A 226,063-nucleotide genomic window follows, 5' to 3' on the forward strand; every position below is an offset into this window, starting at 1 on the left:
GGGGCGTGCTGCTCGGCGGCGTGGGCGTGAGCACGGGCCGGGCGCTGATGGTCCGGGTGGGTCGAGCAGGCGGGACCGGAAGGCCGCCGCGCATCGCCGACGGCGGCGCCGGGCGCTGTTCGTCGCGGCGGGGTTCGTGCTGGCGGCGGGCGGGCTGAGCCTCGCCGAGCTGGGCATGGACGCACCGAAGTCGACGTCGAAGCCGGCGGAGGCCGAGGGCGAGCCGACGGAGGCGGGCGAGACGGTCCGCCCCGCGGGCGACAAGGCCGGGGTCGAGGGGGCGTCGAGGTCCCCTTCCCCGGAGGCGTCCGACTCGCCGTCGGCTTCCGAATCCCCGAAGGACGAGAAGTCGAAGCGCCCCGAGCCGACTCGGTCTTCTCCTGCGCCGGAGACCTCTTCGAGCCGCCCGACCTCGGCGCCCACGGCCGCTCCTCCGGCCCCGGCCCCGACCCGCACCGCGGACCCCGCAACCCCGGCGCCGACGCCGGAACCATCCCCGACGAGGACGTGCGACCGCTTCCTGTGGTGGTGCACGTAGTCGCCTGCGCGGTGGTGGTGGGTCGGGGCCGCGTCGGGGGGTGTCCGTCCTCGGAACGTCGCGATGGGGTGTCACGCCGACTGGCTGTTCGTTGACGCGACAACCGCTGCGGGCGGACACCCCCCGACACGTCCCCTTGCGTAGTCCGGCGGGCGCGGGCGCGTCCGCCCTAGCTGCGGGCAGCGCACCGCCCCCCCGCTGCGGGCTGCGCACCGCCCCCCGCTGCGGGCAGCGAACCGCCCCCCGCTGCGGGCATGCGTGCCGCTGGGGGCGGCACGGGTGGGCGCAGCGGCACCCCGCTACGCCGGGCTGCGCAACGCCCCGGCCCCAGCCCCGGTGCCCACGCCCCGCACCTCGCCACGCCGAGCAGGGTGATCCCCTGGCCTCAGCCCCGACCCCGCGCACCCCGCAACGTCCGGCACCACCCCGACCTCACCCCAGCATCCCCTTGAGCGCATCACGCAGCGCCACCCTCTCCCCCTCCGACAACCCGGCCAGCGGCTCCCGTGCGAACCGCAGTGACTCCCGCAGGCTCCGGGCCACAGCCCGCCCCTCACTCGTCGCCGCCGCCACCTTCACCCTCCGGTCCGCTGGATCCGGCTGCCGTTCCACCAGCCCCCGCGCCTCCAGCCGGTCCACGATCCCCGTGACGTTGGACGGCTCGCACTTCAACCGCTGGGCGAGCCTCCGCATGGGCAGCGGCTCCAGGCACAGCAGGCTCAGCAGCCGAGCCTGCGCCCCGGTCAGGGCATGCTCCGCCGCCGCCTCCTCGTAGTCCTCGTGGAACCGGGCCACGACCTCCCCGATGAGTTCGACGACCTCGAGGGTCAGTGCGTCGGGATGGGGGGAGTCCGGGGTCGGTGTGGTGGAAACCATGACTTCGAGGGTACCCGGTTATTTGACAACATGAAATTTTCAGGAGCATGGTTGTTTCAGTTACTGAAACATCCGCTCGAGTCAGTGAGGACAGGCGCATCATGACCGACACCCCCACCCTCCCCGCCGTCAGCCGCGAGTGGCACCTGGCGAGCCGTCCCGTCGGCTGGCCGAAGCCCGAGGACTTCGCCTTCGTCGAGGCGGAGGTTCCGCAGCCGGGCGAGGGACAGGTCCTCGTGCGGAACAAGTACCTCTCCGTGGACCCGTACATGCGTGGCCGCATGAGTGACGCGAAGTCCTACGTCGCCCCGTTCGAGCTGGGCAAGGTCATGCAGGGCGGTGCCGTCGGCGAGGTCGTGGCCTCCAACGTCGAGGGGCTGGCCGTCGGAGACCACGTACTGCACTTCCTCGGGTGGCGTGAGTACGCCGTCGTGGCCGCGAAGAACGCCGTCAAGGTGGACCCGGACGCCGCACCGCTGTCGACGTACCTCGGTGTGCTGGGCATGACCGGTCTCACCGCCTACGCGGGCCTGCTGCGCACCGCCTCCTTCAAGGAGGGCGACACCGTGTTCGTGTCCGGCGCCGCCGGTGCCGTGGGCGGCCAGGTCGGGCAGATCGCCAAGCTGAAGGGCGCCTCGCGGGTCATCGGGTCCGCCGGGTCCGACGAGAAGGTGAAGCTCCTCGTCGAGGAGTACGGCTTCGACGCCGCCTTCAACTACAAGAACGGGCCGGTCGGCGAGCAGCTGCGCGCCGCCGCCCCGGACGGGATCGACGTCTACTTCGACAACGTCGGCGGTGACCACCTGGAGGCGGCCATCGGCTCCCTCAACCAGGGCGGCCGGATCGCTGTCTGCGGCATGATCTCCGTCTACAACAACACCGAGCCCGCCCCGGGCCCGAGGAACCTCGCCCGGCTGATCGCGACCCGCGGCCGTATCGAGGGCTTCCTGGTCGGGGACCACTACGACCTGCAGCCGGAGTTCGTGCGCGAGGTCGCCCCCTGGGTCGCCTCCGGCGAGCTGAAGTACCGCGAGACCGTCGTCGAGGGCATCGAGAACAACCTCGAGGCGTTCATGGGCGTGCTGCGCGGTGACAACACCGGGAAGATGATCGTCAAGCTCTGACGCCTTCTGCTGGTTTTCGGTATGCGGTAAGTTTTTTCCGAATCCGCTCGGCCCGGGCGCGAGCCGCGGCGGACGACCGAAGGAACCAACCGCATGCCGATCCAGCAGTCCGACGTCCTGTACACCGCCGTCGCCACCGCCGAGAACGGGCGCGACGGGCGCGTGGCCACCGATGACGGCCGGCTCGACGTCGTCGTCAATCCGCCGCGGGCCATGGGAGGCAGCGGCGCCGGCACCAACCCCGAGCAGCTCTTCGCCGCCGGGTACAGCGCCTGCTTCCAGGGAGCCCTCGGCGTCGTCGCCAGGGAGACGGGCGCCGACCTCACCGGGTCGACCGTCACCGCCAGGGTCGGCCTCGGGAAGAACGGGGACGGGTTCGGGATCATCGTCGAGATCTCGGCCGACCTGCCCAAGGTGGAGCGGGGTGCCGCCCGGGCGCTCGTCGAGAAGGCGCACGAGGTGTGCCCGTACTCGAAGGCGACCCGCGGGAACATCACCGTGACGCTGGTCTGACCCAGTCGTTGGCTACGCGGAGGCCGCACCCTTGGACGTGGGGTGCGGCCTCCGCTCGTACCCGGGGTCAGGTGGCGAGCGCCGCCCGGTGGATCGCCTGCGCCAGGCGGTCGTTCTCGGGGGCGGCCCCGCCGGGGAAGGCGAACCGGCGGCGGGTGTAGCCGTAGGCCAGGCCGCTCCACGGGTCCGCGAAGGACTGCGAGCCGCTCGCCCCGCTGTGCCCGATCGTCCCGGCGCCGAGGAACGGGTGCCACGTGTCAGCCGTCGTCTGGAAGCCGAGGCCGAACGACTTGTGGGCCCGTGCCACCAGGTCGTGGCCGACCGAGTGGAACTGGCCGAACTCCGCCACCGTGTCCGGCTTCAGCAGCGCCGCCTGCTCGCCCAGCCCACTGATCGCCGCCGCGTACATCCCGGCCAGGCCCCGCGCGGACGCCACTCCGCCCACCGACGCCGGGCCCTTGGCGCGGACCAGCGGCATGTTGGGGAGGGAGGCCAGGTCGGTGGGTTCGCTCGCGTTGCGGTTGAAGGCGATCGAGGCGAGCGTGTGCGGGCCCGTGGGCGTGGCGTCGAGGAGGGCCTGCTGTTCCGGGGTCGGGATCATCGGCTGGGTGGTGCGGAAGCGCGGTTCCTGGGGCGCTGGCAGGCCGAGGTGGAAGTCCAGGCCGTACGGGGTCCGGACGCGCTCCTGGTAGATCTCCTGGAGCGTGCGGCCCGTGGCACGGCGTACGACCTCGCCGGCCAGGGCGCCGGCGACCAGCGCGTGATAGCCGAACGCCGTGCCGGGGCGCCAGAACGGCCGCTGGTCGGCGAGGCGTTCGGCGAGCTGGCGGTCGTCGGCCAGCTCCGCCGGGCTGAAGCCGGTGTCCGTGCCGACCACGCCCGCCCGGTGCGCGAGCAGATCGCGCAGGGTCAGCTCGCCCTTGCCCTCGGCCCCGAACTCCGGCCAGTAGTACGTCACTTTGCGGTCCAGTTCGAGCGTGCCGTCCTGGACGAGGAGAGCCACGACCAGGTAGGCGGCGCCCTTCGTGGAGGAGAACACGCCGTAGAGGGCGTCCGCCTCGGTCCCCGCCCACAGGTCCACGACCTTCCGGCCCCGCACGTAGGCGCACAGCTGGCCCTCGTAGTCGGGCCGTTCCCCGGCCACGAACGCGGCGAACTCCTCGCGCACCCCCTCGAAGCCGTCGGCTACGGTGCCGTGGATCTCTTGCGTCATCCGTTCTCCTCATCTGAACCGCTGTGTGCCACTGTGAACAATGCCCTCGCCACCTGCGGGAATTCCCCCTTCGGGTGGTCCCGGAAGAGGGGTTCGGTGCCGAACAGGACCGTCCGGCCGCCGCTGACCACCGAGGTCTTTCCCGCTGCCGCCGCGGGGCCGCCGGTGCCGTCCGGGAGCGGGCGCCAGTGTCCGGAGACGAGCGGGTTCCCGATCGCGTACGACTGCTCCTCGCGCACACCGGGTCCGAGGTCGGTGAACCACAGCGGGGCGTAGACGAAGGCGTGCGCGGGGGCGTCGTGCGTGAGGCGGCCCGAGTTCACCGTGCGTACGACGCCGTTGGCGTCTGGGTTGCCCTCGACCGGCTTGACGGCCAGCAGGTCCGCCGCCGCGTTCAGGGCCGCTCCCGTCGCGCCCCGGCCGACCAGGCCGTGACCGTCGAGGAAGGCGTCCAGGGCCGTGCGGGCGGGGGCGGCGAGGGAGTCGTGGTCCAGGCCGGCCGACACGAACAGCACGTCTGTGCCTGCCCAGTTGAAGCCCTTGTTCAGGACCTCCGTCGAGACCGGTGTGACGTCGAAGCCCATCTCCCGCAGGGCGAACAGCTCACCCGGGGTGACGGCGGCGGCGACGCGCAGGCGGTGCAGGGGCGTGTCGCCCTTGAGCCGCGTGGCCGTGAAGGAGACGTCGTGCGTACGGGCGGCGGTGAGCGCCGCGCGGCGTGCCGACGCCGGGACGATCGCGCTGCCGTCGGGTGCCTGCCGGACCGGAACCCCCTGCCGGAGGAGGGAGTTGAGGGCCGCGACCTCGCGCGGGTCGGTCAGGCGCAGGCGCAGGGTGCCGTGCGCGGGCACTTGGGCGACGGGTGCGGCCTCGGTGACCGGGCGCAGGGGCGCGCCCCGCAGGCTGCCCGAGGTCACCCGCTCGACCGTGGCGCCCCACAGCCGGCCCAGGCTCCAGCCGGAGATGTCGTACATCACCGACACCTTGTCGCTGATGTCCCGGCCGTCGGCCAGCAGGACGTTCGCCATGCCGCGCTTGGGCTGGTGCAGGTCGACGACGTACGAGCCCTCGGGGTGGGTCCGTCCGGCGAGGCGGAAGGGGCGGGTGGCTCGGGTGACGCGGACGTCGTTGGCGAGGAGGTGGTCGACGAGGCGGGCGGCGGCCGGGGCCGAGCGCCGGCTGCGGGAGCCGCCGGGCGGGATGACGTAGGCGCGCGGGAAGTCGGTCGTGTAGACGTCCTCCGGGCCGATGCCGGGGACGCCGGGGACCGTCCGCGGTGACACCGGCACCTGCGGGGCGCCGGCCGCGCCGCGGCGGAAGGTCTCGATCTGGTCGGCGACGAGGGTGGCGCGGTGCTCGCGGACGTGGTTCAGGGTCGCGCGGACGGCGGCGCCCGCCACGGCCGTGTTGACCGCCGAGCGGCGGCGCAGCTCCGGGACGGGGAGGGTGTCGTACTCCTCGTTGTTCACCGCCAGCGGGATCTCCACCGTGTGGGCGGCCACCGTGCCGTGGAAGGCCGCGTACTGCGGGGTGAAGATCGGCGGCCAGTCGTCCCAGCCCTCCTCCTGGTCGCGGAACGGGATCTGCGCCGGTTCCACGCCGTCCTTCGCGGGCGTGTAGCCGAGGGCGTTGACGGCGGACTCCATGCCGAGGGCGTTGGCGTAGGAGTTCTTCAGGAAGAGGTCGTACTCGTAGTTCTCGCCGTGCGGGGGAGTGGTGGGCTCGATGAGCGTGCCGTTGACGTAGCCGTGCAGGTCGAGCAGGACGGCCGGCTGCTTGTCGAGCTGGATCTGCCGCATCGCGCGGGTCTCGGGCTGGGAGGCCGTGACGAAGTCGCGGTTCAGGTCGAAGCCGTTCGCGTTGGCGCGGGTGCCGGCGATACGGCCGTCCGGGTTGGCCGTGACGTTGAAGTACAGGCGGCTGTGCGCCAGGAGGTCGCGGGTCTTCGCGTCCTTGGCCGTCGCGAGCCGCTCGATGACCTTCAGGGAGGCGTCCGTGCCCTCCCACTCGTTGCCGTGGATGTTGCTGTTGACGAAGACCGGGGCCTTGTACGTCCGCTTGATCTCGGGGGACTTCGCGGCGGACGCGGGCGCGTTCTCGATCAGTGCGCGCATCCGCTCCTGGGCGCGGGCCTGGCGGGTGGTCTCCGGGGCGGTGACGGTGACCAGGTAGAGACGGTGGCCGCCGGCCGAGCGGCCGGTCACCTCCACACTGACGCGGTCGCCGAGGCGCTGCAGGGCGTTCAGCTTCGGGGCGATCGCGTGGTACGGGGTGAGGCCCAGCTTCAGGGACTTGTCGCCGGGGTTGCGCGGGCCGGGGGAGAGGACCTGGCGGCGGGGGTAGCCGCGGGTGGCGGTCGTGGGGGAGGGGGAGGTCTCGGCGGTCAGGGCGCGCTCTGCCGCGCCGGCGGGTGTCCGGGCCGCGCGGTCGTCGACGGCCGGGGCCTCCCGGGTGACGGGCTTCGGGTCCGCGCCGGCGGTGTGGGGGGTGAGCAGGGGTAAGCCTGCCGTCGCGAGGCCGAGGGTGACGATCAGTACAGGTCTCGCAGGAACGGTTCTCGTGGTGCGCACGTGTACCTCCTCCGGGGCTTACTGAGATCGGTACGGCGAGGTGTACCGGTTCGACTCAACGGCAACAAGTGCGCGTCGGTGTCACCGGTGACCCGGATGGCCCCCGCGGGGTGCCTCCGGGCCTGCACCGATAGGGTTTTCCCATGCGCGATCTCGGGGTGGGCTTCCAGTACCTGCTGAAGGGCCAGCGGTGGGTGGCCCGGCACGGCAAGCAGTACGGCTTCGGGCTGGTCCCGGGCCTGATCACCCTCGTCCTGTACGCGGCGGCACTGGTCGCGCTGGCGACGTGGGGCCAGGACGCCGTCACCTGGGCGACGCCGTTCGCCGACGACTGGTCGAGCCCGTGGCTCGGCCTCTTCCGCGGTTTCCTGACCGTCGTGCTGTTCGCCCTCGCCCTGCTCCTCGCCGTCATCACCTTCACCGCGGTGACGCTGCTGATCGGGCAGCCCTTCTACGAGAACCTCTCCGAGAAGGTCGACCGCGACGTGTCCCCGGACGGCCACGCCCCCGAGTCGGGCCTGCCGCTCTGGCGCGAACTGTGGATCTCCGGCCGGGACAGCCTGCGGATCGTGGTGCGGGCCGCCCTGTGGGGCGTGCTGCTGTTCGCGTGCGGCTTCATCCCGGTCGTCGGCCAGACGGCCGTCCCGGTGCTCGGGTTCTTCGTCACCGGGTTCTTCCTGACCGAGGAGCTGACCGCCGTCGCCCTCCAGCGCCGGGGAGTCGACCTGCGCACCCGCCTGGGCCTGCTCCGCGCCCGCAAGACCCTGGTGTGGGGCTTCGGCACGCCGCTGGCCGTGGCCTTCCTGGTGCCGGTCGTCGCGGTGTTCCTGATGCCGGGCGCGGTCGCGGGCGCCACCCTCATGGCACGTGAACTGCTCGGCGAGGAGATCGACGAGGGCCGCGCGGGTGGCTCCGCCGTGGAGGGCGACGGGGGCGTCAGCTCTCTTCCGCAGCCGCCTTCAGGATCGCCCGCACCTGGGCGATGATGTCCAGCCGGTTCCGCACGAACTCCGGGTCGGTGACCTCGGTGGTGTTCCCGGTGCCGAACTGGAGCACGGGCGTGTGCACATGCCCGCCCGGCAGCCTTTCGTGCAGCCCGAGCCGGTCGCGCAGCAGCGTCGCCCGGTAGGCGATCTCGTTGGAGAGGTAGTCCCCGCCGCCGCCCTGGCGTGCGGTCGAGCCGGGGGTCGGCCCGTCGGGGCGTACGACGGGCTGGGTGCCGCCCGCCGGGATCTCGGTGACGCTCGTGTTGTCGTACACGGGGAACCGGCCGGTGTCCGCGGCGACGATCGCCCGGTACGGCAGCGTGGTCGTCGTCCACTGCGGCTGCGATGCCGGGTCGGTCACGGGGACGGTCTCGGTGCGGCCGATGTTGTCGTTGTCCCCGAAGCCGCCCCGCCAGGCCCCGTTGGTCCGCTCGATGTCGAACTTCCCGACCCGGCCCTGGCTCACGGTCGTGAACAGGTCGACCTTCGGCAGATACGGCCGCAGCGTGCGCTCCACGGTGCCGTCGGTGAAGTCCTGCCAGCGCACCGGGAACACGGCCGTCTCGATCCGGGCCGGACCGTCCGCCGTCTCGATCACCGTGCCGTCGAGGGCGAGCGCGGTGGCGCCGGACGGGTTGGAGATACGGATGTCCCGGTCCAGGGTGAACGGGTCGAAGCCGGTGAGCAGGATCCGCTTCAGGCCCTTGCCGTGGGGATAGCCGATGGCCGTCTGGCCGCGTGAGGTGCGCTCCAGTTCGCCGAGCAGCGCGGCCCGTTGTCCGTCCGTCAGCCCGAACTCCGGCTCCCAGGTACGCACTTCACGCGTCAGGCCGAGCCGGGCCCAGTACAGCGGCCGGTCGTCGTCCCGGCTGAGGTCCCCGACCGCCGGTCCACGTCCCTGCGCCCGGTCCACCGCACGCCGCCACAACCGCGCGCCCTCCCGCGCGACGGCCCGGCGGGCCTCCCCGTAGGAACGGGCCCCCTCCAGCTCCCTGGCCAGCCGCGGGGCCACGGTGTCGAACCCGGAGCGGCGCAGGATCTCCTGCGGGACCGCCTTGCCGAGCCGCTGCTCCTCGACGGTGGGAGCGGGGGCCGTCCCGGCGGCGCTCGCGGTCGTGGGGGTGGTGAGGCCGGTCAGCAGGGCGAGGCCGAGGACGCCGAGGCGAACGCGTATGGAGTTCAAGGAGGTTCAGGCCTTCCGTCACGGTGGGGGTGCTGCGGTGGCGTGGTGCCGGACGGCCGCAGTATCGCGTGACAGGAGTGATCTACGCCATGGGCAGGGCCTGGGCGCGAGGAGTGCCGTCCCGAATCCTTCGCACGCCGCCGAGGCAGGATGAGGAGGGACATCGACTTCAACCAGGAGGCCGGCGTGACGGATACAGCAGAGGTACGGCGTAAGGCTGCGGTCGAGGCCGCTCTCGGCAAGCTCGACCTGGACGCCAAGGCACGGCTGCTGGCCGGGCAGGACACATGGAGCCTGCCCGCGCTGCCACAGATCGGCCTGGCCTCGCTGGTCATGTCCGACGGCCCGATCGGCGTCCGAGGGGTGCAGTGGAGCGCCGACGACCCCTCCGTCGCGCTGCCCTCACCGACCGCCCTCGCCGCCACCTGGGACCCCGGACTCGCCCGCCGGGCAGGCGTGCTGCTGGCCCAGGAGGCCCGGCGCAAGGGCGTCCACGTCCTGCTCGCCCCCACGGTCAACCTGCACCGCTCCCCGCTCGGCGGCCGCCACTTCGAGGCCTACAGCGAGGACCCGTACCTCACGGGCCGGATCGGCACCGAGTACGTCCGGGGCGTCCAGTCCGGCGGCGTCGGCACCACCGTCAAGCACTTCGTCGCCAACGACGCCGAGACCGACCGCCTCACGGTGAACAACCTGGTGAGCGAACGCGCCCTGCGCGAGCTGTACCTGGCCCCCTTCGAGGCGATCGTCGAGAACGCCCACCCCTGGGGCATCATGACCGCCTACAACTCCGTCAATGGCCCGACCATGACCGAGCACCACCACCTCGTCAACGAGGTCCTGCGCGGCGAGTGGGGCTTCGACGGGATCAACGTCTCCGACTGGACCGCCGCCCGCTCCACCACCGGCGCCCTCGCCGGTGGCCTGGACATCGCGATGCCCGGCCCGCGGACCGTCTACGGCGAGGCCCTCGCGCAGGCCGTCCGGGACGGCGAGGCGGACGAGGCCCAGGTCGACGAGGCCGTCCGCCGCGTGCTGCGCCTCGCCGCCCGGGTCGGCATCCTGGACGGCGCCGAACCGGTCGTCACCGAACCGCCCGCGCCCGTCGACGGCGAGGCGCTCGCCCGCGAGATCGCCCGCCGCTCCTTCGTCCTCGTCCGCAACGAGTCGGGCGCGCTGCCGCTGAAGCCCGGCAGCGTCGCGCTGATCGGCGCCGCCGCCCGCGACGCCCGCGTCCTCGGCGGCGGCTCCGCCACGGTCTTCCCCGCCCGGACCGTCTCCCCGCTCGACGGCCTCACCGCCGCCCTCCCCGACGGCAGCCTCAGCTACGCCCTCGGCGCCGACCCGAACACCGAACTCCCCGTCGCCGACGCGGGCTTCGAGCTGCGCGCGGTCTGCCGCGACAGTGAAGGCACCGTCCTCGGCACCCGCTCGGCCCCCAGCGGCCACATCCAGTGGATGGGCGGCGACCTGCCCGACGGCGTCACCCACGACACCCTGCACAGCGTCGAACTGACCGGCACCCTCACCCCGCGTGAGACCGGCACGCACACCTTCGGCTTCAAGGGGCTCGGGCTCTTCAGGCTGACCGTCGCGGGCACCACGTACTTCGACGGCGTCCAGCGCCCCGCCGAGGACGGCGACCCCTTCGCCGCGTTCTTCGGTGCCCCGGTGCCCCACGCCCGCGTCGAACTCACCGCGGGCGAACCGGTCGAGGTCTCCCTCACCTACACCGTCCCGCCGCCCGACGGCCACCCCATGCGGGTCATCGGCTTCACCCTCGCCCACCAGGACCCGCAGCGCGACCCCGACGAGCTGATCGCCGAGGCCGCCGCTGCCGCCCGTGCCGCCGACACGGCCGTGGTCGTGGTCGCCACCACCGACCGCGTCGAGTCCGAGGGCTTCGACCGCAGGGACCTGCGCCTGCCCGGCCGCCAGGACGACCTGGTCCGCGCCGTCGCCGCCGCCAACCCCCGCACGGTCGTGGTGGTCAACTCCGGCTCCCCGGTGGAACTGCCGTGGCGCGACGACGTCGCCGCCGTGCTCCTGAGCTGGTTCCCCGGCCAGGAGGGCGGCGCGGCCCTCGCGGACGTGCTCACCGGCGACCGGGAGCCCGGCGGCCGCCTGCCCACCACCTGGGGCTCCCTGACCGACGCCCCGGTCACCCAGGTCGTCCCGGCGGACGGCGAACTCCCCTACGAGGAGGGCGTCTTCATCGGCTACCGCGCCTGGGAGCAGCAGGGCCGCACCCCGGCCTACCCCTTCGGCCACGGCCTCGGCTACACCGACTGGACCTACGAGTCGGTCGAGGTCGCCGGGAGCGCCGCAGGGGCCACCGCGAAGGTCCGTCTCCGCAACACCGGCGACCGCCCCGGCCGCGAGGTCGTCCAGCTCTACCTCGCCCCCAGCGAGCCCGACCCCACCCGCCCGGCGCGCTGGCTGGCCGGCTTCGCGAGCGTGGAGGCCGCACCCGGCGAGAGTGCCGAGGCGACCGTCGTACTGCCGCGCCGCGCCTTCGAGCGCTGGGACGAGGCGAACGCCTCGTGGTCGTTTGTGAAGGGTTCGTACGAGATCCAGGTGGCGCGCTCGATCACCGACCGCAGGATCACGGCGACGATTAACGTCTGACCGGGACGCGTTCCCCACTGAGCAGCCCCGGTCCGGGACCTGACCCCTGGACCGGGGCTCGTGGGTTCCCGGGGCCCGTGACTCAGCGGGTGCCGAACCCGTAGACCGTCTCCGAGCGGAACACCTCGCCAGGGCGCAGCACCGTGGTCGGGAAGTCCGGCCGGTTCGGGGAGTCGGGGAAGTGCTGGGTCTCCAGCGCGATGCCGTCGCCGGGCGCGAAGGGCTTGCCCAGGTGGTCGGCGGTGTAGAGCTGGAGTCCGGGCTCGGTCGTCGCCACCGTCAGCACCCGCCCGGACGCCGGGTCGTGCAGCTCGGCGACCTCCACCGGGACATCCGCCACGCCCTTGTCCAGCACGAAGTTGTGGTCGTAGCCGGAGCCGACCTTGCGGGCCTCGCGGAAGTCGAAGCGCGTGCCGGTCACGTCCTCCGGGCCGCCGGTCGGGATCAGGTCCGCGTCGACCGGCGTGTACCGGGAGGCGGCCAGCCGCAGTTCATGGCCGCCCGCGTCGCCGGAACCGCCCAGGTTGAAGTAGCTGTGGTTCGTCAGGTTCACCACGGTCGGCGCGTCCGTCACCGCCTCGTAGGCGATCCGCAGCGCGCCGCTCTCCTGGAGCGTGTACGTCGCCGAGACCTCCAGCCGACCCGGGAACCCCTCCTCGCCGTGCGGACTGACCCGGGTGAGCCGCACCCCGTGCTCGACCGAGGCCGCGTCCCACACCCGCTTGTCGAAGCCGTGCACCCCGCCGTGCAGCGAGTTCGGCGCGTTGTTCGGTTCCAGGGCGTACGTCAGACCGTCCAGCGGGAAACGGCCGCCGGCGATCCGGTTGGCGTACCGCCCGATCAAAGCCCCCAGGTAGGGCCCGGGGTGGGCGAGATAGCCCTCGAGATCCGGGAACCCCAGCACCACATCCCCGGCCCGGCCCGCCCGGTCCGGCACCTCGACGGACTGCACGATCCCGCCGTACGACAGCACCCGCACGCGTACGCCCGCTCGCTCCAGGGTCCAGCGGTGCACCGGCGTGCCGTCGGAAAGTGTGCCGAAGAGTTCGTTCATGTGCGGAACTCTAAGTCAGGGGGTCCTTCGCGGTGATGGTGCGGTAGGCGATCTCCGCCAACCGGGCCTGTCCGTTCACGCTGGGGTGGAAGTAGTCCCAGCGGCTCAACTGAGCCGTGCCGAAGCGGTAGTCGTACACCGCGCCCCCGTCGTACCGGCACCGCTTGTCCTTGGCGCAGACCTCCTTGAGGACCTTGTTGTAGTCCTCCACCCGCTTGTGCACCGTGTCCCGCCGCAGGGTCGCCGCCGAATCCAGGGCGTCCGCGTCGCCCAGCATCGACGGGCAGATGCCCAGCTGCCACACCTGCTTGCCCAACGGGCTGTCACGGCCCTGCGACCACAGCCGCTTCAGGTTCGGCACGCTCGCCACGAACACCTGTGCCTTGGGCAGGGCCTCGCGCAGGGTGCGCAGCGCGTCCTCGAAGTCGCCGCGGAAACCGGAGACCGGGGTCATCGACGCCGTAGAGGCCCGGCAGGCGTCGTTCGCCCCGGCCATCACCGTCACCAGCTGCGGTTTCCGCCGCACCGCCTGGGTCATCTGCCCGGGCAGATCGGCCATCCGGGCCCCGGTCACGGCGTAGTTCCAGCTCCGCCCGGCGGCCTCGGTCCGCCCCAGCAGCCGGACGGCCAGCGAGTCGACCTCGGGGCTGGCGCCGGTCGCCCAGGACGCCTCCGGACAGTCCTGCAGCACGTCACACGCGTCGAAACCACGGGTGATGGAGTCGCCGACGGCAGCGACAGAGCTGGGGCTGCGGTCCCACAGGGGTGTGGGCCTGGGCGACGGCTTCGCGCTGGCGGGCGGGGCGGGGGAATTACCCCCCACGGCGTCACACCCCGTGACACCCACGGCAGTCGCCACGGCCACGGCGACCACGATCCGTGAGCGGTGGCTTCGCTTCCGCATGCCTGTTCCATCCCCTCGCCGCGCCAAGCCTGTCTCCCCACCCATTAACAACGCACGAGGGTTCCCGACCGATCAGGTGCAACGGCTCACACCCGTACAAGCGTCCCCCTGGGTGAATGACGAGCGATTCCCGGCACCGGGACCGACCGTACGTCACACTCCTCGCCCCACCGCACGGTAGCCTCGCCATCAACGTGACCCTCCCGGTCACAGCCGTTCCGCCCGTTCAAAGATGGTCCGCTCTGCCCGGAGGTTCCGGTGACGACACGTGGAGTTCTGTACATGCACTCCGCGCCGCGCGCGCTGTGCCCGCACGTCGAGTGGGCCATCGCCGGGGTGCTCGGCACACGCGTCAGCCTGGACTGGATCCGCCAGCCGGCCGCACCGGGCACCTGGCGCTCGGAGTTCTCCTGGCAGGGGCAGCCCGGCACGGCGTCGAAACTGGCGTCGGCCCTGCGGGGCTGGCAGCTGCTGCGCTTCGAGGTGACGGCCGAGCCCTGCCCCACCGCCGAGGGCGAGCGCTACAGCTGCACCCCCGACCTGGGCATCTTCCACGCCGTCACCGGCATCCACGGCGACATCCTCATCCCCGAGGACCGCCTCAGAGCAGCCCTCCAGCGCGCGCAGCGCGGCGAGACCGACCTGGAAGCCGAACTCAACAAACTCCTCGGCAAGCCCTGGGACGACGAACTCGAGCCGTTCAGGTACGCCGGCGAGGGCGCCCCGGTCCGCTGGCTCCACCAGGTGGTGTGAGTAGTTAGGGGCGCGGGGAACTGCGCGAACAACCCCCACCGGCCGTCACTCGGCCCACGACAGGTCACAAAATGGCGATTGGCCCGAACCCCCTCAGGGAGTCCGGGCCAATCGCCGTAAAGACGATCAAACCGTCCGGAACGCCAGCACCACGTTGTGCCCACCAAACCCGAACGAGTCGTTCAACGCGGCGATCCGCCCATCGACCGGCAGCTTCCGAGCCTCACCACGAACGACATCGGCATTCGCCTCGGCCTCGGGGTCAAGGTTCTCCACATTGATCGTCGGCGGAGCCACCCGGTGGTACAGCGCGAGCACGGTCGCAACCGTCTCGACACCGCCCGCACCACCCAGCAGATGCCCGGTCATCGACTTCGTCGCGGACACCGCGAAGTGGTCGGCGTCGTCACCGAACACCTTCCGCAGCGCCTTCAACTCGGCGATGTCACCGGCCGGCGTCGACGTGGCGTGCGCGTTGACGTGCACGATCTCCGCCGGGTCCAGGTCGTTGCGCTCCAGCAGGTGCTGCAGGGCCTGCGAAATGCCCCGCCCCTCCGGCTCCGGCTGCACGATGTCGTGGCTGTCGGCCGAGATGCCCTGGCCGACCGCCTCGGCGTACACCCGCGCACCGCGCTTCGCGGCGTGCTCGGCGGACTCCAGGACGACGACACCGGCGCCCTCACCGAGGACGAAGCCGTCACGGGCCACGTCGTAGGGACGTGACGCGCCCTGCGGGTCGTCGTTGTTCTTGGACATCGCCATCATGTTGCCGAACGCGGCGATCGGCAGCGGGTGGATCGCCGCCTCCGTACCGCCCGCGACGACGACGTCGGCGCGGCCCGTGCGGATCATCTCGATGGCGTAGCCGATGGCCTCGGCGCCCGAGGCGCAGGCGGAGACCGGCGTGTGCACGCCCGCCCGGGCACCCACGGCCAACCCCACGTTGGCCGACGGGCTGTTGGGCATCAGCATGGGCACGGTGTGCGGGGAGACGCGGCGAACGCCCTTCTCCTTCAGCACGTCGTACTGGTCGAGCAGAGTCGTCACGCCGCCGATGCCCGAGGCGATGACCGCGCCGAGCCGGTCGGGTTCGACGTTCGGGTCCTCGTCGGCGCTCGCTTCGAAACCGGCGTCGGCCCAGGCCTCCTTGGCCGCGATCAGCGCGAACTGCGCCGAGCGGTCCAGACGGCGGGCCTGCGGCCGGGGGATGACCTCGGTCGGCTCCACGGCGACCGGGGCCGCGATACGGACCGCCTGCTCGGCGGCCCACTCCTGCTCCAGGGGCTTGACGCCGGAACGTCCGGCGATCAGGCCCTCCCAGGTAGAGGCTGCGTCGCCACCCAGCGGTGTGGTTGCGCCGATACCGGTGACGACCACGGTGCGATTGGTCGGGCTCACGGGAATTCTTTCTCCAACGGATACGAGGATTAAGCGGCGCCACCGCCGGGTGGCGGGGCAGTAGACCCAGGGCCGGGTCGGACGATCAGCCCTGGTGCTTGAGGATGTAGTCGGTCGCGTCGCCGACGGTCTTGAGGTTCTTGACGTCCTCGTCCGGGATCTTGACGTCGAAACGCTCTTCGGCGGCGACGACGACCTCGACCATGGACAGCGAGTCGACGTCCAGGTCGTCGGTGAAGGACTTGTCCAGCTGGACGTCCTCAACCGGGATGCCGGCGATCTCGTTCACGATCTCGGCGAGACCGGCGACGATCTCTTCCTGAGTGGCGGCCATGTTGGCGCTCCTTCGTAGATATCCAGAGGGTGTGGCAGGTGTTTCCTTCGTGCCGGACCGCATGATCCGGCACGGAGTGCCTAGGGGAGGGTAACGACAGTCGCGGCGTAGACGAGACCCGCCCCGAAGCCGATGACGAGCGCGGTGTCGCCGCTCTTCGCCTCGCCGGTCGCCAGGAGCCGCTCCATCGCGAGCGGGATCGAGGCGGCCGAGGTGTTGCCGGTGGTGCGTACGTCACGGGCGACCGTGACGGACTCCGGCAGCTTGAGTGTCTTCACCATCGAGTCGATGATCCGCTCGTTGGCCTGGTGCGGAATGAAGACGTCCAGGTCCTCCGCGGAGATGCCGGCGGCGTCCAGCGCCTCCTTGGCGACCTTCGCCATCTCGAACACGGCCCAGCGGAACACCGCCTGGCCCTCCTGCGTGATGGCGGGGAACTTGGCGACCTCGCCGGAACGGTAGTCCGTCCACGGCACGGTCTGCTTGATGGTCTCGGACTTGTCGCCCTCGGAGCCCCAGACCGTGGGGCCGATGGCGGGCTCCTGGGCCGGGCCCACGACGACCGCGCCGGCGCCGTCGCCGAACAGGAAGGCCGTCGCGCGGTCCTCCAGGTCGGTCAGGTCGCTCAGCCGCTCCACGCCGATCACCAGCACGTACTCGGCGGAGCCCTCGACGATCATGCCCTTGGCGAGCGTGAGGCCGTAGCCGAAGCCCGCGCAGCCGGCCGAGATGTCGAAGGCGGCGGCCTTGTTCGTGCCGAGCTTGTCGGCGATCTCGGTGGCGACGGCCGGGGTCTGCTTGAAGTGCGAGACGGTCGAGACGATCACGCCGCCGATCTGCTCGGCGGAGATCCCGGCGTCGGCGATCGCCTTGCCGGAGGCCTCGACCGACATGGCGGCGACGGTCTCCTCGTCGTTCGCCCAGTGCCGGGTCTCGATGCCGGAGCGCGAGCGGATCCACTCGTCGGACGAGTCGATCGTCTCGAGGATCACCTCGTTCGGCACGACCCGGGTCGGGCGGTACCCGCCGACGCCGAGGATGCGCGCGTACGGGGCGCCCTTGCTGGGCTTGATCTTCGCCATGCGGACGGCTCCTTGGGGGCGGCGGTCAGGCGTGCTCGGCGATGAGCTCGCGAGCCGCGTCGAGGTCGGCGGGGGACTTCAGGGCCAGCGTCTTCACACCGGGCAGAGCACGCTTGGCGAGACCGGTGAGGGTACCGCCCGGGCACACCTCGATCAGGGCCGTGACGCCGAGCTCCTTGAAGGTCTCCATGCACAGGTCCCAGCGGACCGGGTTGGCGACCTGACCGACCAGACGGTCCAGCACCTCGGTGCCGGCGGCGACGGACCGCCCGTCCTTGTTCGAGACGTAGGTGACCTCCGGGTCGCCGGGCGTCAGGGCCTCGGCGGCCTTCGCCAGCGTGTCGACCGCGGGGGCCATGTGGTGCGTGTGGAAGGCGCCGGCGACCTTCAGCGCGACGACCTTGCGCACGCCCTCGGGCTTGTCCGCCTCCAGCGCGGCGAGCTGCTCCTTCGTACCGGCCGCGACGATCTGGCCCGCGCCGTTGATGTTCGCCGGGGTCAGGCCCAGCTTCGCCAGGTGCGGAACCGTCACTTCCGGGTCACCGCCCAGCAGGGCCGCCATGCCGGTCTCCGTGACGGCGGCGGCCTCGGCCATGGCGAGCCCGCGGGTGCGGACGAGGCGGACGGCCTCCTCGTGCGGGAGCACACCGGCCAGCGAGGCGGCGGTGAACTCGCCGACGCTGTGCCCGGCGATGGCGCCGACCTTGCGCGGCAGCTCGGCCGGGTCGTCGAACAGCGTGTACGTGGACGCCAGTCCGGCCGCGACCAGCAGCGGCTGCGCCACCGCGGTGTCGCGGATCTCGTCCGCGTCTGCCTCGGTGCCGTAACGGATCAGGTCGAGGCCCGCGGCGTCGGACCATGCCTCGAGGGCACCGCGGACACCGGGGAAGTCGAGCCATGCGGACAGGAAGCCGGGCGTCTGGGCGCCCTGGCCGGGAGCGACGAGTACGAGCACTCTCACACTCTCTCTTGGGGACGGGCATGGCCGCCCGTGGGGACAGGGACGAAGAACACGAGGGGGTTTTGTCGGGCTCCGACAAAACCTTAGGGCTGGAGATCTCCATCGACCAGACGCCCCAGGATCAGAGCGATCCGCAGCGTGAAGGCAGAGCGTACATCGGAGGGTGACCAGCCGGTGACGTCAGTCACACGTCGAAGCCGGTAGCGGACGGTGTTGGGATGGACGAACAGCATGCGGGCCGCGCCCTCGAGACTGCTCGCCTGTTCGAGATAGACACTGAGGGTCTCCAGGAGCGCGGCCCCGGCCTCCTCCAGTGGTCTGTAGATCTCCTCCACCAGTTGCTCGCGGGCCGAGGGGTCGCCGGCGATCGCGCGCTCCGGGAGCAGGTCGTCCGCCAGGACCGGGCGCGGGGCGTCCTGCCAGGCGGAACCCGCCTTCAGTCCCGCCGCCGCGGCCTGCGCGGACCGGGTCGCGGCCAGCAGGTCCGGCACCACCGGGCCCGCCACGACCGGGCCGGCCGCGTAGGGGCCGATGAGTGACTTGGCGACGGCCAGCGGGTTGTCGCTGCCGCCCGCGATGACGACGAGGCGGTCCCCGAGCACACCGGTCAGCACCTGGAGCTTGGCGTGCCGGGCGGCGCGCCGGATGGCCTCGACGGTCAGTTCGGAGTCGCCGTCGGGAGCGGTGCCGAGTACCACGCACACGTGTTCGGGCGAGTTCCATCCGAGGGCGGCGGCGCGGGACACGGCGCCCTCGTCGGCCTCGCCGCTGAGTACGGCGTTCACGACCAGGGACTCAAGACGGGCGTCCCAGGCACCGCGTGCCTCGGCGGCCTGCGCGTACACCTGGGCGGTGGCGAAGGCGATCTCCCGGGCGTAGACGAGCAGCGCCTCGCGCAGCACGTTCTCGTCGCCGGGGGCCGCGACCTCGTCGATCGCGCTCTCCATGACCTCGATGGTGGTGCGCACCATCTCCACGGTCTGCCGCAGCGTGATCGCCCGGGTCAGCTCGCGCGGCGCGGTTCCGAACACGTCGGTGGAGATGGCCTGCGGGGCGTCCGGATGCCGGAACCACTCGGTGAAGGCGGCGATACCCGCCTGCGCGACCAGACCGATCCAGGAACGGTTCTCCGGTGGCATGGCCCGGTACCAGGGCAGCGTCTCGTCCATCCGCGCGATGGCCTGCGCGGCGAGCGATCCGGACGACTCCACCAGCCGCTTCAGCGTCGCGGCATGCGGGTGGGCGTCGTGTGCTGGGGCTGCGTTCTTGCTGGTTTCGGGTTCGGGCACGGGGACAAGACTGCCTTATCCGGACGGGAAGGTGCGTCGGCGGGTCTACGGTGGTCTCCGTGATGGACGTACGGCGCGCTCACGAGCGCTACCCCGGCGGGGAACCCGCCGCGGGGATCGAGACCTGGCACGCCTTCTCCTTCGGGCCCCACTACGACCCGGACAACCTCCGCTTCGGCGCGGTGATCGCCTGCAACGAGGAGCGGCTGGCCCCGGGGGCCGGCTTCGACGAGCATCCGCACAGCCACACCGAGATCGTGACCTGGGTCGTGGAGGGCGAGCTGACGCACCGGGACTCCACCGGGCACGAGTCGGTGGTGCGCCACGGGGACGTGCAGCGGCTCAGCTCGGCGGGTGGGGTACGTCACGTGGAGCGCAACGACGGCCCCGGCCCGCTGACCTTCGTGCAGATGTGGCTGGCCCCGCTCCGGCCCGGCGGCGACCCGTACTACGAGGTCGTCCGCGGCATCGCCGACTCGACGCCCTACGCCGTCCCGGAGGCGGGCGCGATGCTGCACGTGCGGCGCCTCGCGGCGGGGGAGCGGACGGCGGTGCCGGACGGGGCGCACGCGTACGTGCATGTCGTACGGGGTGACGTACGCCTCGACGGCGAGGAACTGGGCGTGGGCGACGCGGCCCGCGTCACGGACGCCAAGGGCCTGGAGGCCGAGGGCGTGACCGAGGCGGAGCTGCTGATCTGGGAGATGGCCTGACGGTCTAGAGCTCCGCGAGCACCGCGTCGGTGAACGCGGGCCACGCCTCGACCGCCCAGGGCCCGAACGCCCGGTCCGTCAGCGCGACGCACGCGGCACGCGCGTCGGGGTCGATCCACAGGAACGTACCGGACTGCCCGAAATGTCCGAACGTGCGCGGTGAGGACGAGGACCCCGTCCAGTGCGGCGACTTGGAGTCGCGGATCTCGAAGCCGAGCCCCCAGTCGTTGGGGTTCTGGTGGCCGTACCCCGGCAGGACGCCCTTGGTGCCCGGGTAGGTCACGGTCATCGCCTCGGCGACCGTACGGGGGTCCAGCAGCCGCGGCGCCTGCACCTCGGCCGCGAACCGCAGCAGGTCCTCGACCGTGGACACCCCGTCCTTGGCCGGGGAGCCCTCCAGGGCCGTCGAGGTCATTCCCAGCGGCTCCAGCACGGCCTGCCGCAGATACTCCCCGAACGGAATGTCGGTCGCCTTCGCGATGTGGTCGCCCAACTGCTCGAAACCGGCGTTCGAGTACAGCCGCCGTTCCCCGGGTGCCGCCATGACCTTGTGCTCGTCGAAGGCGAGGCCCGAGGTGTGCGCGAGCAGATGCCGCACGGTCGACCCGGCCGGACCGGCCGGCTCGTCGAGCTCGACCGCCCCCTCCTCGTACGCCACGAGCACCGCGTACGCCGCGAGCGGCTTGGTCACCGACGCGAGCGGGAACCGCCGCCCGGCCGGTCCATGGGTGCCGAGGACGGTGCCGTCCGCCCGGATGACACCCGCCGCAGCAGTGGGAACCGGCCAGTTCTCGATCAACGCGAGGCTCTTGAGCGACATGCGTTCGAGCCTATGCGCTCAGAGGGTGAGCTCCAGCAAGGGGTCGGGCTTGGGCCGGAAGCCCAGGGAGACGTAGAGCGGCTCGGCCTCCGGTGAGGCGGTGAGCTGGACGCGCCGGGCGCCGCGGGTGCGGAACCACTCCAGCAGGGTCTGCATGCACGCGCGTGCGTACCCGCGGCGCCGGGTGTCCGGGTCGGTGGCGACGCTGAAGACGAAGCCCACCTTGCCCTGCGGGTCGCCCGACGTCCCGATGCGGTAGTCGATCGTCCCGGCCACCAGCGACGCCAGCGCCCCGGGCCGCTCCGGGTGGTCCACGACGAACGCCACGAAGTCCGCCTCCGGCTCGCCCAGTTCGGCCTTCAGCGTGGGGAGGGACTCCCCGTGCCAGCGGGTGGACGGGTCGCTCGCGAACAGCGAGTCGATCATGATTTGGCGCAGCCGCAGGACTTCCTCGGCGTCCTCGGGCAGGGCACGGCGTACTGAACTCATGAGTCCGTACGCTAACCAGACGGATCAAGAAACGTCCTGCCGATTTCTTACCGTCCGCGCTTGCTTGGAGTGCGCTCCAAGGTTCTAGCGTGGGGGCCATGACGGTGATGGAAACCACGGGGACCAGGACCGACACCTGCGCCGGCCCTCCGCAGTACGACCGGCGCCCGGACGGCGAGGACAGGTACACGATCAGCGAGGTCGTCGCCTTCACCGGCCTGACCGCGCACACCCTGCGCTGGTACGAGCGCATCGGCCTGATGCCGCACATCGACCGGTCCCACACCGGTCAGCGCCGCTACACCAACCGCGACCTCGACTGGCTCGACCTCGTCGGCAAGCTCCGCCTGACGGGCATGCCGGTCGCCGACATGGTCAGGTACGCGGAACTGGTGCGCGAGGGCGACCACACCTACGGCGAGCGCTTCGACCTGCTCAAGACGACCCGCGAGGACGTCCTGGCCAGGATCGACGAACTCCGCGACACGCTCGCCGTGCTCGACCGGAAGATCAGTTTCTACGCGGACGCCGGGCGTGCCCCGGCGTCGGAGAGGTCCCGATGACGGACGGCAGGATCACGACGGCGAAGCTGGGCGACGACGGCCCCGAGGTGGGCGTCCAGGGCCTCGGCTGCATGGGCATGAACTTCGGCTACGGCCCCTCGGACGCGGACGCCTCCCGGGCGACCCTGGAACGGGCACTCGAACTCGGCGTCACCCTCTACGACACGGCCGACGCCTACGGGGCCGGCGAGAACGAGCGGTTCCTCTCGCCGTTCTTCAAGGCCCACCGCGACGAACTCGTCATCGCGACCAAGTTCGCCCTGTCGATCCCGCCGGACGACCCCACGCGCCGCGTCATCCGCAACGACCCGCCCTACATCCGCCAGGCCGTCGAGGCGAGCCTGAAGCGCCTGGACGTCGACGTCATCGACCTCTACTACATGCACCGGCGCGATGTGAACGTGCCGATCGAGGAGAGCGTCGGCACCATGGCCGAGCTGGTCCGCGAGGGCAAGGTCAAGCACCTCGGCCTGAGCGAGGTCACGGCCGGCGAACTCCGTGCCGCCCACGCCGTCCATCCCATCGCCGCCGTGCAGTCGGAGTGGTCGCTCTTCAGCCGTGACATCGAGACGAACGTCGTCCCGGCGGCGCGTGAGCTGGGTGTGACCCTCGTCGCGTACTCGCCTCTCGGCCGCGGCTTCCTCACAGGCTCCTTCGCCAGCGCCGAGGACCTGTCGTCCGGCGACTTCCGACGCCAGCAGCCTCGCTTCACGGGCGACAACGCCGCCGCCAACGGGGCCCTCCTGGAGCCCGTCCGTTCGATCGCCGAGGCCCACGGCGCGTCGGTCGGCCAGATCGCCCTGGCCTGGGCCCACCAGCAGGCGTCCCTCCACCGCCTGCCGGTCATCCCGATCCCGGGCACTCGCAAGCCGTCCAGGGTGGAGGAGAACACGACGGCGATCAGGATCGTCCTGACCGACGAGGAACTGGCCCTCCTGGACCCGATAGCGGCCAAGGTGGCAGGCAACCGCTACGCGGACATGGCCTTTACTTCCGCCGGACGGGAGTGAAGCGGACATAAGGGGCGCGGGGAACTGTGCGAACAACCACGCACAACCCGCGCCCGCCCACTCACCGAACCCGGCAGACGCTAGAGCTCCGACAACAATTCGGCCTTTTTGACCGAAAACTCCTTATCTGTCACCAGCCCGGCCTGATGCAGCTCCCCGAGATGCCGAATCCGCTCGGCGATGTCGGCAGGGTCCCGGCGCGGCCCGGCCGCAGAAACGGAAGACACCGCAGCCACTGGCTGAGACGTCCGCACCGCCGCCAACACCGCCGCAGCGAACGGCAGTGACTCATGCACCGGCCCGTACCCCAGACCGAACACCACCGCGGCCGGATCCTGGTCGGCCTGCGCGGCCGACCCGCCCGTGTCCCGGTGCAGCAGCCGCAGATGCCCTTCGAACACCTCGGGCGAGCGCCACTCGACCCCGTTCAGCTCCCCGACGGGGAAGTTCTGGTCCCCGGCCTTCCACTTCGCCGACGACGCCCCCGTCCAGAACCAACGGAAGTTGACGGTCCGCCCGTCGAACGAGGCCTTGCCGTCGTACGCCTTGAACGACAGCGGTCCCTTCGGCGGCTCCACCAGGAACCGCTCAGCGGGCCCGGACTCCGTCAGCAGCGCCCGCAGTTCGTCGGCGTAGTACTCCGCGAGCACCTCGCGGTCGGCGGGCATCACCAGGCGGTAGGGATCGCCGCTCTCCTTCAGCTGCCCGGCGGCCGCCTCCATCAGCGGGTCCGCACCGGGCCGCGGCTCGACGCGCAGCACGACCGTGCCGCGTTTCCCGCGGGTCAGCGTCACCCCGGCGATCGCGTCCAGGGGAACACGGCGTTCCCCGAGCGCCTGAAAGAGCTTCGGTGTTCGAATCCCCCGTTCGTAGCGGATGAGCACGGAGTCGGACTCGAACTCCCAGGCGGCATGAAATCCGGCCAGTACGTCACCCATGCGGCTCATCGTATGCGGCACACGCTCCTCCGTCCCCCTCCCGAGCAGACCGCAATTTCTTCGCCTCTACGCGCGTCAGGCCGCCGCCGTGCCGGACAAACCGGTCCGGCAGACGCCGTCTTCGTGCGCGCAGTGCACCGAGCGGTATGCGCCAACGCCGATCTCTGCGAAATTCATCAGACTTGCCGTGCCCGGCTCGAAGTAGCCGGCGTGACCCTTCGCACCCTGCGCCGACAGCACCCGCGCACCGAACCCGGAGGACACCGGGTCGGCCCCGTGGCCGAGCCCGCCGACCTCCAGGTACGGCACGTCCTGGATCCAGTCGTCGGCGTCCCGCATGGCCCACACCCTCGCGGTGGTGTGCAGTTGGGCGGCCTTCTCGACACGCATGCCGGGGCTGCCGGCCACCGCGATGTCGGACACCCGGGCCGGCAGCGAACGCGCCGCGACCCCGCACACCACGGAGCCGTAGCTGTGGCAGAACAGCGAGACCGGCTTGTCGCCGGGCAGCGCCCGCACCAGGGCGTTCAGTCGTACGGAACCCTCCGCGGCGCGCATCGCCGTGGCCGAGTCGATGCCGAGTCCGCTGGGGGCCGTGTAGTCGGCCCAGGCGATCACGGCCGTACGGGTCGAGGGGCTCGCCTTCCGCTCGGCCGCGTGCAGGGACTCGGCCATGCCGACGGGCGCCGAGTACTTGCGCTGGGTGCGCTGGAAGGTGAGCAGGTCGGTGTCCACGCCGGGCACGACGACCGAGACCCGGTCCGCCTGGCGCAGATCGCCGAAGACCTCCGCCGCCCGGCCCGAGCCCTCCGGGTCGAAGGCGAGGATGTGGCGGCCCGGTTCCATGAGGTCCTCGAAGCGGTGCATCCTGCGGCCGGCCTCTTGCTTCCCGACCGAGGTGAGGCGGCTGTCGTGCATGCGTTCCCGCTCGACCTTGCGTGCCTGGACGAGCGCGACGCGGTTGGCGCGATAGCGCAGCTCGACCGGGGCGCCGTTCATGTTGCCCACCGCGAGCGGATACTTGCGGACCAGGCTCGCGCGGTCCTGCGCGGTGAGGGAGGCGAAGAAGCGGGCCAGCTTCTTCGGCTGGGCCTCGGGGTCCGGCAGCCCGTGACCGCCGATCCGGCCGTGCTCCCAAGCGGAGAGCGAGGCCTGGAGCGGCGTGTCGCCCCGCTGGTTGCGCAGGGCCGTCCAGCCGGTGGTCGCCAGCATCACGAACACGACGGCCAGAGCGAGCAGCGCGCGCCAGACGTTCAATTGCGGGGAGGTGTCGAAGGAAGTCACTGAAAGGACACACTAGGAGAACGAGAGGGTCTCGCGTTAACCAAGTGACCGGGATCACGTTTCGGTGAAGGCTCTAAGGGGACTGTCCTGTACGCCAGTTCCCGGCCAGTGCCGGACCCACCTGATCCAGGTATGTCGTGGTGAGTTGGCGCATTCCCGCGAGGCTGAGTTCGTCCCCCGCGGACCACAGTCGCTCGGTGACGCGAATCACGCCGCCGAAGAGGGCCACGACGATCCTCGGCCGCGGATCCGCGTCCACGTCCAGCCCCTCGCGTTCGGCGATGATGCGCGCGAGTTGCTCCTCCAGCTCCGCCGACCGCCGCAGATGGGCGGCGAACAGCGCGGGCGTCGACTCGATCACCCGGTAGACGCGCAGATGGAGGTCGATCGGCACGATCTCCTCGACGGCCTCGCTGATCGTGTCCCAGCTCTCCAGCACGGCCCGGCGCAGCGCCTCCAGCGGGACCTCGTCCGGCGGGCGCACCTGGAGGGCCTGGACGACGAGACCCTCCGCGAGCCGCGGCACGAAGAACGCCGTCTCCTCCTTGCCGGCGAAGTAGCGGAAGAAGGTGCGCTGCGAGACGTCGACGGCGGCGGCGATGTCGTCGACGGTGGTCGCGTCGTACCCGCGCGTGGCGAACAGCTCCAGAGCGGCACGCAGCAGCGCGTCCCGGGTGCGCTGCTTCTTCCGTTCACGCAGGTTCAAGGCGTTCCGTTCCTCTCGTCTGAAGTGTTTTCCCTGTTCAGGCTATACGGGGATGTCATGTCAGTTACCGACTAGTGAATTGGTTTGTCAATTGTCAGTGGCTGTCATTAGCCTCGGCGCATGACTAGTCAGACCACCATCGACAAGACGGGGTCGGGGGGCAAGCCGCCGGCGGCGCCGTCGGACGCGACGCCGGGCAAGGGGCTGCGGGGACACCCCTGGCTCACCCTCATCACCGTCGCTGTGGGGGTCATGATGGTGGCCCTCGACGGCACCATCGTGGCCATAGCCAACCCGGCGATACAGAAGGACCTCGGCGCCACCTTCGCCGAGGTCCAGTGGATCACCAACGGATACTTCCTCGCCCTCGCGGTCTCCCTGATCACCGCGGGCAAGCTCGGCGACCGCTTCGGCCACCGGCAGACCTTCCTCATCGGCGTCGTCGGCTTCGCCGCCGCCTCGGGCGCCATCGGCCTGTCCGACAGCATCGCGTTCGTCGTCGTCTTCCGCGTCCTTCAGGGCCTGTTCGGCGCGCTGCTGATGCCGGCCGCGCTCGGCCTGCTGCGAGCCTCCTTCCCGGCCGAGAAGCTGAACATGGCGATCGGCATCTGGGGCATGGTCATCGGCGCGTCCACCGCGGGCGGCCCGATCCTCGGCGGTGTGCTCGTCGAGCACGTCAATTGGCAGTCGGTGTTCTTCATCAACGTGCCCGTCGGCATCCTCGCCGTCGTCCTCGGTGTGGTGATCCTGCTCGACCACCGCGCCGAGAACGCCCCGCGCTCCTTCGACATCCTGGGTATCGCCCTGCTGTCGACGGCCGTGTTCTGCCTGGTGTGGGCGCTCATCAAGGCCCCGCCGTCCGAGTGGGGCTGGGGCGACGTCAAGACGCTGTCGTTCCTCGGCGCCTCCGTGCTGTGCTTCGTGCTCTTCGCCTTCTGGGAGACGAAGGTGAAGGAGCCGCTGATCCCGCTCGCGCTGTTCCGTTCCGTGGCGCTGTCCGCGGGTGTCGTGCTGATGGTCCTGATGGCCATCGCCTTCATGGGCGGCCTGTTCTTCGTGACGTTCTACCTCCAGAACGTGCACGGCATGAGCCCGATCGACGCGGGTCTGCATCTGCTGCCGCTCACCGGCATGATGATCGTCGGCTCGCCGCTCGCCGGCGCGATGATCACCAAGTTCGGTCCCCGTGTCCCGCTCGCCGGCGGTATGGCGTTCACCGCGGTCGCCATGTACGGGATGTCGACCCTGGAGACGGACACCGGCAGCGGCATCATGTCGCTCTGGTTCGCCCTGCTGGGCTTCGGTCTCGCGCCGGTCATGGTCGGCGCCACGGAGGTCATCGTCGGCAACGCCCCGATGGAGCTCTCGGGCGTGGCGGGCGGTCTTCAGCAGGCCGCCATGCAGATCGGCGGCAGCCTCGGTACGGCCGTGCTGGGTGCGGTGATGGCCTCCAAGGTCAACAGCGACCTCCCGGACAACTGGACGAAGGCGGGGCTTCCGCCGCTGACGCCGGAGCAGGAGCACCAGGCGTCCGAGGCGGTCCAGGTCGGTGTCCCGCCGCTGGCGCCGGGCACGCCGGACGCGATCGCCGCGAAGATCACGGGTGTCGCGCACGACACGTTCATCTCCGGCATGAGCGCGGCGTCCCTCGTGGCCGCCGGGGTCGCCGTGGTCGCGGTGCTGGTGGCGTTCCTCACCAAGCGCGGTGAGAACGCGGAGGCCGGCGCGGGCGCGGCGCACATCTGACGGGCGTTCGCCTATCAGGGTGAACAGAACCGTCGAACTCTCCCCTTCGGCACCCGTCGCAGGTCACAGTGGGTCAAGTCCTCCGCAGGGCATGGGGACGGACGCTGCGGCGCGCTGCCGGAGGGGGGCGGCGCGCAGGCAGCGTGATTGAAAGCCGTACGGGGGGTACTCGCCAAGTCGTATCCGAACGAACCCCAACCAGCCGAGGATCAACGGGAGTTGATGATGGCGAGTTTCGGACACGGTACGCGCAGGCACCCCCGCTCACGTGGCCGGACGTGGTCACGGACCGGGCCGGACCGCGCGACGCTCGGAATCATCGGAGTCATCTGCGCGGTCGCCGGATTCTTTGTGCTGGGGATCGTCCTCGGCCCCGCGGCGATCGTCTGCGGCTGGCTCGCCATGGGCCGCACCTGGGCGGGTTCCCGCCCCGTCACGGCCGTTGTCGCCGTGATTCTGGGCGCCATCGACACGCTCCTGGCCATCATCTGGCTGTCAGGAGCGGTCACACCGGGCGTGGGCATGTTCTGACCCGGACGAAGTGAACAAGGGAAGGGCCCCTGGCGGTTCAGCCGGGGGCCCACCTTTGTCTTCCGCCCTAGTCCACCGGCGTCCCCTTGAGCGCCGCCAACTCCCCCCGCAGCGCCCGCACCTCCTCCGTCAGCTCCCGTATCGCCTCCGTCTGCCGGCGCTCCTCCACGTCGTCCTTCTCGAAGCGCGCTATGAACCACGCGGCGATGTTCGCCGTCACCACACCCAGCAGCGCGATCCCCGAGAGCATCAGCCCCACCGCCAGCATCCGCCCCATGCCCGTGGTCGGCGCGTGATCCCCGTACCCGACGGTCGTCATCGTCGTGAAGGACCACCACACCGCGTCACCCAGCGTCCTGATGTTCCCGTCCGGCGAGTCCCGCTCCACGGACAGCACCGCCAGCGACCCGAACATCAGCAACCCGACCACGGCCCCGCCGACATACGTCGTGAGCCGTATCTGCGAGGCCATCCGCGCCCGCTGCCCGACCAGCAGCAGCGTCGACACCAGCCGCAGCAGCCGCATCGGCTGGAGCACCGGCAGCAACACCGCTCCCAGGTCGAGCCAGTGCGTCCGTACGAACCTCAGCCGCTGCTCCGCGAGCGCCAGCCGGATCAGGTAGTCGAGCGCGAACGCCCCCCACACCACCCACTCCACCGCGGTGCACACCTCCACCACGTCCCGGCTCGCGTCCGGCCGGACGATCGGCACGGCATAGGCGACGGCGAAGGCCAGGGCCAGGCCGAAGAGGGGCCGCTGGGTGTGCTGTTCCCAACGGAGTTGGGCGGACTGCTGTTGCATGGCCGCATCGTAGGAAACGTGAAGGGGTGGTGCGCCCACGGTGTACCCGTGACGCGCACCACCCCTTGACAGGGTGCGACAGGTTTCCGGGTGCTACGCGTCGCCGCCCGCGGCCCCCGGGTCGGCCGCCGCCACGTCGAGCAGCTGATACCGGTCGATGGCCTGCTTGAGCACCGACCGGTCGACCTTGCCCGCGCGGGCCAGCTCGGTCAGCACCGCCACCACGATCGACTGCGCGTCGATGTGGAAGAACCGGCGGGCCGCGCCCCGCGTGTCGGCGAAGCCGAAGCCGTCCGCGCCGAGCGACTGGTACGTCTGCGGCACCCAGCGCGCGATCTGGTCCGGAACCGACCGCATCCAGTCGGACACGGCCACGACCGGTCCCTGCGCGTCGGCCAGCTTCCGGGTCACATACGGCACCCGCTGCTCCTCCTCGGGGTGCAGCAGGTTGTGCCGCTCGCAGTCCACGGCCTCGCGCCGCAGCTCGTTCCAGGAGGTCGCCGACCAGACGTCGGCCTTGACGTTCCACTCCCGCGCGAGGATCTGCTGCGCCTCGACCGCCCACGGCACCGCGACACCGGACGCCATGATCTGCGCCGGGATCGAGCCCTCCGTGCCCTCGCTGAAGCGGTGGACGCCCTTGAGGATGCCCTCGACGTCCACGTTCGCCGGCTCGGCCGGGTGCTGGATCGGCTCGTTGTAGACGGTCAGGTAGTAGAAGACGTCCTCGCCGTGCGGGTGCTCCTCGGAGCCGCCGTACATGCGGCGCAGGCCGTCCTGCACGATGTGGGCGATCTCGAAGCCGAACGCCGGGTCGTATGCCACACAGCCGGGGTTGGTGGAGGCCAGCAGCTGGGAGTGGCCGTCGGCGTGCTGGAGGCCCTCACCGGTCAGGGTCGTACGGCCCGCGGTCGCGCCCAGGACGAAACCGCGCGCCAGCTGGTCGGCCATCTGCCAGAACTGGTCGCCGGTGCGCTGGAAACCGAACATCGAGTAGAAGACGTAGACCGGGATGAGCGGCTCGCCGTGCGTGGCGTAGGCCGAGCCGGCCGCGATCAGCGAGGCCGTGCAGCCCGCCTCCGAGATGCCGTCGTGCAGCATCTGGCCGTTCGGCGACTCCTTGTAGGCGAGCAGCAGATCACGGTCGACCGACTCGTACTGCTGGCCGAGCGGGTTGTAGATCTTCGCACTCGGGAAGAACGAGTCCATGCCGAAGGTGCGGTACTCGTCCGGCGCGATCAGCACGAACCGCTTGCCGATCTCCTTGTCCCGCATGAGGTCCTTGAGGAGCCGGACAAAGGCCATCGTCGTCGCGATGGACTGCTGGCCCGAGCCCTTCTTCACGGTCGCGTACGTCTTGTCCTCGGGGAGAGGCAGCGGCTTGGATCGCACGACACGCGTCGGGACGTAACCGCCGAGTCCCTTGCGGCGGTCGTGCATGTACTGGATCTCCTCCGAGTCCCGGCCCGGGTGGTAGTACGGCGGGACGCCGGACTCCAGCTCCTTGTCCGGGATCGGCAGGTGGAGGCGGTCGCGGAAGCGCTTGAGGTCGTCGACCGTGAGCTTCTTCATCTGGTGCGTGGCGTTGCGGCCCTCGAAGTTCGGGCCCAGCGTCCAGCCCTTGATCGTCTTGGCGAGGATCACCGTCGGCTGGCCCTTGTGCTCGGCCGCCGCCTTGTACGCCGCGAAGATCTTCTTGTGGTCGTGACCGCCGCGCCCCAGGTGCAGGACCTGGTCGTCGGTCATGCCCTCGACCATCGCCCGCAGCCGGTGGTCGTCACCGAAGAAGTGGTCGCGGATGTACGCGCCGGTCTCCGTGGCGTACGTCTGGAACTGTCCGTCGGGCGTGGTGTTCATCCGGTTGACGAGCACGCCGTCGCGGTCCTGGGCGAGCAGCGGGTCCCAGCTGCGGTCCCAGACCAGCTTGATCACGTTCCAGCCGGCGCCGCGGAAGACCGACTCCAGCTCCTGGATGACCTTGCCGTTGCCGCGCACCGGGCCGTCGAGGCGCTGGAGGTTGCAGTTCACGACGAAGGTCAGGTTGTCCAGGCCCTCGCGGGCGGCGAGCGTGAGCTGGCCCAGCGACTCCGGCTCGTCCATCTCGCCGTCGCCGAGGAACGCCCACACCTGCGACTTGGTGGTGTCGGCGATCCCGCGCGCGTGCATGTAGCGGTTCATCCGCGCCTGGTAGATCGCGCCGATCGGGCCGAGGCCCATCGACACCGTCGGGAACTCCCAGAAGTCCGGCATCAGGCGCGGGTGCGGGTACGAGGACAGGCCGTAGGGCGCCTTGGACTTCTCCTGGCGGAAGCCGTCCAGGTGCTCCTCACTGAGCCGGTCCAGCATGAAGGCGCGGGCGTAGATGCCCGGCGAGGCGTGGCCCTGGAAGAAGACCTGGTCGCCGCCGTCGCCCTCGTCCTTGCCGCGGAAGAAGTGGTTGAAGCCGACGTCGTAGAGGGAGGCGGAGGACGCGAACGTGGCGATGTGGCCGCCGACGCCGATGCCGGGGCGCTGGGCCCTGGACACCATCACGGCCGCGTTCCAGCGGGTCGCGTTGAGGATCTTCCGCTCGATCTCCTCGTTGCCCGGGAAGAACGGCTCGCTCTTGGTCGGGATGGTGTTCACGTAGTCCGTGCTGCGCATCTCCGGCACGGCCACGCGCTTCTCGCGGGCCCGCTCGATCAGCCGCAGCATCAGATAGCGGGCGCGTTCCCGGCCGCGCTCGTCGACAGCGGCGTCGAGGGAGTCGAGCCACTCCTGCGTCTCTTCGGGGTCGAAGTCAGGAACCTGACTCGGAAGGCCGCCAATGATGATCGGGTTGCGATCGGATGCGGAAGCCACGCTGTTCCTTACCTGTCGGAGGGCCGTGCCGGGGCCGCTGCTTCGCTGGTGTCGCTGGGCGATGTCGCTGGGCTGCGCCGCCACCCATGGTCTACCTCGGGGCCGTAAACGTCATCTCTACCGAGCGGTAACCCGGGCGGGAACCCGGCTCCGCGTCGACTCTGTGACGTATGGGGCGAATACATTCGAGTCTCGTACCCACAGACGATTCCCAAACGCCCAAACAGGGCAGAAAGGTGTGGTGTGCATCACCTCGGACCATGATGGTGTGCCTGGAGTTGCGGTGACACGGCCAGGATCGTCACCGTTTCGGCGGTCTGAACGGCCGGGTACTTGCGCGATCCGTCCCGCCCGTGTGGACTACGGCCAATGCTTCGCGCACGCGCGTGGCTGAGACATTCCCAAAACATGATCAGGAGGCAACCCGTGAGCGCGACCGCGGACCACGCGGAGGAGCGGACGAACCCTGCCGCCAGGCTGGGGTTCCAGCCCGGGCAGGTGGTCCAGGAGATCGGCTTCGACGACGACGTGGACCAGGAACTCCGCGAGGCCATCGAAGGCATTGTGGAGAGCGACCTGGTGGACGAGGACTACGACGACGTGGCCGACGCCGTTGTGCTGTGGTTCCGTGACGACGACGGCGACCTGACGGACTCGCTGGTCGATGCCACCACGTACATCGAAGAGGGCGGCGCGATCCTGCTCCTCACGCCGAAGACCGGCCGTTCGGGCTATGTGGAGCCGAGCGACATCTCGGAGGCCGCCACTACGGCGGGTCTGACGGCGTCCAAGAGCGTCAGCGTCGGAAAGGACTGGAGCGGCAGCCGGCTGGCCACGCCGAAGGCCGCCAAGTCCAAGCGTTAGTCGTTCGGACGGGGCGGGTCGACGCTGTCGGCCCGCCCATCGGCCTGTCCCGGTGCCTGCGTAGGGTGGATCCACCCGAGAAGCCGCACGAAGGGACATCCACCACGATGGCGATCCAGGCCGGCGAGAAGGCACCCGACTTCGAGCTCAAGGACAACCACGGCGCGAGCGTGAAGCTGTCCGACTTCCGCGGCGAGAAGAACGTCGTGCTGCTCTTCTACCCCTTCGCCTTCACCGGCGTGTGCACCGGCGAGCTGTGCGAGCTGCGTGACAACCTGCCGCAGTTCTCCGACCGCGACACCCAGCTGCTCGCCGTCTCCAACGACTCCATCCACACCCTGCGGGTCTTCGCCGAGCAGGAGGGTCTTGAGTACCCGCTGCTGTCGGACTTCTGGCCGCACGGCAACGTCTCGCGGGCCTACGGCGTCTTCGACGAGGACAAGGGCTGCGCCGTACGCGGCACCTTCGTCATCGACAAGGAGGGCGTCGTGCGGTGGACCGTCGTCAACGGCCTGCCGGACGCGCGCGACCTGAACGACTACGTGAAGGCGCTCGACTCCCTGTGACGCCGGTCGGGCGTCATGTGCCCGACACCCGCTGAATTCCCTGCTTCAGGGCCTGGGTGGGGCGGGAACCCGTCACTAGGATCGACTCGTTGATCCGACATCCGAGCACAACGGGGCATCCCGCCCCAGAACACCAATGGAGGACTCGTGGGAGTCAGCCTCAGCAAGGGCGGCAACGTATCGCTTAGCAAGGAGGCGCCGGGCCTGACCGCGGTCATCATCGGTCTGGGGTGGGACATCCGCACCACGACCGGCACCGACTTCGACCTGGACGCCAGTGCGCTGCTGCTGAACAACTCCGGCAAGGTCGGCAACGACCAGCACTTCATCTTCTTCAACAACCTCAAGACCCCGGACGGCTCGGTCGAGCACACCGGCGACAACCTCACCGGTGAGGGCGAGGGCGACGACGAGCAGATCAAGGTCGACCTCGCCACCGTCCCGGCCGACGTCGAGAAGATCGTCTTCCCGGTCTCGATCTACGACGCCGAGACCCGCCAGCAGTCCTTCGGCCAGGTCCGCAACGCGTTCATCCGCGTCGTGAACCAGGCCGGCGGCACCGAGATCGCCCGGTACGACCTGAGCGAGGACGCCTCCACCGAGACCGCCATGGTCTTCGGTGAGCTCTACCGGCACGGCGCGGAGTGGAAGTTCCGCGCCATCGGCCAGGGCTACGCCTCGGGCCTGCGCGGCATCGCGCAGGACTTCGGCGTGAACGTCTGAGCCTCGACCGGCAGGCCCTGAGGGCCCAAGGTCACACCATCCGGCGCCGCACGGTTTACGTGCGGCGCCGGACGCGCAGGACCACCTGAGAAACATCACAGGGGAGGGAATCATGGGCGTCACGCTCGCCAAGGGAGGCAATGTCTCCCTGTCCAAAGCCGCACCGAACCTCACGCAGGTGATGATCGGGCTCGGCTGGGACGCGCGCTCCACCACGGGAGCCCCCTTCGACCTCGACGCCAGCGCCCTGGTGTGCAGCGGCGGGCGGGTGCTCGGGGACGAGTGGTTCGTGTTCTACAACCAGCTCAAGAGCCCGGACGGCTCGGTGGAGCACACCGGTGACAACCTCACCGGTGAGGGCGACGGCGACGACGAGTCGCTCCTGATCGACCTCTCCAAGGTGCCGCCGCAGTGCGACAAGATCGTGTTCCCCGTCTCCATCCACATGGCCGACGAGCGCGGCCAGACCTTCGGCCAGGTCAGCAACGCCTTCATCCGCGTCGTGAACCAGGCCGACGGCCAGGAACTCGCCCGCTACGACCTGAGCGAGGACGCCTCCACGGAGACCGCGATGATCTTCGGCGAGGTCTATCGCTACCAGGGCGAATGGAAGTTCAGAGCGGTCGGGCAGGGGTACGCGTCGGGGCTGCGGGGCATCGCGCTCGACTTCGGGGTCAGCGTTTCATAACGCGATATGAGCAAAATCCGGGGCCCGGTGGGGTATGGAAGGGGCCGGACTAGACTTCGGCTTCAAATGTTCGTAAAGCCGGGTACGGCGCGGGGGAGCCCCGTACACACACGATTGGGTAGCCAGTGGTTCTGAAAACCTTCGGGTGGTCGTTCGCGGTCACCGCGCTCGGCCTGGTCGCGGCGGTTCTCTACGGAGGGTGGACCGCGTTCGGCGTCGTAGCGATCCTGTCCGTCCTCGAGATCTCGCTGTCCTTCGACAACGCGGTGGTCAACGCCGGGATCCTGAAGAAGATGAATGCCTTCTGGCAGAAGATCTTCCTCACGATCGGCATCCTGATCGCCGTCTTCGGTATGCGGCTGGTCTTCCCCGTCGTGATCGTCGCGCTCAGCGCCCAGCTCGGACCGATCGAGGCCGTCGACCTCGCGCTCACCGACAAGGACCAGTACCAGCAGTACGTCACCGACGCCCACCCGTCGATCGCCGCCTTCGGCGGCATGTTCCTGCTGATGATCTTCCTGGACTTCATCTTCGAGGACCGGGACATCAAGTGGCTCGGCTGGCTGGAGCGCCCGCTGGCCAAGCTCGGCAAGGTCGACATGCTGTCGGTCTGCATCGCCCTGATCGTCCTGCTGATCTCCTCGATCACCTTCGGCGCCAACGCCCACCAGCACGGCGGCACCCACGCCGACAAGGCGGAGACCGTCCTGCTCTCCGGTGTCGCGGGTCTGATCACCTACATGATCGTCGGCGGCCTCTCCGGCTACTTCGAGGACAAGCTCGAAGAGGAGGAGGAGCGCGAGCACGAGGCCGAGGAGAAGGCCGCGCGCGAGGGCAAGCCCAAGTCGGCGGTCAAGCTGGCCGGCAAGGCCGCGTTCTTCATGTTCCTCTACCTCGAGGTCCTGGACGCCTCCTTCTCCTTCGACGGTGTGATCGGCGCCTTCGCCATCACCAACGACATCGTCCTGATGGCCCTCGGCCTCGGCATCGGCGCCATGTACGTCCGGTCGCTCACGGTCTACCTGGTCCGCGAGGGCACCCTCGACGACTACGTCTACCTGGAGCACGGCGCCCACTACGCCATCGGCGCCCTCGCCATGGTCCTCCTCGTCACCATCCAGTACGAGATCAACGAGTTCATCACCGGCTCCATCGGCGTCATCCTGATCGGCGCCTCCTTCTGGTCCTCCGTGCGCCGCAACCGCGCCATCGCGGCGGCCGAGGGAAAAGCCGGCTCGGACGAGAAGACTGAGGTCTCGTCCGGGGTGTGACACCCCTCGGGGTGAGGAACGCTCTGTGCGGGGCGGCTGCCGAGGCGAGTCCTCGGCGCCGCCCCGTCGGCCGTCAAGGCCGTGGGTCGCGCGATGACCTGCGGTCTTCAAGTGAACCTGGGGGGCGGAATGGGCCTGTTCGACGGACTCGGGCGCGGGCGCAACATGCAGTTCGACTCGGGCCACGCGGCCACCAACGCGATCGAGCTGACCAAGCGGAACGCGCAGATATCACTCACCAAGCAGGACGCGGCCAACGGCCATCTGCGCGTCAACCTGAGCTGGCGGATGCGCACGTCCGACATCGGCGGCCCGCAGCGCGAGAGCCTGCTGCGGCACCCCTTCCGGGCCCTCAAACCACCCGAGGTCGTCGGCCACAGCCAGAGCATGGTCAACGTCGACCTCGACCTGGGCTGCCTCTACGAGCTCCAGGACGGCACCAAGGGCGTCGTCCAGCCCCTCGGCGGCTACTTCGGCGACGTCAACGCCCCGCCGTACGTCAAGCTCAGCGGCGACGACCGGTTCGGCTCCGGGTCCGGCGAGACGATGTACATCAACCTCGACCACCGCGAGAACATCAAGCGGCTCCTGGTCTTCGTCTACATCTACGACCAGACACCCGCCTTCGACCGCACCCACGCCAGCGTCACCCTCTACCCGAGCAGCGGCCCGCGCATCGAGATCCACCTCGACGAACGCCAGCCGCAGGCGCGCTCCTGTGCCGTCGTCATGATCGAGAAGATCAAGAACGACGAGATCATCGTGCGCCGCGAGGCGAAGTTCGTCTACGGCTTCCAGGCCGAGCTGGACCGGTTGTACGGGTGGGGCCTGCAGTGGGGCCGGGGCTACAAGACGAAGGTCGAGCGCTGAGGGCCCTGGCGGGTGCGGGCGCGGGCCCGGTACTCGGCCCGGGCCCTCTTCAGCGTCCGATGAACTGCGGGCCCTGCGGAGGCAGGCGGAAGTCCGGGTCGGGGGCCGCCGTGACCGGCGGCGGGTAGCCGTAGCCGGTCTGCGCCCCCGTGACGCCCGCCGCGGCCGGTGCCTGGGGGTAGCCGTACGCGGGCTGGGTCGCGGGCTGCGGGTAGCCGTACGCCGGCTGGGTCGTCGCCGGCTGCTGAGGCGGATAGCCGTACGCGGGCTGCGCGGGGACGACGGTCGGCTGCTCCGGAGGCAGCGGCCGCGACACCTCGGGGGCGGGCTGCTGTGTGGTCGCCGCCGTGGTGGGCAGGCCCGTCGTCTCCTGGGCGGCCTCCGACTCGTCCACCGAGATGCCGTAGTCGGTCGCGAGCCCCTGCAGCCCGTTCGAATAGCCCTCGCCCAGGGCCCGGAACTTCCAGCCCTCGCCGCGCCGGTACAGCTCGCCGCAGATCAGGGCGGTCTCCTCGCCCGTCTCCGGCTTGACGTCGAAGTACGCCAGGGCTTCCGCCTCGGTGCCCGCCGCGTCGTACAGCAGGATGCGCAGCGCCTGTACGTGGTCGAACGGGACGCCGTCCGCCGATGCGACCAGCAGAATCCGGCTGACTCCCGACTCGACACCGGTGAGCTCTGTCTGGATCGTGTCGGTCAGGCCCTCGGCGACCCGCTTCTTGCCGAGCCGCCAGACCTTCCCCGAGGGGTGCCGGGGCTGGTTGTAGAAGACGAAGTCCTCGTCGGAGCGCACACGACCGTCGGGGCCGAGGAGCAGCGCGGAGGCATCGACGTCCGGAACCCCCTGTCCGGTTGTCCAGCGCAGCACGGCGCGCACCGTGGTGGCTTCCAGCGGGACGTTCGACCCCTTCAGCATCGCGTGCGTCATGCGGTCATCCTGCCTTCTCGGTCCTGCTCACGACAACGCGGGGGCCGGGCGCCACGAGCGGCGCCGACGGCCGACGCCGACTACCGTCGTCATGGCCGGGCCTGGCTGTGCTTGCCCGCGTTACCTGAAATTCATGCCTGACGGGAACCTCTGACATGGACTTCTACGTACTATTACCGGCCACCTTTCGACGATTCGCAGGCCGCACGACCACCACGGGGGAGTTCCATGCGTCATTTCGGGCACATCGCCCCTGAGACGCGCAAGCGTCTCTTCCACCGCGAGCCGTGCGTGTTCACGCCGGGCTCCCCGGCCCGGCTGCTCGCGGCGGCCCTGGGCGCCACGCTCTACAGTCCGGCCACCCGGCCGCGCCTCGCCGACGACGTCCTCAAGCAGGCCGGGCGCGGTGTCGTCTCGATGGTGATCTGCCTCGAGGACTCGATCGACGACGCGGACGTCGGCCCGGGCGAGGAGAACCTCGTCCGCCATTTCAAAGCCCTCGCCGACCTCCCGGACGCGGACCTGCCCCTGCTGTTCATCCGGGTCCGCGCCCCCGGGCAGATCCCCGACCTCGTGCGACGGCTCGGCACCTCCGCCCGGCTGCTGTCCGGATTCGTACTGCCGAAGTTCACCGAGGAGCGGGGCATCCCCTTCCTCGAGGCGCTGGCGACCGCCGAGGCCGAAAGCGGCCGTCGCCTTTTCGCCATGCCCGTGCTGGAGTCGCCGGAGCTGCTCTACCGCGAGTCCCGCGTGGAGACCCTGGAAGGCATCTCCCGGGCCGTCGACAAGTACCGCGACCGCGTGCTCGCCCTGCGCCTCGGCGTGACGGACTTCTGCTCCTCCTACGGGCTGCGCCGAGGCCCCGACATGACGGCGTACGACGTGCAGATCGTCGCCTCCGTGATCGCCGACGTGGTGAACATGCTGGGCCGCGCCGACGGCACCGGCTTCACCGTGACCGGGCCGGTGTGGGAGTACTTCCGGGTCCAGGAGCGCATGTTCAAGCCGCTGCTGCGGCAGAGCCCCTTCCTTGAGGTGCAGGCCGCGGAACTGCGCGAGAAGCTGATTGAGCACGCCATGGACGGCCTGCTGAGGGAGATCTCCCTGGACCAGGCCAACGGCCTGCTGGGCAAGACCTGCATCCACCCCTCCCACGTGCTTCCGGTGCACGCCCTGTCGGTCGTCAGCCACGAGGAGTTCTCGGACGCCCAGGACATCCTGCGCCCCGAGCGGGGCGGCGGCGGTGTGCTTCGATCGTCGTACACGAACAAGATGAACGAGGTGAAGCCGCATCGGGCCTGGGCCGAGCGGACCCTGCTGCGTGCCGAGGTTTTCGGCGTGGCGAACGAGGACATCGGCTTCGTGGAACTGCTGGCGGCGGGCCTGCCCGGCTGACGATGGAGAAGGCGGAGAAGGCAGTGAACGAGGGGGAGCACCAGGTGCGCGACGAGGCCGACGGTGTCTGGTCCGGCAGCTGGGTCGCGGAGCGGCTCGGCGTCGAGCTCGTCGGCGAGGACCGGCTGACCGACCTGCTGGGGCTGGCGCTGCGGCGCAACCCCAAGCGGGCCCATCTGCTGGTGTCGAACGTGCTGGGCAAGCATGTGCCGCAGTCGCCGTCCGTCGTCTACGGCCATGGCGTCGAGCTCGGCCGCCGGGTGCGGGAGCTGCTGGGCGAGGAGGAGGCGGCCCGGGCGGTCGTCCTCGGCTACGCGGAGACCGCGACCGGTCTCGGCCACTCCGTCGCCGACGGCCTGGGCTTCGCGCCCTACCTGCACTCCACGCGCCGCCCCGTCGCCGGTCTCGCGGCGGCCGGTGGCTTCGAGGAGGCCCACTCCCACGCGACCTCGCATCTGCTGCTGCCGGAGGATCCCGCGCTGCTGTCCGGGGACGGGCCGCTGGTCCTGGTCGACGACGAGTTCTCCACGGGGAACACGGTGCTGAACACTGTCCGTGATCTTCATGGGCGGTATCCGCGGCGGAGGTATGTCGTGGTGGCGCTGGTGGACATGCGGTCGGTCGCGGACGCGGGGCGCCTCGCGGATTTCGCGGGGGAGATCGGAGCGCGGGTCGATCTGGTGACGACTGCCAGGGGGACTGTGCGGCTGCCCGAGGGGGTGCTGGAGAAGGGGCAGGAACTGGTGGCGCGGTACGAGTCCGAGAGTGCGGCGCCGTCGGGGCTGGTCGCGCAGTTCCCCGCGCCCCTTGAGGGCGTTGCCGACACGCCCCTTTCAGGGGCGCGGGGAACTGCGCGAACAACCCCCACCGGCCCGCACCCGGACGACAACCGGATAGACCTGCACTGGCCCGCCGACCTGCCGGACGGCGCCCGGCACGGGTTCACCCCGGCCCATCGGGAACAGCTGGAGGCCGCCCTGCCCGGCATGGCGGCAAGGATCGCCGACGCCCTGCCCGCAGGCGCCCGCCGCGTCCACATCCTCGGCTTCGAAGAGCTGATGTACGCCCCCCTCAGGCTCGCCCACGCGCTGGAGCAGAGGGCGCCGGGCCTCGAGGTCCGTTACTCGACCACCACCCGCTCACCCGTCCTGGCCGTCGACGACCCCGGCTACGCGATACGCACCCGCCTCGCCTTCCCCGCCCACGACGACCCCGCGGACGGCCCGGGGGAGCGGTACGCCTACAACGTCGCCGGCGCCGGATTCGACGCCGTCGTCGCGGTGGTCGACTCGGCCGGGGACACCCCCGCGCTGCACGCGCCCGACGGTCTGCTGGCCCGGCTCGCCGCGCACACGCCGCGGGTCCTGCTCGCCGTCATACCGTCGTACGCCCCCGAAAGGCCCTCCATGCTGCCCGAGCCCCTGCGCGGCCCCGCCTTCTCCTCGTACGCGCCCGAGGAGGTCGGCTGGCTGCTCCAGGACCTCTCGGACGTGACGCTGGAGGCGCCGACCGAGGAGCGCGAGGAGGCCATCCAGAGCGGCGGCGCGCACTACGCGGAGTCGCTGCCCGTGGAGTACCAGCCGAGCGAGCGGTACCAGGAGCTGTTCCACGCCGCGCTGGCGGAGTCGGCGGCCCGTATCGCCCAGGCGGCCGGCGTGGTCACGGAGACGATCCTCGCCGAGCGCGGTCCGCGTCCCGTGCTGGTCTCCCTGGCCCGCGCGGGCACCCCCGTCGGCATCCTCATGCGCCGCTGGGCGCAGCACCGCCACGGCCTCGACCTGCCGCACTACGCCGTCTCGATCGTCCGCGGCCGGGGCATCGACGCCAACGCGCTGCGCTGGCTCGCCGCCCACCACGACCCGCGGGACGTCGTCTTCGTCGACGGCTGGACCGGCAAGGGCGCCATCACCCGCGAACTCGCCCAGGCCCTGGAGGAGTTCGAGAAGTCCGACGGCATCACCGGCTTCAGCCCCGAGATCGCGGTCCTGGCCGACCCGGGCTCCTGCGTACGGACCTACGGCACCCGCGAGGACTTCCTCATCCCCTCCGCCTGCCTCAACTCCACCGTGTCCGGCCTGATCTCGCGGACCGTGCTGCGCGCGGACCTGGTCGGTCCGCACGACTTCCACGGCGCGAAGTTCTACCGCGAACTCACCGGCACCGACGTCTCGGTGACCTTCCTGGACGCCGTCTCCGCCCGCTTCCCCGAGGTCGAGGACGCGGCCTGCGCCCAGGCCAAGGAACTGCTCGCCGCCGACCGTTCGCCAACCTGGGAGGGCTGGGCCGCCGTCGAGCGCGTCTGTGAGGAGTACGGCATCCACGACGTGAACCTCGTCAAGCCCGGCGTCGGCGAGACCACCCGGGTGCTGCTGCGCCGCGTGCCCTGGAAGATCCTGGCCCGTGCCGGAGCGGGCAGCGACCTCGACCATGTACGCCTGCTGGCCGAGCAACGCGGTGTGCCCGTCGAGGAGGTCGCCGAACTGCCCTACACCTGCGTCGGGTTGATCCACCCCAAGTACACCCGGGGCGCGACCGGCGCCGACGGCAAGGCGGTGTCGCTCTGATGCCCGTACTCGTCGCCAGCGACCTCGATCGCACCCTGATCTACTCCGCCGCAGCCCTGGCGCTGACCATGCCGGACGCCCGGGCGCCCCGGCTGCTCTGCGTCGAGGTGCACGAGAGCAAGCCGCTGTCGTACATGACGGAGACGGCGGCCCGGCTCCTCACCGACCTGGGCGACGCGGCCGTGTTCGTGCCGACGACGACCCGGACGCGCAAGCAGTACCAGCGCATCAACCTGCCGGGCCCCGAGCCCACGTACGCGATCTGCGCGAACGGCGGCCAGCTCCTGGTGGACGGCGTCTCCGACCCCGACTGGCACGCCCAGGTGACCGCACGGCTGGCCGACCAGTGCGCGCCCCTCGCCGAGGTGCAGGACCACCTGCTGAGGGCCGCCGACCCGGTCTGGGTGCGCAAGCACCGCGTCGCCGACGACCTGTTCGCCTATCTCGTCGTCGAGCGGGAACTGCTCGACGAGGAATGGGTGAAGGAACTCGCGGTGTGGGCCGAGAACCGCGGCTGGACCGTGTCCTTGCAGGGCCGCAAGATCTACGCGGTTCCCAAGCCGCTCACCAAGAGCGCGGCGATGCGCGAGGTCGCCCGCCGGACCGGCGCCGGCCTCACCCTCGCCGCCGGTGACTCCCTGCTCGACGCCGACCTGCTCCTCGCGGCCGACCAGGGCTGGCGCCCGGGGCACGGGGAACTGGCCGACACCGGCTTCACTGCACCCTCGGTCAGGGCGCTTCCCGAACGGGGCGTTCATGCCGGGGAGCGGATCCTGCGGGAGTTTCTGGGGGCAGTACGGGGCGCCTGAGGGTTCGGGTGGGGTGGTCGTCGTGCGGGTGCGGCGTCGTGGTGGCTTGTCGCGCAGTTCCCCGCGCCCCTTGGGGGCGGGTCTGCTTGGGGCGTCGTAGGAGCCGTACGCCGATGAACGCCGCCACCGCCACGGCCGCCACCGCGAGGACCACCTTCGAGTAGGTGGAGACGATGTCCGTGACCTGGTGCCAGTTCGCGCCGAGGAAGTAGCCCGCGAGCACGAACACCGTGTTCCAGATGGCGCTGCCCAGGGTGGTCAGGCCCAGGAACACGGGCAGCCGCATGCGCTCGACACCCGCCGGGACGGAGATCAGGCTGCGGAAGATCGGGATCATCCGCCCGAAGAACACGGCCTTGGTGCCGTGCTTCAGGAACCAGGCCTCCGTCTTCTCGATGTCGGAGACCTTCACCAGCGGCAGCTTGCCCGCGATCGCCACCGTCCGGTCACGGCCGAGCAGCGCGCCGACGCCGTACAGCGCGAGCGCGCCGATCACCGAGCCGGCCGTCGTCCACAGCAGGACGGCGAGCAGGCTCATCCGCCCGCTGCTCGCGGCGAACCCGGCGAGCGGCAGGATCACCTCGCTGGGCAGCGGCGGGAACAGGTTCTCCAGGGCGATGGCGAGACCGGCCCCCGGTGCGCCCAGCGCGTCCATGAGGTCGTTGACCCACTGCGGTCCGGCGTCCGCCGCGATGACTGTCATGCCGGCCACGCTAGAGAAACGAAGCTGAAGGGCTCCTGAGGAAAGCGGTCAGCCGCAGCAGCCGCCCCCGCAGCAACCGCCGCCGCCACCGCCCGCGCGGGGTGCCGGTGCCGGGGCGGAGGCCGAGCCGGCCACCGCGACCGTGGAGAGGAGCTTCACCGTGTCGTCATGGCCCGAGGGGCAGGCGGCGGGATCGGAGGACTCCGCCATGGGACGGCTCAGTTCGAAGGTGTCGCCGCAGGTCCGGCAGCGGTACTCGTAGCGAGGCATGGGGACAGATTAGTCCGCGGCGGCGGAAGTACCGCTCTTCAGGATTCCTTTCGACCATTTCTGGCGCACCGGTGTGGAGAAGCTGTAAAGGCCACTGGTAACTTTCGATCGTCGCGAGGAGCCGTGAGGCCGGGGGGAATGCGGGGCGCGCTGCGGTTGACCGCGGTGGCCATGCCCTTCCGCGCGAGCACCACAGTGAGCGGGGAGGGAGACGCAGCCGTGACCAAGGCTGGGTGGGAGCCGGAAGAGACCATGCAGTTGAAGGCTCCCGCTTCCCTGGATCCAGAACATCCGGAACATTCGGAACGTACGGAGCATCCGGAACGTACGGGCGAGGCCGGGAGGGGGACCGGCGGGCCGCGCCGCCGGCGCAGGGCCGCATCCCGGCGTACTCCCCTGTCCCGTCTCCGCGCCGCCGTGGGCCCCCTGTCGGCCCCGCTCGTCCGCCTCCGGCCCCGCTACCCGCACGCCGACCGCACCGGCTGGCGTCGCTGGGCGCCCTCCTGGCGGCAGTGGCTCGGTGCGGTGCTGACCGTCACCGGCCTGGCCGTCGGGTTCCTCGGTGCCGCCTACGCCGCCACCGACATCCCGGAGAACCTCAACTCGTACGCCACCCAGCAGGACAACGTCTACTACTGGTCCGACGGGACACCCATGGCACGCACCGGCTGGGTGCGGCGGCAGGCGATGCCGCTGAAGGACATACCCGAGGACGTCCGCGACGCGGTCCTCGCCGCGGAGAACGCGAGCTTCTACAGCGACCCCGGCATCTCCCTCAGCGGCCTCACCCGCGCCCTGTGGCGCACCGTCGGCCAGGGAGACACCCAGGGCGGCTCCACCATCACCCAGCAGTACGTCAAGAACGTCTACCTCAACCAGGACCGCTCGGTCAGCCGCAAGTTCACCGAGGCCATGCTCGCCCTCAAGCTCGACAACGGGATGAGCAAGGACGACATCCTCGAGGGCTACCTCAACACCAGCTGGTTCGGCCGGGGCACCTACGGCATGCAGCGCGCCTCCCAGGCCTACTACGGCAAGGACGTCGGTGAACTCGACGTCAGCGAGGCCGCCTTCCTCGCCTCCCTCCTCAAGGGCGCGGGACTCTACGACCCGGCGCTGAGCAAGGCCAACCACGCCCGGGCGGTGGAGCGCTGGTCATGGATCCTCGACCGCATGGTCGAGATCGGCACGCTGTCGGAGTCCGAGCGGGCCCGCTACAAGGAGTTCCCCGAGCCGCTGAAGCGGGCGCCCGGGTTCGACACCGGCAAGCAGAGCGACTACCTCGTGGAGCTGGCCGCCCAGTACGCGAAGAAGTCCGCGCGCCTCTCGGCCAAGGAGTTCGACCTCGGCGGCTACCAGATCTACACGACCTTCGACCGCAAGCAGGAGACCGCGCTCACCGGCGCCGTGAACAAAGCCCGCAAGCAGGCACGGAAGGACGACACGGCCAAGGCCAAGGCCCTGCACTTCGGCGCCTCCTCGGTGGCCACCGACGGGCGGATCCTCGCCGTCCACGGCGGCCCCGACCACCGTACGCAGGGCTACAACGAGTCGAACGCGACCACCGTGCCCGCCGGTTCGGCCTTCCTGCCGTTCGTCTACGCCGCCGCCCTGGAGAACGGAGTGCGCAAGACCCGCGACGGCGCGACGGCCGAGGTCACCCCGCAGACGCTGTACGACGGGGACGACGGCATCGCCGTCACGACACCCGAGGGCCCCTACTGGGACCGCGGCGGCAAGAAGGTCACCTCCCGCAACGACGGCGGAAAGTCCTACGGGCGGATCAGCCTGGGCCGGGCCCTCGCCCTGTCGGTGAACACGCCGTTCATGCAGCTCGGCATGGACACCGGCCTGGACGAGGTGCGGGAGACCGCCCAGCGGGCCGGCCTGCTCTCCTCCAGCTTCGGCCGGCAGGTGCCCGCGATGTCGCTGGGCAGCGCCACGCCCAGCGCGATCCGCATGGCGAGCGGCTACGCCACGTTCGCCGCCGCCGGCACGCATGTCGAGCCGTACTCGGTGGCCCGGATCACCCGCAACGGCTCCAAGGTCACACTGGCGAAGCCCGCCTCTCGCCGCGCGATGCGGGCGGGCGTGGCCGAGGCGGTCCAGTCCGCCCTCACGGACGCCTTCCGCACCGCCCACCCCGGGGCGGGCGCCACCGCCACGGTGGCCGGGAAGGCCGGCACCTCACAGGACGACACCGCGGCCTGGTACGTCGGCACGGCCAACTCCGTGTCGACGGCCGTCGTGGCCTACCGCATCGACCTCACCAAGAGCCTCGAACCACTGCCGCTGGACGGGATCGCGGGCTCCCCGGGTGACAGCGTTCCGTACCGCATCTGGTCCGGTGCCCGGGGCATCGGCTGACCCCCGGTGCCCGGCACCACCGCAACACCCCACCCCCCTCGCAGAATGAGCCGCGCATGAAGTCACCCTCCGGCCGCCGCCGCAGACCCCGCGCACCCCGCCGCGCCACACCCCCCGGGATACTGACCCTGGCGGCCCTTCTCGTCGTCGCGTCCCTCGTCGCGGGCTATCTGGCCCTGAACCGCTCGGACACCACCACCCCGACCGCCTCCTCGGGGCCCCGCAAGGGAGGCGTCACGAAGCCGGGCCAGGAACCCCGGTGGGACGGCAGGACGAAGGTCCTCGGGGACGGCTCCACCTCCTACACCGGCCCGCCGAAGGGGCAGTTGAAGCCGGTGCCGCTCAAACCCGGTGAGAAGCCGCCCCAGTTCGTGGTCTTCTCCTGGGACGGCGCGCTGCAGGGCGACGACGGGCTCTTCTCGCACTACCGGGAGCTGGCCGAGGAGTACGACGCCCACATGACCTTCTTCCTCACCGGCATCTACCTGGTGCCCAAGAGCAAGAAGAGCCTCTACTCCCCGCCCCAGCACGCGAAGGGCTCGGCGGCGATCAGCTTCGCCACCGACGAGCACATCCGCACCACGCTGGAGCAGCTCGGCAAGGCGTGGCAGGGCGGGAACGAGATCGGCACCCACTTCAACGGCCACTTCTGCGGCGAGAAGGGCGGCGGCGACTGGAGCGCCGCGGAGTGGAAGAGCGAGATCGACCAGTTCTACGGCTTCGTCGAGAAGTGGAAGACCAACACCGGCTTCCAGGACATGGACCCGCTGCCGTTCGACATCAGGAAGGAGGTCACCGGCGGCCGCGCCCCCTGCCTGGAGGGCCAGAAGAACCTGCTGACGGTCGCCAAGGACTACAAGTGGCGCTACGACGCCAGCTCCGCGGGCGACTTCCAGATATGGCCCCGCAAGAAGGACGGCATCTGGGACTTCCCGCTGCAGATGCTCCCGTACGAGGGCGGCAAGTACCAGGGCCTCTCGATGGACTTCAACTTCCTCTACAACCAGTCCGAGGGCCAGACCGAGGGCGACCCGGCGAAGTACCCCCAGTGGGAACAGGAGACCGTCGCCTCCTACATGTCCGGCTTCAACCGCGTGTACTACGGCAGTCGCGCCCCGCTGTTCATCGGCAACCACTTCGAGGACTGGAACGGCGGCATCTACATGCGGGCCGTCGACCAGGTCATCAAGGACGTGTGCACGAAGAAGGACGTCAAGTGCGTGTCCTTCAGGGAGCTGGCCGACTGGCTCGACGCGCAGAAGCCCGAGACGCTGCAGCGGCTGCGCGGCCTGGACCCGGCGCAGTCGCCCGACTGGTCGACCGTTGTGAAATAGCAAGAACAACCCTCTTCACAACAGCCACACACTCCATGCAAAGATCTCCTACCCCGGCAACCCTTGGCCGGGGCAAGAGGGGAAAACACACCAGTGAAATCACGGAAGCTGAACGGGACGCGACGCCGCGTCACGATACTCGGGGCGGCAGCGACCTCGGTCGTCGCCGGAGTCGCCCTGCTGCCCAACTGGAGCGCCGGCGCGGCGGTTCTCGACGACCCGACGGTGGACGCGCGGACCAAGGCCACCTTCCAGCGGCTGGCGGACGCGGTCTTCACCGACCGCACCAACGCCCTGGTGGACGGCGGAAAGTCCGGCCGGGACAAGCCGCTGACCGACGGCTTCTCCGGCGACGTCGCCCTGTCCTCCGGCACGGCCCGCACCGAGGACGCCGCACTGTCCGCACTGGGGCAGCGCAAGGAGCGGCTGGCGAAGGCCGGCGAGACGTACCGCGAGGCCAGCACCACCGTCACCCTGGACGCCACGCGCGTCACGGGCCGTACGGCCAAGGCGGAGGTCACGGAGACCACGACCCTGACCTACGACCGGGCCCGCGGCGACGCGCCGAAGACCACCGGCTTCCAGGCCCGGCACGAGCTGACCTTCAAGGCCGACCGGCAGGGCGACTGGCGGCTCACCGGCATCCGCGACACCGACGAGGGTCTCGCGGTGAACACGCTCTCCAAGCCGGCCCCCGTCAAGGCGACCGTCGCCGCCGACACCATGCCGAACGCCCCGCGCGCGGCGACCACCCGCAACCCGGCCGCGGCCCCGAAGACCGGCACGACGTACGACTACAAGGCCATGGCGGCCTACGCCGAGAAGCACTGGAACGTCTACAACAAGGACTACCCGGACTTCAGCGGCCGCGGCGCCGGCGGTGACTGCACCAACTTCGTCAGCCAGTCCCTGAAGGCGGGCGGCTGGAAGCACGCCCCCGGCTATGTGTACGACTACACCAAGTGGTTCGGCAACGCCGAGATCCAGTCGCACTCGTTCATCGGCGTCAACGAGTGGTCCTGGTTCGCCCAGAACTCCAGCCGGACCAAGCCGCTCGCCAACGTCTACCAGCTCGAGGTCGGTGACGTCCTCCAGATGGACTTCGACCGGGACGGGTCCAAGGACCACACGATGATCGTCACGTCCAAGAGCGGCGGCGTGCCCTACCTGACCTACCACTCCACCAACACCCTCCGCAGGTCGGTGGCGAGCCTCGTCGCGTCGGACCCGAACGCGTACTACTACGCCTACCGCACCTGAGACCGGGCGGGGGCCGGGCTCAGTGTCCGGCCCCTCGCTCCTCGCGGATCCCGTCCACCACACGGGCCACCGTCCGCCGGATCCCCTCCGTCTCCGTGAGGAAGTGCCAGTAGTCGGGGTGGCGGCCGTCGAGGGTGGCGACGGCACGGTCCAGGCGGGACACGGCGTCGTCCAGCGGGCGGGCGTGCTGCGGGTCGGGGGTGTTGCGGCCGGCCATGGCGAGGCGCTGGGCGTCGCGGATGGCGAAGCGGGTGCGCTCGATCTCCTGCTGGGGGTCCTTCTGCACCGCGTTCAGACGGTGCAGGCGGTCACCGGCGGCCGAGACGGCCTCGTCGGTGCTGTTCAGCAGGGCCCGTACCGTCGACAGCAGGGCCGTCGCGTCGGCCCAGCGCTGCTCGGCGCGGGCCGACCGGGCCTCGGCCAGCCTGCTCTCGGCCTGGCGGACGTGCGCGGCGGCGTCGTCGGGGACGCGCTGGAGGTCCTGCCAGCAGGCCGCGGTGAAGCGGCGGCGGAGTTCGCTCAGGATCGGGTCCACCTGCTCGGAGCGGGTGGTGAGGGCCTGGGCGCGGGTGCGCAGGGAGACGAGCCGGTGGTCGATCTCGGCGGCGCGGTCCGGCAGCCGCTCGGCCTCCACCCGGATCGCCTCGGCCTCGCGGGTGACCCGCTCGGCCCGCTCCAGGGTCTCCGGCACGCCGTGCCGGCCGGCGCCCTGGTTCAGCTTGGTCAGCTCCGGGGAGAGGACGGCGAGCCGGGCGGCGAGGTCGTCCGCCCTCAGGTTCGACGCCCGGACGGCGTCGAGGGCGTTGGAGGCGCCGAGCAGGGCCTGGCGGGCGCGCTCGACGGCGGGTGCCAGGCGGGCCAGCTGGGTCTCGGCCTTGCCGAGCAGCGGGCCGAGGCCGTCGGCGAACCGGTCCAGCTCCTGCCTGACCCGGTCCAGCTCCTCCTTGGCGGCGGTCAGCTCGGTGCGGGCGCGGGAGGCGGTCGAGGCCTCCAGGTCGTCGCGGTCGAGGTCGTGGGCGTCGACGGCGTTGATGTACCGGCGGCTGGCCTCGTCGATACGGCCGCCCAGGGCCTCGAAATCGGCGACGGCGCGCCGGGCGGCGGGGGAGTCGTCGACCGCGTTGATCGTCTCTATCGAGATACGCAGGTCCCGCTGGGCGGTGTCCAGCTCGTAGAAGGCGGCCGCCGCGGCGTCCTTCGCGGCCTGGGCCTCCGCCCGCTGGCTCTCGGCACGGCCGCCGAACCAGCGCCGGGTGCCGCCGCCCGCGAAGGTCGCGGGCAGCGCCAGCGCGGCGACCAGCGGCAGCGCCATCAGGGTGAGCGCGTCCCGCAGCGGACGCGCCGGCGTACGGGGGAGGGGACGGCGGGGGACGGTGTGGCGCGGGCTGTGCGCGCGCGGCACCGACGGCGAATCCGGCTGCCTTGGTGTCGCCGTCACATCCCTCTCCCGTGCTGTTGTCCACCCTGCCCGGTGTCATTCTCCCACCGGTTGAGGACGAACACACGGGCCGGTCAGTTCGCTGTCCGGACCGTCACACTGCCGTCGCCGGTCCGGGCGGACACCACATGAGCGCTGCTCTCGTCGCGGGGCACGGACACGTCCACGCCGCCGTCGCCGGTCTCGGTGGTCACGCGGTAGGTGGCCTCGGGCAGCGCGATGGTCACGGAACCGTCGCCGCCGCGGGCCTCCACACGGTCCGGTACGACGCCCAGTTCGAGGCGGGCCGAACCGTCGCCGGTGCGGGTGCGGATGTCACGGGAGGAGACCTGCGCGCGGATGGATCCGTCGCTGGTACGCAGGTCCAGGGGCCCGGTGGTGTCGGTGACGCGGACGGAGCCGTCGCCGGTACGAATGCTCAGGGGGTCCCGGAAGCCCCGGGCGCGCACGCTGCCGTCGTCGTCCTGGACCTTCACGGTGATGCCCCGGGGCACCTCGACGCGGTGCTTCGCCGCGCAGTCGGCCACGAAACCGGAGCACTTCAGCCGCAGCACCAGCCGGTCGTCCCGCATCGACCAGGTGACCTTGGGCTCCTTGCCGAGGACGACCGAGCCCTGGAACCACCGGGTGACCTCGATCTTGCCCGCCGGGTTCTCGCCGGCGGCGACGATCTCCAGGGCCGAGTCGTCGGAGTCGACGGTCAGCGTGCGCCCCTGGAGCCCGAAGGACCGCTGCTCGGGCTCGGTGTCGTCCCCGGCGGACGCCCCGCAGGCACTCAGCCCGCCGACGAGAACGGCCACGGCACCGGCGACGGCGATCGCGCGGACGGAAGCGGTGCGGGTGGTGCCGGCGGTGCGGATGGTGCGGGCCATGACGATCTCCCCCTGGGCGGACGACGGGCGCTCCCTGAGCGCTCTACGACCGTATGGATTCGGCGCCCGCCGGAGGATCCGGGCCACTCCCGGATCCGAAGGGGGGATAACCCCCGGCCCGCCCCACAGAAAGAAAATTGCCGGTCCGCGCCCCGGGCAATGTAGGCTGTCGACTCGTCCTGGGCACGTGACCCGGGAAGCCGGGTGCGTAGCTCAGGGGTAGAGCGCCTGCCTTACAAGCAGGATGTCGGCGGTTCGAAACCGTCCGCGCCCACAGGATCGGTTAGCAGGTCAGAGGCCCTCCAGGGATCACCCTGGAGGGCCTCCCCTGTGGTCGAAGTCCACAAAGGGCCCACATCCCCAAACGATCATGTTTCTTGATCGCCCATGGGGGGCGCCAGCCGATACTCAGCCTGGGTCGGTCGCTGCCGCCGTGGTGTGCAGCCGGGGCAGTCGCGCTGCTTCGTCGTCGCGGAAGGTCTCTTCGCGTACAGCGTGCGCCCGTTGGGCAGGCGGTACCGCATCCGCTGGTCGGAGGCCCCTGCCGTGATGATGCGGCGGACCGGAACGGCGCCCAGATGGTCGACGACAGCCTGCATGGCGTCCAGGGAGGCGCCACCGTCCTCCAGCGACACGAGCATCCGGACCACGACGGAGCGGCCGTGTCGCTCGATGATGCGGAGCAAGCGTTCCACGTGGCCGCGGTCGGCGATCACGATGTTGGCGGAGACCTTGATGCCGTGCGCGGTCGCCGTCTCGATCGTCGCGTCGAGGGCGGCCAGCTTGCGCTCGGCGAGCTTCGGTGAGGCGAGACGCGGAGCCTGCACGGCGGCGAGCTCGGCCGGGGTGGTGCCGAACACGGACAGGTTGATGCGGTCGAGGCCGGCTGCCGCGGCGGCGGGCAGGACCGCGGCGCCGTTCTCGCCGTTCGAGGTGAGCCCGACCGTGAGGCCGAGGCGCCGGGCGATGGTGATCAGGCCGGGCAGGTCGGGGTGCAGGGTGGGCTCACCGCCCGTGAAGTGCACCTCGTTCGTCGGCAGGCTGCCGCGCACCGCGGCGAGGGCCAGGGCGAAGTCGGCGTCGGCGGCGATCCGGGCGGGGAGGAAGTCGGGTCGTGCATGGTGCCCCCTCTGCGGGTGGGCGGGGCGCGGCGCCCCGGCCGGAGTAGCAGGCGCCGACCTACTCGAAACGCAGGTCGGCGATGGAGTCCAGGTCGATGCCATACAGCTCGTAGACCTTCGTGGTGTTGATCGATGTGAGCTGGTCGTGATCGATGCCCAGCGCGGTGGCGGCCGCCCAGACCTGTGCTTCGTCGTCGGCCTCGATCTCCAGGTACGGCGGGATGCGTGGCCACTCGTCGACCTCGAGGCGGACACCGTCGAGGGTGTACGAGGTGCGCCGGTTCTCCTGGTAGCTGCGTGGTGTCAGGCCGGTGAGCCGCAGCAGTGCGGCGGCTTCCTCGAAGCTGTCGACGGTCACCTCGGTCTCGTGGGTCCCGTCGACGGCATCCGTGGTGATCTGCTTCACGCACAGGGTGATGTCGGTCCCCGTGTCGCGTAGCCGCACCCATCGGCCGGGAACGGCCGGGACGGTGTCGTACACATACCGCCGCATGAGGCGAGCCCCCGTCGCGCAGGTGCCGCCGGCTTCCGTGATGAGCTGCGCGACCTTCGCGGGGTCGATGTCGAGGGCTTTTGCTTCGAACTCAATGCCTGCCATGGGTCTCCGATCGCTGGGCGCTGCTGGTGTTCAACGACCGTGCAGCGTAGGGGGCCGCTGCCTGACAACAGCCCTCTACGAGCCCGGGCTACATGCGCGTGCCGACCGCGATGGTGTCGTTGTCCGCGAGCCGCAGGACCGCCCGGAGGATGATCGGCAGGCAGCGTTCGTCGAGGTCTTGCACGGCGGCGATGGTGGTCATCCCGATGCCGACCATCGACAGGACCAGGCCGAGGAATGAGCGCTGCTGCTCGTCCAGGCCGAGGGTGTACAGGTACCCCAGGAGCCCATCGAAGTCAGCTCGCTGGCCGCGCCCGGTGCCGACAACCAGGGCGCGCTGTACGGCGGGGACCTCCAGCACGGTCCGCTCGTCGAGCAGTGCTTGGATGGCTGACCGGGCGGCGGATGACGTTGCGGTGCGCAGCAGCTGCTTGCCGAGCCGCTGGAACTCGTCGGCAGGGAAAGGCTCGAGAGCCTCTGCATCGGGCTCGGTGGTGGTCACGCCGAGACCTCCACCGCGCTGCGGCCAGCGAGTCGAGCCGCGGAGGCGAGGGCGCGCGCTACCCGGTACGCCTCGTACAGCCTGCTCTCCTCCTCGCAGGGCAGCCCGGCCCGCACCCCGGCTTCGTTCACGGCTCGGCACGTTTCGCACCCCACGCAGTGGTTCGCCAGGCGCACGAACGCCTGCTGCACGGGCGTCACTTCGATCCCGGCGCTGACGATCCCGTAGTGGTCGCACAGGGCGGCCAGGACGCGGGCGAGCCTCCGGGCGTACATGACGCTGCTCGCCAGCGGGGTGAATCCCAGCTCGGGGGCGCGGAGCTTGCCTCCCGCTTCCTCGGCGCAGGCCAGGGCGGCGGAGCGGGTGGGGCTGTTTCTCGACAGGAGGGCGGCCGCCTGCTCGACCTCCGGGGTGAGGAGGTTGATGTGACCGCGCATCGTGGCGGTGAGCGTGGCCAGCCCCTCCCCGGCCAGCGGAACGGCTTCCGGTGCATTGTCCCGGCCCAGCACGCGGTGCGCTGTTTCGCGCATCGTCGCGAGGTCAGGTGGGTCTTCGACAACGGTCGTTGGGGTTGTAGCGTTCACGGTGTCGACGCTCCTCGCAGCGTGGGCCACGCCCCGGGAGGCCTTCACCTCGCCGGGTTTTCGTAACCCCCGACGCTATGTAGGCCTGCCCCTCGACTGCCACGAAGTTGCACCGAATTACAGGGCAATTGCAGCATTCGAGTCCCGAGTAGCAGGCGCTCTTGACCGTGTGACGTGTGCATATGAAGGTGGTGTAAATCGCTGCAACCAGCTAGCGCGGGAGGCGAGCAGCCATGTCCATTCACTTCGTCGGAATCGACCCTGAGACGGACGAGGACGGATGCCCCACAGTCTGGGTAGACACGCAAGCGGGAGACCTGCTGATCCAGAGCTACCAGGCCGACGACGCGACCACCGCGACGTGCGACGAGCTATCCCCGGCCAGGGCGCCGATCCCGCCCGGCGAGACCGTCATCCGGATCCCGGCCCGCATGATCTCGATCATCAGGAAGGCGTGCGATGAGCTCGATCCCGGAGTTCGCTGAACTCCTCTCTGGCACCACCACGTCGGCTGTCCATCTGGAGATGCGCGACGCCTACTTCACCAACCCGCGCTTCGAGGCATGGGCGGACGGAGAGCGCGTCGACTGGGACGATCGGGCCTCCTGGTGGCGCCCGTTTCACCAGGACATCGCAGACGCCGTCGCCCGCGGTGTAACCGTGCGGCGGGCCCGGATCGTGTCCGAGCCGGTCACCGACTACATCGCCTGGGAGCACTACCAGACCCGCGCCAACGTCGAGGCGGGCGAGCAGGTGCGCTGGCTTCCCCGTCATCGGGCATGGGACTTGCTGCTGCCGGGCACCGATCTGTGGATCTTCGACGGGCTGCTCATGCGCGTGCACCACTTCGCCGGTGACGGCGAGTGGATCAACAAGGAACTCTGCGACGATCCCGCCGTGGTGGGCCAGCACACCGCAGCGTTCGAGCGCGTCTGGGATCGCGCCACCCCACACGACCAGTACGAGGTCAAGTAGCCCTTCATGTCCACGTTCCCCACGTCCAGAGTGCAGGAAGCGCGCGCAGCCCTCGCAGCCCGACTGCGGGAGCTGCGCTTGGACGCGGGCATCTCCGGCAAGGAACTCGCGCGCCTGTGCGACTGGTCCGTCGCCAAGTCGTCGAGGATCGAGAACGCGGTCACCGCACCGGCGGATGCCGACGTCCGGGCCTGGTGCACGGCGTGCGGCGCTGAGGCTCAAGCGGCTGACCTGATCGCGGCCAACCGGCAGGCCGATTCGATGTACCTGGAGTGGAAGCGACTCCAGCGCACCGGCATGAAGCAGCTGGCGGAGACCTCGGCCAAGCTGTACGAGCGGACCCGCCTCTTCCGCGTGTACGCCTCGCACGTCATGCCGGGCTACCTCCAGACCCCCGGGTACGCAACGGCCCTCATGCGCACGATCGCGGGCTTCCGCGGCACCCAGGACGACGTAGCTGACGCAGTAGAGGTGCGCATGCGCCGTGCCCGCGTCATCCACGAAGGCGACCACAGGTTCGCGACGCTCATCGAGGAGAACGTGCTCACCCATCGGGTCGGCGACCAGGACGTGATGGCCGGCCAGCTCGGCAACCTGCTCGCCGCGATGACGCTGCCGTCCATGTCGCTCGGCATCATTCCGGCCGCTGCCGAGCGGGAAGGGGTCGTGTGGCCGCTCGAACAGTTCACGGTGTTCGACGACTCCCGCATCCACGTGGAGCTGCTCGCTGCCAAGGTGACCGTCACCGCCCCCGGCGAACTGGACCTGTACCTGCGGGCTTTCGCGCGGATGAGGGAGCTGGCCGTGCACGGCGCCGAGGCCCGCTCGCTGATCCTCCGGGCGATCGAAGCCCTGCACTGAGCCCGGGCACGACGAAACGCCCCCTCCCGCCCCAAGGCGAGAAGGGAACGTGTTCAGGGGTGCTGGCGGCGGCTCGGATCCAGCCCAGCCGCGAGCGGGCCAGGCAACCCAGGATCAGGGCCCGAGCCCCGGTCGGTTCGTAGGTGTAGGAGGTCGATCCGCTCCCGCCGGGTGCGGGTATGTCACACCGGGGGCCTCTCCTGTCTCGGGGGTCATGGCGTTGCGGCCGAGGCCCGGCGGTGCTGAGTCAGCAGGACTCCTCGAACTTCACCGCGGTGAGCTTCACGGGCTGACCGTCGAGCTTCGCTCCCGCGGCCGGCTCCTGGCCGCACACCTGCCAGTTCGACTCCATCAGCACCATCCGGTCCTGCCCGGAGGCATCGTTGACGGTGATGCTCGTAGAGGTGTCGAGCGCCTCGCGGGCGGCCTTCACGGCTTTCCCCTTGAAGTCGGGCATCGTGCCGCCGGCAGCCTCTGGAGCGGCGCCCGCGTCCTTCGCCGGGCAGTCCTCTGCCAGCTTGACCGTCGCGAAGTCGACTTTCGTGTCCGTCGGGTGCTCGCCGGCCTTCGGGGTCTGGGAGCACACCTTCCAGTTCCGGTCGAAGGCCTGCATGCGTCCGCGGCCGAGGGCGTCGTGCGAGGTGAGGCTGTAGAACCCTGCGTCTTGGGCCTGGTCCTGAGCGGACTGGAGGCCCTTGCCGGTCATGTCGGGCAGCGAGGCGTTCTCGGCCTTCGCGGTGTCGTGGCTGGTGTCGTCCTTGCCGTTGCTGCCCTGGCTGGGCTTGGAGTTGGTGCCGCTGCCGGTGTCGGCGCCTTCGCAGGCCGTGAGCGTGAGCAGGGCCGCCGCGATGAGTGCCACTGCGGTGGTGCGCTTGGTCATGGTGTCCCCCGTCGAGTGCCCTACTGTCCTTGGGTAATCAGGTCGGTGATCTCCACCGATACCTTCGAGCCCGCTGAAGCGGTGCTGATCACAGTGGGTGTGAAATTCAGGCTCGTTCGGTCTGACAGCTCAGCCGTCTCGATGACCGGGCCGGACTCACCCCCGCGGATCTCGTACGTGATCTCGTACACGGCGTCCGGGGCGATGTCCTCGGTGAGGCCCAGGTAGGTCAGCCTCGGCTCGACCGTCATGTTGCAGCCCGCCGAACCGAAGCATTGCCGCTCTGTGGTGCGCAGCTTGATCGTGAAACTGTCGGCGTCAAGCTCGTCATACGTCGGCTCCGGATCCGGCTCCTCCGCGGCGGTGGTCAGGACGTCCTCGGCCGGGGTGCTCGACGCCGCGTTGGTGTCTGGCCTGCTGTCGTGGTCGCTGGACCGCACTACGACGATGCCGGTTGCGACGATTGCTGCGATGACGGCGGCGGCCGACCCGATGATGATCGCGTTCGTGCGGGACTTCGCGGGCTTGGGCGGCTCGGGTGGGAGAGGCGGCGGAAAGTCGGGTTGTGGCGGCGTGGGTGTGCTCATGGTCCCCCCAGGGTGTGTGGTGTGGTGCATGAGATGCGCTCAAGAGAGGTCTCGTGACCGATGTCGCCCACAGGTGCGCAGAGGCCTTCCGGGGGATTTCGGAAGGCCTCTCGTGTTGTGGGGTCAGTAGTTCGCGTTGGCGAGTAGTTCGCCGTCCTTGTCGTAGACGGTCACGAGGCCGTTCTCGGACTCGTAGCAGGACGTGAAGGCGGAGGCGATGAGTTTGCCCTCGCCCTGGTGGGGGCCCATGATGCCGCCGGTGTAGTCGGTGAAGATCTCTGCCGAGTCGAGGATGTCGTTGCGCTTGTCCGCGCCGGTCAACTTGGTGACGTGCTCGACCGCGGACTTCTCGGTGTCCGTGCCGTTCTTGGCGACGCAGCTCCGGAACTGCTCGGCCTGGGACTTCTCCTCGGCCGGCTCGGCGCGGCGCTTGCTGTCGGCGGCGACGGCCCTGTCCTTGTTCGAGCTGTCCTTGCTCTCACCGCTTCCGCCGCCCGTGGCGACGCCGACGATGACGAAGAGGGCGATGATGCCGGCGCATCCGAGGCCCGCGATCTTGCCGGCACTGCGCTTCTTCGGCTGCTGCGGCGCCGGGGCGCCATACCCCGGCTGCTGGGGCGGGTAGGGCTGGTTCGGCTGCTGCGGGTACTGCTGGCTCATGGTTTCCCCTCGGGGTCATTCGTGTCGTGCGGGTGCATGACCTGGGGAGGGGCGGCGCGGTTGTAGGCGGCTGAACGAGTTCGCCCGATCGGGGCACGAACGGTCGAACGCCTTCTCTACGATGGGCAGCGTGAACAGCCCCGTCCAGCGTGTCCCGCGAGCAGTCGTTCGGCGGTGGCGTGTGCTGTGTGTGCTGGGGCTGTTGGCGGGGTTGCTGGGGATGCACGGGCTGGCGCCCGGTGGGGGTGTCCCGCAGGGGACGCATACGCACTCTCCCCACAGTCACGCAGCACAGACGCACTCCACGGTCCTGCCGTACGGGCACTGCGGTGGCGGGGACGTTCAGCATGCCGACGCGAGCTGCGCCTCGGGTGCCCTGAGCGGTGGGCCGGTGTTGCCTCCGCTTGTTGCCGACCCGGTTCCCGGGGGCGTGGGGGAGGGCGTCGTACGGGTGTCGGTGGTCGCGGAGGCGGAGGGTGCTCGTGCCCCGCCTTCCCTCGCCGAGCTTCAGCTTCTGCGGATCTAGACACCGCGCACGCATCGCGCCGGGGCCGAGGCCCTTACCGGTGCGGTGCGTCGACGTGTCCGGAATCCCGTATCCCTTCTTGCAGAAGCAGGAGTTCACACATGAAGAGCAGCTGTACCCTCACGCGCCGGGCCGCCCTCCTGGTGGCGGCCGGTGCCGGCACGTTTCTCCTCGCCGCGTGCGGCGGCGACGGTAGCGGCGGCGACAGCGGCGGCGCTGCGCACAACGCCCAGGACGTCTCCTTCGCACAGGGCATGATCCCGCACCACCGGCAGGCGCTGGAGATGGCGCGGCTGGCCGACGGCCGGGCCGCCTCCGGTGCGGTCAAGGACCTGGCGGCGCGTGTCGAGAAGGCGCAGGACCCGGAGATCAGGACCATGACCGGCTGGCTGGAGCAGTGGGGTGAGGACGCCCCCGAGTCGGGGGACTCCATGGACCACTCCGCGGCGGGCCACTCCGGCATGCCCGGGATGATGGGCGGCGAGGACATGACGGAGCTGGAGAAGTCCGAGGGCAAGGCCTTCGACACGAAGTTCCTGGCCTTGATGGTCGAGCACCACGAGGGCGCCGTGAAGATGGCCGCCGTGGAGAAGAGCGAGGGCCGTTACGGTCCCGCCAAGGCCATGGCCGGCGACATCGTCACCGCGCAGAAGGCCGAGATCGGCGAGATGAACAAGCTCCTGGGCAAGAGCGGGAGCTGACCCCGCCCTGCTACGAGGCTCCGTCGGTCTCCTCCGGCGGAGCCTCGTGCGCGTGCTTCAGCTGGGAACGGGCCGTCACCCGCTCGGGGCCGGTGAGTTCGGACCAGTAGCGGTGGGTGCTGATGAACACCGCGAGTTCGTGCTCCCGCCGGCGGAGCTTCTCCACCTCGGCCTGTTCGTCGGCGCTCCAGCCGGGGGAGGCGGGGCGCTCGACCTTGCGCCAGCCGTTGTCGTCGCTGAAGCCGTCCACCGGCTCCACCGACCAGGGCAGCCGCTTCAGCAGGACCGACAGCTCGGACCGGACCTGATGGAGTTCCTCCTGACCGGCGAGGAGGTCACTCGGAAAGTCATAGGTCGTAGCCACGACCCAATGATACGCCTGTTCGAATTTGAGTGGCGAGTATCTTCCCGGGGGTCACGCGAACTGCGACGCCGGTGGTCAGCGGGGGCGGGATCCGCTGGCCAGCTCCATGTAGAACACGTACGCGATCAGCTGCTGCAGTGTGGCGAAGGTGCGGAGGAAGACTCCGGTGCCTATCTCGAGCGGCCGTACGCCGGGGTTCTGCAGCACCCGGTAGGCCCAGTTGGAGATGGATCCCCAGTTCTGCTGCAGGTTGACGTTCTCCTCGCCCATCTGGGCGCCGCCGCTGCGGTGGTCCCGGATGTTGGTCCTGATGGTGTCGAAGATGCGGCCGAAACGAGCGGCTTCGGAAGTGGCCTGAATGATCATGACGAGCGCATGACTCAGGACCGACCTGCCGTTCTGGGTCTGCAGGTGCGTACTGGCCCTGCCCAACTGCTGCAGGGCGTTGTCGAGGCGGGGGCCGTTGATCTGGAGGTTCCGGCGGCTGCCCTGGTCCCCGGCCCGGTCGGAGAAGTTGGTGTAACTGCCGTTCCACGGAAGCGCTGTGGAGTGGACGCCCAGGATCTGGTCGAACCTGGTGCGCCGGGCTTCGTTGAAGGCGTAGTGGCCGCCGCCCGCACCGGCCTGGTAGAAGCCGGCCAGGTACAGGTCGTTGGTCCAGAAGTACAGCGCGCCCACGTAGGTGCCGTATCGGTGCACGCTGACCTGGAAGAGCGCGTTGCCGTTGGTGGTGGTCTCGTCGAGGGTGTCGCGGAAGAAGTCGTGACCGGTGACGCGGTGCATCGCCGCGATCATGTTCCAGTACTCCTGGTGCGGGTCCTGGCCCCCGTTGAGCAGGTCGTCGATGACCCAGTCGTGCACCGTATGAGGCCGATCGGGATCGGCGGACGCCGTGGGCGACGCGAGTCCCACCAGGCCGACCGACAAGGCCAGCGCAACGAGGGCGCCGACGGCACGCCGGCCCGCCCGTCTGAGGATCTTGAGCTGGAACATGGAGTGGGGATTCCTTCGCGTTCTTCGGGTCCGTCGGTGAATACCGACGACCGAGGGCCGAGCCCCCTGGCGGGGGCGGGTCTCCTCGACGCTAGTCCTGGGCGCCCCGCCCCGGTTGACCCTCGGCGCCCAGGCCCTTTCCTCACAGCGCACAGCTGAGAAGCCGCCCCACCGGCGTGCACCGTCACACGCGGGTGTGTTCCCTCTCCAGCTCGCCCACCACCCGCCCCGTCACCGGAGCCGGAACGCCGTGCCGCTCGGCCGCGCGGAGCAACGCGCCGCCGATGGCGTCCAGTTCGAGGGGGCGGCCCGCCTCGGCGTCGCGTTGCATCGAGGACTTCGTCGACGGCGGGAAGGCGTCGTAGCGGGCGAGGGCCTGGGCCGGGTCGGCCGGGCCGCCGCACGCGCGGCTGATCGCGGCCGTCTCCTCCACCAGGGCCGTCAGTTCGTCACGGTGGCGGGTGCGGATCTCGCCGAGGGGGAGGGAGTAGTGCGTGGTGAGCAGGGCGAAGGGGGCTAGGAACGACATCTTCGCCCACAGGGTCGCCGCCTCGTCGTCCTGGACGCGGGTGGCCGGTCCGGCGGCGGTGAGGGCCTCGGCGAGGGCGTCGAGGCGGGCGCGGGGCACCGCCGTACCGGCGGTCAGGTCGACCTCCGCGAAGGGGCTGCCGTGTTCGATGACGCCCGGGGCGGTCCGGGTCGACTCGACGCGGATGACGGCCGGGGCTACGCGGTCGGCGCGGTAGCGGGCGCGCAGGGTCGCCGGGTGTTCGACGCCGTTCAGGAACGGTACGAGGAGGCCGTCGGCCAGAGCGGGTGCGGGGACCCGTGTCAGGGCGGCGTCGAGCGAGGTGTGCTTGACGGTCACCAGGCACACGTCGACCGGTTCGCGCAGCCGCGTGTCGGCCTCGACCGGGGCCGTGAAGTCGCCGAAGTGCGGGCTGCGGACCCGGATGCCGTCCGTGCGCAGGGCCCGGGCCGTCTCCTCGCCGGACAGGCAGATCACCCGGTGGCCGGAGCGGGAGAGCAGCGCGGCGAGCAGGCCGCCCACACCGCCGGGGCCCAGGACGGCCACGCTGAGTTCGTTCCCCATGTCGGGTTCCTCTCGTCGGTCGGCCCCACAGTGGTGGCCGCCTCGCGGAGATCATGGCAGCGGTCGCTGTCGTACGGGGGCCGAAGGGGTGAGACTGGGGGTATGTGCCGGAGTATCAAGACACTTCGTCCCCCCGCGATGGCCGAGGAGGCCACGGCGGACGACATTCGGGCTGCCGCGTTGCAGTACGTGCGGAAGGTTTCGGGATTCCGTGCCCCCGCCGCTCACAACCAGGAGGTGTTCGACCGCGCCGTGGAGGCCATCGCCCAGGCCACGGAGGAGTTGCTCGACGGACTGGAGATCCGGGGAGCCGCCCCTCGCCGCGCGAGCTGAGGCCCCCGCCCCCGCGGAGGTAGTTCCTACGACGCTTCCGACGGCCGCGGCGCCCTCTTCATGACATACGCCGCGCCCGCCCCGGCCCCGAACAACGCCCCCACCGACACCGCCGTCGCCAGCCAGCTCGCGCCCAGCCAGTGGGCGCCGAACCAGCCGAGGGCGACGCTGTACGCGGCCCAGGTCAGGCCGGCCAGGGCCGACCAGGGGAGGAAGTCGCGGGCGCGGCGGTGGGCGGCACCCGCGCCGAGGGAGACGACCGAGCGGCCGGCGGGAGCGAAGCGGGCGAGGACGACGAGCGCGCCGCCGCCCCGGGCCAGCGCCGTGCCGAGACGTTCCTGCGCGGCGGTCAGGCGCCGGGAGCGGGAGATCGCCCGGTCCAGACGGGCGCCGCCGCGCCAGGCGAGGCGGTAGGCGACCAGGTCACCCAGGACGGAGGCGGTGGCCGCGCAGAGGGTGAGTGCCAGGATGTCGGGCACATCGGTCGCCGTGCCCGCGGCCGCCGCCGTGGCCACCGTGATCACCAGGACGCCGCTGGGCAGCACCGGCAGAAACACGTCGAGCAGGATGGACAGCGCCACCACCGCGTAGATCCATGGGCTGCCGATCAGCGACCCCATCTGCTCCAGCACCGCGACTCCCCGTTGATCCCCCGTGGGCCAGACCGTGCCGCGATGGCGCGCGGGGAGCGGCAGGAGTGGCCATGACAGCCATACAGCGTACGCCTGGGGTGTGACGGGCCGTTCACGGGGTTCGCCCTCGGTCGTCACCCGGCTGCCATGTCCCGGAGGGCGCCGGGCGCGGGTGTCCCGTAGCAACAGAAGGGGCTGAATCAGACACAAGGCGAGGAACGGTACACACCATGCTGGCAGGGATATGCGCGAGCGCCGTCGTGACGGCTTTGTTCGCCGGTGGTCCGGGCGGTGCCGAGGCGGTCGAGGGCTACTCGGTGCGGGCGCAGGCCCGGTTCGACGCGCCCGGGGCGGCGGACCGGTCGGTGGCGCTGACGTACGACAGGAGTCTCGTTCCGGCGGGCTCGTGGATCGAGGTCCGTCAGCACACCGCGCCCGGCGGCCCGACGACCGTACGGCTGAAGGTGGCCGGCATGAAGCCGGGTCACGCCTACGGCGTCCATGTGCACCAGAAGCCCTGCGGCGCCGACCCGGAGGCCGCCGGCGGGCACTACCAGCACCGGCCGTCGAGCGAACCGCACCATGTCAGCCCGGACAACGAGGTCTGGCTGGACTTCACGGCCGACCGGCGCGGCGCGGGCGCGGCGAGTGCCCGGCACGACTGGGGCTTCCGGCCGGGCGAGGCGTCCTCGGTCGTGATCCACGACGTGCCGGGCGGCGCCGGGGCGCGGGCGGCCTGCTTCACGGTGCCGTTCGAGCCGGTGGGCAGGGACGAGTAGACGACACGCCGGGCAGCGGAACGGCGCCTCCCCGGGCAGGGAAGGCGCCGTTCTCCGTGGTGGTGTCCGGGCGGCTCAGGCGGCCACCGGCGTCTGCTCCGTGGAGCGCTGCCCCTGCGCGGAGGTGCGCCGCGCCAGCAGCCGGTCCACGCCGAACGCGCCGGAGCCCGTGAAGATCAGCAGGAACATGGCCCAGCAGTACATGGCCGCGCCCTCGCCGTTGTTCTCGATGGGCCACAGCCCCTCGGGCTGGTGGACCTTGAAGTACGCGTAGGCCATCGCGCCGGAGGATATGAAGGCCGCGATGCGGGTGCCCAGGCCGAGCAGCACCAGGATGCCGCCGACGAGTTCGATGACGGCCGCGTACCAGTTGGGCCAGGCGCCGGTCGCCGCGGTGCCGCCCTTGCCGTCCGCACCTCCGAGGACACCGAAGAGCGCGACGGCGCCGTGGCAGGCGAACAGCAGGCCTATGACGATCCGGAACAGTCCGAGAGCGTACGGCTGAGCGCCGTTGAGGCGTGCGGTCATGTGGGGGACTCCTTCGGGCGGCCGGCCAGGGGGAGGCCGGTCGGGGGACAGAACCGATGAGTAGCCCACGTTAGGTGTGCCTAATTGATGCTTGCAAGTTCAACATTTGGCCACTGGTTTACCTCCGTTTGGGTGTCGCTCTCGGTCGCAGTCGCACGTAGGGCGGCTCTGGCGACCGCGTCCGCGTCCGAAAGCGTGACCGAATCCACACCCGGGCGAGCCCCCGCGGCGGTCACCCAGTGCACACCCTCTGTAGGAACTCCGAACGCGAACCGCCTTGTGTGTGCGACACCTTGACGATCCATCAGGCGATAGGGGCGCGGTGTGACGTCCAGACCGCCTGTCTCGTAACCGTCGGCGGTGTGCGGGCGGCACTGCCCCGTCCGCAGCAGCCCGGCGAGAAGTCCGTCGGCCGTACTCCGCAAGTCGGCCTCCGGGAGGCGGGCCTCTATGAGGGTTGTCACACGGACGACCGAGCCCGGCACCTCGGGTGAGCGCGCCGCCCAGGCCCCGTCCTCCTCCGCCACCTCCAGACGCGGCCCGAGTACCTGCACCACACCCGCCTCCATCAAGGCCACGAGCTCCTCGATACGGCGCCGGGGCGGGCCGATGGACAGAAAGGCGTTGAGCGGGGTGTACCAGCGGTCCAGGTGGTCCCGCCGGGACGCGCCGGCGAGGCCCCCGTGGTCGACGATCAGCCGGAGTTCGTTGCGCAGGTCGCGCAGTACGTCCAGGGCCGCCTTCAGCGGGCCCCGGACATTGCCCAGAGCGGCCTGCGCGGCGTCCTCGCGCAGATAGGACAGCAACCAGTCGCGCCACTCGCCCAGGTGCGCGAAATCCCGTCCCGCGTGCGGGCGGGACACCCGCTCCCAGCTCCAGCGGTCGGCGCCGGGCACCCCGAACTCGTCCAGCACCACGGCCTCTCGGGAGTCCCCGTGCGGTACGGCCAGGAAGCGGTCGGTGAACTCCGAGCACTGACGCGCGGCGGCACCGGACCGCCGGAGCAGCGCGGCGTAGTAGACCGTCTCGACCTCCTTCGCCACCAACGGCCAGATCTCCGCGAGGAAGTCGGGCGCCTCCCCGGAGTCCGCGCGCTTGCGGAAGCCCGCGATCGTCTCCGGCGTGAGGACGAGCGGAACGTGCCGGCCGTACGGGCCCTTCGCGTTGTCGCCGCGCGCCTGGTACGGGATGCCGCGCCGCGAACCGGCGTACAGCCGCGGTTCCCGGCCGGAGGGGAGATACCGCAGCCCGCCTTGGGCGTCCCGGGCGAAACGGCCGCCGCGGCCGGTCGTCAACAGGGCCGTGTGGTCGAAGAAGTTGAGGCCGAGGCCGCGCAGCAGGACGGGCTCGCCCGCGGGGACGGCGGACAGGTCGACGTCGGCCGGGTTGGCGGGCGCTATGTGGCGCAGACCGTGCCGGGCGGCGTGGGCCGCGAGGCGCCGCCCGGCCGGGTCCGCGGCCGCCGGCAGGTGTCCCTGCGCCAGGACCACCGCGGACAGGCCGGTCAGGGTGCGGCCGTCGTCGAGGGCGAGGGCCTGCCGGCCGCCCGGGGTGTCGTCGAGCCGGACCGCGCGGGCCCGGTGCGTCTCGACGCGTACGTTCGCCGGCGCGTCCCGTACGGCCCTGGCGAACACCCACTCCAGATAGCGGCCGTAGTCGGCCCGGCTCGGGTACTCGTCCGGGTCCAGCGTGCCGCGCGCCCACTCGTACAGGCTGGGCCCCGGGCGGACCGGGCCCGAGCAGTCCACGCTGTCGTCGGTGAACAGGGTCACCTGGCAGGCCACGGTGTTCATCAGCAGCTCGGACGACTGGGCGGTGCGCCAGACGCGGCCGGGTCCCGGCGGGGCCGGGTCGATCACGTGGACCGTCAGCCGGGCACCGGCGGGGAGCAGTTCCGGGGCGGAGGCGCAGAGGCGTTCCAGGACGCTGGTCCCCCGTGGCCCGGCGCCGACCAGGGCGACGGAGACCGGTGGGGGTGTCTCGGCCGGTACGGGTTCCTCGGTCGACGCAGACAAGGGTGGTACTCCCGGGCGTGTGGGGCGCGTGTCGGCGGTCCGCCGGTCGGGAAGCGGACGGTCCGCCTCATCATGCCGTCGCCGGGAGCGGGAACCGATGTCCGTGGGGAAGGATTGACACTCGCTGTGGGATGCGTCACAAGCATCACGGGACACGCCGGGCGCAAAGGGGCGGAACGGGTGTGTTACGGGGCAAGTTCGGAGTCCTGGAGCGTCGTCAGACGTGGACCCGCCCCCTGCCGTGCCCTGGCCTGCTCCAGGCGCAGCCGGGCCGAACGGCCGCGCAGGGTCAGGGTCATGAGCTGGTTGCCGAACCAGGGGCCGCCCGTCTTGCGCCAGGTGACCGGCGGACGGGGGAGCCGGCCGTGCCGGGCCAGGCCGCGTCCGAGGGTGCGCGCCACCGCGGTCCAGCCGATGCGGAAGCCCATCCGGATCGACAGCGGAACGGAGTTGTGGACGGGGGAGCAGACGAGCTGCACCACCCGGGCGTCGGGCTGGGCGTCCGGCCACGAGGGCTCGGCGATGTAGGCGTGGTGCACGTCCCCGGACAGCACGCACACCGTCGCGGGCGCGTCCCGCCCCGAGCCGGCCTCGGCGATCAGCTCCGCCAGCCCGGCGAAGGACTCGGGGAACGCCGACCAGTGCTCCAGATCGGCGGCCCGCCGCACCTTCTCCCCGAACCGCGCCCAGCGCTCGCCCCGTTCACCCCGGCACAGCGCCGCGTTCCACCCCTCGGCGTCGTGCACCAGATGCGGCAGCAGCCAGGGCAGCGAGGTGCCGATGAGGAGGTGGTCGTAGGCCTCGGGGGTGTCCCGCACCTGCTCGCGCAGCCAGGCGTCCTCGCCCGGGTCGAGCATCGCGCGGCCGTCCTCGGCGAGGACGCGGGCCGCCCGGCTGTCCACCATCAGCAGGCGTACGCGCCCGAAGTCGCGCCGGTAGCTCCAGCGGGCCGTGGTCGCGTCCGCGTCGGCCCGGGCCGCGAAGGCGCGCAGCGCGTCGGTGCCGTCGGGGGCCTCGCGTACGGCCTCGTACACCGGGTCGGCCGCCAGTTCCTCCAGGGAGAGGTTGCCCAGGTGCTGGTGGACCCAGTACGACATCAGGCCGCTCAGCAGCCGCTCCTGCCACCAGTCGGTGGCCCGCATGTCGGCGAGCCAGGCGTCGGAGGTGTTCCAGTCATCGATGACGTCGTGATCGTCGAAGATCATGAAACTGGGCACGGTGGACAGCAGCCAGCGGATGCGCGGGTCGAGCCACGACTCGTAGTAGAGGTGCGTGTATTCCTCGTAGTCCGCGACGCCGTCGCCCGGCGGGTCGCTCAGGTCGCGGCGGGCCGCCAGCCAGCGCTGGGTGCCGTCGGAGGTCTCGTCGGCGTACACCTGGTCGCCGAGCAGCAGCAGGACGTCGGGCCGCTCACCCTCCGGGTCGGCCGCGAGGCGGGTGGCGAGCGCGTCCAGGGCGTCCGGGCCGACGGGGTCGTGGCCACCGGCCGGAGGGGAGGCCCAGCGGCAGGAGCCGAAGGCGACCCGGAGGCCGTCCTCCGGGCCCGGCGCGTGGATCGCCGAGGGCGGGAAGGGGGAGCCGGGCAGCGGCCACACGCGGGTGCCGTCGAGGAGGACCTCGTACGTCGTGGCCGTACCGGCGGTGAGACCGGTCACCGGGATCAGGGCGTAGTGGTGGCCCGCGATCTGGAAGGTGTGGGCCGAGCCCCCGGCGCCGTCGGCGCAGCGCACCTCGGCGGCGCACGGACGGCTCGTCTCGACCCATACGGTCGCGGACGAGCCGTCGGTGTACCTCAGCAGTGGTCCGAGGCGCAGTCCGGCCATGATGGTCCCCTCTCCGTCGCCCCGTACGGTACGGAACGACCGATGTCAGCGGGGAGATCCCGGCCGGAAATACCTGGGTGTCAGCAGCTGGCGAGATAGTTCGTCAGCGCGGACTTCTCGGCGGAGTCGACCGAGAGGCCGTAGTAGTACTTCACCTGGACCCAGGCGCGGACGTAGGTGCAGCGGTACGCCGTCCGGGAGGGCATCCAGGTGGCCGGGTCCTGGTCGCCCTTGGCCTGGTTGACGTTGTCGGTGACCGCGATGAGCTGCGGCCGGGTCAGGTCGTTGGCGAACGACTGGCGGCGGGACGTCGTCCAGGAGTCGGCGCCGGAGTCCCAGGCCTCGGCCAGCGGGATCAGGTGGTCGATGTCGACGTCGGAGGCGGCGGACCAGGTCGCGCCGTCGTAGACGGAGTACCAGCTGCCGCTGGTGGCGGCGCAGGAGGAGTTCTGCTGGACGTTGGTGCCGTCGCGCTTGAGGACGACCTCACGGGTGTTGCAGGCGCCGGACTGGGTGATCCAGTGCGGGAAGAGGTCGCGGTCGTAGCCGGTGCGGTCCTCGGTGGCCACGGTGAGCGAGGCGAGGTAGGTGCGGGCGGTGGCCGCGCTGACGGGTGTGGGGAGGGCGGCGGAGGCGGCCGGACCGTTGATCAGTCCGGCCGAGGCTATGAGGCCGGTGAGGCCCGCGAGTATGCTGAGCCGTCGACGCGCGTAGAACTTCGGCATACGAACTCCCTTGTGGGGTGGGGGTGTTGGGCAGCGAGCGGGAGAATGCTCGCCGCGCCGTGTTGCGGGGAGATGTGCGTGAGGTGAGAAGGTAGTGACGAGTCCATGACATGACAAGAGTTCGAGGCGGAACTGTCGGTTCGAGGACGTCGCGTACGATGGACGGCGCAGAAGGGGAGTAGCTCTTCGCCGGACCGTCGACATACTGCTCAGCTCGCCTGAGCCGGCGCCCGGAGGCGATCCCGTGGCTCTTCACGGACTCGCCAGCGAGACCTTCGGCAAGCAGTGCACGCCCGTGCCTTCCGGTACGGGCGCCGTGTGTGCTGCCGTGCCGAGGTGTGTCGCGTGAGGTGTCGCGTGAAAGTTCAGCACTCTCGGTGGGGCGGCCCCGACCGATTGAGGAACCCTTGATCAGCCTGACCGTGACGGCCGTCGTCTTCGGCGTCGTCTTTCTCGCCGAACTGCCGGACAAGACGGCCCTCGCCGGCCTCGTCCTCGGCACGCGCTACCGCGCCTCCTACGTCTTCGCCGGTGTCGCCGCCGCCTTCGCGCTGCATGTCGTGCTCGCCGTCGCGGCGGGCAGTGTGCTGACGCTGCTGCCGCAGCAGATCGTGCAGGCGCTGACCGGCGTGCTCTTCCTGGGCGGGGCCGCCGTGCTGCTGTTGAGGAAGGGCGAGGACGAGGAGGAGGTCCGCAAGCCGGAGAACCAGTCCTTCTGGAAGGTCTCGGGGGCCGGCTTCATGCTCATCCTGGTCGCCGAGTTCGGCGATCTCACCCAGATCATGACGGCGAACCTGGCCGCCCGCTACGACGACCCGCTCTCCGTCGGCCTGGGCGCGGTGCTCGCGCTGTGGGCGGTGGCCGGGATCGGCATCGTCGGCGGAAAGGCGCTGATGAAGAAGGTGCCGCTGCGGCTGATCACGCAGATCGCGGCGCTGGTGATGCTGGCGCTCGGGGTGTGGAGTCTGTGGGAGGCCGTGACCGGGTGAGTGCGGGCACCGGACCGCGCGAGCTGAACGGTGAGTGAACGTCCGCCGGGGCCTCTGGCGCGAAGGCCGCATTTTTTTGTACCGTGGGGGAACAAAGTGGCTCCCGCCCGTTTTCCCTGACCGGCGGGCGGGGCCGCCTTGTCCCTTCTCGGGGATGTGACGGTCGCGATCCGTCGTCCGCCCCGCTGCCGCGCTGGAACGCGCCCCGAGCCTTGGAGCAGCCGATGACGGCCACCGCCGTGCTCACCGCCCGCGCCCTCCTGCTGGACATGGACGGCACCCTCGTCAACTCCGATGCCGCGGTCGAACGCGTCTGGCGGCGCTGGGCCGAGCGGCACGGGCTCGACGGGGACGAGGTCATGAAGGTCGTCCACGGGCGGCAGGGCTACGCGTCGATGGCGCTGCTGCTGCCCGGCCGGCCGATGGAGCAGAACTACGCCGACAACGCCCGGATGCTCGCCGACGAGACGGCGGACACCGACGGCGTCGTCGCGATCCCCGGGGCGCCCGAGTTCCTCGCCTCGCTGCGCGGGCTGCCGCACGCGCTCGTGACCTCGGCCGATGTGCCGCTCTCGACGGCGCGGATGGCCGCGGCCGGGCTCGATCAGCCCGAGGTGCGGGTGACGGCGGAGTCCGTCGGGGCGAGCAAGCCCGACCCCGAGGGCTTCCTCAAGGGCGCCGCCGAACTGGGCGTGGCGCCCGCGGACTGTGTCGTGTTCGAGGACTCCGGAGCCGGGATCGCAGCGGGGCGCGCGGCCGGGATGACCGTGGTGGGGGTCGGACCCCGGGCCGCGGTCCATGAGCCGGACGTCGTCGTGGAGGACCTCACGCGAGTACGGGTGGAGGCGGTCGGGGACGGGACGATCCGTCTGCACGTCGGGTAAATGCGCCCGGACCCCACAGCACCGCGGCCGTAATTCGCTTGCCCTTGTCACGGGCCGACGCTGCACTGGGGCCGGACACCACGCGTCGTGGTGCCGGTAACCAGAGGAGGCGGCGGCAGCCATGGAGATCCGTCCCACGACCGACAAGGATCTCGACGTCTTCGTCGACACCCTCCATGCCGCCTTCGGGCTCTTCCCGGAAACCCCGGTCGAGGGCGGCGGGCTCTGGTGGTCGGCGCTCGAAATGGACCGCTGCCTGCTCGCCCTGACGGCGGACGGGCGACCCGTCGGCACCGCCGGCACGCACTCCTTCGAGCTCACCCTGCCCGGTGAGACGCTCGTCCCGGTCCCCGGGGTGACCGCCGTCGGCGTCCTGCCCTCGCACCGGCGCCAGGGCGTGCTCAGCGCGATGATGCGGCACCAGCTCACCGAGTCGCGGGCCGACGGGAACGTCCTCTCCGTGCTGCTGTGCTCCGAGGCCACGATCTACGGCAGGTTCGGCTACGGGCCGGCGACCCGCACGGCGCAGCTGACGGTGGAGCGCCACAAGGGCGCCCTCGCCGTCCCCCGGGCGCGCGGAACGGCCGACGCCACGGCGACCGGCTCGGTCGAGGTGCTGCGGCGTGCCGAGTGCGGCGAGATCCTGGAAGAGGTCTACGACCGGTACCGCCGCGCCCAGCCCGGCGCGCTGTCCCGCCCGCACCGCTGGTGGGCCCTGCGCGCGGGGCAGCCCCCGATCTCGCCGGCGCCGCGCTACGTCGCCGTGCACCGCGACAGCGACGGCGCCCCGGACGGCTACGCCTCCTACTCCCTCGAGTCCGGCACCCTGACGGTCGACGAGACCATCACCACCGACGACGCCGTCTTCACGGCCCTGGCCCGGTTCGTACTCGGCCACGACCTGGTCTCCAAGGTCGTGTTCAAGCACGTCCCGCCCGGGCACCCGCTGCGCTGGCAGCTCGCGGACTTCCGCGCCGGCGAGGTGGGCGGCGACATGGACTGGCTCTGGGTGCGGCTGCTGGACGTCCCCGGAGCGTTGACCGCGCGCGGCTGGTTCACGGACGGCGAACTCGTCCTCGACGTCGAGGATCCGTTCCTCGGCGAGCACGGCCGCTATCTGCTGACCGTCCGGGACGGCGAGGCCGACTGCGTCCCGACGGACCGGGAGCCCGACCTGTCCCTGGACGTGCGCGACCTGGGCTCGGTCTACCTCGGCGGCACCGCCCCGAGCACGCTCGTGCGTGCCGGACACATCCGGGCCCACCGCCCGGGCGCGGCCGCCCTCGCCGACGCCCTCTTCCGCGCCGAGCGCTCCCCACACTGCCTGCATTGGTTCTGACCGTCCGGTCGGTGGGTCAGCCGACGCGGGCGGCGATGGTGCGCGCGCACTCCAGGGACTCGGTGTGGGTCGTGTCCACCTCCAGGTCGTAGCTCAGGTCTACGGCTCCTGCGTTTCCGACTCCAGCTTCGTCCGGGTGTCCCGGTCGTAGACGCCGAGGTCGTCGGCCTGGATGCCGCGTGAGTACTGGTAGTTGCGGACCGCTTCCTGGAGCCGGTCGTCGAAGCTGCCGTCGGTGTCGTCGTCGTAGAGGAACAACTGGCGCAGGCGCGACTGGAGTTCCGTGACCTCCGGGCCGCGGTCGCCGAGGCGCAGGACGGCGGGGTTGCCGTTCTGACGGGAGCTGTCCGGCGGCTTCTTCGCGGAGCCGGACGCCGATGCCGATGTCTCGGGCGCCGAGGGGGAGGCCGTCTGCGACGGGCTGGGTGAGGCGCTCGTCTCGGACGGCGACGGGGAGGCCGACGGGCTGCTGGTGGGGGACGGGGCCGGTGGTGGTGCCGCGGGCGTCGACGGCGTGGCCGATGCGCTCTTCTCCGGCGACGAGGACGCCGCGCTGCTCGACGGGGCGTCCGGCACGCTCGCCCTGATGTCGTCCGGCAGCGCGGTGTTCCGGGACGGCCCCTCGTAGAGGAACAGTCCGCTCGCGTATCCCGCCGCGGTCACCACGGCGACACATGCTCCGGCCGCGGCGAGCAGGGCGATACGCCGCCGGGTCCTTCCGCCGGACCCGGACCCGGACTCGGACTCGACCTCGGCCGATTCCCGCCGGCCCGGCGCCGCCGCCGACCCGGCACGGTCGAACAACCGCAGATCGGTGACACTCGGCTCGGCCCCGTCCGGGGCCAGGGGCGTCGGAAGCACGGACGTCGCATCCGGGGCGTGGGTGGCCGGGACGGCGGGCAGCACGGTGGTCGCGTCCGGATCCGGGGCGACCGTGCCCGGGGCCGGGGTGGTCGGCAACACGGTGGTCGCGTCCGAGGCCGGGGTGACCGGCAGCATGGTCGTAGCGTCCGGGTCCACCGGGCGCAGGGGCATGGTCGTGTCGGCGGGGGAGGGCGGCGGCGTGACGCTCCCGGGGCGCGGGGCCTTGGCGTGTGCGCCGGTGGCCGGGGCGCTGGGCGCGGGGTCCGTGAGCTGGTGTCGCGGGGTGGCGTCGGGTGCCTGGGTGGGGGCTCCGGTGTGCGGGGGCATGGTCGGGGTGCCGGGCGAGGGCGGTTGCGCGGGGCCCTTGCCGCGCGAGGCCTCCGCCGGCTCCGATCGAGGCCGGCGCGGTGCCCTGGCGGGCGCTTGCGCGGGGCCTCCGGCGTGCGACGCCTGGGCGTGCGTTCGGTCGGCCGGGGTGTTGGGCGCGGGCGGCTGCGAGGCTCCTGCGGGGTCCGTGAGGTGCTGTCGTGGGGCGCCGCCGGGTGCCTGCGCGGTGCCTGCTGTGCGTGCTGCCTGCGACGGGTTCGTCCGGGCCTGTCGCGGGGCCCTGTCGCTTGCCTGAGCGGGGTTGCCGCCGGCGTGCGGTGGCGCGGTCGGGACGTCAGGGGAGGGCGGTTGCGATGCTCCCGCTGGGTCAGTGTGTGGCTGTCGCGTGCCGTGGCCGGGCGCTTGCGCGGGGCCTCCCGGGTGCGAGGCCTCGGCGAGCGGGCGGACGGTCGGGGTGTTCGCCGAGGGCGGTTGCGATGCTCCCGCTCGGTCCGTGTGTGGCCGTCGCGTCCCGTCGCCGGGCGCTTGCGCGGGCTCTCCGGGGTGCGAGGTCTCGCCGAGCGGGCGGACGATCGGGGTGATCGACGGGGGTGGTTGCGAGACTCCTGCGGTGTGCGGGGCCTTCGCCGGGTCCGTCCGGGCGTGTCGATTGTCTCCGACGGGCGCCTGCGCGGGGTCTCCGGCATGCGGGGCCTGCGTGGGTGAGGTGTCCGGCGAGGGCGTTCGCGCCGCTCCCGCGGCGCGCGAAGCCTCCGAGCCCGCAACCTCTGTGCGCGGAACCCCTGGGCGCGAAGCCTCTGTGCGCGGTACCCCGGGGTGCGAAGCCTCCGGGCCCGCAAGCCCCGGGCGCGAACCCACCGAGCCCGCAACCTCCGAGTCCGCACCCCCGGGGCGCGAAGCCTCCGAGCCCGCAACCTCCGAGTCCGCACCCCCGGGGCGCGAAGCCTCCGAGCCCGGAACCCCCGGGCGCGATCCCTCCAAGCCCGCAACCCCCGGGCGCGATCCCTCCGAGCCCGCACCCCCGGGGCGCGAACCCTCCATGCACGCAACCCCCGAGCCAGCAACCCCCGAGCCCGGAACCCCCGCCCGCGAAGCCCCCACCCCCGGAACCCCCGCAGCATCCGGCAGAGCCCCCCGAGGGGTGCCCCCCGCCTGGGGAGTGGTCGGCGGTGTGTCCTGCGCGTCCGGGCCCGGTCCCGACCTGACCGCTCCGCCGTCGAGTTCGACGTACGGGCGGATCCGTAGCGGGTCGAAGTCCTCCGCTGCCGCCGCTTGGGCGGTCCGGGTGTCGCGCAGGGCCTCGGTGGCTCGGTGGGTGCAGGCGCAGGAAGGGGACTTGTCCTGCTGTCTGGGCGCGCCGCACTCCGGGCACGGGTGGCCATTAGGCGGTTCCACGCGTTCCTCCCTCCCCTCGCGAACTCCAGAGATTATCCAGATCTTCTCCACAGTGCGGTCGAGGAGCCCCCGGAATGAACGCTTCCAAAAGGACTCGGCAGGCCATACCCCGTCACACCGGTCACGATGGAAAATGTCACAGGACCCTCGGGAGGTCTCATGGCCGGGGATGTGCACGACACGACACCGTCACCCGTACCGTCACCTGCGGAAACACTCGCCCCGGAGCAGGTTCCCGGGAACGTGCTGGTCTCCATCGGCGCCCTGCTCCTCGGCATGCTGCTCGCCGCACTGGACCAGACCATCGTGTCGACCGCGCTGCCCACCATCGTCAGCGACCTCGGCGGCATGGACCATCTGTCCTGGGTCGTCACCGCCTATCTGCTGGCCGCCACCGCCGCCACCCCCCTGTGGGGCAAGCTCGGCGACCAGTACGGCCGCAAGAGGCTGTTCCAGACGGCGATCGTGATCTTTCTCATCGGCTCCGCGCTGTGCGGCACCGCGCAGGACATGACCCAGCTCATCGCCTTCCGGGCCCTGCAGGGGCTCGGCGGGGGCGGGCTGATCGTGTTGTCGATGGCCGTCGTCGGGGATCTCGTCCCGCCCAGGGAACGCGGGCGCTATCAAGGGCTGTTCGGGGCCGTGTTCGGCGCGACCAGTGTGCTCGGGCCGCTGCTCGGCGGGCTGTTCACACAGCATCTGAGCTGGCGTTGGGTGTTCTACGTCAATCTGCCCGTCGGCGTCGTCGCGCTCGCCGTGATCGCCGCGGTCCTGCACCTCCCGCGCCGGTCGCAACGGCACGTCATCGACTACCTCGGCACCTTCCTCATCGCGGCCGTCGCCACCTGCCTCGTGCTGGTCGCCTCCCTCGGCGGCACGACCTGGGGATGGGGGTCGGCGCAGATCATCGGGCTCGCCGCGCTGGGCGTCGTCCTCGCCGTCGCCTTCGTGGCCGTCGAGCGGCGCGCCGCCGAACCCGTGCTGCCGCTGAAGCTGTTCCGCGTGCGCACCTTCACCCTCGCCGCCGTGATCAGTTTCGTCGTGGGCTTCGCCATGTTCGGCGCGATGACCTACCTGCCGACCTTCCTCCAGGTCGTACAGGGCGTCAGCCCGACCATGTCCGGCGTGCACATGCTCCCGATGGTGGTGGGCCTGCTGGTGGCCTCGACGGCCTCCGGGCAGATCGTCAGCCGTACCGGCCGCTGGAAAGTGTTCCCGATCGCCGGCACCGGCGTCACCACGCTCGGGCTGCTCCTGCTCCACCAGCTCGACGAGGACAGCTCCACCGTCGAGCTGAGCGGCTTCTTCCTCGTCTTCGGGCTGGGCCTCGGCCTGGTGATGCAGGTCCTCGTGCTCATCGTGCAGAACGCCGTCCCGTACGAGGACCTGGGCGTCGCCACGTCCGGCGCGACCTTCTTCCGCTCGATCGGCGCCTCGTTCGGCGTCGCCGTCTTCGGCACGATCTTCGCGAGCCGGCTCGGCGACCAGCTCACGGACGCCTTCCGGGGCGCGCGGCTGCCGCCCGGCGTCTCCGTGGACACGCTGGAGGCCGACCCGCGCGGCATCGCCGCCCTGCCGCCCGGCCTGCGCCCACCGGCCCTGCACGCCTACGCCGTCTCCATCACGGACGTCTTCCTCTACGCCGCCCCGGTCGCGCTCGTCGGCTTCGTGCTGGCCTGGTTCCTCAAGGAGGACCGGCTGCGCGGCTCGGTCACCGCGCCCGACGTCACCGAGACCCTGGCCAGCAACCCCGTCCAGCGGACCTCGTACGACGAGGTGTGCCGCGCGCTGTCGGTACTCGGCAGCCGCGCGGGACGGCACCAGATCTACCGGAAGATCACCGACCGGGCGGGCTACGACCTGCAGCCCGCGGCGAGCTGGCTGCTGCTGCGGATCCGGAGATACGGCGAGGTGGAGCCGGCCGTGCTGGCCGACAGCATGCCCGTGCCGCTCACCGTGATCATCGAGGCCGCCCGCCAGGTCGAGGAGCGGCGGCTCGCCGTGCGCGAGGGCCTCGGCCTGGTCCTGACCGACCAGGGGCGCGAGGTCGCCGAGCGGCTGGCCCAGGCCCGCGAGGACTCCCTCGCCGAGCTGCTCGGCGACTGGTGGGGCCCCGACCGGCCGACGGATCTGGTCCAACTCGTGCGGGAGTTGAACGGCGAACTGTGCGGCTCACGGCGCGAGCGGCCGTACGACGACCGGCCCTACGAGGAGCGGCGGGCGGAGCGGATGGCCTGAACGGGGGGGCGTAGACGTGGTGGTTCAGGTGAGGGATTTGGCGAACCAGTGTTCGGCGTACTTGTCGTCGTTGTGCGGCTCGGTCTCCGTGTAGCCGAGCCGGGCGTAGAGGGCGCGGGCCTCGACGAGGTCGCCGCGGGTGTCGAGGATCAGCCGTGCGGCGCCGAGCGCGCGGGCGGCGTCCTCGGCGGCCCGGACCAGGAGCGGGGCGCCGCCCCTGCCGCGCATCGAGGGGTGCAGGAACACCCGTGTCAGCTCGGCGGTCGTGCCGTCGTACCGCCGTACGCCCGCGGTGCCGGCCGGCTCACCTCCGTACCGGGCGACCAGCAACTTCCCGTGCGGCGGCGCGAGATCGGCACCCGACGCGGCGGCGATCCCCCGCTCCAGCTCCTCCCGGTCGGTCCGGCGGCCCTCGTGCAGCAGGTACCAACGGTCGCTGACCTCGGTGTAGTACGCCCGCCACAGGGCGGCGGCGAGGGGGGAGTCGTACGGCTCCGGGGCCACGGTCCAGATCATGCGCGCATTCTCGGCCAGTGCCGCACGGTGCCCGCAACCGGATTTGTGTGACCGCCGGGTGCCGTTTGGGGACGGGTTTCCGGGCTACCCGGTGCGGCGAACCGGTCCGCGAGGAGGGCCGGTTGGGCCGAGAACCCGGAAGGCATCCATGTCCACTGGCCTGATCATTGCTCTGATCGTGATCGCGGCGGTCGTCGTCATCATCGCGGCGGCCATGACCCTGCGAGCCCGCGGGCCTCGTCGCGGCCCGAACCTGAAGCGGCGCTTCGGACCCGAGTACGACCGGACCGTCGCCCGCCACGACGGCGACGCCAAGGCCGCCGAGCGCGAACTCACCGAGCTGGTGCACCGCCACGGCGACCTGCGCGAGCGGTCGTTGGAGCCGGCGCAGCGCGAGCGGTACGAGGCGCGCTGGACGGCCGCCCAGGAGCGGTTCGTCGACTCACCGCGGGAGGCGGTCGCCGAGGCGGACCGGCTGCTCGCCGAGCTCGCCGGCGCCCGGGGCTTCCCGGACGGCGGCCAGTACGAGGAACAGCTCGCGGCGCTGTCCGTGCACCACGCCCATCACGTGGACGGCTACCGGCGCGTGCACCGTGCGGCACAGCTGCGCGCGGAGGACGCCCGCGACGGCGGCACCGGCACGGAAGACATGCGGGAGGCCATGGTGGCGGCCCGCGCCCTGTTCGAGGAACTGGTACGGCCGGGCCGTCACGACGGCGGCGCCGGACGGCACGAGGACGGACGCCACGGACGTCATGACGACGGCCACCGCCGTGCCGGACTGAACGGCGGCCGCAAGGCCGCGACCACCCGCGGCGGACACATGCCGTGGGCCGTCAACCGACGCCAGGCCAAGGAGAGTTGAGGATATGTCCGACGTGACCCGACCGCCCGGCGAGAACACCCCCGTCACCCCCGTCACCCCCGACGCCCGAGGCGAGAGCGCCCTGGGCACCGGCCACGGCACCGGCACCGAGCGTGCGACCGGAACCGAGCGCGCGACCGGCACCAGCGCCACAGGCAAAGTCACCGCCCCCAAGGGCACCAGCACCCCCGGCACCCCCCGGGCGGGCACGCACGCCCACCTCTTCCCCCACGACGAGTCCGACAAGCTCGGCCTGCAGTTGCAGCACGCCGTAGCCGGGTTCGTCGACGGGCCCCGGGCCTCCGTCGAGGAGGCCGACCATGTGCTGGAGGAGATCGCGGCCCGGTTCACCGAGGCCGTGGCACAGCGGCGCCGCACTCTGCGCCATTCCTGGCAGTCCGTCGAGAGCGGCGAGGGCAAGCCGGTGTCGAGCTCCGACACCGAGCAGCTCCGGCTGGCCCTGAAGGACTACCGCGAACTGGCGGAGCGGCTGCTGCACGTGTGAGAGAAGCTCACCGATCCGCCCGGCGCTCCCGCCACTGCCGTACGACGTCCTCGACGTCGTACGGCTTCTTGCCCAGCGGGGGGCCGGGCGGCGGCTTGAACATCATCTCGCGGATCTTGTCGTTGATCTCCGTGACGATCTTCCGCGCGATCCGCTCCGAGGGCGCCGCGAGGGCCGCGAGGAGCGCGTCCTCGGCCTCCTTGCGCAGTGCCAGCGCCGGTGGCAGGACGGAGAAGCCCTCGCGGGCCATCTTCCGCTTGATCCACCACAGTTCGTCGTAGGTGGTGTCCACCTCGGCCGGCAGCGGCTTGCCCGCCCCCGGCAACCGTTCGAACTCGCCGCGGGTCTCCGCGTCACGGATCTGCTTGTCGACCCAGGACTCGAAGTCGACGCCGGGTGGCTTTCGCTCGGTCATGAGGCCATTGTGCCGGACAGCGTGCAGTCGGGCGTTCTATCATGCGGCGGGCTCAGGACCTGTCCGATGAACAGGACTGACAGGCCCACCAGGACGTCTCAGGAGGAGCGCACGTGCTCGAACTCACCATGGCCGCCGTGTCCCCGGCGGAGGAGGGTGCCACGGCCGGCATGCTCATGGCCGACGCGCCCAGCGAGCCGGGTGCCGTGCTGCGGGTGGGCCGCGACAAGTCGGTGTGCCGGCTCTCGACACCGGACGACTGGCTGTTCGTCTCCCGCGTCCACCTGGAGTTCCTGTGCGGGCCCGAGGGGACCTGGCAGCTCACCTGGCTGCGCGGCTCCCAGCCCGACCCGTCCTCCGAGGTCCGGCTGACGGTCGGGGAGTACGCCCAGCCCCTCGCCTACGGCGGCACCGTCCCGCTCCCCCGGGGCGGCAGCGGCGAGATCATCATCCAGGACCGCACCGCCCCGCGCAGCGTCAACGTGGGCTTCTACCACGAGGTCTGACCGCGACCCGCCGATCTCAGGGCCCTTGTACAAGGGTCCCTCAGGCCAGCACCCGGGCCACCGCGAACCCGTCGTAGCCCTTCGTGCCGACCGTCTGGATCGCCGTCCCGCTCAGCCTCGGATGGCTGCCGATCAGTTCGATCGCGGCGCGGGTGCCCACCACGTCCGAGGCCGTGCTGCCGGCGTCGGTCACCCGGCCGCCGCGGACGACGTTGTCGAGGACGATCAGGCTGCCCGTGCTGGCGAGCTTCACGGCCCACTCGACGTAGTGCGGGTTGTTGGCCTTGTCGGCGTCGATGAAGACCAGGTCGAAGGGGGGCGGGTTCTCGTCGGCCAGCTTGGGCAGCGACTCCAGGGCCGGGCCGACCCGCACCTCGACCAGCTTGTCGAGGCCCGCGCGGGCGATGTTGCGGACGGCGACCTCGGCGTGCACGGGGTCGTACTCCAGGGAGACCAGCCGCCCGTCGGCGGGCAGGGCGCGGCCCAGCCAGATGGTGCTGTAGCCGCCGAGCGTGCCGATCTCCAGGATGTGGCGGGCGCCCTGGATCTGGGCGAGGAGCTGGAGGAGCTTGCCCTGGTTCCCCGCGACGTTGATGTGCGGAAGCCCGGCGGCGTCGCTGTCGCGCAGCGCCGCCGCCAGGTCTTCGTCGTCCGGTGCGAGGTGGGCGGTGAAGTAGGCGTCGACCTCGTCCCAGACGTGCGACTCGCTCATGCACCTCTACCTTTCGTACGCATAGTTAGATTCCCTAACTACTGGCGCTGTCGAAGATAGTTGGTGCGGCGGTCCGCTGCCAGGGGGATTTCACCCGGCGTGTCTCATTCCGTGACGGACGGCGCCGAACCCGGCAGCGGGCGGCCCGCCGACTCCGTCATGCGCCACACCGCGAAGCCGCCGATCACGGCCGCGGCCATCATGTAGTACGCGGGCATCATCATGTCCCCGGTCGCGCCGATCAGGGCCGTCACCACCAGCGGGGTCGTGCCGCCGAACAGCGACACGGAGACGTTGAAGCCGATGGAGAGCGAGCCGTAGCGGACCCGGGTCGGGAACAGCGCCGGGAGCGCCGAGGGCATCGCGGCCGTGAAGCACACCAGCAGCATGCCCAGCGCGCCCATGCCGAGCCCGACCGCGAGCAGGCTGCCCTCGCGGATCAGCAGCAGGGCCGGGACGGACAGCAGCAGGAAGCCCGCGCAGCCCGCGGCGATCACCGGGCGGAGGCCGACACGGTCGGTCAGCGCGCCCATGAACGGCTGGGCGATCATCATCAGCGCCATCACGCCGAGGACGACGAGCAGACCGTGTGTCTCGTCGTAGTGGAGCTGACCGGTCAGGTAGGTCGGCATGTACGACAGCAGCATGTAGTCGGTGACGTTGAAGACCAGCACCAGGCCGACGCAGAGCAGCAGCGCGCGCCACTGGCCGGTGATCATCTCGCGCAGGGGCACCTTGGGCCGGTTGTGCTCGGCCTTCTCGGCCTCGGCCGCGAACGCCGGGGTCTCCTCCAGGCGCATCCGCAGGTAGAGGCCGACGATGCCCATCGGGCCCGCGATCAGGAACGGGATGCGCCAGCCCCAGGAGGTCAGGTCGTCGGCGGAGAGCAGGGCGGTCATCAGGGTGACCAGGCCCGCGCCGCCGATGTAGCCGGCCAGCGTGCCGAACTCCAGCCAGCTTCCGAGGAAGCCGCGCCGCTTGTCGGGGGCGTACTCGGCGATGAAGGTGGAGGCGCCCGCGTACTCGCCGCCGGTGGAGAAGCCCTGCACGAGGCGGGCCACGAGGAGCAGGATCGGCGCGCCGACACCGATCGTCGCGTACGACGGGATCAGACCGATCGCGAAGGTGCCCGCGGCCATCATGATCATGGTGAGCGCGAGGACCTTCTGGCGGCCGACGCGGTCGCCGAGCGGGCCGAAGACCATGCCGCCGAGGGGGCGGACCAGGAAGGCCGCGGCGAAGGCGCCGAACGTGGAGAGCAGCTGCGCGGTGGGGTTGCCCGACGGGAAGAAGACCTTGCCCAGGGTGACCGCGATGTAGCTGTAGACACCGAAGTCGAACCATTCCATCGCGTTGCCCAGCGCGGCCGCCTTCACGGCGCGCTTGACGAGCGCGGGATCGGTGACGGTGGGGTCCTGGGCCTTCGCGGTGCGGCTCTTGAGCGCGGACGTGGGAGCAATGACTGAGGCAGTCACAAGACTCGCTCGCCTACCTTTCATCGGGGACAGGGACGCGGTCCGCGCGGCGGCGCTGTCGAACGGGCCGAAAAAGCGACGTTAGGCGGAGAATGCCCGCTCACGGGCGGTGTGCCCTTCGTTGCAGGGTGCATCTAAATGCCGGGTATGCAGGCACGCTTGCCCGGTGGGCGGCGGTTCCCACGTGATCTTGATGTGATCCTTCTCGCGTCCACGGGAGGCAACCGCGCGTCTCGCGCACTATCGTCAACCGGATGAAGGGGGCGTAAGGGAAATACGGGGCAGAAGGCCGACGAGGCGTGACAGATGCGGAGCGCGGCGGACGACCGACGGAAGCCTTCGGAGCGACAGCCGTCGGCAGACCTCGCGCACGCCTGCGGATGGCCTGCCTCGGGCTGTGGCTGGTCGTCGCCGTCCTCGCCGCACGGCAGGTGGCCCTCGTCCTCGGCACCCCGCGCGGGGAGCGGCTGACGGATCTGGAGACCTGGGTCGGCCCCAACGGCGTCCTCCAGGTGAACGGCTCGCTGTACGACTCGACCCGCTTCACCGGCACCCCGTTCAACGGGCTCGTCCTCAAGCCCCTCACCCGTTCGGCCGAAGAGGCCCTCGGCTGGGGCTGGACCTTCGGCACGCTGCTGCTGGTCGCCGCCCTCGGCCTGATCGCCGCCCGCGCCCTGCCCCAGCCCATCGGCCGCCGTACCGCGACTCTGGCCGCGCCCGTCGCCATCGGCCTGCTCATGCTGTCCCTGCCGGTCCGCAACACCCTGTGGCTCGGTCAGTCCAGCATCATCCCGGTCCTGCTCGTCCTGCTGGGCTGCTTCGTCGCCCACGGCCAGCGGACCAGCGGTCTGCTCATCGGAGTCGCGGCGGCCCTCCAGCCCACCCTGCTGCTCTTCACGCCCCTGCTGTGGTGCACCGGCCGCGGGCGCGCCGCGCTCTCCGGCGGCGTCACCTTCGCCGCCTGCACCGCGCTCGCCTGGGCGGCGATGCCGCACGACTCCTCCGTCTACTGGGTCCACCACCTGGCCGGTGCCGGCCTCGGCGGCCGGGCCGGCGACCTCGGCAACCAGTCCCTGCACGGCGCCCTGCTGCGGCTCGGCCTGAACGGCCCCCTGGAGATCGCGCTCTTCCTGGTCCTCGGCGCGGCCGTCGCCGTCCTCGCCCTGCGCCGCGCCGTGCGGTACGTCGCCGACGGCCAGCTCCTCCTCGGCGTCGCCGTCACCGGCTGCGCCGCCATCGCCGTCTCGCCCACGGCCTGGCAGCACCAGCTGCTGTGGGTGCTGCTCGCGGTCGTCGGCCGGGCCGGCAGACGCGCCCGTGACCGGTACGTATGGCCCGTCGCCGTCGTCCTGGTCATGACCCTGCCGAGCAGGATGCTGCTGCCGGACATGGCGTCGCTGGACCCACTGCGCACCGATCTCGTCCTGCTGGCCGCCCTGGCCGCGGCTGTGGCCGTCCCGTTCCTGTCCCGCGCCTCGCCGTACTACCAGTCGCCCACACCGACCGAGTACGCGCCCGCCGTCCCGGCCCGCTTCCGGCACGTGCCCCTGCTGCCCTTCCTGCGCCGGGTCCTCACCCGGCCGAACCTCCTCCTGGAGCTTCTCCTCCTCCGGGTCGCCTACGCCGCCTACTCCCAGGTCCGGCTCGCCGCCACCGGCGGCAGCGTCTCGGCCGGCCGGGCCGAGGCCGAGCGGCACGCCTGGCAGATCCTCGGCCTGGAACGCGCCCTGCGCCTCGACATCGAGCACTGGGCCAACCACGCCGTGGTGCGGACCGACTGGCTGCGGGCCTTCTCCGACTTCTACTACGAGTCGTTCCACTTCGTCGTCCCGCTGACCGTCCTCGCCCTCCTCTACTGGCGCCGCCCCGCCGAGTACCGCTGGGCCCGCTCCGCCCTCGGCTTCGCCACCCTGCTCGCCCTGGCCGGCTTCTGGCTCTACCCCCTCGCCCCGCCACGCCTGATGCCGACCCTCGGCTTCATCGACACCGTCCACGGCGTCCAGGACTTCTCCCGCCCCGACTACGGCACCCTCACGGACATCACCAACCAGTACGCGGCCATGCCGTCCCTGCACTTCGGCTGGTCACTGTGGTGCGGGGTGGTGATCGCGGTGCTGGCACGCCGGTGGTGGACCAAGGTGCTGGGGCTGGTGCATCCGCTGCTCACCGGGTCCGCGATCGTCGTCACGGCCAACCACTGGGTGCTGGACGCGGCCGGGGGAGCGGTGGTGGTCGGGGCGGGCTTCGTGCTGACGTATCTGCTCCAGGGCCCCCGGGCGCGCACCGCGACGGCGGAAGCCGGGCTCGGCAGCGGGACCGCCGAGCGGCGCAGGGACCGTACTCCGAGCTGATCCGGTCGCGACTCAGGTGTACTGGTTCAGCAAGGTGCGCAGCTGCGGACTGGCGAGGTAATTGACCACCTTGTGGAAGTCGAAGGCGTGGATCGGCTGTGTCCTGGGCTGTTCCCCGTCGACTCCTTCGAAGGAGCGCTCGATGCCACCGGGCGGGAGAGCCACGAGGTCCCCCGGGTCGGCCAGGTTCACCCAGCGGGCCACACCGGGCGGGCGTAGGCCCCGCTGGTCGACCGGGGGCGGCTGGAGGCGGGGGAACACCGCGTGGGGCAGGGCAAGGGGGGACCCGAGTGTGACCAGCAACTCGACGCGCGGCAACGGGTTCTCCCAGAGGGTTTCGTAGGCGACGACGGATCCCAGCGAATGTGCGAGCAAGACCCTCGGCCGATGGGTCACCACGAGTTCCGCGACCCGCGCACGCGCGTCATGGCGTGCCGGGGTCCGCAGGTACGTCGCCACTTCACGGAAGAGCCGCGCGACGAACCACTCGGTGGCCGGGCGGCCCAGACCGCGGGTCCTGGCCAGCCAGGCGACCGCCTGGCGCAGTGGGGCGGTCGCGCGTCCCGCTGCGGTGGCGTCGGGCAGACCGCACTCTTCCAGCCAGGCGGCGACGAGTTCCCGTTCGAAGGCGTCGAGGGAGCCCAGGCCGTCCTCCCCCTGGCGGCCCGGGCGCTGCAGCACATCCGCGTAGTACGCCACGGTGACCTCATGACCCACGTCGTCGGAGTCGGCGGGAACCGGCGCGGTTCCCCGGAGCGCCGCAGCCCAGATCCCCGCGAGCGCGGCGCTTGCCGCTTCCGGTGACTGTCCTGGGCGGTAGTTGCCGACTCCGTGGACGCCGAGGACGCGCATCATGCCTTCCCTGTCTTTCGTTCCATCACCACCACCCCGCTGCCTGTCCCGACCACCAGGGCGCCGTCCGCACTCAGCGCCACCGCCGAGACCGGGTGGGGCATGGTGAGGACTTCGCACCGCCTGCTGGAGAGATCCCAGATCCGCACGGTCCGGTCGTAGCTCCCGGTGACCGCGACCGGCCGGCCGTCGAGGACCGCGCACACGACCGACTGCACGCTTCCCTCGTGGCCGACCAGGGGCTCTGCGGTCGGCCGTCCTGTCAGCAGGTCCCAGATGCGCACCGTTCCGTCGTAGCTCCCGCTGACCGCGATGGGCCAGCCCTCGACGACCGCGCACGTGACCGACCGCACGCTTCCCTTGTGGCCGACCAGAGGCTCTGTGGTCGGCCGTCCTGTCAGCAGGTCCCAGATGCGCACCGTTCCGTCGTAGCTCCCGCTGACCGCGACGGACCGGCCGTCGACGACCGCGCACGCGACCGACCGCACACCGGCGGTGTGCCCGGTCAGCGGCTCACCGACGAGGCTGCCGTTCGCGAGGTCCCAGATCCGCACCGTTCGATCGTCGCCGCCCGTCACCACGACGGGGCGGCCCTCAAGATCCGCCGTCGTGACGGCCTTGACGCCACCATTGTGCCCGGTCAGCGGTTCACCGACCGGTCTGCCGGTCGCCGGATCCCAGACCCGCACTGTCCGGTCGAAACCCACGGAGACGGCGGCGGGGCGGCCGTCGAGGATCGTGCACGTCACTCCGTCCACCCAGTCCGCGTGGGCGTCGAGGGGTTCGCCCACGGGCTGTCCCGTGGCCAGATCCCAGACGCGGACCGTACGGTCGTTGCTTCCGGTCAGGGCAACAGGGCGTCCTTCGACGGCCGTGAGCGAGATCGCCGTCACTCCGCGCCGATGCCCGTCCTTCGGATCGCCGATGGGTTTGCGGGGGGTCGGATCCCAGAGGTGCACCACCCCGTCGGTGTTGCCCGTGACCACGATGGGCAGGTCGTCGATCAAAGTGCTCGCGACGGCGAGGGAGGAGACACCGGTGAGCTGCCCGATGGGCCGACGGGTGGTCAGGTTCCACAGGCGGACGGCTCCGCTGATGTCGGTGACCACCGCGACGGGCTCGCCTCGCAGGGTGGTGCAGACCACCTTGGACACCGGCTTGCCTTCCTCGACCAGATCCACGAAGGGGTAGCGGCTGTACAGATCCCAGATGCGCACGGACCCGTCACGGCTGCCGACCACTGCGACCGGATCGTCGTCGACGACGGTGCAGGCGATCGCGGTCGCGCTACCGGTGGTGCCTCTCAGCTCGTCCATGAAGTATCGGCATCCATACCAGACGTGCGCTGTCCCGTCATTCCCGCGCGTCACCATGAACTGGGGCCCCGTCGGGTCGTTCGTGCACGCCACGGCCGCCATCGGTTTGGCGTGCTCGCTCCGCATCATGGCCACACACTGGCCGGTGGTGAGATCCCAGACCCGCAGAGTGCGCCCGGAGCATGACACAGCGGCAGGCCGGCCTTGGTGAGTTGTGCACGCCACCGCCAGCACCGCATCGCCGTGGCCGGTCAGAGGTTCGCCGACGGGCCGACCGGTACTCAGATCCCAGACGCGCAGCGTCTGATCCTGGCTGCCGGTGACCGCGACGGGCCGCCCCCAGACGGTCGTACAACCCACGGACGTCACTTGTGCCTTATGACCCTCAAGAGGGGGACACATCGGTCGTCGGTCGACGAGGTCCCACAGCTGAACCGACTTGTCACTGCCCGTGGTGACGGCGACAGGCCGTCCGTCGACGGTCGTACAGGCCACGCCGGTCACCCAGTTCGAGTGGCCTGTGAGTGTGTCGACGAGGGCGGGGTCGGGCGTGCTGCCCGCCGTCCAGCGCGGTTGCCAGGCAGTTGCCGGCAGTGACCGCGTGAAGCTCGTCTGCATCCCGGCAGCACCGTATCGAGCGGCGTCGAGGGCCAGGAGACGGCAGCGATCTCCCCAGTGTGCGGAGCGATGGTGGTGGTAGGACGCGTTGTAGACCGCCGCCGCCAGGAAAGCCTTGTCCGTTCGTGCGGCCAGGAGGGCGGGTGCGAGCGAACGTGGATCCGCGTGCACGAGGAAATCCGGTTCGGTGATCAGGGTGTCGGCCTGCCCGGCGTCCCTCGCGTGCTCGATCGCGTGACGCAGGAGGTACGGAGCGGCATGGGCCCAGACGAGGTGCGACGCTCCCGCACGGGGCGTGAGCAGGATCGTGAGGACGTGGCCCGCGGCGGGGACGCGGGACCGGTGCGCCTCGCGGTGACCGGAAGAGGGCCTGCGGTGGGGGTGCGCGCGGACGTGGTCGGTGAGTCCCTGGTGGAAGAGGCGGTACAGGGTGGTGCCATCGGTGTCGGTCTGGGTCCGCAGGTAGAACATGGCCTCCTGGAGAACGCGGGAGAAGTCGGTGTCCTCGCTCTCGTCGGCCGGGTCGTCGGGGCAGAAGGCCCTCGCGAGAGGAAAGGCGAGTTCGGCGGGCATGCCCCCACCCTTGCCGTGGGCGATGGCGGCCAGCAGCGCGCGCGTGGCCCCGGGCGCGGCGCGCGAGGCCAGATCCAGTTCGAAGACGTCGGGCAGCGTCACCGGTGCTCCCGCACCCAGGCAGGCGGCGTCGCCCACATCGGTGACTGCAGGCGTCGAGGCGAGGTAGCTGGTGAAGACGGAGGCGACGAGGAACTCGCCCCACCGCTCACCGTGCTGCGGAGTGCGGGCCAGTGTCGCCGCCGTGGCCGCGGCCAGGCGCTCGCGCACCGGGCGTGCCCGTCCACTGTGGTATCCGTCCACACCGGTGAGGGTGTCATCAAGGTAGGCGGCGAGGTCTGCCTCGAGTTCCGCGGGGTCGGTCTCGTCGAGGTCGACCAGGAGACCTTCCGACGCGGCCAGCGACTTCAGGCTGTCGAACTGCTCCCAGGGCCGCATCCCGATGAGCAGACGACAGGCGGCACCGCCGTCGGAACGGTGCTCGGAGGCGAGGGGCAGGAGCAAGCGGTCCGTGACGTCGACGGGGTCGAGGGCCTCGTCCAGTGCGTCGAGCACGATGACGGGCGGCTCGGGCAGTGCCCGTACGGCGAAGAGGAACTCCTCCGGAGTCCATCCGCGAGTGGGAGCCACCAGCCTCAACTGCCGTGCGAGGACGTCCAGAAGCGACTCCAGACCGCGCTGCCGGGCCTGCACGGCGGCGAGGGCCTCATGCACGGCGGGGCGGCATGCGCCGGGGAGGCGTTCGCGAATGTGCTGGGCCTGATCTGCCAGTTGGGGGTGCGCGGCGCACATCAACGCACCGAGGAGGGCCGACTTGCCCGCTCCAGGACTGCCGACGACCACACACAGACGTGACCCGTCCGTAGCGTCGAGCCAGGGAGCGAGCACCCGCAGTTGTGTGTGACGCCCGGTGAAGTGCCGTCCCGGTCTGTCGGTGAAGTGCCGTGCGTCCACCGGGTCGAGCTCCTCCAGGAAGTCCCGGACCGGGGGGTCGAGCGCGGACCGTCGGGTGCGCTGGGGGTCGTCGGCGAACGTCGTGTACGCGGGGTTGGGGAAGAACGGCAGGACGGGCTCCGGTGCGCTCGGGTCCATCAGCGTCGCCCGGACGGTCTGGACCCGGCCACGGACGGCCTCCAGCCGCATTCCGATGTGGCGGGCGACCAGGGAGAAGGTCACGAACTCCTGCGAGCGGTCCGTGCCCAGGCCGGTGCGGTTCAGATCTTCGAGAACCTCGGCGACCGCGATGCTGAACTGCCCGTCGTACGCGTCCTCCTCACCGTCGGAGGCCGCGATGACCCAGGCGAAACTCTCCTCACCGGCCTCGTACACGTAGGACGGCAGCCGGGCGGCGACGCCGGACCCGCACAGGTCGATCAGGAACAGAGTGGGCCGTCGCTCGGCATGACTGTCGGAGACCCACCCGGTGACGTCCGTGTCCCGGCCCAGCCGTCCGTCGGCCGGCACGAAGTCGAGCCGTGCGCGTCTCCCGCCCGCGCTTCCGTGGGAGACCACGTGGACGATGCGGTGGGCGGGCTGCCCTTCGTCCCCGCGGGAGTCGCACAGCAAGTCCCTCAGCTCGCTCCGCACCGGGTCCAGGCGGTGGATCACCCGGTATCCGAGTCCTCCGACAGCCCGACGGACCCGTGCGAGCACCTCTGGAACGAATGGCAGGGGTTCCCACGTTCGTGACCGCAGGGGTACCTCTTCGCCGTCCGGCACGGGTGACCGGAACGTACTGACGCCGATCACCAGCGCTTCGCCCTGTGCCATGTCCCCCCCTCGGAGCGGCACGCCATCGTGTCCTGAAGGTCTGTCACTCTAGGGTGACGACGTCGGCCCCGCATTCGAACCACACGGTCTTGCCCCCGCTGTTCCACAGCGACACGCCCCACTTGTCGGCCATCGCGTCGAGCAGGAGCAGTCCACGGCCGTTCTCGGAGTCCGGGTCCGGCCGGGGCGGGGAGACGGGCAGTCGGCTGCTGCCGTCCGTGACCTCCACACGTACGCCGTGCGGCTGCCGCAGCAACAGCAGCGTGCAGCGCCGGTCGGGGACGTGCCGTACGACGTTGGCGAGCAGTTCGGTCACGCCGAGTTCGACGGCGTCGGACAGCTCGGGCATGTGCCATTCGTGGAGGAAGGAGCGGACGATACGGCGGATGTACGGGGCGGCGTGTTCACCGACGGTGAGGCGGAGCGTGTACTGGGCGGGAAAGTAATCGTTCACGGGACGAGGTTGACGTGCGGTGACTACCCTCGGCTACGGAACGAATACAACCCGTCCCGTGGTGGACGGAGTTGCGTGAGAGGGGCTCTGCGTGACCAACATCAACGCCCTCGACCCGGGTGCCTCGCCCTTGGACTACTACGGCTTCGAGCTACGACGCCACAGGGAGGCGGCGGGGCTGACGCTGAAGCAACTCGGGGGAATCCTCAACTACACCGGCTCGATGGTGGGACAGATCGAGACAGCGCGGAAGGTTCCGACGCCGGAGTTCAGCGAACGGGCGGATGCGGCGCTGGGTACGGGCGGGATGTTCTCCCGGCTGGTGGAACTGGTGCTGCGGAGTCGGCTCCCGGCCTGGTTCCAGCAGGTGGCCGAGCTGGAGATGCGGGCCACCGAGATCTGCTCCTTCCAGACGCACATGGTCCTCGGCCTGCTCCAGACCCAGGGGTATGCGGGGGCCGTCCTCGGGGCGTTGGACCAGACCGACCTCGAAGACCGCACGGCGGTACGGCTGGCTCGTCAGCGCGTCTTTGAGAAGGCGGAGCCGCCCGTCTTCTGGGCCGTCCTCAGCGAGGCCGCGCTGTACCTGGAGATCGGTGGCCCAGAGGTCATGCGGGAGCAACTCGCCCACCTGTTGTCCTTCGAGAGCAACCCTCGTATCAACATCCAGGTGTTGCCGTTCTCGGCGGGTGCGCACGCGGGGCTGCAAGGCTCGTTCGATATCTACCGCTTTTCGAGCGACCCCACCATCGTCTACACGGAGGGGTACGGCAGCGGGCATCCGACCGCCAACCCGGACACGGTCAGGGAGTGTTCGCTCCGTTACGATCACCTCCGGGCTGCCGCGCTTTCCCTCAATGACTCGGCGGAGCTCATCCGGCGCGCAATGGAGGAACGCTATGGAGATTCAGTGGCGTAAGTCGACGTACAGCGGCGACCAGGGAGGCCAGTGCCTCGAGATCGCCGAAGCGCCCACCACCATCGCCATACGCGACTCCAAGACCCCGGCGGGACCGATCCTCACCCTCGACCCCGCCACGTTCAGCACCTTCATCAACTGGACGACTACAACCGCTGAATGATCGTGCCGGTGGCCAAACCGCCCCCCGCACACATGGTGATCAGCGCGAACTCCTTGTCCGTGCGTTCCAGTTCATGAAGCGCCGTCGTGATGAGCCGGGCCCCGGTGGCTCCCACCGGGTGCCCGAGTGCGATCGCGCCGCCGTTGACGTTCACCTTCGACAGGTCCTGCTCGAAGACCTGCGCCCAGCTCAGCACCACCGACGCGAACGCCTCGTTGATCTCGACCAGGTCGATGTCCTTCAGGGACATCCCGGCCTTGCCCAGCACGGCGTTCGTCGCGTCGATCGGTCCGTCCAGGTGGAAGTGGGGGTCGGCTCCCACCAGCGCCTGGGCCACGATCCGGGCCCGGGGCCTCAGCTTCAGGGCGCGAGCCATCCGTTTCGACGCCCACATGATCGCCGCCGCCCCGTCGGAGATCTGCGAGGAGTTGCCGGCCGTGTGCACGGCAGTCGGCATGATCGGCTTCAGGGAGGCCAGCGCCTCCGGCGACGTGTCGCGCAGGCCCTCGTCCTTGTCGACCAGGCGCCACATGCCCTGCCCGGCGTGCTGCTCCTCCTCCGTCGTCGGGACCTGGACCGCGAAGGTCTCTCGTTTGAAGCGTTCCTCCGCCCAGGCGTGGGCGGCGCGTTCCTGCGAGGCGAGCCCCAGCGCGTCGACGTTCTCCCTGGTCAGACCACGGTGGCGGGCGATCCGCTCGGCCGCCTCGAACTGGTTCGGGAGGTCGACGTTCCACTCGTCGGGGAACGGCTTGCCGGGCCCGTGCTTCGAGCCCGACCCCAGCGGCACCCGGGACATCGACTCCACCCCGCACGAGATGCCGACGTCGATCACGCCGGTGGCGACCATGTTGGCCAGCATGTGAGAGGCCTGCTGCGACGACCCGCACTGGGCATCGACGGTCGTCGCGGCCGTCTCGTACGGCAGCCCCATCGTGAGCCAGGCCGTGCGCGCGGGGTTCATGGACTGCTCCCCGGCGTGGGTGACCGTACCGCCGACGATCTGTTCGACGCAGTCGGCGGGGATGCCGGTGCGGCCGAGGAGTTCGCGGTAGGTCTCGCCCAGCAGATAGGAGGGGTGCAGATGGGCGAGCGCGCCGCCGCGCTTGCCGATCGGAGTGCGTACGGCTTCGACGATCACGGGTTCGGCAGCCATGGGTGCGGGTCCTCTCCGGGAGGCTACGCGGAACTAGTACGCGTTCTAGTTCTGTCAGCAGTGTGCTGATGGTCACTCCGTGACCGCAAGGGTCGTGCGGGTAATTGGGGGGTTCACGCCTCTTGCTAGTTGTAGAACCCGTTACTACCGTCACCGCAACTCCGCACAGCTGATGGGCCGTCAGAACAAGAGTCGGTACGAGTGGTGGGAGCCGCCCATGCCCTGTCCCGCGCTGCCCGAGGGGTTCGACTTCACCGACCCGGACCTGCTGCATCAACGTGTGCCCCTGCCGGAGTTCGCCGAGCTGCGCCGGGTCGAACCGGTCTGCTGGGTGCCCCAGCCGGCCAATGTCGCCGGCTTCCAGGACGAGGGGTACTGGGCCGTCACCCGGCACGTCGACGTCAAGTACGTCTCCACGCACCCGGAGTTGTTCTCGTCGTACCTCAACACGGCGATCATCCGCTTCAACGAGCACATCGACCGGGACTCCATCGACGCCCAGCGGTTCATCCTGCTCAACATGGACCCGCCGGAGCACACCCGGGTCCGGCAGATCGTGCAGCGCGGCTTCACGCCCCGGGCGATCCGTGCCCTGGAGGAGCGGCTGCGGGCCCGGGCCCTGGCGATCGTCGCGAACGCCCGCACACACTCCGGGCCGTTCGACTTCGTCACCCAGGTCGCCTGCGAACTGCCCCTCCAGGCGATAGCGGAGCTGATGGGCGTCCCGCAGGAGGACCGGGACAAGATCTTCGACTGGTCCAACAAGATGATCGCGTACGACGATCCCGAGTACGCCATCACCGAGGAGGTCGGCGCCGAGTCGGCCACGGAGATCATCGCCTACGCGATGAACATGGCCGCCGACCGCAAGCAGTGCCCCGCCCACGACATCGTCACGCAGCTGGTCGCGGCGGAGAACGAGGGCAACCTCAACTCGGACGAGTTCGGCTTCTTCGTGCTGATGCTGGCCGTCGCGGGCAACGAGACCACCCGCAACGCCATCACCCACGGCATGCACGCCTTCCTCACCCACCCCGAACAGTGGGAGCTGTACAAGAGGGACCGGCCGTCGACGACGGCGGAGGAGATCGTGCGCTGGGCGACCCCGGTCGCCGCCTTCCAGCGCACCGCCACGCAGGACACCGAGCTGGGCGGCAAGCGCATCCGCAAGGGGGACCGGGTGGGGTTGTTCTACGCCTCCGCCAACCACGATCCCGAGGTCTTCGACGAGCCGGACGACTTCGACGTCACCCGCGATCCCAACCCGCACCTCGGTTTCGGCGGGGGCGGCCCGCACTTCTGCCTGGGCAAGTCCCTCGCCGTAATGGAGATCGACCTCATCTTCAACGCCATCGCCGACGCCATGCCGGGGCTGCGGCTGGTCGACGACCCGCGTCGGCTGCGGTCGGCGTGGATCAACGGGGTGAAGGAACTCCGGGTGAGCACGGGCGGCTGAGTGCGGGCGACTGAGTGGGCGAAGGCGACGGCCCCGGGGATCAGGGGGCCGCCGCCTTCGGTCTTGGGGGGGGCGGGGCCGGCTCAGTACGAGCCGTGGGACTGCCAGTGGTCCCAGGCGCCGCAGGCGCTGCCGTAGCGGTCCTTCATGTAGTCCAGGCCCCACTCGATCTGGGTGGCCGCGTTGGTCTTCCAGTCGGAGCCGGCCGAGGCCATCTTGCTGCCCGGCAGAGCCTGGACCAGGCCGTAGGCGCCGCTGGAGGAGTTCCGGGCGTTCACGTCCCAGTCGCTCTCCTGCTCGACGATCTCGGAGAAGCACTGGTACTGGGCGTCGTCGCCGATCATCTTCTTCGCGACCGCCTTGGCCGAGGAGGGCCCGGTCGTCGCGCCGTGGGCGGGCGCGGCGGCGATCAGGGTGCCGCAGGTGGCCGCGGCCAGGGCGGTACCGGCGAGAGCGTTCTTCGGGGTGGCGGCACGGCGGAGGACGGATGCGGCGGGCACGCGTTGACCTTTCGTCGTGGGCGGGGCAGTCGCCCACAGAAACAGTCTTCGCTGCTGCCCGCAATGCCCCCTTTTACTAGGTGTGACCGCATGCGGGGTGGCGGTCCGGCCCGTGACCGGGGGTGGGCCCTACGACCTCGCTTCGTATGTGACCTGAGTCACGTGGGGCGCCTCACGGTCGGCGGGGTGTCGAAGGTGACCGGCGTCTCGAACGCCGCCCGGCGCGTGGCGCGGCGCAGCGCCCTGAGCACCGCCGGGCCGAGGGTCAGTGTCAGGACGACGGTGACGACCGCCCGGCCGAGGTCCCAGCCGAGCGAGGTGGCCAGGCAGTACGCGAGGAAACGAGCCAGGTTGGCGGGGACCGCCGCCTGCGGGTCGAAGGCCACGTTCGAGGCGAGCGCGCTCATGAAGGGCCAGCCCGCCATGTTCATCACCGTGCCGTAGGCGAAGGCGGCGAGGAAGCCGTAACCGGCGAGCATCACCAGCTCGCCGCGGCCGCGGAGGCGGTCCGGGCCCGGCAGCAGGCCCGCGCCCATCGCGAACCAGCCCATCGCCAGCATCTGGAACGGCAGCCACGGGCCCACCCCGCCCGTGAGCAGCGCGGACGCGAACATCGTCACCGAGCCGAGGACGAATCCGAAGCCCGGGCCGAGGACCCGGCCGCTCAGCACCATCAGGAAGAACATCGGCTCGATCCCGGCGGTACCGGCGCCGATCGGCCGCAGGGCGGCCCCCGTGGCGGCCAGCACGCCGAGCATCGCGACCGCCTTCGGGCCGAGACCGGACTCCGAGATCGCCGCGGCCACCACCGCCACGAGCAGCACCAGCAGACCCGCGAAGAGCCAGGGCGCGTCCTGCGCGTGCGCGCTGAGCTGCGAGGTGGGCGGGGCGAGGAAGGGCCAGCCGAACGCGGCCACCCCGACGGCACTGACCAGGAGGAGGGCGGTGAGGGAGCGGGGGCCGAGGCGGACGGCCCGGGCCTGGCGCTGGGCGTTCACGCGTCCGTCCCGGGCTGGAGGGCCGCGCGTACCTCGGAGACCGTGAGCCAGTGCTGCGGGGCCAGGATCTTGGTGACCTGCGGGGCGAAGGACGGCGAGGAGACGACGACCTCCGCGGTCGGGCCGTCGGCGATCACCTCGCCCTCGGCCAGAAGCACCACGCGGTGGGCGATCTCGGCGGCCAGTTCCACGTCGTGCGTGGCCAGCACGATGGCGTGCCTCTCCTCCGCGAGCTTGCGCAGTACGCCGACCAGGCGGGCCTTCGCCGCGTAGTCCAGGCCGCGGGTGGGCTCGTCCAGCAGGAGCAGCGGGGGGCGGGCGGTCAGTACGACGGACAGGGCGAGGGCGAGGCGCTGGCCCTCCGAGAGGTCCCGGGGGTGGGTGTCGTCGGTGACGCTCGGGAGCAGTTCGGTGACCAGGGCGCGGCAGGTGCCGGGTTCTGCTTGCGCGTCCTGGTCGGCTGCCGCGCACTCGGCGGCGACGGTGTCGGCGTAGAGCAGGTCGCGGGGTTCCTGGGGGACGAGGCCGACCTTGCGGACGAGGTCCTTGGGGGGTGTGCGGTGGGGGGTGGCTTCGCCGAGTTTGACGGTTCCGGAGGTGGGGGTGACCAGGCCGACGAGGGAGTTGAGGAGGGTGGATTTTCCGGCGCCGTTGCGGCCCATGAGGGCGATGGTTTCGCCGGGGGTGATGGTGAGGGTGACGTTGTTCAGGGCTTGGATGCGGGCGCGGGTTACGGAGAGGGCTTGGACTTCGGCTGTGGATTGTTTGCGGGTGCGGGTGGTTTGTGGCTGGTCGCGCAGTTCCCCGCGCCCCTGAGGGGCGTATTCCAGCTGTTGCTTTAGATCTCCTGCCTTGCGGCGGGCGTCACGGACCGTCAGGGGCAAGGGGGTCCAGCCCGCCAGGCGGCCCAGCGCCACCACCGGCGGATACACCGGGGACACCGCCATCACCTCGGCCGGGGGACCGACGATCGGGGACGCGCCCGCGGCCGGGAGCAGGGCGACCTGGTCGGCGTACTGGATGACGCGTTCCAGGCGGTGTTCGGCCATGAGGACCGTGGTGCCGAGGTCGTGGACGAGGCGCTGGAGGACCGCCAGGACCTCTTCGGCGGCGGCCGGGTCGAGTGCGGAGGTCGGTTCGTCGAGGACGAGGACGCTGGGGTGCGGGGTGAGGACCGAGCCGATGGCGACGCGCTGCTGCTGGCCGCCGGAGAGGGTGGCGATGGGGCGGCCCCGCAGGTCGGCGAGGCCGAGGAGGTCGAGTGTTTCCTCTACGCGGCGGCGCATCACGTCCGGGGCGAGGCCCAGTGACTCCATGCCGTAGGCGAGTTCGTCCTCGACGGTGTCGGTGACGAAGTGGGCGAGCGGGTCCTGGCCCACCGTGCCGACGACGTCGGCGAGTTCGCGCGGCTTGTGGGTGCGGGTGTCGCGTCCGGCCACCGTGACCCTGCCTCGCAGGGTGCCTCCGGTGAAGTGCGGCACGAGCCCGCTGACCGCGCCCAGGACGGTGGACTTGCCGACGCCGGACGGGCCGGCGAGGAGGACCAGTTCGCCTTCCGGGACCTCGAAGTCGATGCCCTGGACGGTGGGTTCGGAGGCGCCGTCGTAGGTCACGGAGACATCTTCGAAGCGGATCACGACGGTTCCTTGGGCTCGGGGGCGACGAACGCGGGCAGCAGACCGAGGAGGATCGCCGCCGCGGGCCAGACGGGGAGCGTGGGGGCCACGAGCGGCACCACGCCGGGGTGCAGGGCGGCGGGGTCACGGACCGAGGCGAGCATGAGGAGTGCGGCGACCGCCACGCCGGAGGCCACGACCAGCAGGGCGCGCACGTCCCAGCGGTCCGGGCGGTACCGGGTGCGCAGCGACCTCCGGCCGCCGAGCCGGAGACCCGCGAGGGCGGCGGCGAGGCCGACGAGCAGGACGGGCATCCCGTAGGTGGCGCCTTCGGCGGTGAGCAGACCGTACGTTCCGGCGCAGACGCCGAGCAGGCCGCCGAGGGTGAGGGCGGCGGTGGTACGGCGGACCGCGGCCGGGACCTGGGCGGTACGGCCGTAGCCACGCGCGTCCATCGCGGCGGCCAGGGAGACCGACCGCTCCAACGCGCCCTCCAGGACCGGGAGGCCCACCTGCAGCAGGCCCCGGAGGCCCTTGTCCGGGCGGCCGCGCAGCCGGCGGGCGGCGCGCAGGCGCTGGACGTCCGCGATGAGGTTCGGCGCGAAGGTGAGGGCGACGACGACCGCGACGCCCATCTCGTACAGGGCGCCCGGGAGGGACTTGAGGAGGCGGGAGGGATTGGCGAGGGCGTTCGCTGCGCCGACGCAGACGAGCAGGGCGGCCAGTCTCAGACCGTCGTACAGCGCGAAGGTGAGGGCCTCGGCCGTGACCTCGCCGCCGAGGCGGATGCCCTGGGCCCAGTCGGGGAGGGGCACCTCGGGGAGGGTGACGAGGGTGTGCGTGCCGGGGATGGGGGAGCCGAGGACGATCGCGAAGAGCAGCCGGATGACCAGGACGGCGAGAGCGAGCTTGACGAAGGCGCCGTAGGAACGGGACCAGGGGGTCGGGGGGCGGCAGGTCGCCACGACGTAGGCGGAGACCGCGATGAGGAGGCAGAGGAGCAGGGGGTTGGTGGTGCGGGTGGCCGCGGTGCCGAGGGAGAGGGACCAGAGCCACCAGGCGCCGGGGTGCAGCGGGGCCCGGGGCCGGCGCGGGGGGTGGGAGGGCGCGTCGCTGAGCGGGTCCGCGCTGCTAAGCCTGGTCACGCCGCCGTACCTGCCAGATCGCCGCCGCCCCCAGGACCGCCACCACGCCGATGCCCGCCAGCAGACCCAGGGACGGGCCGTTGTCGTCGGACGTGTCCTTCTTCGCCGCCGGTGTCGACTCCCGGGAGCTCGCCACCTGCTCGCCGCAGCCCTTCTCCGGGTAGCCCGCGATCGCGCACAGCAGGGCGTTCGTGTCGTAGCGCAGGGGCTTGGCGACCGTCGCGAGGGCCTCCGCCGTGGTCGCGTCGGGGGAGACCCGGGCGCAGGCCGTCCGGGCGGGGGGCGGGGTCTCGCCCTGGGGGGCGTCCGCCTTCGTGCCGGGGTCGATGACGAGCGCGACCCGCTTCTCGCCGTCCCGCGCGGGGGTCTTCGCGCAGATGGTCTTGAAGTCGGCCGTGCCGCGTGGCCGGGCCGCCTCGGCGGAGTCCTCGCTCACCGCGAAGCGGAAGCCCTGGACGTCGCCGTCCGAGGGGCGGGCCATGGACGGGCCCTGCGTGGCGTAGACCCAGCGGTCGCCTTCGCGGTCCCAGAACGACCAGTACCGGTAGCCGGCGGCCTGGGCCTGGCTCGCGCCCGCGATCAGCAGGAGCGAGGCCAGGAGGAGGAGAACGGCCCGGCGGATCACGACTGCTGCTTCTTCTTGCGGCCGGTGAAGAGGAAGCCGATGCCGATACCGGCGACGAGGCAGACCCCGACGTACCACCAGACGCCGAAGAAGCCCGACCCCGAGTCGTCCTTCTCGTCGGCCGCCGAGGGCTGTTCGGGGGCCTGCGGGGCCGGGCCCGTCGCGTTGAGCTGCTTCACCAGGTCCGTGCCGCCGAAGTCACGCGGGTTCGTGCCCGTCGCGTGCGCGGCGAAGATCAGCTGGGCGTAGGCGGCGGGGCCGCCCTGCCCGGCCCAGTCGGCCGAGTTCTTCTCCAGCCACCGCACGGACTTCTCGGCCTGCGCGGTCTCGCCCTGCGCGGCGAGTGCCACGACCGCGTCGGCGGTGTTGCCGTGGTCGGGCTGGGGGGCCGCGCCGGCGAGGGCGGAGGTGAGGTGGTCGTCGTCCTCGGCGAGGGTCTGCGTGAGGTACGCGGCCCCGTTGCCTGCGGCCTGCTGCGGCGTGGAGGGGTCCTCCGTGCAGGTGGCGTCGGACTTCTTCCCGGCCTCCACCACCATGCCCTTGCCCAGGGCGCCGAGGACACCGGCCGCCGTCGCGTCCGCGTTGGCGGTCAGCTCGCCCTTCTTGTCGGGCTGGAACGCGAAGGCGCCGTCGTCCTTCCCGCCGCAGGGGAGGGCGAGCTTCAGCAGGGCGTCGTAGGGCGACTTTCCGCCCTTCTCGACCTGGTCCGGCTTCTCACCGGCGGCGGTCAGCGCGCCGATGACGACGGAGGTGGAGTTGGTGTCGCTGGCGCCGCCGGGCGCGTAGCCCCAGCCGCCGTCCTTGTTCTGGACGGACTTCAGCCAGCCGACGGCCTTGTCGGCGACGGCGTCCTGCCCGCCGAGCGCGGCGAGGGCCTGGACGGCGGCGGACGTGGCGTTGGTGTCCAGCATGGTCTTGGCGTCGCACGCGGCGGCGGGGTCCGGGCGGTACGCGGCGAACCCGCCGTCCTCGCACTGCTGCCGGACCAGCCACTCGACGGACTTGGCGGCGGGCTTCTCACCCACCGTGTCCTGCGCGAGGAAGGCGAGCGACTGGCGCCAGACGCCGTCGAACTTGGGGTCCTTGTCGCCGTACAGGGCGGAGGGGAACGCCTGGGACGGAGTCGGTGACGGTGCGGCGGCGGCCGGCGTGGCGGCGCCGATCACGGTGGCGGCGGCCAGGACGGCGGCGCTGCGGCGGACGTTCATGATCGGCGGGTGCCTCTCCCTGTGAGGGAGCCGGGCAGCACGGGACACCCCGGCGGCTCGGCCCCGTATACCTCGACGGTGCCGTGCACCGGCGGGCGCCGGGCACGTGAGCCGGTCACGATCCGTACGGGGCGATCCGGCTCACCGCCTGCCTCAGCGGGCGGTTCACGGTTGCGGGTCAGCGCCGGAATTGCACCGGCTTCTCCCTGTACGGGTGATGACGACCCGCCTACTGTACCCGGAAGTAGCAAAACGGCCGAGAGTACCTTCGCCCCATGCCGACGACACCGCCCGGGAGGCTCCCCGGCTCGGGCCGCCGCGCCGATGTGTACGAGATCGACGAGAGGTCTGACGATGAGCCGGATGGAGGTCGAACTGCTCGACCACGCCGAGGAGTTGATCCTGTCCGTGGGGCAAACCGGTTAACGTGAAGCTCCACGACCACACGCAGGAGCGTCCATGACTGACCAGGTGGAGAACTCCGAGCAGGAGCCGCTCTCCAAGATCGATACCTCGGTTCCGCACTCGGCCCGGATCTGGAACTACTGGCTGGGCGGGAAGGACAACTACGAAGTCGACCGTGTGGCCGGTGACGCGTTCCGCGAGATCTTCCCCGGGATCGAGACCGGGGCCCGCGCCGCCCGCTACTTCCTCGCCCGCGCCGTACGCCATCTCGCCGCCGAAGAGGGCATCCGCCAGTTCCTGGACATCGGTACCGGGCTGCCCAACGTGGACAACACCCACCAGATCGCCCAGCGGGTGGCCCCGGAGAGCCGGATCGTCTACGTCGACAACGACCCGCTGGTGCTGGCCCACGCCCGCGCGCTGCTCACCAGCACACCGGAAGGCGTCACCAACTACGTCGACGCCGACCTGCGCAAGCCGAGCACGATCGTCCGGGAAGCCGGGAAGACGCTGGACTTCGACCAGCCCGTCGCGCTCATGCTAATGGGCATCCTCGGCCACATCGAGGACCACGACGAGGCGCGCGAGATCGTGCGGCAGCTGGTGGAGGCCCTGCCGCCCGGCAGCTATCTGGTGCAGTACGACTCCACGGACACCAGCGAGGACTACGTCTCGGCCATCCAGCAGTACAACGACGGCGGCTCGATCCCGTACATCCTGCGCAGCCCCGAGCAGATCGCCCGCTACTTCGACGGTCTGGAGCTGCTGGAGCCGGGCGTCACGTCCTGCTCGCGCTGGCGTCCCGACGCCGAGGCCCTGGGCCTGCCGGCGGAGGTGCACCAGTACGGCGGTGTAGCCCGCAAGGCCTGAACCCCAAGGCCTGAACCCCAAGGCCTGACCTTTCAGGTCTCCTGAAGGAGGCGGTGCAGGATGGTCGGAGTCTCGTCCGGTGACTCGGCTTCGACCACCAGCCGGTTCATGGCATCCCAGTAGCGCTCGATGTCGGCCGGCCGGTCGGGATAGAGGGCGGTGGTGAGCTGCTCGAGGTAGACGACGTCGGGCAACTGGCCGCCGGGCAGCCGCAGAATGGTGACCGGACCGCCCTCCGCGGCATGCCCGCCGGAGAGGAACGGCAGGATCTGGACGGTGACCTGCGGCAGCCGGCAGATCTCGATGAGATGTCTGAGCTGAGCACGCATCACCGCCGGCCCGCCCACCGGGCGCCGCAGCGCCGCCTCGTCGATCACCGCCCAGAGCCGGGCCGTGCCCGGCTGCCGGTGCAGGATCCGCTGCCGGGTCATCCGCAACGCGACCCGGCGGTCGATCTCGCGCGCGGCGGCGTCGACGTGGGTGAGCTGGACGGCGGCCCGCGCGTAGTCGGGGGTCTGGAGCAGCTCGGGAACGCGCTGTATCTGGTAGCAGCGGATGACGCTCGCGGCCTGCTCGGCACCGAGGTAGTTCTGCGTCCAGGAGGGCACCACGTCGCTGTAGTACTGCCACCAGGCGTGGGTGTTGGCCTGTTCGGCCAGCGCCAGCAGTGTGGCGCGTTCGGCCTCGTCCGTGACGCCGTAGAACGTGAGCAGGTCGGCTACGTCCCGCAGTTTGAACCCGTGGCGGCCCGCCTCCATGCGGCTGATCTTGGAGGGAGAGGCACGGATGACGTCACCCGCCTCCGCCCTGCCGATGCCTCGCGCGTCCCGCAGCCTGCGCAGCCGGGCGCCCAGCGCCAGCCGAGGCACCATGGGCCCGGCCGACCTCCCGTCCAGGACTCCGCTGAAGGGCGACGTACGAGCGGCCTCTTCGGTGCCCATGGGCATGTCTCCTTGCGGTGGTACGCAACGCCGCACGCGTGGGGGCGCCGCGGCTCGTTCATCCTAGAGGCCCTGCCCTGACCTCATCCGGCTTATGCCAAAGGCGAGTTCGGCCGCGGTGTGGGCCCGCCGAATGGCAGGTGCAGCGTCCGCGACGTGACCAGCCAGGGCCCGTCGGCCCGCCGGAACTCGTCCTCGTAGTGGCCCACCTGGACGGGCGGCCCGGCCGGGATGACGCCGCCGTCGTAACCGTCGACGCGGTACGTCGTGAAGTACGAGATCGCCCTGGCGGCGTCCGGGGACTCCACCGTGACCAGGACGTTGGACATCATGCGGCGGGAGAGCCGGTCGGCGGGACGGGAGCCGAAGTAGGCGCCCAGGGCGTCACGGCCTTTGATGAGCCGCCCGCCCTCCGGCCACTGCCAGACACCGTCCTCGGTGAACAGCCCGGCGACGGAGGAGGGGTCGCCCAGGTCGAGCCGGTGGGCGAAGTCGAGGATCAGACGCTCGCAGGCACGTTCGGCGAGGAGGTGCTCGATGGGGTCCATGGACTTGGTTCTAGCACCCTGCCCTGATGGTCTCGCAGACGCCTAGACGGCCACGTACGTCACCGGTTCGCTCCCCGGCACCGCTTCCGCCCGGCCCAGCTTCACCAGGCGGCGCAGATGTGCCTCGGCCTCCGAGACCGCGATGTTCCGGGAGCCGTACGGGATCTGCTCCCAGGGGCGGTTCCACTCCATACGCTCGGCGAGCTGCCAGGGCGTGAGCGGCTCGGCGAGGAGGGCTCGCAGGGCGGTGAGGCGGGCCTCGTGGTGGGTGAGCAGGTCCCGTACGCGGGCGGCGGCGTCCGGGAACGGGTGCTGGTGGGCCGGGAGCACCTCGGCGGGGGCGAGCCGGCCCACGCGTTCGAGGGAGTCGAGGTAGTCGCCGAGGGGGTCGGTGACCGTGGCGTCGTCCGGATCCTCGTAGAGGCCGATGTGCGGAGTGATCCCGGGCAGCAGGTGATCGCCGGAGAACAGGCGCCCGTGTCCAGGGAGTCGTGCGGGGTGGTCCTCCTCCAGGTGGAGGCAGACGTGGCCGGGCGTGTGCCCCGGGGTCCAGATCGCGCGCAGGCGGCGTCCGGCGAGGTCGAGCAGTTCGCCCGGGACGATGTCGCGGTCGGGCAGGGCGGGGGAGAGGCCGGGCAGGGCGCGGGGCCGGGGTGTGCGCAGCGGGGCGATGTGCTCCTCGGGCGCACCGGCGGCGGTGAGCTTGGCCGTCATGTACGAGAACCAGCGCTCGGGCCGGGCCTCACGGGTCCGTCGTACGACCGCGGTGTCCGCCGCGTGCATCGCGATCCAGGCCCCCGACGCCTCGCGGACCCGGCCGGACAGACCGTGGTGGTCCGGGTGGTGGTGGGTGATGACCACGCCGTGGATCTCGCCCACCGAGGTGCCGCAGGCCGTGAGGCCGTCCGCGAGGGTGTCCCAGGACTCCGGGTCGTCCCAGCCGGTGTCGATGAGGACCGGCCCCCGGTCGGTGTCGACGACGTACACGAGCGTGTGCCCGAGCGGGTTGTCCGGGATGGGCACCCGGAGGGACCGAACACCTCCACCGTGGTCGTGCACGGGCCCGTCCTGGCTGCTCTTCATCTGCCCTCCGACCCCGCGACCCATGGCCATTGCCCACTATAACTAGAACTGGTTCCAAAGGTCGCCCAAGTCGACTGACTCTAGAGGGTGTTGGGCTGAGGAGAGAACGAGCGCAACCGCTCCCATAGGCTTGCCGGCTTCGGCCATCATGGACACGCGCGAAGGAGACAGTTGCGTGAACACCCTCTCGGTAGCGCTGGTCTCGGCGTTGACCTCAGGCGCCATCTCCCTGGGGCTCGTGTGGCTGACCAGCCATCAGCAACGGCGCGACGACAAACGCACGCAACGCGAGACTCAGAACGTCTCGCACCTCAACCCCCTCAGGTGGCACGCTGCTGAAGCACACCACCGGCTCTCCCTCTACGCCACCTCTGTCGATCGACATGGCTGCTACAGGCCGGCTCAGGTCCTCAACGAACCGCGCGAGATCGACGACAAGAGCGCCAGCTGGTTCGCCGGAACCGGAGTTGCGCTGACGTCCAGCGTCTGGATGACCGCCTGCTTGTTCGCCCAGATGACTCGCACCCGTCACGACATACCGTTCCTGCGCTTGCCGGGGAAGGACGACACAAGGCTGTCCGCCCTGATGTTGAAGGTCCATGTGGCTTTCGCCGCCTGTGATGTCTACTACGCGACACAGTCCAGCATCGGCGTCGACGCCATCCTTGAACCCGAAGGGCGACTCAGGAGCTACAGGGAATTCTGCGACCTCCTCGCGCAGCCGGATCGGCGTGTGTGGGCAGACCCCCTCATCTGGTTCCACCTCGCCATCGCCAACGGCGAGCGGCGCCCGAACCTCCAGCGCGCCTTGGACGCCCTCCAAGAACTGTCCGGGTTCCTCGACGACATCCTCGCCGGCGGCGCGTCACTGCAGGCGCGCTGGGACGCGGAGCTCTAGAGCGGACCGCAACGGCCGGTCGCGATCCCGTCCGTGGACTACTTCAACTAGAACTGGTATCAGTTCTGAAGCACCGTCAGGAACGGGCCCCGTCCCCGGGAGGCATGTGCCATGACCGAGCTCGTGGAACACGGACAGCTGTTCATCGGCGGGGAGTTGACCGACCCCCTGGGCGAGGGCGTCATCGAGGTGATCTCGCCGCACTCGGAAGAGGTCATCGGACGCGTCCCGCACGCCTCGACCGCGGATGTGGACCGGGCCGTGGGGGTCGCGCGGCGGGCGTTCGAGCAGGGGCCCTGGCCGCGTATGAGCCTCGACGAGCGGATCGAGGTCGTGAGCCGGATCAAGGACGGGATCGTCGCCCGGCACGAGGAGATCGCCCGCGTGATCTCCGGCCAGAACGGCTCGCCGTACTCCTGGAGCGTCCTCGCCCAGGCCTTCGGCGCGGTGATGGTCTGGGACTCGGCGATCACCGTCGCGCGGAACTTCACCTACGAGGAGTCCCGGGACGGCGTGCTCGGCCGCATTCTCGTGCGGCGCGAACCCGTCGGGGTCGTGGCCGCCGTCGTGCCCTGGAACGTCCCGCAGTTCGTCGCCGCCGCCAAGCTCGCCCCCGCGCTGCTCACCGGCTGCACGGCCGTCCTCAAGCCCTCGCCCGAGTCGCCGCTGGACGCGTATCTGCTCGGCGAGATCGCCCGCGAGGCCGGACTGCCCGAGGGCGTGCTGTCGATCCTGCCCGCCGACCGGGAGGTGAGCGAGTACCTGGTCGGGCACCCCGGCATCGACAAGGTGTCCTTCACCGGGTCGGTCGCGGCCGGGAAGCGGGTGATGGAGGTGGCGGCGCGCAATCTCACCCGGGTGACGCTCGAACTGGGCGGCAAGTCGGCGGCCGTCGTCCTGCCCGACGCGGACGTCGGGACGGCCGTGGCGGGCATCGCCCCCGCTGCCTGGATGAACAACGGCCAGGCCTGTGTCGCCCAGACCCGCATCCTGCTCCCGCGCTCCCGCTACGACGAGTTCGCCGACGCCCTCGCCGCGGCGGCCGGCGCGCTCGTGGTCGGTGATCCGCTCGACCCCGCCACCCAGGTGGGCCCGCTCGTGGCCAGGCGGCAGCAGCAGCGCAACCTCGACTACATCCGCATCGGGCAGGAGGAGGGCGCGAAGATCCTGACCGGGGGCGGGCGTCCGGCCGGCCTCGATCGCGGCTGGTACGTCGAGCCGACCCTCTTCGGCGACGTCGACAACTCGATGCGCATCGCCCGCGAGGAGATCTTCGGCCCCGTGATCTGCCTGCTGCCCTACGACGACGAGTCCGACGCCGTGAAGATCGCCAACGACTCCGACTACGGGCTGAGCGGCAGCGTCTGGACCGCCGACGTCGAGCGCGGCATCGAGATCGCCCGGCAGGTCCGCACGGGCACGTACTCGGTCAACACCTTCAGCCTGGACATGCTGGGCCCCTTCGGCGGCTACAAGAACTCGGGCCTGGGGCGGGAGTTCGGGCCCGAGGGATACGGGGAGTACCTGGAGCACAAGATGATCCACCTCCCGGCGGAAGCCTAGAGATGGGCGACCGCTGGCACGTCGAGGTCGACCGCTCGCTGTGCATCGGCAGTGCCCAGTGCGTCCACCACGCCCCGGACGGCTTCCGCCTCGACCACGCCCGCCAGTCCCATCCGGTCGCCCCGGACACGGACGCGAACGAGCGGGTACTGGAGGCGGCGGAGAGCTGTCCGGTGGAGGCGATCGTGATCACGCTGGGGGGCGGTGGCGAGGCGGTGTTCCCGCCGGAGGAATAGCGCCCGAAAAATAATGCTTCCGGGGGGTTCATTCCCGGGTGAGTGTTCTATTCTGGAAGTCGGCCTACGAGGCGAGTGAGGGAGTCCGACCGGAGTAGCCGACGGTGGCAGGAAGCCAGAGGTTTTGGGTCCGCCGGTGCCGACTGCGACGGTAGGGCTGAGAGGCCGGAAGGACGCAAGGCCGAGAGGCCGGGCGGCCGGAAGGCGACCCCCAGCACCTGATCCGGACCATGCCGGCGAAGGGAACCCGTCTCGTAGGTCTTACTGCTGCCCTTCCGGCCCCTGCTCCTCCGGTTTCGTCAGGGCGATCAGCCGGCACACCGTCTCGATGTCGATCCGCACCTGGGCGATCGAGGCGCGGCCCGACAGCCAGGTGATCAGCGCCGAGTGCCAGGTGTGCTCGATGACCCGGACCGCGGAGAGCTGCTCCGGGGTCGGGTCGTCCAGCCCCATCGCGTCCAGGATGATTGCCGTCGTCTGCCGTGAGACCTGGTCGACCTCCGGGCTCACACTGCGGTCGGCGAAGGTGAGGGCGCGGACCATCGCGTCGGCCAGATGTGGTTCCCGCTGCAGGGCGCGGAAGGCCCGCATCAGCGTCTCCGCGACCCGCTCGGCCGCCGAGTCGCCCCGCGGGGGCTTCTTCCGCAGCGTGCCGTGCATGTGCTCCAACTGGTCCTGCATCGTGGCGACCAGCAGATGGATCTTGGAAGGGAAATAGCGGTAGAGGGTGCCGAGCGCCACCTGTGAGGACTCCGCGACCTCGCGCATCTGCACGGCGTCGAAACCGCCCCGGCTGGCCAGTTGCGCGCTCGCGTGCAGGATGCGGCGACGGCGGGCCTCCTGTCGCTCCGTGAGGGGAGGGGAGGCGGGGGCTGCGGCTCTGGCTTCCACCTTGGCCACTGTGTTCACCTTGGCTTCCGCGGGCATGGGTCCCGTTCCGTGACGGTCCGTGAGGGCGAGTGATCACACAGCATGGCACGGCTCGGCCGTGGCGTGAATCACCTGATCCACTGCTCACAGCGCCGCTACCTGCCGGTAGATTCAGTGCCTCCGAACGATCAAGTCTGAAACTTGTTCTAGATTAGCGTCCCGGCGTAATCTCGCGGGACAGTGCAGGGAGAAGGGGGCCAGAGTGACCGCTGAGGCCAGGGAGGCCGGGCCCTCGGAGGACCCCGCCGCCGACGGCTTGCGACCGCTCCACATCGCGCTCCTCACCTATAAAGGGAACCCGTTCTGCGGCGGCCAGGGCGTCTACGTCCGGCACCTCTCGCGCGAACTGTCCCGCCTCGGCCACCGTGTCGAGGTCATCGGTGCCCAGCCCTACCCCGTCCTCGACGAGGGGCACGACGGCCAGAGCCTCACCGAGCTGCCCAGCCTCGACCTCTACCGCCAGCCGGATCCTTTCCGCACGCCCAAGCGCGACGAGTACCGCGACTGGATCGACGCGCTCGAAGTGGCGACCATGTGGACCGGCGGCTTCCCCGAGCCCCTGACGTTCTCGCTGCGCGCCCGCCGCCATCTGCTGGCCCGCCGCGGCGAGTTCGACGTCGTCCACGACAACCAGACGCTCGGGTACGGGCTGCTGGGAGACGTGGGCGCGCCCCTGGTGACCACGATCCACCACCCCATCACCGTCGACCGGCAGTTGGAGCTGGACGCGGCGGACGGCTGGAAGCGGCGCCTTTCGGTGCGCCGCTGGTACGCCTTCACTCGCATGCAGAAGCGCGTGGCCCGCCGGCTCCCCTCCGTGCTCACCGTCTCCGGCACGTCCCGCCAGGAGATCGTCGACCACCTCCGTGTACGCCAGGACCGGATCCACGTGGTCCACATCGGCGCCGACACCGACCTGTTCTCGCCGGATCCCTCGGTGCCGGTGGTGCCGGGCCGGATCGTGACGACGTCCAGCGCGGACGTGCCCCTGAAGGGCCTGGTCCATCTCGTCGAGGCGCTCGCCAAGGTGCGCACGGAACACCCCGGCGCGCACCTCGTCGTCGTAGGCAAGCGGCCCACGGAGGGGCCCGTCGCCCAGGCGATGGAACGGTACGACCTCGCCGGCGCCGTCGAGTTCGTCAAGGGCATCTCCGACGCGGAACTCGTCGACCTGGTGCGCTCGGCGCAGGTCGCGTGCGTGCCCTCGCTCTACGAGGGCTTCTCGCTGCCGGCCGCGGAGGCCATGGCGACGGGCACGCCCCTGCTCGCCACGACCGGCGGCGCCATACCCGAGGTCGCGGGCCGTGACGGGGAGACCTGCCTGGCGGTGCCCCCGGGGGACGCGGGCGCCCTGGCCGCCGGTCTGGGCCGGCTGCTGGGCGACGCGGAGTTGCGTGCGCGGCTCGGAGCGGCCGGGCGCGAACGGGTGCTGCGGCACTTCACCTGGGCCAGGGCGGCGGAGGGCACGGTGGCCAGGTACCGCGAGGCGATCGCCGGATCCGAGGGCGTCGGGACGGACCGCTCCCCGGCGGGCGTCACGGGTACCGACCGTGCTGTGCCCACGGCCCCCGCATCCGCAGCCCCCACAGATGTAGAAGGCGTCAACTCCGAAAGCAGGGCCACGTGCTGACCGTCGACTTCTCCCGGTTCCCGCTCGCGCCGGGCGACCGCGTCCTGGACCTCGGCTGCGGTGCCGGCCGGCACGCGTTCGAGTGCTACCGGCGTGGCGCGCAGGTCGTGGCGCTGGACCAGAACGCCGAGGAGATCCGCGAGGTCGCCAAGTGGTTCGCGGCGATGAAGGAGGCCGGTGAGGCCCCGGACGGAGCCACCGCCACGGCCATGGAGGGCGACGCCCTGGCGCTGCCCTTCCCCGACGAGTCCTTCGACGTCGTCATCATCTCCGAGGTGATGGAGCACATACCGGACGACAAGGGCGTCCTCGCGGAGATGGTGCGGGTGCTCAAGCCCGGCGGGCGCATCGCCATCACGGTCCCGCGGTACGGCCCCGAGAAGGTCTGCTGGACCCTCTCCGACGCGTACCACGAGGTCGAGGGCGGCCACATCCGCATCTACAAGGCCGACGAGCTCCTGGCGAGAATCCGCGAGGCCGGCCTCAAGCCCTACGGCACCCACCACGCCCACGCGCTGCACTCGCCCTACTGGTGGCTGAAGTGCGCGTTCGGCGTCGACAACGACAAGGCGCTGCCGGTGCGGGCGTACCACAAGCTCCTGGTCTGGGACATCATGAAGAAGCCGCTGGCCACCCGGGTCGCCGAGCAGGCGCTGAACCCCCTGATCGGCAAGAGCTTCGTGGCGTACGCGACCAAGCCCCATCTCCCCCGGGTGGACGCCAAGTGACGACCCCCCGGACGGAACATCTGGTCCTGCCCGGGGTCCTCACCGCGGGGCAGGCCGCCGCGACCGTCGCCGGCATCCTCGCCGTGCAGCGCGAGGACGGTGCGATCCCGTGGTTCCGGGGGCACCACCTCGACCCGTGGGACCACGTCGAGGCGGCCATGGCCCTCGACACGGCAGGCGAGCACGAGGCCGCCGAGCGTGCCTACCTGTGGCTGGCCCGGCACCAGAACGAGGACGGCACCTGGTACGCGGCCTACGCCGACGGGGATTCCGGCGACGTCACCGACCGGGGCCGGGAGACCAACTTCGTCGCCTACATCGCCGTGGGCGTCTGGCACCACTACCTCTCCACCGGCGACGACACGTTCCTGGAGCGGATGTGGCCGGCGGTCTACGCGGCGGTCGAGTTCGTGCTGCGCCTGCAGCAGCCGGGCGGGCAGATCGGCTGGCGGCGCGACGACGACGGCACGGACACGGCGGACGCGCTGCTGACCGGCAGCTCCTCGATCCACCACGCGCTGCGGTGCGCGCTGGCCATCGCCGAGCAGCGGGAAGAGGCGCAGCCGGACTGGGAGTTGGCGGCCGGTGCGTTGCGGCACGCGATACGGCGGCATCCGGAGCGGTTCCTCGACAAGAACCGGTACTCGATGGACTGGTACTACCCGGTGCTGGGCGGTGCGCTGACCGGGGCCGAGGCCAAGGCCCGTATCGAGGAGGACTGGGACCGGTTCGTGGTGCCCGGGCTCGGGGTGCGGTGCGTCGTGCCCAACCCGTGGGTGACGGGTGGGGAGTCGGCCGAACTCGCCCTCGCGTTGTGGGCGATGGGCGAGTCCGACCGGGCGTTGGAGGTGCTGCAGTCCATTCAGCATCTGCGGGACGCCGAGAGCGGGCTCTACTGGACCGGTTACGTCTTTGACGACGAGGCGATCTGGCCGCGGGAGTTGACCACGTGGACCGCGGGTTCGTTGTTGCTGGCCGTGGCCGCGTTGGGTGGGCATGAGGCCACGTGCCAGGTGTTCGGTGGGGATGAGTTGCCCAGTGGGCTGGACTCGGACTGCTGCGCCTGAGAATTCGGGGGTTGTGCGTGGTTTGCGGGCGCGGGTTGTGCGTGGTTGATCGCGCAGTTCCCCGCGCCGCTGATGGAGGGCGAGCCCCTTAGGGCGATTTTCAGTGGCGGTGGGCCCTGTTGGCGATGGCGTGGCCCACGAGCAGGTAGACCACCGCTGCCAAGCCGTAGCCGCAGACGACTCGGGCCCAGGCCTCGTCGAAGGTGAAGAGGTCGTGGGACCAGCCTGCGAGCCAGCGGGCCGCGTCGTGGATGAACTGGACGAAGCTGTTCGCCTGGTTGGCGTCCAGCAGGTACATCAGGATCCAGAGACCCAGGATGAGAGCCATGATGTCGGCCACGACCGCGACGATCGTGCCGGCCTGATTCGCACCGTTGCGATATCGAGGGGACATGTCATTCGGATTGCCCTCGAACTCCGGATGAAACCCGGGGATTCGCTCAGGCGTTCAACTCGGCGAGTACCCGCAGCGTGTGGCGGTCGGGGCTGAGCACCAGCAGGTCCGTCACCGGCCCCCTGCGCCACGACTCCAGCCGCTCCGCGATCCGTTCGCGCGGGCCGACCAGGGAGATCTCGTCGGCGAAGGCGTCGGGGACGGCGCGGACGGCCTCGTCCCGGCGGCCGGAGAGGAACAAGTCCTGGATGCGGCGGGCGTCTTCCTCGTAGCCCATGCGGGCCATCAGGTCGGCGTGGAAGTTGCGGGCCGCGTGTCCCATGCCGCCGATGTAGAAGCCGAGCATCATCTTGACGGGCAGCAGTCCCTCGGCGACGTCGTCGCAGACCCGGGCCTGCGCCATCGGTGCCACCAGGAATCCCTCGGGCAGCTCGGCCAGGGCCGGGCCGTACACCTCCGGCCGGGTCGGCGACCAGTACAGCGGCAGCCAGCCGTCGGCGATCCGGGCCGTCTGGGCGACGTTCTTCGGGCCCTCCGCCCCGAGCAGGATGGGCAGGTCGGCACGGAGCGGATGGGTGATCGGCTTGAGGGGCTTGCCCAGACCCGTGGCGTCCGGGCCCCGGTACGGGTGGGAGTGGAAGCGGCCCGCCAGTTCGACGGGGGCCTCGCGGCGCAGCACCTGCCGTACGACGTCGACGTACTCGCGGGTGGCCGTGAGCGGGGACTTCGGGAACGGGCGGCCGTACCAGCCCTCGACCACCTGCGGTCCGGACAGCCCGAGGCCCAGCATCATGCGGCCGCCGGAGAGATGGTCGAGGGTGAGCGCCTGCATGGCGGTGGTGGTCGGCGGCCGGGCCGCCATCTGGGCGACCGCCGTGCCCAGCTTGACGGTGGAGGTGTGGGCGGCGATCCAGGCGAGCGGCGTGAACGCGTCCGAGCCCCAGGACTCCGCCGTCCACACGGAGTCGTAGCCCAGCCGCTCGGCCTCCTGTGCCAGCGGTATGTGGTCGGGGGAGGGGCCGCGGCCCCAATAACCGAGTGCGAGACCGAGCCGCATACCTGCCTCCTGACGGTGCGTCAGCCGACTGGGGCGACGACTGTACGGCAACGGCCCCCCGCCCGGAAGGGCGAGGGGCCGTGAAGGAGGCGTGGGCTCAGCCGCGCTGGATGCCCGACGTGTCCTGGAGGACACCGCGGCGGCCGTCCTGCGTCTGCGCGACCAGGGCCGGGCCGCGCTGCTCGACGGCCAGGTACCAGGTGCCCGGCGCGAGTTCGGCGATCGGCGTCGGCGAACCGTCCTCGGCGAACAGCGGACGCGGCACCGGCACCGCGAACCAGAACGGCGAGAAGTCCCCGGCCGGGGCCTGCGGCGCCTGCGCCTGCTGCGGCTGGGGCTGACCGCCGAACGGCTGCCCCGGCTGGGGCTGGCCGGGCTGACCCGGCTGCCCGGGCTGCGGGTGACCGTAGCCGCCGGGCTGCTGGGCGCCCGGGTAGCCGTAGCCACCGGGGGGCTGGGCGCCGTAGGGCTGCGGGGCGGCCGGGCGGGGGGCCGGGAGGAGCGCGCCCTTGAGGGCCGGGACGAGGGGGGTGGCGATCGCGGCGCCGGCCATGAGCAGCGTCGCCACGAGGGCGAGGATCAGGCCGATGCCGGGGCTCGGGGCGCCGTCGCTCGCGTTGTCACCGATGTTGTCGAAGCCACCCGGTACGTCGACGATGTTGCCGAGCGCGCTCCACGCGGCGAACACCGTGAAAGCGACGCCGAACTGGCCGAGGTCGAGCCCGGCGACCTTCGGGACCTGCGGCAGGCCCCGGGCCACGACGACGAGCGCGGCGCCGATGATCCCGGCCAGCACGATGCTGAACACGACCGGGCCGCTGCCCCACAGCATGGGGAGGTCGACGCTGTCCGGGACATTGTCGAACGAGTACAGGTCGAGGAACGACGCGATGAAGAGCAACACCGCTGCTCCGAGCACCACGCCATCGCCTCGAGTGAGGGAGCGGATATTCACTTCAGGTCCTTCGTAGGTCGTCTCAAGGTCGGTAGAGGCGTCGCTGTCACCATGTCGCCGTCAGGCCCCTGTGTGAAGCGCGGGGGTGGCCCCTCATCGTAGGGATGACACTATCGTCCGCCCTGTCAGGGTGTCCGCCCGGATCCGCCCGTCGAGAGCTACCCGTGCAGGAAACTCACGATTCCCTCAGAGATCCCTTGCGCCGCTTTCTGCCGCCACGCGCCACTGGTCAGAGATGCCGCGTCCTTGCTGTCGCGCATGTTGCCGCACTCGATGAACACCTTCGGAACCGTTGACAGATTGAGACCGCCCAGGTCCTTACGCGTGACGAGGCCGGAGCCGTCGCCGATGTAGTTGGACGGCGCGCTGCCGGTGACGGCCACGAAGCGGCCGGCGACGCGCTCGCCGAGGTCGCGGGAGGGGGCGACGATCGCGCGGGTGTCGGCGGAGCCGGCGTGGACCGCGCCGGGCAGGATGACGTGGAAGCCGCGGTTGCCGGTGCCCGAGCCGTCCGCGTGGATCGAGACCACGGCGTCGGCCTTCGCCTCGTTGCCGATCCGGGCCCGCTCGTCCACGCACGGGCCGTACGGCCGGTCGCCGTCCTGTGTCAGCTTCACCGTGGCGCCCTGCTCCTCGAGGAGCGTGCGCATCCGGTGCGCTACGTCCAGGGTGAACCTGGCCTCCGTGTAACCGTCGTTGGTGGACGTACCCGTGGTGTCGCACTCCTTCCAGTTCGTCCCGATGTTCACCTTGCGGTTGATCTCGGACGGGTGCTGGAAGTTGTCCGGGTTGTGGCCGGGGTCGATGACGACGACCTTGCCCTTGAGCGGGCCGGAGGCGGCGGGTGCGGAGGGCGAGGACGCGGTGGGCGTGGGGTCGGCGCCCGGCTTCTTGCCGTCGTCGGTGGCCTCGTCGGTGGCGTCGTCGCCGGGCGGGCTCGACGCGGCGGGCGGGGAGGACCGTACGGTCGCCTGCCCCGAGCCGCCTCCGTCCCCCGAGTCGCCCACGGTCTCGTACACCAGCCAGCCGAGCAGCGCCCCCGGCACCAGCGCGGCGAGCGCGACGGTCAGGGGGCCGCGGCGGGAGCGGCGGGGCTGGGGTGGTTCGAAGTCCGGGCCTACGTACGACACGTCCCTCACCCTAGCGGCCATCTCCGTCCGCCCGCGGGCCGAGCACGGCCGGGCGGGTGGCGGTCACCTCTCGTTGCCGTCGGGGTCCTCGTGCCGTACCGCCTCCTTCACCTCCGCCTCGATCTCCTGGCGGGGTGTGTCCTCCTGCCTCGCGTACGCGGTCAGCGCCGCCTGGACGTCACGGGCGAGGTCGCGCCAGGCGCGCCAGGCGGTCTCCCATGTCGTGGTCTGCTGGTCGCTCCACTTGGTCTGGGTGGGCGGACCGTAGGCGTCCCGCAGTTTCCGCATACGGGCGTGCGCCGCGTCCGCCGCGCGCTGCTTCTCCACGAGCTCTGCGAAGGTGTGTGCCACGCGGCCGGATCCTTGGCCAGCGACCGCCCCCCACCGACGCGCCACGCCGCCCGTGGGCCGACCGGGAGAGGGCGGAGGGGGCCCGGTTCACCCGGCCAGCCGCCCGGCTGTCGAGCCGGGCCCGGATTCAGATGCCCGGCGCCGTGCGCCGCAGCACGCGCAGGGAGCCCGTCGCCGAGACCTCCGTGAACGCCCCGGAGGCGAGGGCGCGGAGGTGGACGCGGTACGGGGCCTGGCCGGTGAACTCGTCCTGGGGGTCCGGGAAGACGTCGTGGATGACGAGCAGGCCGCCGTCGGCGACGTGCGGGGCCCAGCCCTCGTAGTCGGCGTTGGCGTGCTCGTCGGTGTGGCCGCCGTCGATGAAGACCAGGCCCAGGGGAGTGCGCCAGAACCCGGCGATCTGCGGGGAGCGGCCGACCAGGGCCACCACGTGGTCCTCCAGGCCCGCCCCGCGCAGGGTGCGCCGGAACGTGGGCAGCGTGTCCATCAGGCCGATCTCGGGGTCGACCGTCTCGGGGTCGTGGTACTCCCAGCCCGGCTGCTGCTCCTCGCTGCCGCGGTGGTGGTCGACGGTGAGCGCGCTGACCCCGGCCGCGCGGGCCGCGTCGGCGAGCAGGATCGTGGACCGGCCGCAGTACGTCCCGACCTCCAGCAGCGGCAGCCCCAGCCGCCCGGCCTCCACCGCCGCCGCGTACAGCGCCAGCCCCTCGTCCACGGGCATGAACCCCTTCGCGGCCTCGAACGCGGCGAGGATCTCGGGCTCGGGGGCCGCGGGCATGGGGTTCCTCTCGGTGGTACGGGTGTCCGGGCGCCCATCGTGCCGTACCCCCCGCCGCGGAGCGACAGGGGGTACGGGGCGGTAGCCGAGCGGGGTCAGGCGGGGACCGCCGCGCCCGGCAGCGGCAGGTCCAGGTCGACCGGGCGGTCGTCGCCCGTGTGGGTCGCGGACGAGGCGAGCGGGGCGTGGCCCGGGGCCCGGGCGGCCACGACGTAGGAGCCCTGGGAGGGGACGGTGAGCGCGTAGCTGCCGTCCTCGGCGGAGAGGGTCGCGCCGGCCTGGCGGCCCCGCCGGTCGATCAGCGTCACCTTGGCGCGGGCGACCGGGGCGCCGTCCGCGTCCAGGACCCGGCCGCGGAAGCCGCGCAGGACCGCTTCGGCGTGCTCCAGGTTGGCGTCCTCCTCGCTGCTGGCCCGCAGTTGCGGGTGGGCGGCCGGGCGGCGGCCCGGCAGGAACAGCGCCAGGACCAGGCCCACGGCGACCGCGGCGGTCGCGATCAGGAAGGAGACCCGGAAGCCGTGCATGGTCGGGATCGCGACCCCGCCGACGTGGTTCGCGGTGTTGGCGAGCACCATGCCGATCACGGCGCTCGACACCGACGTGCCGATGGACCGCATCAGGGTGTTGAGGCCGTTCGCCGCACCCGTCTCGGAGGCCGGGACCGCGCCCACGATCAGTGCGGGCAGCGAGGAGTAGGCGAGGCCGATGCCCGCGCCCAGCAGCACCGAGATGACCAGGCTCTGCCAGGCGGCGCTCATCAGGCCGAGTCCGGCTCCGTAGCCGATCGCGATGATCAGCAGGCCGAGGATCAGGGTGACCTTGGGGCCGTACTTCGCGGACAGCCGGGCGTAGACGGGCGCCGTGAACATCATCGTCAGGCCGAGCGGCGCGACGAGCAGACCCGCGACGACCATCGACTGGCCGAGGCCGTAGCCGGTGGACTTCGGCAGCTGGAGCAGCTGCGGCAGGACCAGGGAGACGACGTAGAAGGAGACGCCGACCATGATCGAGGCGAGGTTGGTGAAGAGGACGGCCGGGCGGGCCGTGGTGCGCAGGTCCACCAGGGGGGCCTTGACGCGCAGTTCCATCAGGCCCCACAGGAGCAGCACGACAACGGCGGCGGCGAACAGGCCGAGCGTGGTGCCGGAGGTCCAGCCCCAGTCGCTGCCCTTGGTGATCGGCAGCAGGAACAGCACGAGACCGGCGGACAGACCGAGCGCGCCCAGCACGTCGAAGGAGCCCTCGGCGCGCATCGGCGACTCCGGTACGACGAGGAGGGTGAGGACGATGGAGAGCACACCGAGGCCGGCGGCGCCGTAGAAGAGGGCGTGCCAGTCGGCGTGCTGGGCGACCAGCGCGGCGGCGGGCAGGGCGAGTCCGCCGCCGACGCCTATGGAGGAGCTCATCAGGGCCATCGCCGAGCCGAGCTTCTCGCGGGGCAGCATGTCGCGCATCAGGCCGATGCCGAGCGGGATCGCGCCCATCGCGAAGCCCTGGAGCGTACGGCCGGTGATCATGAGCAGCAGATCGCTGGTGAGCGCGCTGAGCAGCGCGCCCGCGACCATCACCGCGAGGCTGAGGATCAGCATGCGCCGCTTGCCGAACAGGTCGCCGAGGCGGCCCATGATCGGGGTGGCCACGGCACCCGAGAGAAGGGTCGAGGTCAGGACCCAGGTCGCGTTGCCGGGGTCGGTGTCCAGCAGTTGCGGCAGATCCTTGATGACCGGGACGAGCAGGGTCTGCATCACCGCGACAACGATGCCCGCGAAGGCGAGCACCGGGACCACGGGCCCGCGCGCTCTGCCGGCGGGGCGTTCTGTCGTCGTCTGCGTCATTGAGTGGGGCCTCCAGGCCGGGAAGGTGTGCGGGAGCCACGGGGGACGGGGGTACGTGGTGCCTGAACTCGTATGTGCAGGCAACTATTCCGTTGCTTTGGCACTCTAACGAATTCTTGACCTTCTCTTGGGAGAGGGGCCCGGGCCTGTGGCCGCAAGCCCTAGGCCGAAATCCCGATGCCAGGAGTGTGGATTGGTTGAGAGCATGACACCCATGCTCGAAACCGCCGAAAGGACCCGTACTCCACGCCGTACCGCGCCGCCCACCTGGCTTGTGGTGGCGCTCACCTGTGCCGGGCAGTTCCTCGTCGTGCTCGACGTGTCCGTCGTCAACGTGGCGCTGCCCTCGATGCGGACCGGGCTCGGGCTCAGCGAGCAGGGCCTGCAGTGGGTGGTGAACGCCTACACCATCGCCTTCGCCGGGTTCATGCTGCTCGGCGGGCGGGCCGGAGACCTCTACGGCCGCAAGCGGATGTTCCTCGTCGGGCTCGGTGTCTTCACCCTGGCCTCGCTGGCGGGCGGACTGGCGCAGGACGACTGGCAGTTGCTCGTCGCACGGGCCGTACAGGGGCTGGGCGCGGCGGTGCTGGCGCCCTCGACGCTGACCATCCTCACCTCGTCGGTGCCGGAGGGCGCGGCGCGGGCCCGGGCCATCGGGACCTGGACGGCGGTCGGCGGCGGTGGCGGCGCCGCGGGCGGTCTGGCCGGCGGGCTCCTGGTGGAGACACTGTCCTGGCGGTGGGTGCTGCTGATCAACGTGCCCGTGGGGGCCGCGCTGCTCTGCGCCGCCGCCTGGTTCCTCGTCGAGGGCCGGGCCGGGGACCGGCGGCGGCTCGACCTGCCGGGCGCGCTGCTCGTGACGACCGGGCTCGGCACGCTCGCCTACGGCATCTCCCAGACGGAGGCGGCGGGCTGGACGGCGGCGGCCACACTGCTGCCGCTGTGCGCCGGGCTCGTGCTGATCGCCCTGTTCCTCGCGGTCGAGGCCCGCACCGCGAGCCCGTTGATGCCGCTCGGGCTGCTGCGCCTGCGGTCGGTGGCCTCGGCGAACGTCTCGATGTTCCTGTGCGGCTTCGCGATGTTCTGCATGTGGTTCTTCATGACGCTGTACGCGCAGAACGTCCTGGGCTACACGCCCCTGGAGGCCGGACTGGCCCTGGTCCCCAGCTCCCTTGCCGTCATCCTCGGCTCCAAGCTCGCGCCCCGGCTGATGCGGGCGGCCGGGCCACGCGCCGTGGCGGTACTGGGCACCCTGGTCGCCGTGGCCGGCTTCGCCTGGCAGTCCAGGATGACCGCCGAGGGCTCCTACGCGACGGCGATCCTCGTCCCCGGCGTCCTCATGATGCTCGGCGCGGGCCTCGCGTCGACACCGCTCGCCTCCCTTGCCACCTCCGGCGCGTCCCCCGGCGAGGCCGGCCTGGTCTCCGGCCTCGTCAACACCTCCCGCACGATGGGCGGTTCACTGGGCCTGGCCGTCCTGTCCACCCTCGCGGCGGCCCGGACGGCGGGCAGCGCGACACCGGCGGCCCTGACGGAGGGCTACGCGCTGGCCTTCCGGGTGGGGACCGGGGTGCTGGTCGCGGGGGTGCTGCTGATGTGGGTCTGGCTGCCGAGGATGCCGCGACAGCGGTAGGCGGCTGCCGGCGGGCGCGTGCCCGGCGGTGGAAATCAGTGCGGGTCGCGTCGTCCGGGATGAGGGCGCTGTGGGCCCTGGATGGTGTGCCGCCGGTGTATCGGGCCGGGAGTGAAGCGGTGCGTCGGCGGGGTGTGTCCCGGTGGCGCTGGAGGCCGCGTACGGCGTTTCGCCGATGCCCGAGAACCTGCTCTGACCTGGGGTTTTGATGGATCCCGGCATACGATTGGCGGATGCGGAAGGGGGTCCGGATGGACCGGAACATACGCACCGTCGACGACGTACTCGCCCTGCTCGACGGGCTGTTCGCACACGAGGCCGACCGGTGGACGGGCCGGGGTGCCGACTGGTGGGACGGCTTCTACGCCGACCGTTCCCGGCCGGTGCCGTTCTTCGTGGCGAAGCCGGACGAGAACCTGGTGAGTTGGGTGGAACGGGGGCTGATCAGCGGCGGGCGTGCGCTGGACCTCGGGTGCGGGCCGGGGCGCAACGCGCTGTATCTGGCGGCCCAAGGGTTCGCGGTCGACGCGGTCGACCTGGCTCCGGCTGCCGTCGACTGGGCCGGGGAGCGGGCCCGAGAGGCGGGGGCGGAGGGCGTCCGGTTCCACTGCGGTGACGCGTTCACGCTCGCCGGTACGGAACTCACCGGGCCGTACGACCTCGTCTACGACTCCGGCTGCTTCCACCATCTGCCTCCGCACCGGCGGATCAGCTATCTGGCGCTGCTGGAGAAGGTCCTGGCTCCCGGGGGTCTGTTCGGTCTCACGTGCTTCGCCGCCGGTGCCGGGGGGATGGGGTCGGAGCTGTCCGACGCGGACTTCTACCGGGAGCCGGGCGGACTGCGGGGCGGGCTCGCGTACACGGCCGAGTCGGTGCGGGGGATCTTCTCGGGGCTCACCGAGGTCGAGCTGCGGCGGATGCGGGACGAGCCGGAGGAGTCGGGGAGCTTCGGGGAGGGCTTTCTGTGGACGGCGCTGTTCCGCGGGGCGGGGGCACGGGGCATCTGACCAGCCTCCCAAAACCTCGGTATCTGACACGACGTCAGGAGGCTTCACAACTCCGCGGGCCTGGGCTATACAGAGGTCGCAGGACTGGAACGCGTTCCAGTTCGGTCCCAGACGGCCTCGGCGCGGCCGACGGTGCGGACGGCCGTGCCGAGGTCTCTTCCACGGCGATGCCGAGGTCTTCCTACGGCGATCAGGAGCCCCATGCCCATCGACGCAGCCAAGGCGCTCGCCGCCGAACCCCGGACCGGAGAGATCACCTGGGACCACAGGGACGTGCAGCTCTATCATCTCGGCATCGGCGCGGGCATCCCCGCCACCGACCCCGACGAGCTGCGCTACACCCTGGAGTCCCGGCTGCACGTCCTGCCGAGCTTCGCCACCGTCGCGGGCGGCGGAAAGCCCGGGGTGACCGGCGGGCTGTCCATGCCCGGCGTCGAGGTCGACCTAGCCCGGGTCCTGCACGGCGGCCAGAGCCTCGTCCTCCACCGGCCCCTCCCGGCGACGGGCACCGCCACCGCGGCCAACCGGATCGCCGCCGTGTACGACAAGGGCAAGGCGGCCGTCCTGGTGCTGCGTACCGAAGTCGGCGACGCCGACGGCCCGTTGTGGACCAACGACGCCCAGATCTTCATCCGCGGCGAGGGCGGCTGGGGCGGCGACCGCGGCCCCTCCGCCCGGCTCGATCCGCCCGCCGGTGAGCCGGACCGGGTCGTCGAGCGGCACGTCCGCGAGGACCAGGCCCTCCTCTACCGCCTCTCCGGCGACTGGAACCCCCTGCACGCCGACCCCGAGTTCGCCAAGGTCGCCGGGTTCGAGCGGCCCATCCTGCACGGGCTGTGCACCTACGGCATCACGCTCAAGGCGGTCGTCGACACACTCCTCGACGGGGACGTGACCCGGGTGCGGTCCTACGCCACCCGGTTCGCCGGGGTCGTGTACCCGGGGGAGACGCTGCGGATCCGTATGTGGCACACGCCCGCGTCCACCCGGGTCGCCGTCAGTGCCGTCGAGCGCGACGACGCGCCCGTCCTCGCCGACACCGTCGTCGAACACACCTGAGTCCTTCGATTCCTTGAACGCACGCCGTACGAGGGGAGCCCGCACCATGCGCGCAGCCGTACTGCACGAGATCGGCCAGGACAAACTGGAGGTCCTCGACGACGTCGAGGCGGTGGGCTTTGGACCCGGCAAGGTGCGGATCAGGGTGCGCGCCACGGGGCTGTGCCACTCGGACCTGTCCGCGATGAGCGGGGTGCTGCCGCAGCCCGCGCCGTTCGTGCCCGGGCACGAGGGCGCGGGGGAGATCCTCGAAGTCGGCGAGGGCGTCGGCCACTTGAAGGCCGGTGACCGGGTCGTCGTGTGCTGGCTGCCCGCGTGCGGCGCGTGTCCCGCCTGCAAGCGCGGGCAGACCGAACTGTGCCTCGCCGGGTTCATGAACGCCGGCACGCCCAACTTCAAGCGCCCCGGCGGAGACGTCTTCGGCTTCGCCGGCACCGGTACCTTCACCGAGGAGGTCGTCGTCGACGCCGGCTGCGCGGTGCCGATACCCGACGACGTGCCCTTCGACATCGCCGCCCTCATCGGCTGCGGCGTGACGACCGGGCTGGGCGCCGCGCTCAACACCGCGGACGTGGAGGCCGGTTCGTCGGTCGCGGTCATCGGCTGCGGGGGTGTCGGCATCTCCGTGATCCAGGGCGCCCGGCTGCGTGGCGCCGCCGAGATCGTCGCCGTCGACCCCATCGCCTCGCGCCGCGAGTGCGCGCTGAAGTTCGGCGCCACCCGGGCCGTCTCCCCGGACGAACTCCCCGACGCCAAACAGCAGATCACCGCCGGCGAGGGCTTCGACTACGTCTTCGAGGTCGTCGGCAGGTCGGCCACGGCACGCACCGCCTACGACACCACCCGGCGCGGCGGCACCCTCGTCGTGGTCGGCGCCGGCGCTATGGACGACTTCCTCCAGCTCAACATGTTCGAGCTGTTCTTCGACGAGAAGCGGATCCTGCCGTCCATGTACGGCGGCGGAGACGTCCTGCGCTCCTACGAACGCACCATCGCCCTGTGGCGCGCCGGCCGGGTCGACCTGGCGGGCCTGATCACCCACCGGGTCCCGTTCGCCGACGTCAACGAGGCCCTGGACCAGATGCGGACCGGGACCGCCCTGCGTACGTGCATCGAGATGTGAGGACGTACACCATGCCGCTGCCTCTCCAGGGACTGTCCGCCGTCGTCACGGGCGCGGGCCGCGGGCTCGGCCGGGCCGAGGCGCTGGAACTCGCCCGGCTCGGCGCCGCCGTGGTCGTCAACGACTACGGGCAGGCGGGCCGCGACGGCAGCGGCGAGGCCTCCGCCGGGCCCGCCGAGGAGGTCGCCGCCGAGATCCGGGCGGCGGGCGGGACCGCCCTCGCGCACACCGGTGACGTCTCCGACTTCCGGCAGGCGGGCGAGCTGGTCGAGTCGGCCGTCGCCGCGTTCGGCAGGCTCGACATCCTCGTCAACAACGCGGGCATCCTGCGCGACCGCATGGTGTTCTCGATGGCCGAGGAGGAGTGGGACGCCGTGCTCCGGGTGCACCTCAAGGGGCACTTCAACACCACCCGGTTCGCCGCAGCGCACTGGCGGGAGCGGTCCAAGCGGGCCGGGGAGCCGGTGTTCGGGCGGATCGTGAACACCTCCTCGGAGGCGTTCCTCGCCGGTTCCGCCGGGCAGCCCAACTACGCGGCGGCCAAGGGCGGGATCGTCGGCCTCACCACCTCCACGGCCCTCGCCCTCGGCAAGTACGGCGTGACGGCCAACGCGATCTGCCCCCGCGCCCGCACCCGGATGACCGAGGACGTCTTCGCGGGCATCGAGCGCGCCCCCGGCAACGGCCTCGACCCGCTCGCCCCCGAGCACGTCGCCCCGCTCGTCGGCTATCTGGCCTCGCCCGCGGCCGCCCGGGTGAACGGGCAGCTCCTCGTGGTGCACGGCGGGATGGTCGCCGTTGTGGAACGGCCCCGGGTCGCCGCCAAGTTCGACAGCAAGCAGGACACCTTCACGTACGACGAACTGGAGGCCGCCCTCGGGCCGTACTACGCGGACCGGCCTACGGGGGAGACCTTCGCGGCGGCGGAGGTGCTGGGACTGAAACGCGGCTGAGGAACGCCGAACGGCCCCGCCCGTCATACAAGGGGTGGGGCCGTTCGCTGTCCGGGCACTGACGTTCCGTCAGGCCGCCGTCCCGGTCCGCTCGGTCTCCGCCACCGGCTTGCGGTGGCGACCGCGCGGAGCCGTCTCGCCGTCGTGCGTGGAGACCTCACCACGGTGCCGGCCGTGGCCGGTGGAGGTCTCCTGGACGTCGTCAGCGTGCAACTGGTTCGTGCTGGCGTCGCTCATCGGATGGAATTCACCCCGTCAACATGATCTTTCTTACAGCCGGGCGAGTCTAACCGGCACCCCGTATCCGGGATCCAGGCGGCCACGCCAACCGGCACTAGTTCGTTACAAGCCGTCCCAACGGTGCTTGCTGCAGCGGGACCGGACGCGGGGCGGAGGGGGTCGGGGACGCCGGTTCCGCCGCCCGTTCCGGTTCCGGCGGGTGCCCCGGTGCGGCGGTCGTCCCGGCGGTCGTCCCGGTGGGCGTGCTGACGGTCCGCGCGTCCGCCTCCAGCCCTGTCGCCCGCCCCGCCCCCTGCCTCGGTTCCCTGCCCGGCTGCGGACAGGGTGGCGGCGCGGCGCCGGGTTCCGGGGCCGCCACCGCCGCGGGCGGGCTCACCTGCGCCACGCCGCACGGCACGACCTCCGTCACGTACGGCAGCCGCAGCACCCCGTCCGGCGTCCACAGTCCGGTGCCGGTCAGCCACCCCTCGGGCGCCGGGAGATGGTGCACCCGCCGCTCGGCCGGGCGCCACACGGCGACCCAGCTGCCCGCCGGTCCGTCCACGCGCAGCGCCACCGCGCAGCTCTCCGGCGTCAGCACCTGCCCCGGCTGGATCGCGAACGGCGTGACCGCGCAGTCCCGCAGCCGCAGGCACTCCGGGAAGCGCACCGGCAGCGTGCTGCCCAGGACGCCCCAGCCCAGCCGGCCCTGGCCCGGGGAGGGCGCGTCCGAGCGGACGATCAGCAGCCCGCTGTCGTGGTCGGCGAGCAGCAGCCGGTCGTCGCTGTCGGCGGCGATCTGCAGCAGCGGCGACACCTCACCGCCGCGCTCCAGATCCACCACGACGGTCTTGGTGCGCCCGCCGCTCTCCCGGTCCAGGGCCAGCAGCCGCCCGGCCGGGTCCAGCCAGACCCCGCCCGAGCAGCGGCCCGGCAACTCGGCCAGCTGCTCGGGCCCGACGGGGCCGCCCGCCACCAGCCACACCGCCGTCGAACGCCGGCCGACCGCCAGGGCATACGCCCGCTCGCCGCCGGGGGCGGGCGGCAGCAGCCGCAGCCGGGCGGCCAGGTCCGGGCACTCGACCGCGCCCAGGGGCAGCTCGCCGGTGCCCGGCCCGGTCGGGTACAGCAGCGAGAAGGCGTGCCGCCCGGCCACCAGACGGTGGATGAGGACCCGCCCGTCGGCCATCGGCTGCACCTCGGTGCCCGGCTCCTCCGGCTGGTTGCGGGGCAGCGGCACCGCGTACGGCTCCGGGCCGTCCAGGGTCCAGCGCTCCGGGAACCAGGAGTCGCCGGCCGACGCCAGACGCGCGGCGTAGGCACCGTCCGCGGAGAGCGCGCAGCCCGCGGGCCCCGCCCCGTCCCCGTCCTCGTGTCCCGCCGAAGGCTCGATCGCACAGGCAGTCATCGTTCGGTCACCTCCAGTGACGAACGTAGTTTTCGCACGCACAGGCGGGGAGTCCGCACGCACCGGCTTCACGCATAAGGGTGTTCCAGGAACGATTCGCCTGAGGAAAAGGGTGCATTTGTGCTCGACGGGGCGACAGGTGCCCGACGGGGGCGGTGGCGGTTCAACGCCACAGATCAGACGGGTAGCCTTGCTCCCGTGCCCCGTCTGTCTGAAGTCATCGCCGCGCTCGAGAACCTGTGGCCCGCCCAGCGGGCCGAGTCCTGGGACGCGGTCGGCACCGTCGTGGGCGACCCGGACCAGCAGGTCACCCGGGTCCTGTTCGCCGTCGACCCGGTCCAGGAGATCGTCGACGAGGCGGTGAAGCTGGGCGCCGACCTGCTCGTCACCCACCACCCGCTCTATCTGCGCGGCACGACGACCGTCGCGGCGACGCACTTCAAGGGCCGTGTCGTCCACACCCTCATCAAGAACGACATCGCGCTGCACGTCGCCCACACCAACGCCGACACCGCCGACCCGGGTGTCTCCGACGCCCTCGCGGGCGCCCTGGACCTGCGCGTCACCGGACCGCTCGTCCCGGACCCCACCGACCCCGAGGGCCGCCGGGGCCTGGGCCGTGTCTGCGCGCTGGACCATCCGCTGACCGTCCGCGAGCTCGCCGCCCGCGCCGCCGAGCGGCTGCCCGCCACCGCGCAGGGCATCCGCGTCGCCGGCGACCCCGAGGCGGTCGTCCGTACGGTCGCCGTCAGCGGCGGCTCCGGCGACAGCCTCTTCGACCACGTACGCGCGGCCGGTGTCGACGCCTTCCTCACGGCCGACCTGCGCCACCACCCGGTGTCCGAAGCCGTCGCCGCCCACCGCCCCCTCGCGCTGCTCGACGCGGCGCACTGGGCCACCGAGTGGCCCTGGTGCGAACTGGCCGCGAGCCAGCTCGACGAGATCTCCGACCGGCACGGATGGGACCTGCGCGTCCACGTCTCGAAGACGGTCACCGACCCCTGGACCGCGCACGCGGCCTCCACCACTTCTGACCCCCTGGGAGCCCCGAACTGAACGCCGAGCCCGCCGACCAGATCCGACTCCTCGACGTCCAGGACCTCGACGTCCGCCTCCAGCAGCTCGCGCACAAGCGCAAGTCGCTGCCCGAGCACGCCGAGATCGAGTCGCTCGCCAAGGACCACGTCCAGCTGCGCGACCTGCTCGTGGCCGCGCAGACCGAGGAGAGCGACACCGCCCGCGAGCAGACCAAGGCCGAGCAGGACGTGGACCAGGTGCGCCAGCGCGCCACCCGCGACCAGCAGCGCCTGGACTCCGGTGCCGTCACCTCCCCCAAGGACCTGGAGAACCTCCAGCGCGAGATCGCCTCCCTCGCCAAGCGGCAGGGCGATCTGGAGGATGTCGTGCTGGAGGTCATGGAGCGCCGGGAGTCCGCGCAGGAGCGGACGGCCGAGCTGACCGAGCGGGTCTCCTCCGTCCAGTCGAAGATCGACGACGCGACCGCGCGCCGGGACGCGGCCTTCGAGAAGCTCGACGGCGAGGCCGCCACCGCCACCAAGGAGCGCGAGGTCGTCGCCGGGTCGGTGCCCGCCGATCTGCTCAAGCTCTACGACCGGCTGCGCGCGCAGCAGGGCGGGGTCGGCGCGGCGAAGCTGTACGCGCGCAGCTGCCAGGGCTGCCGGCAGGAGCTGGCCCTCACGGAGCTGGCCGATATCCGCAAGGCGGCGCCCGACACGGTGATCCGCTGCGAGAACTGCGGGCGCATCCTGGTGCGCACGTCCGAGTCCGGGCTGTAGTCGGGTTGTAGTCGGGCTGTAGTCGGGTTGTAGTCGGTCTGTAAGATCGGTCTGTAAGAGGTGACAGGGGCGGTGGCCGTGCGGGAGTTCATCGTCGAGGCCGACGGCGGGTCGCGGGGCAACCCGGGGCCCGCGGGCTACGGGGCCGTGGTGAGCGACGCGGCGACGGGGGAGACCCTGCGGGAGGCGGCCGAGTACATCGGCGTCGCCACGAACAACGTCGCCGAGTACCGCGGCCTCCTCGCCGGCCTGCGCGCCGCCCATGAACTGGACCCGGCCGCGACGGTCCACGTCCGGATGGACTCCAAGCTCGTCATCGAGCAGATGTCGGGCCGCTGGAAGATCAAGCACCCCGACATGAAGCCCCTGGCGGCGGAGTCGGCCCGGGTCTTCCCGCCGGGGCGGGTCACGTACGAGTGGATGCCGCGGGAGCAGAACAAGCACGCGGACCGGCTGGCCAACGAGGCGATGGACGCCGGGGCCAGGGGAGAACAGTGGTCGGAGTCGACGTCGACGGCGGAGCTGGACGCCGCAGCTGAGCCCGAGAGGGGTTCCGAGGCTCCTGAAGCCACCGGGTCCGCCCACGGGGACGCCGACACCCGCGCCGCCAAGGCCGTCGCCACCCCCGGCTGGGCCCCGGCCGACATGGGCGCCCCCGCCACCTTCGTACTGCTCCGCCACGGCGAGACCCCGCTGACACCCCAGAAGCGGTTCTCCGGCAGCGGCGGCACCGACCCCTCCCTCTCCGACACCGGCCGGGAACAGGCCGAGCGGGCCGCCGCGATGCTGGCGAGGCGCGGCACCATCCAGGCCGTCGTGTCGTCGCCCCTCACCCGTACCCGGGAGACCGCCGGGATCGTCGCCGACCGGCTCGGGCTCGACGTGAGTATCGAGGACGGGCTGCGCGAGACCGACTTCGGCGCCTGGGAGGGACTCACCTTCGCCGAGGTGCGCGAGCGCCACCCCGACGACCTGAACGCCTGGCTGGCCTCCCCGGACGTCGAACCCACCGGCGGCGGAGAGAGCTTCGCGGCGACGGGCACCCGGCTCGCCGCCACGCGCGACAAGCTGGTCGAGGCGTACGCGGGCCGCACGGTCCTGCTCGTCACGCACGTGACCCCGATCAAGACGCTCGTCCGGCTCGCCCTCGGCGCCCCGCCGGAGTCCCTGTTCCGCATGGAACTCTCGGCCGCGTCCCTGTCGGCCGTGGCGTACTACGCGGACGGCAACGCCAGCGTCCGCCTCCTCAACGACACGTCCCACCTGCGCTGAGCCCCGCCGCCGTCCGGGCCAGCGCCTCGACACGCCCCCAGTCGCGGGCCGCGACCGCGTCCTGCGGGAGCATCCAACTCCCTCCCACACAGCCGACGTTGGACAGCGCCAGATAGTCCGGCGCGGAGGCCGGACCGATCCCGCCCGTCGGGCAGAAGCGGGCCTGCGGCAGCGGCCCGGCGAGCGACTTCAGATACGCCGTACCGCCTGCGGCCTCGGCCGGGAAGAACTTCATCTCCCGCACCCCGCGCTCCAGCAGCGCCACGACCTCCGACGTGGTCGACACCCCCGGCAGGAACGGCACCCCGGACGCCCGCATCGCGTCCAGCAGCAGGTTCGTCCAGCCGGGGCTGACCAGGAACCGGGCGCCCGCCGCCACCGACTCCTCGACCTGCCCGGGGCTGATCACCGTCCCGGCGCCGACCAGCGCCTGAGGCACCTGCCCCGCGATCTCCCGGATCGCGTCCAGGGCCGCGGGCGTCCGCAGCGTCACCTCGATCGCGGGCAGCCCGCCGGCCACCAGCGCCCGCGCCAGCGGTACGGCGTCGCTCGCGTCCTCGATGACGACGACGGGGATGACGGGCGCGAGGTCCAGCACGGACGCGGGCAGGGAGGAGACCATGGCGGTATCCTGCCGCCCGCGCGACAGCATGCGCAAAGCTCATTGCGCATGCTGCAACACGCCTCGTCGACGGTCAGTGAACCTCGTCTACCAGCACATCCAGCGCCCACGCCTGCCCCGCCTTGGCCGGCGCCTCGGCCTCCACCACGTACCCCAGCTCCCGCAAGGCCGTGACCAGCTCGGCCGGGCCCTTCGGATCGGCCCCGGCGGTCAGCAGGCCGCGCACGATCCGCCCCTTGGTCGCCTTGTTGAAGTGGCTGACGACCTTCCGCGTCGGCGCGTGCAGCACCCGTACCGACGCCGTCCGCCCGGCGACCTCGCCCTTCGGCTTCCAGGCGGCGGCGTACGCGGCGGACCGCAGATCCAGCACCAGCCCGTCCCCGGCCGCCTCGGGAAGCACCGACGCCATCGCCGTACGCCAGTGCGCGCCCAGCGCCCCGAGCCCCGGCAGCTTCACCCCCATCGAGCACCGGTACGACGGAATCCGGTCCGTCACCCGCACGGCACCCCACAACCCGGAGAACACGAGCAGCGAGCGCGCCGCCCGCCGCTTGGCGGCGGCGTCCAGGGTGGCCAGGCCGAGGGCGTCGTAGAGCACACCGGTGTAGATCTCCCCGGCCGGCCGCGCCCCCGCCGTCCGCAGCTCCGCGTTCTTCGCGACCTCGCCCCGCAGCCCCTCGCTGAGCCCGAGCACCTCGCGCGCCTTGTCCTCGTCGGCGGCGCACAGCTCGACCAGCTCGGTGAGGACGGCCTCCCGGGCGTCGGTCAGCCCCGGCAGCGACAGCGACTCCGTCTTCAGCGGGGCACCGCGGCCGGAGGAGGCCTTGCCTTCGGACGGCGGCAGCAGGACAAGCACGCGTACTCCTTCGATCGAACTCCGCCCGACAGCGTACGGGGAGCTCAGGGTGGGCTCAGACGCGCGCTTGGCCGAGGGCGCGGACGAGCCCGTCGGCGTCGTCGGCGTGAAACCGGACGACACGGACCGCGCGCCGACGCCCGAAGAAGGTGAAATGAGTGACGGGCTCCGTCAGTTCGACCGTGACGGTGGTCTGGGACCCCACCTCCACATTGAGCTCCCCGTCGGCCGGCTCGTGCGTCATCCGCAGCTCGCGCCGCACCGAGGCGATCCGCTCCAACGGCACCCGCAGATCGACATGCACGTACCGCCGGATCCGCAGAGCCCCGCCGTCCACATCCAGCACATGCGGACGTACGACGGACGAGGCGTGCAGCCCGACGACGAAGACGACGCCGTACACGTCCAGGAAGAGGAAGACGGCGTGCACGGTCGGCCAGTCCCGCAGCAGCACGGACATCGCCACGGTCTCGACGACACACACGAAGCCGAACCCGAACATCATCGCGCCCTGCCCCCGCGCGTACCCGAACGCCTGACCACCCCTGGTCCCCTCCGTCCGCCGTGCCACCCACAGCACGAGACTCACGAGCACCCGCACCTCGTGCCGGACGAGCAGCCGCGCGATCCTCATCGCCGCTCCTCGGTGAATCGTCGCTCCTCGGTGAGAAGGCGCAGCGTGCGGCGGATGGCCTCCGCCTGGGCCGGGGCCAGATCGTCGTAGAAGGCGCGCATCACACTGTCGTCGTGGTCGAGATCCCCGACCTCCGGGAACAGCCCCGGGGGAATGCAGCCGACCAGCGCCCGGGCCGCCCCCTCGACACGCGGATCGTCCGGCTCCGCCTCGACGAGCGCGTCGAGCAGCGCGTACGCCTCATGCGCCCGCGCCACGGCCGCGGGATTCCCCAGGGCGTCACCCAACGACGACACGAGCTGCTCCCGTGCCTCGTCCGGCATGGCCGTCTCCAGGAAGGCCATGATCTCGCGGTCCTTGGCGGCCATCGGCGAGTCCGACACCTGCGCCGACCCGGCGAACAACGCGGCCAGCTCGGGCGACACCGGCCCTTCAGCCGGCAACCCGCCCTCCGCCTCCAACAGGACCCGCAACCGCCCCCGCCGCTCCCGGATGGCCCCCTCCTGCCGCGCCAGATCCTCGTCCAGCTCGGTCAGCACCTCGACCAGGTCCTTCCCGGCCTCGTCCGCCAGCACGTCCCGCACCTCGGCGAGCCCGAGCCCCAGCTCCGTCAACCGCCGGATCCGCGCCAGCACGACAGCGTGCCGCAACCCGTACTCCCGATACCCGTTCGCCCGCCGCTCCGGTTCGGGCAGCAGGCCCAGCTGGTGGTAATGCCGCACAGCCCGCGTGGTGACGCCCACGGCGACGGCGAGTTCTCCGATCCGCATGGGACCAGTGAAGACGTTGACGTTGCGGCAAGGTCAAGTGCACAAGCCCTGGACACCACCGGCTTGCTCTGATCCTCTATGCGCCGGGGGTACGACGTGAGCACACAGCACCGCATGCGAGAACAGGCCCGCTGGACCAGAGCACGCCTGGGCCGGGCCGGCCCACCCCTCGACCTCCTCACCGCCCACTTCGACCAGCACGTCTACGCGCCCCACGCCCACACCGAGTTCACCATCGGCGTCACGGTCGGCGGCTCGGAGGTCATCGCGTACCGAGGGGGCCGCATCCACTCCTACCCCGGCTCGATCGTCGTCCTGGAACCGGGCGAGATGCACACCGGCGGCCCGGCCGCCGCCGACGGATACGCGTACCAGGCCCTCTACGCCGAACCCTCCCTCCTCACCGACGGCACTCTCGACGGCGGCCTCCCGCACTTCCGGGACGCCGTCCTCCACGACCCTGACCTGGCCGCCGCCCTCCGCCGCGCCCACACGGACCTCAGCGCCTGCCCCGACCCGCTGGAAGCCGAGTCCCGGCTGCCCTGGCTGCTCACGGCCCTGGCCCGCCGCCACTCCACGGCAAGGGCGAGCACGGACGTGATCCCCGGCGCCGGCCACATCGCCAGGTCCGTACGCGACCGCCTCGCCGACGAACTGCTGGACCCTCCCTCCCTGGCCGCCCTCGCCACCGACCTCGGCCTCTCCCGCTACCAGCTCCTGCGCGCCTTCCGCACGACCATGGGCGTACCGCCGTACGCCTGGCTCGCCCAGCACCGGGTCGCCAGGGCCCGCGGACTCCTGGAAACCGGCCTGCGCCCCGCCGAGGTCGCCGGACTCGTCGGCTTCGCCGACCAGGCACACCTCACCCGCTGGTTCCGCCGGGTCCTGGGGGTGACCCCGGCTGCGTACCGCAACAGCGTTCAAGACACGGCGGGGTGAGACGGCCGAGACTCACCGCATGACTGCACGCGGCTGGTTCCTGTTCTCCCTGATGGGCGTGATCTGGGGCGTCCCCTACCTGATGATCAAGGTGGCGGTGGACGAGCTGTCCCCGTCCATGGTCGTGTTCGCACGCTGCGCCCTCGGCGCCGCGCTCCTGCTGCCCTTCGCCCTGCGCCAGGGCGGCTTCGGCCGCACCGTGCGGGCGCACTGGAAGCCGATGCTGGCCTTCGCCGTCATCGAGATCGTCGGCCCCTGGTGGACCCTGACCGACGCCGAACGTCACCTGTCCAGCTCCACCGCCGGACTTCTCATCGCGGGCGTGCCGATCGTCGCCCTGCTCCTGGCCCGCTTCTTCGGCGCCGAGGAACACGTGGGCGCCCGCCGCGTCGCGGGCCTGTCCCTCGGCCTCGCGGGTGTCACGGTCCTCACCCTGCCGCACCTCACCGGCGGCGACGCCCTGTCGATGGCCGAGGTGCTGGTGACGGTCGTCGGCTATGCCACGGCCCCGCTGATAGCGGCCCGGTACCTCAAGGACGTCCCGACGCTCCAGCTGATCACCCCGTGCCTCACGCTGGCCGCCGCCGTCTACGCCCCCGCGGCCTTCCTGACCAGGCCCGCCACCATGCCGTCGGGCGAGGTCCTGGCAGCCCTCGCCGGCCTGGGCGTCGTCTGCACCGCGATCGCGTTCGTGGCCTTCCTGGAGCTGATCAAGGAGGTCGGCCCGACGCGGGCCGGCGTGATCACGTACGTCAACCCGGCGGTGGCGGTCGCCGCGGGCGCGCTGTTCCTGGACGAGGAGCTGACGCTGGGCATCGGCGTCGCGTTCACCCTGATCCTGGCGGGCTCGGTACTGGCCACGGCGGCCGCGGCGCCGAAGCGTGTTGTCCGCCGGGTACCATGGTCGACACGGCAGACGAGCCGGGCGGACGGCCGCGTGGAGTCCCCCTGACGGGGAGCTTCCCGAGGAACGTCCGGGCTCCACAAGGCAGGGTGGTGGCTAACGGCCACCCGGGGTGACCCGCGGGACAGTGCCACAGAAAGCAAACCGCCCAGCGCTTCGGCACTGGGTAAGGGTGAAACGGTGGTGTAAGAGACCACCAGTGCCCAGGGTGACCTGGGCAGCTAGGTAAACCCCACCCGGAGCAAGGTCAAGAGGAGCCGCCGTAAAAAGCGGCTCTGCGCGGACGACCGAGGGCTGCCCGCCCGAGTCCGCGGGTAGACCGCACGAGGCCGGCGGCAACGCCGGCCCTAGATGGATGGCCGTCTCCCCGGCCGCCGCGAGGCGACCGGGCGACAGAACCCGGCGTACAGCCCGACTCGTCTGCCGCTTCCCGCGGCCCCCTTTCCGGTCATTCGGGGGCTGCGCCGGCCGGACTTCACACGCGTTTCAGATGCTGGACGAGGCGCTGGAACACGCTCCAGGCCTGGGGGTCGCTTCCGTCGCCGAGGGAGTAGTGGAGGGCGGGTTCGCTTCCGGGACCGAGCCGCGTGGGCCGGGGGCCGTCAGGCGGGTGGGTCGCACGGGCCTGGCCGATGGCTGCTGCCTCTCCGCTGCCGAGTGTGAACGTGACGGGAACGGGTGGGGCTTCGAAGGCCGGTGGAACCGTGAGGTCGCGGCGGGCGGCGCGCAGTGACGTGAGCAGCGTGACGAGACGGTGCTCGGCGTCGAGCGCGGTCGCCAGTTCCTCGATGGTGTCCAGGGGCGGTGTCTCGTCGCCGCCGTAGCCGAGCGCGAGGGTGATGTCCTCCTCGACCCCCGCCGGTGTGCGCTGTACACGGACGGTGGCGAGGGCGGGGCGGTCGGGGTGTCCGACGGCGACGAGCCAGGTGGGCTGGGGCGCGCGGGCTCGGGCCAGGTCGGTCAACTGGCGGGTGGACCAGGGGAGGTTGACGGGCTCGGCGGTGCTCCAGCCCGCGGGCGGTGTGCCGGTGAGGCGTTGGAAGGCGGTTTCGAGGGCGCCGCCGAGGACGAGGTTCTCGTCGGCGGGGTGGCGGGTGCGCAAGGTGAGGATCAGCTGGCGGTCACCGGCGTCGGGGGCGGGGGTGAAGGCTTCGGCGATCCGGGTCGAGCCTTGCTCGTCCTGTACGGGGGCGAAGGTGCCGTTCCTCCAGTGGAGTACGGCGCCGGACAGGCCGTCGTAGTAGCCGTACTCAGGGTCTTGGACGACCCAGCGGTTGGGCAGGCCGCGCAGGGCTGTGCGGGTGGGGAGGGTGAGGCGTGCTGTGGGCGGGGTGACGATCTGCAGAGCGCGGTCGGTGCTCGTGGCGGTACGCAGGGCGTCGGAGAGCCAGCTGGTCATGGCGATCAGAGGGCGGTCCTGGATGACCACGGCGGTGGTGTCGGTGAGGACGTCCACGGCAGGGGCGGTGGTAGCGGGGGCCGGGATCGCCGAGACGTCGGTGGTGAGGGGGACGACGTCGGTCGTGGCGGCCTCCGGTGGCCATACCGTCCCGCCCAGCACGGTGGCCAGACGTCCGGCGAAGGAACCCGCGAGTCGTGCGGCTTCGGCGACGGCGGTGGAGGCGCGGGCCTCGGTCCACCACACCGGCCCTTCCTCGACCGTGTGGTCCAGCAGGCGGGTGGTCTCGCCGGGGACCTGGACGAGGATGGGCGTCTCCACCGAGACCAGAGGACGGCCGTCGGGTGCGCAGAGCTGGACGACGGCGCCCTCGGCCGCGGTGTTCACGCCGAGGTCGGGCCCGCCGGCGTAGAGGCCCGCGAGCAGGGTGGGCAGGTCCGGCATCTTGGGCGTGAGGGCGATGACGTCCTTGGTCACGGGCCTTCTTCACTTGCGAGGGCGGTCTGGGTGAGCTGGTGGGGGCGTCCGCGGCGGACGAGTGTGCCCCGGCCGGGCGGCTGCCGGGAGGCGTAGAGGCCGGGGAAGAGCTGGCCTTCGGTGCGGTCGCCGGTCATGACGAGTGCGGTGGCGCCGGTTTCGCGCAAGGTGGTCAAGAGAGGTTCGTAGAGTGCGCGGGAGGCGCCCGCGGTGCGGCGGGCGATGACGAAGTGCAGGCCGATGTCCTGTGCGGAGGAGACGTACGGCAGGAAGGGCGCCAGGGGCTGTTGGCCGGCCGTGGTGAGGATGTCGTAGTCGTCGACCAGGATGACGATGCGGGGCCCGGTGAAGGCGGGTTCGGTGGTCAGCGGAGCGTCGGGGTCCGCCGTCTCCGGCAGGCGCTTCTCCAGCTCTGTGGCGATGCCGGCGGACAGCGCGCCCGCGAGCTTGGCGTTGTGGGCGTAGCCGCCGCGGTAGGGCTCGGGGACCACGCCGCGCAGGCCGCGGCGCGGGTCGTAGACGCCGAAGACGAGTTCCTTGTCGCCGTGTCGCCGGACGAGCTGGGTGGCGATGAGCTTCAGCAGGTTCGTCTTGCCGCACTCGTTGTCGCCCAGGACCAGGAGATGCTGGTCGGTGCCGAACAGGTCCAGCAGGACCGGCGCGAGGGTCTCCTGGTCGACGCCCACGGGGATCATCGCCGGTTCGGCTGCCGGTGTCGGCAGTTCGGCTGCGGACAGGCGGGTGGGCAGGACCCGTACGGGTGGGGCGAGTTCGCCGTGCCAGGAGGCGCGGAGGGTGCGGGCCGCGCGTTCGAGGGCGGGGCCCAGGTCGGCTGTCTTCGGCCGGTTGTCGATGCGGGGCAGCGCGACCTGCGCGAACAGTTTGCCGTCCGTCAGGACGCGGCCCGGGGCGCCCGGAGCGAGGGTCTCGGAAAGCTTGCGGTCGATGGAGGAGTCGGCCGGGTCGTTCAGGCGCAGTTCGACGCGGGTGCCGAACATCGACTGGGTGGCGATGCGGACGTCGTTCCAGCGCAGCATGCCGGCGACGATGTGGATGCCGTAGCCTCCGCCGCGCTTGAGCAGGTCGGTCACCGCGTCGTCCAGGTCGGCGAACTCGTCGCGCAGCGCACCGAAGCCGTCGACGATCAGCACGATGTCGGTGGCGGCCAGCTCGGGCAGCCCTCCCTTGGACCTCAGGTGGCGCAGTTGGCCGACCGAGTCGATGCCGTGCTCGCGGAACAGTTCCTCGCGTCGCGTCAGCATGCCGCGCACCTCGGCGACCGTGCGGGCGGCCCGTTCGTGGTCGGCGCGGGAGGCGATGCCGCCTACGTGCGGGAGCCCGGCGAGGGCGGACAGGCCGCCGCCTGCCAGGTCGAGGCCGTACACGGCGACGTCGTACGGGGTGTGGGTGAGGGCCAGGGAGAGGGCGAGGGTGCGCAGGAGGGTGGTCTTGCCGGACTGCGGGCCGCCGATCACGGCGGCGTGCCCGCCGGCGACGGTCAGGTCCAGGAGCCATGGCCGCTGCCACTGGCGGGCCGGGTCGTCCAGGACGCCGAGCGGGACGCTCATCGGGCCGCTCGCGCGGGCGAGGCGCACACCGTCCGGGCCGGCGTGGAGAGGGCCTGCGGCCGTGTCGAGGGTGGTGGCGTCGGGCAGCGGGGGCAGCCAGACGCGGCGTACCGGCGGTGCCGCCGCGGCTAGTTGGGCGACCATGACGGACAGGACGGTCGGGCCGGTTTCCCGCTGGGTGGCGACGGGCTCCTCCACCGCCTCGGTCTCTTGCGGGGTGTTGTACGCCAGGTAGGGCCGGGCGAGTGGCTCGTCGTCGCGTCGGTCCTGCCGGGCCGGTCCGCGGTAGCGCCCCGAGACGTATCCGGCCTTGAAGCGCTTGTAGGTGGAGGTGTCGACCTTGAGGTAGCCGAAGCCCGGCAGGGGCGGGAGGTGGAAGGCGTCGGTGGTGTCGAGGACGGTGCGGGACTCGTCGGCGGAGAAGGTGCGCAGGCCCAGTCGGTAGGAGAGGTAGGTGTCCAGGCCCTTGAGCTTGCCGCCCTCGATGCGCTGGCTGGACAGCAGCAGATGGACGCCGATGGAGCGGCCGATGCGGCCGATGGACAGGAAAAGGTCGATGAAGTCCGGTTTGGCGGTGATGAGTTCGCCGAACTCGTCGATGACGACGAACAGATGGGGCAGGGGCTCCAGGTCGGAACGGGTCGTGGCGCGCAGGGTGGCGTAGTGGCCGATGTCGGCGATGTTCCCGGCGTCCTTGAGGACCTGCTGGCGGCGCTTGACCTCGCCGGCGAGGCTGGCGTGGACGCGTTCCACGAGCCCGGCCTGGTTCTCCAGATTGGTGATCACACCGGCTACGTGGGGAAGCTCGGAGAAGGGGGCGAAGGTGGCGCCGCCCTTGTAGTCGACCAGGACCAGGGCCAGATCCTCGGGCGAGTGGGTCGCGGCGAGAGCGAGGACGAGGGTGCGCAGAAGCTCGCTCTTGCCGGAGCCGGTGGCGCCCACGCACAGCCCGTGCGGGCCCATGCCGAGCTGTGAGGACTCCTTCAGGTCCAGCAGCACCGGCTCGTGGCGGTCGGTGAGGCCGATGGGGACGCGCAGGAAGTCGCGCTCGTTGCGGGGCGCCCACAGGCGGTGCAGGTCGAGGGCGGCCGGGTCGTCGATGCCCAGCAGCGCGGGGAAGTCGACCGGGCCGGACACGGGCGTGCCCTCGGCCGCCGACTCGGCCGACAGGCGCAAGGGCGCGAGCATGCGGGCGACCCCCTCTGCTCCGGCGGTGGTTACCGCGTCCACCGTGCCTTGGGCGGAGGCGGTCTTCGGGGCGCGCAGGTCGTCCATGACGATCCGGTCGCCGTGGACGGTGATGCGCACGCTGACCTGGTCGGGCTCGTGCACTTGCTGCTGAAGCAGGTGCAGCACGGTGACACCCATGTCCTGCAGCCCGATTGCCGAGTCGGGGCGGGGGAGTTCGGCGGCGACGTCGCCGTAGGAGTCGCTGATCACGAGCATGCGGGAGGTCAGGCGCAACGCGTCCTTGGTCCTGCCGGACAGGCCGCGGCGTACCTCGGCCGCGTAGGCGGCGCGCTGCCGAAGGTCGGGGCCGCACAGCCGGGCCAGCTCCGCGAGATCGGGGGCGATGCGGCGGGCGGCGACCGGCCCGTCGTACGTCTGTGGATCGAGGACGTGGGGCAGCCACTTGGCCCAGGCCCACTCCGGCTCGTCGCCGGTGCCGAGGGCGATGGCGACGTCGTCCGGCGCGTGCGTCACGGCGGTCTGCAGCAGCAGGGCGCGGGCGACGCGGAGGACGTTCTCCCGGTCGCCGATGACGCTGACGTTCCCGGCCCGGTCCAGTGGCACGGTGAGTGGGAAGTCAGTGGCGGTGGCGAAGCGGCCCTGGAGGGCGCGGGCCTCGTTGAGCATGAAGGGGTCCGGCGGGGTGAGGACGCCGCCGGTGCTGTTCTGTTCGATGGCGAGCTCATGGGCCGGTACGTCACCGGTGCCCATGCGCGGGTGGAGGAAGTCGGGGTCCTGCCGACGCCGCTCCCACAGCCGGGCCGGGTCCCGGACGAGGTCGTACAGGGCCTCGGGCAGCGGATTCAGCTCGCGCGCCGCCTGCCGCCGCTCCCGCTCGTTGGCGCCCAGTTCCTCACGCAGCTTCTCCAGGTACTCCAGATAGCGCTCCCGCTGCACGCGCCGGGTGCGTTGCGCCTTGCCGCGCTGGGACAGGAACAGCGCCACCGCGCCGAACAGGGCGACGACCAGCACGATCGCGCCGATCGCGGCGAACTGGCTGTTGCGGATGACCGTCATCAGCACGACGGAGCTGACGACACCGGCCATGGGCAGCAGCGCGGTGGCGGCGTTGCCGACCTTGCCCTCCGGGAGGTTCGGGGGCGCTTCGACGGTGCGGGGTTCGCCGGGATCGAGGGGGCGGGTGCTGCGGGCGGGCCGGTGGATCACCTGCTGGGTCATCGCACCCTCACCGCCCGCCGCATCGCCTCGGCCGCCAGGCGGACGGCCGCGTCCCGGGTGCTCCGGCCCAGCATGGCGGTGTGGATGGGGCCTCCTTGGGCGAGATGACGGTCGTAGGGAAGCAGGACGACGGGCACGCCGGCCTCGCGCAGGTGGGCGGCGGCCGTCTTCGCGTCGATGGTGGTGTCGGGGGAGTTCGCGCTGAGGGCGACCACGGTGGTGGCGAGCGCGGAGTGTGGCAACTGGCCGAGCCAGTCGAGCACTTGGCGAGTGGCGTGAATGCCCTCGGCGGTCATCGGGGCGACGACCACGCGTGCGTGGGCGGTGTCCATCGCCGTACGGGCCACCTCGCCGGGCAGTGTCTCGCAGTCCGCCACCGTCACAGCGAAGTACCGGCGCAGCGCCAGCGTCACCGTCCGGTAGGTGCGCATGTCCATCGGGGCGCCGACCCGCCCCTGGCTCGCGGGCAGCAGCCAGCCGCCGTCGGCCACGGGTGCGAGGTATCCGGTGATGTCCGTGAGCTGCATAGCCGGCGTCAGGATCCTCGCGAGGTCGGCGCAGCACCAGCGCACCGTGTCCACGCCCATCCGCACCGGGAGCGTGCCGAGGGCCGCGTCGGCCTCCAGGGTGAGCACCGGATCGTGCCGGTAGTGGTTGAAGGTACGGCCGAGCAGCGCGGAGACCGTGGACTTGCCGACGCCGCCGCGGATCGAGGTGACGGCGATGACCCGTCCGGTGGTGACGGGCTGTTGCAACTCCTCGGCGAGGCGTGTCTGTTCGGCGACCTCCTGGGTGGCGGAGGCGGTGAGGCGGCGCAGGGAGGCTCCGGCGCGGCGCGCGGCCGAGTCGCCGTGCTGGGGGCTGCCCAGGGCGATGGCGAGGCGGGGGTCGATGGTGGGGTGGGATTCGGGGGCCGGGGCCGGGACGCGAGGGTCTCGTGGCTGGTGGGGAACCGGCGCCGGCGGCGGTGTGGGGTCGGGCGGTTCGGAAGCGGCCTGGACTTCCGACGGTTCGGCCACGGCCGGTGTGACCGGGTCCGGATGGCCGTCTGTGAGTTCGCGCAGCACGTCGTGCTGCCAGTCCCCTCCCCCTGTCATGCCGGTCACCCCGCCCTACGCGAAGGTGTCGAGCAGCCGCCCGTACACCCCGAACGCGCCGATCACCAACGGGAACAGGGCGATCACGGCCACGGACTCCAGCAGGTCACCGGCCCGCCGCAGCCGCACCTGCACATGCTCCGCCGGTTCCACAGCCAGCACCACCAGCGGTACGACGGCGAGGAGGCCGAGCGCGGCCACGGGACCAGTGGTGGCTGCCGTGTGCTCTCCCCACACCACGAAGAGCCGCACCGCTACGACGGCCGCCGCGACGAGCAGCACCACGACCTCGGCGGTGAGCGGAAAGGCGCGGGCCCGGAGAGCGAGCACCAGCATCACGACGACTGCGAGGGACACCGTCCACACCGACACCGTACGAAGGACGAGCACACCGGCCGCACCCGCAGAAGCGGCGAGAGCGACGGTGGCCAGCACCAGCCCACGGTGGGTGGCCGCGAGCGCCGTACCCACCTGGTAACGGCTCACCGACACCCCGCCCGTGCGCCGGTCGTCCAGCCCGGTCAGCCCCGACGCCATCAGCGCGAGCCGCGGCAGCATCCCGAGGGCGACGACGGAGACCACGGCGACCAGCGCACCTACCCGGGCCTGCTGGGTGACGGTCTGCGCACCGCCCTGAAGCCCGAGGGCGGCTTCCCACACCACCAGGCCGCAGGCGACAGTCCCGGCACCGGTCAGCGCCCCACGCCCCAGCGGCGTGAACCATCCGGCGAGCAACAGCGCGACCGCCACGCTCCCAGCGACAGCAGCCAGTCGCACGCCGCCGCCCCAGGCATAGGCATCGGCGGAGGTCCAGGTGCCCAGGACGGACAGCGCGGCGGCAGTGACGATCAGTGTGGCGGCGAGTGCGTTCCGCCGGGCACGGCCGAGGACGGCACCGGCTACGGCGCACCCCGCGGCAACGGCGAGCAGCCCCGCTCCGACGGCGGAGAAGGTGAAGTGGTCCCGGGCCAGGAGCCCGGCGGCCAAGGCCCAGAGGACGGTCGCACACCCGGCGACGACGCGCCGCACCGCGGGCCGCCACCGCCAGTGGCGCATGTCGAGATCGTCGGCGACCTCGTCGGTGACGTCATGGACGACGGGTGCGGACGGGGCATCCTCCACTCGCACGAGCCGCAGCACGGCCCCGTCGGTCACACTGGCCGACTCCAGGGTGCTGTCGTGCGCGAGCGCGGACCCGTCGGGGGTGACCAGATGCCTCAACTCGGGCCGATCGCCTACCTGGTCGTCCAGGATGCGCATGACCTCCGGCAGCAGAACCCCGACGGGCTCGCGCGAAGGCACCACGAGGTCGACCCGTCGCCGCTCACCAACCAGGGTGATCCGGCTGAGCGCCGTACGGCTGTTGGTCGCCGAACGGCTCAAGGACCCCGTGGAATTCACGCGTTCGAACCTATCACCGAGAAGAAGAGGCAGATGGGGCGGCAGTGGCGGGGGAGTTCTGGTCCGAGGACGGCACAGACGCGCCGTACGGGCTCTTGCCGATGACCCTGTGCGACACGAACGACCACCCCACACATCCGGCGCAGACCACCGCCGCGATCACCACGCCGGCGAACACCTTTCCGACCCGTTCGTCCAGCGACCGCCGCTGCCGCTGTGCGCCGAAGAGGAGGGCGTCGCGGAGGCGACGGCGGCGGACGGACACCGATTCGAGGAGTTGGTTGTCGTAGTCCTGGGCTGTCACGGTTACCTGCAATCCACCCTTCGCTTCCCGGCTGCCGCTGTCTGTGCCTGCCGCACCGGCTACGTGTTCTGTCCCGTGACTTCTTCGATGAACGCGACGGCTTCCGCTTCGCTGATCTCCACGTGGTCGACCTCGTTGTGCCCCAGCGCGTAGAGCCGGAGGTACTCCGTTGGTTCCCAGCGCAGATTCCTGGTGAATGCCTCGTCATGTGCTACGCCGTTCACCATGCGGCGTCTGACGATGCCCTGAGGATTGCTGCGCGAGTAACCTTCGCTGAACTTGGCGTAGTAGGTGATGTGACCAGAGCGTGGGACGAGAACATGCACCTTCGCTCCGCGGCTGTTCAGCCACCGCTCGAGATCCACTCCGCTGATCTCGCGCCGCACACCCGCGTGGTTGATGACCGCAGGGCCGAAGAGCGTGCCGGAGAGCCCATGTACGACCGTGTGCTCGTCGAGTACTGCCTTCAAGGACGTCTCACGCACTGACGCGTTGGTGAGGTCGGCGCCCTCGAGCCTGACGTCGATCAAGGAGGCGCCATCGAGCCTCGCTGCCCGGAAGCTTGCCGACCGGGCATCGACCGCGTAGAGGCTGGTACTCCCCAGGTCTGCTTCGTTCAGAGTGGCTCCACGAAGGGAAGCCTCGTCGAGTTCAGCCTTGACCAGCGACGCATCAGTGAGGTCGGCATCATCGAGGACGGCACCTTCCAGATGCGCCCGATAGAGGTCGGTGCCGACGAGTCCGGCGCTCCGGAGGATCGTCTGAGACAGAAGTGCCATGGCGAGGTCCGCACCCGACAGGTCGGCTCGGGACAGGTCGAGGGCCGAGACGTCCAGAAGTGAGTCCGCTTGCTCGACCCACTCCCGTAGGACGGCTGCGGCTTCAGCATCGGGCGGCATCACCCGGACGACTCGCCGCACGTCACGGATACCAGACAACTCGATCACTCCACCCGTGCTGCTCGACGATCGACTTGACGTCGTCGATCGCCGCTTGATTGGCATTGCGCATGTCGAGGATAACCATGCGCCCCTTCGTGACGATCTGATCCTCCAGTTTGCGCACCCAGCCCTGGTTCTTCGCGGGGTTGTAGGCTCCCTTGAACGGCAGGGACTTGTCGCGGACATTGTTCAGTGGGGGCCAGTCCGAGTGTACGCCCTTGATGTCGTAGAACTCTCCGGTGCTCGGCGAATGCAGATCGCCCTGATTGGCGCCAGGGGGGCGCTGGATGTCGGTGGGGACTTTCCCGTTCTCGCGTAGATCCAGCGCGACGCGGGCTTCGTCCATTTCCGACGGCTTCACCTTTCCCTTGTGATCAGGGTCCTGTTTCAGCTGGTCGAAGTCGTCGCTGTACTGCCGCGCAAGATCATTCAGGTGTGCGTCATGAGATGTGCGCTGCTCTGGCGTAAGTTCCGGCGGCGGCCCGTTCGCATGCGCGGACTCGTCTCCGCGCCGCCCCAGGTCGATATCGGGAGCGTCGGTGGATCCTGTGCCCCGCAAATCACGGGCGAGTCGAATCGAGTCGGCCCCATCGGGTACTGGCACCCTGTCGAACAGATCGTTCTGCGCGGTCTGAACAGCGGCGAATTCATCCCTGGAGATACCGGGAAGGCGCCCCTTCTCATAGAGGGCATGGGTGTCCATCTTGGCGGCAAAGCTCTCGGGGGTGTGGAACTGCACCTCAAAAATATGGCCAGTCGAAGGATCCCGCCATGTGGAATTGATGCCTTTGTAACCCGAGCCCTCCCAGGTGTTCTTGAAGGTGACGTTTTCGAACCCCCGGGCACGCAGTTCGTCGACTGCCTGCTGTACGCCGTGTGCGTAGTCCCTGGTGGGAACCTCAACTGTGTATCGAAGGGAGTCTCTGATATTGGCCAGAGCGCGTTCCGGCGTCAGGCGGGCGTCCTCGAGCAGGGCTGTGGCAACCTTGCGCTTTAGGGAATCTTCACCCTTGAAGCGATACTCAAGACCATTGAGTTGCCCGTTCCTGACATGGCTGGCAGCGGCTTGAATCGCCTCTGTGATGCGCGGCTCGGTCACCAAGGCCCGGTCCATGAACTGGCCGGTGGCAGCATTCTCCTCCGGGCTGAGCCTCAGCCCCTGCGGTCCTTCCCAGGAGCCGTCCGGGAGGTTGCCGCGAGGCTCCATGGGGCCGTCGGGCACATGCGAACCTCCACCGACCGGCGGGCCTCCGGCGTCACCGCCACCACCGCCCGATCCGGAAGTGTGCGAATACGCGGTGCCTGTTCCGTCAGAGGAGATGTCGCGGCGGTGTCCTGAAGGGGTGTCGTCAGCGCCCGCCGCCCCGTGATGTGAGTGTGGCGACGCGCTGTCGTCGGCGTGAGCCGCGGCTTCGGGGGCACGGGAGGTCGCGCTGACCCCGGCAAGTTCCCGCTCCTGGTCCAGTCGCGCTTCTGCCGTGACGGAACGCTCCGGCATCGGCACATCGTCGACGACCTTGCCGTCCTTGAGGACGACGAACCTGCCGTCCTCGACGACAAGCACGGAGCGCCCGGAGACGTCGGAGAATTCCAGAACGCTGCGCGGACTACGGAGTGCGGGTACGTTGTTCACGCCGCGCAGGTTCTCCGTGACCTGGGCGATCCTTGGAATGGCATGCCCTGTCACCTTGGCCGCGGCGCCGAGTGGGTCGATGACCTCGCCGACCTTCGCGACCGTGGCCGCGGTCTTGGCTGCCGCGCCGGCCTTCCCGGCCGAGGCGGCCTTGAGGGGGCCGACGCCGAGGGTGAGGCCGTTGAAGACGACGGTGGCCGCGGCGCGGGAGGGGTTCTCCTCCCACATGTCCCAGGCGACGAAGCCCTTGGCGAACTCCTTGGCGTAGCCCTTGCTCTCCTGGGCGAAGTCGGTCGCGAAGATCCCGGTCGGTTTCTGGCCGCCGGACTCCATCAGATAGGTCTCTGCCCCGACCACCGCCCGGACCAAGCCCTCCCAGGCCTGGCCCGCGCTGTCGGAGCCGTGGAAGCCGGCGAGGGTGGCGAGGCCGTCGATGGTGCCCCAGACGTTGTCGACGATGATCCCGTCCCAGAAGAAGCTCTTGGCGTAGTAGCCGAGGTCGTCCGGGTCGTACCAGTCGTGGGACTGGGTGACCGGGGAGCCCCAGGGAAGTTCCTTGGCCTGGTCCAGGACCTCGGCGGTGTAGCCGTAGAGTTCCGCGCCGCGCGGGATGAACTGCTTGTCGCCGGTGTTCATCACGTACTGGGTGCCGCCGACCAGTGCCGTGATCTTGTTGTTGCAGGCGATCTCGGCAGCGGCGAACTGCGCCTGGGCGACGTTCACGTCGTGCATCAGGGCCTGGTGCTCGGAGACCTTGTCCGCGTCGTCGGTCCAGTTCTCGTCGAACGCCCCGTCCTCGGTCTTCAGTCCCGCCACGAACGTGGTCGCCTGATTCTGTAAGTGCTCCAAGCGCTTGGCGATCGGCGCGACTTCGGCCGCGTACGTCCGCAGCGCGTCGGCGACCGTGGCGACCTTGTCCCCGAACCGGTCGGCCGCGTCACGCACCGGCGTGGTGGAGGCGAAGAGGTCGTCCGCCTCCGGTGCCTGGTAGAAGGCCGACAGTCCCTGGAACTGCCGGTGGGCCTCGCCGCCGGCCTGGCGGATGCCGTCCGCCTCGGTCCGCAGGGCGTCTGTGTGCTGTTCCAGCTGGGCGAGATCGCCCGTGAACAGTGGGATGGACTCCGGCTTGATCACAGGCGGCCGGCCTTCCAGCCGCCCGGCATGTCAGGTCTGACCAGCCCGGCCGCCCGCTGTTGCGCCTCCGCGGCCATCTCCAGGTCGCCGTCGCGGTACGCCACCGTGGCGTCCACCGCGCCGTTGACCGACTTGCCGACCCGTACGCCGATGAACTTCAGCTCGTCCGATGTGCCTTCCATGAACTCCGCGAGCGCGGCGGCCACCAACCCGGTCTGTCCCTTGTGCTCACCGCCCGCCCCACCCGGGGCGAGCGTCCCGGCCGAAGTGGCCGCACCCTGCACATCGCCCGAGTACGCCTGGACGATCTCGTCCAGGGCCTTCATGACGTCGCCCACGTTCGAGACCACACCCTGGACCCCGGACGGAGAGATGTCCCACGCCGGCATGCGTCAGCCCCCGTTTCCCTCTCCCTGCTCTTGCCGTCAGCCGATGTTGTCGACGGCCGCCCGTGCCTTGGCCAGGGTCGTCTGCGCGGTCCCGTCGTTCTGCTCCATCGTGGTGCGGACGAGCCGGATGATCTCGCGGACCTCACTGGCGGCCGTGTGCCAGCGGTTCTCCTTGCCGTGGTACTCGTCGGCGACGCCGTCCGCGGTGAAGTCGGCCATCGCGGCCTTCACCGCGCGGTCGCGGTCGGTCAGCACCCGCTCCAACTGCCCGATGACGGTGTGCAGACTGACCTGCACCTCGCCGGAAGCACCGGTGTCGTACGAACGGCGGTCCTGGTTCTGCCCCATGATCAATTCCCCCTTGAAACGGTGACGGCTGCAACGGTGACGGTGAAAGTGGTCGCTTCCGTGGCTACCGTGCGCCGAAGCGAGCCGCGTCGAAGTTGGCGGCACCCATGTTCTGGTGGGCGTTGTCCTCCAACTCCACATCACCGGTCCCGAACGCGGCGTCCATGCCCGACTGGCCGCCCAGGATCGCGCTCAGCGAACCGTTCAGCGCGGCCGTGATCTCGTCGGCGTTCAGCTTGAAAGTGTCGAACGCGGCCTTGCCCGCCCCGTTGAACTTCCCCTCCAACGGCTCCGCCGCCTGGATCAGCCACTTGATCAGCGTGCCCAGATCCTCACTCGACCCGACCGTGCTCTTCCCGAGCTCCGACAGGGTCGTCGACCCCATGTCGAACTTCATCAACCCACCCCCGTAAGTGTGCTGTGCAGTGGCGCTGCGTGATCACCGCAGCGTACTCATATGTCACATGTGACTCACAGTCCGTCGAACATCCTTGCGTGCCAGGTGTTGCGGGCGCAACGCGGATGAGTCCGAAGTGGCCTGATTTGGTGGCCTGCTGTGTGAGGCGGCGGAAAAGTGCCTCGGACATCCACAGCTCGACTAGAGGAAGTGACTCCCCTTGCCGCTGTAGGAGACGTACAACTCCTCGCGAGCGCGGGTACAGGCGACGAACAGTAGGCAGCGCTCGGTCAGCATGTCGGCTTGGTGTTGCAGCTGATCCACACCAAGCGGGGTTACGGCAGGCTGGAAGGGAAACGCGCTTGCCGTTACGCCGAGCACTGCCACACACCGAAACTCCAGCCCCTTCATGGCGTGCAGCGTGGCGAGCCGGACGCCCGCGTCCTGCTGAGTCGGGCTGTCTTTCACGAGCACTGCCGGCAGCCCGGCTCGCTCCAATCGCGTCCTCACCTTGTCGAGCGTCTGGTGGAATCGGCCGGCCACGGCGATGTCCGCGGGTGCCACTCCGCCAGCGACCCAGGTACGAATCCTCTCGACGACCGCGGCGAACTCGGCGTCCTCACCGCCGAAGTCCTCGAGAGTGGGCCGACGCCCGTGCAGGAGTGAGCGGTAACCCGCCAGCGAGTCCATACCGTCGCCCGACAGCGACTCGACCGGCTCCTCCTCCATCAGGCGGGCTGCCCAGCGCAGGATCTCCTCCGTGCTGCGGTAGTTGATGCGCAGGCGGCTGGACCGTCCGGCGACCGGGATGCCGAGTGAGCCGAGTGATACCCGGGAGTCGTAGATGCGCTGGTGTGGATCCCCGGTGATGAACAGGTCGTCTGGAGCCGGCGCCACGGCGCCGCGCAGTACGCGCCACTGGGCGGGATGCAGGTCCTGGGCTTCGTCGACGACGACGTGCGCGTAAGGAGGGCCACCCGTCGCAGGGTCGGCCAGGAGCCGGGCGGCCTCCGCGCACAGCTGCAGGTAAGTGAGCTTGCCGTCCTTGCGCAGGCCCTGCTCGAACGACTTCATTGCCCGCCACACCTGGGTCCTCTTGGCCGGCCCCAAGGACGATCCCCTGCCTCGGCGCACGGCCCTCAGATACGCGTCTTCGGACGTGAGGGACTGGGCGAGGACGACGTGCCGGTACTCCTGGGAGAGGAACTGCTCGCTCCAGTCGGGATTCAGATCCTGGCGGATCTTGCGCCAGCGGAAGCGTTCGTCGGCGTCGTCGCACATCCTCGGCACGGAGCCGCGCCGGCGTCGGACGACGTCGCGGGCCAGCGCGTCGACCGTGGTGACGTCGACGCGTCCCAGGAGCGTGTCGTCTTCGAGTAGCAGGGCCAGGTTCTCCCGGAGGGACTTCGCGAGCGCGGTGGTGTATGTCGTGAGCAGGATCCTGCCGCCCTCGGGCGATCGTCCGAGGAGGTGCTTCACCCGGTGCAGGGCGACCACGGTCTTGCCCGTGCCGGGGCCGCCCGTGACCTGCGCGGGGCCTGTGAACGTGGCCCGGTAGGCGACTCTGCGCTGCGCGGGGTGCAGGAAGATGCGCCAGGCCGCGAACGGTTTGGTGAGGATGTCCTCCAGTTCCTCGGCCCCGGTGACGACGGTGATGCGACTGTGCGTGTTGACGATGGCGGAGGACAGGTCGTCGGGGTCGTAGGGGCCGGGATCCGTCGGCCGCCGGACGGCGACGACCTCGCGCCAGACCGTGCCCTCGTCGAAGCCCTCGGCCAGGTACTGCAGCACCTCGAACTGGTCCTCAGGGAAAAGTGAGGAGAACGCCTCCAGTTGCGGCTTGTCGAGGATGGTCCGTGCCGCACGGAGCGTGCCCTCGTCGATGCCGAGACGTGTGAGGGCCGCGTCCGAGAATTCGTCGAAGAGCCGGGCGGGTGACTTCGCCGCCGTCTGCTCCAGTGCGGGCGTGAGCTGCTCCAGGGCGACGACGTTGCGGACTTCGAGACCGCGCGTGGCGGTGTTGACTGTGTAGAGGCGTTTGGCCGCCCACTCGTAGGCCTTGTCGTGGGGCACGACGTTCACCAGGAGGAAGGTGTCGCCCCCGTCGTCCGGCGCGAGGACGACGCCCCGCCAGAAGTCCGTGATCCTGATGGTTCGCATCCGGCGGTCGGCGGCGTTCTCGACGGATTCGAGGTGGAGGCCTTTGTCGGCGTGCATCTCCGCGACCGTGAGCTGCTGGAACTTCTTCATCGCCTTCCGTACGCCCGCCCGGACCGGCTTCTCCAGTTGCTCGAACTTGTCCCAGAAGCTGTTGGCGAAAGCCAGCTGCGGCAACGGACCGTCCTCCCCACGCGGCGCGATGTGACATCACCCTACCCAGACCTCCGCTCCGGGACGTGGGTCACTTCCTCTGTGGGGCGTAGTCGCCGACGACCGCGCCGTACGGTTTGAGCAGCGGCTGCAGTTCGCGCTTGATGAGTGCCGCGTCGGCCTCGGGCAGTCTCAGTGAGGCACGGCGCATCCGGACGCTCCAGGTGCGGGGCTCGGGGAACACTTGGAGGTCGTCGACCAGGTCCCGGAGCACCACGCCCTCTCTGAAAGGCGTCAGACCGTGGATGCGCAGGCGGCAGCCTTCCGTGAACCGGCGTTCCTGGAACGCGACCGGCTCGTCCAGTGTGCTTACCTCGCTTGTGAGCGTGGCCAGGCCGATGACACGGCCGAGGTCCCGGGTCGGATTGCCGAAGCAGCCGCGGGTTGTGTAGAGCAGCACCTCGTCGCCCTTCTTCAGGCTGAGTGAGGCGCGGGTGCGGCCTGCGGGGAAAGCCATACGCCGGCTCTTCAGAACCCAGGCGAGAGGCTCGTGGCCGCTGATGATCAGCAGGTGGGTGGCCGGGGTGTCCGAGACGGTCATGGTGCGTGGATCCTTCCGTGGGAAGAGCGGTGAGGCGTACGGGAACGCGGATGGTCACACGGAGCGCGGCGGCCTGCGCAGGGACTTCAGCTCCTCACCGCTGCGCGTGACGCGCCAGAAGGACCAGCCGTTGACGCTCGGGTTCCGGTCGGGGTTCACGGTGCGGATCACGGCCATGGCCGCCGCGCTGGGGGAAGCGTGGGCCGCGCCCGCGCCGGGGCCGTCAGTGACCGTCAGCGTGCGGGTGGCCGGATCGAAGAGGCCGGAGACTCGAACCCCGCGGTACACCGCGTGCACTTGAACGTCCTTCGGCGTGGCATCGAGATCCTCCGCCGAGCTCCACAGCTCCACCAGTCGGCTGACCACCTCGGACGGGCTGCACCCCATGATGCGGGCCGCGAAGACGACCTTGCTGTGCGTCAGGTCATCCAGCTCGATAGTTGGCATAGTGACTATTAGCGCTGAATAGCGTCGCGGTGTCAATCTGAGGCGGTGCCGGTTCCGAAGATCCATAAGATTCCCGCTGAGGAAGAGGAACCATGGGGGTGGAACGTGACCGAGACGACCAAGGCCTACGAGGACGACCTGGACCGCGGGTTGAGGAACGTCGAGCTGGCCGTACGGGCCGTGCAGCGGGCCTTCGACGAGATCGGGCGCTGCAACGACCTGCTCGACAGCGCCCAGGCGTCAGGGGGTGAGGCACTCCTCGAACTCGGCGCCCTGCTCCGTTCCCGCGACCGTGCCGCGGTTCCGCCTGTGCTCGACCGGCTCGACGCGCTTGCCGCCGAGGTCGCCCGCTCGGAAGCGGTCCGGACCGTGGTGAGCCGCATCCTCGACGGTGAGACCGAAGACGATGACGACGAACTCGCCGACTGGCCCGTGCCGCTCCTCACAGAGGAAGATCTGCCGCGCGTACCCACCGTCCACGACGCGGAGGATCCGGGGGACAGGTCACTGGCGGACCTGTGGCGGCGGGACGAGGCGTTGGCGGCCGAGCGGCACCGTGTCGAGGGGGAAAAGGTGCGTATGGCAGCCGATCACCTGCGCTTGCTGGCGGACCGGGCGGTGGGTTCCTTCGGGGTACCGGACGCCACGGCCGCCCACCTTGCCGAGGCGCGGCGGGCCTACGCCCTGTGGGCCCTGTGCGTGGTCTGAGCGCCCGACCGGATCACTGCACCCCGTCGAGAATCTGCCAAACCCTCCGGTAGGCCGCGCCCTTCGGACCGAGAGCCGACTGCCAGGCGGAGTCGGGCAGCGTGGCGAGGTGGGTGCGGGCCTCGGCGGGAGTGGTGGTCCGACCCTCCTGACCGGTGGGCGCGGTGGCCGTGGTGGCCATGCGGGCCGCCGCCGACCGCGGTACTCCGGCGAGCCGCATCGCGATCGCCGCCTCGGAGCGGACGCCGTAGAACGCGTACGACGGGATGTTGCGCAGTTCGCGTTGAGACTCCGGGGGCAGTGCTGTGAACTCCTGGCCGAGGGTCAGGGACTGGAGCGCCGACAGGCCCCAGGAGACGGTGGGCGCCATGTCTCCGAAGAGGCGTTGGCAGCACTTGGTGATCGCCTTGAGGTCGTCGGATTCGCCGGCCTTCTTGAAGTGGTCGGCGGCCAGCTGCGTGACGGAGGCCCCGTTCACCCAGTCCTGCATGACCCGGGCGATGAAGTCACCGCTGCGGCCTTCGTGGTCCTTGGCGATCTCGGCCAGGCCCTTGCGGAGCTCGGGCACCTCCAGCATGAGGCCGATGAGCTGAGCGAGGGGCCGACGGTCGCCCTGGAACAGCGGCTGGGCCCACACCTCGCGGTCGATCCGCGCGTCGCCCAGCCTGCCGAGTGTGGCCTCGACGCTCTCCCACGAGAAGCCCGTGCTGTCGACCAGAGTGAGCGCCTTGCCGGTCAGCCGCTCCGCGTACGCCCGTACGCTGCGGGTGAGTTCCGCCGCCCAGCCGCGGTTCTCACGCCGCAGGTCCTGGAAGCCCAGCGTGCCACGCAGGATCTGCTCGATCTCCTCGGCGAACTCCTCGTGGTCCCCGATCTGCCGGTACGTGTGGGCCAGGTACTGCACGAAGGCGGACCACTCCGGGATATGCGCGAGGACGTGCAGGTCGAGGTGGCCGAAGCTGTTCTGCGCCTTCGCCACCATGTCGACGAGGGTGGAGTTGAGGTCCGCCACCTTACGGCCGACGAAGTCGCGCAGCTGCCCGGCCCGTAGCTCGTCCGGCGCGGCCAGGGCGATCAGGCCCACCTCGCCCTGCTCGACCCGGCCGGCACGGCCTGCCAGGTTCCAGAAGTCGGAGGCGGGCATGTCGTTGCCGTACGGGTACTGATGGGAGGCCAGGACGACGTTCGCCACCGGGAAGTTGACGCCCGCCGCGACGGTAGTTGTGGCCACCAGATGGGTCAGGTCACCGGATTCCATCAGGAACTCCGTCGCCGTCCGGATGTCCTCCGGCAGGCCCCGGTGATGGATGCCGATTCCCTTCGCGAGCAGTCCCACCAGAGGGAAGCCCGCGCCGAACTCCTCCGTCACGACCTCCTGTACGGCTCTCAGGTCCTCGCTCACCTCCGTCAGATCCGGCCGGCCGCCCGCGATGCTCCTGGCGATCGTCCAGGCGTAGTCGGGCCGTCCGGCGAGCGTGATGGTCTGCCCTCGCTGGGCCAGGACGGCCGCCGTGGCCGCGGCGAGTTTGGTCGGGCTGCCGGCCTGTGACCACGACATGCCCAGGGGCCGGTTCCCGTCCAGGGGCAGGAGGTCGGGGACGCTGAGCGTCCCTCGGCTGGTGACCAGGGGCTCCAGCTCGACCTGGAAGCCGCCGTTGCCCGCGGCCCGCTTGCGTCGTGCCAGTGCGAGGATGCGGTCGTTCGGCGTCCAGTCCACGGACAGCCCGACTGACTGGCGGCTTCCGCTGTCCAGCCACTCGGCGATGGTGTCACCGTTGTCGATGAAGGGCGTCAGCAGCAGGAACCCGGCGTCCTGGGCCTCCCGGTTGACGGTCGCCAGCAGCAGCTCCAGCTTGATCCCGCGCTCGTCTACCCCCAGATGGTGCGCCTCATCGGCCACCACCAGACACAACGGACGGGCGATCTTCTCCTGCCAGCCCGAACGCAGCAGCAGATCCAGTTTCTCCGGCGTGGACACCAGCACCCGGAACTGCCGCTCACCGCGGTCGGTGAGCATGTCCTCTTCCAGGCCGTCGAACTCCAGGGCGGGACTGACCCGTTCCACCCCGATACCGAGATCGGCGAAGTCGCGGCGCAGACGCCGGGTCACCTGGTTGACCAGCGCCCGGTTCGGGGCGACGTACGCGACCCAGCCCCGCTGCTTGTCGTACGCGTTGAGGGCCTGGAGGATCCGGAACTGGGCGATCAGTGTCTTGCCCGCGCTGGTCGGCAGGCTAACCACGACACTCCGGTGCGCCGTCCGGATCAGGCCCTGCTCGGCGAGGGCGATCCGCTGCGGCGGCAGCACCTCGAAGATGGGACGTGGCCGGCCCCGGTCGACGAGGGAGGCCACGAAGGCGTTCACTTCGGGGCTGACCGCGCGGGCCACCGTCCACAGGCTGTTGTCGACGATCTGGTCCGCCGTGGCGGTCAGCAGCCGTACGAGCACTTCGAGATCGGGGTCGGCCGAGGCGGTGGCCGCCTCCAGGGCCCGGTCGCAGTGCGACTGCACGCGCTCACGCACCCCGTAGTGACGGCTGGGGCGACTCTGGCGCAGCAGGCTCCCGGTTGCCAGGTACTCGGCGAGCAGCTCCGCCGTCTTCAGCAGGTGGTAGTGGGCTGCCAGCGCCCAGGCGGCGGGCCGGGCATCCTCACCGGCCGCCGACAGGTACGGCTCCTCCGCCCCCGTCTGCTCGCTCCGCAGCCGCGCCACGAGATGGTCCAACGCGTCGAGATCGTCCCACCCGCGCTTGCGGAGCAGCAGAAGCCACGCATCGGCCGCCCCCCGCCGGATACGGGACTCCCAGTCCTCCTCCGGATCCGGTACTGAGGGCAGCTCGACGTCCGCGAGCAGCCGGGCGGCGAGCGGCGTCTCGTCGGCGATCCAGCCCAGGCAGGCGGTACGTAGCAGTTCGAGCCGGGCCTCGGGGGAGTCCTCCTCCGGCAGCCGGGCCCGCGCCAGGGCGAACATCTGCGCGCACAGCCGCCGCGTGGACTCCGCCTTCGGATCCTTCGCGATCGCGTCCCACGCGAGCAGATCCAGGGCGTCCACCGCGAAGTCGACGGCCTCACGGCTGTGCGGGGAGCCCTCGGGCACCTCCCCGTGCACGGCCCGCAGAGCGGATCCGATGAGCACGCGCTGCGCCCGCTCCCCGGCCTCCTCCACGAACCCGGGGTCGAGCGCGCCTTCCAGCCAGCCGAGGTCAGCCACTGTCACCCACCCCCGCCGTCGCGTGTGTGGGCCAGGTTGCCTTGGCGATCGGCAGGTACCAGGCCGTCAGCAGGGCGTGCATGGGCTCCACGACCGTCTTGGCGAGCTCGGCGGCGGGACCGCTCAGATCCGACGCCAACGGCGCGGTGTCGCGGACCAGGCAACCGAAGAGCCGGAAGTCCTTGCCCGCCGAGCTGATGAAGCGCCGTGCGGCGGTCTGGTAGGCGCTGATGTGCTCCTCGGTCCGGCAGCGGTGGCGCAGCCACTTCAGCAGCGTCATGTGGTCGTTCACGAGACTCAGCCGCTTGAGCTGCTCGATCATGCCGTCCGCCTTGCCGGTCACGACCTGCGGAGGGCTCTTCGCCTCCGAAGAGGACTTGACCTCCCCGAACAACAGTGTGGCCGAACCGTCCGCCACACACAGGCCGACCAGGTCGGCACCCGGCAGGCTCGCCTTGCGGGTCCGCCGGTCCCGGCCACCGTCCCAGAGCCACACCGCCCCGTGCCAGTGCTCCAACAGCACCTCGGCGACGGCCTCGCCGTACTGCCAGTCCTTCGGCTCCGGCTCGGTCGCGAGGAGTGTGCCGATGAAGGTGGTCTCCATGTCGGTCGTGGCCAGGGACCGTAACTCGGTGACGATGTCGCGCGTGGCGGCCAGGTCGCCGGCCCGCTCGGCCCACGGCCCCGCCTGTAACTCCCGCATCACGTCGGCCGTCAGCTCGACACCGCTCCATGTCACGGCCCCGTCCTCGCCGGCGTACACCTCGATCCCGGCCGGGATGCGTGGCACGGCGCCGCCGACGGTGTTGCTTTCCCCCACGTACGTGTCCCTCCACCCGTGTGATCAGAATTCTCTCCACCTCCTCGGGAGGTTGTCCACGCCCCGTGCCCGCCTGTGGACGGACTGTCTCGTATTCGCGGTCAGAGCAGTGGGAGACATGCCCAGACGGTCTTGCCGGACGGCGGGAAGGGGGCCGTGCCCCAGCGGGTGGCGAACGCGTCCACGAGGAGCAGTCCGCGTCCTGATTCGGAGGTGAGGTCGGGGGCGAGGGCGGTGGCGGTGCCGCGCCGGGGTGGTCGGTCACCTCGTGGGTCCGTCACTTCGACACGGAGCGTGTCCGAGGTGTCGATGGCGAGGGTGACGCGGAAGCAGCGGCCTCTGACGCGGGCGTGGGTGACCGCGTTCGCCGACAGTTCGGCGACGACGAGGGCGGCGGACTCGCTGGTCGTGCAGGAAGGGGGCCAGCCCCATTCGGTGAGCTGGTGGGTCGTCAGCAGGCGGGCGAGACGGGCGCCTCGTGGAGTGGCGCTGAGGAGCTGGGTGAAGTGGGGGGTGGAGATTTGCGACTTCATGTCACTGAGTGTGGTCGGGGCGTTCTACTCTGATCAGGCATTTCTCCAGTACGGAGGGTGTGCGTACCGGTACGTACGGTGTGCTGTACCGGGTGTCGGTCGTGACCTGACAGGGGGTACTGGGTGGTGTCTGAGACGCAGGAGTCGTACGACGAGGGTGAGCTGAGCGGCGACCTGATGCGGGCGGTCGGTAAGCAGGTGAAACTGCTGCGGGAGCGGGCCGGGTTCACACAGAGGGAGTTGGGGGACCGGCTGGGCTACAGCGAGGACCTGGTCTCGTCGCTGGAGCGGGGGCGGCGGACACCGCAGGCCGAGTTTCTGGTGGCGGCGGATGAACTGCTGGATGCGGGTGGGTTGTTGAAGGCCACGATCGAGGACATCGAGAAGGCCAAGGCGAAGGCTCGGGTTCGGCATCCGGCTTGGTTCAAGGATTATGCGCGGTTGGAGCGGGAGGCTGTTGAGATCAACGACTACAGCTGCCATGACGTCCCCGGGCTGTTCCAGACCGAGCGGCGGATTCGAGCGCTGTATGAGATGCGGAAGCCCTTGCTGGACGAGGAGACCATCGAGCAGCGGGTGACATCACGGCTCGCGCGACAGGAGATCCTCACTCGTTGGCCTCCGCCGATGATCAGCTGCGTCATCGACGAGTCCGTGCTGCGACGACCATTGGGTGGGCTGGAGGTCCACAAGGAGCAGTTGGAGCACTTGATTCGGCTGGCCGGCTTGCGCAATGTCGAACTGCAAGTGATGCCGACCGACCGGACTGAACACGCCGGGATGGGCGGTGCCTTCATTCTGCTGACGCCCAAAGGGAAACAGCAGGTGGGATACGCCGAGGTGCAGGGGTCCGCACGGCTGTCAACGGACCCCGAGGAAGTACGTATCCTGGCCGCACGGTACGGGAGTATCAGGGCGCAGGCACTCACCATGCAGGAGTCCCTCGACCTGGTCAAAAGCATGCTGGGGGCATGATGAGCACTGCCGAGTCGGAGCACCTCGCTTGGTTCAAGAGCAGCTACAGCGGCAACGAGGGCGGAGCTTGCCTTGAGGTCGCCGCGACGCCCGGCATCGTCCACGTCCGTGACTCCAAGGCACGTGCCCGTGCCCAACTGGCCGTCGGTGCCTTGGAGTGGACCGCGTTCGTACGGTTCGCCGTCACACGCTGACGTTCACGTCTGCGTGTTGTCCGGGTGCGGGCCGATGTACCCGACGTACACGAACCCCGTACCGGGGCCGTCGTCGTGGAAGTACAGCCTCGGCGACACGGTGTTGCCTCCGCCGACGCGGAGGTGCGCCTGCATGAAGAGCTTCCCGTCCGGGTCGACGGACTTCGGCACGGGAAACGTCCGCTGGCGACGCCACTTCGTGTTGTTGCCGACCGTCTCGGACTCCTTCATCTTGACCTTGGCGGACGGGAAGCGGTTCTCGCAGTCGTCCGGCAGGTTGTCGCACCAGTGGCGGAAGTCGCCGCTCGTGGTGCCCGCGGCGGAGGCGGCGGCGTAGTCGTCGAGGGCGTGCAGGGCGTCCCAGGCGACGGTGACCCAGTTGCCGATGCACTGGGCGTCGAGGTCCTTGGTCTTCTTGGTGTTGCCCGTGAAGCGCAGGTGCGGGAACTCGCCCATGCGGTCCAGGATCTCGGTGAACGTGGTCGGCCGGTCCGCCGGTTCCGGGGGAGCGGCGTGGACGAGCGTGTGGAGTCCGGCCTCTTCGAGCTGCTTCTGCAGGAAGCGGATCTTGTTGCGGGCGTCCTGGAGGTCGCCGTAGAGCTGGTCGTTCTCGACGATCTGCTCGAAGTCCCGGTCCTCGGCCTGCTTCAGCTGCTGACGGAAGTCACGGATCTCCTCGTCGCGGGCCTCCTCGCGTTGTTCCGCCTCTTCCAGCAGAGCCTCGGCCGACCGGAGTTCACCGCGCAGTTCCTTGAGGTTGGAGTCGTCGGCGGCCGGTCGGGGGCGGGTGCGCTGGACGGGCAGTGTGTTCAGGAGGTCGGGAAGGGGGTGCCGCAGGGCCAGCCGTTGGGGCAGGGAGGCGAGGATGCCGGCCGCGCGCTGAGGGTTGGCCTCAAGGGTGGTCCGGGACATGACTGGGTGGCGCTGGGCGTCGGGACGCCATGCGGGGTCCACGCCGGGCAGGTAGGTGCGGATGCCGCCGCCGAAGACGCGGTGGTATTCGAGGGCGTCGTCGTAGGCCTGCTGTGCTTCCTGTCGGAGGACGTACATGACGGCGAGGCCGCTGAGGTGGCGGAAGGCCGGTTCGACGATCTGTTTCGTCCAGGCCTCAGCATCTTGCCCGTAGGGGACGCTCGCCACGATGACGGGGAGTCTGCGCTGTGGCTCGCAGAGTTCCTCGATGACCTCTTCTACGTCGTCCGGCTCGATGAACTTCGGCACCGTGCCGACATCGGCGAGGCCGTCCTGGGTGGGGAGGGCGTCCAGGAGCAGCTTGGCTATGCCGGGGGTGTTGGCCCGGACGGGGCTCTGGCCCGGTGCGGGCTGGTGCTCGATGTCGACCTGGAGCCAGGTGCGGCGGTTGTCGTGGCGACTGCCTGAGCGGACGACCACGGTGGACTGCCAGGTGCCGTGGGCGGGGTCCTTGGTCTCGCGCAGGCGCCAGCGGGAGTACGAACCGTGTCGGCCGGCTGTCACGTCGTGGTCGAGGGTGACGCCCTCGGCTATCTCGTTACGGCCTTCGTCGAGGGCGGAGGTGTTGTATCGCTTCATCACCCCTAACCAGTGGTGCAGTTGCCGGTCTGCCTCGGCGGATGCGGTGACGAAGTCCTGCGTGGTCGAGACGACCATGCGGTAGTTGCGGGGTTCCATATGCGGCTGCCTGTGCGGTCTCGTGGGTGGGCGGTGGATACGCCGAGGAGGGCGCGTCGCGGGCTTGCGGCGCGCCGGTGGGGGTGCTCAGGCGGGGTGTTGTGGGGTGGGGTGTTCGGGTTACGCCGGGTGGCGGGGGCCTTGGCCGGGGGGTGGGTCGAGGAGGGTCTGGTAGGGGGTGCCGGTTCGTTTGGCCTCGGCCATGCGGTCGTAGATGTCGAGGATCAGGTTCTTGGTGCGGTAGGTGCCGTGGGTGGCTTCGTCTTCGTTCTTGACAACGTGGAACGTCTCCATGACGTGTTCGACGTTGTTGTGGTCGAGGCCATATAGGTGGAAGAACGCTGCGTCGAGTTCGGCGCGGAGAAACTCACGGCGCCGTTCGCCCCAACGGAATGGGGCTCCGTCGTCGCCAAGGTCCCTAGCGAACGGGTCCATGTCCTTGCTCGTATAGACCAGCTCCAATGCGCGGACATTTATCCAGTCCCCGACGCGGCCTGCGTAGCACGGCTCCTCGGCCTCGTAAGTGGAAGGCGGCAGGGCTGGGAGCTGTTCGAACTGGAAGTAGTTCAGGTTCGTGCCCGCTAGCTTTTGGCGAAGGACGTAGTCGAGGACGAAGGAGGCCGTGTTGGTGTAGAAGGCGGCGATGTATCCGCCTGCCTTCGGCAGTATTAGGTTCGCGGAGTCGCCGAGCCCATGGGTGGGGATGATAAAAGGTACCAGTGTGCGTTGATTGTTTTGGTTGGTGATTTTCCGGAATCCGATTAGCCACTTTCGATCCCACTCTCGCTCCGCGAGTAGCGACGCCACTCCAGACCTTGTGGCGGACCTTCCCGGCTTGTTCTTCGTGTCCGTTTCCATGTCGAATTCCGGTACCCAGTATTGCGGCATGGTGACGAACTCGGGGTCGTCATGCTCTTCTGGCGTAACACGGGGTAGGGTGCCTAGGTTCGCCTGTGCTTCGGTCTGCCCCTCGTATGTGCCGAGCCGGTGGTCGAAGTGGTACAGCATCTTCGCCTGATATAGAGGAAGGTAGCGTTGTTCCCCTCTTTCGAAGATGTTGCCGTTAATGCTCCAGCCGTCATTCAAGAGTTGCTGTTTGGTGCGGAACAGCGGGGCGTCGTCCGACATATGAAGCAGCCTCGAGAAAGACAGCTCCCATGGGTTGCCGAGTGGATCGCCCTGTTTGGTGAGAACCGGTACTCGGCGGTAGATGTTCAACGCGATCTCCGCATCCCGGCGCGATCGGAACACCGGCAGCGTACCCGTGTTGGGGTTAACCAGTAGGATCTCCTCAGGCGGCATCGCGAAGCGCCGACTGGGCAGGTCTTCCATATAGCGCGTGCCGAAGGCGAAGGATGCCTCATGTACGCGCTCCTCACGGCCTGATACTGTCAAAAGGCAGAAGCGAACCCCGTGGTGTACGGCCCGGCTCAGCAGGAATGCTTCGTTTTCAAAGTCTAGAAAGGACGCGAGCCGCGCGTTTCGCACCTGGTCGGAGAAGAATGGCGCTGTTGTGGCGTCGGTTGCGATACCTGTCGGCAAAACCAAGCCAAAGCGTCCGTGGGAGGCGATGCCCTGAGATGCAGTCTCGGCGAACACCGCATACGTATTGACGTCGCCGCGTCCAGCGAGTGGAAAGCGGCCCGAAAATCGAAGCAAGTGGCTTACGCCATCAGACTGGCGCTTGGCCGCTGTGAACGCGGCGAGCAAGGCTCGGTCTGTCGGCTCCTCGCTGGTGCTGAGTGCCTTGATGAGCCGCTCTCGAGCAGCCTTGTTGGACGCCGCGGCGATCGTCTCACTCCGCGTAGCGAAGAATTCCCGCTCCTTGAGCTTCACCCGCTCCCACGGCGGATTCCCCAGCACACAGCTGAACCCCCCACCCCACCCGGTCCGTTCATCCACCCCCACGGCCGAGCCGTCGGCATCCTCCGGCACCGAGAACACCTCGGGAAACTCCAGATGCCAGTGGAAGAACCGGTACTCCTCCCGCAGGTCCGCGACCTTCTTCCGCGTCCCCTCCGGCAGCTTGGCCCAGCCGCCCTCCCGCAGGTCCAGCAGCCCCTGCAACGTCAGAGCCGGCGGACGTGCCTCCTCGGTCTTCTCCCACACGAACGCCGCGCACCACGCGTCGGCCAGCTCCCGCTCCCGTACGTACTCCGAGTCGGGGCCCTCGGTCAGGGCCAGATACGCGTCCCGCTGCCGATGGACGTACTCCAGCTCATCGTTCCGCGCGTTGGTGATCTTCGCGGCCTCGCGTGCGATCTTCGCGTTTGACGCCGTCAGCGCGGTCGTCGACGAGAACAGCTCGCCCTGGTGGACGCCCTTCTTCCGGGTCTCCCAGGCCACCCGCTCCGTCACGTTCCGCTTACGGAGCTTCGTGACCCACGTCTTGTCGTCCCCCTCGATCACCTTGAAGGCGTCGTCCGGAAGCCCGTCCGTCAGCAGCTTCGGCGTCGCGCCCACCAGCCCGTTGCCGTGCCTGACATGCGCGTCCAGGAAGCTGAGCGGCTTGCCCGGCTCCAGGGACTCGATCCACAGGGAGACCTTCGCCAGCTCCACGGCCATCAGGTTCAGGTCGACGCCGTAGATGCAGCGGCTGATCACATCCCGCAGCGCCGTGCGCGTGTCCTCGGCGCTCGGCTCGGGCGAGTCGGTCCGTACCGACGCCAGGCGCTTGGCGATACGGCGGGCCGCCGCCACCAGGAAGTGGCCGGAGCCGCACGCCGGGTCGCAGACCGTCAGGCGGAGCAGTGCCGCCTCCTGCTCCTCCCTGGTTGTGCCCGACTTGACCGCGTCGTCTATGACCGGGTCCAGCGCGGAGTCCAGCAGGCAGTCGATCAGCGAGGACGGGGTGTAGTACGAGCCTGTTGTCTTGCGCTCGTTGCCCGCGAGCGTGCGCAGCTCGAAGGTGTTCGCGGCCGGGTCGAAGCGGGGGACCAGCTCCAGCAGGGACTCGTAGATCGAGCCCAGTTCCTCCGCGCCCAGATGGCGGTAGTCCACCCGGCGCGGGCGGTTGAGCTTCGGGTCGATGACGACTGACAGGGCCTTGATCGCTGTGAAGAGTGCCTCGTTCGGGAGCTCCAGGCCCTCCAGGACCTTGTCCGACTTCGTACGCTCGAACAGGCCACCGAGGCCCGGCAGGCCCAGCTCCGGTCGGCCGCCCTCCGTACCCAGGCCCTTCAGAACCAGGTTCAGGGCGTGCCACTGGTCGCCGTGCGGACCGCCCGTGCGGCGGATGGCCGTGCGGCGGAGGCGGGCCGTGGAGAAGTAGTTCTCGTAGCGTTCGCGTGCCTCCGCCGGGGCGTCCTGCGGGATCAGCAGGCCCCGGTCCTCCGCTACGAACAGGAACAGCAGCCGGTACACGAGGTGCAGCAGCGCCGGATGCATGTCCCGGACCGTCACCTCCGACTCGTGCAGGTTCTCCCGGAGCCTGGTGTTGGCCGGGTGGGCGATGAAGCCGCTGCCGAGCGTCACCAGGGCCTTCTCCACGCCCAGCCGGAGCTGGTTCAGCGCGCGCGTGCCGCTGGCGATCGCCTCGGTGCGCCACTTCTCCAGCCAGCAGCCGGCCGGGCCCTGTTCGCTGTGCGGTTCGAGGCGGGAGCGGTGGGTCAGGCGCCACAGGAGGAGGAAGTCGGCGAAGCGGTCGCCCTCGAAGATGCCCTCCAGATCGAACTCGACGTATGCCGAGCCGACCATGGACGTCGAGTCACGCAGCACGCGGAGCAGGCGGCCGTTGGAGACCATGCCCCACAGCGCCTGCTCACCGCTGCGGTTGAGGTACTCCTGGACCAGCGGTTGGGGGATCGCGCCCCGGCCGTCCAGCGCCGCGTTCCAGCCGGTCAGGTGGACCGGCACGCCCTGCCAGACATGGCTGACCGCGAACCGCTTTTCGCCGTCCGCCGACGGCAGCCCCTCCGCCGGACCGTCCGGCAGGCGGCCGTAGCCCAGCTGCTCGAACAGCGGCAGCAGCCAGCGCTCGACGGTGAGGCCCACGGCGGGGATGGCCTCGTTCTTGTCGGCGCCCTCCTTGGCCAGACCGTCCTGGTAGGCCGTCCACACGCCCTTCAGATACGCCCACGAACGCTCGGCCGCGTCCCGGACCGTGTCGTTGGCCGCGAACAGCCCGAAGTCGGAGGGCTGGGCGCCGGGGACGTCCTTGCCGTCACGGACACGGGTCAGCGTGTCCGGAGGCAGGAGACCGCCGACAGTGAGGACGGAGTCGGTGACGATGGTCTTCGCGAGGCTCATCAGCTGGCTTCCCCGTTCGTGGTCGTACCGACCGTGCCACTCGTGGCGTTCGTGTCATTCGTGCTGTCGAGGACGGGGACCGGCAGGTAGTGGTACACGCCGAGCACGTCCGGGCTGCCCTGGACGTCCACGCGCAGGCCGCGGCGGACCGGGCCGGTCATGCCGCGCACGTCGCGGAAGGCACCGCGCACCCGGCGGTGCGAGTCCAGAAGGCGGGCCGCCAACTCCTCTCCGCGCTCCTCCAGGACCGGCATCAGCGAGTCCAGCGAGCCGAGGATGCCCTCGATCCGCTGCTGTGCGAACTCGCGCTGCGTGTTCTGCGCGGCACGGGCCTCCAGCAGGGCGACGGCGTCCTCCTCCGACAGCCACTCCGGGGCGTTCGCACCGCCCCGGAAGGCCAGCACGCGCGCGTCCTCGGCCAGTTGCTGCCGGTTCACGCCGTCGCGGCCCGGCAGGGTGAGCTGGAAGCGGTAGCGGACCAGGAGCAGCGTGGTGCGCTTGGCGACCGCCGTCGTACGGACCACTCCGCAGCGGCGGGCCGGGCGCTGCCACGAGGGCATCTGGTCGTCGAGCGCCGCGTCGAGGACGAAGCGGGCCACCGACGCCACCACCGGGTCGGTACGGGTGAGCGCCACCTCGCCGCGAGGAGCGGTGGGGGCGTCGTGGAAGACGACCGGACGGGGGTGGCGCGGACCGAGGAACGTGTCGAACGCGTCGCGCAGGGCCGCCGGCAGAGCCTCCGAGTTCAGCGTGAAGCCGCCCGCGTCGCCGCGCGGCGAGCCGGGGACGCCGCGCAGGGCGGCCAGGGCACGGCGGGTGAAGCGGCGTACCTCCTCGCCGGTGCCGAGCGACGCCCGGACTTCGGCGACCTCTCGCGCCACCTCGTCCTTCTTCACCGCGTTCTGCGCGTACCGCGAGCGTGAGGCCGTCTCCCGCTCCGCGGCGCTCTGCCAGGCCTGGTGCAGCTCGGCCGTCTGCTTCCCGACCGCCGACTCCACCGTGAACAGGCTCTCCTGCTCGAACTCCGGCCGCTCCCCGCGCAGGATCAGGCCCTCGAGGACCGCCTGCATCACGTTCTCCGAGGAGTCCGGGACGGGCACGGAGATGCCGGTCGCCTTACGGATGCGGGCGTGCTTGCGCAGCAGGACGTCCAGGACGATGCCGTCGATTGCGTTGTCGGCGCCGTACAGCGTGACCGCCTTGACGATGTCCCGGCGCTGGCCGAAACGGTCGACGCGGCCCTCGCGCTGCTCGTGACGGGTGGGGTTCCAGGCGAGGTCGTAGTGGACGACCGCGTCGAAGCTCTCCTGGAGGTTCACGCCCTCGGAGAGGCAGTCGGTGGCCACGAGGACCCGCCGCTCCAGGGGAGCCTCGCCGTCCTCACCCTCCTCCGTCAGCTCGGCGATCCGGGCGATCCGCTGGTCGGGGGAGAGCTCGCCGGTGACGGCCTGGACGGCGTACGTCTTCGTCTTGCGGCTCTTGTTGAGGGCGCTGTCCAGGTGTTCCCTGACGTACTCGGCGGTGGAGATGAACCGGCAGAAGACGATCGGGTTGTAGCCCTCGTCCAGCAGCTCCTTGACGGTGGCGATCAGCTGCTTGAGCTTGCGGTCCTTGGCGGGGCCCGCGAGCGCTCCGGCCGCCTCCGCCATGGCCAGCAGCCGGGCCTTGTCCTCCTCGTCCAGGCTCTCCGCGTCCGGGTCGGTGTCGCCGGGGGCGAGCAGCGCGCCGGGGGCGGCGTCGGCGGACTCGGCCGACTCGTCGTCGGCGGGGTCCGCGACCGTGCGGCTGCCGATCGCGTCGGCCTCGGTCACCGAGTCGGCGTCCTGCACGCCCGCCCGGGTACGCAGGGTCCTGCGCACGGCGGCGGGGGAGGAGCCGAGGGCACGCAGCAGGGCGAGGGCAGACCACCAGCGGATACGCTGCTGGAGGGCGCCGTCCGCGCTGCGGACCGTCTCCCGGGCGTAGGCGATGACCTCGTCGAGAAGCCGGCGGTAGTCGGTGTGCAGGGTGTAGTCGACCTCGGCGGAGAGTCGGTCGCTCGGGAAGTTCGCGTCCTCGCGGAAGTCGTCCCGGATGTCCGCCCGGCGGCGCTGCACGAAGTGCTGGGTGAGCAGGTCGCGGCCCGCCCCGCGGTCCAGGCTCATCGTCTCCAGCCGGTTGTCCAGCAGACCCAGCAGGTTGCGGAACGGCTCCTCCTTGCCGCTGTGCGGGGTCGCGGTGACCAACAGGAGATGGCGGGTGGGGTCGTCGGCGAGGGTGCGCAGGAGGGCGTACCGCTGCTGGCGCTGCTGCCTGCCGCCGCCCTGGGCGCTGTCCGCGGTACAGGTGTGGGCCTCGTCGACGATGACGAGGTCGGGGCAGTTCTTGATGAAGTCGTCCCGGTGGCGCGGGGACTTGATGAAGTCGGTCGAGACGATGTAGTTGCGGTCCCGGCGGAACACCGAGTGCCCGTACATACGGCCGCGCTCCAGCCGCCCGATCGTCGAGGCCAGCACCAGCTCCGCGTCGATGCCGAACTTCCCGCGCAGCTCCGCCCGCCACTGCTCGGCCAGCGCGGGACTGCACAGCACCACCAGGCCCTGGGCGTCGCCCTGGGCGAGCAACTCGGCCGCGATCAGTCCGGACTCCACCGTCTTGCCGATACCGACGTCGTCCGCGATCAGCAGGCGTACGGTCTCCTGGCGCAGCGCCATCAGCAGCGGCACCAGCTGGTACGGGCGCGGTTCCACGGAGATGCCGGCGAGCGAGCGGAACGGGCCCGCGCTGGAACGGAACCCGATCCGCAGTGCGCTGCGCAGCAGTCCGGCCGCCGACTGGTCGCCCAGGTCCGACGGGCTCGGCGGGGCGAAACGGGCGTGTTCTACCGTTTCCAGCGCGGGCAGCACCCCCGCGATGTCGTCGTCGGTGCCGCCCAGCGGGCGCAGCACCAGCATCTCGGGCGTCGACTTGGGCAGGACGACCCACTCACGGCCGCGGGCCCGCACCAGCAGACCGACCGGGAAGTCCGGGTGGCCGTCCTGGGCGGGCGCGGCGGTGGTGGACTGGCTCGTCGACGGCATCGGCGGACCTTTCGGGAGAGACATACGGGGTGGAGTCGAGGGCGTGGGTCAGTCGCTGACGCCGAACACGGAACCGTACCTGCGGGTGACCTCGGGCCAGTCGTCGTCATGGCGGAAGCGGATGACCTCCCAGCCGTCGTCGTACAACCGCTCCTGTGCGTCCTCGTCGCGCTGGGCCTGAAGCTCGTCGTCGTGGTGCGGGCCGTCTATGAAGACCGCGACCGGGCCCATCCTCGTCTCGTACACGAAGTCCGGGCGGGACAGCGCGCTGGAGACGAAGAACTGCTGCTTGTCCGGAAGCCGCAGCCCGTTGCGGGTCAGGAAGGACACGAAGCGCTGCTCCAGCGTGCTGTCGGCGCCGTCGATGAGCGCCTGCGCGTGCTCGTCGCGGGAGACGCCCGGACCGGTGTCGGTGACCAGTGCCCCGGCGAAGCTCAGCAGAAGGTCCTTCACGAGGTGGCGGTCGATGACCTGGTGGTGGCGCTGGTTGCCGAACGACAGCAGGCAGTCGTAGCAGCCCATCTCGCACGTCGGCCCGTCCTCGCGGCCACCCTTGTCCGTGCCGTCCGAGGTGAAGTGGGCGATCTCCAGCGCGCGGGCGGCCGCCCGGCGCAGCGCGTCCGGTTCGGCCTGCAGACGCCGCAGGACGCCGGCCCCGCCCTCGCTGCTCTCGATGAACAGGATGCGGTCCCGGAGCCCGTCGAAGGGCGGCAGCTGCTCGGTGTCCAGCTCGCTGTCCTCCAGCTGGAACTCGGCCTCGATGCCCCGCTCCAGGGCGTACTGGAGCGTGACCGCCATCTCGGCGGTGACCGGTGTGGCCAGCTGGAGCACCAGGATGTTGCGGGTGTCCTGGACGTACGGGATCACCGGAACCTTGCGGTCCGCCTTCTCCGCGCTCTCCAGACCGTCCTGCTCGTCGGAGGTGAGCTTGCCCGGCTTGTCCTGGTCCTTCTTGGCGTCCAGCCACTTGCCCTCGACGGGGTCAAGCCAGAAGCCGGAGCGCTGCTTGCTGCGCCGGTGGCCGAGGTTGGTGAGGCGGACCGTGGCGCTGTCGCCGTAGGTCAGGTCCGCGAGCGCGGCACCGCCCGCGTCGGAGGCCGCCGCGTTCAGCGAACCGTCCCGCGAACCGTGCTTGTTGAACTTGTACGACACCTCGACGAAGTAGCCCGTCCGCTGGCGCTCCTCCTCGTCGGAGGAGATCCGGTCGCGGCGCTTGGTGAAGACCGTGCGCAGCGGCAGCAGGTTGTAGCGGGATTCCGTCAGCTCCACGCCGCAGAAGTCGCAGGTGTTCTCCAGCTCCTCCCCGACGTGGAGGTAGCCGCAGTGCTCGCACACCTTGGCCTCCTCGGTCTGGAGGTCGCCGGAGGCACTGGTGGGCAGCTGGACGCGGTCCACCTGGTAGCGGCTGCCCTCGTGGTAGATGAAGGCGCCGGGGCCGAACTCCCGGATCGCGATGAAGCGCGACCGCTGGAGGTAGTCACCGTCCTGGCCGCGTGCGGCCCGGCCGGTGCCCGGGATGAACGCGGCCAGGGGCAGCCGGGGGAAGGAGTAGCCGGGCAGGTAGCCCTCGGAGGCCAGGTAGCGGTACGGCGTGAAGTCCGACAGGAGAGTGCTGCCGTTCCTGTCCTCGTTCTTCAGGAGCTTCAGCTGCGTCTCCGCCTGGTGGCGGCGGCGCTCGGCCTGCGCCGAGGCGTCCTTGCCCAGCGTGTTGTCGACGATGCGGCGGTGCTGGATCTCGCGTTCCTTCAGAGCCTTCCGCAGCAGCTCGCGCCAGCGGCCGAGGGCGTTGTCGAAGCCGCCCGGAGCCCTCTCGACCGTGCGCTCCAGCCACTGCTCGTCCCACCACGAGGTGGCCCTCAGGACATCCATCGAGTCCTTGAGCACCGCGGTCGCCCGGCGCAGTGCGCGCCGCTGCGCCGCGGGGTCGCGGATCTTCTCGACGTACTGCGGGTAGATCCGCAGCGAGGGGGTGTCGCCGTCGGCGTCGACGAAGTGCGGGATGCGCCTGCCGAGGTCGAGGTGGGTCTCGGCCAGCCATATGGCGTGGATGTGCGAGCGCACCAGGTCCTCGTTGGCGAGGTCAAGGCGGGGCGGGGCGACCGAGCCCGCCACCATCAGGTTCGAACGGCGGAAGTAGTACTGGTCGTGGCTGTTGCCGGTGGCGCAGTACGTGGTCACCAGCGCGGGCTGTCCGGAACGGCCCGCCCGGCCGCTGCGCTGCGCGTAGTTGGCGGGCGTGGGAGGGACGTTGCGCATCGCCACCGTGTTCAGGCTGGCGATGTCGACGCCGAGCTCCATCGTGGGGGAGCAGTACAGCACGGGCAGGGGGATGCCTTTGCGGAAGTCCTCCTCGCGGGTCTCGCGGACCGGTGCGGGCACCTGCGCGGTGTGCTCCCGGGCCACCAGACCGGCGAGGGTGGAGGCGACGCTCTTGTAGAGGTCCTTGAAGAACAGGTTCACCCGCGGGCCCTTGCCCTTGCCGTAGGTGCGGCGCAGCCGGTCCACGGCACCGAACTCGTCGTCGCGGGCCGTCCAGACCACGGTGGTGTGGTTGATGCGGTAACCGGGGGTCTCGCCCCGTCCGGCCGGGACCTCGGTGAGCAGACCGGCATCCGCCAGCACCTTGGCCAGGTCGACGATCAGCTCCTGCGCCTCGGCCATGTCCAGCGGCCGTCCCAGCGCGGGGAACTGGCCCGGCCTGCGCAGGAACCGGCCGAAGTCGGACCTGGCGGTCAGGTTCTGCTCACCGCGCGGGCGGCCCGGACGGCCCGGGCGGGTGTACGCCGTACCGGGCGGAGGCGGGGTGCGTTCGGTCTCGGCGAGTCCCCACGCGTCGTTGAGCAGGTACGACAGCCTGCGCAACTCGTCGAACTCGGCCTGCTCGAAGTACGGGAAGTCCACGGCACGTACACGCCGCATCTCGTCCAGGAGGATGCGGGACAGCTCGGCGCGCTTCAGGGGATCGGCGGAGCGCAGCGAGCCGCAGGCCTGGGCCCAGCGCTCCTCGTCCTCACAGATCTCCCGTATGTCGGCGTACTCCAGCCGCAGCAGACCGGTCTGTTCCAGGTTGGGCATGGTGACCCGCCAGCCGCGCTCCAGGTCCAGGTACAGCCGGTACTCGACCACCTTGGCCAGGGCCCGCAGGGTGCGCTTCGCCTGCCCCGACGGCTCCTTCGGGTTCTGGGAGTAGTCCTGCGGGGTCAGGCCGAGCTTCCTCACCACGGCCGGTGCCACGTCCTCGTGCAGCAGCCCTTCCTCGCCGGCCTCGACCATCGCCCGGTACAGACCGCCGCGCAGCTGGGTGACCAGGACGAAGTCGTTGAAGTGACCGGCCTGGAGGCTGGCGTCCTGGCGGTTGTCGACGAAGGTCAGCAGTTTCCGGGCGTCGTCGTCGAGTTCGGAGAGCGGCAGCTCCTTGAGATGGCGCACGATGCTGGAACTGATGAGGGAGGTCGCCGTGGAGCGGCCCTCGCGGTCCATCGTCATCAGCTTGCCGAAGTCGTTGCCGCGCGCGGTCTCGTAGCTCACACCGCAGTTGAGGCAGAACATGAAGGGCACGGGGATGTAGGCCGTGTAAAGGCCCTGCCCACGGTCGACCACCGATCCGTCGGGCTTCACCCACGTCTGCTGCGGAACTCGCTTGCGCCGGCTGTCGGCCAGGACCGGGACGCCCTTCCTGTCGTCCGTCACCACCCAGCTGTCCGGGAAGCGCTGCTCGTCGATCGCCTTGCCGGTGTCCTCGGGCCAGGGGTTCTCGGCGCTGACGTACAGGTAGCCGTTGTCCTCGTCGTCCTCGGTGCGCGGCCGGAAGGCGAACGAGCCGTCCTTGCGCTCCTCGCGGGCCACCGTCAGGTACTCCTGGCCGCACTCGCGGCAGAAGGACAGCGGCAGCAGGATCTTCTCCTTGGCGCCCGGCACACGCAGCTGGTAGGTGCGGCTGATGTGCCGGTTCTCCTCGTCCTCCAGGGACACGTACACCGAGTCGCCCTTGGACAGGAACTGGTGCAGGCGGAAGGCGAACAGGGGCCTCTTCGTCTCGTCCTCGGCCTGCGAACCCGCGTGCAGGGTGTCGCGGATGGCGGCCACGCACGCCTCCTCCGACTCACCGGTGCGGGCGGCGAGCTTCTCGGAGGCCGTCTTGACGGTCGTCGGCTCGGCTCGTACGAGAGCGCCCTTGTCCGGGCCGTCGGTGAGCGTGAGCAGCCCGAACTCGGTCTCGATCCAGGCGGCGAGCGGGTCGTCCCTGAGGACGTTGTAGTCGGTCGAGGGGGCGTTCGCCCGCACCCGGTCGGTCAGTTCGGCGTCGCCCGGCTCACGCCCGGAGGTGGCGCGGACCAGGGTCTCGCCGACCACGCGGTCCGGGGTGACGGGGGTCGAGAAAAGGGTGGTCGCGACATCGGCGACCGCCCGCCGGCGGTCCTGAAGGGTGCCCTCGGTGGACATGGTCGCCGAGGTGCCCACGCACTGGAGATCGTCGGCGGCCAGGGTGTCGCGTACCCGGCGGACCAGCAGGCCCACGTCCGCGCCCTGCCGGCCGCGATAGGTGTGCAGCTCGTCCAGGACGAGGAACTTCAGTCCCTGTGCGGCCCGCATCAGCGCCTTGCGCTCGCGCGGCCGGGTGAGCATCAGCTCCAGCATCACGTAGTTGGTGAGCAGGATGTCCGGCAGGCTCTCCAGGATCCGCTCGCGCTCGTCCTCCTTCTCCTGCCCGGTGTAGCGCTCGAAGGTGACCGGCTCGCCGCCCTCGCCGTACCCGTGGCGCAGGAACTTCTCCAGCTCGAACTTCTGGCTGTTGGCAAGCGCGTTCATCGGATACACGATGATCGCCTTGACGCCGGAGGCCGCACCCTCCTGCTTGACGCGCAGCACGTGGTCGACGATCGGGACGATGTAGCCGAGGCTCTTGCCCGAACCCGTGCCCGTGGTCAGGACGTAGCTGCCGCCGGAACGGGCGGCCTCGACGGCGTCCCGCTGGTGGCGGTGGAAGGCGATGGGGCGACCCTGGTCGGGCGAGCCGTCCTTCCCCTTGCCGACGCGGAAGATCCGCTCGCACTCGGGGTGCAGCAGGCCCTCCTGTACGAGCTCGGTCACCGAGCCGCCCGGCTGGAAACTCGGGTTGAGGGACAGCCAGGGGTGAGGCCACTGGTCGCCCTGGACGAGCGCCTCGTCGACCGCGCTCTTGATCCGGTCGTTCTTCAGGACGACCGAACTCGTGGTGAAGGCCCGGTAGTCGGCGATCAGCTGCTCGTGCACCTTGAAGACGTCCACAAAACCCTCACTCGTTCCCGCGCCGACCTGCGCCTTCACCGTAGCCGGTGGGGTGGGGGTGGCGGGTCGTAATGTCTGAGGTTCCCATGAGAGCAGCGTTTGTGAACTCAGTCAATACGTATGGCGTTTTCGGCTGTGAACTCTTCTTCTTCAGGTGGGTGATGCCTCGCCGTACATGACAGTGGCACACTCGGTCACCTATGGACATCGGAACGCTCATCGGCAAGCGCTATCGCATCAAGAGCGCCATCGGTCACGGGGGTATGGGGCAGGTGTGGATGGCGGACGACGAGCACCTGGGCCGAGGTGTCGCCGTCAAGACGATGGCCCCGGCGAGCGGAGTGACGTCCGCGCAGATCGCCCAGGACGCCGCACGGTTCGAGCGCGAGGCCAAGGCCGTAGCCAAGCTCGACCACACGGGACTCGCGGCGGTGTACGACCTGGGCGTCGAGACCGGCACGCACTACCTGGTCATGCAGTACGTCCAAGGGCTGGACCTGGGTGACTACATCGCGGAGCGTGAGACGCTCAGCGTGGAGGAGGCCGCGGCGGTCGGCGTGCAGATCTGCTCCGTCCTGGCCGCGGCCCATGCCCGCAAGGTCGTTCACCGGGACCTGAAGCCGGGCAATGTCCGCGTCCGCACCGACGGTGTCGTCAAGGTGCTCGACTTCGGCGTGGCCGCCATCCTCGACGACGCCCAGAAGCTCACCACGACCGGCGAACGGCTCGGCAGCTTCCTGTACATGGCGCCTGAGCAGGTGATGGGCGAGTCCGTCGACCGGCGTACCGACCTCTACGCCCTCGGCTGCCTGATCCACGAGATGCTCACCGGCAGACCTGTGTTCGAGCACGAGTCACCGCTGATGGTGCCGGGGCTGCACACGGAGGCCGAGCCCGAACCGTTGAGGGCCCTGTGCCCGGACGTACCGGAGGCGATCGAGGCCCTGGTCCTGGAACTCCTGGCGAAGAAGCCGGCCGACCGGCCCGCACACGCCGGTGAGGTGTACCGGCGCCTCGCATTGCACCTGCCCGCGCCGGGCACGCCGGATGGCGCCCTGGTGCCCTGGGCGGAAGCCGATCCGCGCCGTCCCTTCCTCCATCCGATGGCACCGGACGCGCGGCCTGTCCGCCAGTGGGCGAGGGAGGTGGGCGGGGCGCACTGAGCGCTTCGCCGGAAGCGCCCCGGCGTGCCGTCCGTCCGCCCCGCGGCTCCGCCGTGGCCGGTCGCGCGGTCCCCGTGCCCCTTCAGGGCGCCCCCGGCCCCCAACCGACTTCATCCGTGTCCAGGGACAGCGCGAGCTGCTCCGGGAACGCCCCCAGCTCGGGTGCCGTCTCGGCACCCGGCGCCGCGGCCGTGTCCGGGTCGGCGTCGGTCACGGTGCCGGCGGTCTCCTCGCCGTCCTCGCTGACCGTCGGCAGCACGTACTCCTGGGCCAGGCCGGCCAGGTGCAGGGGTAGAGGCAGGCTCAGTGCGTCCGGCAGGTCCGGGGCCTGCCGGAGCTGGTGGACGGCCAGGGCGAGCGCCTCCGGTTCGTCGCCGTCCTCGCGGTGACAGCCCAGGACGGCGAGCTCCACAAGACCGGGGTTCCAGGCGGCCTTGTCGGTGTCGATGGTGACCTTGCCCTTGGTGTTGACGCGCGGCGCCAGCTTGTCGGCGGCCACCGACAGCTTGAAGGTGCGTGCCTTCGGTGTCGTCGACCAGAACACTCGGGCGGATTCCGGGGCCGTGGTCGGGTCCGTCCACAGGTGGGCGGCCAGGCCGTTCGCCCCGTCTGGATTCACGGCCCACCACTGTGCGGTCTCCCGGTCGCGTGCGGTGCGCACGCGGACCAGCCGCAGGTCCGGGTCCAGCCGACGGGAAGGAGCGTGGCCGTCACGGAACTTGTCCATGACCACGTTGCCGTCCTGCAGCCAGGTCCAGTGCGAGCGCATGTTCTGTCCGTGCGCCAGCAGCAGGGTCGGCGTGCCGCGCAGCGTGCGGCGCACTCGCTGGAGCCACTCCTCGGTCGCCTGCCGCTGCTCCCTCATGTCCGCCCACCAGGACAGCCGGGCCACCGGGGCCTCGCCGTCACGCGGCACCGGCACCGGACCGGCAGGCACCTCGGCCTCCCTGGTCAGCCGCAACAGCATCGTGGGATACGGCACCCACGCGCGCGCCCGGTCGTCCCAGCCCTCCACCCGGGCCAGTCCCTCGCCGGACGGGTCCGGGGTGACCAGCACCGCGACCGGCACATGGCCGGCCCACCGCGTGCGGCTGCGCCGGTTCCTGCGCACCATCCACACCGCCGCGTACCTCATGCCCTCGGGGAGCCGGTCTCCGAGGCTGTGCTCGGGATGGACGCGCACACCGAGCTGTCGCAGCCCGTCGTCCCAGGCCTTGGCCGCGCGGAACTCCTTGTTCTTCTCGCTGTTGTAGCCCTGGGCCTTCTTGGGCACCGCCATGAACTGGGTCAGCACGCCGGAGTCGGCGCAGCCGAGCCGCAGCGCGAACTTGGCGTCGTGGTCGGCGGACGTGAAGTCCTTCGCCCGGTCGATCTCCACCAGGGCGAGCGTGGGCACAGACTCCGCAGCAGGGAGGGATGCCTCCTCCGTGAGGAAGGCAGCCATCTCCCTGCGGCGTTCCCGGATCGCGGTGGTGACGGCCTCACGAGAGTGCCGTGCGCCCTCGGGCAGGCGCAGGTCGTGACCGAGGGACCGCGTCAGCCTGCGGCAGCGCAGGCGCACGGTCAGTTCGGGTGACTGCCACTCCAGGACCACGGGGCCGTCGTAGTCCTCCGCGGAGGCCGGCACGCCTCCGTCACCCTTGAGGTCCAGGTGCGTGGCCAGCGCGGCGATCGCGGTGTCACGCATCACCGTGGTCTGCCAGAGCAACCGCGCCTCAAGGACGGGCAGTTCGCCCGGTTCCGCAGTCGGGGACAGACGGCGCAGCGCGAACGCCGTGCCGATACGGCGGGCCTCCGCGCGCCTGCGCTCCTCCTCCGTCTTGACCGGTTCCTTCGAGGACTCCTGGCGCGGGTTGTCCGGCGTGCTGCCGGACAGCCGGGTGCGGATCAGCGCGGGTACCGGCCGCAGCTGCTCCGGCAGGGCCTGCAGGGCCCATTCCACGATCTTCGAGCGCTGGTCGGTCATCAGACCGGCGCCGACTCTGTGCGAGCCCATCGCCGTGCTGTACAGGACGGCCGCCCGCATGCCGTCCGTCAGCCAGCCCCGGGGATCGGTCAGGATGGCCCCGGCGTCCGGGAAGGACTCCGTGAGGGACATGCCGCGCAGCATTCCGGCGGGGCCGCCCCCGACCCAGTCATGCGCGCCTTTGCTCCAGGCCAGCCGCGCCACCGCGAACCGGTCGCTCGCCGGAGCTCCCGGCAGCCAGGGCACACGCGGCCGCAACAGTACGGTGGTCCGACGGCCGAAGGGCAGGTACAGCCGCCCGGTCCTGGAACTGACCCGGGTCGCGTACCTGCGGATGTGGCTGTGCACGTGGAAGTGGGGCAGAGGGTCGAAGGGCACTGTCTGGAGCGTGATGTTGAGGACGACCGAGTACCACTCGGAACCACGGTCGTCCTCGAACTCCAGGGCCTGGGACACCAGTTCCGCCCCCCTGTCCCGGGGCCCCCGGGGCATGGCCCGGAAGTGAAGCAACCCTGCCCCGAAATCGTAGGGCTCCAGGGCGAGAATGCGCCGGGCCAGCCAGTCGGTGGTCAGCTGGAACTGACGAGGACCGGGCGCGGCGGTACCGCCGGTGGTCAGCCGGTCGCAGCGCAGCAGCTCCACAGGCACGCCCTCCTGCCACCGGGGCGGGCGCTCCAGCAGAGCGGACCGGGTCTCGGAGAGCAGGGAACGGAACTCGGGCTCCGGGCGCAGATCCCTCAGCCAGGCGCCGAGGAGGCCCTTCAGCGCCGTGTCGGGCAGTGGATCGGGGACGCCCTCCGGAGCGTAGAGCCAGAAGTCTCTGCCCTCCTCTCGGTGCTGGTTCGGGCGGGGTCGTACCAGGATGTCGGGTGCGAGGGCCTGAACGACCTGGTCCATGCGGAACGTGGGGACGCTCTCCAGGGGCTTCTCACGGCCCGCGTTGCACAGCGTGAGGAGCGAGCCGGTCCACTCCTCGGGGAAGGGCAGCGCACGGTACCGCTCAACGACCGAGGCCTCGGGGGAGACGGGGCGGGCGGCGGCGGTGCGGATGGAGGCATAGGGGCGCGCCATGGGTGGGTCCTTCCGGAGGAGAGGCCTGAGTTCAGGAGGTGTGGTGCGTGATGTCGCGTAGCGCCTTGTAGAGCGGTGAGTAGAGGAGCCGGGCGACCACCGGGTCCGCCGGATCGGGGCAGTCCCCGGGCTGTGTGCCGTCTGCGAAGTACGGGGCGAGGACGTCCCTCAGGCCGGTCAGCAGACCGTCCTCCTCGGGCAGCGACACCGCCGTCGCTCCTGGAGACAGCAGCTTGGCGGTGCGCGGAGCGAAGCGGGCGTCGACGAACACGACCCGCGCCGGCACGCCGCCACGCACCAGGCGGCCGATGACCTGCCAGATCGTCACGAGCTGGTCCCAGGTGAAGGACTTCTTCTCTTGATCGGACAGGCGGGAGTAGATGTACCGGCGTGACAGCAGTCGCCGCCACTCGCCCCGGGCCACATGGCGGAAGGCGAGACCGGCCTCGTCCAGGTCCCGCGCGGTCATGGCGAGTTTGCTGAACGTGCCCTGCGCCAGACCGGGTTCGTCGCGGGCGAACCGTGTCGCCCAGTCGTTGATCGCGAACACCGCGAGGGCGAGGTCGTCGGGGCGCGGGTGCGGCCGGGCCAGGAACAGGGCCGTGCCGAAGGCCGCGTTGCGCTGGGCGTTGAGGATGTTGTGCCCGCGCTCCACGGCCATCAGCGGCGCCACGAGGATCTCCGCCGCCGGGTCCTCGGCGAAGGTGGCGAGGTCGCCCCTGCGCAGAGCCGTGGCCCGTTCTTCCTCCGGGCGGGGGGCTCCCGAACCGCGTACGGCCTGTTCCAGATCGGCGTCGTCGGCGGCCAGCACTCGGACCCGGCCGTGCCAGCGCTCCATCTCGTGCAGGGTGTCGGCCGCCGTGTTCGCCTCCTTGTAGCTGCCGACGAGGAGGATCGCCCGGCGCCGACGACTGTCGGCGACCTTGGCCAGTTCCTGTTCCAGAGGACTCGGCGCGCCGCCCCGGCCGGGGAGCCCGAGTCGTCGGACCATCGCCTTGCAGGCGGCCGGCCGTGCCTTGGGCTCCGTGCCGGACAGACTGAGGGGGCGGCCCTCGTCGTCGTACAGGAAGTGGGTGGTGAAGACCGACTCGCTCACTGCTTCCAGCGACCGGCGGGATGGTGTGAGGACAGCGCCGACGGGGGCGACGACATGTGCGCGAGTCGACCTGCCCGCCCAGCTGGTGCCGGACATCAACACGACGTGGGGTCCCTTGCGCCGGCGTCCTGGATCGGCGCCCACGTCGGGAAGTGTGAGAAGGAGCTCGCGACCCACCCCCGCGCACCGGAAGAAGCGCAGGGTGCCGCTGCGCTGCCCGTCCAGGTTGTGTTCCCGCTCGTCGGGCAGGTACTGGAAACCGAGGACGTTGCCCATCGGCGCCTCAGGAACCAGGGGTGCGTAGTCCAGCGGAGGCCGGCGGGAGAGCTCGTTGCCGGTCGAGTCGAGGTGGAGGGCGGCCTCGACCTGCGGCCAGAGGAAGACCAACCGGTCCAGCCGCTGGTTCAGGGCGCTCAGCAGCAGCATGAACTCAAGGCGCCGGGCCGTCAGATCCAGCCACTGCTCATCCCGAGCCTTCCCGGCCGCCGGAGTGCCCGACAGCAGGGGGTGCAGCACAGCGAGGACACGCGCCCTGGTGTCCGTGGAGGACAGGGTGGTGAGCAGGTCCTGAGCGAGGCGCACCAGCTCGTCGGTGGCGTTCCCGTACGGGCCGCGACCACCCAAGGGATCGTCGCGGAAGTCGTCGAAGCGCTCGGTCAGTTCGGCCCGCCGGGCATCCGCCTCGAGACCCGGCTGCTCGGGAGCGGGTGCGTCGTCCTCGTAGGCCTCGTACAGTTCCGCCTCGTCCGGCACTCCGTCCGGCGCCCCGGGGCCGGAATCCTGCGTGAACCACGAGCGCAGCAGCTTCTCCTGCAGTGTCCACGGGCTGAAGTACTCGATATCGGCCCACTCGCGGAGGTCCGCGTCGGAAATGAGCAGTTTGTAGAGGCGGTCCGTCGCGGCGTGTACCACCGTGAGCGAGGCGGACCAACGCTCGACCTCCTGGTCGGTCAGCGGCAGCCGGCCCTGCCGGGACAGCTCCTCGATCCGGTGCGTCTGCAGTTGGTCGAGCCAGGACTCGGGGCCGGGCGACACGAGCGTCGCCGACGGCGCGAAGATCTCGTCCAGTTTCATCTGTACTGAGTCGGACTCGTCCACGATGATGATGTCGCTGCGCAGGCAGGCCAGTTCGAGATGGCGCAGCCGCTCGTCTCCGAGGTGACGCGGCACGGCCGACTGCACGAGGCTGGCTGGGTTGGCCACCCAGATCAGCGAGTCGACGAGTTCGCGGGCCGCGCGGTGACGGGGGCACGCGTACCAGGCAGGGCAGCCGTGCGGGGTTCCTTTCGCCTCCGGGACGCCCTCGTCGCCGGACCGCAGGCGCCGCTCTCCGGGTTCGTAGGGCTCGGGGAGAGCCGTCTCCGGCTGCCGGTTGTCCGCCCGTTTCCTCTCCGGGTGGAGCGCAGTGCACGGCGCGTCCGCGAACCGGAGGGGCTGTGCAGTCTCGGTTCCGCGCAGGGCGTCCACGACGCACACGGTGCTCAGGTGATCGAAACCGGGATCGTCGTGGTCCAGGAGATTGGGCAGGCCACGGGACGCGAGGCGCCTGTGCAGGCGCCGCACATGGGTCTCACGGGTGGTCAGGCCGAGCACGGGCGTCGCGGCCAGACCGAGGTCGCACAGCAGTGTCGTGAGGCGGAGCTGTTCGGCGACGTCGCCCACCACGAGAGTGGTGCGCAGCTGCGGGGTGCAGCGTGCCGCCCACACGGCCAGGAGGGTCATCAGGGTCGACTTGCCGGCGCCCACCATGCCCGCGAGGTGCAGCAGGCCGTCCAGGCGGAGCTCGCCTTCCCCGGAGAAGCCGAGACCGTCCGCGTCGCGCGGCAGGATGTGCAGCTCCGTGAGGCGATCCTCCCAGTGGCCCGGGTGCTCGATCTCGTTGTCCCGTTCGGTGGCATCCATCCAGCGTGCCGTCTGCACGAGTTCGGCGCGGGTGATCGTGAGGGGTGCGCCCTTTCCCGGACGTCCCGCCTCCGGCTCGTGCCCGGGACCCGGCTCCGGCCGGAGCCACTCGGGAAGAGTCACCGACGTGGGCCGTCGCCGGTCGACGAACGTGGCGCGACCTGCCGGAGCGAGGGGGAGGGGTTTGCGGGCCAGCGGAGGCAGGGCGGCCAGAGCGGTGTCGTACACGGTGAAACGGTCCGAGGCGACGGCTGGTTCGCGACGTCGCGCGGGACGATCGAGGGTGGGAGCGTCGTAGGCGCGCAGCCGCTCGGGGAGGGCGAGATAGGTCTCCAGCGTCTGGTGCCAGGTGCGCCGTCGGCGCAGATGCCACAGCAGATGGCGACCGGCGGTGAGCAGCACCTCGTGCGTGGGAGTCGTGACGTAGCCGCGGGCCCGAGCGAAGTCGTAGCCGCCGAAGAGGGGGTACGCCCCGGAGGCGGGCTCGTCGGGCGCCACGCGCTCCAGGACGCGCAGCGCCAACTCAGTCTGGCACAGCAGGCTGGGCTTCACGGTGCCCAGTTCGGGCGGTACCTCGTCCCACAGCCGGGTCAGTTCCGCACTGACGGGCCGGTGCCAGCTCTCGCGGTCACGCATCGTCGGACTCCTTCCGGTGAGTGGTGTCCCTGGTGCGCGTGAGTCGGTCCTTCGCGCGGGCGATCAGTTCGGTGTCGGGGAGCAGTGCCACATGGCGTGCGAGGGCCGGCCGGTTGCGTTCGTAGGTGGCGATGTAGCCGGGCCGGTCGTCGACACGGTCCTGCGGCACCACCCAGAAGGCCTCGTCGTACGGAGGTTCCTGAGGGACCGGGCGTGCGGCCCGCCCGAGAAAGGCGGGGTGGGCCCAGTCCTTCACGTCCACCGCCCACACACGGCCGTCGGGGAACGTGACGTGCACGTCGTACGCGTCATAGGCCGGCCACATCCTCACCCTCAGCCCGAGTGCTGTCAGCCGTTCCTCCAGCCTCGCCTCCGCCCGGCCAGGGCCCGTGACGAACTGGCGCAACGGCCGGGCCAGTTGCAGCAGCTCCCCGACCTCCTCGCGCAGGAATCGGCGACCGACCGGCGGTTGTCCCCGGCGGCGGCAGCGGTCCCGCTCGCACCACCAGCCACCCCCGTGCAACGGAGTGAGCAGCGTGAGACAGCGCCCGCAGGTCGCGTAGGCGCCGTCGCGCAGATAGCTGTCCGGAACGGGGCGGTAGACACGGCTGAGGAGCTCTTTGACCGGGTCGAGCACATGGTCCAGGGAGAGCATCCATTCGTCCGCCGCGGTGAGGACCGGCCGGGAGACGAGGAGTCGGCGAAACTCGGTGTACGCGTCCTCCTCGCCGTACTCTCGGCACAGCCGCAGCGCGGCGCGGATGACCTCCCGGTCGTACAGCACCACCGCGCTGTCGGAGAACTGCTCCGCCCACTCGTAACACAGCTCGGTGGGGCGGGAGGACTCCGGGTCAAGCAGCACGTCGTCCGGGCCGGCCGCCTCGGACGGCAGGTCCACCGGCCAGTCGGCCACGGGGCGCTCACGGCACCACGCCAGCAGGTCCGGCAGACTGACCGGAGGCTCGGCCCCGAGCTCCAGGCAGGCCAGCACCGTCCGGTCCAGGGCGCGTTGCACCTCTGGCGGGTACGGGAGTGCGTGGGCCTCCGGCCCGGTGGCGGTGTCCAGGACGGTGAGTGCCGTCGCCAGTGTGCGCATCAGGGGAATGCCGCGGTGCGCGGACCAGTCGGCGGTGTCAGCTGCCGCGCTCACAGGGCTTCCAGGTGGGCGCGGCCGGCCGAACAGTGCGCGAGCACGTCGCAGCCCGCGCAGTGGTCGTCCGGGTTTGGGGGGTAGGCCTCGTCGACGGCCCAGGGCCCGGCGAGTTCGGCGATGATGCGGCGGGCCTCGGCCTGGGTGTCCGGATCGCCGGGATCGACCTCCTCGCAGCGCGAGCCGTCCTCGTACAGCACCTCGAGTTCGATCAGCGAACGGCGAGGATCACCGCCGGGCACTCCGGCGGACATCATCAGCACCGCGAAGGCGAGCTGCGGATACGTCCGCAACAAGTCCTGGTGCTCCCAAGGCCGTTTGGCGGCCGTCTTCGTCTCGTGCCAGATCCAGCCGCCGGAGCGGGTGTAGAGCAGGTCGGCATCGGCGATCAGTACGACGTCGAGGTCCGGGTCGTACGCCGTCAGGCGGGGCTGGACACGCACCCGCTCCGTGGACGGGAGGCCGTCGAGCGGGCAGGCGCGCCGGTGCTCGGCGATCATGGCGAGAGCGGGAGGCAATTCGGCCGGGGACAGCCCGGGGAGGTGTTCCGGCAGCGGCGCTGTAGCGCAACACCCCTCCGCATGGCTCAGGTTGAGCCAGTCGTCGATGGCGCGGCCCCTGCGGATCGGCTCACTCTCGGGCTCACCGGACTTCAGGTGGAGCACTCGGGTCAGATGGAACCGTGCCGGACACCGAGCGTGGACGCGCAGATCGGTCGCCGAGACGGACCGACGCGCTCGAGGGCGACGCGGCGCCGGGACGCCCAGGACGCCGGGAGCCCGGCGGGGGGCGGCGCAGCCCGCCAGCGCCTCGCAACGCACACATGCGGAGCCCGGGTTGAGTCGTTCGCCCTCGACGACCCTCGCGAGGACCGGCTTGGCGTGATCGGCGAACCGTCGCTCGGCCTCGTCGGAGTCCCAGTCGGCCAGGACGTCGTGATCGCCGGTGCCGCAGCCGACGCCGATGACCCGCACGTGACTCGGCCGGAGGGCGCTGCCTTCGGCCGCCCGGAAGACATCACCGAAAGCCGAGTGGGACGGGACGCCCGTGACCGCCACGGCGGCCGCTTCCGCGATCTCGGCGGCGGGACGGTCACGCTTGACGTCGTTCACGGACAGCAGCCACAGCTCTCGTTCCGATCCGTCGGCGGAGGCGTAGCGGCGTCCCCACGCGGTGCGCTCGTAGCGGGTAGCCCCGCGGGCGTCCGGGACTCCACTCTCCGTGATGGCCACCCACTGGGCCCGCACCGGGGTGGTCGCCGCGCGCCCGGACTCGCGCCTTCGCGCCTCCCGAACCTCGCGCGCCGACAGGTAGGAACGAACGGCTGATTCAGCCCAACTCAGATGGGCTGCGTGGTACTTGTTGTTCGCTCGAAGTCGCGCCAGTGCACCTTCAAGGTCCAGGCCGTCGTGCTCGACCGCGTCCAGGCCGGCCATGACCGGCCCGAGTGCGAAGTCCTCGATCGGCTTCCCACGAGGGCGCTTCGGGGCTTGGCGGATGAACGGCCTGGCCCGCAGGGAGTTGCCCCGGGGGCAGTCCTGGGGGTCCTCGCGCAGCAGCGGCAGAGAGGTGCGGACGAGCCGGACGTCGCCGTCCGTTCCGGGCGGAGAAAGGTGAAGCGACACGATGCACCCTTCAAGGGTGTGGTCGGGACGAGAGTGACAACGGTTCCAGGGAAGCGCAAGTCTGTGAACTCAGTCAAGCGATATCCCTCATGTGGCGCGTGAACCGCTACAGTGTGGCTGACACCGTGTCATTGAAAGCGGGGTGAGGCGTGGAAGCCGGGGAAGTCCTCGACGGCCGCTACCGTGTTGAGGAAGCGCTCGACCAGGGGGGCATGGGGCTCATCTGGACAGCGACCGATGTGGAGAACGGGCAGACGGTCGCGGTCAAGGTTCTGCGCTTCGACACTTACACGCTGGGTCGCCTGAGCTCCGCGGAGCGCGCCCGTCGGCGGATCGAGCTGCTGAAGCGGTTCGAACGCGAGGGCGCCATCCTCGAAGAGCTGAACCATCCCGGGATTCCGCGCCTGCTCCACCGTGGCTACCTGCGCGAAGAGCCGTACCTCGTCATGGAGTACGTCGAGGGCATCAGCCTGCGGGACTTCCTGGACCTGCGTCGGCCGTTCCCGTTCGACGCCGCGATCGTCATCGCGGTGGAGGTCGCCGAGGCTCTGGGGCATGCCCACGCGTGCGGTGTGGTGCATCGGGATCTGAAACCGGGCAACGTGGTGGTGGCCTCCGGGGACGGCGCGGTCAAGCTGCTCGACTTCGGCATCGCGCACCTGACCGATCCCGACGCCACTCGCTACACCGCGCTCGGCGACACTCCCGGCACCGTCGGGTACATGGCACCCGAACAGCGCCGTGGTCAGCAGGACATCTCGGCGTCCGCAGACCTCTACGCCTTCGGCTGCGTCGTTTTCGAACTTCTCACGGGGGAGCGCCCCTTCGAGGACAAGCCGGACCGGAACAAGGATATTCAGCACCTCGAGGACCTGCCTCCGCGCCTGCGCGGCATCAACGTCGGTATCCCGGAGGAACTCGACGACCTGGTCTGGGACCTGCTGGCCAAGGCTCCGGCCGACCGTCCTCGCACCATCAACGAGGTGCTGGGCATCCTGCGGGACTTTCTCCCGAAGCCCGGCGATCCGGCGCCTGACCCGGAGCTGGACCCGGACCCGACCGCCCGCTACCGACTGGCTGAGGCGCCCCTGGCGATCGACGCGCGCGGGCCCTTTGGACGTCGTGGGCCGGCGCGCCGTTCCCACCGTCGTCGCGGGGGCTGGCTGGGCCGCAACGATTTCGTCGGACGCATCGCCTTGGCTCGGGCGGAGCTGGCGGACGCTCCGGGCGGCCGCTGTGCCGAACTCCTGGATCTGCTGCCCCGAGCCGTCGCGGACTGGGGCGCCCGTGAGCGAGTGGTACTGGAGGCTCGGCAGGTGTGTGCGGACGCGGCTCTCCTGGACGGGCGGACGGCTGACGCGAAGAGTCTGTACGCGGAAGTGGCCGACGGCGGGGAGGTCTTGGACCCCCTTGTCCTGGACGCGGAGCTCGGTGTCACCGAATGCCGCTTGGCCGAGGAGGACTTCGCCGGTGCCTTGGCAGGGTGGCAGGCGACGGTCCGTAACGTCCTCGCCCTCAGGCCGGTGCCGGAGGGACTGGCTCGTCGATGTCGGGAGGTCGCACTGGAGCTGACCGAGTCGGGCTATGGGAAGAAGGTGGCCGGCCTCCTCTCCCGGTTGCCCGAACCGTAGAACTCACATGCGGGGCAGTTGACCTGCGGCGAGTAGATCCCCAAGCGATCTGCCGAGTTCGGCACCCACCGTCCGCAACCCGGATAGTTCACGCTCGAACACGACGACCCGCCGGTAGATCTCCCCGTACCGTCGCTGCTCCTCCAGGGCGAGCCTCGGTACCAGCAGCCGTCGTACGTCGATGCGTGACGTGGTCGACGCATGGGTGCCCGCCTGTTGCACGTTGGCAGGGGCACGCAGGCAACCCGCCATGAACCAGGGATCCAGGACGGTCGGCGTCACCCGGAGTGCGGCGAGCTGTGGGCCGACGACCGACGGGGCGTCGGTGTCGACCCGTACGTCGAAGGCGCGCGCCAGCACGGAGACGACAATGTCCTGCGGTGCCGTGACAGTGAGCGATTCGTCCCGCTCGCCTTTCGCGACAGCCGATGAGGGCAGCCAAAGCTGTGCCCGCTCGACCAGGGGGCCTCCGATGAGGACATGAACCTCGTCTTCAAGGCGCTCCCCCCGGCGCACCAGCTCCTCCGGCAGTGCCTGGCCCGAGCGGATCCGCAGTGCACCGGCCCGTTCCAGCTCGCCCACGCTGATGAGCGGCACGGTCTCGTCGTCATCCGCGGGTTGCAATGACGACAAACCGTCGGTGATCTCCCGCAGTTCGCTCAGGTGGGTGTCGAATCGAGCCCAGGAACGCCCGAGGTCGGCGATGGTCGCGGCGCGTGTCCTGGGGATGTGGCGAGCCGGCGTCAGGTCCACCTGTTCGTCCAGCAAATCGACCACGGGGACGGAAACGCTGCCGCGCGTCTCTCTGCCGCGGACGGCATCCGTCACCTGTGCCGTCACCGCCGGCCAGTCGACACCGCTCCTGTCGTGCACCGGGAGCGGATCGTGTGCGGTGTCCACCAGTGTGATCTCGGCCCGCGGTTCCTCAGTTTCCCCGTCAGAGTTCCCGGCGCGCAGCACCCACAGGTGCAGACCCACACCGTAGGGCGGGGCGGCTCCCGGCGGCAGCGCGATCACTGTTCGGAGCAGGCCGGCCCGAAGCAGACCCGCCCGGATCCGCCTGCCCGCACGACGGGCCGCGACCGCGGGCGGCAACACCAGCACGGCCACACCCCCGGGGGCCAGTGACGCCACCGTGTGCTGCACCCAGGCGAGTTCCGGTTCGGTACGCGGAGGCTGTCCGTACACCCAGCGCGGATCGGTGGCGAGCTCCGCGTGACCCCAGTCGCGTTCATTCGACGGCGGATTGCACAGCACAACGTCAGCCCGTGCCCCGGGATGGGCATCGGCCCGCAGCGTGTCGCCGGGCTCCAGGGAAATACTCGACAGGTCACTCTCGGCGAGGCCCTCGACGGCGATCCGCGCCTTGGCCAGCCGCACGAGGATCTCGTCGTTGTCCTGGCCGAGCAGACGTACAGGCGGCTCGCTCCCGCCACCCCATGCACGGCCGGCGGCAACCAGCAGCGTTCCTGTGCCGCATGCGGGGTCCAGGACCGTACGTACCGGATTCGGGTGGCTGAGGTCGGCGATCCTGAGCATGAGCTCGGCAAGTCGCGTCGGGGTCGTGGTGATCTGCCGCACATGGGTGTGGAGCCATCGGTTCAGCAGCAGCTGGAAGGCGGCTCCGGCATCTTCCGTGGCCGCCAGCCCCAGAGTCCTCTCCAGCAGGTCGGCCCGGCGCTGGTCGAATCCAACCCCGTCCGCCGGCCCGCCGGCGTGGACCCCGCTCAGCCGCAGCCCGACCTCGGCCACCAACAGACCCGCTGCGTCGCGCTCGCCCAAGGCTTCGTACTCTGGCCAGAGTCGATCCAAAGGGTGCGCTGTCGCTTTGACCTTGTTCTGCTGCTTCAGCCACGCTTCGACGTCGGGCAGTGAGAACTGTGGGCTCTTGTCAGTGCCGCCTGCCGGAGGCGGGAAGCTGTCGTATCTTCGTCGCCAGTTACTCACGGCGGCCCGGCCCACCCCAGCGATGCGGGCGATCTCCGCCAAGGTGACGAGAACCGGGGCCGATCTCGTGCTCTTGGACATGATCTCCTCCGGAACGTGCGGTGGCTTCTGGCTCAAGGTACGGACCGGGTCACGCGTGTATGAGTGGCACGGCGGTGTGTCGCTTGACTGAGTTTACGTACATGCCCCGGAGCTTCCAGCCTGAGCCATCGCGTGCTTCAGACCACCCCGCTTCGGAGGGGGCGGGTGGTGGGCGCCACCCTGGAGTTCATTGTGCCGCCGGAACACACCGGCGGTCGGTAAGGCGAGTCTCGCCGATCTCAGGGCACGAATGCCAGGGGAGGACGACGCCGGTGATGATCGGTGCTGCTCTCAAGCCCCGGTGGTTCTCCGACCCCGGCGTTCCGCCCCCAGCCGGGCGAAGTAGTCGATGAGTTCCGGCGCATCCACCGACGCCCGATTGACCACCTGCTCCGCTGGCGCGCCCTGGAGGAGGCGCTTGACCGGGAATTCCGGCTTCTTGCCGGTGCGGGTGTGGGGAATGGCCGGTACCTCGAGGATCTCGTCGGGGATGTGGCGCGGGGAGGCGCCGGTGCGGATCGCCGTTCTGATCTTTTCACGGAGGGCTTCGTCCAGGGGGAGCCGGTCGCCGGGACCACGAACAGCGGCATCCAGTAGCCGCCGTCGGGCTCCTCCGCCCCGATGGCCAGGGCCTCGGCGATCTCCGGCAGGCGTTCCACCACGTCGTGGATGTCGGCGCTGCCCAGGCGGACGCCGTTGCGGTTGAGGGTGCTGTCGGAGCGGCCGTGGACGATGACCGAGCCGTGCGGGGTGAGGGTGATCCAGTCGCCGTGGCGCCAGACGCCGGGGTAGGTGGAGAAGTAGGCGTCGTGGTAGCGGGTGCCGTCGGGGTCGTTCCAGAAGTGCAGGGGCATGGAGGGCATGGGGCGGGTGATGACCAGTTCGCCTACCTGGGCGGTGAGTGGGAGGCCTGCCTCGTCGTAGGCCGCCAGGGCTACGCCCAGGTGGGGTGCCGACAGTTCGCCCGCCCACACCGGGGTGGTCGGCGCGCTGCCGGCGAAGCCGGAGACCACGTCCGTGCCGCCGCTGATGGAGGCGAGCAGGACATCGGCGCCGACGTGGTCGCGGACCCAGGGGTAGGCGGAGGCCGGGAGGGTGGAGCCGGTGCAGCCGATCACGCGGATGGAAGAGAGGTCGTGGGCCGACGGGGCGATGCCGAATTTGGCCATGCCCAGGAGGTATTGGGGGCTGGTGCCGAAGACGGTCACGCGGTGGCGGGCGGCCAGTTCCCAGAGGAGGTCGGGTTGCGTGGACGGCGCCGGGCTGCGTCGTACGTGCAGGTCGTCGCGCCGGTCAGCAGCGTCGAGGCGAGCAGGTTCCACATCATCCAGTGCGTGGTGGTGTACCAGAGGAGGCGGTCGCCGGGGCCCAGGTCCGAGTGCAGGGCCAGGGTCTTGAGGTGTTCGAGCAGGACGCCGCCGTGGCCGTGGACGATGCCCTTGGGCAAGCCGGTGGTGCCGGAGGAGAAGACGACCCACAGAGGGTGGTCGAATGGCACCGGAGTGCAGGCCAGTTCCTCGGTGCGGGTTACCGCCTCCTCCCATGGGACCGAGAGGGAGGGGTGGCCAAAGTCCTGCCAGGGCAGGCCCAAGTGGTCGACCAGGAGCGTGGCCTTCGATGTCGGGAGGGACTGCGCCAGTTCACGCGTGGCGTCCCTGCGGTCGTGGGTCGTGCCGTTGAAGAGGTAGCCGTCGGCGGCGATCAGGACCGTGGGTTCGAGTTGGGCGAACCGGTCTGCGGCGGCCCCGGGGCGCGTAGTCCTGGCCGCACACCGACCAGACGGCGCCCAGGCTCGCGGCGGCCAGGAACGCGATGATCGCGGGTGGGGTGTTGGGCAGGTAGCCGACCACTCGGTCGCCCGTTTCCACTCCCAGGTCGCGCAGGGTCGCGGCGAGCGAGGCGACGTGGGCGCGTAGCCGCTGACCCGTCACCTCGTAGCCGGAACCGGTCTCGTCCAGGGCGATGATCGCCGCCTCGTCGTCGGTGAGGTTGCGCAGGGCGTGGTGGGCGTAGTTGAGGGTGGCCCCGGGGAACCAGCGGGCGCCCGGCATGGTCTCCTCGGCCAGTACCTGCTCGTACGGGGTGTCCGACTCGATGGCGAAGTACTCCCACACCGCGCCCCAGAAGACTTCCAGGTCGGTGACCGACCAGTGGTGCAGGGCGGTGTAGTCGGCGTCGGCCGCCACCGCCCGGTGCCGGGTCGCCGCCCAGCGGGTGAAGTCCACGATGCGGCTGGTTGCCGCCGCCTCCGGATCGGGGGTGAAAAAAGGGTCTGGGTACTTCATCTCGGTGCTCCTCAGCGCGCTTCGAGCAGGGGTGGGGTGTGGGTGGTGGTGTGCAGCAGGGGCGCCCAGGTCGTGGCTGCCGTGAACTCGACGCCCCCGTGCGGGACCACGTCCATCACGACCCGGTCCGGGCGTAGGAGTACGGCGTCCGCCCGTCCCGTGCGCAGCCATGACGCGATTCGGCCGTCGTCGCCGAGCTCGGTCACGAGGATCGTCCGGGCGCCGAGGGCATCGGCCACGGCCTGGAGGGTGGGGGACGGTGGCCCCGTCGTCAGGACCGCGAAGGAGTCGCCTAGCAGGGTGTCCAGGCGGGTGCGGTGTTCCGGGGGCCCGGCCGCCGTCACCCACGGTTGAGGGCACATGCGGCCCACCAGGCCACGGCCCGCCCCGAGAGGGCGGCTGCAGACCAGCGGGCCCGCCGTCAGGGCCGGACTGAGGTCGCGCGCGGCGGCCGTCGTCAGGCCGGGGATGCGGACCGCCGCGTTCAGCGCACCACGGCGGAGAGCGGCTGCGCCGTCCTGGCCGCCGGTCATCGCCCAGCCCATCGCGACCGCGAGCCGGATCATGTGGCGGGCGTGCGGCTTGCGTTCGCTCTCGTACGTGTCCAGCAAGCGTTCGTCCGCGCCCCGCCGGAGGACGGCGGCGAGCTTCCAGGCCAGGTTGTGCGCGTCCCGTAGGCCCGCGCACAGGCCCTGCCCGATGAACGGCGGGGTGAGGTGGGCCGCGTCGCCGAGGAGGAAGATCCGGCCCCGGCGCCAGCGGTCGGCTGTCCGGGCCCGGAAGGTGTAGCGCGCCTGGCGCAGCATCTCGAAGTCGGAAGCGTCCGTGAGGTCCACCCATGGGGCCAGCAGTTCCCGGAGCTGCTCGTCAGCCGGTTCCGTGTCGTCCTGTGCGCGGAACTCCCAGCGATAGCGGTCCTCGCCGACGCGCATGAACGTCGCCGGGCGTCGTGGATCACAGGTCTGTTCCACGCCTTCCCAGCAGCGGACCGGGAGCCTCGTGCGGACGTCTACGACGGTCCAGCGTTCCTCGAAGCGCAGGTCCTCCCAGCCGGCGCCGATGGCCTCGCGGGTGAGGCTGTTGGCGCCGTCGCAGCCGAGGACGGCGTCCGCACGCAGTACGTGTTCGCCTGCGTCGTCGCGGTAGGTCACGCGCACCGGACCGTCCTCGTTCTGCCCCACGCCGACGACCTCCACCCCGCCGCGCAGCTCGCACTCCGGCGTGCGCGCCAGGGCCCCGCGCAGGACCCGCTCCAGCTCCGGCTGGTCGAACATGCTGGTCTGCGGGAAGCCGTGGGCGCCCCGCGCGGCGCGTGGGAACTCGGCCAGCACCCGGTGTCGGGCGTCCAGCAGCCGCAGGCCCCGCGCGGGGCGGGCGATCGCGGCGAACTCTGCCTCCACACCAGCGGCCTGGAGGATGCGGCGGACCTCGTCGTCGGCGGCGACGGCACGCGGCAGGGGGTAGACGCCGTGGTGGCGTTCGAGGACGACGGTACGTACGCCGCGCCGGGCCAGGAGGAGGGCGGCGGTCACGCCCACGGGGCCGGCTCCGGCGATCACCACGGGCACGTCGGCCGCGGCGTGCTCGATCTGCTCGAAGTGCTCTACGGTCATGTGCGGCTCACCTCGGATCTCAGCGCGCGTCGGCCACGGGCGTGCGCTGCTCGCCCAGGTCCATCCTGCCGTCAGGGGTGGTGATGGTGGCGGTGACGACATCGCCCTGCCGCAGGTAACGCGGCTTCCTGGCCTGCGACTTGAAGAACGCCTTCCACTTCATCCCGGGCGGCAGCAGCGCGCCGATCTTCTCGACCGGCTTCGGCGGAGCCTTCAGCGCCGTGCCCCCCGGCGTGCCGGTCAGCAGCAGATCGCCGGGGTCGAGGGTCTGGAAGCGGGCCAGCAGGGTGAGTGCCCGGGCCGGACGGACGATCATGTCGGCGAGGGTGCGGTCCTGGCGTGGCTCGCCGTTGACCGACAACCTCAGTCGCAGGTCGGGGAGATGGGTGAAGTTCTCCGGTTCCAGAAGGCAGAGGACGGGGCCGGTCGGTGTGAAGGTGGGGTACGACTTGCTCTCGTAGAACTGGGTCCTGGTCAGCTGTACGTCCCGCGCGCTGACGTCGTTGGTGATCACGAGCCCGGCGACGTACGACGGCAGATCGCCTTCCTCTACGACGGTGCCGACGCTCAGCGGCGCGCCCATGACCAGGCCCAGCTCGATCTCGTAGTCGAGGAGCCGCACGTGCGGCGGGCGGACGATGGTGTCCTGCGGGCCGCTGACCGAGCCGGACGCCTTGCGGAAGAAGGCGGGCGGGATGTCGCCGGTGAAGCCCGAATCGCGGGCGTGGCTGCGGTAGTTGACCATCTGGGCGACCACCCGGCAGGGGGTGGTGACCGGGGAGAGGGGTGCCAGGTCGGCGACCGGTGTGCCCGCCTCGCCGGACAGAGCCGCCTTCCGTACGGCGGCCCGGTCGGCCAGGAGTTCGGCCGTGGTGACGGCCTTGGTGTCGACGGGGACGGCGCGGTCGCCGAGGGTGACCCACCAGCCGTCGGCGGTGCGCAGGACGTTGGTGCTCATGTCGGTTGCCTCTTCACGGGAGAGATGGTCAGGAGTTCGCGGCCTTCAGCAGGCCCAGCAGCCGTGCCGGATCCAGCTCGTTGTCGCCCCGCAGGGCCTGGACGACATCGCGGACGCGTTGCGGGGAGGGGCTCGCGCCGAGGAAGTCGCGGGTGGCCGGTGGGCCCCACTGGGCCAGGCCGCTCGTCGACATGGGCGCCCAGCCCGGCTCGACGTCGCAGGAGAACAGGTCGCCGTCGGCGTAGTGCTCCAGCATGAGACGGTCGGGGTCGCGCCAGTAGTCGAAGAGCTGGCTGCCCTGGATGTGCCGGCCGATGCCCCAGCTGCGCCGGTAGCCGCGCTCGGCCAGGTACTCGCCGCCGGCGGCGATGGAGTCCAGGTCGGTCACCTGGTAGGCGGAGTGGACGTAGCCCGTGCCCGGCCCCAGATGCATCGCCAGCGTGTGGTGGTCCACGGCCAGGCCGCCCTGGTCGCAGCGGATGAACGCCATGGTCGGGCCGCGCTCGCGCTGCCCGTCCAGGAAGAGGAAGTCGGACACGATCATGCCGAGCGTGTCCAGGTACCAGTCCAGGGCCCGGGTGAACACGCGGGTCTCCAGGACGACATGGCCCAGCCGCTGGATCCGGGACGGTTCGCGTGGGGGCCGTTGTGCGGCGTTCGTACGGGGGTGCCCGGTGCCGGTGTTGAGCAGGAGCGGCCGTTGTTCGGGCAGCGGCGGCAGGTCCTCGCCGCAGTGCACCACCCGTACGGGGAAGCCCGAGGGGTCGAGCAGGTCGACTGCCCTTCCGTCGCCCGGCACATCGGCGTCCCGTACGGCCGTGCCCGTCGCCCGGGCCAGCCGGTCCAGGTCGGGCCGCTCCGCCGCGCGGAAGGCCGGGCCGATGAAGCGGGACGTACGGCCGCGCCGGATCACCATGCACGGTGAGCCCGCGAAGGTGCCGCGCAGCCACAGTTCCCGCTCGGTGCGGGCGGCGACGGCGAAGCCGAAGTCCCGGGCGAAGACCTCGGCGCGGTCCAGGTCCGGCTTCTCGAACTCCAGCCAGGCCAGGTCGGCCACCTTGATCACCGGGTTCCGGGAGCGGCCGGTGTGCTCGCCACGCAGGGCGCCCCGCTCGCTGTGGAGGTCCTGATGGGCCGTCTTGGACATGACGTCCTCCAAGCAACGTTGCTGAATTGAGGAAATCATCAGCTTTGACTTTTCGATCGTCAATAGCTGCCCGCGCTGAGACTGAGGATTTCGTCAGAACTGTGACGCCCCGAGAGGCGTTGTTAGACTCGCGCGCATGCCGTCGTCAGCCCCGCCCCGCAACCGTTTCGAACGGCGCCGTGCCGAGACCCGTCAGGCACTCGTCCGCGCGGCGCGGCAGATCCTCGCCGAGACCGGGGACACCAGCGCGAGCATCCAGTTGATCGCGGAGCGCGCGGACGTCGGCTTCGGTTCCTTCTACAACCACTTCGAGTCGAAGACGGAACTGTTCGACGCGGCGGTGCGGGACGCCCTCGAAGAGCTCGGCCAGGCCTTCGACGAGCATCTGCGGGGCGTCGACGACCCGGCGGAACTCGTCGCGACCGGCTTCCGTCTCAGTGCGCGTCTGGCCGACTCCCGGCCCGAGCTGATGCAGGTGCTGCGTCACCGCGGCCTCGGGCACATCCACTCGGAATCGGGCCTGGGCCCGCGCGCGGTGCGTGATCTGGAGGCCGGTATCGCCTCCGGCCGGTTCACCATCGCCGATCCCACCGTCGCCGTGACCGCCCTGGGCGGCTCCCTGCTGGCGCTGGTGGAGCTGCGGTTCGCCCGGCCGGAGCTCGACGGCGACGAGGCCGCGTCCAGCCTCGCCGAGATGCTGCTGCGCATGCTGGGAGTGCCGCCCGAGGACGCCCGTGACGTCGCCCGCCGCCCCTTGCCCGACCTCGACTGACAGGGGCTTGAGCGCCATGAACAAACCCGTCGTCCGCGAACCGCTGCGCCGCAACTCCCGTTCCAACCGGGCCCGGATCCTCGCCACCGCCCGGCAGGAGCTCGGCCGGAACCCCGATGTGACCCTGGAGGAGATCGCACGGGCCGCCGGTGTGGTCCGCCGTACGCTCTTCGGGCACTTCCCGGGGCGTGCGGCCCTGCTGGAGGCGCTCGCCGAGGAGGCGTCCGAGACGCTGCGCGGCATCGCGGCCGGGGTTCCCGACGCGGAGGAGGCGCCGGAGCGGGCTCTCGCCCGGTTCGTTCTGTCGATCTGGCCCGTCGGTGACCGCTACCGGCTGCTCCTCTCCCTCGCCCGCCAGGATCTGGGCACGCAACGGGTGACCGAGACCCTCGCCCCGGCCCGCGACGAGGCCACCGCGATCCTGGAGCGCGGGCAGCGCGCGGGCGTGTTCCACGACCATCTGCCGGCGGCGGTGCTGAGCGCGGCGCTGGAGGCCGTCACCCTCTCCCTGCTGGAGAGCGTCAACACGGGCGCGTGGGAGGACGACGGGACCCGGACGGCGGTGGCCACGCTGGTCGCCGCGGGGGTGTCGGACGAGGCGGCCACGGTGATCGTCCGGGATGTGGCCTCGGAGATGCGGGACGGCGACGCGTCCGGCAGTTGATCGCGGCGGCAGTGATGAGCCGCTGACCTGCGTGTGAGCTCATTTGGTGGGCTCGGCAGGAGTGTCCGCCCCCACCGCGATCAGCGCCGCCCTCGCGCTGCGCGTGCCGTCGTCGCTCCACGTGCCGGCGTTCACGCAGTCCAGGAGGGTCAGAAGGAGTTTCTCCAGGGCTCTGGCGAGCGGTGCCGGTGGGATGGCTGTGCGGAAGACGCCCTGTCGCTGTCCGCGTTCGATGATCGCCGTCGCCATGTCACGGGCGGGGGCGAGGATTTCGTCGACCCGTGCCGCGCCCAGGTCCTGCGGCGCGAGTCTCAGCAGGATGCGATAGCGGTCGCCGACGGGCCAGAGGGCCAGGACGAAGTGTCGTAGAGCGGTGGCGCCATCGTCAAGGGGGCCAGGGGGCGTCGCCAGTGCGCCCCGCAGCGCCTCCGCGGCCTCCGCCGCGAGGCCCTCCACCAGCGCGGACCGGCCCGCGAAATGGCCGTAGACCGTGCGGCGCACCACCCCGGCGGCCTCGGCGATGTCCGTGAGGCTGCTGTCGGGGTCGCGGCCCAGTTCCCGTCTCGCCGCTTCCAGGATGCGGGCCCTTGTGGGGTGGGCGGGACGGCGTGGGCGGGTCATGGCGGATCCGATCTCCGGTCGACGGTCGATGGCCGCCCCTCGTCGACCGTCGACCGTCGACGAGGGGCGGCTCGATATTTGCACACCCGTGGGCAACAAACTAGTCTGCACGTCGATGGGCAAATAACTGCCCTGTCGCTTTGCCCGCCGCTTCACCCCCGAGGAGCCTCCGATGCCGCTGCTTGCCGACCCACCCGCCGAGAAGGCGACCGCCCCCTATCCGCGGCGCTGGTGGGCCCTGCTGGTGCTCTGCCTGAGCCTGCTGATCGTCGTCATGGCGAACACGTCGCTGATCGTGGCGGCGCCGGACATGACGAAGGACCTGGGCCTGACCAGCAGCGACCTGCAGTGGGTCGTCGACGGCTACACCGTCCCGTACGCCGCGCTGATGCTCGTCCTGGGCGCGATCGGCGACAAGTACAGCCGTCGCGGGGCGCTGATCCTCGGTCTGCTGATCTTCGCGGGCGGCTCGGTGATGGGCGGCATGGTCGACGAGACCGCCCTGGTCATCACGGCCCGCGCGATCATGGGCATAGGCGCCGCCGTCGTCATGCCGGCCACGCTGTCCCTACTGGTCGCGATCTTCCCGAAGGGCGAGCGGGCCAAGGCCATCACGGCCTGGAGCGCCACCTCGGGCCTCGCCATCGCCGCCGGGCCGCTCGCCGCGGGCTGGCTGCTGGAGAGCCATGCCTGGGGCTCCACCTTCCTGATCAACGTCCCCATCGCGGTGCTCGGCGTCGTCGGCGCCCTGCTTCTCGTGCCGCCGTCCAGGGCGGAGCGGATGGGCGCGATCGACTACGTCGGCGGCCTGCTCTCCATCGTCTCCATCGGCTCGCTGGTCTACGCGGCCATCGAGGGCCCGCACTTCGGCTGGGGTGCCGGCCCGATCACCGCGGCCGTGGTCGCCGGCGTCGGCCTGCTCGCCTTCGTCGCCTGGGAGCTGCGCCACCCCAACCCCATGCTGGACGTGCGCAAGTTCAGGGAGCGCCCCTTCAGCGGGTCGATGCTCGCGGTGCTGTTCTTCTTCTTCGGTACCTTCGGCTCGATCTACTACGCGACCCAGTTCCTGCAGTTCGTCCTCGGCTACAGCGCGCTGGAGACCGGCGTACGGCTGCTGCCGCTGGCCGGAGCCGTCTTCGCCGGTGCCGCGGTCACCGGCCGGCTGGCCCCGAAGCTGGGCGTGAAGCTGGTGGTGGGGACCGGTATGGCGCTCGGCACGGTGGGCGTCCTGTTGCTCACGCGGATCGAGTCGGGCTCCATGTACACCGACTTCCTGGCGCCGCTGCTGCTGCTCGGCTTCGCGATCGGCCTGAGTCTGTCCCCGGCCACCGACACCATCATGGGCTCCTTCCCCGAGTCGGAACTGGGTGTCGGCGGCGGCGCCAACGACACCGCCCTGGAACTCGGCGGCGCCCTCGGCATCGCCGTCCTCGGCTCGCTCCTCGCCACCTCCTACAAGGACAAGCTGACCGACCTGGTCGGCGGCCACCTCCCGGCCACCGCGATGGACACCGCCCAGGACTCGGTGGGCGGCGGCCTCGCGGTCGCCCAGCAGGTCGCGAAGACCCCCGACGGCGGCGCCCGGCAGGCCCAGGCCCTCATCGACGCGGTGCACGAGTCCTTCGCCCACGCCATCGCGCAGACCAGCCTCGTCGGCGCCGTCATCATGGCCGCCGGAACCCTGATCGTCATCGCCGTGCTGCCCGGCCGCAAGGCCACGGTCGAGCCCGGCGACGACGACCCGGCGGCGGAAGCCGACCGGGACGAGGAGTCCGTGGAGCCCGCCGGGTCCGCCCAGAGGTGACGCCCGGCCTACCCCCGCAGGAACCCGGTGAAGGACCTGGCCCACCCCTCGACGGTCTCCCTCGTGAACAAGTCCGTCGAGTACTCGAAGGTGACCGTGACGCGGTCGCCTTCCGGGGCGATCACGACGTACAGCTCGTTGCGGGCCACGCCCCGGACGGGGAGGGCGTGTACGGACGTCGACACGCCCTGGAGGTCCAGGGCCGGTGGCTCCGTGGTGATCACCGTGAAGAGGACCGTCGGGAACAGGGCGCCCTTCAGGTCGGGCGACACCAGGGACACCACGTCCGTCAGGGGGAGTTCCTGATGGTCGAGGGCCGTGAAGAGGGAGGCGCCGAGCTGTGCGACCAGGTCGGCGAAGGTCTCGGCCTCGGACAGTCGGGCCCGTAGCAGTACGGCATCACCCAGGATGCCGACGATCTCCGAGCGGTCGCGCCGGACGCGGTTCGCGCTGGACGCCGCCAGGACGATGTCGTTCCCCTCGCCGCACAGGTCGCCCAGCCATCTGGCGAACAGGGCCGCCAGGACCGTGTAGGTGGTGGTGCCCAGGCGGGTCGCCGTGTCGGCCAGGAGGGCGGGGGTGTCGTCGTCGATGACCCACGTGTGCAGGGCGCCCCGGCCGGACAGCGTGCCGGGGTGCGGATGGTCGTAGGGGAGGGACGGGCGCAGGGGGATGCCGTCGAGTTCCGTGCGCCAGAAGTGTTCCAGGGCTGTCCTGCGGTCGTCCGGCAGGGCGTGTTCCGACCGGGCGAAGTCCGTGAACTGCCGCACTGAGCTTGGTAGTTGAGGACTCCTGCCCGTCCGTCGCGCGTTGTACAGCTCCGCCAAGTCGCGCCGGATGATGCCCAGGGACCAGCCGTCGCAGACCGCGTGGTGGAAGACCGTCACCAGGATCCAGTGGTCGGGGGCGGCCTTTGCCAGACGGAAGCGGTGCAGCGGGGCCCGGTCCATCGCGAAGGGGGTGGACACCTGCTCGTCGCACCAGTGGTCCACCGCATCCGCCGACGTCCCCGTGAGGTCGGTGATCGGCAGCGGGACCGGGACCTCCGCCAGGACTTCCACCTCGTAGCGGCCGTCCGGCCTGCGTACCGGGCGGCCGCGCAACGCGTGATGGCGGGCCACCAGGTCCGTGAGGGCCTGGTGCAGGGCGCCGGGATCCACATCGCCGCGCAGGTCCATGCGGTGGGCGATGTTGTAGACGCTCGGGTCGGTGAGCGCGTGGTGGCGGCGCCACAGTCGGCGCAGGGTGGACGGCATCGGTGCGGTGTCCACCACACGGGGACGGGTCGCGATGCCACGGATGGTCGGATCCAGGAAGAACTCGGCCATCGTGAGGTCGACGCCCGCCTCGTCCCGCATACGGTTCAGCAGCCTGATCGCGCTCAGGGAGTGGCCGCCGAGTTCGAAGAACGACATGGTGACCGGGACCGGGTCCGCGTCCAGCTCCTCGCGCCACAGGTCGTGGAGCGTCTTCTCCAGGGCCGTCGTGGGCACGGACGCCGGAGTCTCGTCGTCGGTGCCGTCGCCCGGCGCGGGCAGGGCCGCGCGGTCCAGCTTGCCCGAGGCGTTCACCGGGAGGCGGTCCAGGGGCACCCAGCGGCGGGGCACCAGGTGGTCGGGGAGTCCGGCTGCCAGTGCCGTGCGCACGGAGTGGCAGGAGGCCCCTTGAACCAGGACCACGTACGCCACCAGTTCCGTGTCGCCGTGGCGGTCGCGGCGTGTGAGGACCGCCGCGTCCCGGACGGATGGCAGCGCCGTCAACGCCGCCTGGATCTCGCCGGGTTCCACCCGGTAGCCGCGGATCTTGACCTGGTCGTCGGCCCGGCCCAGGTAGTCCAGGGTGCCGTCCGTACGCAGACGGCCCAGGTCGCCCGTGCGGTACAGCACCCCGCCCGTCCCGTCGTCGAGGAAGGCCGCGGCGGTCTCGGCGGGGCGGCCGTGGTAGCCGTACGCCACCGGCGTCCCGCCCACATGGATCTCCCCGACCGCCCCGACCGGGACCTGCCGGCCCGTGCCGTCCAGCAGCAGAACGCGTGCTCCCGGCACCGGGGTGCCGATCGGCGGCCACTCCTCGCCGTCCGGGTCGACGCGGTGCGAGGTGACGATGACCGAGGTCTCCGTGGGGCCGTATTGGTTGTACAGCGCGCAGTGCGGGTGCGACGCGAGGAAGCGCCGGAAGGCGGCCGTGAGCTGGAGCGCCTCCCCGGCCGAGAACAGCTCGCGCAGGGACGGCAGTCGGGGAGCGGTCTCCATCAGGTACTTCAGCGGCGTGCAGGGCATGAACATCCGCTGCACCTCGTGGCGGCGCACCGCCTCGGCCACCGCCGCCGGGTCGTGCCGTACGGCGTCGTCGACCAGGACCAGCGCGGCTCCCGAGGCCAGCGTCGTGAAGATCTCCTGCACGCTGACGTCGAACGCCGGTGACGTCCATTGCAGGGTGCGGAGGGCCGGGTGGCGGCTCAGGTGCCCCTGGACCAGGTTCGCCGGGCCCCGGTGGGGGACTATGACGCCCTTCGGGCGGCCGGTCGAGCCCGAGGTGTGGATGCAGTACGCCGGGTCCTCCGGGCGGGCTCCCTCCGGTACGGGGCCGGTGGGGAGAGTGCCGTCCACCAGGGCGTCGTCCACCTGTTCCACCCGCTGGACGGGCAGTCCGGTCGCCAGGTCCGGGTGTGCGGTGAGGGCGGTGTCGGAGGTGAGCAGGAGGACGGGTGTGGCGTCGGCGAGCAGCAGTGCGAGACGGGGGGTGGGCAGGGACGGGTCGAGGGGGAGGTAGGCCGCCCCGCTCTTGAGCACCGCGAGCAGGGCCGTGATCAGGTGCGGGCCGCGCGGCAGGAGCACCGCCACCCGTTCCCCGCGTGCCGCTCCCCGGGTGCGGAGCTGCCGGGCGAGGCGGTCGGCCGCCGCGTCCAGGTCCGCGTAGGAGAGCCGATGGTCCCCGCTGATCAGTGCTACGGCGTCTGGGGTGCGGCGGGCCTGCCGTTCGAACAGGCCGTGCAGGGTGCCGGGGGACGCCGCGTCGTCGACGCCCGCCGGGTGCTCCCAGCCGGCCAGGGACGCGCGGTCGGCGGCGGTGAGGGCGGTCAGTTCGGGCAGGGGCGCGTCGGGGGCGGCCAGGGCGCGCCGCAGCACCTGCTCGACGTAGTCCACGAAACGGCGCACCGTGGTCTCGTCGAACAGGGCCGTGTCGTACTCGACCATGAACCGGACGCCGCCCGCGTGATGGGTGAGATAGACGCTGAGGTCGAACGGGGCACGGGCGCTCGGCACGTCGAGCAGGGTGGCCGTCAGACTCGGCGGGTCGAAGGCGGCCTCGCCCTCGTTCTCGTACTCCACCATCACCTGGAACAGCGGATTGCGCCCCGGGTCGCGACGCGGGTTGAGCGCGCCCACCAGCTCGTCGAAGGGGACGCCCCGGTGTTCGAATGCCGAGGTGCTGCTCTCGCGGACCCGGTGCAGCAGGGCCGGGAAGTCCGGGTCGCCGGTGAGGTTCAGGCGCAGCGGCACGGTGTCGAGGAACAGACCCACCTGGTCCTCGGCGCCGGCGGGACGCGCGGCGACCGCGGTACCGATCACCACGTCCCGCTGCCCGCTGAACCGGCCCAGGACCGCGCCGATCGCGCCGGTCAGCGTCATGAAGAGAGTGGCGCGGTGGCGTGCCGCGAACGCCCGCAGGCCGCCGGTCAGTTCGGCGTCGAGGGCGTGCGTGAGGCTCGCGCCCGCTCCCGACCTGACCGGCGGACGGGGCCGGTCGGTGGGCAGGGCCAGCTCCGGTGCGCCGCCGAGGCGCTGCCGCCAGAAGTCGAGGGACGCGGGGTCCGGCTCGGCGACCGTCGGCGGTTCGGACAGGGGTGGTGGTACGGAACCCCCGCCCCGCCGGGCGCGGTAGTAGGCGGCCAGGTCGCGGGCCAGTACGGCCGTGGACGACGAGTCGAAGACGATGTGGTGCGCCATGAGGAAGAGCAGATGGTGGTCCGGGGACAGGCGGAGCAGGCGGGCCGCGACCAGCGGGCCCGAGGCGAGGTCGAGTCCGTGGTCCGCCGCGAGCAGCGCCCGCAGGGCCTCCTCCTCCGTCGCACCCGGGTGGTCCTCCACCGGGCAGTCGAGCGGCATACGGTCGCGTATCTCCTGGTACGGGACACCGGCCGTGTCACCGAAGACCGTGCGCAGCGCCGGGTGCCGGTCCGCGACGCGGTCCAGCGCCCAGCGCAACGCCGGTACGTCCAGGGGGCCGTCGAGACGGATCGCCTTGGGCTCGTGGTACATGGCGGTGCCCGGGTGCAGTTGCTCCAGGAACCAGATGCGGCGCTGGGCCGGGGTGAGGGGCGTGCGGGGCGGCGTACGGCGGGGCTCGGGCAGGGCCCGCGCCTCGGCCTGCGAGGGCGCCTTGGGGGTCGTCCGCCGCAGGCGGTCCAGGGCCGGCAGCGCCGCCAGCACCTTCTCCTTCGGTACGCCGAAGTCCACGAAGCAGGCGATCTCGTCCGCTCCGGCGGCCAGCAGCCGCGCTACGGTCTCCGCCGCCGTGTGTTCGTCGCCGATCAGCGCGCGGGAGTCGCAGTAGCGCTCGTAGGCGCGCCCGAGGAGGAACTCCACGTCCTCCTCCGGGGTGTTCTCCAGGTCCACCTGGAAGCCGAGGCTGTTGGTGACCTGGTCGAAGAGGGAGAGGGAAGACCGCAGATACGACAGGAACGGCCGGTACGCCTCGGCCCGCGCCCGCTCCGCGTCGTCCTCCAGGTACGTGTGCACGAGCACCACGACCCGCCCCGCCGCCGGATCCAGACCGTGCTCGGCACGGCAGCGCCGGTACAGCGCGATGTTCTCGGCCAGTTGCTCCACCGTCTGCGTCATCAGATTGGTGACCACGCCGAGGTCCTCGGCGGCCGCCCGGCGGTAGCTGTCCGGGTTCCCGACGACGGCCACGTACATCGGCGGCCGTTCCTGTACGGGGCGCGGGTGCAGGCGGATCTCCACCGGGGTGCCGTCGCCCGCCGTCGTCTTCAGCGCCTGCCCCGACCACAGGTCCCGTACGGCCGTCAGATGCTCGTACATCACGTCACGGTGCCGGCCGAAGTGCTGCGGGGCGAGCGCGAAGTCGGTGGCGTGCCAGCCGCTCGCGAAACACAGGCCCGCCCGGCCGCCGGAGATGTTGTCGACGACCGACCACTCCTCGGCCACCCGGGCGGGATGGTGCAGCGGCAGCACCACGGAACCGGCGTGCAGCCGGACCCGGCTGGTCCGGGCGGCGAGGGCCGCGGCCAGGACGGAGGGGTTGGGGAAGAGCGCGCCGAAGGAGTTGAAATGCCGTTCGGGGAACCACAGGGCGTGGAAGCCGTGCTGGTCGGCGAAGTCGGCGGCGGCCATGATCAGGCCGTATTTGTCGTGGTCGGTGTGCTGGGGGTAGTCGCCGAAGAAGTAGAGGCTGAAGTCGAAAGTCTCTGAGTGCGAGGGGGAGGGAGCGGGCTGGGCAACGGGTACCGGGGGCGGGGCAGATGCCGTCGTGGTGCCGGGCGCTGTCGCGAGTACGTCCAGCTGGCGGGAGATCATCTCGCCGACCTGGCCCACCAGTTGCTCCGCCAGCTGTAGCTGCTGACCGAAGAGGGCCTGGAGGTCCTGGGCGCCTTCCTGGGGAGCGGCGGGCGCCGCCGACGGTTCGTCCTCGGCCACGGGCTCCCGCACCACCGGCGCGACCACCGCCGGCGCGACCACCGGCGGCGCGATCACCACCGGCGCGACCACCGGCGGCGCGATCACCGGTGCGTCGTCGCCCCGCAGTCGAGCGACCCGTTCGGCCAGCCGGCGCGGTGTGTCGGCCGAGTCGAACACCTCGCGGACCGGGACACGGACGCCGTAGCGCTGTTCCAGCTCGGTCGTCATGCTCATCAGGGAGAGCGAGTCGGCGCCGAGTTCGAAGAAGGAGCTGTCGGGGGTGACGTCGGCGGTCGGGCGGCCCAGCTTGTCCGCCGTCAACTGCCGTATGGCGTCCACGACTTCATCAGCCTGGGGTTTCGGCCGCTCCGGTGCCGCCCCTGGCGTCCCGGTTCGGTACGGCACCCTGCTCCGGCGCAGGGGATGCCCGGGGAGCGGAACCCGGCCCCCGTCGTCGCCGCTGAGTGTCCGCCAGTCCAGGTCGGCGCCCCTGCGGTACAGCGAGCCGAGCGCCGTCAGGAACCCGTGGGCCTGCTCGGCGGCCCCGTTCCCCTCACCCTGCCCGCTCAGCCAGCGGCTGTCGGGAACACAGTGCCGGCCGAGCCCGGTCAGGGTCCGCCCGGCGCCGGTCTCCACGAAGTCCCGGAACCCCTGCTCGACGGCCGTGTCCATGGCGAGGTCGAAGCGGACCGGCTGCCGGGCCTGCCGGCAGAGGTAGTCCACGTCGACCGTCCAGCCCGCCGGGCGCGGCTCGCCGTCGGCCGTGGTCACCAAGGGGGTGTGCAGCGGCCGGTACGTCACCTCGCGCGCCCGGGTCCGGAACTCGTCCAGCGCGCTGTCGACGGCCGCGGAGTGGAACGCCCGGTCGACCGGCAGCGCACGCCACCGCAGGCCGTCCAGGTCGAGCAGTCGTGCCGCCTCTTTCAGGGCCCCGGGCGGGCCCGAGAGCACCTGGGCGCGCGGGCCGTTGACCGCGGCGAGTTCCGCACCGGCGGCGTCCGCGACTCGTCGGGCGGTGGCCAGGTCGGCCCGGACGGCGAGCATGCCTCCGGCCGGACAGCGGGCCTGCATGAGGCGCCCGCGCCAGGCGGTGAGCCGCAGCCCGTCCTCCAGGGTCAGGGCGCCCGCGGCGTACAGGGCGGCGTACTCGCCGACGCTGTGGCCGAGCAGGAGCCCGGGGCGTATACCGGCAGCCCACCAGGCGTCGGCCAGTGCCGCCTGATGGGCGAAGAGGGCGGCCTGCGCGGTCTCGGTGGGCCAGATGTCGTCTTCCGCGGCGGGACCGGCGGGACCGGGAGCGGCCAGGAGCGGTTCCAGCAGGCTCCCGCCGAACTCCCCGGCGTAGAGCTTCTCGCACCGGTCGAGTGTGGCCCGTGCGGCCGGGTGCGTGGCGTGGAGGCCGCTCGCCATGCCGCGACGGGCGCTGCCCTGGCCCGGGAAGGCGAAGGCGACCGGGCCCGGAGGGGAGGCCTCGGGGAAGTGGTCTTCGTTCAGGGCGCGGGCGAGTTCGCCGGCCGTGCGGCCGACCACGGCGGTGCGTGCCGTGCGGTGCGGCCTGCCGAGGGCCAGGGTGGCGGCCACGTCGGCGGCCGGGAGGTCCGGCAGGGCCAGCAGCCGGTCGCGGAGCCCGGCCGTGAGCTCGGCGAGGGCCTCGGGGTCGCGGGCCGACACGGGGACCAGGACGGGCCGTTCCTCGGCGGAACGCGGGCGAGCGGGCGAGGCCTCCTCCAGCACCACATGGGCGTTGGTGCCGCCGACGCCGAGCGCGCTGACCCCGGCCCGGCGGGGCACACCGTCCGGCACCGACCAGGGACGTAGCTCCCTGGCCAGCGTCAACCGGCCGTCGGCCAGCGGGAGTTCCGGGTTGGGCCGGTTCAGATGCGGTGTCGGCACCAGGGTGCGGTGGCGCAGCATCAGGACCGTCTTGATGAGCCCGGCCATCCCGGCACAGCTGTCGAGGTGCCCGATGTTCGGCTTCACCGAGCCGACGACACACCCGCCGGAACGGCCCGAGCGCCCCGCGTCCTCGCCCAGCACCCTTGCCAGCGCCGTGAGTTCCACCGGGTCGCCGAGCCGCGTCCCGGTGCCGTGCGCCTCCACGTACGAGATCGTCCCCGCGGGTACGCCGGCCCTGCGCAGGGCCTGCCGTACGACGTCGGCCTGCCCCTCGACTCCGGGGGCGCTGAAGCCGACCTTGGCGGCGCCGTCGTTGTTGACCGCGGAGCCCAGGATCACCGCGTGCACGGTGTCGCCGTCGGCCAGCGCCCGGTCGAGGCGCTTGAGCAGGACGGCGGCCACGCCGTTGCCGCCGACCGTGCCGTCGGCCTCCGCGTCGAAGGCACGGCACCGTCCGGTGGGCGACAGGATCGACCCGGGGTGGCTGTGATAGCCGCTCTCCTGGGGCAGATGCACGGCCGCCGCGCCCGCCAGCGCCAGGTCCGTGTCACCGGTCAGCAGCGCCTGGACCGCCAGGTGCACCGCGACCAGCGACGTGGAACAGGCCGTCTGCACACCGATCGCCGGGCCGGTGAGACCGAGCCGGTAGGCGACCCGGGTGGCGAGGAAGTCCGGCTCCTGCCCGATGGCCGTCTGCATTCCGGCGGCCGGGTCGGCCGGATCGTACGGCGAGCCGGTGGCGGACGGCCGCTGGTGGTCGTAGAGGTTCATGCCCGACCCGGCGAACACCCCGACCCTGACGCCCGGCGCGGTCCCCGCGTGGCCGCCGTCCTCCAGTGCCTGGTGGCAGCACTCCAGGAACAGCCGGTGCGCGGGGTGCGTGAGCCCGGCCTCCTTGGGGCTCAGCCCGAAGAAGTCCGTGTCGAACTCCTCGACGCCGTCCAGGACCCCGGCGACGGGCACATGGCCGGAGGACGTGGGCGCGTGGCCGGAGGCCGTGGGCTGCGGCTCGCCGAACACCCGGACGCTGTCCACGCCGTCCCGCAGATTGCCCCAGAACTCCTCCGCCGAGTTCGCGCCGGGGAAGCGCAGCGCCAGTCCGATGACGGCGACCCGTCGCTCGGGCGAGTGGGTCGTGCCGTCGTAGGTCTCCGTTTCCGGCGCGATTGCCGTCGCCGGCCCGCTCGCGAGATGCGCGGCGAGTGCCGTGACCGTCGGATGCTCGAAGAACGCGGTCTGCGCGACCGGCATGCCGAGACGTTCCGCCAGCCGGCTTCGCAGGCGCACCAGCAGTACGGAGGTCAGGCCGAGTTCGTAGAACGGCACGTCCGCGACGACGGGGCCGCCCAGCACGGCGGCCAGTTCCTCCCGGACGGCTCGGGTCACGGTGTCCGCGTCCGGGGCCGTGGCGCCGAAGCCACCGTCGACCAATCTGCTCTGGAGTTCCGCGCGGCGCACCTTGCCCGCGGGGGTGCGCGGGAACTCGTGGGCCGGCACGGGCAGGACGTACGCGGCGGTGAGCCTGAGGCGGGTGAACAGCGCCGCCTTCAGCTCCGCGGCGATCCGGGTGTCCTCGGCGGCGCCGCGGCTGACGAAGAACACCGCGAGTTCCTCCGTGCCCCGCTCCGGATGCGGGATGCCGCAGGCGGCGATCTCGCCCTGCCGGACCCCGTCGACGGCGGTGGCGGTCTCCTCCACCTCGTGGCAGTACACGTTGTGGCCGTTGAGGATGATCAGGTCCTTGCGCCGGCCCGTGATGACGACCTGGCCGGAGTCGAGGAAGGCCAGATCGCCCGTGTCCAGCCAGTCCCGTCCGGCGGGGTAGGCCGCGGCGTCCGCCTCGGGGTTGTCGACGTAGCCGGGGGTGAGCCGCGCGGGGGAGTGGACCTGGAGCCGCCCGATCCGGCCCGGCGGGGCGAGGTCGCCGTGGTCGTCGACGACGCGCAGGGTGACGCCGTGGGCGGGCGAGCCGGACGCGACGAAGGTGACGCAGTCGGCGTCCGGGGCGTCCGCGCCGGCCGGGACCAGGTCCCCGCCCAGGCTGCTCTTGAGCAGGCGGTGCACGGTCCCGGGCCGGTCGAGGCGGCCGTAGGTGACGGCCGTGACCGTCTCGGCCATGCCCCACACCGGGGCGATGTGCTCCTCGCGCACCCCGTACGGGGCCGTCGCGTCGAGGAAGTGGCGCAGCACCGGCAGCACGACCCGTTCGCCCCCGCACAGCAGCGACTTGAGGCCGCCCAGGTCCCAGTGGCCGTCGGGCCGCTCGGCGAGCGCGTCCGCGACCAGCCGGTAGGCGAAGGTGGGCGCCCAGCTGTGTCGCGCCCGGTGTTCGTGGAGGAGGTCCAGCCAGCGCAGCGGGTCGGCGAGCACCTGCTCGGTGGGCGCGTGGACGTTGGTGCAGCCGGTGAAGACCGCGAGCAGGTGGTAGAGCAGGAAGGCGCCGCTGTGGTCGACCGGCAGCCAGTTCACCATGGTGTCGTCCGGGCGGACGTCGAGGATCCGCCGGCTGCTCGCCGCGAAGTCGGCGAGCCCGGCGTGCGTCAGCCGCGCCGCCTTGGGGACGCCGGTGCTGCCCGAGGACAGCATCAGCAGGGCGGTGTCGGACGGGTCCGGCGTGACGTGGTCGTCGTCGGCGTCCCCGGCCGGCGCGTTCAGGCAGTCCCCGGCGAGGGCGACGCGCGGCGCGGGCGTGGCGTGGGCGAGTGCGGCGGCGCCGGGCGCGTCGGTCAGGACCAGGGGCCGGTCGAGTAACGCGCAGGCCTCCCGCAGCCGTTCGAAGGCCGGGGAGCCCGGCGCGGGATGCTCGGCGATGGCCACCGGCAGGGCGCCGCCGAGCACACAGGCCCAGAAGGCGGGGAAGAACTCGGCGAGCGGCAGCCCGCACAGCACCACCGTGTCGCCGCGCCGCAGCCCGTGGGCCCGCAGACCGGCGAGCATACGGCGGGCCGCGTCCAGCAGTTCGGGATACGACCGCGAGGTGGTCGTGCCGTCGGCGGCGACGGTGACGACGGCTCCGCCGGAGGCGGACCGGGCGGCGCTCAGCAGAGCCCGCACGGCGTCGATTGGATCGGCCTCGGTGCGCTCGGGCTCAGGGCCCTGGCAGAGGGCGTGCCCCCGTAGACGTTCCATGCGTGTCCTCTCCCTTTTCCCCGCTGGTGGACGAACGGTCCGATTCCCTGTGGGTGGACGATCGGTCTGAGTGGCCCCGGTCTCTACGCGCGTCGCGCCGCCGGACGGTGAGCAGCAGCAGAAGCAGCGCCCCGCACGCCGCCGCCCCGTGGAAGACACCCACGACGGCGAGCGCGGGCAGGGCCTCGAGCGCGGCCGCGGCGGCGATCGTGCCCAGGGCGAACCCGGACTGCTCGGCGGTGGCGGACAGCCCGAACAGCCGGCCCCGCTGCCGGTCGGGGGCCGCCTGGAGGCGCGAGGTGTAGACGATCTCGGTCCAGCCGTCCGCGAACCCTGCCGCCACGGCCGCCGCGATCAGGGCCGGGGCGGGCGGTCCGGTGAACGCGGCCACGAAGCACAGCGACATCGCGCAGGTGCCTACGGCGAACGCCCGCTCGCCCCAGGACGTCCCGTGCGACCGGCGTTTGAGGACCTGGTGGGCGAGCAGGGTGCCCACCGCCCACGCCGCCCAGAACCGGGCCATGAACACCGCCGGATCGGACGGCTCGGCCGCGTGCGCCGCCAGCGGCAGGGCGACGTTGTGCGACGCGGACGCCAGCGCGTCGAGCCCGCGCAGCGCGATCAGGGCGAGCAACGGGCCCGCGAGGCCCGCCGTTCGGCGCCGCAGCCGCCCGCCACGCCCCGGCGAGGCCCCGTCGCCGCCCTCTTCCGTCGCGCCCGCGTCGCCGCCGGTGTCGCTCTCGCCGCCGGTGTCCGTACGCGGCCGGAGCAGCAGCACCGCCGCGGCGGACACCGCGAAGCTCGCCGCGTTGACCCCGAACGCGGCACCGAAACCGCCGAGCGAGATGACCGGCGCGGCCGAGGCGAAGCCCAGCACCGTGGCGACGGACCTGGCCGTGACCAGCACCCCGTTCGCCCGGGCGCGGTCGTCCTGCCCGACCATGACCGGGACCGCGCTGCGCAGGGCGACGTTGAAGAACGTGTTCCCCGCGCCCAGCACGACCACCGCCCCGAGCAGCACCCCCAGCGGCGTGCGCGACGCCCAGAGGGCGAGCACCACCATGGCGAGGGTCTGGGCGAGGTCCGTCGCCACCATGACGGTCCGGCGCGTGAGCCTCGCGGTCACGGCCCCGGCGGTGAGACCTGCCGTGACACCGGACAGCAGCCGCACCGCCATCACCGCGCCCACGCCCAGGGCGCTACCGGTGACCTCGTACGAGAACAGGCTGAGCGCGATCAGATTCAGGTAGGTCCCGTAGGCCGACACGGCGTGCGCGACCACCAGGGACCGGAACCCTGAGTCCACCCCCGTCACCAAACCCCTCACCCGGCAGGGCCTGGATTCGGCCGCTCGGCATATTCGTTCGCAGCGTAGCCCGACGAAGCGGCGGGGGCGGGGTGTTGTGGAGTATCGGATGATCAGGGCGGCGAGGCGAGGGACCGCCGCGTCACCCGCTCCAGATGCCGGGCGAACACCTCGCGGGCGTCCGGCGTCAGCGTCCGCAGCGCCACCAGCGCCGTGATGACGACATCGCACAGCTCCGACTGCACGTCGTCCCAGCCGTGGGTCACGCCCTTGCGCGGGTTCTGGCCGGTCGCGCCGATCACCGCCTCGGCGACCTCCCCGACCTCCTCGGACAGCTTCAGGACGCGCAGGAGCACGCCCTCGCGGCCCTCGACGGCGCGGTGGGTGTCGAGCCACTCCCACAGGGCGTCGACGGCGGCCCACAGCTCGGGTCCGGGCGGTGTCTGATCGTTCATGGGGCGGCAGCCTGCCACGAGGGTCTGACAACGCCCGGTCGGCCGCCCTACTCCAGGTACTCCTCGTCGAACAGCGGGTCCTGCTCGCCTTCCTTCGCCTTCCGCAGTCTCCTGGTGCGCGCCCCCACGACCAGCACGGTCCCGGCCGCCGTCGCCGCGAACGCCGCCGGAATCATCCAGCCCCGGTTCACCGCGTGCCCGAGCAGATGGTCCAGGGAGAGCCGCCCCGGGCCGGTGACGGCCAGGCCGGCGGCCGTCAGGCCCAGCGTCGCCGCGTACTCGTAGCCGCCGCCCTGGTTGAAGAACCCGTTCGGCGTGTGCACCGCGGCCGCCCCGGCCATCGCGCCGACCGCCGCGGCACCGGCCGCCGGAGTGGCCAGGCCCAGGGCCAGCAGTGTGCCGCCGCCGGTCTCCGCGAGGCCCGCGGCCGTCGCGCTCACCTTGCCCGGGACGTAGCCGACGGACTCCATGAACTGCCCGGTGCCCTCGATGCCGCCCCCGCCGAACCAGCCGAACAGCTTCTGCGTGCCGTGGGCGGCCAGCACACCGCCCGTCCCCAGCCGGAGCAGCAGCAGGCCCAGATCACGTCGGTCGTAACGGCTCACGTCGTCTCCCGGAGCGGACGGCACGGCGAAGGAGTGTTCCTCGTCGTGTTTCCACCGTCGCACCCCTGACCTCCCGCGACACCCGGCGGAGCCGCCCGGGACGCCGTTCGGGTGGCACGGGTGGCGGGGGTGGCGGACCGGTACGAGGCTGGCTGGCATGACGATTCAGACCACGCGCCTCAGTGACCCGGCCGTCCGCGCCTTCGTGACCGCCGTGAACAACCACGACCGCGAGAGCTTCATGGAGCTGCTCGCGCCGGGCGCGACCATGGCGGACGACGGCTCCGACCGCGACCTCGCCGACTGGGTGGACCGGGAGATCTTCCTGTCGCACGGCCACATGCAGGTCGACAGCGAGTCCAACGACGGCCGTTCCCTCGTCGCCCACTACAACAACGACACCTGGGGCGAGATGCGCACCCGGTGGAGCTTCACGGTCGACGACGACGGCAGGATCACCCGCTTCGAGACCGGGCAGGCCTGAAAGACCCCGTCCCGGGGCCTTGTCTTCGCGTGGGCTCCAACTCATAGCGTCCCCGGGCATGGAGACCACACGCACACTGGGACGCAGCGGCATCGAGGTGAGCGCCCTGGGCTTCGGCTGCTGGGCGATCGGCGGGGAGTGGCACGCGCCCGACGGGCAGCCGTTCGGCTGGGGCAAGGTCGACGACGAGGAGTCCGTACGGGCGGTGCGGCGCGCCCTCGACCTGGGCGTCACCTTCTTCGACACGTCCGACAACTACGGCACCGGGCACAGCGAACGCGTCCTGGGCCGGGCCCTCGGCAAGCGCAGGGCCGACGTCGTCGTCGCCACCAAGTGGGGCTACCTCTTCGACGAACGGACGCGGACCGCCGACGGCAGCGACGACTCCCCGGAACACCTGCGCCGCGCGCTGACCGCGTCCCTGCGCCGCCTCGGCACGGACCATGTGGACCTGTACCAGTTCCACATCGGGGACGCCGCCCCCGAGCAGGCCGCCCGGCTCCGCGAAGCCTGCGAGGACCTGGTGCGCGAAGGGCTGATCCGCGCCTACGCCTGGAGCACCGACGACCCGGCCCGCGCCGCCGTGTTCGCCGAGGGCCCGCACTGCGCCGCCGTCCAGCACGCGCTCAACGTCCTCCAGGACGCGCCCGAGATGCTCCGGCTGTGCGAGGAGGCGGGCCTGGCCAGTGTCAACCGCAGTCCGCTGGCCATGGGGCTGCTCACCGGGAAACGCCGGGCTGGTCAGCCGCTGGAGAGCGGGGACATCCGCAGCAGGCCGCCGGCCTGGCTCCAGGGGTTCGGTGACGGATCGGGCGCCGACCCCGAGTGGCTCGCCCGCGTCGAGGGCCTGCGCGCCGTCCTCACCAGCGAGGGCCGGACCCTGGCCCAGGGCGCCCTGGCCTGGCTGTGGGCCCGCAGCCCCGCCACCGTCCCCATCCCCGGCTTCCGCACGGTCGCGCAGGCGGAGGAGAACGCGGGTGCGATGGCGAAGGGAGCGCTGACCGGCGGGCAACTGGCCGAGATAGACCGGCTGCTCGGGCGGTAGCCGTCGTCGAGCTGTGCGGCAGTCGTTCCACGTACCGGTGCGTACCCCGCGGTCCCACGCGGGGTCCACCCCCACCCGGTGCCGTGGAACGACTGCCGCATCCCCCCTGGATGTGGCCGATGGATCCGACCTACGGAAGCTCTCTGCTCCAAGTGTGAAGCTTTGGTGTAGGAGAGTTGAGCATAAGCGGCCGACCGGCCGCAATAGGGCGGACGTTGAAATTCCGGTTGTGCAGGTTGACGGGTTGACGACCGGCGGCCGCCGTCGATCGGGCCCTCAGCCGCGCCCGACGTACGGCATCGCCGTGGCGAGTACGGTCGCGAACTGCACGTTCGCGTCCAGCGGCAGCTCCGCCATGTGCCGCACCGTGCGGGCCACATCGGCGACATCCATCACCGGCTCCGGAGCCACCTCCCCGTTCGCCTGGAGCGCTCCCGTCCGCATACGGGACGTCATGTCGGTCGCCGCGTTGCCGATGTCGATCTGCCCCACCGCGATCCCGTACGGCCGCCCGTCCAGCGACAGCGCCTTGGTCAGGCCGGTCAGCGCGTGCTTGGTCGCGGTGTAGGCCACCGAGTGCGGCCGGGGCGTGTGCGCCGAGACGGACCCGTTGTTGATGATCCGCCCGCCCCGCGGGTCCTGCTCCTTCATCTGCCGGTACGCCGCCTGCGCGCACAGGAACGCCCCGTTGAGGTTGGTGTCCACCACATGCCGCCACGCGTCGTAGGGCAGCTCCTCGACCGGCACGCCGCCGGGCCCGAACGTGCCCGCGTTGTTGAACAGCAGGTCGACCCGCCCGAAACGCCCGACGGCGGCCTCGAAGAGGGCAGCCACGTCCTCGGGGCGTGAGACGTCCGTCCGTACGGTGAGAGCCGCGCCCTCGGGCGCCAGGGCCGCCGTCTCCTCCAGGGTCTCCACGCGCCGGCCCGCCAGCGCCACCGACCAGCCCGCGCGGAGCAGTTCCACGGCCACCGCCCGGCCGATCCCGGAACCCGCCCCGGTCACCACCGCGACTGCATTTTCCTTGGCATTCATGGGCCCGCAGCGTACGGGAGGCCCCGCCATCCGGAACTCATCCGTCCGTCACGTGCGTGCGGTGTACACGTCGACCAGGTGTCGACCCCGGCCACTCGAATGCCCCTTGCAGCCATTCGCCAGGGGAGGACCGGATGACACCCGCAGCACGCCCGTCCCAGCACGCCCCCGAACTCCGCGCGGCCGCCCGGCACATCGGCCGACGCGGCTTCCTCACCACCACCGGGGCCGCCGCCGCGCTGGCCTTCGCGACCAATCTGCCCTCGGCCGGAGTCGCGGCCGCCGCCGAACTCGACGCCGCGCGGATCACCGAGAACCCGTTCACGCTAGGCGTCGGTTCAGGCGACCCCCAGCCCGGCTCCGTGATCCTGTGGACCCGCCTCGCACCCGCCCCGTTCCAGGCCGACAGCGGACTGCCCGCCGAACGCGTCACCGTCCAGTGGGAACTGGCCCACGACGAGCGGTTCCGCCGTATCGCCCGGCGCGGCACCGTCACCGCGCACCCCGAGTTCCACCACACCGTCCATGTGGAGGCGAGCGGTCTGGAGGCCGGCCGCGGCTACCACTACCGCTTCCGCGTCGGCCGTTGGGTCAGCCCGGCCGGCCGTACCCGCACCGCCCCGGACCCCGGCAGCCGGGTCCAGGAGCTCACCCTCGCCGCCGTCTCCTGCCAGGCCTACACGGACGGCTACTACACGCCGTACGCGCATCTCGCCGCCGACGACGTCGATCTCGTCTTCCACCTCGGCGACTACCTCTACGAGTACGCCGTCAACTCCGTCGGCGGACAGCGCAAGTACACCGACCGGGCGCTGCCCGACCTGTTCAACCGCGAGACGCTGACCCTGGACGACTACCGGCTGCGGTACGCCCTCTTCAAGTCCGACCCGGACCTGAGCGCCGCGCACGCCGCGCACCCGTTCGTCGTCACCTGGGACGACCACGAGACCGAGAACAACTACGCCGACGAGATCCCCGAGAACAACGTCCCGCCGGAGGAGTTCCTGCTGCGCCGCGCCTCCGCCTACCGCGCCTACTGGGAGAACCAGCCGCTGCGGCGCCCGCAGCGCCCGGCCGGATCCGATATGCAGCTCTACCGCCGCCTGCGCTGGGGCCGGCTCGCCCAGTTCGACGTCCTCGACACCCGCCAGTACCGCTCCGACCAGGCCTACGGAGACAAGGGGCACGTGCCAGGACCCGAGTCCGACGACCCGGCGCGCACCATGACCGGGGCGACGCAGGAGCGGTGGCTGCTCGACGGCTGGCGCTCCTCGCGGGCGCTGTGGAACGTCGTACCGCAGCAGGTCATGTTCGCCCGGCGGCACATGGACGCGACCACCCCGTCACGGGTCTCGATGGACGCCTGGGACGGCTACAGCGCCTCTCGCCGGCGCGTCCTCGACGGCGCGAAGGCCGCCGGCGTGGAGAACCTGATGGTGCTCAGCGGCGACGTGCACTCCGCGTACGCCTTCGACATCAAGGACGACTTCGACGCCCCGTCCTCCGCGACTCTCGGTACGGAGATCGTGACGACGTCGATCTCCAGCGGCGGGGACGGCGCCGACAAGCCCCCGACCTGGGACACCTACATGGGCGCCAACCCGCACCTGAAGTTCTTCAACGGGCGGCGCGGTTACGTCACCGTCGCCCTCGGGCAGGAGTCCGCGCGGGCCGACTTCAAGACCGTGCCGTACGTGACCACGCAGGGGGCGCCGGTCACGACGGCCGCGTCCTTCGTCACGGAGGTGGGGGAGCAGGGGCTCAAGCCGGCGTGAGGCGCGGCTCGCCCGTCTCCCCGGGGTAGCGGACGCCGACGCGGTCCCGGATCGCGTCGAGCGTCCGCATCACGGCGAGCGTGCCGTCGAGCGGGACGAGTGGGGACTCCGTCTCACCGGCGCGCACGGCGCGCATCACCTCGGCGGCCTCGTGCCGCAGGCTGTTGCGGGGCCCGTCCGCCGGATCGGCCGTGAACTCCTCCGCGTCACGGCCGTCCCGGTGCAGCACAAAACGGTCCGGGAAGAAGAACCCGCCCGGGATGTCGATACGCCCCCGCGAGCCGGTCACCGAGGCGGAGGTCGCCGTACCGCCGACGATGGAACAGTGCACCGAGCCGAGAGCGCCGCTCTCCCAGGACAGCAGTGCACCCGTCTGGAGATCGACGCCCTCCTCCGAGAGCACCGCCCGCGCGGCGACGTCCGACGGCTCCCCGAGCAGCAGCTGCGCGAACGACACCGGATACACGCCCAGATCGAGCAGCGCGCCCCCGCCCAGCTCCGGGTTCCGCAGCCGGTGCGAGGGCGGGAAAGGACCGGCCAGCCCGAAATCGGCCTGCACACTGCGCACTTCGCCGATCGCACCGTCGTCCACCAGCGACTTCAGCCGGCGCACCAGCGGATTGCAGTACATCCACATCGCCTCCATCAGGAAGCGCCCGTGCTCCCGCGCCAGCGCGACGAGTTCCGCCGCCTCGCGCACGTTCAGCGTGAACGGCTTCTCGCACAGCACGTTCCGCCCGGCCGCCAGACACAGACCGGCCGCGGTCCGGTGGGCCGTGTGCGGCGTGGCGACGTAGACGACATCGATGTCCTCGTCCCGCGCGAGCGCGTTCCAGTCGCCGTACGCCCGGGGTATCCCGAACCGCTCCGCGAACGCCTTCGCCGACTCCTCGGACCGCGACGCCACCGCCACGACCTCCGCGTCCGACAGGTCGATCAGATCCGCCGTGAACGAGGCCGCGATCCCCCCGGTCGCCAGGACGCCCCACCGCACCGTGTCCGCCGTCATACCGCGCCGCCTTCGCCTTGTGACCCCGAGCAGTCCGTACGAGCTGAGAGCATAGGGGGCGATCGAATCGAACAGGGAGGGACTCATGCCCGAGGGTGGGGCGTCCATATCGAACACCGCACAGGGGGCCGTAGCAGGGACGGAGCGCCCCGACCTCACGTCGCAGCGCCGCACCGGGCTCCTCGTCACCTTCCTCCTCGGCAGCCTGACGGCCGTACCGCCGCTGGCGATGGACATGTACCTCCCGTCGCTGCCGGAGGTCACCCGCTCCCTGCACGCGCCCGCCGCGACGGTCCAGCTCACGCTCACCGCCTGCCTCGCCGGCATGGCGCTCGGCCAGCTCGTCGTCGGGCCGATGAGCGACCGCTGGGGGCGCCGCCGCCCGCTGCTCGCCGGCCTCGCCGTCTTCGTCGTCGCCACCGTCCTGTGCGCGCTCGCCCCCACCGTCGAGCTCCTGGTCGCCTTCCGGCTGGCCCAGGGCCTCGCGGGCGCCGCCGCGATCGTCATCGCCCGGGCCGTCGTCCGCGACCTCTACGACGGCATGGCCATGGCCCGCTTCTTCTCCACCCTGATGCTGATCTCCGGGGTCGCCCCGATCGTGGCGCCGCTGATCGGCGGGCAGGTGCTGCGCGTCACGGACTGGCGGGGCGTGTTCGTCGTCCTCACCGTCATCGGCATCGCGATCGGCGTGCTGGTCTGGACGAAGCTGCCCGAGACCCTGCCGCCTGCCGAGCGCCACAGCGGCGGCGTCGGCGAGGCCCTGCGCGCGATGCGCGGCCTGCTCGCCGACAGGTCCTTCGCCGGCTACACCCTCACCGGCGGCTTCGCCTTCGCCTCGCTCTTCGCCTACATATCGGCGTCCCCCTTCGTCATCCAGGAGATCTACGGCGCCTCCCCGCAGACGTTCAGCCTGCTGTTCGGCGTCAACTCGGTCGGGCTTGTCCTCGTCGGCCAGATCAACGGCAAGGTCCTGGTCGGCCGGGTCAGCCTGGACCGGGTGCTGGGGATCGGCCTGACGATCGTCATCACCGCCGCGACCGCGCTGCTGCTGATGTCCACGGGAGTGTTCGGCGAGGTCGGCCTCGCGCCCGTCGCCGCCGCGCTCTTCGTGCTGATGTCCGCGATGGGCATCACGCTGCCCAACACCCAGGCCCTCGCGCTGATGCGCACCAAGCACAACGCGGGCTCCGCGAGCGCCCTGCTCGGCACCTCGTCGTTCCTCATCGGCGCGATCGCCTCCCCGCTCGTCGGCGTCGCCGGCGAGGACACCGCCGTCCCGATGGCCGTCGTCCAACTGGCCGCCGCACTGGTGGCGGTGGCCTGCTTCGTGGGAATGTGCCGACCTTGGAGGACCTCGCAGACTTCGGAGACCTCGAAGACCTCGGAGACGGAGAGCAGGACCGCGAGCGCGGAGGGAGCGGACAGCTGAGCGCACCGAGACTGCGCGACGGCACGCCGGAACGGGCCGGACTCGACCCCGCGGAACTGCGCCGGCTCGTCCGGGAGGTCCACGTCCTCACCACCGGGCAGCGCCCCTGGGCACCGGGCGCGGTCCTCGTCGTCGGGCGCGGCCCCGTGATCGCGGTGGAGGAGGCGGCGGGCTGGGCCGTGCGCTACTCGGCCTACGACGAGGACGCCGACGCCGGTGTGGAGCTGCCCGCCGAGGACCGGGTCCCGATGACCGTCGGCACACCCTTCGACCTGGCGTCCCTCACGAAACTGTTCACGTCCGTGGCCGCCGTCCAGCAGATCGAGCGCGGCACGCTGGGCATCGACGCGAAGGTGGGGGCGTATCTGCCCGACTTCACGGGGGCGGCCCGGCACGGCGTCACCGTACGGCAGCTGCTCACCCACACCTCCGGGCTGCGGCCCGAACTCCCGCTGTACGACTGCGCCGACGCCGCGCACCGGCTGGCGATGCTCCAGGCGGAGCAGCCGGTCGGCGTGCCCGGCACGCACTGCTACTCCGACCTGAACATGCTGCTCCTCCAGTACGTCCTGGAGCGGGTCACCGGCCGCACGCTCGACGTCCTCGTCCGCGACGGCATCACCCGGCCGCTGGGCATGACGGCGACGGAGTTCGGGCCGTGCCCCGGGGCGGCGGCCACGGAGGACCAGCGGCGGCCGTGGGCCAAGGCGGACCGGGGGATGCTGCGGGGCGAGGTCCACGACGAGAACGCCTGGGTGCTGGGCGGCGTGGCGGGCCACGCGGGCCTGTTCTCCACGGGCCGGGACCTCGCGGTGTTCTGCCGCACCCTCCTGGCCGGCGGCTCCCACGGCCCCGCCCGCATCCTCGGCCCCGACTTCGTCGAGCTCCTCTTCACCCCGCCCGGCCTCGGCTTCTCCCTGGACCGGTCGTGGTTCATGGGCGACCTGGCCGGCCGGGGCGCGGCCGGCCACACGGGGTTCACCGGCACGTCCCTCGTCCTCGACCCTGCGACGGACACGTTCCTGATCCTCCTGACGAACGCGGTCCATCCGCGCCGCCGCCGCCCGGACAACGCACCCAGGGCGGCGGCGGGGACCCGGGTGGCACGAGCGGTACGGGGGATCTGAGAGCACCGCTCTCTCCCGACCGCTCGGGCCCCTCGTAGAATCGCCGGGTGAACGCCCCCGCACCCCCGGCCGCCGAAACTCTCCGTACCGCTCTCGCCGGTCTGCTCGACGGGCTGCCGCCGCGGCAGGCCTCGCAGGCGGTGGAGCGGCTGATCGCCAGCTACCGGGGGGACACCCCGACCGACGCGCCGATCCTCCGGGACCGCGCCGATGTCGCCGCCTACGCGGCCTACCGGATGCCCGCGACCTTCGAGGCGGTGCGGTCGGCGCTGGACGCGTTCGCGGACGCCGTGCCCGAGTGGGCGCCCGGCGGGCATCTGGACGTCGGCGGAGGTACCGGCGCCGCGGCCTGGGCCGTGACGGCGACCTGGGACGGGGAGCGGCCCGTCACCGTGCTCGACTGGGCCGAGCCCGCGCTGGCCCTCGGCCGGGAGATCGCCGCGGCCAACCCGGCCCTGCGGGACGTGCGGTGGCAGCGCTCGCGGATCGGGGCGGCGCTCACCCTCGAGAGTGCTGATCTCGTCACGGTCTCCTACGTCCTCAACGAGCTGACCGCCCCCGACCGCACCGCCCTCGTCGACGCCGCCGCGGCCGCCGCGCAGGCCGTCGTGATCGTCGAACCCGGCACCCCCGACGGCTACGCCCGCGTCATCGAGGCCCGCGACCGCCTGATCGCCGCCGGCTTCCACATCGCCGCCCCCTGCCCCCACAGCGCCGCCTGCCCCATCGCCCCGGGCACGGACTGGTGCCACTTCTCCGCCCGGGTCAGCCGTTCCTCCCTGCACCGCCAGGTCAAGGGCGGCTCCCTGCCCTACGAGGACGAGAAGTTCAGCTATGTCGCCGCCGCCCGCTTCCCCGTCGAACCGGCGCCCGCACGCGTCGTACGCAAGCCCCAGATCCGCAAGGGCCAGGTCCTCCTCGACCTCTGCGAGAGCGAACCGTCCCTGAACCGCACCACCGTCACCAAGCGCCACGGCGACCTGTACAAGGCCGCACGCGACGCTCACTGGGGTGACGCCTGGCCGCCCGCACCCTGATCACGAGTTCTCCCGACCGACCCAGCGGTGCAGCGTGTCCTCCGCCGACGACCGGTCGGCGGGGGACAGGTCCGCGATGTCGACGCCGTGATTGCCGCCCGGCACCCACAGCATCCGCGCGTCGGGGCCCCCGGGCCGGAAGTGCTCGGCCACGGCCGGGTCCTGGGCGCCGTTGACGAACAGCAGCCGGCTCCCGCGGCGGCGGACCCAGCGGTCGATGTCCGGCATCGCGGCGGAGTCGAAGCGCAGCGGGATGTCCCGGGGGACGAAGCTGCGCGGCTCGATGCCGCCCGGGTGGCGCAGCAGATCCGCCAGATGGGCGGTGGGGACATCGCCGTACCCCAGCTGCGTGCCGATCTGGTACCAGTACGGGATGTAGTTCCGCGCGGAGTCGTCGGCGTACAGGGACAGTCCCGCCCAGCGGTCCAGCCACGTGTACAGCTCGTCGGCCGTCGCCCGGGGGCCGGGGATCGCGGCGACGTCGGCCGGTGTCGCGCGCTGCCAGAACATGAACAGCACACGCAGCACGGCGATTTCGAACGCCTTGTCGGCGCTGCCGACGATACGGAAGGTGTCGCCGGCGGCGGACGCCCAGGCCTCGTAGCGGGCGACCAGCTCGGTCCGGTGCTCCAGCATCCGGCGCTGGGCGGCCTTGACGGCCTCGCGGCCGGGGGCGGTGCCGACCGTCTCCAGGAAGCGCAGGCAGGCGGAGTCCTCGCGGTCGTCGACGTTGTTCGGGGCCGAGTAGACCACCGTGCCGTCCACGTCGCCGGGGTGGAAGCGCCGGTGGTAGAGGCTCGCCATGCCGCCCTTGCTGCTGCCGGTGGAGAGCCACGCGCCGGGGTAGAGCCGGCGGAACAGGCGGACGGCGCGGTGGTGGTCGTCGGCGGCCTGGCGGATGGTGAGGTGGGTGTAGCCGGGGCCCGCCGGGCGTGAGGTGCCGAAGTAGCGGTGTTCCACCTGGAGTTGGTTGGCGCCCAGCAGCGTCGCCGGTTCGGTGAGCCGGGGGGTGAGGACCGCGTGGTAGCCGGTGCTGAACAGCACCGTGGGCCGGTCGGCGGCGGTGTGGAGCAGGGTGAGGCGCTGCTCGAAGGTGCCCGCCGCGGGGTCGGTGTGGTCGACCGGCTGGCGCAGGCCCAGGACGAAGTGGCGGTACCCCGGTCCGGCGTCGTTGCGCTCCTCGATCAGCCGCAGTCCGGGCAGTGCCCGCAGGGTGTCCGCGATGTCGGCGTCCCCCGGCCGCGGCCGTCCGTCCGCCGCCCGCGCCGGTCCGGCCGCCGTGACGGCGAGGCCCGCCGCGGAGACCGCCGAGACCGCCGAAGCCGCCGAGGTGAGCAGCCGTCGTCTCGTCCACACGCCCATCGTGTTTCCTCCCGGGTGTCCGTCGGTCGCGCTGTTCGGTCGCGGTGTCGCGACCGCTTCAGTACATCCGCCGGACGTCCCGGGAGGATCCCGCGCGCGAGGGGACTCTCTCCCCCGGGCGGGGGAGGCTCACGACGACCGGTCGGTCGTACCGCCCTCCTGTCCCTCGCGCTGTTGCCGCCGCTTCTCCTGGAGCGTGCGCAGCAGCTCGCGCTTCTGGGCCTGGGGATCGAGACCGCCGCCGATCCGGCCGCCCCGGCCGCCGCCGCGCAGCGCGTTGCGGCCGAGGTTCTTGCGCGATCCGCCGACGCCCAGCATGTTTCCGGCTCCGCCTCGGGTCATGTCGAGGCTCCTCTCCTGAATGCGATGACGATGCGACGAGACGTTTCGTCTCGCGCTGTACCTTCACCACTGTCAGGCGAGACGCACCGTCTTGTCAACCTGATAAATTCGAGCCATGAGCCTGAAGAAGCCCGCGCAGCCCGCACCCGACTCCACCCGGCGCAGCGAGAGGTCCCGTCGCGCCATCTACGACGCCGCCCTCGCCCTCGTCGCGGAGGTCGGCTACCCCAAGACCACCATCGAGGGCATCGCGGCCCGGGCCGGTGTCGGCAAGCAGACGATCTACCGCTGGTGGTCCTCCAAGGCCGACGTCCTGCTGGAGGCCTTCCTCGACCTGAGCGAACAGACGTCACGGGAGGCCGGCCCGGAGTACGAGTTCGCCATCCCGGACACCGGCGACCTCGCCGCCGACCTCAAGGCCGTGCTGCGTCTCACCGTCGACCAGCTCCACGACCCCCGCTTCGAGGGCCCGTCCAGGGCTCTGGCCGCCGAGGGCGTGGTCGACGAGCAGCTGGGCCGCGTCATGGTGGCCAAGCTCCTCGAACCCTCGCTCCAGATGTACGCCGACCGGGTGCGCTCCGCGCAGGAGGCCGGCCAGGTCCGCCCGGACGTCGACCCGCGCATCGCCCTCGAACTCTGGGTCTCCCCCCTCGCCCAGCGCTGGCTCCAGTACACCGGCCCGATCTCCTACGAGTACACCGACACCCTCGTCGACTACGCCCTCCACGGCATCGCGCCCCGCTGAAGGGCCCTCCGGGCGTCCCGCTGGGCGTCCTGCCGGGCTTCCCGGGCCTGCCGGGCCCGCAGCTCGGCCATGCGCGCCAGCCGCCCCGGCGCGTCCGTGATCACCCCGGTGCACCCCAGCGCCAGCACCCGGTCCCGCTGCGCGTCCGTCACCACCGTGTGCGCCCACACCCGCGCGATCCCCGAGTTCACCGCCCGCGTCAGATCCGCGTCGCGCGCCCGGTGGTCCACGTCCAGCAGATCGACGTACGACCGCCAGCGCTCCGGGCGGTCCGTGCGCAGCTGCCGCGCCGAGCGCCACAGCTGGGTGAGCAGGCCGAGGCGGTGGGCGCGCCGGGCCACCCCGGGGTCGTTGGAGTTCACGAAGACCGAGCGGGTCAGGCCGCGGGCCCGGATCAGGCCGGCCAGCCGGTCCAGGCTCCGCGGATCCTTCGCCTCCAGCATCAGCACGATCCGCCCGCCGAAACGGTCCAGGACCTCCGCGACCGTCGGCGGCCGCTCCGACCGCCAGCTCCCGGGCAGCGCGTCCCTCGGGCGCAGCCGTACGCCCCGCCACTCCCGGGAGTCCAGGCCGCGCACCGCGCCGCCCAGGTAGGTGGTGCGGTTCAGGGTCTCGTCGTGGAACACCACCGGCGTGCCGTCGCGCAGCAGCCGGGTGTCGAAGTCCAGCACCTGCGCCGTACCGCGCCGGTAGGCGGACATCAGCCCCGACATGCTGTTCTCGGGGACCTCGTGGGCGCCGCCGCGGTGTGCGACGTAGGTGATCCGGGGGAGTGCCGCCACCGTCAGCGGGCCGGTGCCCCACTCCAGCGGCATCGGGGCGGTGTCGTGTGCCGTGAGGGCCAGCGCGACCACGGAAGCCGCGGTGGCCAGGCCCGTCAGCGTGATCGTTGTGACCATGGCGATACGGTAGGTCGCCATATCAGGTCAAAGCGGGCAATGACACCGATCTCGGTGCGGCATATGCCTCGCTCGCCCCACCGGTACCCGTCTCGTAGCTCCTGCCCCGGATGTGGGCACTGGCCCCCCGGTGCGCGGGAAGATGGGACCATAGGGCATGCTGTTCCGCACGACGGCGAGGCGAGGGGATAGATGAGCGCGGAGTTCGGCGGCCGGACCGGCCTGCAGGGCAAACTCACCCAGTGGCTGCGCGCCGGGCGCCGGCCGAAGGAGACCGCCGGTGACGGCGGCCGTGAGGCCCTGCTGCTCGCCGCCGCCGGCGCGGGACTGCCCCTCGCGCCCGCGGCCCACCCGGCCGGCTACCGCTGCTCCTGTGACCGCGTCGGCTGCCCCACCCCGGCCCGGCACCCTGTGTCCTTCGCCTGGCAGACGCAGTCCACCACCGACCGCGCCCAGATCGAGCGCTGGGCCCGCCACCAGCCCGAGGCCAACTTCATCACCGCGACCGGCATGGTGCACGACGTCCTCGACGTGCCCCTGGATGCCGGTCGCGACGCGTTGGAGCGGCTGCTCGCGGAGGGTGTCGAGGTCGGGCCGGTCGCCGAGAGCGACGACGGCCGCATGCTCTTCTTCACCCTCACCCGCGGGACGCCCGAGGACGAGGACGAGTGGTGGCCGTGCGAGCTGGACTGCCACCCCGAGACGGCGGACGAGCACCCCGGGCTGCGCTGGCACTGCCGCGGGTCCTACGTCCTCGTGCCGCCGGCCCGGCTGCCCGGTGACGGCCAGGCGGTGCGGTGGGTGCGCGGGCCCGAGCACGAGCTGCCCGACCCGCTGAGCCTGCTGGAGGTGCTCACCGAGGTCTGCGGCCGGTACGTCGACGCCGACTCCGCGGGGTCGGCGTGGCCTTCGCGCCGCTGAGGCCCTGAGCCGGCCGAGGCCTGCGCTACGAGCCCTCCGCCGAGGTCATGCCCTGGATCCGGCCCAGGATCGTCACCTTGCCCTGGCCCTTCGGGTCCAGCGCCACCTCGTTGGAGACGAACTCCAGCGTGAGGGACTGCTTGATCTCGCCCTTTGTCAGCGCGAGCACGTCCTTGTTCGGAGTCGGGAACGTCGTGCCCGCGTAGGCCGTCTGCTTCTCGTAGTGCCGCGTCGTGAAGAACACCAGTGCGCCGCCGTCCGTCGTGCGCAGCGCCAGCGGCGCGTAGTCGCCGTTCGTCAGCGGCTCGTCGATGTACTGGGTGACCAGGCCCGGCCTCTTGGTGTTCTTCTCGCGCAGGGCACGCCACTGGGTGGTGTGCGCGCCGTCCGCGAAGCCGGCCCCGCCGTTCTTCAGATACGTCGTGTACGTCCGGCTCAGATCGCCGGGCTGCGCCGCCAGGCCGGGCGTGTTCACCGGTACCGACTCGGCCCAGCCGTCCGCGTCCTTCTTGAACTCCGGGACCTTGCCGGGGGCGACGAGGGTCAGGTACGCGACCTGGAACGGGTCGTCGAGGCCGCTGCGGGTGAACACGAGCAGCCAGCGGGCGGTGCCGCCCTTGTTGCCGGCGGCGTCGACGACGAACCAGCGGGGCCAGCCGGCCTTCTTCGGGATCGTGAACTTCGCGTCCGTCAGCTTCAGCGGCGAGTGGTTCGGATTGCCGCCCGGGTTGTTCTTCTGACCGGCCTCCAGGCGGGCCGAGTCGATGTCGGCGAGGGCGCCGGTGGTGTGCTCGGCGTCCAGGGAGGCGTCGTAGGCCTTGTCGGCGTCGTTGTACGCGGTCGTGAACTCCTGGAGCGCCTTGGCGGCTTCGGCGCGAGTGGTCGCCGGGAGGATCTCCCGTTCGCCGTGCACGACGACGCATCCGCTCGCCGTCAACGACAAAGCGGTCACCGAGGCCGATATGAGGGTCCTTCGGCCGAGCGTGCGGAGTGTTCGAGGGTCGCGATCCCTGATCATCGGGTGCCTTCACCTTCCCCTTTCCGGAGGCGAACCCTACCGGGTGCCTCCGGCGGTCGGGGCGGGGTGGGTGTGCGTCAGCTGTCCCGGGCCGGTGCGGTTGCCGTCCGGCGTTGGACGAACTTGACCAGGTAGGCGGCGAGATCGCGAAGAGCGCCACATGGAAAGGTCAAGGCTCTCGCCGGGGAGCCACCAGAAGCGCTCCCGTCCGCGGGTGCGGGAACACCTCCACGGGCTGGTCGTAGACCTCGGACAGCAGCCGTTCGGAGAAGACCTCGGCGGGCCGGCCGTCCGCCGCGACGCGACCGGCGCACAGCAGCGCGACCCGGTGCGCATAGGCAGCGGCGAGCCCCAGGTCGTGCACCACCACGACCACCGCGTCACCGGCGTGCGCCCTTGACCGGCACAGCCGCAGCACCAGTTCCTGGTGCCGCAGGTCGAGCGCCGCGGTCGGCTCGTCGAGCAGGAGGAGCGGGGCCTGCTGGGCGAGGACCCGGGCCAGCGCGACCCGGGCCCGCTCGCCGCCGCTGAGCGCGGAGAAGGGGCGCGTGGCGAAGCCGGTCACCTCGGTGGCGGCCATGGCCTCGGCGACGGCCCGGTCGTCGTCGGCCGGGGTCGAGGCGGGGGACGCGCTGTGCGGGGCCCGGCCCATGCGGACGACCTCCTCGACCGTGAAGGGGAAGGAGAGCGCCGCGGACTGCGGCAGGACCGCCCGGCGCAGGGCGAGATCGGGCGCGGGCCACTCCGCCGCCGGACGGCCGTGGACGCGTACGACCCCCTCGGCGGCCGGGACATCGGCGGCCAGGGCGCTCAACAGCGTCGACTTTCCCGCCCCGTTGGGGCCGACCAGGGCGAGGACCTCACCGGCGCGGACCGTGACGTCGACGCCCTTCAGCACTTCGCGGGCCCCGAGCCGGACATGGAGGCCCCGGGCCTCGGCCAGGACGTCCCCGGGCGCGGGCCGGGCAGGGGGAGTGGGACGTCGGGTACGCAGGCGGATCACGCCCAGCCTCCTTGTCGGCGCCGGGTGCGGCGCAGCAGCCAGAAGAAGAACGGGCTGCCGAGCAGGGCCGTCAGCACCCCGAGGGGGAGTTCGGCGGGCGCGGCGACCGTACGGGCCGTCAGATCCGCCGCCAGCAGCACGAGCGCGCCGAGCAGCGCGCTGCCCGGGACGAGGAACCGGTGCCCCGGGCCCGCCAGCATGCGCAGCAGGTGCGGGACCACCAGGCCCACGAACCCGATGATCCCGGAGACGCTCACCGCCGCCGCGGTCAGCAGCGCGATGACGAGGACCAGCACGATCCGCAGCCGCTCCACCTCCACGCCCAGATGCCGGGCGGGCCGCTCGCCGAGCGCCAGGAGGTCCAGACGGCGGGAGTACAGGGGCGCGACCGCCAGGCCGAGTACCGCGCACGGCAGGACCGCCAGCACCTTCGGCCACGTCGCCTGGGAGAGCGAGCCGAGCTGCCAGAAGGCGATCTGGTTGACCGCGGCCGTGTCAGCGAAGAACAGGAACAGGCCGATCAGCGCCCCCGCGAAGGCGTTCACCGCGATACCGGTGAGGATCAGCGTCACCACCTCCGTACGGCCGCCCGAACGCGACACCGCGTACACGAGCAGGACCGTCGCCAGCCCGGAGACGAAGGCGAAGACGGACACCGTCCAGGTGCCGAGGACGTTCACGCCGAGGGCGATCGCCCCGACCGCGCCGACCGCGGCACCGGAGGAGACGCCGATGACACCCGGCTCGGCGAGCGGGTTGCCGAACACGCCCTGCATCAGCGCGCCCGCGCAGCCCAGCGAGGCACCGACCAGCAGGGCCAGCACGATCCGCGGGAACCGCACGTTCCACAGCACCGACTCGGCCACCCGGTCCAGCTCCCCGCCGCCCAGCCCCAGCCGGTGCTGCACCGAGGCGAGGACGTCACCGACCGGGACGGGATAGGCGCCGGTGCCGGCCGCGACCGGGACCAGGACGAGAAGGGCCGCGACCAGCCCGGCGGTCAGCAGCCACGCCGTCGTCCGGCGTCTTCGGGGCGGGCTCTGCCCCGGGGCGCTCGTGGTGGGCCTCTCCAGGACGGTCATCCAGCCTTACCTTCGCTCTCTGTCGGTCGTCGTGGCGGTGGGAAGTTCAAGGCAGAATGCCCTCGTGACTGACTACGACGTACTCCGTGTCTTCTGCGGGCCGCGCGGTGGATACGGCAATGAACTCGGGGTCGTTCGCGAGGGTTCGGTGCTGCCCGGGGAGAGCGAGCGGCAGGAGCTCGCCGCGAAACTCGGCTTCAGCGAGACCGTGTTCGTCGACGATCCCGAGCGCGGCGTGATCGACATCTACACGCCCACCCTGCGGCTGCCCTTCGCCGGGCATCCCTGCGTCGGGACGGCGTGGCTGCTCGACGTGCCCGAACTGGTCGTCCCCGCCGGGGTGGTCGGTGCCCGGCAGGACGGCGAGTTCTGCTGGATCGAGGCGCGGGCGGAGTGGGTGCCGCCGCGCACCCTGCGGCAGTACGGCAGCGCCGCCGAGGTCGACGATCTGGCCGTACCGCCGCCGGGGGAGTGGGTCTACGCATGGGCCTGGGAGGACGAACCCGCCGGCCGGATCCGTGCCCGAGCCTTTCCCGGCCGCGACGACGGCATCGACGAGGACGAGGCGACCGGGGCCGCCGCCCTCCTGCTCACCGACCGGCTGGGCCGGGCCCTCAACATCACCCAGGGCGCCGGATCCCAGCTGCTGACCGCGCCCCAGCCGGGCGGCTGGACCGAGGTCGGCGGCCGGGTCCACCTCGAACGCTGAACCAGGCGGTGGCCGGACCGTCTCAGGCCGACAGCGAGAACTCCGCGCCCAGCTCCTCGAAGACCGCGTTGTTCAGCGCGTACGCCCGCTTGCACTCGGCCACGACCCGCTGCCGCTCCAGCTCGTCGCCGGGCACCGCGTCCAGCAGCGCGCTGTAACTCCGCTTGAAGGCGGCCGGGTTGGAGATCTGCTCGAAGACGTAGAAGCGGACCCCGTCGCCCTTCTTCGGGAAACCCCACGCCTTCTCGGCCGTGTCGCGGATGATCTGCCCGCCGGAGAGGTCGCCGAGGTAGCGGGTGTAGTGGTGGGCGACATAGCCGGCCGGCCAGGCGCTGGCGCACTCGGCGATCCGCTCCGCGTACTCCAGCGTGGCGGGCAGCGCGCCGACGCCCGACCGCCAGCCGGGGCCGCGCAGATACTCCAGGTCCTGCTCCAGCGAGGCCATACGGAACAGCTCCGGGCGGACGAACGGGCCGGCCACCGGGTCCGCCGCCAGCCGCGCGGCCCCCGACTCCAGCGCCCCGTACACGAACCACAGCTGCTCCGTGTAGCGCGCGAACGCGTCGACGCCCAGTTTGTGCCCCAGCAGGTCGCTCATGAAGGTCGAGCCCCTGACCTCCTCGTGCTGCTCTCGGGAAGCGGTCCGAATGAGGGTCGAGAAGGATTCCATGGGCGATACTTTCTATGGTTAGGCTAACCTAAGTCAATAGCCTTGCCGACCTGTTGTCGGTAAACTTCCCGACGCGATGTCGGTAAAAACCTCCCGAGGGCAAGCGAACGGCCCGCCCTCCGAGGAGAGCGGGCCGTGTAGCCGGGTGTGCGCGCGGCGCTAAGGCAGCGTGAGGATCTCCGCGCCCGTGTCCGTCACCACCAGCGTGTGCTCGAACTGGGCCGTCCGCTTGCGGTCCTTCGTGACGACCGTCCAGCCGTCGTCCCACATGTCGTACTCGTGCGTCCCGAGCGTCAGCATCGGCTCGATCGTGAACGTCATCCCGGGCTGGATGACCGTCGTCGCGTGCGGGGAGTCGTAGTGCGGGATGATCAGGCCCGAGTGGAACGAGCTGTTGATGCCGTGGCCGGTGAAGTCCCGGACCACCCCGTAGCCGAAGCGCTTGGCGTACGACTCGATGACCCGGCCGATGATGTTGATCTGCCGGCCCGGCCGGACCGCCTTGATCGCGCGGTTCAGCGACTCCCGCGTCCGCTCCACCAGCAGCCGCGACTCCTCGTCGACCTCGCCCACCAGGTACGTCGCGTTGTTGTCACCGTGCACGCCGCCGATGTACGCCGTCACGTCGAGGTTGATGATGTCGCCGTCGCGCAGGACGGTGGAGTCCGGGATGCCGTGGCAGATGACCTCGTTGACCGAGCTGCACAGCGACTTCGGGAAGCCGCGGTAGCCCAGCGTCGAGGGGTAGGCGCCGTGGTCGCACATGTACGCGTGCGCCACCTTGTCCAGCTCGTCCGTGGTCACCCCGGGGGCGATGAGCTTCGCGGCCTCCGCCATCGCCCGGGCGGCGATCCGGCCGGCGACGCGCATCGCCTCGATCGTCTCGGGGGTCTGCACCTCCGGTCCGGTGTAAGGCGTCGGCGCGGGCTTGCCGACGTACTCGGGGCGACGGATGTTTCCGGGCACGGGACGGGTGGGGGACAGCTCCCCCGGTGCGAGCAGCGACTGGCCAGACATGCCAGCGAGTCTAACCAGCGCCCATGGGGGAACATGTCGATGGCGAGAGGAGCTGGTCATGGCCCTGTTCAAGAAGCGCACGGTCGGCAAGCCGGGTGAGTGGTACTACTGCCTGGAGCACAAGAAGGTCGAGGAGGGGCCGGAGTGCCCCAACAAGGACCGGTTCGGGCCGTACGCCTCCCGCACGGAGGCCGAACACGCGATGGCGACCGCCCGCGAGCGCAACCTCCAGTGGGAGAACGACCCCAAGTGGCACGACGCCCCGGCGGGCGGCCGGGACGAGGACTGATCACGCCTTGGCGGCTGCGCGCTTCTCGCGCAGCCGCACCGCGTGCTCGTTGACCCGCACGTCGTACGTCATGAGCCTCGGCAGGCACACCGCCAGCAGCGCCACCGCGCCCACGCACAGCAGCCCGCCGGACCAGACCGACGTCCGCACCCCCAGCCAGGCCGCGAAACCGCCGCTGCGCATCTGACCGACCGTCGGTCCCACCGAGTACGACAGCAGCTCGATCCCGGCGAGACGGCCGCGCAGCTCGTCCGGGATGGTCTGGTTCCACATGGCCGCGCGGAAGACGCCGCTGACCATGTCGGCGCCGCCGGCGAGGGTCAGGAACAGCAGTACCAGCCACACGTTGACGGCGACCCCGGCGCCCGCGATGGCCAGACCCCACAGCGCGGCCGCCAGCACCACCATCCGGCCGTGCCGGTGCACCCGCGAGGTCCATCCGCTGGTCAGGCTCACCAGCAGGGCCCCCGCCGGGACCGCCGCGTACATCAGCCCCAGTGACCACTCGGCGTCCAACTCGTCCGCGAGGAAGGGCAGCACGGCGAGTGGCATCGCCAGGAACATCGCCGCCAGGTCGACGGCGTAGGTCCCGAGGAGTTCCTTGCGGCCCCACGCGTACCGGGCGCCCTCGGCGATGGCCCGCAGCGACGGCTTCACCGAGTCGTGGGACGCCGGGGAGCCGGCGATGCGCACGACCAGCAGCACGGACACGACGAAGGTGACCAGGTCGGCGCCGTACGCCCAGCCGACACCGGCGTAAGCCACCACCACGCCTGCCAGCGCCGGGCCCGCGACGCCGCCGACCGTCCAGCGCAGCGCGTTAAGGGAGGCCGCCGCCGGCAGGTGGTCGTAGGCCACGATCCGCGGCCAGAGCGAGTCGAGTGCGGGCCGCTGCACGGACACCAGCGCGGAGGAGAGGGCGGCGACGACGTACAGCGGCCAGACGGCGGGCCGCGGAAGCAGCGCGTTGGCCAGCAGCACCACGCTGAG

At 71.1% G+C, this 226,063-nt stretch carries 188 protein-coding genes, 1 tRNA gene, 1 other RNA gene, 3 pseudogenes and 1 riboswitch (2 of these 194 cut by a window edge); of the genes and pseudogenes, 78 read left to right on the top strand and 115 right to left on the bottom strand.

The window, feature by feature from the left end:
- A protein-coding gene (locus ACZ6I3_RS01235) for an SCO2400 family protein (RefSeq protein ID WP_469410778.1) crosses the window boundary here: on the top strand, window positions 1-538 show its 3' portion. 164 nt of this gene lie to the left of the window's left edge; only the last 538 of its 702 coding nucleotides appear in the window; its start codon lies off the left edge, out of view; its stop codon occupies window positions 536-538.
- Between the two features lie 432 nt (window positions 539-970).
- Here the strand turns inward: ACZ6I3_RS01235 and ACZ6I3_RS01240 are convergent, their stop codons facing one another.
- Entirely contained in the window at window positions 971-1,414 is a 444-nt protein-coding gene (locus ACZ6I3_RS01240; protein ID WP_469410779.1) for a MarR family winged helix-turn-helix transcriptional regulator, read from the bottom strand.
- Between the two features lie 101 nt (window positions 1,415-1,515).
- On the opposite strand from ACZ6I3_RS01240, the gene ACZ6I3_RS01245 reads away from it, so the two are divergent.
- Both ACZ6I3_RS01245 and ACZ6I3_RS01250 read left to right on the top strand, forming a co-directional pair.
- Window positions 1,516-2,538 carry an NADP-dependent oxidoreductase gene (locus tag ACZ6I3_RS01245; RefSeq protein WP_469410780.1) on the top strand — a complete coding sequence of 341 codons (1,023 nt, stop codon included), beginning with the start codon at window positions 1,516-1,518 and terminating at the stop codon, window positions 2,536-2,538.
- Between the two features lie 93 nt (window positions 2,539-2,631).
- Window positions 2,632-3,051, top strand: coding sequence for an organic hydroperoxide resistance protein (locus ACZ6I3_RS01250; RefSeq protein WP_469410781.1), 420 nt, complete (start codon window positions 2,632-2,634; stop codon window positions 3,049-3,051).
- Window positions 3,052-3,118: 67 nt separating this feature from the next.
- Here ACZ6I3_RS01250 and ACZ6I3_RS01255 read toward each other — a convergent pair whose 3' ends face one another.
- Both ACZ6I3_RS01255 and ACZ6I3_RS01260 read right to left on the bottom strand, forming a co-directional pair.
- Window positions 3,119-4,264, bottom strand: a complete 1,146-nt coding sequence (locus ACZ6I3_RS01255; RefSeq protein WP_469410782.1) for a serine hydrolase domain-containing protein — start codon at window positions 4,262-4,264, stop codon at window positions 3,119-3,121.
- Window positions 4,261-6,834 carry a M14 family zinc carboxypeptidase gene (locus ACZ6I3_RS01260; protein ID WP_469410783.1) on the bottom strand — a complete coding sequence of 858 codons (2,574 nt, stop codon included), beginning with the start codon at window positions 6,832-6,834 and terminating at the stop codon, window positions 4,261-4,263. The genes ACZ6I3_RS01255 and ACZ6I3_RS01260 overlap by 4 nt, the downstream gene beginning before the upstream one ends.
- A 143-nt stretch (window positions 6,835-6,977) precedes the next feature.
- Between ACZ6I3_RS01260 and ACZ6I3_RS01265 the strand changes: the two genes are divergently transcribed.
- On the top strand, window positions 6,978-7,820 hold the full coding sequence (locus tag ACZ6I3_RS01265; protein WP_469410784.1) for an EI24 domain-containing protein: 843 nt from the start codon (window positions 6,978-6,980) through the stop codon (window positions 7,818-7,820).
- Here ACZ6I3_RS01265 and ACZ6I3_RS01270 read toward each other — a convergent pair.
- A complete protein-coding gene (locus ACZ6I3_RS01270) occupies window positions 7,771-9,003 on the bottom strand; it encodes a pyroglutamyl-peptidase I (RefSeq protein ID WP_469410785.1) in 1,233 nt (410 codons plus the stop codon). The two genes, ACZ6I3_RS01265 and ACZ6I3_RS01270, sit on opposite strands and share 50 nt — an antisense overlap.
- 186 nt (window positions 9,004-9,189) lie before the next feature.
- On the opposite strand from ACZ6I3_RS01270, the gene ACZ6I3_RS01275 reads away from it, so the two are divergent.
- Window positions 9,190-11,631 carry a beta-glucosidase gene (locus ACZ6I3_RS01275; protein WP_469410786.1) on the top strand — a complete coding sequence of 814 codons (2,442 nt, stop codon included), beginning with the start codon at window positions 9,190-9,192 and terminating at the stop codon, window positions 11,629-11,631.
- An 82-nt stretch (window positions 11,632-11,713) separates the two neighbouring features.
- Here ACZ6I3_RS01275 and ACZ6I3_RS01280 read toward each other — a convergent pair whose 3' ends face one another.
- Complete coding sequence (locus ACZ6I3_RS01280; protein ID WP_469410787.1) at window positions 11,714-12,685, bottom strand: aldose epimerase family protein; 972 nt, start codon at window positions 12,683-12,685, stop codon at window positions 11,714-11,716.
- Window positions 12,686-12,695: 10 nt separating this feature from the next.
- Window positions 12,696-13,589 (bottom strand): SGNH/GDSL hydrolase family protein, encoded by an 894-nt coding sequence (locus ACZ6I3_RS01285; protein WP_469410788.1) that lies wholly within the window; start codon window positions 13,587-13,589, stop codon window positions 12,696-12,698.
- A 258-nt stretch (window positions 13,590-13,847) separates the two neighbouring features.
- Here ACZ6I3_RS01285 and ACZ6I3_RS01290 point away from each other — a divergent pair, with 258 nt between their 5' ends.
- The gene (locus ACZ6I3_RS01290; RefSeq protein WP_382830633.1) at window positions 13,848-14,342 is read left to right on the top strand and encodes a DUF3145 domain-containing protein; all 495 of its coding nucleotides are present in this window, start codon (window positions 13,848-13,850) and stop codon (window positions 14,340-14,342) included.
- 126 nt (window positions 14,343-14,468) lie between these two features.
- Here the strand turns inward: ACZ6I3_RS01290 and fabF are convergent, their stop codons facing one another.
- The 5 genes from fabF to fasR form a co-directional block, all read right to left on the bottom strand.
- The gene (gene fabF / locus ACZ6I3_RS01295; protein WP_469410789.1) at window positions 14,469-15,740 is read right to left on the bottom strand and encodes a beta-ketoacyl-ACP synthase II; all 1,272 of its coding nucleotides are present in this window, start codon (window positions 15,738-15,740) and stop codon (window positions 14,469-14,471) included.
- Window positions 15,741-15,825: 85 nt separating this feature from the next.
- On the bottom strand, window positions 15,826-16,074 hold the full coding sequence (locus ACZ6I3_RS01300) for an acyl carrier protein (protein ID WP_003989952.1): 249 nt from the start codon (window positions 16,072-16,074) through the stop codon (window positions 15,826-15,828).
- Window positions 16,075-16,154: 80 nt separating this feature from the next.
- Window positions 16,155-17,156 (bottom strand): ketoacyl-ACP synthase III, encoded by a 1,002-nt coding sequence (locus ACZ6I3_RS01305; protein ID WP_328338245.1) that lies wholly within the window; start codon window positions 17,154-17,156, stop codon window positions 16,155-16,157.
- A 25-nt stretch (window positions 17,157-17,181) separates the two neighbouring features.
- The gene (locus ACZ6I3_RS01310; RefSeq protein ID WP_469410790.1) at window positions 17,182-18,111 is read right to left on the bottom strand and encodes an ACP S-malonyltransferase; all 930 of its coding nucleotides are present in this window, start codon (window positions 18,109-18,111) and stop codon (window positions 17,182-17,184) included.
- A gap of 89 nt (window positions 18,112-18,200) precedes the next feature.
- Entirely contained in the window at window positions 18,201-19,406 is a 1,206-nt protein-coding gene (gene fasR, locus ACZ6I3_RS01315) for a fatty acid biosynthesis transcriptional regulator FasR (protein WP_468191190.1), read from the bottom strand.
- Between the two features lie 59 nt (window positions 19,407-19,465).
- Here fasR and ACZ6I3_RS01320 point away from each other — a divergent pair, with 59 nt between their 5' ends.
- A complete protein-coding gene (locus ACZ6I3_RS01320; RefSeq protein WP_469410791.1) occupies window positions 19,466-20,119 on the top strand; it encodes a pirin family protein in 654 nt (217 codons plus the stop codon).
- 4 nt (window positions 20,120-20,123) lie between these two features.
- Here ACZ6I3_RS01320 and ACZ6I3_RS01325 read toward each other — a convergent pair whose 3' ends face one another.
- Window positions 20,124-20,939 (bottom strand): serine hydrolase domain-containing protein, encoded by an 816-nt coding sequence (locus tag ACZ6I3_RS01325; protein ID WP_469410792.1) that lies wholly within the window; start codon window positions 20,937-20,939, stop codon window positions 20,124-20,126.
- A gap of 18 nt (window positions 20,940-20,957) precedes the next feature.
- Window positions 20,958-21,428, bottom strand: coding sequence for a GNAT family N-acetyltransferase (locus ACZ6I3_RS01330; protein WP_469410793.1), 471 nt, complete (start codon window positions 21,426-21,428; stop codon window positions 20,958-20,960).
- 98 nt (window positions 21,429-21,526) lie between these two features.
- Between ACZ6I3_RS01330 and ACZ6I3_RS01335 the strand changes: the two genes are divergently transcribed.
- Together ACZ6I3_RS01335 and ACZ6I3_RS01340 are read left to right on the top strand one after the other, a co-directional pair.
- Window positions 21,527-21,991 carry a MerR family transcriptional regulator gene (locus tag ACZ6I3_RS01335; protein WP_469410794.1) on the top strand — a complete coding sequence of 155 codons (465 nt, stop codon included), beginning with the start codon at window positions 21,527-21,529 and terminating at the stop codon, window positions 21,989-21,991.
- Window positions 21,988-23,001, top strand: coding sequence for an aldo/keto reductase (locus tag ACZ6I3_RS01340; protein WP_469410795.1), 1,014 nt, complete (start codon window positions 21,988-21,990; stop codon window positions 22,999-23,001). Before ACZ6I3_RS01335 ends, ACZ6I3_RS01340 begins: the two co-directional genes overlap by 4 nt.
- 80 nt (window positions 23,002-23,081) lie before the next feature.
- On the opposite strand, the gene ACZ6I3_RS01345 is transcribed toward ACZ6I3_RS01340, so the two are convergent.
- The 3 genes from ACZ6I3_RS01345 to ACZ6I3_RS01355 form a co-directional block, all read right to left on the bottom strand.
- Complete coding sequence (locus ACZ6I3_RS01345) at window positions 23,082-23,948, bottom strand: DUF4429 domain-containing protein (protein WP_469411658.1); 867 nt, start codon at window positions 23,946-23,948, stop codon at window positions 23,082-23,084.
- 66 nt (window positions 23,949-24,014) lie between these two features.
- A complete protein-coding gene (locus ACZ6I3_RS01350) occupies window positions 24,015-25,223 on the bottom strand; it encodes an alpha/beta hydrolase (RefSeq protein ID WP_469410796.1) in 1,209 nt (402 codons plus the stop codon).
- Window positions 25,224-25,296: 73 nt separating this feature from the next.
- Window positions 25,297-25,929, bottom strand: coding sequence for a TetR family transcriptional regulator (locus ACZ6I3_RS01355; protein WP_469410797.1), 633 nt, complete (start codon window positions 25,927-25,929; stop codon window positions 25,297-25,299).
- Window positions 25,930-26,049: 120 nt separating this feature from the next.
- Here ACZ6I3_RS01355 and ACZ6I3_RS01360 point away from each other — a divergent pair, with 120 nt between their 5' ends.
- Together ACZ6I3_RS01360 and ACZ6I3_RS01365 are read left to right on the top strand one after the other, a co-directional pair.
- A complete protein-coding gene (locus ACZ6I3_RS01360) occupies window positions 26,050-27,675 on the top strand; it encodes an MFS transporter (RefSeq protein ID WP_469410798.1) in 1,626 nt (541 codons plus the stop codon).
- Between the two features lie 222 nt (window positions 27,676-27,897).
- Window positions 27,898-28,206 (top strand): small hydrophobic protein, encoded by a 309-nt coding sequence (locus ACZ6I3_RS01365; RefSeq protein ID WP_469410799.1) that lies wholly within the window; start codon window positions 27,898-27,900, stop codon window positions 28,204-28,206.
- A 67-nt stretch (window positions 28,207-28,273) separates the two neighbouring features.
- Here ACZ6I3_RS01365 and ACZ6I3_RS01370 read toward each other — a convergent pair whose 3' ends face one another.
- Together ACZ6I3_RS01370 and aceE are read right to left on the bottom strand one after the other, a co-directional pair.
- Window positions 28,274-29,008, bottom strand: coding sequence for a potassium channel family protein (locus ACZ6I3_RS01370; protein ID WP_469410800.1), 735 nt, complete (start codon window positions 29,006-29,008; stop codon window positions 28,274-28,276).
- A gap of 93 nt (window positions 29,009-29,101) precedes the next feature.
- Entirely contained in the window at window positions 29,102-31,849 is a 2,748-nt protein-coding gene (gene aceE, locus ACZ6I3_RS01375; protein ID WP_469410801.1) for a pyruvate dehydrogenase (acetyl-transferring), homodimeric type, read from the bottom strand.
- Between the two features lie 426 nt (window positions 31,850-32,275).
- Here aceE and ACZ6I3_RS01380 point away from each other — a divergent pair, with 426 nt between their 5' ends.
- The 6 genes from ACZ6I3_RS01380 to ACZ6I3_RS01405 all read left to right on the top strand — a co-directional run bounded on the left by ACZ6I3_RS01380 (window position 32,276) and on the right by ACZ6I3_RS01405 (window position 36,831).
- Window positions 32,276-32,713, top strand: coding sequence for a DUF3052 domain-containing protein (locus ACZ6I3_RS01380; protein ID WP_469410802.1), 438 nt, complete (start codon window positions 32,276-32,278; stop codon window positions 32,711-32,713).
- A gap of 107 nt (window positions 32,714-32,820) precedes the next feature.
- Window positions 32,821-33,279: a peroxiredoxin gene (locus tag ACZ6I3_RS01385; protein WP_399019679.1), complete on the top strand. Its 459-nt coding sequence runs from the start codon at window positions 32,821-32,823 to the stop codon at window positions 33,277-33,279.
- 147 nt (window positions 33,280-33,426) lie between these two features.
- A complete protein-coding gene (locus ACZ6I3_RS01390; RefSeq protein ID WP_184592174.1) occupies window positions 33,427-34,002 on the top strand; it encodes a TerD family protein in 576 nt (191 codons plus the stop codon).
- A gap of 112 nt (window positions 34,003-34,114) precedes the next feature.
- Entirely contained in the window at window positions 34,115-34,690 is a 576-nt protein-coding gene (locus tag ACZ6I3_RS01395) for a TerD family protein (RefSeq protein WP_469410803.1), read from the top strand.
- 125 nt (window positions 34,691-34,815) lie between these two features.
- Window positions 34,816-35,961, top strand: coding sequence for a DUF475 domain-containing protein (locus ACZ6I3_RS01400; RefSeq protein ID WP_469410804.1), 1,146 nt, complete (start codon window positions 34,816-34,818; stop codon window positions 35,959-35,961).
- A 129-nt stretch (window positions 35,962-36,090) separates the two neighbouring features.
- Window positions 36,091-36,831 carry a TerD family protein gene (locus ACZ6I3_RS01405; RefSeq protein ID WP_469410805.1) on the top strand — a complete coding sequence of 247 codons (741 nt, stop codon included), beginning with the start codon at window positions 36,091-36,093 and terminating at the stop codon, window positions 36,829-36,831.
- Window positions 36,832-36,880: 49 nt separating this feature from the next.
- Here the strand turns inward: ACZ6I3_RS01405 and ACZ6I3_RS01410 are convergent, their stop codons facing one another.
- Window positions 36,881-37,756, bottom strand: coding sequence for a TerD family protein (locus ACZ6I3_RS01410; RefSeq protein ID WP_469410806.1), 876 nt, complete (start codon window positions 37,754-37,756; stop codon window positions 36,881-36,883).
- 228 nt (window positions 37,757-37,984) lie between these two features.
- On the opposite strand from ACZ6I3_RS01410, the gene ACZ6I3_RS01415 reads away from it, so the two are divergent.
- Genes ACZ6I3_RS01415 through ACZ6I3_RS01425 form a run of 3 tightly spaced genes read left to right on the top strand, consistent with a single transcriptional unit; the run spans window position 37,985 to window position 42,524 of the window.
- A complete protein-coding gene (locus ACZ6I3_RS01415; protein ID WP_469410807.1) occupies window positions 37,985-39,151 on the top strand; it encodes an HpcH/HpaI aldolase/citrate lyase family protein in 1,167 nt (388 codons plus the stop codon).
- A gap of 2 nt (window positions 39,152-39,153) precedes the next feature.
- Window positions 39,154-41,715 carry a phosphoribosyltransferase gene (locus ACZ6I3_RS01420; RefSeq protein WP_469410808.1) on the top strand — a complete coding sequence of 854 codons (2,562 nt, stop codon included), beginning with the start codon at window positions 39,154-39,156 and terminating at the stop codon, window positions 41,713-41,715.
- Window positions 41,715-42,524 carry an HAD family hydrolase gene (locus ACZ6I3_RS01425; RefSeq protein ID WP_469410809.1) on the top strand — a complete coding sequence of 270 codons (810 nt, stop codon included), beginning with the start codon at window positions 41,715-41,717 and terminating at the stop codon, window positions 42,522-42,524. Before ACZ6I3_RS01420 ends, ACZ6I3_RS01425 begins: the two co-directional genes overlap by 1 nt.
- Here the strand turns inward: ACZ6I3_RS01425 and ACZ6I3_RS01430 are convergent.
- A complete protein-coding gene (locus tag ACZ6I3_RS01430; RefSeq protein WP_469410810.1) occupies window positions 42,445-43,227 on the bottom strand; it encodes a DedA family protein in 783 nt (260 codons plus the stop codon). The two genes, ACZ6I3_RS01425 and ACZ6I3_RS01430, sit on opposite strands and share 80 nt — an antisense overlap.
- Before the next feature lie 48 nt (window positions 43,228-43,275).
- Window positions 43,276-43,497, bottom strand: coding sequence for a zinc ribbon domain-containing protein (locus tag ACZ6I3_RS01435; RefSeq protein WP_399019660.1), 222 nt, complete (start codon window positions 43,495-43,497; stop codon window positions 43,276-43,278).
- A 252-nt stretch (window positions 43,498-43,749) separates the two neighbouring features.
- Between ACZ6I3_RS01435 and ACZ6I3_RS01440 the strand changes: the two genes are divergently transcribed.
- The 3 genes from ACZ6I3_RS01440 to ACZ6I3_RS01450 all read left to right on the top strand — a co-directional run bounded on the left by ACZ6I3_RS01440 (window position 43,750) and on the right by ACZ6I3_RS01450 (window position 48,458).
- Window positions 43,750-45,864, top strand: a complete 2,115-nt coding sequence (locus ACZ6I3_RS01440) for a transglycosylase domain-containing protein (RefSeq protein WP_469411659.1) — start codon at window positions 43,750-43,752, stop codon at window positions 45,862-45,864.
- Window positions 45,865-45,920: 56 nt separating this feature from the next.
- Window positions 45,921-47,198 carry a polysaccharide deacetylase family protein gene (locus ACZ6I3_RS01445; RefSeq protein ID WP_469410811.1) on the top strand — a complete coding sequence of 426 codons (1,278 nt, stop codon included), beginning with the start codon at window positions 45,921-45,923 and terminating at the stop codon, window positions 47,196-47,198.
- 93 nt (window positions 47,199-47,291) lie between these two features.
- Window positions 47,292-48,458: an amidase domain-containing protein gene (locus ACZ6I3_RS01450; RefSeq protein ID WP_469410812.1), complete on the top strand. Its 1,167-nt coding sequence runs from the start codon at window positions 47,292-47,294 to the stop codon at window positions 48,456-48,458.
- Window positions 48,459-48,477: 19 nt separating this feature from the next.
- Here the strand turns inward: ACZ6I3_RS01450 and ACZ6I3_RS01455 are convergent, their stop codons facing one another.
- Complete coding sequence (locus ACZ6I3_RS01455; RefSeq protein ID WP_469410813.1) at window positions 48,478-49,896, bottom strand: hypothetical protein; 1,419 nt, start codon at window positions 49,894-49,896, stop codon at window positions 48,478-48,480.
- 74 nt (window positions 49,897-49,970) lie between these two features.
- Window positions 49,971-50,768, bottom strand: a complete 798-nt coding sequence (locus ACZ6I3_RS01460; RefSeq protein ID WP_469410814.1) for a DUF4097 family beta strand repeat-containing protein — start codon at window positions 50,766-50,768, stop codon at window positions 49,971-49,973.
- A gap of 202 nt (window positions 50,769-50,970) precedes the next feature.
- On the opposite strand from ACZ6I3_RS01460, the gene ACZ6I3_RS01465 reads away from it, so the two are divergent.
- Window positions 50,971-51,042 (top strand) — tRNA-Val (locus tag ACZ6I3_RS01465).
- Between the two features lie 166 nt (window positions 51,043-51,208).
- Here the strand turns inward: ACZ6I3_RS01465 and ACZ6I3_RS01470 are convergent.
- From ACZ6I3_RS01470 to ACZ6I3_RS01485, 4 genes and pseudogenes are all read right to left on the bottom strand, one after another.
- Window positions 51,209-51,877, bottom strand: a pseudogene (locus ACZ6I3_RS01470) (radical SAM protein); the annotation flags it as partial.
- A gap of 70 nt (window positions 51,878-51,947) precedes the next feature.
- A complete protein-coding gene (locus ACZ6I3_RS01475) occupies window positions 51,948-52,487 on the bottom strand; it encodes a class IV adenylate cyclase (RefSeq protein ID WP_469410815.1) in 540 nt (179 codons plus the stop codon).
- 88 nt (window positions 52,488-52,575) lie between these two features.
- On the bottom strand, window positions 52,576-52,989 hold the full coding sequence (locus ACZ6I3_RS01480; RefSeq protein WP_469410816.1) for a hypothetical protein: 414 nt from the start codon (window positions 52,987-52,989) through the stop codon (window positions 52,576-52,578).
- A complete protein-coding gene (locus tag ACZ6I3_RS01485; protein WP_469410817.1) occupies window positions 52,986-53,519 on the bottom strand; it encodes a DUF6415 family natural product biosynthesis protein in 534 nt (177 codons plus the stop codon). Before ACZ6I3_RS01485 ends, ACZ6I3_RS01480 begins: the two co-directional genes overlap by 4 nt.
- A 287-nt stretch (window positions 53,520-53,806) precedes the next feature.
- Here ACZ6I3_RS01485 and ACZ6I3_RS01490 point away from each other — a divergent pair, with 287 nt between their 5' ends.
- From ACZ6I3_RS01490 to ACZ6I3_RS01500, 3 genes are read left to right on the top strand one after another with little or no spacing between them, the layout of a single operon-like run.
- Window positions 53,807-54,058 carry a hypothetical protein gene (locus tag ACZ6I3_RS01490; RefSeq protein ID WP_469410818.1) on the top strand — a complete coding sequence of 84 codons (252 nt, stop codon included), beginning with the start codon at window positions 53,807-53,809 and terminating at the stop codon, window positions 54,056-54,058.
- The gene (locus ACZ6I3_RS01495; RefSeq protein WP_469410819.1) at window positions 54,033-54,548 is read left to right on the top strand and encodes a DUF6879 family protein; all 516 of its coding nucleotides are present in this window, start codon (window positions 54,033-54,035) and stop codon (window positions 54,546-54,548) included. Before ACZ6I3_RS01490 ends, ACZ6I3_RS01495 begins: the two co-directional genes overlap by 26 nt.
- A gap of 6 nt (window positions 54,549-54,554) precedes the next feature.
- On the top strand, window positions 54,555-55,409 hold the full coding sequence (locus tag ACZ6I3_RS01500) for a DUF5753 domain-containing protein (RefSeq protein ID WP_469410820.1): 855 nt from the start codon (window positions 54,555-54,557) through the stop codon (window positions 55,407-55,409).
- 247 nt (window positions 55,410-55,656) lie between these two features.
- On the opposite strand, the gene ACZ6I3_RS01505 is transcribed toward ACZ6I3_RS01500, so the two are convergent.
- From ACZ6I3_RS01505 to ACZ6I3_RS01515, 3 genes are all read right to left on the bottom strand, one after another.
- The gene (locus ACZ6I3_RS01505; protein ID WP_469410821.1) at window positions 55,657-56,289 is read right to left on the bottom strand and encodes a hypothetical protein; all 633 of its coding nucleotides are present in this window, start codon (window positions 56,287-56,289) and stop codon (window positions 55,657-55,659) included.
- 20 nt (window positions 56,290-56,309) lie between these two features.
- Window positions 56,310-56,876 (bottom strand): hypothetical protein, encoded by a 567-nt coding sequence (locus tag ACZ6I3_RS01510; protein ID WP_469410822.1) that lies wholly within the window; start codon window positions 56,874-56,876, stop codon window positions 56,310-56,312.
- Between the two features lie 123 nt (window positions 56,877-56,999).
- Complete coding sequence (locus tag ACZ6I3_RS01515) at window positions 57,000-57,536, bottom strand: hypothetical protein (RefSeq protein WP_469410823.1); 537 nt, start codon at window positions 57,534-57,536, stop codon at window positions 57,000-57,002.
- A 121-nt stretch (window positions 57,537-57,657) separates the two neighbouring features.
- Between ACZ6I3_RS01515 and ACZ6I3_RS01520 the strand changes: the two genes are divergently transcribed.
- Both ACZ6I3_RS01520 and ACZ6I3_RS01525 read left to right on the top strand, forming a co-directional pair.
- Window positions 57,658-58,062 carry a DUF6153 family protein gene (locus tag ACZ6I3_RS01520; RefSeq protein ID WP_469410824.1) on the top strand — a complete coding sequence of 135 codons (405 nt, stop codon included), beginning with the start codon at window positions 57,658-57,660 and terminating at the stop codon, window positions 58,060-58,062.
- Window positions 58,063-58,163: 101 nt separating this feature from the next.
- Complete coding sequence (locus ACZ6I3_RS01525) at window positions 58,164-58,763, top strand: DUF305 domain-containing protein (RefSeq protein ID WP_469410825.1); 600 nt, start codon at window positions 58,164-58,166, stop codon at window positions 58,761-58,763.
- 10 nt (window positions 58,764-58,773) lie between these two features.
- Here ACZ6I3_RS01525 and ACZ6I3_RS01530 read toward each other — a convergent pair whose 3' ends face one another.
- From ACZ6I3_RS01530 to ACZ6I3_RS01540, 3 genes are all read right to left on the bottom strand, one after another.
- Window positions 58,774-59,127, bottom strand: coding sequence for a hypothetical protein (locus tag ACZ6I3_RS01530; protein ID WP_469410826.1), 354 nt, complete (start codon window positions 59,125-59,127; stop codon window positions 58,774-58,776).
- 75 nt (window positions 59,128-59,202) lie between these two features.
- Window positions 59,203-60,120, bottom strand: coding sequence for a ribosome-inactivating family protein (locus ACZ6I3_RS01535; protein WP_469410827.1), 918 nt, complete (start codon window positions 60,118-60,120; stop codon window positions 59,203-59,205).
- Between the two features lie 184 nt (window positions 60,121-60,304).
- Window positions 60,305-61,213, bottom strand: coding sequence for a ketopantoate reductase family protein (locus ACZ6I3_RS01540; protein WP_469410828.1), 909 nt, complete (start codon window positions 61,211-61,213; stop codon window positions 60,305-60,307).
- A 102-nt stretch (window positions 61,214-61,315) separates the two neighbouring features.
- Between ACZ6I3_RS01540 and ACZ6I3_RS01545 the strand changes: the two genes are divergently transcribed.
- A complete protein-coding gene (locus ACZ6I3_RS01545; RefSeq protein ID WP_469410829.1) occupies window positions 61,316-61,546 on the top strand; it encodes a DUF2277 domain-containing protein in 231 nt (76 codons plus the stop codon).
- 26 nt (window positions 61,547-61,572) lie between these two features.
- Here ACZ6I3_RS01545 and ACZ6I3_RS01550 read toward each other — a convergent pair whose 3' ends face one another.
- On the bottom strand, window positions 61,573-62,178 hold the full coding sequence (locus ACZ6I3_RS01550; RefSeq protein WP_469410830.1) for a DedA family protein: 606 nt from the start codon (window positions 62,176-62,178) through the stop codon (window positions 61,573-61,575).
- Between the two features lie 230 nt (window positions 62,179-62,408).
- On the opposite strand from ACZ6I3_RS01550, the gene ACZ6I3_RS01555 reads away from it, so the two are divergent.
- Window positions 62,409-62,957: a superoxide dismutase family protein gene (locus ACZ6I3_RS01555; protein ID WP_469410831.1), complete on the top strand. Its 549-nt coding sequence runs from the start codon at window positions 62,409-62,411 to the stop codon at window positions 62,955-62,957.
- Between the two features lie 75 nt (window positions 62,958-63,032).
- Here ACZ6I3_RS01555 and ACZ6I3_RS01560 read toward each other — a convergent pair whose 3' ends face one another.
- From ACZ6I3_RS01560 to ACZ6I3_RS01575, 4 genes are all read right to left on the bottom strand, one after another.
- Window positions 63,033-63,485: a DoxX family protein gene (locus tag ACZ6I3_RS01560; protein ID WP_469410832.1), complete on the bottom strand. Its 453-nt coding sequence runs from the start codon at window positions 63,483-63,485 to the stop codon at window positions 63,033-63,035.
- A gap of 80 nt (window positions 63,486-63,565) precedes the next feature.
- Window positions 63,566-65,500, bottom strand: coding sequence for an FAD/NAD(P)-binding protein (locus ACZ6I3_RS01565; protein WP_469410833.1), 1,935 nt, complete (start codon window positions 65,498-65,500; stop codon window positions 63,566-63,568).
- A 185-nt stretch (window positions 65,501-65,685) separates the two neighbouring features.
- The gene (locus tag ACZ6I3_RS01570; RefSeq protein WP_469410834.1) at window positions 65,686-67,323 is read right to left on the bottom strand and encodes an alkaline phosphatase D family protein; all 1,638 of its coding nucleotides are present in this window, start codon (window positions 67,321-67,323) and stop codon (window positions 65,686-65,688) included.
- Between the two features lie 80 nt (window positions 67,324-67,403).
- Window positions 67,404-68,048 carry an HNH endonuclease family protein gene (locus tag ACZ6I3_RS01575; protein ID WP_469410835.1) on the bottom strand — a complete coding sequence of 215 codons (645 nt, stop codon included), beginning with the start codon at window positions 68,046-68,048 and terminating at the stop codon, window positions 67,404-67,406.
- A gap of 407 nt (window positions 68,049-68,455) precedes the next feature.
- Here ACZ6I3_RS01575 and ACZ6I3_RS01580 point away from each other — a divergent pair, with 407 nt between their 5' ends.
- The 3 genes from ACZ6I3_RS01580 to ACZ6I3_RS01590 all read left to right on the top strand — a co-directional run bounded on the left by ACZ6I3_RS01580 (window position 68,456) and on the right by ACZ6I3_RS01590 (window position 71,260).
- Window positions 68,456-69,037 carry a TMEM165/GDT1 family protein gene (locus ACZ6I3_RS01580; protein WP_382492897.1) on the top strand — a complete coding sequence of 194 codons (582 nt, stop codon included), beginning with the start codon at window positions 68,456-68,458 and terminating at the stop codon, window positions 69,035-69,037.
- A gap of 224 nt (window positions 69,038-69,261) precedes the next feature.
- A complete protein-coding gene (locus tag ACZ6I3_RS01585) occupies window positions 69,262-69,921 on the top strand; it encodes an HAD-IA family hydrolase (protein WP_469410836.1) in 660 nt (219 codons plus the stop codon).
- 121 nt (window positions 69,922-70,042) lie between these two features.
- The gene (locus ACZ6I3_RS01590) at window positions 70,043-71,260 is read left to right on the top strand and encodes a GNAT family N-acetyltransferase (protein WP_469410837.1); all 1,218 of its coding nucleotides are present in this window, start codon (window positions 70,043-70,045) and stop codon (window positions 71,258-71,260) included.
- Between the two features lie 99 nt (window positions 71,261-71,359).
- On the opposite strand, the gene ACZ6I3_RS01595 is transcribed toward ACZ6I3_RS01590, so the two are convergent.
- Window positions 71,360-72,451 carry a peptidoglycan-binding domain-containing protein gene (locus ACZ6I3_RS01595; protein WP_469410838.1) on the bottom strand — a complete coding sequence of 364 codons (1,092 nt, stop codon included), beginning with the start codon at window positions 72,449-72,451 and terminating at the stop codon, window positions 71,360-71,362.
- Between the two features lie 1,554 nt (window positions 72,452-74,005).
- Between ACZ6I3_RS01595 and ACZ6I3_RS01600 the strand changes: the two genes are divergently transcribed.
- Window positions 74,006-76,084: an MDR family MFS transporter gene (locus ACZ6I3_RS01600; protein ID WP_469410839.1), complete on the top strand. Its 2,079-nt coding sequence runs from the start codon at window positions 74,006-74,008 to the stop codon at window positions 76,082-76,084.
- Window positions 76,085-76,108: 24 nt separating this feature from the next.
- On the opposite strand, the gene ACZ6I3_RS01605 is transcribed toward ACZ6I3_RS01600, so the two are convergent.
- Window positions 76,109-76,600 (bottom strand): GNAT family N-acetyltransferase, encoded by a 492-nt coding sequence (locus ACZ6I3_RS01605; RefSeq protein WP_469410840.1) that lies wholly within the window; start codon window positions 76,598-76,600, stop codon window positions 76,109-76,111.
- 148 nt (window positions 76,601-76,748) lie between these two features.
- On the opposite strand from ACZ6I3_RS01605, the gene ACZ6I3_RS01610 reads away from it, so the two are divergent.
- Together ACZ6I3_RS01610 and ACZ6I3_RS01615 are read left to right on the top strand one after the other, a co-directional pair.
- Window positions 76,749-77,465: a hypothetical protein gene (locus ACZ6I3_RS01610; protein ID WP_469410841.1), complete on the top strand. Its 717-nt coding sequence runs from the start codon at window positions 76,749-76,751 to the stop codon at window positions 77,463-77,465.
- Between the two features lie 4 nt (window positions 77,466-77,469).
- Entirely contained in the window at window positions 77,470-77,970 is a 501-nt protein-coding gene (locus tag ACZ6I3_RS01615; RefSeq protein WP_469410842.1) for a hypothetical protein, read from the top strand.
- 7 nt (window positions 77,971-77,977) lie between these two features.
- Here the strand turns inward: ACZ6I3_RS01615 and ACZ6I3_RS01620 are convergent, their stop codons facing one another.
- Window positions 77,978-78,385 carry a DnaJ family domain-containing protein gene (locus ACZ6I3_RS01620; RefSeq protein WP_469410843.1) on the bottom strand — a complete coding sequence of 136 codons (408 nt, stop codon included), beginning with the start codon at window positions 78,383-78,385 and terminating at the stop codon, window positions 77,978-77,980.
- Window positions 78,386-78,498: 113 nt separating this feature from the next.
- Between ACZ6I3_RS01620 and ACZ6I3_RS01625 the strand changes: the two genes are divergently transcribed.
- The gene (locus ACZ6I3_RS01625) at window positions 78,499-78,891 is read left to right on the top strand and encodes an FHA domain-containing protein (protein WP_189724807.1); all 393 of its coding nucleotides are present in this window, start codon (window positions 78,499-78,501) and stop codon (window positions 78,889-78,891) included.
- 40 nt (window positions 78,892-78,931) lie between these two features.
- Here the strand turns inward: ACZ6I3_RS01625 and ACZ6I3_RS01630 are convergent, their stop codons facing one another.
- Both ACZ6I3_RS01630 and proP read right to left on the bottom strand, forming a co-directional pair.
- Window positions 78,932-79,603: an O-methyltransferase gene (locus ACZ6I3_RS01630; protein ID WP_469410844.1), complete on the bottom strand. Its 672-nt coding sequence runs from the start codon at window positions 79,601-79,603 to the stop codon at window positions 78,932-78,934.
- A 104-nt stretch (window positions 79,604-79,707) separates the two neighbouring features.
- Window positions 79,708-81,102, bottom strand: coding sequence for a glycine betaine/L-proline transporter ProP (proP, locus tag ACZ6I3_RS01635; protein WP_469410845.1), 1,395 nt, complete (start codon window positions 81,100-81,102; stop codon window positions 79,708-79,710).
- 275 nt (window positions 81,103-81,377) lie between these two features.
- Between proP and ACZ6I3_RS01640 the strand changes: the two genes are divergently transcribed.
- Window positions 81,378-83,429 carry a bifunctional glycosyltransferase 87/phosphatase PAP2 family protein gene (locus ACZ6I3_RS01640; protein ID WP_469410846.1) on the top strand — a complete coding sequence of 684 codons (2,052 nt, stop codon included), beginning with the start codon at window positions 81,378-81,380 and terminating at the stop codon, window positions 83,427-83,429.
- A gap of 12 nt (window positions 83,430-83,441) precedes the next feature.
- On the opposite strand, the gene ACZ6I3_RS01645 is transcribed toward ACZ6I3_RS01640, so the two are convergent.
- From ACZ6I3_RS01645 to ACZ6I3_RS01655, 3 genes are all read right to left on the bottom strand, one after another.
- Window positions 83,442-84,284, bottom strand: a complete 843-nt coding sequence (locus tag ACZ6I3_RS01645) for a hypothetical protein (RefSeq protein ID WP_469410847.1) — start codon at window positions 84,282-84,284, stop codon at window positions 83,442-83,444.
- Window positions 84,281-88,396, bottom strand: a complete 4,116-nt coding sequence (locus ACZ6I3_RS01650) for a hypothetical protein (RefSeq protein ID WP_469410848.1) — start codon at window positions 88,394-88,396, stop codon at window positions 84,281-84,283. The genes ACZ6I3_RS01645 and ACZ6I3_RS01650 overlap by 4 nt, the downstream gene beginning before the upstream one ends.
- Before the next feature lie 205 nt (window positions 88,397-88,601).
- A complete protein-coding gene (locus ACZ6I3_RS01655) occupies window positions 88,602-89,012 on the bottom strand; it encodes an ATP-binding protein (protein ID WP_469410849.1) in 411 nt (136 codons plus the stop codon).
- A gap of 91 nt (window positions 89,013-89,103) precedes the next feature.
- On the opposite strand from ACZ6I3_RS01655, the gene ACZ6I3_RS01660 reads away from it, so the two are divergent.
- Window positions 89,104-89,931 (top strand): helix-turn-helix domain-containing protein, encoded by an 828-nt coding sequence (locus ACZ6I3_RS01660; protein ID WP_469410850.1) that lies wholly within the window; start codon window positions 89,104-89,106, stop codon window positions 89,929-89,931.
- Window positions 89,912-90,094, top strand: a complete 183-nt coding sequence (locus ACZ6I3_RS01665; RefSeq protein ID WP_469410851.1) for a DUF397 domain-containing protein — start codon at window positions 89,912-89,914, stop codon at window positions 90,092-90,094. The genes ACZ6I3_RS01660 and ACZ6I3_RS01665 overlap by 20 nt, the downstream gene beginning before the upstream one ends.
- Here ACZ6I3_RS01665 and ACZ6I3_RS01670 read toward each other — a convergent pair.
- On the bottom strand, window positions 90,078-91,247 hold the full coding sequence (locus ACZ6I3_RS01670; protein ID WP_469410852.1) for a steroid 3-ketoacyl-CoA thiolase: 1,170 nt from the start codon (window positions 91,245-91,247) through the stop codon (window positions 90,078-90,080). The two genes, ACZ6I3_RS01665 and ACZ6I3_RS01670, sit on opposite strands and share 17 nt — an antisense overlap.
- A 217-nt stretch (window positions 91,248-91,464) precedes the next feature.
- On the opposite strand from ACZ6I3_RS01670, the gene ACZ6I3_RS01675 reads away from it, so the two are divergent.
- Complete coding sequence (locus ACZ6I3_RS01675; RefSeq protein WP_469410853.1) at window positions 91,465-92,703, top strand: cytochrome P450; 1,239 nt, start codon at window positions 91,465-91,467, stop codon at window positions 92,701-92,703.
- A gap of 83 nt (window positions 92,704-92,786) precedes the next feature.
- Here ACZ6I3_RS01675 and ACZ6I3_RS01680 read toward each other — a convergent pair whose 3' ends face one another.
- The 6 genes from ACZ6I3_RS01680 to ACZ6I3_RS01705 all read right to left on the bottom strand — a co-directional run bounded on the left by ACZ6I3_RS01680 (window position 92,787) and on the right by ACZ6I3_RS01705 (window position 98,795).
- Window positions 92,787-93,203, bottom strand: coding sequence for an aggregation-promoting factor C-terminal-like domain-containing protein (locus tag ACZ6I3_RS01680; RefSeq protein ID WP_469410854.1), 417 nt, complete (start codon window positions 93,201-93,203; stop codon window positions 92,787-92,789).
- Between the two features lie 158 nt (window positions 93,204-93,361).
- Window positions 93,362-94,201 carry an ECF transporter S component gene (locus ACZ6I3_RS01685; RefSeq protein ID WP_469410855.1) on the bottom strand — a complete coding sequence of 280 codons (840 nt, stop codon included), beginning with the start codon at window positions 94,199-94,201 and terminating at the stop codon, window positions 93,362-93,364.
- Window positions 94,198-95,838 (bottom strand): ABC transporter ATP-binding protein, encoded by a 1,641-nt coding sequence (locus ACZ6I3_RS01690; RefSeq protein WP_469410856.1) that lies wholly within the window; start codon window positions 95,836-95,838, stop codon window positions 94,198-94,200. Before ACZ6I3_RS01690 ends, ACZ6I3_RS01685 begins: the two co-directional genes overlap by 4 nt.
- Window positions 95,835-96,890, bottom strand: coding sequence for an energy-coupling factor transporter transmembrane component T (locus ACZ6I3_RS01695; protein ID WP_469411660.1), 1,056 nt, complete (start codon window positions 96,888-96,890; stop codon window positions 95,835-95,837). Before ACZ6I3_RS01695 ends, ACZ6I3_RS01690 begins: the two co-directional genes overlap by 4 nt.
- Window positions 96,891-96,948: 58 nt before the next feature.
- The gene (locus ACZ6I3_RS01700) at window positions 96,949-97,587 is read right to left on the bottom strand and encodes an SCO2322 family protein (RefSeq protein ID WP_469410857.1); all 639 of its coding nucleotides are present in this window, start codon (window positions 97,585-97,587) and stop codon (window positions 96,949-96,951) included.
- Window positions 97,584-98,795, bottom strand: a complete 1,212-nt coding sequence (locus tag ACZ6I3_RS01705) for a prenyltransferase/squalene oxidase repeat-containing protein (protein WP_469410858.1) — start codon at window positions 98,793-98,795, stop codon at window positions 97,584-97,586. Before ACZ6I3_RS01705 ends, ACZ6I3_RS01700 begins: the two co-directional genes overlap by 4 nt.
- Before the next feature lie 142 nt (window positions 98,796-98,937).
- A riboswitch (cobalamin riboswitch) is annotated at window positions 98,938-99,043 on the bottom strand.
- 211 nt (window positions 99,044-99,254) lie between these two features.
- On the opposite strand from ACZ6I3_RS01705, the gene ACZ6I3_RS01710 reads away from it, so the two are divergent.
- The gene (locus ACZ6I3_RS01710) at window positions 99,255-100,070 is read left to right on the top strand and encodes an SAM-dependent methyltransferase (RefSeq protein WP_469410859.1); all 816 of its coding nucleotides are present in this window, start codon (window positions 99,255-99,257) and stop codon (window positions 100,068-100,070) included.
- Between the two features lie 32 nt (window positions 100,071-100,102).
- On the opposite strand, the gene ACZ6I3_RS01715 is transcribed toward ACZ6I3_RS01710, so the two are convergent.
- The 3 genes from ACZ6I3_RS01715 to ACZ6I3_RS01725 form a co-directional block, all read right to left on the bottom strand.
- Window positions 100,103-101,011, bottom strand: coding sequence for a helix-turn-helix domain-containing protein (locus tag ACZ6I3_RS01715; protein WP_469410860.1), 909 nt, complete (start codon window positions 101,009-101,011; stop codon window positions 100,103-100,105).
- Between the two features lie 92 nt (window positions 101,012-101,103).
- Complete coding sequence (locus ACZ6I3_RS01720) at window positions 101,104-101,559, bottom strand: nuclear transport factor 2 family protein (RefSeq protein ID WP_469410861.1); 456 nt, start codon at window positions 101,557-101,559, stop codon at window positions 101,104-101,106.
- Between the two features lie 42 nt (window positions 101,560-101,601).
- Window positions 101,602-102,642: an MBL fold metallo-hydrolase gene (locus tag ACZ6I3_RS01725; RefSeq protein WP_469410862.1), complete on the bottom strand. Its 1,041-nt coding sequence runs from the start codon at window positions 102,640-102,642 to the stop codon at window positions 101,602-101,604.
- Between the two features lie 175 nt (window positions 102,643-102,817).
- Between ACZ6I3_RS01725 and ACZ6I3_RS01730 the strand changes: the two genes are divergently transcribed.
- The 3 genes from ACZ6I3_RS01730 to ACZ6I3_RS01740 all read left to right on the top strand — a co-directional run bounded on the left by ACZ6I3_RS01730 (window position 102,818) and on the right by ACZ6I3_RS01740 (window position 105,339).
- A complete protein-coding gene (locus ACZ6I3_RS01730) occupies window positions 102,818-103,540 on the top strand; it encodes a hypothetical protein (RefSeq protein ID WP_469410863.1) in 723 nt (240 codons plus the stop codon).
- Between the two features lie 111 nt (window positions 103,541-103,651).
- Entirely contained in the window at window positions 103,652-105,103 is a 1,452-nt protein-coding gene (locus ACZ6I3_RS01735) for an aldehyde dehydrogenase (RefSeq protein WP_469410864.1), read from the top strand.
- A gap of 2 nt (window positions 105,104-105,105) precedes the next feature.
- The gene (locus ACZ6I3_RS01740) at window positions 105,106-105,339 is read left to right on the top strand and encodes a ferredoxin (RefSeq protein WP_469410865.1); all 234 of its coding nucleotides are present in this window, start codon (window positions 105,106-105,108) and stop codon (window positions 105,337-105,339) included.
- A 261-nt stretch (window positions 105,340-105,600) separates the two neighbouring features.
- Here the strand turns inward: ACZ6I3_RS01740 and ACZ6I3_RS01745 are convergent, their stop codons facing one another.
- Complete coding sequence (locus tag ACZ6I3_RS01745; protein ID WP_469410866.1) at window positions 105,601-106,266, bottom strand: TetR family transcriptional regulator; 666 nt, start codon at window positions 106,264-106,266, stop codon at window positions 105,601-105,603.
- Window positions 106,267-106,471: 205 nt separating this feature from the next.
- Here ACZ6I3_RS01745 and ACZ6I3_RS01750 point away from each other — a divergent pair, with 205 nt between their 5' ends.
- The 3 genes from ACZ6I3_RS01750 to ACZ6I3_RS01760 are packed head-to-tail and all read left to right on the top strand — an operon-like array spanning window position 106,472 to window position 109,694.
- Window positions 106,472-107,899, top strand: coding sequence for a glycosyltransferase family 4 protein (locus ACZ6I3_RS01750; RefSeq protein WP_469410867.1), 1,428 nt, complete (start codon window positions 106,472-106,474; stop codon window positions 107,897-107,899).
- Complete coding sequence (locus tag ACZ6I3_RS01755) at window positions 107,893-108,627, top strand: class I SAM-dependent methyltransferase (RefSeq protein WP_469410868.1); 735 nt, start codon at window positions 107,893-107,895, stop codon at window positions 108,625-108,627. The genes ACZ6I3_RS01750 and ACZ6I3_RS01755 overlap by 7 nt, the downstream gene beginning before the upstream one ends.
- Complete coding sequence (locus tag ACZ6I3_RS01760) at window positions 108,624-109,694, top strand: prenyltransferase (RefSeq protein WP_469410869.1); 1,071 nt, start codon at window positions 108,624-108,626, stop codon at window positions 109,692-109,694. Before ACZ6I3_RS01755 ends, ACZ6I3_RS01760 begins: the two co-directional genes overlap by 4 nt.
- Window positions 109,695-109,794: 100 nt before the next feature.
- Here the strand turns inward: ACZ6I3_RS01760 and ACZ6I3_RS01765 are convergent, their stop codons facing one another.
- The 7 genes from ACZ6I3_RS01765 to ACZ6I3_RS01795 form a co-directional block, all read right to left on the bottom strand.
- Window positions 109,795-110,088, bottom strand: coding sequence for a hypothetical protein (locus tag ACZ6I3_RS01765; protein ID WP_469410870.1), 294 nt, complete (start codon window positions 110,086-110,088; stop codon window positions 109,795-109,797).
- 46 nt (window positions 110,089-110,134) lie between these two features.
- Window positions 110,135-111,145 carry an LLM class F420-dependent oxidoreductase gene (locus ACZ6I3_RS01770; protein WP_469410871.1) on the bottom strand — a complete coding sequence of 337 codons (1,011 nt, stop codon included), beginning with the start codon at window positions 111,143-111,145 and terminating at the stop codon, window positions 110,135-110,137.
- Between the two features lie 97 nt (window positions 111,146-111,242).
- A complete protein-coding gene (locus ACZ6I3_RS01775; RefSeq protein ID WP_469410872.1) occupies window positions 111,243-112,100 on the bottom strand; it encodes a hypothetical protein in 858 nt (285 codons plus the stop codon).
- A 158-nt stretch (window positions 112,101-112,258) separates the two neighbouring features.
- A complete protein-coding gene (locus tag ACZ6I3_RS01780; protein ID WP_469410873.1) occupies window positions 112,259-113,230 on the bottom strand; it encodes an N-acetylmuramoyl-L-alanine amidase in 972 nt (323 codons plus the stop codon).
- Between the two features lie 63 nt (window positions 113,231-113,293).
- A complete protein-coding gene (locus ACZ6I3_RS01785) occupies window positions 113,294-113,581 on the bottom strand; it encodes a hypothetical protein (RefSeq protein WP_469410874.1) in 288 nt (95 codons plus the stop codon).
- Between the two features lie 127 nt (window positions 113,582-113,708).
- Entirely contained in the window at window positions 113,709-114,359 is a 651-nt protein-coding gene (locus ACZ6I3_RS01790; RefSeq protein WP_469410875.1) for a class I SAM-dependent methyltransferase, read from the bottom strand.
- A 95-nt stretch (window positions 114,360-114,454) separates the two neighbouring features.
- Complete coding sequence (locus ACZ6I3_RS01795; RefSeq protein WP_469410876.1) at window positions 114,455-116,194, bottom strand: MFS transporter; 1,740 nt, start codon at window positions 116,192-116,194, stop codon at window positions 114,455-114,457.
- Between the two features lie 205 nt (window positions 116,195-116,399).
- Between ACZ6I3_RS01795 and ACZ6I3_RS01800 the strand changes: the two genes are divergently transcribed.
- The 5 genes from ACZ6I3_RS01800 (at window position 116,400) to ACZ6I3_RS01820 (ending at window position 121,969) form a co-directional block, all read left to right on the top strand.
- Entirely contained in the window at window positions 116,400-117,827 is a 1,428-nt protein-coding gene (locus tag ACZ6I3_RS01800; protein WP_469410877.1) for an MFS transporter, read from the top strand.
- A 251-nt stretch (window positions 117,828-118,078) separates the two neighbouring features.
- The gene (locus ACZ6I3_RS01805) at window positions 118,079-118,834 is read left to right on the top strand and encodes a class I SAM-dependent methyltransferase (protein ID WP_469410878.1); all 756 of its coding nucleotides are present in this window, start codon (window positions 118,079-118,081) and stop codon (window positions 118,832-118,834) included.
- 201 nt (window positions 118,835-119,035) lie between these two features.
- Window positions 119,036-119,893 carry a MaoC/PaaZ C-terminal domain-containing protein gene (locus ACZ6I3_RS01810; protein ID WP_469410879.1) on the top strand — a complete coding sequence of 286 codons (858 nt, stop codon included), beginning with the start codon at window positions 119,036-119,038 and terminating at the stop codon, window positions 119,891-119,893.
- A 46-nt stretch (window positions 119,894-119,939) separates the two neighbouring features.
- Entirely contained in the window at window positions 119,940-121,016 is a 1,077-nt protein-coding gene (locus ACZ6I3_RS01815) for a Zn-dependent alcohol dehydrogenase (RefSeq protein ID WP_469410880.1), read from the top strand.
- Between the two features lie 11 nt (window positions 121,017-121,027).
- A complete protein-coding gene (locus tag ACZ6I3_RS01820) occupies window positions 121,028-121,969 on the top strand; it encodes a 3-oxoacyl-ACP reductase (protein ID WP_469410881.1) in 942 nt (313 codons plus the stop codon).
- A 69-nt stretch (window positions 121,970-122,038) separates the two neighbouring features.
- Here ACZ6I3_RS01820 and ACZ6I3_RS01825 read toward each other — a convergent pair whose 3' ends face one another.
- Together ACZ6I3_RS01825 and ACZ6I3_RS01830 are read right to left on the bottom strand one after the other, a co-directional pair.
- Complete coding sequence (locus ACZ6I3_RS01825) at window positions 122,039-122,206, bottom strand: hypothetical protein (RefSeq protein WP_469410882.1); 168 nt, start codon at window positions 122,204-122,206, stop codon at window positions 122,039-122,041.
- A gap of 97 nt (window positions 122,207-122,303) precedes the next feature.
- Entirely contained in the window at window positions 122,304-123,596 is a 1,293-nt protein-coding gene (locus ACZ6I3_RS01830) for a hypothetical protein (RefSeq protein WP_469410883.1), read from the bottom strand.
- A 198-nt stretch (window positions 123,597-123,794) separates the two neighbouring features.
- Here ACZ6I3_RS01830 and ACZ6I3_RS01835 point away from each other — a divergent pair, with 198 nt between their 5' ends.
- The 3 genes from ACZ6I3_RS01835 (at window position 123,795) to ACZ6I3_RS01845 (ending at window position 126,664) form a co-directional block, all read left to right on the top strand.
- Window positions 123,795-124,652, top strand: coding sequence for a Nif3-like dinuclear metal center hexameric protein (locus tag ACZ6I3_RS01835; RefSeq protein WP_469410884.1), 858 nt, complete (start codon window positions 123,795-123,797; stop codon window positions 124,650-124,652).
- Window positions 124,649-125,392 (top strand): zinc ribbon domain-containing protein, encoded by a 744-nt coding sequence (locus tag ACZ6I3_RS01840; protein WP_469411662.1) that lies wholly within the window; start codon window positions 124,649-124,651, stop codon window positions 125,390-125,392. Before ACZ6I3_RS01835 ends, ACZ6I3_RS01840 begins: the two co-directional genes overlap by 4 nt.
- Window positions 125,393-125,470: 78 nt before the next feature.
- A complete protein-coding gene (locus tag ACZ6I3_RS01845; protein WP_469411664.1) occupies window positions 125,471-126,664 on the top strand; it encodes a bifunctional RNase H/acid phosphatase in 1,194 nt (397 codons plus the stop codon).
- On the opposite strand, the gene ACZ6I3_RS01850 is transcribed toward ACZ6I3_RS01845, so the two are convergent.
- From ACZ6I3_RS01850 to ACZ6I3_RS01865, 4 genes are all read right to left on the bottom strand, one after another.
- Window positions 126,639-127,286, bottom strand: coding sequence for a bifunctional 4-hydroxy-2-oxoglutarate aldolase/2-dehydro-3-deoxy-phosphogluconate aldolase (locus ACZ6I3_RS01850; protein WP_469410885.1), 648 nt, complete (start codon window positions 127,284-127,286; stop codon window positions 126,639-126,641). The genes ACZ6I3_RS01845 and ACZ6I3_RS01850 overlap by 26 nt on opposite strands.
- A gap of 73 nt (window positions 127,287-127,359) precedes the next feature.
- A complete protein-coding gene (gene yaaA, locus ACZ6I3_RS01855) occupies window positions 127,360-128,142 on the bottom strand; it encodes a peroxide stress protein YaaA (RefSeq protein ID WP_469410886.1) in 783 nt (260 codons plus the stop codon).
- A 55-nt stretch (window positions 128,143-128,197) separates the two neighbouring features.
- Window positions 128,198-128,776, bottom strand: coding sequence for a hypothetical protein (locus tag ACZ6I3_RS01860; RefSeq protein WP_469410887.1), 579 nt, complete (start codon window positions 128,774-128,776; stop codon window positions 128,198-128,200).
- Complete coding sequence (locus ACZ6I3_RS01865; protein WP_469410888.1) at window positions 128,773-129,546, bottom strand: MerR family transcriptional regulator; 774 nt, start codon at window positions 129,544-129,546, stop codon at window positions 128,773-128,775. The genes ACZ6I3_RS01860 and ACZ6I3_RS01865 overlap by 4 nt, the downstream gene beginning before the upstream one ends.
- 114 nt (window positions 129,547-129,660) lie before the next feature.
- Between ACZ6I3_RS01865 and ACZ6I3_RS01870 the strand changes: the two genes are divergently transcribed.
- The 3 genes and pseudogenes from ACZ6I3_RS01870 (at window position 129,661) to rnpB (ending at window position 131,812) form a co-directional block, all read left to right on the top strand.
- On the top strand, window positions 129,661-130,485 hold the full coding sequence (locus ACZ6I3_RS01870; RefSeq protein ID WP_469410889.1) for an AraC family transcriptional regulator: 825 nt from the start codon (window positions 129,661-129,663) through the stop codon (window positions 130,483-130,485).
- A gap of 82 nt (window positions 130,486-130,567) precedes the next feature.
- Window positions 130,568-131,284 (top strand): annotated as a pseudogene (locus ACZ6I3_RS01875) (DMT family transporter); the annotation flags it as partial.
- A gap of 118 nt (window positions 131,285-131,402) precedes the next feature.
- Window positions 131,403-131,812, top strand: an RNA gene (gene rnpB / locus ACZ6I3_RS01880) — RNase P RNA component class A.
- A 52-nt stretch (window positions 131,813-131,864) separates the two neighbouring features.
- On the opposite strand, the gene ACZ6I3_RS01885 is transcribed toward rnpB, so the two are convergent.
- The 13 genes from ACZ6I3_RS01885 to ACZ6I3_RS01945 all read right to left on the bottom strand — a co-directional run bounded on the left by ACZ6I3_RS01885 (window position 131,865) and on the right by ACZ6I3_RS01945 (window position 148,244).
- Window positions 131,865-133,265, bottom strand: a complete 1,401-nt coding sequence (locus tag ACZ6I3_RS01885; protein WP_469410890.1) for a DUF6177 family protein — start codon at window positions 133,263-133,265, stop codon at window positions 131,865-131,867.
- Complete coding sequence (gene eccCa, locus ACZ6I3_RS01890) at window positions 133,262-137,242, bottom strand: type VII secretion protein EccCa (RefSeq protein ID WP_469410891.1); 3,981 nt, start codon at window positions 137,240-137,242, stop codon at window positions 133,262-133,264. The genes ACZ6I3_RS01885 and eccCa overlap by 4 nt, the downstream gene beginning before the upstream one ends.
- Window positions 137,239-138,339 (bottom strand): hypothetical protein, encoded by a 1,101-nt coding sequence (locus tag ACZ6I3_RS01895; RefSeq protein WP_469410892.1) that lies wholly within the window; start codon window positions 138,337-138,339, stop codon window positions 137,239-137,241. Before ACZ6I3_RS01895 ends, eccCa begins: the two co-directional genes overlap by 4 nt.
- A gap of 15 nt (window positions 138,340-138,354) precedes the next feature.
- Window positions 138,355-139,740 carry a type VII secretion integral membrane protein EccD gene (gene eccD / locus ACZ6I3_RS01900; protein WP_469410893.1) on the bottom strand — a complete coding sequence of 462 codons (1,386 nt, stop codon included), beginning with the start codon at window positions 139,738-139,740 and terminating at the stop codon, window positions 138,355-138,357.
- Window positions 139,741-139,753: 13 nt separating this feature from the next.
- Window positions 139,754-140,044, bottom strand: a complete 291-nt coding sequence (locus ACZ6I3_RS01905) for a hypothetical protein (RefSeq protein WP_469410894.1) — start codon at window positions 140,042-140,044, stop codon at window positions 139,754-139,756.
- 59 nt (window positions 140,045-140,103) lie between these two features.
- Window positions 140,104-140,991, bottom strand: coding sequence for a pentapeptide repeat-containing protein (locus ACZ6I3_RS01910; protein WP_469410895.1), 888 nt, complete (start codon window positions 140,989-140,991; stop codon window positions 140,104-140,106).
- The gene (locus ACZ6I3_RS01915) at window positions 140,966-143,752 is read right to left on the bottom strand and encodes a hypothetical protein (protein WP_469410896.1); all 2,787 of its coding nucleotides are present in this window, start codon (window positions 143,750-143,752) and stop codon (window positions 140,966-140,968) included. The genes ACZ6I3_RS01910 and ACZ6I3_RS01915 overlap by 26 nt, the downstream gene beginning before the upstream one ends.
- Window positions 143,749-144,141, bottom strand: coding sequence for a DUF6507 family protein (locus ACZ6I3_RS01920; RefSeq protein WP_469410897.1), 393 nt, complete (start codon window positions 144,139-144,141; stop codon window positions 143,749-143,751). The genes ACZ6I3_RS01915 and ACZ6I3_RS01920 overlap by 4 nt, the downstream gene beginning before the upstream one ends.
- Before the next feature lie 36 nt (window positions 144,142-144,177).
- Complete coding sequence (locus ACZ6I3_RS01925; RefSeq protein WP_469410898.1) at window positions 144,178-144,489, bottom strand: pore-forming ESAT-6 family protein; 312 nt, start codon at window positions 144,487-144,489, stop codon at window positions 144,178-144,180.
- Window positions 144,490-144,553: 64 nt separating this feature from the next.
- Complete coding sequence (locus ACZ6I3_RS01930; protein ID WP_469410899.1) at window positions 144,554-144,886, bottom strand: hypothetical protein; 333 nt, start codon at window positions 144,884-144,886, stop codon at window positions 144,554-144,556.
- A gap of 201 nt (window positions 144,887-145,087) precedes the next feature.
- Complete coding sequence (locus tag ACZ6I3_RS01935) at window positions 145,088-147,220, bottom strand: UvrD-helicase domain-containing protein (protein ID WP_469410900.1); 2,133 nt, start codon at window positions 147,218-147,220, stop codon at window positions 145,088-145,090.
- Between the two features lie 67 nt (window positions 147,221-147,287).
- Window positions 147,288-147,797, bottom strand: a complete 510-nt coding sequence (locus tag ACZ6I3_RS01940) for an EVE domain-containing protein (RefSeq protein ID WP_469410901.1) — start codon at window positions 147,795-147,797, stop codon at window positions 147,288-147,290.
- A gap of 54 nt (window positions 147,798-147,851) precedes the next feature.
- Window positions 147,852-148,244: a hypothetical protein gene (locus ACZ6I3_RS01945; RefSeq protein ID WP_469410902.1), complete on the bottom strand. Its 393-nt coding sequence runs from the start codon at window positions 148,242-148,244 to the stop codon at window positions 147,852-147,854.
- A 105-nt stretch (window positions 148,245-148,349) separates the two neighbouring features.
- Here ACZ6I3_RS01945 and ACZ6I3_RS01950 point away from each other — a divergent pair, with 105 nt between their 5' ends.
- Window positions 148,350-148,952 carry a hypothetical protein gene (locus ACZ6I3_RS01950; protein WP_469410903.1) on the top strand — a complete coding sequence of 201 codons (603 nt, stop codon included), beginning with the start codon at window positions 148,350-148,352 and terminating at the stop codon, window positions 148,950-148,952.
- A 13-nt stretch (window positions 148,953-148,965) separates the two neighbouring features.
- Here ACZ6I3_RS01950 and ACZ6I3_RS01955 read toward each other — a convergent pair whose 3' ends face one another.
- The 3 genes from ACZ6I3_RS01955 to ACZ6I3_RS01965 all read right to left on the bottom strand — a co-directional run bounded on the left by ACZ6I3_RS01955 (window position 148,966) and on the right by ACZ6I3_RS01965 (window position 153,516).
- A complete protein-coding gene (locus tag ACZ6I3_RS01955) occupies window positions 148,966-152,169 on the bottom strand; it encodes a DEAD/DEAH box helicase (protein WP_469410904.1) in 3,204 nt (1,067 codons plus the stop codon).
- On the bottom strand, window positions 152,156-152,983 hold the full coding sequence (locus tag ACZ6I3_RS01960; protein WP_469410905.1) for a hypothetical protein: 828 nt from the start codon (window positions 152,981-152,983) through the stop codon (window positions 152,156-152,158). Before ACZ6I3_RS01960 ends, ACZ6I3_RS01955 begins: the two co-directional genes overlap by 14 nt.
- A 101-nt stretch (window positions 152,984-153,084) precedes the next feature.
- Window positions 153,085-153,516, bottom strand: coding sequence for an ATP-binding protein (locus ACZ6I3_RS01965; protein ID WP_469410906.1), 432 nt, complete (start codon window positions 153,514-153,516; stop codon window positions 153,085-153,087).
- Between the two features lie 177 nt (window positions 153,517-153,693).
- Here ACZ6I3_RS01965 and ACZ6I3_RS01970 point away from each other — a divergent pair, with 177 nt between their 5' ends.
- Complete coding sequence (locus tag ACZ6I3_RS01970) at window positions 153,694-154,491, top strand: helix-turn-helix domain-containing protein (RefSeq protein WP_469411665.1); 798 nt, start codon at window positions 153,694-153,696, stop codon at window positions 154,489-154,491.
- Window positions 154,488-154,685, top strand: coding sequence for a DUF397 domain-containing protein (locus ACZ6I3_RS01975; protein ID WP_469410907.1), 198 nt, complete (start codon window positions 154,488-154,490; stop codon window positions 154,683-154,685). The genes ACZ6I3_RS01970 and ACZ6I3_RS01975 overlap by 4 nt, the downstream gene beginning before the upstream one ends.
- 3 nt (window positions 154,686-154,688) lie before the next feature.
- Here ACZ6I3_RS01975 and ACZ6I3_RS01980 read toward each other — a convergent pair whose 3' ends face one another.
- From ACZ6I3_RS01980 to ACZ6I3_RS01995, 4 genes are all read right to left on the bottom strand, one after another.
- Window positions 154,689-156,335 (bottom strand): hypothetical protein, encoded by a 1,647-nt coding sequence (locus tag ACZ6I3_RS01980; RefSeq protein ID WP_469410908.1) that lies wholly within the window; start codon window positions 156,333-156,335, stop codon window positions 154,689-154,691.
- Window positions 156,336-156,455: 120 nt separating this feature from the next.
- A complete protein-coding gene (locus ACZ6I3_RS01985; protein ID WP_469410909.1) occupies window positions 156,456-160,583 on the bottom strand; it encodes an Eco57I restriction-modification methylase domain-containing protein in 4,128 nt (1,375 codons plus the stop codon).
- Window positions 160,583-163,642 carry a helicase-related protein gene (locus ACZ6I3_RS01990; protein ID WP_469410910.1) on the bottom strand — a complete coding sequence of 1,020 codons (3,060 nt, stop codon included), beginning with the start codon at window positions 163,640-163,642 and terminating at the stop codon, window positions 160,583-160,585. Before ACZ6I3_RS01990 ends, ACZ6I3_RS01985 begins: the two co-directional genes overlap by 1 nt.
- 48 nt (window positions 163,643-163,690) lie before the next feature.
- Complete coding sequence (locus ACZ6I3_RS01995) at window positions 163,691-168,910, bottom strand: DEAD/DEAH box helicase (protein ID WP_469410911.1); 5,220 nt, start codon at window positions 168,908-168,910, stop codon at window positions 163,691-163,693.
- A 200-nt stretch (window positions 168,911-169,110) separates the two neighbouring features.
- On the opposite strand from ACZ6I3_RS01995, the gene ACZ6I3_RS02000 reads away from it, so the two are divergent.
- Window positions 169,111-170,073, top strand: a complete 963-nt coding sequence (locus ACZ6I3_RS02000) for a serine/threonine-protein kinase (protein WP_469410912.1) — start codon at window positions 169,111-169,113, stop codon at window positions 170,071-170,073.
- 82 nt (window positions 170,074-170,155) lie between these two features.
- On the opposite strand, the gene ACZ6I3_RS02005 is transcribed toward ACZ6I3_RS02000, so the two are convergent.
- The 4 genes from ACZ6I3_RS02005 to ACZ6I3_RS02020 are packed head-to-tail and all read right to left on the bottom strand — an operon-like array spanning window position 170,156 to window position 179,519.
- A complete protein-coding gene (locus tag ACZ6I3_RS02005; protein WP_469410913.1) occupies window positions 170,156-173,110 on the bottom strand; it encodes a pPIWI_RE module domain-containing protein in 2,955 nt (984 codons plus the stop codon).
- A 31-nt stretch (window positions 173,111-173,141) separates the two neighbouring features.
- Complete coding sequence (locus ACZ6I3_RS02010) at window positions 173,142-176,744, bottom strand: pPIWI_RE_Z domain-containing protein (RefSeq protein WP_469410914.1); 3,603 nt, start codon at window positions 176,742-176,744, stop codon at window positions 173,142-173,144.
- Window positions 176,737-177,894: a pPIWI_RE_Y domain-containing protein gene (locus tag ACZ6I3_RS02015; protein WP_469410915.1), complete on the bottom strand. Its 1,158-nt coding sequence runs from the start codon at window positions 177,892-177,894 to the stop codon at window positions 176,737-176,739. The genes ACZ6I3_RS02010 and ACZ6I3_RS02015 overlap by 8 nt, the downstream gene beginning before the upstream one ends.
- On the bottom strand, window positions 177,891-179,519 hold the full coding sequence (locus ACZ6I3_RS02020) for a PD-(D/E)XK nuclease family protein (RefSeq protein WP_469410916.1): 1,629 nt from the start codon (window positions 179,517-179,519) through the stop codon (window positions 177,891-177,893). Before ACZ6I3_RS02020 ends, ACZ6I3_RS02015 begins: the two co-directional genes overlap by 4 nt.
- Before the next feature lie 149 nt (window positions 179,520-179,668).
- Here ACZ6I3_RS02020 and ACZ6I3_RS02025 point away from each other — a divergent pair, with 149 nt between their 5' ends.
- Complete coding sequence (locus ACZ6I3_RS02025; RefSeq protein ID WP_469410917.1) at window positions 179,669-181,150, top strand: serine/threonine-protein kinase; 1,482 nt, start codon at window positions 179,669-179,671, stop codon at window positions 181,148-181,150.
- Between the two features lie 3 nt (window positions 181,151-181,153).
- Here ACZ6I3_RS02025 and ACZ6I3_RS02030 read toward each other — a convergent pair whose 3' ends face one another.
- The 5 genes and pseudogenes from ACZ6I3_RS02030 to ACZ6I3_RS02050 form a co-directional block, all read right to left on the bottom strand.
- Window positions 181,154-183,178, bottom strand: a complete 2,025-nt coding sequence (locus ACZ6I3_RS02030; RefSeq protein ID WP_469410918.1) for an N-6 DNA methylase — start codon at window positions 183,176-183,178, stop codon at window positions 181,154-181,156.
- 291 nt (window positions 183,179-183,469) lie between these two features.
- Window positions 183,470-185,463, bottom strand: a pseudogene (locus ACZ6I3_RS02035) (acetoacetate--CoA ligase).
- Window positions 185,464-185,474: 11 nt separating this feature from the next.
- Window positions 185,475-187,076 (bottom strand): bifunctional 3-(3-hydroxy-phenyl)propionate/3-hydroxycinnamic acid hydroxylase MhpA, encoded by a 1,602-nt coding sequence (gene mhpA / locus ACZ6I3_RS02040; RefSeq protein ID WP_469410919.1) that lies wholly within the window; start codon window positions 187,074-187,076, stop codon window positions 185,475-185,477.
- A gap of 19 nt (window positions 187,077-187,095) precedes the next feature.
- The gene (locus ACZ6I3_RS02045) at window positions 187,096-188,034 is read right to left on the bottom strand and encodes a fumarylacetoacetate hydrolase family protein (RefSeq protein ID WP_469410920.1); all 939 of its coding nucleotides are present in this window, start codon (window positions 188,032-188,034) and stop codon (window positions 187,096-187,098) included.
- 28 nt (window positions 188,035-188,062) lie between these two features.
- Window positions 188,063-189,181, bottom strand: coding sequence for a VOC family protein (locus tag ACZ6I3_RS02050; RefSeq protein WP_469410921.1), 1,119 nt, complete (start codon window positions 189,179-189,181; stop codon window positions 188,063-188,065).
- Window positions 189,182-189,317: 136 nt separating this feature from the next.
- On the opposite strand from ACZ6I3_RS02050, the gene ACZ6I3_RS02055 reads away from it, so the two are divergent.
- Together ACZ6I3_RS02055 and ACZ6I3_RS02060 are read left to right on the top strand one after the other, a co-directional pair.
- Window positions 189,318-189,953 carry a TetR/AcrR family transcriptional regulator gene (locus ACZ6I3_RS02055; protein ID WP_469410922.1) on the top strand — a complete coding sequence of 212 codons (636 nt, stop codon included), beginning with the start codon at window positions 189,318-189,320 and terminating at the stop codon, window positions 189,951-189,953.
- 16 nt (window positions 189,954-189,969) lie between these two features.
- Entirely contained in the window at window positions 189,970-190,617 is a 648-nt protein-coding gene (locus ACZ6I3_RS02060) for a TetR/AcrR family transcriptional regulator (protein WP_469410923.1), read from the top strand.
- 39 nt (window positions 190,618-190,656) lie between these two features.
- Here the strand turns inward: ACZ6I3_RS02060 and ACZ6I3_RS02065 are convergent, their stop codons facing one another.
- On the bottom strand, window positions 190,657-191,238 hold the full coding sequence (locus ACZ6I3_RS02065) for a TetR/AcrR family transcriptional regulator (protein ID WP_469410924.1): 582 nt from the start codon (window positions 191,236-191,238) through the stop codon (window positions 190,657-190,659).
- A gap of 172 nt (window positions 191,239-191,410) precedes the next feature.
- On the opposite strand from ACZ6I3_RS02065, the gene ACZ6I3_RS02070 reads away from it, so the two are divergent.
- Window positions 191,411-193,042, top strand: coding sequence for an MFS transporter (locus tag ACZ6I3_RS02070; protein ID WP_469410925.1), 1,632 nt, complete (start codon window positions 191,411-191,413; stop codon window positions 193,040-193,042).
- A gap of 8 nt (window positions 193,043-193,050) precedes the next feature.
- Here ACZ6I3_RS02070 and ACZ6I3_RS02075 read toward each other — a convergent pair whose 3' ends face one another.
- The 4 genes from ACZ6I3_RS02075 to ACZ6I3_RS02090 form a co-directional block, all read right to left on the bottom strand.
- Entirely contained in the window at window positions 193,051-203,709 is a 10,659-nt protein-coding gene (locus ACZ6I3_RS02075) for an amino acid adenylation domain-containing protein (protein ID WP_469410926.1), read from the bottom strand.
- Window positions 203,669-205,015: an MFS transporter gene (locus tag ACZ6I3_RS02080; RefSeq protein WP_469410927.1), complete on the bottom strand. Its 1,347-nt coding sequence runs from the start codon at window positions 205,013-205,015 to the stop codon at window positions 203,669-203,671. Before ACZ6I3_RS02080 ends, ACZ6I3_RS02075 begins: the two co-directional genes overlap by 41 nt.
- 113 nt (window positions 205,016-205,128) lie before the next feature.
- The gene (locus ACZ6I3_RS02085; protein WP_469410928.1) at window positions 205,129-205,470 is read right to left on the bottom strand and encodes a MazG-like family protein; all 342 of its coding nucleotides are present in this window, start codon (window positions 205,468-205,470) and stop codon (window positions 205,129-205,131) included.
- A gap of 47 nt (window positions 205,471-205,517) precedes the next feature.
- On the bottom strand, window positions 205,518-206,075 hold the full coding sequence (locus ACZ6I3_RS02090; RefSeq protein ID WP_469410929.1) for a DoxX family protein: 558 nt from the start codon (window positions 206,073-206,075) through the stop codon (window positions 205,518-205,520).
- A 157-nt stretch (window positions 206,076-206,232) separates the two neighbouring features.
- Between ACZ6I3_RS02090 and ACZ6I3_RS02095 the strand changes: the two genes are divergently transcribed.
- Window positions 206,233-206,559: a nuclear transport factor 2 family protein gene (locus ACZ6I3_RS02095; RefSeq protein WP_469410930.1), complete on the top strand. Its 327-nt coding sequence runs from the start codon at window positions 206,233-206,235 to the stop codon at window positions 206,557-206,559.
- 58 nt (window positions 206,560-206,617) lie between these two features.
- Window positions 206,618-207,604, top strand: a complete 987-nt coding sequence (locus ACZ6I3_RS02100; RefSeq protein WP_469410931.1) for an aldo/keto reductase — start codon at window positions 206,618-206,620, stop codon at window positions 207,602-207,604.
- A 276-nt stretch (window positions 207,605-207,880) separates the two neighbouring features.
- Here the strand turns inward: ACZ6I3_RS02100 and ACZ6I3_RS02105 are convergent, their stop codons facing one another.
- A complete protein-coding gene (locus ACZ6I3_RS02105; RefSeq protein ID WP_469410932.1) occupies window positions 207,881-208,639 on the bottom strand; it encodes an SDR family oxidoreductase in 759 nt (252 codons plus the stop codon).
- Between the two features lie 134 nt (window positions 208,640-208,773).
- Between ACZ6I3_RS02105 and ACZ6I3_RS02110 the strand changes: the two genes are divergently transcribed.
- The gene (locus ACZ6I3_RS02110) at window positions 208,774-210,414 is read left to right on the top strand and encodes an alkaline phosphatase D family protein (protein ID WP_469410933.1); all 1,641 of its coding nucleotides are present in this window, start codon (window positions 208,774-208,776) and stop codon (window positions 210,412-210,414) included.
- On the opposite strand, the gene ACZ6I3_RS02115 is transcribed toward ACZ6I3_RS02110, so the two are convergent.
- A complete protein-coding gene (locus ACZ6I3_RS02115) occupies window positions 210,401-211,423 on the bottom strand; it encodes a Gfo/Idh/MocA family protein (RefSeq protein WP_469410934.1) in 1,023 nt (340 codons plus the stop codon). The genes ACZ6I3_RS02110 and ACZ6I3_RS02115 overlap by 14 nt on opposite strands.
- A gap of 85 nt (window positions 211,424-211,508) precedes the next feature.
- Here ACZ6I3_RS02115 and ACZ6I3_RS02120 point away from each other — a divergent pair, with 85 nt between their 5' ends.
- Genes ACZ6I3_RS02120 through ACZ6I3_RS02130 form a run of 3 tightly spaced genes read left to right on the top strand, consistent with a single transcriptional unit; the run spans window position 211,509 to window position 215,016 of the window.
- The gene (locus tag ACZ6I3_RS02120; protein ID WP_469410935.1) at window positions 211,509-212,852 is read left to right on the top strand and encodes a multidrug effflux MFS transporter; all 1,344 of its coding nucleotides are present in this window, start codon (window positions 211,509-211,511) and stop codon (window positions 212,850-212,852) included.
- Window positions 212,853-212,863: 11 nt separating this feature from the next.
- The gene (locus ACZ6I3_RS02125; RefSeq protein WP_469411667.1) at window positions 212,864-213,979 is read left to right on the top strand and encodes a serine hydrolase domain-containing protein; all 1,116 of its coding nucleotides are present in this window, start codon (window positions 212,864-212,866) and stop codon (window positions 213,977-213,979) included.
- 47 nt (window positions 213,980-214,026) lie between these two features.
- A complete protein-coding gene (locus ACZ6I3_RS02130) occupies window positions 214,027-215,016 on the top strand; it encodes a small ribosomal subunit Rsm22 family protein (RefSeq protein WP_469410936.1) in 990 nt (329 codons plus the stop codon).
- Here ACZ6I3_RS02130 and ACZ6I3_RS02135 read toward each other — a convergent pair whose 3' ends face one another.
- Both ACZ6I3_RS02135 and ACZ6I3_RS02140 read right to left on the bottom strand, forming a co-directional pair.
- Window positions 215,017-216,378, bottom strand: a complete 1,362-nt coding sequence (locus ACZ6I3_RS02135; RefSeq protein WP_469410937.1) for a S28 family serine protease — start codon at window positions 216,376-216,378, stop codon at window positions 215,017-215,019. It lies immediately after the preceding gene.
- Between the two features lie 129 nt (window positions 216,379-216,507).
- Window positions 216,508-216,720: a DUF6243 family protein gene (locus tag ACZ6I3_RS02140; RefSeq protein ID WP_469410938.1), complete on the bottom strand. Its 213-nt coding sequence runs from the start codon at window positions 216,718-216,720 to the stop codon at window positions 216,508-216,510.
- Window positions 216,721-216,835: 115 nt separating this feature from the next.
- On the opposite strand from ACZ6I3_RS02140, the gene ACZ6I3_RS02145 reads away from it, so the two are divergent.
- Window positions 216,836-217,465, top strand: coding sequence for a TetR/AcrR family transcriptional regulator (locus ACZ6I3_RS02145; RefSeq protein WP_469410939.1), 630 nt, complete (start codon window positions 216,836-216,838; stop codon window positions 217,463-217,465).
- Here the strand turns inward: ACZ6I3_RS02145 and ACZ6I3_RS02150 are convergent.
- Window positions 217,435-218,364: a glycerophosphodiester phosphodiesterase gene (locus tag ACZ6I3_RS02150; RefSeq protein ID WP_469410940.1), complete on the bottom strand. Its 930-nt coding sequence runs from the start codon at window positions 218,362-218,364 to the stop codon at window positions 217,435-217,437. The genes ACZ6I3_RS02145 and ACZ6I3_RS02150 overlap by 31 nt on opposite strands.
- A gap of 192 nt (window positions 218,365-218,556) precedes the next feature.
- Between ACZ6I3_RS02150 and ACZ6I3_RS02155 the strand changes: the two genes are divergently transcribed.
- Complete coding sequence (locus tag ACZ6I3_RS02155; protein WP_382830336.1) at window positions 218,557-219,285, top strand: bifunctional DNA primase/polymerase; 729 nt, start codon at window positions 218,557-218,559, stop codon at window positions 219,283-219,285.
- Window positions 219,286-219,310: 25 nt separating this feature from the next.
- Here the strand turns inward: ACZ6I3_RS02155 and ACZ6I3_RS02160 are convergent, their stop codons facing one another.
- The 3 genes from ACZ6I3_RS02160 to ACZ6I3_RS02170 all read right to left on the bottom strand — a co-directional run bounded on the left by ACZ6I3_RS02160 (window position 219,311) and on the right by ACZ6I3_RS02170 (window position 222,388).
- Window positions 219,311-220,303 carry an SCO2278 family lipoprotein gene (locus ACZ6I3_RS02160; protein WP_469410941.1) on the bottom strand — a complete coding sequence of 331 codons (993 nt, stop codon included), beginning with the start codon at window positions 220,301-220,303 and terminating at the stop codon, window positions 219,311-219,313.
- A 169-nt stretch (window positions 220,304-220,472) separates the two neighbouring features.
- On the bottom strand, window positions 220,473-221,303 hold the full coding sequence (locus tag ACZ6I3_RS02165; RefSeq protein WP_469411669.1) for a heme ABC transporter ATP-binding protein: 831 nt from the start codon (window positions 221,301-221,303) through the stop codon (window positions 220,473-220,475).
- Window positions 221,303-222,388: a FecCD family ABC transporter permease gene (locus ACZ6I3_RS02170; RefSeq protein WP_469410942.1), complete on the bottom strand. Its 1,086-nt coding sequence runs from the start codon at window positions 222,386-222,388 to the stop codon at window positions 221,303-221,305. The genes ACZ6I3_RS02165 and ACZ6I3_RS02170 overlap by 1 nt, the downstream gene beginning before the upstream one ends.
- Window positions 222,389-222,452: 64 nt before the next feature.
- Here ACZ6I3_RS02170 and ACZ6I3_RS02175 point away from each other — a divergent pair, with 64 nt between their 5' ends.
- Entirely contained in the window at window positions 222,453-223,097 is a 645-nt protein-coding gene (locus tag ACZ6I3_RS02175) for a PhzF family phenazine biosynthesis protein (protein ID WP_469410943.1), read from the top strand.
- A gap of 22 nt (window positions 223,098-223,119) precedes the next feature.
- On the opposite strand, the gene ACZ6I3_RS02180 is transcribed toward ACZ6I3_RS02175, so the two are convergent.
- Window positions 223,120-223,767, bottom strand: a complete 648-nt coding sequence (locus tag ACZ6I3_RS02180; RefSeq protein ID WP_469410944.1) for a biliverdin-producing heme oxygenase — start codon at window positions 223,765-223,767, stop codon at window positions 223,120-223,122.
- Between the two features lie 159 nt (window positions 223,768-223,926).
- Window positions 223,927-224,784: a type I methionyl aminopeptidase gene (map, locus tag ACZ6I3_RS02185; protein ID WP_469410945.1), complete on the bottom strand. Its 858-nt coding sequence runs from the start codon at window positions 224,782-224,784 to the stop codon at window positions 223,927-223,929.
- Window positions 224,785-224,842: 58 nt separating this feature from the next.
- Here map and ACZ6I3_RS02190 point away from each other — a divergent pair, with 58 nt between their 5' ends.
- Window positions 224,843-225,073, top strand: a complete 231-nt coding sequence (locus tag ACZ6I3_RS02190; RefSeq protein WP_328414638.1) for a hypothetical protein — start codon at window positions 224,843-224,845, stop codon at window positions 225,071-225,073.
- On the opposite strand, the gene ACZ6I3_RS02195 is transcribed toward ACZ6I3_RS02190, so the two are convergent.
- Window positions 225,074-226,063: the 3' portion of an MFS transporter gene (locus ACZ6I3_RS02195; protein WP_469410946.1), read on the bottom strand. 309 nt of this gene lie beyond the right edge of the window; only the last 990 of its 1,299 coding nucleotides appear in the window; its start codon lies off the right edge, out of view — the gene reads right to left on this strand; the stop codon is at window positions 225,074-225,076.

The sequence above is a fragment of the Streptomyces sp. NPDC041940 genome (genome assembly GCF_055589465.1).

What these genes read in the sequence shown, in the direction of transcription:
- ACZ6I3_RS01240 (WP_469410779.1), bottom strand. Translation starts at nt 1,414, where the DNA reads ATGGTTTCCACCACACCGACCCCGGACTCCCCCCATCCCGACGCACTG.
- ACZ6I3_RS01245 (WP_469410780.1), top strand. Translation starts at nt 1,516, where the DNA reads ATGACCGACACCCCCACCCTCCCCGCCGTCAGCCGCGAGTGGCACCTG.
- ACZ6I3_RS01250 (WP_469410781.1), top strand. Translation starts at nt 2,632, where the DNA reads ATGCCGATCCAGCAGTCCGACGTCCTGTACACCGCCGTCGCCACCGCC.
- ACZ6I3_RS01255 (WP_469410782.1), bottom strand. Translation starts at nt 4,264, where the DNA reads ATGACGCAAGAGATCCACGGCACCGTAGCCGACGGCTTCGAGGGGGTG.
- ACZ6I3_RS01265 (WP_469410784.1), top strand. Translation starts at nt 6,978, where the DNA reads ATGCGCGATCTCGGGGTGGGCTTCCAGTACCTGCTGAAGGGCCAGCGG.
- ACZ6I3_RS01280 (WP_469410787.1), bottom strand. Translation starts at nt 12,685, where the DNA reads ATGAACGAACTCTTCGGCACACTTTCCGACGGCACGCCGGTGCACCGC.
- ACZ6I3_RS01285 (WP_469410788.1), bottom strand. Translation starts at nt 13,589, where the DNA reads ATGCGGAAGCGAAGCCACCGCTCACGGATCGTGGTCGCCGTGGCCGTG.
- ACZ6I3_RS01300 (WP_003989952.1), bottom strand. Translation starts at nt 16,074, where the DNA reads ATGGCCGCCACTCAGGAAGAGATCGTCGCCGGTCTCGCCGAGATCGTG.
- ACZ6I3_RS01305 (WP_328338245.1), bottom strand. Translation starts at nt 17,156, where the DNA reads ATGGCGAAGATCAAGCCCAGCAAGGGCGCCCCGTACGCGCGCATCCTC.
- ACZ6I3_RS01325 (WP_469410792.1), bottom strand. Translation starts at nt 20,939, where the DNA reads ATGTCGCTCAAGAGCCTCGCGTTGATCGAGAACTGGCCGGTTCCCACT.
- ACZ6I3_RS01330 (WP_469410793.1), bottom strand. Translation starts at nt 21,428, where the DNA reads ATGAGTTCAGTACGCCGTGCCCTGCCCGAGGACGCCGAGGAAGTCCTG.
- ACZ6I3_RS01335 (WP_469410794.1), top strand. Translation starts at nt 21,527, where the DNA reads ATGACGGTGATGGAAACCACGGGGACCAGGACCGACACCTGCGCCGGC.
- ACZ6I3_RS01340 (WP_469410795.1), top strand. Translation starts at nt 21,988, where the DNA reads ATGACGGACGGCAGGATCACGACGGCGAAGCTGGGCGACGACGGCCCC.
- ACZ6I3_RS01345 (WP_469411658.1), bottom strand. Translation starts at nt 23,948, where the DNA reads ATGAGCCGCATGGGTGACGTACTGGCCGGATTTCATGCCGCCTGGGAG.
- ACZ6I3_RS01360 (WP_469410798.1), top strand. Translation starts at nt 26,050, where the DNA reads ATGACTAGTCAGACCACCATCGACAAGACGGGGTCGGGGGGCAAGCCG.
- ACZ6I3_RS01365 (WP_469410799.1), top strand. Translation starts at nt 27,898, where the DNA reads ATGATGGCGAGTTTCGGACACGGTACGCGCAGGCACCCCCGCTCACGT.
- ACZ6I3_RS01370 (WP_469410800.1), bottom strand. Translation starts at nt 29,008, where the DNA reads ATGCAACAGCAGTCCGCCCAACTCCGTTGGGAACAGCACACCCAGCGG.
- ACZ6I3_RS01385 (WP_399019679.1), top strand. Translation starts at nt 32,821, where the DNA reads ATGGCGATCCAGGCCGGCGAGAAGGCACCCGACTTCGAGCTCAAGGAC.
- ACZ6I3_RS01395 (WP_469410803.1), top strand. Translation starts at nt 34,115, where the DNA reads ATGGGCGTCACGCTCGCCAAGGGAGGCAATGTCTCCCTGTCCAAAGCC.
- ACZ6I3_RS01405 (WP_469410805.1), top strand. Translation starts at nt 36,091, where the DNA reads ATGGGCCTGTTCGACGGACTCGGGCGCGGGCGCAACATGCAGTTCGAC.
- ACZ6I3_RS01410 (WP_469410806.1), bottom strand. Translation starts at nt 37,756, where the DNA reads ATGACGCACGCGATGCTGAAGGGGTCGAACGTCCCGCTGGAAGCCACC.
- ACZ6I3_RS01415 (WP_469410807.1), top strand. Translation starts at nt 37,985, where the DNA reads ATGCGTCATTTCGGGCACATCGCCCCTGAGACGCGCAAGCGTCTCTTC.
- ACZ6I3_RS01420 (WP_469410808.1), top strand. Translation starts at nt 39,154, where the DNA reads ATGGAGAAGGCGGAGAAGGCAGTGAACGAGGGGGAGCACCAGGTGCGC.
- ACZ6I3_RS01425 (WP_469410809.1), top strand. Translation starts at nt 41,715, where the DNA reads ATGCCCGTACTCGTCGCCAGCGACCTCGATCGCACCCTGATCTACTCC.
- ACZ6I3_RS01430 (WP_469410810.1), bottom strand. Translation starts at nt 43,227, where the DNA reads ATGACAGTCATCGCGGCGGACGCCGGACCGCAGTGGGTCAACGACCTC.
- ACZ6I3_RS01435 (WP_399019660.1), bottom strand. Translation starts at nt 43,497, where the DNA reads ATGCCTCGCTACGAGTACCGCTGCCGGACCTGCGGCGACACCTTCGAA.
- ACZ6I3_RS01440 (WP_469411659.1), top strand. Translation starts at nt 43,750, where the DNA reads ATGCAGTTGAAGGCTCCCGCTTCCCTGGATCCAGAACATCCGGAACAT.
- ACZ6I3_RS01445 (WP_469410811.1), top strand. Translation starts at nt 45,921, where the DNA reads ATGAAGTCACCCTCCGGCCGCCGCCGCAGACCCCGCGCACCCCGCCGC.
- ACZ6I3_RS01460 (WP_469410814.1), bottom strand. Translation starts at nt 50,768, where the DNA reads ATGGCCCGCACCATCCGCACCGCCGGCACCACCCGCACCGCTTCCGTC.
- ACZ6I3_RS01475 (WP_469410815.1), bottom strand. Translation starts at nt 52,487, where the DNA reads ATGGCAGGCATTGAGTTCGAAGCAAAAGCCCTCGACATCGACCCCGCG.
- ACZ6I3_RS01485 (WP_469410817.1), bottom strand. Translation starts at nt 53,519, where the DNA reads ATGCGCGAAACAGCGCACCGCGTGCTGGGCCGGGACAATGCACCGGAA.
- ACZ6I3_RS01490 (WP_469410818.1), top strand. Translation starts at nt 53,807, where the DNA reads ATGTCCATTCACTTCGTCGGAATCGACCCTGAGACGGACGAGGACGGA.
- ACZ6I3_RS01495 (WP_469410819.1), top strand. Translation starts at nt 54,033, where the DNA reads ATGAGCTCGATCCCGGAGTTCGCTGAACTCCTCTCTGGCACCACCACG.
- ACZ6I3_RS01500 (WP_469410820.1), top strand. Translation starts at nt 54,555, where the DNA reads ATGTCCACGTTCCCCACGTCCAGAGTGCAGGAAGCGCGCGCAGCCCTC.
- ACZ6I3_RS01505 (WP_469410821.1), bottom strand. Translation starts at nt 56,289, where the DNA reads ATGACCAAGCGCACCACCGCAGTGGCACTCATCGCGGCGGCCCTGCTC.
- ACZ6I3_RS01510 (WP_469410822.1), bottom strand. Translation starts at nt 56,876, where the DNA reads ATGAGCACACCCACGCCGCCACAACCCGACTTTCCGCCGCCTCTCCCA.
- ACZ6I3_RS01515 (WP_469410823.1), bottom strand. Translation starts at nt 57,536, where the DNA reads ATGAGCCAGCAGTACCCGCAGCAGCCGAACCAGCCCTACCCGCCCCAG.
- ACZ6I3_RS01520 (WP_469410824.1), top strand. Translation starts at nt 57,658, where the DNA reads ATGGGCAGCGTGAACAGCCCCGTCCAGCGTGTCCCGCGAGCAGTCGTT.
- ACZ6I3_RS01525 (WP_469410825.1), top strand. Translation starts at nt 58,164, where the DNA reads ATGAAGAGCAGCTGTACCCTCACGCGCCGGGCCGCCCTCCTGGTGGCG.
- ACZ6I3_RS01535 (WP_469410827.1), bottom strand. Translation starts at nt 60,120, where the DNA reads ATGTTCCAGCTCAAGATCCTCAGACGGGCGGGCCGGCGTGCCGTCGGC.
- ACZ6I3_RS01540 (WP_469410828.1), bottom strand. Translation starts at nt 61,213, where the DNA reads ATGGGGAACGAACTCAGCGTGGCCGTCCTGGGCCCCGGCGGTGTGGGC.
- ACZ6I3_RS01545 (WP_469410829.1), top strand. Translation starts at nt 61,316, where the DNA reads ATGTGCCGGAGTATCAAGACACTTCGTCCCCCCGCGATGGCCGAGGAG.
- ACZ6I3_RS01555 (WP_469410831.1), top strand. Translation starts at nt 62,409, where the DNA reads ATGCTGGCAGGGATATGCGCGAGCGCCGTCGTGACGGCTTTGTTCGCC.
- ACZ6I3_RS01560 (WP_469410832.1), bottom strand. Translation starts at nt 63,485, where the DNA reads ATGACCGCACGCCTCAACGGCGCTCAGCCGTACGCTCTCGGACTGTTC.
- ACZ6I3_RS01570 (WP_469410834.1), bottom strand. Translation starts at nt 67,323, where the DNA reads ATGGCCGGACTGCGCCTCGGACCACTGCTGAGGTACACCGACGGCTCG.
- ACZ6I3_RS01575 (WP_469410835.1), bottom strand. Translation starts at nt 68,048, where the DNA reads ATGCCGAAGTTCTACGCGCGTCGACGGCTCAGCATACTCGCGGGCCTC.
- ACZ6I3_RS01585 (WP_469410836.1), top strand. Translation starts at nt 69,262, where the DNA reads ATGACGGCCACCGCCGTGCTCACCGCCCGCGCCCTCCTGCTGGACATG.
- ACZ6I3_RS01590 (WP_469410837.1), top strand. Translation starts at nt 70,043, where the DNA reads ATGGAGATCCGTCCCACGACCGACAAGGATCTCGACGTCTTCGTCGAC.
- ACZ6I3_RS01595 (WP_469410838.1), bottom strand. Translation starts at nt 72,451, where the DNA reads ATGCCCCCGCACACCGGAGCCCCCACCCAGGCACCCGACGCCACCCCG.
- ACZ6I3_RS01600 (WP_469410839.1), top strand. Translation starts at nt 74,006, where the DNA reads ATGGCCGGGGATGTGCACGACACGACACCGTCACCCGTACCGTCACCT.
- ACZ6I3_RS01605 (WP_469410840.1), bottom strand. Translation starts at nt 76,600, where the DNA reads ATGATCTGGACCGTGGCCCCGGAGCCGTACGACTCCCCCCTCGCCGCC.
- ACZ6I3_RS01610 (WP_469410841.1), top strand. Translation starts at nt 76,749, where the DNA reads ATGTCCACTGGCCTGATCATTGCTCTGATCGTGATCGCGGCGGTCGTC.
- ACZ6I3_RS01615 (WP_469410842.1), top strand. Translation starts at nt 77,470, where the DNA reads ATGTCCGACGTGACCCGACCGCCCGGCGAGAACACCCCCGTCACCCCC.
- ACZ6I3_RS01620 (WP_469410843.1), bottom strand. Translation starts at nt 78,385, where the DNA reads ATGACCGAGCGAAAGCCACCCGGCGTCGACTTCGAGTCCTGGGTCGAC.
- ACZ6I3_RS01630 (WP_469410844.1), bottom strand. Translation starts at nt 79,603, where the DNA reads ATGAGCGAGTCGCACGTCTGGGACGAGGTCGACGCCTACTTCACCGCC.
- proP (WP_469410845.1), bottom strand. Translation starts at nt 81,102, where the DNA reads ATGAAAGGTAGGCGAGCGAGTCTTGTGACTGCCTCAGTCATTGCTCCC.
- ACZ6I3_RS01645 (WP_469410847.1), bottom strand. Translation starts at nt 84,284, where the DNA reads ATGATGCGCGTCCTCGGCGTCCACGGAGTCGGCAACTACCGCCCAGGA.
- ACZ6I3_RS01665 (WP_469410851.1), top strand. Translation starts at nt 89,912, where the DNA reads ATGGAGATTCAGTGGCGTAAGTCGACGTACAGCGGCGACCAGGGAGGC.
- ACZ6I3_RS01670 (WP_469410852.1), bottom strand. Translation starts at nt 91,247, where the DNA reads ATGGCTGCCGAACCCGTGATCGTCGAAGCCGTACGCACTCCGATCGGC.
- ACZ6I3_RS01675 (WP_469410853.1), top strand. Translation starts at nt 91,465, where the DNA reads ATGCCCTGTCCCGCGCTGCCCGAGGGGTTCGACTTCACCGACCCGGAC.
- ACZ6I3_RS01705 (WP_469410858.1), bottom strand. Translation starts at nt 98,795, where the DNA reads ATGAACGTCCGCCGCAGCGCCGCCGTCCTGGCCGCCGCCACCGTGATC.
- ACZ6I3_RS01710 (WP_469410859.1), top strand. Translation starts at nt 99,255, where the DNA reads ATGACTGACCAGGTGGAGAACTCCGAGCAGGAGCCGCTCTCCAAGATC.
- ACZ6I3_RS01715 (WP_469410860.1), bottom strand. Translation starts at nt 101,011, where the DNA reads ATGGGCACCGAAGAGGCCGCTCGTACGTCGCCCTTCAGCGGAGTCCTG.
- ACZ6I3_RS01720 (WP_469410861.1), bottom strand. Translation starts at nt 101,559, where the DNA reads ATGGACCCCATCGAGCACCTCCTCGCCGAACGTGCCTGCGAGCGTCTG.
- ACZ6I3_RS01725 (WP_469410862.1), bottom strand. Translation starts at nt 102,642, where the DNA reads ATGAAGAGCAGCCAGGACGGGCCCGTGCACGACCACGGTGGAGGTGTT.
- ACZ6I3_RS01735 (WP_469410864.1), top strand. Translation starts at nt 103,652, where the DNA reads ATGACCGAGCTCGTGGAACACGGACAGCTGTTCATCGGCGGGGAGTTG.
- ACZ6I3_RS01740 (WP_469410865.1), top strand. Translation starts at nt 105,106, where the DNA reads ATGGGCGACCGCTGGCACGTCGAGGTCGACCGCTCGCTGTGCATCGGC.
- ACZ6I3_RS01745 (WP_469410866.1), bottom strand. Translation starts at nt 106,266, where the DNA reads ATGCCCGCGGAAGCCAAGGTGAACACAGTGGCCAAGGTGGAAGCCAGA.
- ACZ6I3_RS01765 (WP_469410870.1), bottom strand. Translation starts at nt 110,088, where the DNA reads ATGTCCCCTCGATATCGCAACGGTGCGAATCAGGCCGGCACGATCGTC.
- ACZ6I3_RS01770 (WP_469410871.1), bottom strand. Translation starts at nt 111,145, where the DNA reads ATGCGGCTCGGTCTCGCACTCGGTTATTGGGGCCGCGGCCCCTCCCCC.
- ACZ6I3_RS01790 (WP_469410875.1), bottom strand. Translation starts at nt 114,359, where the DNA reads ATGCCCGCGGCCCCCGAGCCCGAGATCCTCGCCGCGTTCGAGGCCGCG.
- ACZ6I3_RS01795 (WP_469410876.1), bottom strand. Translation starts at nt 116,194, where the DNA reads ATGACGCAGACGACGACAGAACGCCCCGCCGGCAGAGCGCGCGGGCCC.
- ACZ6I3_RS01800 (WP_469410877.1), top strand. Translation starts at nt 116,400, where the DNA reads ATGACACCCATGCTCGAAACCGCCGAAAGGACCCGTACTCCACGCCGT.
- ACZ6I3_RS01805 (WP_469410878.1), top strand. Translation starts at nt 118,079, where the DNA reads ATGGACCGGAACATACGCACCGTCGACGACGTACTCGCCCTGCTCGAC.
- ACZ6I3_RS01810 (WP_469410879.1), top strand. Translation starts at nt 119,036, where the DNA reads ATGCCCATCGACGCAGCCAAGGCGCTCGCCGCCGAACCCCGGACCGGA.
- ACZ6I3_RS01815 (WP_469410880.1), top strand. Translation starts at nt 119,940, where the DNA reads ATGCGCGCAGCCGTACTGCACGAGATCGGCCAGGACAAACTGGAGGTC.
- ACZ6I3_RS01820 (WP_469410881.1), top strand. Translation starts at nt 121,028, where the DNA reads ATGCCGCTGCCTCTCCAGGGACTGTCCGCCGTCGTCACGGGCGCGGGC.
- ACZ6I3_RS01825 (WP_469410882.1), bottom strand. Translation starts at nt 122,206, where the DNA reads ATGAGCGACGCCAGCACGAACCAGTTGCACGCTGACGACGTCCAGGAG.
- ACZ6I3_RS01830 (WP_469410883.1), bottom strand. Translation starts at nt 123,596, where the DNA reads ATGACTGCCTGTGCGATCGAGCCTTCGGCGGGACACGAGGACGGGGAC.
- ACZ6I3_RS01850 (WP_469410885.1), bottom strand. Translation starts at nt 127,286, where the DNA reads ATGGTCTCCTCCCTGCCCGCGTCCGTGCTGGACCTCGCGCCCGTCATC.
- ACZ6I3_RS01860 (WP_469410887.1), bottom strand. Translation starts at nt 128,776, where the DNA reads ATGAGGATCGCGCGGCTGCTCGTCCGGCACGAGGTGCGGGTGCTCGTG.
- ACZ6I3_RS01865 (WP_469410888.1), bottom strand. Translation starts at nt 129,546, where the DNA reads ATGCGGATCGGAGAACTCGCCGTCGCCGTGGGCGTCACCACGCGGGCT.
- ACZ6I3_RS01870 (WP_469410889.1), top strand. Translation starts at nt 129,661, where the DNA reads ATGCGAGAACAGGCCCGCTGGACCAGAGCACGCCTGGGCCGGGCCGGC.
- eccCa (WP_469410891.1), bottom strand. Translation starts at nt 137,242, where the DNA reads ATGACCCAGCAGGTGATCCACCGGCCCGCCCGCAGCACCCGCCCCCTC.
- ACZ6I3_RS01895 (WP_469410892.1), bottom strand. Translation starts at nt 138,339, where the DNA reads ATGACAGGGGGAGGGGACTGGCAGCACGACGTGCTGCGCGAACTCACA.
- ACZ6I3_RS01920 (WP_469410897.1), bottom strand. Translation starts at nt 144,141, where the DNA reads ATGCCGGCGTGGGACATCTCTCCGTCCGGGGTCCAGGGTGTGGTCTCG.
- ACZ6I3_RS01925 (WP_469410898.1), bottom strand. Translation starts at nt 144,489, where the DNA reads ATGGGGCAGAACCAGGACCGCCGTTCGTACGACACCGGTGCTTCCGGC.
- ACZ6I3_RS01930 (WP_469410899.1), bottom strand. Translation starts at nt 144,886, where the DNA reads ATGAAGTTCGACATGGGGTCGACGACCCTGTCGGAGCTCGGGAAGAGC.
- ACZ6I3_RS01940 (WP_469410901.1), bottom strand. Translation starts at nt 147,797, where the DNA reads ATGACCGTCTCGGACACCCCGGCCACCCACCTGCTGATCATCAGCGGC.
- ACZ6I3_RS01945 (WP_469410902.1), bottom strand. Translation starts at nt 148,244, where the DNA reads ATGCCAACTATCGAGCTGGATGACCTGACGCACAGCAAGGTCGTCTTC.
- ACZ6I3_RS01965 (WP_469410906.1), bottom strand. Translation starts at nt 153,516, where the DNA reads ATGAAGTCGCAAATCTCCACCCCCCACTTCACCCAGCTCCTCAGCGCC.
- ACZ6I3_RS01970 (WP_469411665.1), top strand. Translation starts at nt 153,694, where the DNA reads ATGCGGGCGGTCGGTAAGCAGGTGAAACTGCTGCGGGAGCGGGCCGGG.
- ACZ6I3_RS01975 (WP_469410907.1), top strand. Translation starts at nt 154,488, where the DNA reads ATGATGAGCACTGCCGAGTCGGAGCACCTCGCTTGGTTCAAGAGCAGC.
- ACZ6I3_RS01980 (WP_469410908.1), bottom strand. Translation starts at nt 156,335, where the DNA reads ATGGAACCCCGCAACTACCGCATGGTCGTCTCGACCACGCAGGACTTC.
- ACZ6I3_RS01985 (WP_469410909.1), bottom strand. Translation starts at nt 160,583, where the DNA reads ATGAGCCTCGCGAAGACCATCGTCACCGACTCCGTCCTCACTGTCGGC.
- ACZ6I3_RS01990 (WP_469410910.1), bottom strand. Translation starts at nt 163,642, where the DNA reads ATGCCGTCGACGAGCCAGTCCACCACCGCCGCGCCCGCCCAGGACGGC.
- ACZ6I3_RS02000 (WP_469410912.1), top strand. Translation starts at nt 169,111, where the DNA reads ATGGACATCGGAACGCTCATCGGCAAGCGCTATCGCATCAAGAGCGCC.
- ACZ6I3_RS02005 (WP_469410913.1), bottom strand. Translation starts at nt 173,110, where the DNA reads ATGGCGCGCCCCTATGCCTCCATCCGCACCGCCGCCGCCCGCCCCGTC.
- ACZ6I3_RS02010 (WP_469410914.1), bottom strand. Translation starts at nt 176,744, where the DNA reads ATGCGTGACCGCGAGAGCTGGCACCGGCCCGTCAGTGCGGAACTGACC.
- ACZ6I3_RS02030 (WP_469410918.1), bottom strand. Translation starts at nt 183,178, where the DNA reads ATGTCCAAGAGCACGAGATCGGCCCCGGTTCTCGTCACCTTGGCGGAG.
- mhpA (WP_469410919.1), bottom strand. Translation starts at nt 187,076, where the DNA reads ATGACCGTAGAGCACTTCGAGCAGATCGAGCACGCCGCGGCCGACGTG.
- ACZ6I3_RS02045 (WP_469410920.1), bottom strand. Translation starts at nt 188,034, where the DNA reads ATGAGCACCAACGTCCTGCGCACCGCCGACGGCTGGTGGGTCACCCTC.
- ACZ6I3_RS02050 (WP_469410921.1), bottom strand. Translation starts at nt 189,181, where the DNA reads ATGTCCAAGACGGCCCATCAGGACCTCCACAGCGAGCGGGGCGCCCTG.
- ACZ6I3_RS02055 (WP_469410922.1), top strand. Translation starts at nt 189,318, where the DNA reads ATGCCGTCGTCAGCCCCGCCCCGCAACCGTTTCGAACGGCGCCGTGCC.
- ACZ6I3_RS02060 (WP_469410923.1), top strand. Translation starts at nt 189,970, where the DNA reads ATGAACAAACCCGTCGTCCGCGAACCGCTGCGCCGCAACTCCCGTTCC.
- ACZ6I3_RS02065 (WP_469410924.1), bottom strand. Translation starts at nt 191,238, where the DNA reads ATGACCCGCCCACGCCGTCCCGCCCACCCCACAAGGGCCCGCATCCTG.
- ACZ6I3_RS02070 (WP_469410925.1), top strand. Translation starts at nt 191,411, where the DNA reads ATGCCGCTGCTTGCCGACCCACCCGCCGAGAAGGCGACCGCCCCCTAT.
- ACZ6I3_RS02075 (WP_469410926.1), bottom strand. Translation starts at nt 203,709, where the DNA reads ATGGAACGTCTACGGGGGCACGCCCTCTGCCAGGGCCCTGAGCCCGAG.
- ACZ6I3_RS02085 (WP_469410928.1), bottom strand. Translation starts at nt 205,470, where the DNA reads ATGAACGATCAGACACCGCCCGGACCCGAGCTGTGGGCCGCCGTCGAC.
- ACZ6I3_RS02095 (WP_469410930.1), top strand. Translation starts at nt 206,233, where the DNA reads ATGACGATTCAGACCACGCGCCTCAGTGACCCGGCCGTCCGCGCCTTC.
- ACZ6I3_RS02100 (WP_469410931.1), top strand. Translation starts at nt 206,618, where the DNA reads ATGGAGACCACACGCACACTGGGACGCAGCGGCATCGAGGTGAGCGCC.
- ACZ6I3_RS02105 (WP_469410932.1), bottom strand. Translation starts at nt 208,639, where the DNA reads ATGAATGCCAAGGAAAATGCAGTCGCGGTGGTGACCGGGGCGGGTTCC.
- ACZ6I3_RS02110 (WP_469410933.1), top strand. Translation starts at nt 208,774, where the DNA reads ATGACACCCGCAGCACGCCCGTCCCAGCACGCCCCCGAACTCCGCGCG.
- ACZ6I3_RS02115 (WP_469410934.1), bottom strand. Translation starts at nt 211,423, where the DNA reads ATGACGGCGGACACGGTGCGGTGGGGCGTCCTGGCGACCGGGGGGATC.
- ACZ6I3_RS02120 (WP_469410935.1), top strand. Translation starts at nt 211,509, where the DNA reads ATGCCCGAGGGTGGGGCGTCCATATCGAACACCGCACAGGGGGCCGTA.
- ACZ6I3_RS02135 (WP_469410937.1), bottom strand. Translation starts at nt 216,378, where the DNA reads ATGGGCGTGTGGACGAGACGACGGCTGCTCACCTCGGCGGCTTCGGCG.
- ACZ6I3_RS02140 (WP_469410938.1), bottom strand. Translation starts at nt 216,720, where the DNA reads ATGACCCGAGGCGGAGCCGGAAACATGCTGGGCGTCGGCGGATCGCGC.
- ACZ6I3_RS02145 (WP_469410939.1), top strand. Translation starts at nt 216,836, where the DNA reads ATGAGCCTGAAGAAGCCCGCGCAGCCCGCACCCGACTCCACCCGGCGC.
- ACZ6I3_RS02150 (WP_469410940.1), bottom strand. Translation starts at nt 218,364, where the DNA reads ATGGTCACAACGATCACGCTGACGGGCCTGGCCACCGCGGCTTCCGTG.
- ACZ6I3_RS02155 (WP_382830336.1), top strand. Translation starts at nt 218,557, where the DNA reads ATGAGCGCGGAGTTCGGCGGCCGGACCGGCCTGCAGGGCAAACTCACC.
- ACZ6I3_RS02160 (WP_469410941.1), bottom strand. Translation starts at nt 220,303, where the DNA reads ATGATCAGGGATCGCGACCCTCGAACACTCCGCACGCTCGGCCGAAGG.
- ACZ6I3_RS02170 (WP_469410942.1), bottom strand. Translation starts at nt 222,388, where the DNA reads ATGACCGTCCTGGAGAGGCCCACCACGAGCGCCCCGGGGCAGAGCCCG.
- ACZ6I3_RS02180 (WP_469410944.1), bottom strand. Translation starts at nt 223,767, where the DNA reads ATGGAATCCTTCTCGACCCTCATTCGGACCGCTTCCCGAGAGCAGCAC.
- map (WP_469410945.1), bottom strand. Translation starts at nt 224,784, where the DNA reads ATGTCTGGCCAGTCGCTGCTCGCACCGGGGGAGCTGTCCCCCACCCGT.
- ACZ6I3_RS02190 (WP_328414638.1), top strand. Translation starts at nt 224,843, where the DNA reads ATGGCCCTGTTCAAGAAGCGCACGGTCGGCAAGCCGGGTGAGTGGTAC.